Genomic DNA, 226,908 nt, shown 5'->3' with positions numbered 1-226,908 from the left:
GAGCAATGGGCGCAGATGGCGGTGGCCGGGCCTAAAGCGCGGCCGACATTGCAGAAGATCGTCGATGACGTGGTCCTCGACGACATCACCTTCCCCTATCTCGCGGCGAAGGAGATCAGCATTCTCGGCGGCATCACCGCGCGCCTCTTCCGCATCTCGTTCTCGGGCGAGCATGCCTATGAGCTGTCGGTGCCGGCGGACTATGGCAATCTCGTCGCCCGTGCGCTGATGCAGGCGGGCGAGGAGTTCGGCATCACGCCCTATGGTGTCGAAGCTCTGTCGGTCATGCGCGTCGAAAAGGGCCATGTGGCGGGTGGCGAGCTCAACGGCACGACGACGGCCGACGATCTCGGCCTCGGCCGCATGATGTCGACCAAGAAGGACTATATCGGCCGCATGATGGCGGGGCGCGAAGGCCTGACCGCGAAGGACCGGCAAGTGGTCGTCGGCATCCGGCCGGTCGACAAGGCCGACCGCATCCGTGCCGGCTCACATCTCCTGAAGAAGGACGACAAGCCGTCGCTGGCCGGCAGCCAAGGTTATATCACGGCCGTCGCCTATTCGCCGACGCTCGGCTATTGGCTGGGCCTCGCTCTGTGCGCCAATGGCCGCCAGCGCCATGGCGAGATCGTCAAAGTCTTCGACGGGATACGCAACATCCACATGTATGCCGAGATCTGCGATCCCATGCATTACGACAAGGAGAACAAGAAGCTCCATGCCTGACACCGCCATTGCCATCAAGCGCGTCTCGGCTTTGGCCGATATCGCGGTCCAAGGCCGCTTCGGCGCCGACAAGGGCGCCCCCGGCGTCACCTTCTCGGTGCGCCATCCGGCGTCGATCGTCACCGTCATCGCCCGCAAGGACAAGTCGGAAGCGCTCAGCAAGGCGGTCGAGACCGCCTACAGATTCCCGCTTCCCGGCGTCGGTGAAAGCGCGGGCAAGAACGGGCTCGCCTTCCATTGGTGCGGGGCGGACCAGTATTTCGCCATTGCCGAAGGCAAGGCCGAGGCTGAGCTCTATCGCGAACTCAAGACCCGCTTCGAAGGTCTGGCGTCCTGCTCGGACCAGAGCCATGGCCGCGTCATCATCCGTGTCGTGGGACCAAAGGCGCGCGCGCTTCTTTCCAAAGGCACGCCGATCGACCTGCACGCTTCCGCTTTCGGGCCCGGCAAGTCGGCCATGACCCAGATGGCGCATGTCGGCGTTCATCTGATCCAGACCGGTGAGGATGCGTTCGAGCTGTCGGTGTTCCGCGGCTTCTCGGAGAATTTCTGGGAGTGGCTGACCGAGCAGGCGGAAGAATACGGCTATCAGGTCTTGTGAAGGTGAGACGATTCCACCTCATTTCGGAGAAAGGCCGTCGAGCAGGAAGCCGAGACCTTTGCGGAAGGCGCCATTCCAATCGTCATCCAACAGCAAACGGGAGCGTTCGATCGTCGGGTAACGCTCGCTGAGACGGGTCAGGCGCTGCTGCGCGGCGGCCCTGTCGTCGTCCGAGACGTCGAAGCTCGCCCGGGTGATGGTGGCGCCCATCACATAGTTCCACAGCGACCATATCGCAGCGTTCAGATTGGTGTCCGCCACACCGGCCCTGGACAAGATCTGGCTCAGCCGTTCCAGGCGACTGAGGATGTTGGGGCCGAGCACCCGGCGCGGCAATAAAGATGCCGACCAGGGGTGGCGCAGCATGCTGGCGCGCCAGTCCTCGAGCATATGAATAGCCTCCCCGCGCCAGTCCTGCGGCTCATTGCCCGGTGGTGACGCGCGATAGTCGAGCACCGCGTCGAGCGCCAGATCAAAGACATCCTCTTTCTTGTCGACATGCCAATACAGGCTCATCACGCCCGCACCGAGACGATCGGCCAGCCGACGCATCGTCAGTCCCTCGATTCCCTGAGCATCCAGCAATTCCACCGCGGTCGTAACGATACGTTCGCGCGAGAGAGGCGGTTCCTGCACCGGCGGGGGCCGCTCGCTTGTCCGTCGTGTCCGTTTGCTCCGGGCGCCGCTATTTTTGGCTGCCATCCGTCTTCCTCGCTGTTCAGGACATCGATTTTGGCCGGCAATGCATCGAATGTCGATCTCGAAGGATTGACTCGTACAAAGTACTATACGATAACTCGTACATTGTACGACAAATATCGGATGTGACCATGTCTCACGCACTCAAACATCTGCTCATCGGAGGGCTCATCATCATGAATCTGGGAAATCCCACAGCGGCCCTGGCCAATGAGAACGATCTCAAGCTCACCATCGTCAACCCGAAGACCCTCTACGACCCGTCACCGAATGGCTACAGCACGGCGGTGATCACACCCCGCGGCGCCCGGGTGGCCTATATCTCCGGGCAGGGCAGCCAGGACAGCACGGGAGCCCTGTCGCCCGATTTCGCCGTCCAGGTCGAGCAGGCCTATGCGAATTTGGGCGCCGCCCTCGACGGGCTCGGCGCCAAGCCGGACCGTGTCGCCAAGCTCACGGTCTTCGTGGTCGATCACGACATGTCCAAGCTCGAGGTGCTGACCAGGAACGTCAAGAAGATGTTCGGCGATGCGTTGCCGGCGCAGACCCTGGTCCCCGTGCCCAAGCTCGCGGTAGACGGCATGTTGTTCGAAGTGGAGGCCGTCGCGGTCGTCGATTAAATCGACCCGCCAAACATGCGCTAGCGAAGTACGTGCATGGCGGGAAAGCGACGTAAGAGCGCCGTCAGCAGCAAAGCGAGGAGGGCGGCGATCGCCACCGGCCAGGCGGCGGCGGGCCAGCCGGCGGCATCGACGGCAGCGCCGACCGTCACCGGACCGACGACCTGGCCGAGATTGCTGCCTTGAACGATGAGGCCGAGCGACATGGGAGTGAGGCGCGGCTCAGCCGCCAGAAGCGGGGCCGTCGTCATCGCGGTCGCCGGCAGGAGGCCGCCGACGCCGGAGAACACCAGGCAGAGCAGGAAGATGAGGAAAGGCGGCAGAGGCGCCAGAAAGATGGCGATGCCCGCACTGCCCATCACGACAAGGGCGATGGCGAAGAGCAGCCAGCGCGCCACGAGATTGCGCCCGAGCAGCGCCCCCGCCGCGAGATTGCCGAGAATGTTCACCGCGATGACGAGCGCGCTCAGAAGTCCGGCCAGACCCGGCGACACCAGCATGCGCGCGCCGAGCAGGATAGGCAGGAAGCTCGCCAGGGCGAAATAGAGCAGGCTGTAGAGCGTGAAGACCAGAGCGATGAGGACCGGACCGGCGCTGGTGAGGGTGGTCCAGGCGTCGCGTGCGAGCGCCGCCAGCGGCTGGCCGGTTCTGCTGGTCTCGCGGGGAATGAGGAAGGCCAGGAGCAAAGTGAGAAGGATCAGCCCGACATTGGCGAGCCAGAAGCCGCGCCAGCCGGAGAGGGCAGCGCCGCAGATGAGCGCCAAAGCCATGCCGGCCGGCATATAGGTGCTCCACAGGCCGAAGACGAAATCGCGATCCGCCGCCGCCACGATGCGCCGCAGGAGCGCCGGCGCGGCGACCGTGGTCAGCAGAAAACCGATGCCTTCGATGGTGCGACCGACAAGGAGAAGGGCGAAGCTTGCCGCCAGCGCGCTCATGAGGCTGCCGAGGCCCAGCACGGCGAGACCGAGGAGACAGGTGAAACGGTCGCCGAAGCGATTGACCGCCATGCCGGCGGGGATGCCGAGAAAGACGCCGAGAAAGGCGAAGACAGAAATCACCCAGCCCGCCGCTTCGAGGCCGAGCGTGAAGTCGACACGCAAAGCCGGCAGCGCGATGATTCCCTTGCCGACCTGCAAGGCGGCGACAACACCCGCCGCGACAACGATCGCGACAGCGCGCCAATCCGTGGCTGGTGATTGTCCTTCCGATAGTACGGCCATCAGTGCCCCTGGTCCCTTGAGACGGGATACTGCGATTGCGCCTCCCGTTCTCCAATGAACAGTTTCGCATGCCGCCCATGCGAGATGGAGGAAAAAGCGTCAGGCTGTGGGCCCTATGGAACCATGGGCGAATCCCAGTCGTTGTGACCCTATGGATCAACAACCCCTCGAAAAATCCGCAACCGAAGCGCGCCAGGCGGTCAAGGTCGGACCGATGCGTTATGTGCTTGGTCTCGGCATCGCTGGAGCTCTCCTCGGCCTTCTCCTCGCGTGGCTGTATCTCTCAACCTGACTTCACACCGCTAGGGGAACGCCTTGACAACCCGAAAGAGGCAGCTGCGCAACGGCCGGAGTCTGTGGCTCGCTTATCCGGCGCCGCGAATAAAGACCGTTTCAGCCGCAGGCGGGAAGACAGCGGATGTGCTCATCATCGGGGCCGGCATAAGCGGCGCGTTGATCGGCGAGCTTCTTGCGGCGCAAGGCTATTCCGTCGTCTTCATCGACCGGCGCGGTCCTATCCTGGGCTCGACACCGGCATCCACCGCTCTCGTCCTCTACGAAATCGACATGCCGATCATCAAGCTGCGCACCAAGATCGGCGAGGAAAAAGCCATCCGCGCCTGGCGGCGCTCGAAGCTGGCGCTCGAGAATCTGCGTCACCGCACGGAGTATCTGGGCATCAAATGCGACATGGTGCAGCGTGACTCGCTCTATCTGGCTGGCGACATGCTGGGTGAACGCAGTCTCGCCCGCGAAGGCGAAGCGCGCCGAAGCGCTGGATTCGAGTCCGTCTTTCTCGATCGTGCTCATCTGCGGAAGGCCTATGGCATCTCGCGTCCAGCGGCCCTTCTCTCGTTCGGCAATCTCACTCTCAATCCGCGAACGCTCACGGCCGGTTATCTGCAAGCGGCGATCGCCAGAGGGGCAAAAGTGATTGCCCGCGATGAGGTGACGGCACTTTCCGAGAGCAGGTCGGGCGTGAAGGCGGTCACCAAAAGCGGCGGCACGATCAAAGCGCGTATGGCGATTTATGCGTCGGGATATGAGTTGCCGAAGGTGGTGCGGGACAAGTCCCTGCATATCGCCTCCACTTTCGTCATGGCGACCCGACCGCAGAAGCGAAGGCTCTGGCCTGGCGAGACATTGATCTGGGAGGCTTCCGATCCCTATCTCTATCTGCGCACGACGCCTGACGGGCGCATCATCTGTGGTGGTGAAGACGAGGACTTCGGCGATGAGGAGAGGCGCAACGCCATGCTTGTGGCGAAGGTCTCCCAGTTATCCGCGAAGTTGGGGCGGTTGTTTCCGGGCGTGGATACGACGCCTGATTTCGCCTGGTCGGCCAATTTCGGCGCCAGCGCGACGGGCCTTCCAAAGATCGGGCGCTTGCCTGGACATAAACATGTCTATGCCGCCCTCGGTTATGGCGGCAACGGAATCACCTACAGCCGGCTCGCGGCGGAACTGATCTCGACCGAGCTCAGCGGCAAATCGGATCCTGATGCCGGTCTCTTCAACTTTCACGCGTGAGCGCCAGTTGCGCGCCCCCAGGTGTCAATTCGCCAACATGGAACCATTAACACGCGGAGGTGTTATCTCAAGTGACTCACAATGCGACCAGGAGAATTTCATGAACCGTGACCAAGACAACAAGCAGCCGCGCGATGGACAACAGCAGCAGGGCAATCCGACACCGCGCCCCGGGCAGGATCAGCAGGGTGGCGGCACCCGCAATCCGGGTCAGCAGCAGCAGCAGAATCCCAATGTGAATGACGAGAACAAGGGCGGCGCGGCGCCGGCCAAATAAAGCGCAGATTCAAGTCCCTTCTCGAAGGGGACTTTATAATGGGCGGGTGCTCGACCGGGGCGCTCGCCCATTTCCATTGGCGGAAACGCCGGCGGCTAAGCCGCCTGCGGGTCGAATTCGATCGCCCGGATGCGGCCACTCCCGTTCATCACCGCCATCATGATGTCCTCGAGCGTGAATGGCTCGTCAGGATGAGATCGCCGGATTCGCTGGGCCGCCTGGTAGACATTCACAATGCCATGATGATTTTCGACGTCGTCCAAGAATCTTTGGATGGCGTCCCTGATGCCGGGTGAAAGCTTCACTGTCATGGGACCAACCTTTCATGGCGGTGAAGCTACGCTCTTCGCACCGGAATGCAATTCCACAAAGGCAAATAGACAGTGAGTTGGTCAGGGAACTCACTTCGCATTCTGTGCGTTATTTGAGCACTAGGCAGCAAATGAGTAAGAGGTGCACGGGATGAATGCGAGGCATAGATCGATACGCCTTCAGATCATGCTGGATAGCGCGGAAGTGGCGGCGCTCGATGATTGGCGCTTCAACAGGCGCATGCCGAGCCGGGCGGCGGCGGTGCGCGAGATCATCCGCAGAGGACTTGCCGCCGAGGGTTTCGCGATCGCCGTCGCGAACCGCAAATCGGCCGATTACGGCATCATCGACAAATCTGGAGAGGATTGAGCTTTACTCCATGAGAAACAGTCTGATACGAGATCAGCATCCGCACCGGGGCGGATCTTTGCTGCGCAACAAACGACTTCAAGAACAGGCTCAAGAGCGTTTCAGGGGTTTTCCGTGTGGATCGATAAAAGGTTGCCGATGCTTCGGCGCCACCCCCGGTATGGTGTATTCTTCAGTGCCGGGCTTGTTGCCTCGGTCGTCGTGCTGAGAGCCATCTTTCCCGATCTTCCGGCCTTCCTGCCGCTTTACCCGGTGGTGCTGCTCAGCGCCTTCATCGGCGGCAGAAATGGCGGCCTCCTTGCCTGGGTGGCCTGCACGGTGCTCGGCGCCTATTATTTCTCGCAGACCGACGGATTTCCCGGCAACTGGGGCTATCTGACCATCCTTGGTTTCGCTGGCGTCTGCGCGCTCATTGTCTTCATCGTCGATCTGCTCGACCGGGCAATCCAGCGCCTTGAATTCGAGCGCAAGCGGCTGGAGCTTGCACTCAAAGCCGCCAATCTGGCAGCCTGGGAGATCCCTCCGGATGGCCGCCTGCGGTGGGACGAGAATTTCTATCACATGATCGGGCTCCATCCCGGCAAGGAGCCGCCCTCGACGGAAAAATTCCTGGCCATGGTTCATCCCGACGACCGGGTCCGCATGTTCGAGGCGCGCAGCCGCATGAACCAGGGCGAGTTGCCGGCGCAGAAGGAAGAGTATCGTCTCACGCGGCCGGACGGCCGGATGATCTGGCTGGAGAATTATCGCGCCGCCGTCAAAGGATCGGGTCAACATTTCATCGGCATCACGCAGGATATCTCTTCGCGCAAGCATTATGAGCGGCGCATCAAGGGGCTGATGCGCGAGCTCGCGCATCGGGTGAAGAACCAATATGCGGTGATCCTGGCCATGGTGCGCGAGACGAACAAGCAGGCGCGCACGCCGCAGGAATTCGAGAGCCTCATCCAGGCGCGCATCACTGCATTGGCCCGATCGCACGATCTGCTCGTGCATGGCGAATGGGAATCGGCCGATCTCGAGAAGCTTCTCGTCGCACATGTGGAGGCATTCGGGCTGGCGGACCGCCTGCAAGCACAAGGCCCAAGCGTCGCCTTGTCCGCGATGGCGGCGCAATATTTCGGCATGGCGTTTCATGAGCTCTGCACCAATGCGGTCAAGCATGGCGCCTTCTCCGTGCCCGATGGGCTTGTATCGGTACGCTGGGAGATCGTTGTGGATGCGGCGCAGGAGAATTTCACGCTCACCTGGCGGGAAACGGGCGGGCCGGCGCCACAGCAGACCGACAATCCGGGCTTCGGATCGAAAGTGCTCCATCAGCTGATGCCGACGGCGATCTCCGGATCATCGGAGACCGAGCTGGCGCCGAACGGCCTCATCTGGCGGGTGAAAGGGCGGCTTGCATCGCTGCAGTCGGACGATGACGAGATGAGGGGGGCGCCATGATGCCGACCATCGATTTTGCTCAGATCCTGGCCCATATAGCGGCTCTCGCGGCCGCTTATCTGCTGGCTCTCCCGATCGGCTGGGACCGGGAGAAAGAGGCCCGCAGCGCCGGCCTGCGCACCTTTCCGCTGGTGGCCCTGGCGAGCTGCGGCTTCGTCCAAGCTTCGGAATCGCTGATGACGGATGCGCCGCAGGCCACCGCCTATGTCGTCAACGGCCTGATCACCGGCATGGGCTTCATCGGCGGCGGCGCCATTCTCAAACACGGCGCCTCGGTCTATGGCACGGCGACCGCTGCCAGCCTGTGGGCCACCGGCGCCATTGGTGCTGCGGTCGGGCTTGGCAGCTACGAGGTCGCCATCACCATCGCGCTCATCACCTTCCTGACCCTCAAGCTGCTGCCGCTCTTGAAGGATGAGGACGACGACGCGGACAGCCCGGCGCCGGCCAAGTCAGCCGCCAAGAAAGCGCGCAAGCGTCCGCAAGAGTAGTGTTGATCAGCCGATCTGTTCGGCGAGGCGCCGGATCCTTTTGCTCGCTTCGGCGATCTGTGTTTCATCGACGGTCAAAGCGACGCGCAGATGGCCGGCACCGCCTTCACCGAAGCTTTCGCCCGGCATGGTGACGACGGCCTCCTCGGCCAGCAGCCGGCGGGCGAAGTCGTCGCCCGAGAGGCCGGTCTTGCGGACATCGACCATCACGAACATGCCGCCTTCCGGCATGCGCGCTGAAACGGTCCGGGCGCCAGCCAGGCCGGCGATGAGAGTGCGGGCGCGTTTCTCGTAATCGACCTTCATCTTCTCGACTTCGGGGAAGTAGTTGTCGAGCGCGAAGGCCGTGGCGTCCTCGAGGAAGGGTTGCGAGCCGAACAGCATGGTCTCGGAAAACGGCAGCACGCGCTCGCAGAACTCCTCGGACGCGGCGATCCAGCCACAGCGGAAGCCCGGCATGGCATGCGACTTCGACACCGAGGAGACGACCACGGTGCGTTCTTCGAGCGCGGCATCGTCGAACGGCGACACGAAGACGGTGTTGCCATAGGTGAGCGTCGCATAGACCTCGTCGGAGACGATCCACAGATCGTGCTTGCGGCATAACGCGCCGATGCTGGCGATCTCATCGGCGGTGAAGACGGTGCCGGTGGGGTTGCCGGGCGTGTTGAGCAGCAAAGCCCGGGTCCTGGGCGTGATCTTCTTCGCCAGATCCGCGGGGCTCAGATGGAAGCCGCGATCGGGATCGGCGCGTACCGGCACCGGGATGCCGCCGGCGGCGGCGATGACGCCTTCATAGGTCGCGTAATAGGGGTCGGGCAGCAGCACCTCGTCGCCGATATCGATGAGACCCATGAAGGCGACAAACAGAGCCGTCTGGGTGCCGGGCAGGAACAGGAACTGACTCGGCGCCACATGGCGGCCGGTGCGCTTCGAATACATCGCCGACAACGCCCGCAGGACCTGCGGCTCGCCGCGGCCGTTGGAATAGCGCGTGCGGCCCGCGCGCATCTGCCGCTCGGCGACGTCCATGATCGCTTCGGGCACTGCCGCGTCAGGCTCGCCGATCGAGAGAAAGATCAGCTTCTCGCCCTTCGCCTCGCGCTCCTTGCCCTCGATATGAACAGCCCACTTCTCGGAGCCCAGGCCCTGGAGCCGCTCCGTGATCTTCGCATAACGCATGATGGTTCCTCGATACGGGCCGGCTTTGTAGAGGATATCCCGTCAAAGTTGAAGGCTTGACGATTAGTGCCGTTCGGCAGTGTCGAGGCAGGATTGATCAACAGAGGGAATGCCGGTGGGGCGGCATTCCCTCCTCATTCACATGGCACGGTGCGCGGTGGTGGGCTCCATCGCCGACCAGATCGCGAGCGCGCCGACGATGGCGCCGACGATGATCTGGTTCCATGTCGCGTAGAATTCCGTGCCGAAGCCCAGCAGGAAGGGCGACACGATCAGCCAGCAGCCGAGCGCCGCCTCCACCCATTCCTCCCATTTATTGAAGGCGATGAGTGCCGCGGCCGCCGCCACAGCGATGACCACGCCGACCGTCCAGGCATTCCATGTCGGGGCCTCGATGAGCCTGAAATTCAGCGCCCATGGCGAAACGATGAGCCACAGGCCCAGAACCAGGTTCACGGCGTCCTTCCATTGGGCCGTCAGCCTTTTGCCGATATTGACCATGACAAACTCCTCGGCGTCGCGCGAGCCCTGTCAAACGAGAACCGCGAACGCCCGTTGCTCGTTCTCCGGTCCGGCGGGCCGCCAAGGTCTGGAGCTCACGCCCGCGGCCTTGGCGCGCAGGAACAGATGGCTCTGCCAGATAAGGTGGGAAGGGCGGTCCCAGCGTCAAGATCGTGAGATCGAATGTCGCAATTTTAAGGTTGGTCCGGGCCGTTCAGGGTGTCCGTCGGGGTGTTGTTGCCGGACAGGAATTCGCCAAAATGGGCGAGGCCGGGGAAGTTGTCGCAGAAGACCTTGATCACCACCAGGATCGGGACGGCGATGAGGGCGCCGACAATGCCCCAGATCCAGCTCCAGAAAGCCAGCGAAATGAAGATCACCACGACATTGAGCTCGAGCCTGCGGCCGAGGATGAGGGGCGTGATGAAGGCGCTTTCGAATGTGTGGAAGAGCAGATAGGCGGCGGGTGGCAGGAAGGCCGGGCCGATCGAGCCGTAGGTGACCAGGGCGGCCACGAAGGTGGCGCCGACGCCAATTGCGGCGCCGACATAGGGGATGAAATTGAGCGCGGTGGCGATGGCGGCCCAGAGCAGAGGATTGGGCATGCCGAGCACCGCCATGGCGACGGCAACCGCAGCGCCGAAGCACAGATTGATGGCGGTGATGGTGAGGAGATAGCGCGACACCTCGAATTCGACATCGTGGACAAGACGCACCGAGCGCTTCTTATCGCTTAAAGTGGGCAGGATGCGCACCAGCTTGTGGAGGAACAAGTCGCCAGAGGAGAGCAGGAAAAGCACCAGCACCAGCGTCGCGCCCAATGTCGTGCTGAGGCCACCCAGCGCATTGGCAGCCCAGGCGGCGAGCCCGGGCTGGGCGACGACGACCTTCTCGGTCGGAGGACTGCCGGCATTGGACAGCTCCTCAAGCTGGGCGGAAGCGTTCATCACCCGGCGCAAGGGCTCGCGCAAAGGCGCGAAGCGCTCCTCGATGCGCTGGGCGATGGCGGGCGAGTCGGCGATCAGCTGGCTTATCGGATCGGAGAGATACAGCGCCGCCGAGCCCAGGAAAGCAAACAAGGCCAGCACCAGAAGGACCGCGGAGACCACAGAAGGAATGCCCTGGCGGCGCAGATAACGCACCATGGGCGAAAAAGTGAGGGTGACGAGAAGCGCCAGCATCACCGGCAGGAAGAAGGTGCGCGCGAAATAGAACGCGCCGACCAGGAGGATCGCAAATATTCCGATGATGGAGAAGGACACGGTCTTAGATAAATGAAGCCGCGCAACTGCCGCCGTGTCGCGGTCGACCGGACCCAAATCCATGCCTTGTTTTTCCTCTTACCCAACGGCGCTGGATCACAAACGCGCAAGGAGGAAGCGGGTTCCATGTCGCCTTTCGACCATAAGTCCAAGATGGACTTCACGGCAGCGTAAGGGCGCGCTAGCTTCGCCTTACTCTTGCGAAAGTATTCCCGATGGCGAAAGCCCTGCCACGTGTGACCTATTCCAATATCGGGGCCGATTTCGCCCCCTTGCATGACTGGCTGGACGAAGCCTTGCCCGGGTTCCGCAAATCCATGCTGGGCCAAGCCTGGCCCAATGTGATGGCGGGACGCCATGATGTGAGCGGACGCGCTTATGAAGTCCGCTGCCCTTTCGAGCGCGATCTGGTGGTGGCGCGGCTCGTCTCGGCCGACCGCAAAGCGGTTGCTGCCGCCGTGCGCGCCGGGCGCGACGCCTTTCCGGTCTGGTCGGGCATGGGCTGGAAGACGCGGGTCAAAATCTTGCGCAAATGGGCCAAGGAGATCGAGCGGCGCAAATACGAGCTCGGCATGGCCGCGCTCTACGAAGTCGGAAAGTCCAGGCTCGAAGCGGTGGGCGAGGCGGAGGAGGCGATCCATCTCGTCAATTGGTATTGCGACGAGATGGAGCGTTCGAAAGGCTTCAGCCAGCCGATGCAACGTGCCCATGTGGACGAGGAGACCACCTGCCTGCTGAAACCGGTCGGCGTCTTCGCCGTCATTTCGCCGTTCAACTTCCCGGTGGCGCTTGCCTGTAACATGCTAGGTGCGGCGCTGGTCGCCGGCAATACGGCCGTGTTCAAACCCTCGCCGCAATCGGGCCTGACCTCGGCGCTGCTGATGGAAACGGTGGAGGCCGCCGGCATTCCCTCGGGCGTGATCAATCTCATCAACGGTTCGGAAGCGGGCCCCCTTCTGGTCGATGCCGAAGGCGTCGACGGGGTCGCCTTCACCGGCACACATCAGACCGGCATGCGCATCTACCGCAAGCTCGCCTCGAGCGCCTATGCGCGGCCAGTCATTTGCGAGATGGGCGGCAAGAACCCGGCCTATGTCACGGCGACCGCCGATCTCGACATGGCGGTGGAAGGCCTGATCCGGTCGGCTTTCGGGCTCCAGGGCGAAAAATGCTCCTCCTGCTCGGTGGTCTATGTCGATGAAACGGTAAAGGAGGACTTGCTCGGGCGCCTGAAGGCCCAGGCCCAGGCGATCATCGTCGGCAATCCGGAAGACCGCCGGACCTTCATGGGGCCGCTGATCGACGAGGCGGCGGTCGAGCGCTACCAGAAGGTGGCGAAAGCGGCACGCCTCAAGGGCCGCATCATCCATGGCGGCGAGCGGCTTCCGGGGCCATTGTTCAACAAGGGGCATTTCGTGGCGCCGATGGTCGTTGCGGAACTTCCGCCCGATCATTGGATTAACAAAGACGAATTGATTCTGCCGGTCCTGTCGGTGGTGGCCGTGGGCTCCCTGGCGGAAGGCGTCGCTCTGGGTAATCGCAATGTCTATGGTCTGTGCGCGGGTCTCTATTCGGGAAGCCCCAAGGAGATCGAGACGTTTCTCGGCCTCGCCGAGGCGGGGGTGCTCTATGTCAACCGGCGCACCGGCGCCACAACCGGCGCCTGGCCGGGCGAGCAGACTTTTTGCGGCTGGAAGGGGTCGGGCATCGACGGTAAGGGCGGATTCGGGCCGTTTACCATTCCCCGCTACATGCGCGAACAAAGTCTCACCATTATGCGGGGTTAGTTCCTGTGGCAGGGCTTTACAAATCGTTCCTGGGGCTTCATGTTGCGGCGCACTTTGGGGTGCTCCCAGGTTCCAGCGACTGGCAAAAACCATGATCCGGCATGATCTTAAGCCGGCCGAGGAGTTGTGTTGAATGAGCGTTACGCGGCGTGGCATGCTGAACATGCTGCAAGGGCTTGCGGTCCTGGGTGCGGCCTCCAAGACCGGTCTGCTCGAGGCATCGGCGCAGACAGTCGAGCTTTTGGGCAAATCCGAAACATTCACCGACGACTATGTGCTGGAGCTGGCGCGGGCGCGGGCCAAGAAGCCTTTCGTCGAAGAGAAGATTCAGCTGCCGCCTGGTCTCGATAACCTCACCTATGACCAGTATCGCGACATCCGCTTCAATCCCGAGAAGTCGATCTGGCGCGGCCAGCCGCATGGCTTCTCCTTCGATCTCTTCCATTCCGGCTTCTATTACACCTCGCCGGTCGACATCTTCATCGTCGACAATGGCGAGCAGGCGAAGCTCAATTACGTCCCCGATCTCTTCACCTTCGGGCCTCTGGTGCAACAGCCCAAAGGCGACATGGACCTGCACTATGCCGGCTTCCGGCTGCGCTACCCGCTCAACAGCAAGGACTACAATGACGAGTTCTGCGTGTTCCAGGGCGCGTCCTATTTCCGCGCCATAGGCAAGGGCCATCTTTACGGGCTTTCGGCGCGCGGGCTCGCCATCGACACCGGCCAGCCCAATGGCGAGGAATTCCCGTTCTTTCGCTCCTTCTGGATCCGCACGCCGACGCCCGATGCGGTGTCGGTGGTGGTGTGGGCGCTGCTCGACAGCCCGTCCTGCACCGGCGCCTATCGCTTCACCATAAAGCCGGGCGCGGCGACGCAGATGGATGTCGAGATGACCATCTTCCCACGCCGCGACCTCGATCACGTCGGTATTGCGCCGCTCACCAGCATGTTCCTCTATGACGCGATGAATCATGTCTCCTTCGACGACTACCGTCCGGCGGTGCATGATTCAGACGGGCTGATGATGCTGACCGGGGCCGGCGAATATCTCTGGCGCCCGCTCGCCAATCCGAAGACGCTGCAGGTTTCGGCCTTCGTCGACAACAGCCCCGGCGGTTTCGGGCTGATGCAGCGCAAGCGGCAGTATGACGACTTCCTCGACCTCGAGGCTAAATATGAGAAGCGGCCGAGCCTCTGGGTGGAGCCGATCGGCGACTGGGGCCAGGGCGCGGTGGAACTCTACGAGATTCCGTCGCAGCGTGAGATCCACGACAACATCGCCGCCTTCTGGCAGCCCAAGCAGAAGCCGGCCAAGGACAGCTCCGTGTCCTTCGTCTATCGGCTCTACTGGTGCGATGAATGGCCGCTGGACCGCCAGGATTACAAGTCGATGGCGAGATTCTCCGGCGGGGGTCTCAATTTCGACCAGAACAAGCGCCTCTATGTCATCGATTTCCAGGGCGGCTCTCTCACCGGCGACGTTGTCGCTGACGTGACTGCAAGCCAAGGTACGATCAGCAATGTCGTCACCCAGCCCAATCCGCAAAGCGGCGGCGTCAGATTGTCCTTCGAAATCGATGTCGGAAGTGCTGAAATGTCCGAGTTCCGGGCGGTGCTCAAGCGCGGCCAGGAAAGAGTGAGCGAAACATGGCTCTATCGGTGGACAAAATCGTAGATATCGCGCCCAGCAAGGACGATATTCTGCCGCCGGAATCCCGGCTCGACATGCCCGTTCAGGACCTCAAGCATTGGGCTCCTGGCGGGGCCCTTTCCGCCGGTCGCGAACGCTCCAGCGTGCATTTCTACCGCTGGTTCGTTTTTTCGGCGACACTGGCCCTGACCGGCCTCGGCACTTACGAAATCTACCAGGTGATCAGCCCGGCGGATATCACCTGGCTGCAGGTGATCTTCGCCGCCCTCTTTGCGGTGACCTTCGCCTGGATCTCGTTTGCCTGCGCCGGCGCCATGCTGGGCTTTCTGTGCATGACGCGGCGGCCGCGTTACACGCTGGCCGAGCTTGGTGACACCAAACGTACGGCGCTTCTCATGCCGGTCTATCACGAGGACCCGGAAACGGTCGCCGAAGCGATGGCGCGCATGGGCCGCGCGCTCGCGCGCGAGAAAGCCGGCGACAAGTTCGACATCTTCATCCTGAGCGACAGCCGCGAAGCCGCCCATATCCGTCATGAGGCGCAGGTCTTCGCCAAATTGCGCCAGGATCTGCGCGACGACATCCAGGTCTATTACCGCCGCCGTCCCGACAATCATCACAAGAAGGCCGGCAACATCGCCGATTTCGTCACCCGCTGGGGCGGCGCCTATGAGGCGATGATCGTGCTCGACGCCGACAGCATGATGTCCGGTCCTACGCTGGTCACCCTGGCGCGCGCCATGGCGGCGGACCCCAAGGCCGGCATCATCCAGAGCCTGCCGCTGCTCCATAATCGCTGGACGCTTTATTCCCGCATGCAGCAATTCGCCGGCCGCGTTTATGGGCCGATCGTCGCCAACGGGCTCGCCGCCTGGCACGGGCGCGACGGCAATTACTGGGGCCACAACGCGATCATCCGGGTGAAGGCCTTTGCGGAATCGGCGGGCCTGCCCGAGCTCGAAGGCCGCAAGCCCTTCGGCGGCCATATCATGAGCCATGACTTCGTCGAGGCGGCGCTGATGCGCCGGTCCGGCTGGGCGGTCTATATGCTGCCGGCGCTCGGCGGGTCTTATGAAGAGACGCCGCCCAATCTGATCGAGCTCGCGGCGCGCGACCGGCGCTGGAGCCAGGGCAATCTGCAGCATATCAAGCTCCTCCATGTGAGGGGCCTGCATTGGGTGAGCCGCATCCATTTCCTGCAGGGCATCATGTCCTATCTGGCTTCGCCGCTGTGGCTGTTCCTGCTGATGACCGGTCTCGTCCTGTCGACGGTCGCCAAATATGCCCAGCCCAATTATTTTCCGGAAGGCTTCACGCTGTTTCCGGCCTGGCCGGTCTTCGATCCGGAGCGCGCGCTGCGCCTCTTCACCTTGACCATGGCGGTGCTGTTCGTGCCGAAGATCCTCGGCATCATCGCCGCCATCTTCGATCCGGTGCTGCGGCGCGGCTGCGGCGGCGTCATCGGGCTGATCAAGAGCCTGTTTGCGGAATCGATCCTTTCCGCACTGCTGTCGCCCATCATGATGATCATCCAGTCGGGCTTCGTGCTCGACATCTTCCTCGGCCGCGATTCCGGCTGGAAAGCGCAGAAGCGCACCGAGGAGGCGCCGCCCTTCAACGAGCTCCTGCACAAACATGCCTGGCATATCGTCGCCGGTCTGCTGGTCGGCGTGCTCGCTTTCCTGATCACGACGCAGACTTTCCTCTGGCTGTCGCCGATCGTGCTCGGCCTCGCTCTGTCGGCTTTCGTCTCGTGGTGGACCGGTCTCGTCTCGGTGGGCCGGCGCGCCTATGACTGGAACATCTTCCGGATTCCGGAGGAATCGAATCCGGTCTCCGACAGTGTCGATGGGGCTAACCGGGAAAAGAATCTCGCGGCAGCGGAGTGATCTTTCCATCGCCGGAGATGGCGAGCGCCGCGTGCCGGGCGAGTTCGGCATAATCCGCCGCCGTCACCGCCAGCACCGGGCAGGTCTTTCCGTATAACGCTTCCGCGACCTCCGCGCCGATCGCGAGATTGATGTCCGGCTTGACGAGGATGATGGCCGAAGGCGCCGTGCCGAGCCGGATCGCTTCCGCCATGCCGCCGGGTGCGGTGCCGGAGCCGCGTGTCTCGCGCATCATCAGGATCGTGCCGGTGATGCATGATCCGCATTGCGGATGATGGATGTCGATGATCCGCCCGGTACGCGGATCGAAAGCGCCCCAGAAGCTCAAAGGCGCATCGAGAGCGAGAACGCGCCCGTGCGCTTCGCCGCCGTGAAGGATGCGCGCTTGGATCATAGGCCGTTCGCCCATAGTTGCGGATCGCGCCACACCTCACCCCGGACGGCGCTTTCGACACATTCGGCGAGGCTGCCGAAGCAGACTTCGACACCCAGCATGCCGGGCGCGTAATAGGCCCATTTCGCGGCATTGGTCATGATGCGGCCGCGGCAGCGGCGCACCGCCGGCGAATAATAAGTGCAGGTGTCGGCGATGACGGTGGCGCCGAAGGCTTCGAGCTCGGCGATCCAGCCGCGCTTTGCCGCCTCGTCGCGTATATGGCGGCTGGTCGAGACGTAAAAAGCGAGACCGGGGCTCGCTTTTCGCCCCGCGACGAGTGGCGCCAGTCTTTCGAATTCGGTCAGTGAGAAATGCGGCGTGCCGAGTGCCACCATATCGAGCGGACCGTCCTTGGCGCTGGTCAGATCGCGGCGCGCCTGCGCAAGAGACTCGGGCGTGACCTCGAAGATGTGTTCGGGCGCATGGCCCTGGAAGGCATCATCCTGCGTCGCGGCTTCCGGCGTCACGCCGACGGCGTGCCACATCTCGACGCCACCCGCGGAAGCGGCCGCGGCGGCCAGCGCCTTCAGCGAATCCGCCGTCTCCTGCGGCGGCAGGCCGGAGATCACCGGAATGGCCTGGCCTGCGAGCTTGCCGACATGATGGCCGAGCAGATGATAGAAGATGTTCTCAGCTTTCCAGCCGTCGGGAACGGCCTCGGTGCGGATGAGGAGACGGCCGCGCCGGCCTTCGTCGCGATGGAGGCCGGCATAGGGCGCCTTGCCGATGAGCGCGCAGGCGACATCGAGATAATCGCCATATTTGTTGGTCCGCGCGCCGATGACGGCGTTGTAGAAAGACACCGCATTGGATTCCCCGGCGACGATCTGATCGCCGAATTGCGGTCCGCCCGGCAGCTGATAGGGCGCGCAGGTCCACACCGGCCGGCAGCCGAGCTTCTCATAAAGCTGCATCAGCTTGCGCGCACCCTTGACCATTTGCGGGTCGCTCGCTTCGGGCCGGATGTCGGGATCGGTGAGGCTCACCACGCCATTATTGGTCCAGGCGGGAATGCTGAGCTTCGCGCCGTGATCGAGGAGATACTGGGCGAAATCGACATGCGCCTCGCCGCTATAGAAGCAGGCATCGATATGGGCGAAGGAGACCGGGATCAGCTCGCGGGCGCCCAATATCCCGGCGGCTTTCAGGACGAGCCGCATCGCGAGCCGCATGGCCGGGCCGTGTGCGCCGTCGAGGCAGGCCCGGTCGCGGTCGTCGAGCGCCAGGCTCACGAGGGGAATTTCTCCCGTGCCAGCTTGTTGAGCGTCACATAATCCGTCTTGCCGGTGCCGAGGATCGGAATGGCGTCCAGCGGCACGATGATCCGGGGCGTCATCAGCTCGGTCACGCCGAAATTCTTGAAGGCGTCGGACAGGCCGGTGCGGTCGAGCTTCTGATGCGTCGAGAAGAGCACCAGCTGTTCGCCCTTCTTCGGATCGGGAATGGCGACCACGGCATGGACATGATCGGGGAAAGCTTCCTGCACATGGCTTTCGACGGCGGCGAGCGAGACCATCTCGCCGGCGATCTTGGAGAAGCGCTTGGCGCGGCCCTGGATGGTGATGTAGCGGCGCGGATCGACGGTGACGATGTCGCCGGTGTCGTACCAGCCTTCGGGTGGCGGCTCGATCAAACCGGGCTTTTCGGCGCGCAGATAGCCCAGCATGATATTGGGGCCTTTCACATGCAGCCGGCCGCCTTCGGTGATGCCCTCGATGGTCTCGAGCCGGTAGTCGATGCCGTCGAACAGGCGCCCGACCGAGCCGGCGCGATAATGGATGGGTGTATTGACGGCGAGCACCGGCGCGCATTCGGTGACGCCGTAACCCTCGAGAATACGCAGGCCGAATATGTCCATGTAAGTCTGGCGCGTCTCGGGGCGCACCCGCTCGGCGCCCGCCACCACGAAGCGTATCTTGTAGAAATCATATGGATGCGCGTTGCGGGCATAGCCGGTGAGGAAAGTGTCGGTGCCGAAGAGCACCGTCGCGTTGATGTCGTAGACCAGCTCGGGGATGATCTTGTAATGCAGAGGTGACGGATAGAGGAAGGTGCGCACGCCCGCGAGCACCGGAAGAAGCGTGCCGGCATTGAGCCCGAATGTATGGAACATCGGCATCGGGTTGAAGACGATGTCCTGTGGTGTGAAGTCGATGCGGGCCGCCGCTTGGTGGCGATTGGCCTGCAGATTGTTGTGCGAGAGCACGACGCCTTTGGGGGTTCCTTCCGAGCCCGAGGTGAAGACGATGGCCGCCGGCGCATCGGCATCGGGATTGTAGCCGAGTTTCTTGAGCGCGCCTTTCGGGAAGTGGCTGGACCACAGACCGTAGAGCTTGTCGCCGAGACCTATTTGTGCGCGCACATCCTCGATCCAGATGATCTTCGCCTGCTTTTCGAGCAGCGCCACCGCATCGCCAAAGTCGCCCGCCTCGACGAAACGGCGCGAGGTGATGACGGTCTTCACCTCGGCGGTGCGGCAGGCGGCCGCCATATTGATGGCGCCCGTCGAGTAGTTGAGAAGCGCCGGCACGCGGCCCGACGCATAGAGCGCGAACAGCGTGATGAAGCAGCCGGCGGCGCTCGGCAGCAGCACGGCGACATTCTTCTCGCCCGGAGTCAGTCCGGCGAGGCGACGGCCGAGGATGAAGCTGCCCAGCACGATACGGTCATAGGTGAGCGGCGTGCGCTGGATGTCCTCGAGGATCTCGTGCTTCTTGCCGTGGATGTGGCGGGCTTCGAGGAGCGACTGGAACAGCGTCTCGTTCTTGAAGCTGGTGCGGAACATCATGTCGGTCATGATGTCGTAAGTCCGGTCGGCGAGATATTCGCGCAATGCCCCGCTCTTCAGATCGGCCGGTGCATTGATCTTAACCGGTGGCAAGAAGGTCAAGGTGATCTTGGGGAACCAGCGGATGCGCAGTTTGCCCTTCATCAGCGAGAAGGGCGTGTATTGCGCGCCGTCGATGCGGATGGGCAGGATTTTCGCGCCGGCGAGATGGGCGATGACGCCGGGACCTTCATAGATCTTCATCAGCGAGCCGGTGCGGGTGATGCGGCCTTCCGGGAAGATCACCACCTTGCGGCCGCGTTTCAGCCCGTTGGCGAGCGTCTTGATCGCCATCGGATTGCTGGGATCGATGGGCAGGAGGTCGAAGAGCTGGAAGGCCGGCTTCACCCACCAGCGATCGGCGATGCGGGTGTTGATGGCGAACTGGCAGCGCTCCGGCAGGAAAGCCGAAATCAGCGGGCCGTCGAGGAAGGAGGTGTGATTGGATATGATCAGCGCCTTGCGCCCGGCCTTGGCGAAGTTCTCGAAGCCTTTGATCTCGACGCGATAGAACAGATAGAACAGGCGGCGCGCGATATAGGCGGCAAGCTCCTGCGGCAGGAGGCGGCAGATCCAGATGGCGGCGATGGCATTGGCGAGGCCGACCACCAGGAACAGCCCGCGCACCGAAAGCCCGGCGTCGAGCAGCACATAAGAGAGGATCGTCGCCGCGGTCATGAACACCGCGTTGACGATGTTGTTGGCGGCAATCACCCGGGCGCGCTTCTGGGGCGACGAGCGCGCCTGGACCAGCGCATAAAGCGGTACGGCGAAAAGGCCGGCGCACAGCGCGATGGCGGCGAGATCGACCAGCACGCGCCAGCCGGAGAAGCTCGAGATGAGATCGATCGGCGTGCGCAGCGCGCTCGCATCGCTCGAGCGTAAGGCGCCGGTGGCGAAATAGAGATCGATGATGAACAGAGTGATCAGGATGGCGGCGATCGGCACATATTTGACCGATACCTCACCTTTGAGCAGCCGGTTGGTGACGATGGAGCCGACACCGATCGCCACGGTGAAGGCGGCGATGATGAGGCTCGCCACCGTTTCATTGGCGTGCAGTTCGGTCTGGGTGAAAAGCGGAATCTGGGTGAGGAAGATGACGCCCAGGAACCAGAACCAGGAGATGCCGAGAATGGCGAGGAAGACGTCGCCGCGCTCGCGCGCAATGCCGATCATGCGCCAGGTTTCCTGGGCGAGATTGGCGTTGAGCTTGAGCTCGGGCTGAGGTGCGGGTGCCGCCGGAATCTGCCGGGCGCTCAGATAGGCCATGACCGAAAGGCCGATCATCACCACGCTTACCCAATGGCGGCCCCATTCGGAGCTGATGGCGAAACTGCCGAACAGCGTGCCGAGCAGGATCGACAGGAAGGTGCCCATCTCGATCAGGCCGTTGCCGCCGAGAAGCTCCTGGCGCTCGAGATGCTGTGGCAGGATCGAATATTTGATCGGGCCGAAAAAGGCCGACTGGGTGCCGGTCAGGAAGACGACGAGGAGCTGCAGCCAGATCTGGTCGGTGAACAGGCTGAAGGAGGCCAGCGCCACGATGGCGATCTCGACGAATTTGATACGCTGCGCCAGCATCGCCTTGTCGAACTTGTCGGCGATCTGGCCGGCCAAGGCCGAGAACAGAAAGAAAGGCAGGATCAGGAGGCCGGCGGAGAGGGTGTTGAGAAGGCCGGCATGGCCTTCGGCGAAACCGAGCCTGGGCCCCAGATCGTAGATGAGCAGGATGGAGAGGGCATAACGGAAGGCATTGTCGTTGAAGGCGCCGATGGCCTGGGCAACGAACAGCGGCAGGAAGCGCCTGGTGCGCAACAGCGCGAATTGATTGGGATGCCCAGTATCCATATGGAGCCCGATTTCCTTCCGATTCAGATGTTGAGCGCGTCTTTTATATGTTTCAGCGTATCCCGGTGATGATTGCAAATACGCTCCGCCCCGGCCGCCGCCAGCCGCCGGGTCTTGGCCGGATCGACGGAAAAGCCGATGAAATGCACGTTATTGGCGAGCCCGGCTTCGACGTCGTTGAGATTGTCGCCGATAAAGACGATGCGCTCGCGCGGCAAGTTCAGGGTTTTTATGGCGCGGGCCAGAATTTCGCGCTTGGCGCCGCCGCCATTGGCGCCGAAGCCGAGATCTTTCAGCCCGTCCCACAGGCCGCAAGCGGCGAGCCTCCGGGCGGCGACTTCGAGGAGATTGGCGGTCGCGATACCAAGCCTGGCCTTGCCGGCGAGACCGGCAAGCAGCTCCGCCGCGCCAGACACCGTCTCAGGGGTAAGGCGTTTCTGCCGGAGATTCGCATCCATATAGCCAATATAGGTATCGATGACCGCGCGATGCTCCTGTGGCGTCGGCGCCCGGCCGAAATGCCCTTCGAGAATCTCCAGAATGATGTCCTCGTCATTGCGGATGCGATAGCCATCCCAGTCGCGCGACAGGCCGGTCAGGCCGTGCAGCTCGGCAAAGGGCCAAAAAAAAGCGTCTTCCTCAGGCCTTGTCAGATCGAGCAGGACCCCGTCGACATCGAAGATGACGGCCGCGTCAGTGCGCATCGGCGTGTCCGAAAACCGCACGCACTTTTCGGGCCGATGCGCTAGCCATTCAACATGCGCGGCGTCATTTCGATCAGGGTCGGGCCGTCGGCCTTGAGCGCGCGGCCGATGGCCTCGGCGAGGCTTTTGAGCGAGTCGGGTTTCTCGGCGTTGCAGCGATAGGCCTTGGCGAGCGCCTGGAAGTCCGGATTGATCAAGGTGACGGCATTGGGCTGAATGCCCTTGTTCACCATGTCGTCGCGGATCTGGCCGAGCGCGTCGTTGTTCCACATCAGGATGATGAGCGGCAGCTTGTGCTCGGCCGCGGTGCCGAGCTCGTTGATCGTATATTGGATGCCGTAATCGCCGATCATCACCGCGACCGGCTTGTCGGGGGTGCCGAATTTGGCGCCGATGCCTGCCGGCAATGCGAAGCCGAGCGTGCCGAAGCCCACCGGATGCAGCCAGGTGCGCGGCTCATAGACCGGGAAGATCTCATTGGCCGCATAGGCGATCTGCGTCATGTCGGAAGCGATCACCGTCTCGCGCGGGAGATTTGCCCGGATGACGGCCAGGACCTGGCGCAGCATCTTGCGCAAGGCGTCGTCCTCAGCCGGCTCGGCTGAGAGAATGTCGGCGATCTTCTTTTCGCTCGCCTTGCGGCGCGCCGAATGATCGGCGGCGGGCAGGGCCGCCAGGATGCAATCGAGCGCCGATGCGGCATCCGCCAGGATGGCGATCTCGGCGGCATGCGGGCGCGCCAATACCATCGGGTCGAGATCGATGCGGATGAGGCCCTTGCTCAGATGGAAGCCCGATTCCCAGAAGTCGGTCTCCGACAATTCCGAGCCGGCGCACAGAATGACATCGGCTTCCTGCAGGAGCTTGCGGCCCGAAGCCGAGGCGAGGCGGTAGCCGAGGCAGAGCGGATGATCGCCCGGAGCAGTGCCCTTGCCGGCGGTGGTGGTGAGGATGGGAGCGCCGAGCTTCTCGGCGATGGCGAGAGCCGCCATGCCGGCGCCTTGCGCGCCGCCGCCCAGAAGCACCAGCGGTGATTTCGCGTTGCTGAGAAGGGTCGCGGCCTCGCGGATCTGGTCGGCATCGGCCTGCGGAAGCTTCGGCGTCTTATGCGCCGTCCAGCCGGGGCCTGAGGGATATTTCAGGAGATCGAGCGGCAGCTCGAGATAAGCGGGACGGGGCCGCCTGGAGGCAAAGGCCGAGAAGGCGCGCGCCACGCCATCGCGCACATCCTGCGGCGTATAGGCCCGCACCGTGAGATCGGTGATCGTCTGGGCGGCGCCGAGCTGGCTTTGCATCTCATGCAGGCGACCGCGGCCTTGCGCGCTGTCGGTGATGTCGAGGGCGGATGAGATGCAGAAGACCGGGCTCGAATCCGACCAGGACTGGCCGAGCGGCGTCATGATGTTGGTGAGGCCCGGGCCGGTGATGGTGAAGCAGACGCCGGGCTTGCCGGTGGCGCGCGCATAGCCGTCGGCCATGAAGCCGGCGCCTTGCTCATGGCGCACCAGCACATGGTTGATCTTGGAGCGCGGCAGTGCCCGGTACATCTCGACATTGTGAACGCCCGGAATGCCGAAGATGGTGTCGACGCCATAGGATTCGAGCAGGCCGACAAGAGCTTCGCCGGTCGAGTGTTCAGCGCGGGACATTCCGTTCTCCGATATTTGACGTCAGGCCGCCTTGGGCGCGGCCTCGGGCTTGTTCACGGCATGGCATGCCACAAGGCTTGCCTCATGCGCAAGCAGCTCCGGCCTGTTGACGCGGCAGAGGTCGAAGGCGAGCGGGCAGCGGGGATTGAAGGCGCAACCGGAAGGCGGGTTGAGCGGCGAGGGCAATTCGCCCTTGAGCACGATGCGCTCGCGCTTGCGCTCGGGATCCGCCATCGGCGTCGCCGACAGCAAGGCGCGCGTATAGGGATGCTGCGGATTGCGGAAAATGTCGTCGCGGGTGCCATATTCGACGGCGCGGCCGAGATACATGACCATCACGTCATTGGCGATATGGCGCACCACCGAGAGGTCGTGGCTGATGAACAGGAAAGCGAGATTGAGCCGTTCCTGGATCTCGGCGATGAGATTGAGCACCTGCGCCTGAATCGACACGTCGAGCGCCGAGACGGGCTCGTCCAGCACCAGGATGTCGGGATCGAGCATCAAGGCGCGGGCGATGGCGATGCGCTGACGCTGGCCGCCCGAGAACATATGCGGGTAGCGCTCATAATGCTCAGGCCTGAGGCCCACGCTCGCCATCATGGCGCGCGCCTTCTCGGAACGCTCCTTGGCCGAGAGATTGGTGTTGACGAGCAGCGGCTCCTCCAGCGCATGACCGATGCGCTGGCGCGGGTTGAGCGAGCCATACGGGTTCTGGAAGACGATCTGCACCTTGGAGCGTAAGGCGCGCAAGGTTTCCTTGGAAGCGCCGGCGATCTCGTTGCCGGAGATCCTGAGCGAGCCCGAGGTCGGCGTCTCGATCATGGTGACGAGGCGGGCCAAGGTGGACTTGCCGCAGCCCGATTCACCGACGACAGCCAGCGTCTTGCCGCGCTCGACGGTGAAGCTCGTGCCATCGAGCGCCTTGAGCGTCGCCGAGTCGCGGAAGGCGCCGCGCGAGACTTCGTAATAGCGGGTGAGATCGCGCGCGACGAGAACGGGTTCGCTGCTCATGCGGCTTTCTCCTTGCCGGGATGACCGAGCGCCACGCCGTCCTTCAGCGGATAGTGGCAGAGCGCATTGCCGAGATCCTTCTGCTGCGGCGGCACCTGCGTGCGGCAGAGCTGTGTGGCGTAGGCGCAGCGCGGTGAGAACAGGCAGCCCTGCGGCCGGTCGAACTGGCCGGGCACCATGCCCGGGATCGAGGGCAGGCGTTTCATATGGGCGCGTTCGGGCAGTGCGGCGAGCAGGGCGGCGGTATAGGGGTGGTGCGGGTCCTTGAACAGTCCCTTGACCGGCTGCTCTTCGACCTTCTGGCCGGCATATTGCACCGACACCCGCTCGGCGGTCTCGGCGACGACGCCCATCGAATGGGTGATGAGCACGAGGCCCATGCCGGTGTCGCGCTGAATCTTGAGCAGCAGATCGAGGATCTGCGCCTGGATGGTCACGTCGAGCGCGGTTGTCGGCTCGTCGGCGATCAGGAGCTTCGGATTGCAGGAGATCGCCATGGCGATCATCACGCGCTGGTTCATGCCGCCCGACAATTGATGCGGGTAGGAATTGAGCCGGGTCTCGGGCGCCGGAATGCCGACCTGACGCAGAAGCTCGACGGCGCGTGCATTGCGCTGCGCCTTGTCCATGTTCATATGCGTCTTCAGCGCCTCGGTGAGCTGGTAGCCGACCTTGAAACAGGGATTGAGGCTCGACATCGGTTCCTGGAAAATCATCGCGATGTCCTTGCCGATGATCTTGCGGCGCTCGGCTTTGCCCATGCCGAGCAGGTCGCGCCCCTCGAAATGCATGCGATCGGCGGTGACCTTCGCCGTCCAGGGCAAAAGGCCCATCACCGCCAGCATGGAGACCGACTTGCCGGAGCCCGATTCACCGACAATGGCGAGCACCTCGCGGGCATCGACCGTGAAGGAGACGCCGTCGACGGCGCGGAACCAGCCGCTGCCGGTCTTGAATTCGACGGTGAGATTCTGGATTTCGAGTAGGGACATGATTAGGCCTCTCAGCTCTTCTTGAGCCGGGGATCGAGCGCGTCACGCAAGCCGTCGCCCATGAGGTTGATGGCGAGCACGGTGATCAGGATGGCGATGCCAGGCAGCGCCATGACCCAGGGATGCGACGTGATGAGGTCGCGCGAATCGGCGAGCATGGAGCCCCATTCGGGCGTCGGCGGCTGGGCGCCGAGGCCGAGGAATCCCAGGGCCGCGGCCTCGAGAATGGCATCGCAGACTCCCAAGGCGGCCTGCACGATGAGCGGTGGCAGGCAGTTGGGCAGCACCGTCACGAACATCAGCCGCCACGGGCCGACGCCCGACACTTTCGCGGCGGTGACATAGTCCTTCGACAATTCGGTCAAGGCGGAGGCGCGCACCAGGCGCACATAACGCGGCAGATAGACGACGGTCACCGCGACGATCGTGTTGGTCAGATTGGGGCCGATGATGGCGACGATGAGGATGGCGAGCACCAGGCTCGGGATCGACATGATGAGATCCATGATGCGCAGGATGATCACATCGGTGACGCCGCCGAACCAGGCCGAGGCAAGGCCGAGCACGACGCCGCAGATCATCGAGACCACCATCACCGATAGACCGATGAACAGCGAGATGCGGCTGCCATACATCAGGCGCGAGAGCATGTCGCGGCCGAGCGCGTCGGTGCCGAGCGGATAGGTCCAGCTGCCGCCGTCGACCCAGATCGGCGGCAATTTGGTGAAGCCGCGGAATTGCTCGAGGGGATCATGCGGCGCCAGCACATGGGCGAAGATCGCCACGAAGATGACGAACACCACCACCACGAGCCCCATAACGGCGCCGCGATTCTCGCGGAAGGAGCGCCAGAAGGACAAGAGCGGGCTTGGCGGTGCTGTGGGCCCCGCGACGGCGGGAAGGCTTGCGTCAACGGGCATGGCGGATTCTCGGATTGATGAGGCCATAGGTCAGGTCGACCAGCAGATTGACCACGATGACGATGCTCGAGATGAGCATGATGCCGCCCTGCAGGGCGGGATAGTCGCGCCGGCCGATCGATTCGATCAGCCATTTGCCCACCCCCGGCCAGGAGAAGATGGTTTCGGTGAGGACGGCGCCGGCGAGCAGCGAGCCGACCGACAGGCCGATCACGGTGACGACCGGGATCAGCGCGTTGCGCAAGGCATGGATGCCGATGACACGATACGGGGCGAGGCCCTTGGCGCGGGCGGTGCGCACATAGTCCTCTTCCAGCACTTCCAGCATGGAAGAGCGCGTCATGCGCGCGATGACGGCGAGCGGCACGGTGCCGAGCACGATGGTCGGCAAGATGAGATGGCGCACCGCGTCGAGGAAGGCGCCCTTCTCGCCCGAGAGCAGACTGTCGATCAGCATGAAGCCGGTGACCGAGGGATAGTAATAATTGATGAGATCGACGCGGCCCGATACCGGGGTCAAGCCCAGTGTGTTCGACATCACCAGAATGAGAATGAGGCCCCACCAGAAGATCGGCATGGAATAGCCGGTGAGTGCCAGGCCCATGAGCGACTGATCATAGACGCCGCCGCGGCGCGAGGCGGCGATCACGCCGGCCGGAACGCCGATGAGAATGGCGAAGAGCAGTGCGCAGATGGACAATTCGACGGTGGCGGGGAACAAGGTGAGAAATTCCTGCAGCACCGGATTCTTGGTGATGATCGAGACGCCGAAATCGCCATGCAGCAGGCCCCAGGCATAGTCGGCGAATTGTTTCAGGATCGGCTGGTCGAGACCCATCTCATGGCGCAGTTCCGCCAGCCGTTCGGGCGATATTCCGCGCTCGCCGCGGCGTACCTCGATCGGGTCGCCCGGCACCAGACGGATCATCATGAATGTGACGAACATCAGTGCCAGGAATGTCGGCACAGTCAGCGCCAGCCGGCGCAGCAGAAATCTGAACATGGCTTTTGGCTATATCAGTGAAGCGGGGCGGTTTTGGCCGCCCCGCTTCAGTTCCGTTATTCGGCGATATCGACGCCGTAGAATTCGTGGCGGCCGAAGGGGCTGATCTTGTAATCCGACACCTTCTTGCTCACCGGCTCGAAGACGGTCGAATGCGCGATCGTCACATTCGGCGCCTCGTCATGGGCGATGACCTGCATCTCCTCATAGAGCTTGGTGCGGTCGGCCTTCTCCGACAGTTTCTTGGCCTGCTGGAGCTTGTCCTCGAAGGACTTGTCGCACCACTTGGACAGGTTCTGGCCACCCTCGCGGGCGCCGGTGCAGCCGAGCAGGAAGAAGAAATTGTCCGGATCGCCATTGTCACCGGTCCAGCCCAGGAGGCCCATCTGGTGCTCGCCCGCCTGCAGACGCTTGCGGTACTCGCCCCATTCATAGGATTTGAGCTCGACCGTGACGCCGACCTTGGCGAGGTCCGCCTGCATCATCTCCGCCATGCGCTTGGCATTCGGATTGTACGGGCGTTGCACCGGCATCCACCACAGATCGCTCTGCAGGTTTTCGACGCCGGCGGCCTTCAGCATCTCCTTGGCCTTTTCCGGATTGTATTCGTAGTCCTTCACCGCGTCATTATACGACCAGATCGTCGGCGGGATCAGGTTCTTGGCCTTCTGGCCGGCGCCCTGATAGACCTCCTTGAGGATCGAGTCGCGGTCGATGGCCATGTTGATGGCCTGACGCACTTCCTTCTTGTCGAAGGGCGGCTTCTTCACGTTGAGCGCCAGGTAGCCGATATTGAGGCCGGCCTGATGCATCAGATTGAGGCCTTCATCCTTGCCCATCGCCTCGAGATCGGCCGGGTTCGGATAGCCCATGACATGGCATTCGCCCGCCTTCATCTTGGCATAACGCGCGGTGGCGTCCGGCGTGATGGCATAGACGAGGTTGTCGATCTTGGCCTTGCCGCCCCAGTAACCGTCGAACGCCTTGAAGCGGATGACCGCGTCCTTCTGATAGGCGACGAATTCATAGGGACCGGTGCCGACCGGGATCTGGTCGAACTCTTCGGGCTTGCCCTTGTCGAGCAGGAACTTGGCATATTCGGCGGATTCGATGGTGCCGAAGTCCATGGCGAGGTTGGCGAGGATCGGCGCGTTCGGCTCGTTGAGCGTCATCTTCACCGTCAGGTCGTCGACCTTCTCGATCGACTTGAGCAACTTCGGCATGTCCATGTCGTTGAAGTAGTCAAACGCACCACCCGACACCTTGTTGTACGGATGATCCGCCTTCCACTGGCGCTCGAAGGACCACAGGACGTCATCGGCATTGAAATCCCTTGTGGGGGTGAAGCCGTTGACACCGGAATGGAACTTGACGCCCTTGCGCAGCTTGAAGGTGACGGTCAGGCCGTCCGGCGAAACCTCGTAGGATTCAGCCAGCGACGGCACGACATTGGTCGAGCCGCGCTCGAATTCGACGAGCTGGTTGAAAACGGGGCGCGCCGCATCGAGGCTGGTGCCGGTGGTGTTGAGGGCCGGGGTGAAGTTCTCCGGCGAACCTTCGGAGCAATAGACCAACGTCTTGGCCCCGGCAGCGCCTGCCGCCAACATCGTGCTGACCAGCAGTGCCGATGTCAGCGTTATCATTCGTTTCATTGATAGTCCTCCCTGGTAGGTCTGGTAGCGCCTTATCAGTCAAGGCGTGGCGGCATATAAGCAGCTTTTGCGGCAGAAGTGAACTGACCGTCAAAATGCGGTGAATGCCGGTTTATAGGGAGTTTGAGGGGGTTCCCGACTTATACTTTCGGAGGAGAGGCTAGCTCAGGCGATTGGGTGAGATGTCCCCGAGATCGAGGCCTTCCCTCTCGATATAACCAGGCACGGGCATCCGCCGGATCAAAGCGGCGGCGAGGTCGCCGAGCGCCGGCGAGGTCTGGATCCCGTAGCCGCCTTGACCGATGAGCCAGAAGAAGCCTTCCGCCTTGCCGTCATAGCCGCAGACCGGATTGCCGTCGGGAACGAAGGATCGCAAGCCCCCCCAACTGCCCTCGAGCCGCGTCACCGGAATGTCGATCGCCTCCTCGAAACGGGCAATGCCTTCGGCCAGCGTCATGTCGTCGGCAAAAGCGTCATGCGGCTCGACCGGCTCGGCCTCGGCCGGGGACACCAGCAGCCGGCCGCCCGAGGGCTTGGCATACCAGGTCTCGCCGACATCGCCGATGAAATACCAGCTCATGATGTTCACGCCTTCGGGCGCGGGAACCACCGCCATGCTGCGCCGCTTGGGCTGCAGACCCTTCGGTGGCAAGCCTGCGCGCTTGGCGATCTCGTCGCCCCAGGCGCCTGCCGCATTGACGAGAATGGGGGCCTGGAAAGTGCCCTGCGGCGTCGTGACCTGCCAGGCGCCGTCCTGGCGCGCGATCGCCTGGACTTCCGCCTTGCAGACGATCTCGCCGCCCAGTGTCTTGATCTGGCGCAGGAAGCCCTGATGCAGGAGGTCGACATCGATATCCGATGTCGAGGCATCGAGCACCGCGCGCTTGGCATAGCCCTCTTTCAGCGCCGGGAAATGGCGATGCGCCTCGGCGAAGCTGATTTCCGTGAGGCCGGTGCCACTCTTCAGGAGGGCATCCGCCTGGTCCTGCTGGTGGTCGGGGGCCACGAAAATGGTCGGGCGCGGCGAAACCAGCGGGGAGGCGGTGAAGCCTTCGGGCGGTGTTTCGAAGAAGGAACGGCCGGCGCGGGTCAAAGCGCGGATCGACGGTGGACCGTAATTCGGCTCATAAGTGGCGGCCGACCGGCCGGTCGAATGATAGCCGGGACGGTCCTCCATTTCGAGCACCAGGACCGTGTGGGTCTCGGCCAAACGGGCGGCGGCCGACGCGCCGGCAATGCCGGCGCCGATGACGATGATGTCCGGCATCAGCCGCCCCAGCTGCGTTCGAGGACGTTGATCCAGTTTTCGTAGCAGAGCTTGCGCAGCACATCGTCGGTGAAGCCGCGCTTGCGCAACGCCGTGCGCAGGCTGTCGAGCCCGGCGACATCGGCGATCTCCTGCGGCACCACGGCGCCGTCGAAATCGGAGCCGAAGCCGACGCCTTCGATGCCCAGATGCTGGATCAGATAATCGATATGGCGCAGCATCTGGTCGATCGGCGTCGCCGGATCGACCTGGCCGTCGGACCTGAGGAAGCAGGTGGCGAAATTGAGCCCGACCATGCCGCCCGACTCACGGATCGCGGCGAGCTGCCGGTCGGTGAGGTTGCGGGTGTGCTGGGAAATGGCATGGACATTGGAATGGGTGGCGATGAGCGGCGCCTTGGAGAGGCGCGCCACGTCCCAGAAGCCCTGCTCGTTCAGATGCGACAGGTCGATGGCTATGCCAAGCTCATTGCAGGCCTTGACCAGCGCCTTGCCGGCATCGGTGAGGCCGGGGCCGGTATCGGGGCCGGCCGGATAGCGGAAGGGCACGCCATGGCCGAAAATGGTGGGGCGGCTCCAGACCGGGCCGAGCGAGCGCAGGCCCGCCTGGTAGAAGACCTCGAGCGAGTCGAGATTCTCGTCGATCGCCTCGGCGCCCTCGATATGGAGCACGGCGGCGAGCACGCCCCTGGCGACGCAGTCGCGGATTTCCTTGGCCGTGCGGCATACTTTCACCCGGCCGGCGGAGGCGCGCTCGATGCGGAACAGGATGGCCATCATGGCAAGCGCCGTCGGCAGCGCCTCGGGTGCGGTGATGAGGCGCGGCAGCGGCACGTCATAGGAAGCGCCCCGCATCATCTCCTCGACATCGCCGATATCGTCCTTGGAGGAGATATAGACGGCGAACATGCCGCCGGCGAAACCGCCCTTGATGGCGCGCGGCAGGTCGATATGGCCTTCGCCGTCGCCGGCCACGAACTGCTCGGCGGCATCCGGGCTGCGCTTGTTGAGGAGGCGCAGAAGCACGTCATTATGGCCGTCGAAAATGGGCAGTCTGTCGGACATGGGGTAAACCGTGCAATATGAGGAGGTTGCCCCTTACCTTATGTGCCGGCCGGAGTGAACCCCTCCCTGCGGCATGCGGCCCTGCCGCCGCTGCACGTCAGGCGAGACGTGCCCGGTAAAGTGCTGCCGTCTCCTCGTCGAAGCAGCAGAAGATCACAAGTTGTGGCAGGGGCGCCAGATGCGCCTTGACGGTGGTGACGGCGACGTCGGCGGCTTCACCCTTGGGGTAGCCATAGATTCCGGTCGAGATCGCCGGAAAGGCGACCGATTTGATCTCATGGCGCACCGCCAGGGCCAACGCCTTGCGATAACAGGAGGCGAGCAATTCGGCCTCGTTCGCGCCGCCCCCCTGCCAGACCGGGCCCACCGCATGGAGGATGAAACGCGCCGGCAGGCGATATCCCTTGGTCATCTTGACCTCGCCGGTCTTGGCGCCGCCCAGCAGCCGGCATTCATGGACGAGGTCGGGGCCGGCTTTGCGGTGGATGGCGCCATCGACCCCGCCGCCGCCCAGAAGCGATGAATTGGCCGCGTTCACGATCGCATCGACGGCCAGACCGGTAATGTCTCCCTTGATCACCTCGATTGACGCCATGTCGTTGTATCTCCAGCCTGCCCAGCTGGGCTAGGATGGCGCCGGTATAACATGGAGCCTTGAATGCCGGCGAACGACAATCTCACCTTCAACCAGCCGGTTTCCGGCTTCGTCTCGCCGCGTTTCGGCGGCATCGCCACCTTCATGCGCCTGCCGCATGTGCCGCTCGATGAGGCGCAAGACATCGATATCGGCCTTGCCGGCATTCCGTGGGACGGCGGCACCACCAACCGGCCGGGCCCCCGCCATGCGCCGCGCCAGGTGCGCGACAATTCGGCAATGATCCGGCGCGTCCATCCGGTCTCGCATGTGGTGCCCTATGAGCTCGCCAATTGCGCCGATCTCGGCGACTGCCCGGTCAATCCGGCCGATGTGCAGGATGCGCTGAAGCGGGTCGAGACATGGTTCAAGACGATGGTCGGCAAGGGCATCCGTCCGCTCGTCGCTGGCGGCGATCATCTCTGCTCACTTCCGATCCTGCGTGCCGTCGCCGAGAAACGCCCCGTCGGCATGATCCATTTCGACGCCCATACCGATCTCTATGACGAATATTTCGGCGGCTTCCGCTACACCCACGGCACGCCGTTCCGGCGCGCCATCGAGGAAGGCCTGCTCGATCCCAAACGCGTCGTGCAGATCGGCATTCGCGGTTCGATGTACGACTTCGAGGATGTGAACTATGCCGAGAAAGTCGGCGTGCGCATCATCCGCATCGAGGAGGCGATGGAGAAGGGGCCGAAGGCGGTGATGGCGGAAGCCCGCCGCATCGTCGGCGACGGGCCCACTTATGTGAGCTTCGACATCGACATGCTCGATCCTGTCTATGCGCCCGGTACCGGCACGCCGGAGATCGGCGGCTTCACCACCTTCCAGGCCCAGCAGATGCTGCGCGAATTGCGCGGGCTCCACATCGTAGGCGCCGACATGGTGGAAGTGTCGCCACCTTTCGACCCGTCCGGCCTCACCGCCTATGCGGGGGCAGCGATGATGTTCGAGATCCTCTGCTCCATGGCCGAGGATGTGGCGAAGCGGCGGTGAGCGCGATGTCGGTTTCCTGGCAGTTCTGGGCATTCCTCTCGGCCATGTTCGCCGCCTTGACGGCGCTGTTCGCCAAGGTCGGCATCGAGAATGTCGATTCCGATCTCGCGACATTCATCCGCACGCTGATCATTGCGGCGGTGCTGGCCGGGATTTTGGCGGTGATGGGGAAATTCCAATCGCCCAGCAGCATATCGGCGCGAACCTATATCTTCCTCATTCTTTCAGGCCTCGCCACCGGCGCCTCGTGGCTGTGCTATTTCCGCGCCCTCAAGATCGGCGATGCGGCGCGCGTCGCACCGGTCGACAAATTGAGCGTCGTGATCGTGGCGGTGTTCGGTGTGCTGTTCCTGGGCGAGAAGCTTTCGGCGGTGAACTGGCTGGGCGTGGTGCTGTGCACCGTGGGGATCATTCTGGTGGCCGTCAGGTAATTCTTTCATCCAGGCAGCGCCGCCCGGTTGCGCTTATCTAATGGGTCCCGGCTTTCGCCAGGATGACGGCAGAATCAATCCGCCAAAGGCAGCGTGAACAATTTCCCCCAGTGCGGCAAAGCCTCGTCGTAATTGGCGAGGCGCAGCGCGTGCCAGGCCATGGCGTGGTTCGAGGAGGTGACGGGAAGGCCGATCTCCTTTTCGATATCGGCGGCGGCCTCGGCAAGACGGATCGAGGTGCAGGAGACGAAGACAGCGTCGATCTCGGCGCGCTTCCTGATGGCGAGGATGGCTGACTTGATCGATTTCGGCGCGATGCGCGCGACGAGATTGTCATTCTCCTCGTTGAACGAGCCGAAGACCGGAACGGTGAAGCCGCGCGCCTTGATATAGTCGGCGACGATGCGGTTCACATCGGCGCGATAAGGGGTGAGCACGCCGATGCGCCGCGCGCCCAAAGCGCGGAAGGCGGCGAAGGCGGCGGTGATCGGCGTCGTGCATTCGACATTGGGCCGCGCCTCGCGGATGCGCTGGAACACTTTCTCCTCGCCGATCGCCATCGAGGCCGAGGTGCAGCCATAGGCGATCACGTCGAAATCGGCGCCAGGCAATATGACCTCGGTCGCGGCGGCGATGCGCGGCTCCATGGCGCGCAAGGTCTCGGGCGTGATCTGGGCGTCGTTGAGGATGCGGCTCTGATAGAGCGCCACGCCGGTGAGGCCGGTCATGATCCGGCGCCATTCATGCTCGATCGTATAATCGGTGGCGAGCACGATGAGGCCGATGCGGGCCTTAGACGCGATGCCGCGATCGGTCTCGAAAGGCAGGCCTTCGATCAGCTGCATGTCCGGGTCAACCTTGCGATCCATTTCCATGCCTCCTTTGGCCGCATGAGGGCACTGTATCAGGCGCTGAGGCGCGCACCTATAGTGCTGCGATCATGAGACGTTTTGAGGCAATCGCCGGGACATTGGCGGGACTCGGCGGCTGGCGCAGAGCAGGGCTCCTGCTTCTCGCCGGCGCGCTCGCGGGGCTCGCCATGCCGCCCTTCTTCTTCTGGCCGCTGCTCTTCATCGCCTTCCCTTTGTTCATCTGGACGCTGGGTGACGTATCGTTGCGGCGGGCATTCTTTACGGGCTGGCTGTTCGGCCTCGGCTATTTCAGCGCCTGCTTCTACTGGATCGGCATCGCCTTCCTGGTCGATGCCGCCACCTATCTGTGGATGATGCCCTTCATGGTGGGAGGACTCGCCGGCGGCATGGCAATCTATTGGGGCCTCGCCGCGCTCTTGACCGTCGCGCTGCGCCAGAACGGACTTGCCCGCCTCATCGCTTTCGCGATCTTCCTCGGCATCGCCGAATGGCTGCGCGGCCATCTCCTCACCGGCTTTCCATGGACGGCGCCGGGCCTCGCGGTGACCGGCATGGGCGGGCTCGCGCAAGCGGGCGCCCTTCTCGGCATGCCGGCATTGACGCTGCTCATCGCTCTGTGGGCAAGTCTTCCCGCACTGGCCGGCATGCGGGCGCGCCGCGGCGAGATCGTCGCGGGCGCGATGCTTCTGACGCTGCTGCCGGGCTTGTGGCTGTGGGGCGTCTACCGGCTTTCGCAAGCCGAGCCGGCGTCATCGCAGCCGGTGAGCGTGCGTATCGTGCAGCCCAATATTTCGCAGGATGCCAAATGGCGCGGCGACAATGCGCGGCCGATCTTCGACAAGATGAAATCCATGTCGCAGCAAGGGACGGCGGCGCGGCCCGAGGGCATCAACGGCATCGGCGTGGTAATCTGGCCCGAAAGCGCGCTCTCCTTCTTCATCGACGAAAGCGATCAGGGGCTTGCCGAGCTCGCCGCCCTGCTGCCCGAGGGCACGTCACTGGTGCTGGGCGCGCTCCGGCGCGACCCGCAAGCGACGGGTCCCGAACGGCGCGTCTATAACAGTGTGCTCGGCCTCGACAGCGAGGCCAATGTGGTGGCCCGTTACGACAAATGGCGCCTGGTGCCGGGGGGTGAATTCCTGCCTTTCGAATCGATCCTCGAGCCTTTGGGCTTCCGCAAGGTGGTCACCGTGCCGGGCAGCTTCGCGGCGGGGCCGGGTCCGCGCAATATCACCTTGCCGGGACTGCCCCCCGCCGCGGTGCTGATCTGCTACGAGGCGATCTTTCCACATGCGCTCGTCGATCCCAACGAGCGTCCGGCCTGGATCATCAATGTGACCAATGACGGCTGGTTCGGCAAATCGAGCGGGCCCTATCAGCATCTCGCGCAGGCGCGGTTGCGCGCCATCGAGCAGGGCCTGCCGCTATTGCGTGCCGCCAATACCGGCATCTCGGCGATCATCGATGCGAAGGGACGGATGGTGGCCGAGCTCGACCTCGGCCAGGAAGGCGTGATCGATGGAACGGTGCCGCCGCCTTTGCCGCCGACGCTTTATGCGCGCGCCGGCGATTGGATGTTCGCCGGCCTGTTACTCGTCCTGGCTTTCACCGGAATTGTCGTACGACAATTTCGCGGAGCTTCGGCGTGATCGAACTCGCGTAAATGTGAGACGTCTCGGCTCACTTCTTGTTGAACCTAAGTATAAATCCATTTGTAAAAATCGATCGGGTGTACTAAGCATTACGCCGCCGAAATGACAGGGTGTAAGCTCTTCATTTGGCAGAGAACATTTCGTCAGACCGGGGGAAATTGTGGTCGGACAAAAGTACTTTAATGACAAAAAGAGACCCGAACTTCGTAGACCGTCATGTGGGCAATCGGGTACGCATGCGGCGACTGCTCGTCGGTATGAGCCAAGAGAAACTTGGCGAACTACTAGGGATCACCTTCCAGCAGGTACAGAAATACGAGAAAGGCTCGAATAGGGTAAGCGCCAGCCGCTTGTACCAGATTTCGCGCGTTCTGGGCGTCAACGTCCAGTATTTCTACGACGAGCTGAAAAACGACGATGACGATACGGCGGGCTTCGCCGAATCGGAAGGTGCTGATGCGATAGCCGGGGCGCTGCAATCGCCCGATGGCGTCCAGATCGCGCGTATCATCAGCGAGACCACCGATCCGGATAAGCGCAAGCTGATCCTCAATGCGGTGAAATTACTGGCGGATTACAAAGGACCGTAAAGCACGATCCTGGCGATCCCGATCACGTTATCACTTCAGGCCGGAGCGGCCTGAAGTGACGTATCGGCGGCCTTTTAGGCCCGGAACCAGCCCGCTTGACCTCTCCAGGCAAGCCTGCCAGAAGACGCCCGGCTTTCCGCGGCACGCGCGGGGGATATCAATGTGGGATGACAATGGCGCGGAAGAACTATCTTTTCACCAGTGAATCGGTCTCCGAGGGGCATCCGGACAAGGTTTGCGACCGAATCTCCGACGAAGTGGTCGACCTGTTCTATCGGGAGGCCATCGCCCAAGGCATGAACCCGGCGCATGTCAGGGTTGCCTGCGAGACCATGTGCACTACCAACCGCGCCATCATCGCCGGTGAATATCGCGGCCCCGTCAGCGTGACGCGCAAGAAGATCGAAGCCGCGGCGCGCGCCGCCATCAAGGATATCGGCTACGAGCAGGACGGCTTCCACTGGGAAAAGGCGAAGGTCGAGATCCTGCTGCACAGCCAGTCGGCCGACATCGCCCAGGGCGTCGATGCCGCCGAGAAGAAGGACGAAGGTGCGGGCGACCAGGGCATCATGTTCGGTTACGCCTGCGACGAGACGCCGGAGCTCATGCCGGCCCCCATCTATTACGCCCATCGCATCCTGCAGGAGCTTTCGGAAGCCCGCCGCTCCGGCAAGGAAAAGGCGCTCGGCCCCGATGCCAAGAGCCAGGTCACCGTCCAGTACAAGAACGGCAAGCCGGTCGGCGTCACGCAGATCGTCGTGTCGCAGCAGCATCTCGATGAGAAGCTCACCTCCAAGGACATGCGCAAGCTGATCGAGCCCTATGTGAAGAAGGCTCTGCCCAAGGGCTGGATCACCAAGGACACGGTCTGGCACATCAACCCGACCGGCAAATTCTTCATCGGCGGTCCGGACGGCGATTGCGGTCTCACCGGCCGCAAGATCATCGTCGACACCTATGGCGGTGCCGCACCCCATGGCGGCGGCGCCTTCTCCGGCAAGGACCCGACCAAGGTCGACCGTTCGGCTGCTTACGCCGCGCGTTATCTCGCCAAGAATGTCGTGGCGGCCGGCCTCGCCAAGCGCTGCTCGATCCAGCTGTCCTACGCCATCGGTGTGGCGCAGCCGCTGTCGATCTATGTCGACACGCACGGCACCAGCAAGATCGACGAGAAGAAGCTCGAAAAGGCGCTGGCCAAGGTGATGGACCTGACGCCGCGCGGCATCCGCAACCATCTCGGCCTCAACAAGCCGATCTATGCGCGCACCTCCTCCTATGGCCATTTCGGCCGCAAGGCGGAAAAGGACGGCGGGTTCTCCTGGGAGAAGACCGACCTCATCAAGGCGCTCAAAGCCGCGGTGAAGTGAGCGACACCGAAAGGCGGTTTCAGTATTATGGGCGGCGCAAGGGAAAAGCCTTGCGCCCTCATCACGCAAGGCTGATCGCCGAGCTTCTGCCCCAGCTTCAATTCGATCCGGCCAAGTTCGTTTCTCCGTCGCAACCGCTCCGGCTGGAGATCGGCTTCGGCGGCGGCGAGCATCTGGCGCATCAGGCGCTGCTCCATCCCGACACGCAGTTCATCGGCGCCGAGCCCTTCGTCAACGGTGTGGCGAAGCTCCTGGCGCTCATCGAAGCGAAGAAGATCGGCAATATCGCCGTGCATGCGGGAGATGTGCGCGAAGTCTTCGAGCTTTTGCCCGACGGCGCGCTCGAGTGCATCTATGTGCTTTATCCCGACCCCTGGCCGAAAGCGCGCCATCTGCGCCGGCGCATGATCTCCCAGGACAATCTGCGCCAGTTCCATCGCCTGCTGAAGCCGGGTGGCTTGCTCCTGTTCGCCAGCGACATCGAGCATTATGTACAGTGGACCTTGTTCGAGACGCGCAAGGCTGGCGGTTTTACCTGGACCGCCGAAAGCGCCTCCGACTGGCGGACACCTTTCTCCGACTGGATCGTGACGCGCTACGAGGCCAAGGCCAAACGCGAAGGCCGCGTGTCGAGCTACCTGACGTTCAGGCGGGACTCGTAATTTTCCCCGTTCGTCATGGCCGGGAAGTGAAGGGTGAGATCGAGCTGTCTGACGTTCAGGCGGGACGATAATGTTTCGACTTGCAAACTGCCCTAGACATCCCTCACCCTGAGGTGCCCGCCGGAGGCGGGCCTCGAAGGGTCCCGCAGGATTGGCAAGATGGCCTGGGTGTATATTCTTCATTGCGCCGATGGCAGTTATTACACCGGGCTCACGCGCGGTGAGGAGCCCGACCAGCGACTTTCCGAGCATCAGATGAAGCTTTCGCCCAGCGCCTTCACCGCATCGCGACTTCCTGTTCAACTGGTCTATTCAGAATATTTCGATCTGGTCGTCGATGCGATTGCGGCAGAGCGCAAGATCAAGGGATGGTCGCGCGCCAAGAAAGAGGCGCTGATCCGCGGAGACTGGAAGCTTGTTCAGATTCTAGCGAAGCGGCGCGGCGGCAAGGCCAGAGCCTCATCCTGAAGGACCCTTCGAGGCTCGCTGCGCTCGCACCTCAGGGTGAGGTGCCTTAATAGCTTCTCGTTCGATCGAATGGGTCCCGGTTTCAGCGCGTCAGCTTCTCGTTGGCGAGCTTTTCGAGATAAGCCGGCCAGCGCGTCTTCTCATCACGGCCGAGCTCGCGCAGATAGCCCCAGGTATAAAGCCCGGTATCGTGGCGGTCGTCGAAGACGATGCGCAGCGCGTAATGGCCGACCGGCGCCAAGCGCAGGATGCGCACATTCTTCTTGCCGGGGACGGTGACTTCCTGGCCGGGGCCGTGGCCCTTCACTTCGGCGCTCGGGCTTTCGACGCGCAGATATTCGGCCGAGAGCGTGTAGATCTCGCCGGGTCCATAGTCGAGCTCGAGGACGCGGCCGTGATCCTTGAGGCGGATCTCTTCCGGCGGCTCGCTACTCATTTTCGCCGAGCTCGCGCGCCTCGTCCGCCAGCATGATCGGGATGCCGTCACGGATCGGATAGGCGACGCGCGCGGCGCGCGAAATCAGCTCCTGCTTCTCGCGGTCATATTCGAGCCGCGTCTTGGTCAGCGGGCAGACCAGGATTTCGAGGAGCTTGGGATCGGTTTGCCTGCTCATGATCTCACTCACTGAAGGCCGGAGCTGGTGCCCGAGCCCTGGCGCGCCAGCGCCATCTCGGTGAGCGCGATCAGCACGTCGGCGCGGGATTTGAGATCCTTGGCCTCGAGCAGAGCCTGCTTGTCGCGCGGCGCATAAGGCGCCAGCACGGCCAGCGTGTTGACCAGCGCCTCGGTGGAGGCGGAGCGTACCTGGTCCCAGTCGGCGCTCATGTCATTGGCCTGGAGATAGTCGCGGAACACCTTGAGAAGGGAGGCGCGATCGACATCGTCCTCATCCTCGGGGGCGGCGAGATCCTCGGCGAAGCTCGAGAAATCCGCCTCGACCTGGCGATAAGGCTTGTCGCCGGCGACTTCCTTGGCGATGGCGAAGCGGCACACGCCGGACAGCGTGATGAGCAGGCGCCCGTCGAGCGTTTCGGCGAAGGAAGTGATACGGCCAGCGCAGCCGACCTGCTTCAAAGCCGGGCTGCCGGTCAGATCGGCCTCGTCGTCATCGGGCTGGATCATGCCGATGAGGCGGTCGCCAGCGAGCGCATCCGACACCATGGCGAGGTAACGCGGCTCGAAGATGTTGAGCGGCAATTCGGCATGCGGCAGCAAAAGCGCGCCCGGCAGCGGGAACACTTTCAGGACGCGCGGCAGGTCGTCAGGCGAATGATACTGGTCGAGAAAACCCATGGCCCATCAAGAGAACAGAATAGAGGACAATTTGCGGCGGCCGAGCAGCGTGAACTCGTCCTTGGGGCCCCAGGCCTCGAAGAACTTGACCAGCTGCTTCCGCGCCGCCTCTTCGTTCCAGTCGCGCTTGCGCCGCACGATATGGAGCAGGTGGTCGAGCGCCTCCTGCTTATTGCCGGCGGCGTTGAGCGCCACCGCGAGGTCGAGGCGCGACTGGTGATCGTCGGCATTGGCTTCGATGGCGCGGGTGAGATTGGCGATCTCGCTGTGATCGACCGGGGTGGCGGCGAGCTCGAGCGCCGCCTTGGCGCTGATCACCTCGGCATCGTTGGCCTTGGCCGGCGGCACGAGCGCCAGCGTGGCTTTGGCCTGCTCGAGATCGCCACCGGCGATCTGGCACTTGGCGAGGCCGGCAATGGCGCCGGCATGCTCGCGGTCGACGCCCAGGATCTGGGCGAAGATCTGCGCCGCTTCGGCGAGGTTGTTCTGGGCCAAAGCCTCACGGCCGGCCGTCACCGCGGCTTCGATCTCCTCGGCCATGCCACCCTGGCTGCCGAGCCGGTCGATGAACTGCTTGATCTGGCTTTCGGGCAGCGCGCCCATGAAGCCGTCGACCGGCTGGCCGTCGACAAAGGCGAAGACGGCCGGGATCGACTGGACCCGCATCTGGGCGGCGAGCTGCTGGTTCTCGTCGACATTGACCTTGACCATGCGGACCTTGCCATTGGCCTGCTTCACCAGCTTCTCGAGCATGGGGCCGAGCTGCTTGCAGGGGCCGCACCAGGGGGCCCAGAAATCGACGATCACCGGCACCTTGCGCGAGGTTTCGACCACGTCCGCCATGAAGGTGCGGGTATCGGAATCCTTGATCAGCGCACCCGGGGGCGGGGCGCCGGCGCCATTGGTCGAGCCGGGAGCGGTCGGGGAGATTTCCATGAAAACGGCCTTTCGGTGCGGGATTTCTGCCCCTTAGATGGCGGATCAGCCGGGTGATTGCAACCCGGCCGGCCTCTGGCGCGTGATCAGGAAAAGTGGGTACCGGTTTTCCGTCCGATCACGCGCCCACTTAAGATTCGGATCACGTTAATCAGTTCAGGTCGTTTCGACCTGAATTGATCGTGATCTGGCCCTTACGGGGCTGCCAGGGCCACGATGCGGGGCTCATGCCCGCAGGAGCGGATGAAGGCGAGGAGGTCTTCCGCCTTGATCGTGGTCGTCGCGTCATTGTTGAGCGGGTGATAATTGAGCAGGTTTTCCCGCATCATACGCTCCTCCAGGATGACGGTGATGCGGTTTGCCGTATCGTTAATGAGGCCGAAGGGGGTAACCGAGCCCGGCTCGACGCCCAGAAGCTCCATCAAAAGCTCCGGCTTGCCGAAGGTCAGCCGTTTCGAGCCGATCTTGGCCGGGGCGGCCTTGAGGTCGATGCGGGCGTCCTCCAGGCAGACGATCAGCCAGACGGCGCCCTTCTCGTCCTTCAGGAACAAATTCTTGCAGTGGCCGCCGGGAATCACCCCGCGCAGGTCGCGGGCCTCGTCGACGGTGAAGGCGGGCGCGTGTTCGCGGGTCTCAGTCTGGATGCCCAGGGACGAGAATCGGGCCATCAGATCGGCGCGGCTGGCAGGCATTTTCACCTTCTTTGTGAAGCTTTTACGATGGTTGCGAGGTTCCTATTGCATTTGCGCGAGTCATAGGCAATAAGACGCCCGCGCCGGGAACAAACCCTGGCGCCTTACCTAATGCGGGCGTAGCTCAGGGGTAGAGCACAACCTTGCCAAGGTTGGGGTCGAGGGTTCGAATCCCTTCGCCCGCTCCAAATTCTCCAGTGACTGAAGAATTTGCTCAAGCAGCCGCCGCGAGGCGGCTTTTGCTTTCGTCTGAATGCCATCCTATGCCAGCGCGAGCCGCGTGAGCATGCGTACCAGGTCGACCTGGCGATCGCAGCCGGTTTTCTTGAGGACACTCTTCAACTGATTACGCACTGTCTGAATGCTTTTCCCATCAGCCAGCGCGATCCGCTCGACTGTCTTGCCCGTGGCAATATGCGCTGCGATGGCGGCTTCAGCTGGCGTCAGATCGAACAATGCCCGTAAGAGAGGGGACGCTGGCAGCGCCGCATCGGAAGCCTTCGTCAGCACGAGGATGGCCGCCGCCCGCGTAAAAAGGTCATGCGCCGAGCGACGGATGGGCACGACATGCAGTACCGCCGGCCGACTGTCGGCCGGCGCGATCACCGGCAATGAACGCACGCCTTGTTCCGCGGCGATCAGGCCAAGCGCCTCGTAGAGCTGCCCGTTGGCCCGGTGGTCGAGGATCGCGATGCGGTTGCCGCCGCGCGTCGTCCACAGCGGCATTTCCGTATCGAACTCCGCGTTGGCGACGAGCACCATGCCCGACTGGTTCACAGCGCAGGCCGCGAGGCCCAGCATCGAAAGGGTTTCCACCGCCGTGCGCGCTCGTTCGAAGGCGAGACGGGTCGACATCAGCGCCGACCGCGCCAGATGCGGCCGCAGACTATCGAGACGCTCCACGGTGGCTGGTTGAATGGCGCCGCTGGCAAAATGGCCCTCACAATGGATGACGATTGTATCGCCGGCCGCCGATGAGATGTTGCTGCCAACGCCAAATCCATAACCCCGCGGAATCAGAAACTCCTGGTAAACGGGTTCGACGTCGATCTCGTCCTGCGTCAGGATATCGTAGTCGGTGATGAATCCCGCATGGGGCTTTGCCATCAGGCGGGCGGTTCTTCTGTTGTCGCTGAAACTGTCGAAATGCGCGCGAACAATCTCCTCGGCGACTTCCGATGAAGCGACCCAGCGCGCTCGGGAGCCGCTCACGGTCACAATCGTCGACCACGCGGTCGCGGAGAATTGGGAGATTCCACCGAGAACATTCGGCCATAGTTCCGGCAGCACCGAAGCTTCGTAGATGCGATCCACGATATCTTCATGTCCGAGAGAGTGCCTGCCTTTGCCTGTCAATCTTGCTTAGCTCTCGGTTGCGGGCAGGCGCGGCGGGAACATGATCTCACGCCGTGCACCCAGATGTGGTCTGGCTAACACGGAAGTCACGGCAAGGAAAGTTACGCCATAGAGCTTCAGGGAGCTGCCTCGCTCCACATCTCGTTCTCTTCGATGCTGATCGGCTTAGAGCCCTTCCCGTTTTGATCGAATCGTTCCGGTTCGATCAAAACGGGAAAAAGGGCTCGAAATACATGTAAACTGGAGCGCTTCCTTATCGCCAAAGTCGAGCAACTTTGGCGGGAAGCGCTCTAGGCTCGCAAATGACCCCTCACTGCCCGGCTGCGCCGCCGCCATTTCGGCCAGACCAGCAGCCAGCCTATCAGGGCCAAGTTGACGAGATTCCAGAGCAGCCCGTGCAGAAAGGCCAGCCGATAGGACTGGGTGGCGTCATATATAAAGCCTGCCGCCAGGCCGCCCGCGGCCATGCCGAGCACGGTCGCGGTGAGGACCAGGCTGATGCGGGCGCCGGCTTCTCTTGGTGGCAGGAATTGGCGGATGATCACTGCATACATCGGCACGATGCCGCCCTGGAACAGGCCGAACAGGCCGGCGATCACCCAGAGCGAGGACCGGCTGTCGAAGAACAGAAACAGCAGCAGCGCCACCGCCTGCATCGCCGAGCCGATCAGCAGCATCGGTCCGGCGCCGATGCGGTCGGCGATCGCGCCGGAGCCGACGCGGCTGACCACGCCCAAGCCCAGCATCAACGAGACGATCTGCGCGCCCACCGCCACGCCGTAGCCGAGGTCACCGCAATAGGCGACGAGATGGACCTGCGGCATCGACATCGCCATGCAGCAGGCGAAGCCGGCCACGACGAGCAGGCCCTGCAGTTGGCGCGGCGAAAGGCCGAGCTCTTCGCGGGCCGCCTCCGTGGCGGCCTCGGCGGCGGCATAGCTCGTCTGGGCGGGCTTGCGGCTGAGCGCCAGGCCGAGCGGCACCATTGCGAAGGGCACGAACAGGCCAATCCCGACATGGACGGCGCGCCAGCCATAGGCGAACTGGAAATGATCGATCACCAGGGGCCATACCGCGCCGGCGAGATAGCTGCCGGAGGCGGCGAATGACACCGCGACGGCGCGGTGTTTTCTGAACCAGTGTGAGAGATCGGAGATCAGCGGCGCGAAGCCCGCCGCCGAACCAAAGCCGATCACGGCCGAGAGCAAGGCGAACTGCCAGATGCTGGTGGTGAGCGCCGCCAGAATGTAGCCGACGCAGAGCAGGGCCGCGCCGATCAGCACGGGCACGACGATGCCGAGCCGGTCGACCAGGCGTCCCATCAGGATGCCGCCGGCGGCGAAACCGAGCATCGCCAAAGTGTAGGGCATGGAAGCACCGCCGCGCAGTGTCCCGAACTCCAGCTGCAGGGTTGGCAAAACGACGATGACCGACCAGGTGCCGACACAGGCCACGGTGCCCAGAGCCAAGGTGATGACGAGGCGCAGCCAGGCATAGGGCGAATCGACATCGCCAGGCGTGGCGGCCTCACGGGGCATTCGGGTCACAGATATTTCCTCTCGGCGGACTTCTGCTGGAATCGCCGCGGCGCGCCCAATGACTTTGTTCTGCGCATCGGATTGTCTGAAAAGCGCTTCGCACTTTTCGGTCAGATACGCTAGTCCATGCTCCAGCTCACCGACAATGCCACCGCTGCATAGCTCCCCACAAAACGTTTGCGGTACGTCTGGATCAGATATTTCAGCGGATGCAGGCGCGCCAGACCTTGCCTGACGTCGCGCAACGCGGTCCAGCCCCTTGCCAGGAGATCCAAGCGGAAATCATCGGGGCCGATGATCACTGAGGCCATGGGCTTGTCGCTGTCCCAGAACTCCTGAATGATGTGGCCGTCCATGGTCGTCGACGCGTCCATCTCGGTGAAGGCGCCGCTCTTGAAGAACTCCTCGACCACCAGATATTCCAGCACCAGCCCGGGACTGAATTTTCGGTAGTTCTCATCATAAGCGCATTTGAGGGTGAAGAGCGTCGCGCCGTTGGACATGTTGACGCTCATGGCGATCGGCGTGCCGTCCAGAAGCAGGCTGTCCACGACCGTCGGCCCGCCTTCCCGGCCTCCAAACGCCATCCGGGCAAATTCCGTATCGCGATCCTTCGACAGAAACGCCGTGCCGTTCTGGCCTTTCCAGCCCGATTGCTCGAGGGCGAGGAACTGCTCGATGCGTTGCTTCACCTGCTCCGGCTCGTTGGCGCGCTCGAAATCGACCGCGCCGATCCCATGCAGCCGCCGCAGATTGCGCTCGATGTCCTTCACTCGGCTCTTCTTGATGATCTGGGCGCTGTGTGCCGCGGAGCTTCCGGCCTTGCCGGTGAGAGTCGGTCGCCGATAGGGCGTGACGACACGCAGGCTCAAGCCCCGCGCGGCCAGTTGCGCTTGCACGCTTTGGAGGAAGCTGCTGTCGAGGTCGATATTCGAAAGCGCCCAGTAGCGGCAGGGCGTGCCCGCCTTGAGCCCGTCGAGCCAGGCGCCGATGACTGAATCAGTGCACTGGCGCGAGGCCAGCGGCACGCCGGCAAATTGATAGATGTTCTGCGCCCCGACGGCCACCGGCCACGGAAAGGGCGGCAGGATGCGGCGGCGAAACGGGAAAAATCCGACGAGCCGCTCGTTGCCGGCGCTGACAGTGACGGCGCGCACATTGGCGCCGGCGTCGATCGTCTCCAGCCCCGCGAGAACATATTGCCGCGAATAAGCGGGATTCTCGGTCACGGTTTCGCGCGACAGGACGTCCCAATCCCGCGCCGGCAGGGCTTTGATCGCGCCTGTGTCGAGCACTTGGCGCGAAAGACGATGGTGAGGTTTAACGATCTGATCCATGAAGCTTGCTCACGCACCTGCCAGCCGGCTGGCGCCCAAAGGGAGATAGAGGTTGAGATTGCGCTTGGCGAAGCCGGCGGCGAACAGCCCTCGTGTGGCAAGCGCAACAGCGGACGCCCACGCCGCCCCCATCGGTCCCAAGCCTGGCACCAGGAGGAGATTGAGCACGAGATTGACAGCAAGCGCGGCTATTATGCAGGCGAACCCCGCCCGCTCCTGGCCGAGCATGTTGAGCGTATCCTCTCCCGGCCCAAGCAGGCACGCAACAGCAATGCCGCCGGCGAGAATGGCCACCCATGGCACGGCTTCCGCGTAATCGCTGCCGAACAGCGCCAGAAGATAGGGGGCCAACACGGCCATGCCGAGTGCCGCCATTATGGCGAGCCCGCCGGAAGCAAGCGTCGTATGATTGATCAGCGCCTGCAGCTTTCCGCGTTCGCGGCACTCGGCAAGGGCCGCCATGCGCTGCGCCGTCACCGCGCTCATGCCGTAAGGAATATAGGTCAGCACTTGCGCCAGGCGCGTCGCCGCAAAGTAGTAAGCGACGAGCTCCGGCTCCACGAACATGCCGAGGATCAATATGTCGGCATTCATAAGAAGCACTTCCGCGGCCTCGCTGAGCGCCATGGGAAGTGCGGTGCGAACCCATTCCCGCAGCCGATAGACCGGCGCCGTGCCGCGCAGCAGCCCGCCAAGATGACGGTGCAGCAGAATGAACTGTATAGCGAGGCTGATGACGAGGCCGATGACCGTCATGCTCATCACCGTCACCGCGCCGGCCTGATGACCCAACAGGAAAGCGGAAGACACGCCGACAATAATCGCCAGGTGACGGACCAGATAGGCCGGCACAATTCCCAGCGCCGGGCGGTCGATGCCGCGGGCGATCGATTCCAGATAGTCCTGCAGGACGAGGAGCGGAATAGCGCTGAAAGCCAGCGTCGCCAGCAGGATCGTCTCGGAGCCTACAGCAATTGCGCCCGTATGGACCAGGAGAGCGGCGCTCGCGCCGAGCGTCAGACCTACAATCAGCACCACTGAGATCGTTGCGCGCAACAATCCGGCGATGGCGGAAATGTCGCCCGACTTTATATAAAGCGCGATGTAGCGGCAGAGCAGGGGATTGGTTCCAACGGTCGCGCCATGCCCCAGCAGGAGCAGCCATACGAGCATCAGGCTATAACGGCCGAATTCCTCCGCGCCGATGATCCGCGAGGCGATGATTTGGGCGAGCAAGGCCAGTCCGGCGCCGGTGATCCGGACCAGGATAATGGAAATGCTGCTTCTGATTGCAGGCGCGCTGGACATCTCGGATCCAGCAGATAACAGAGGAAATCGGCGAAACGAAGCGTAAATTTCGGAACTGGTCGCTATTTTGCAACCGATGGAAGTTCCGGATATTCACTTTTTTGTCAGTCGCGGCGCCAGATCAATCAATTCATGGAATTTACCATAGCTGTTAGGAACTTCTTATCTCTTCCCGGGAGAGCTGAGGCCCGATCAGAGCCAGGTAGATTCCTCCGGCTCCGTGGTGGTTGAGCTGGAGTTTCATTCTCTGTTGTTTCATTTAAGAAACTACGAAGAATGCGTCGACTCAACCGCAGGTGCCTTCAGTCTTGGTCGATCCCGCTCATTGCGGCTGCAGATGGCCCTTAATCATCTCCAGCATGTATTCGGCGATGATGCGGTTGCCCTCGTCGGTCAGGTGAACGCCATCACTCTGGTAGACGACCTGGTCCGTTCCCTCGAGCGCCTGTGTCGCGTCGCGAATATAATCATGGCGCTGCGTGAAAGGCAGGATGGCCTGGTAGAGCGTGGTGACAGCCTTGATATATTCGCTCCCGACGGATTCGGGATTGGGCCGCGCATGGCGGCTGTTGAAGAACGAGAAGGGTTGGATCACGTCGTAAAATCTGCAGCCCTGCGACAGGCAGGAGGCGTTCATCAGCTCGACATTCTTCCTGTAGAGTGAGGCGCGCGGCCGGTTGGAGGTGAGGCCCAGCGTATAATCGATGTCGGTCGACTTCGGGAAAACCCGCCGGAACAGCGTCACCGTATTGGGAAACCAGCGCCCATCCTCGGCACCGGTCGCGACCTGCATCACGTTCTCCTGATAGGGCTGCACCATCAGGTGCCCGGGCAGACCGTAATTGAGAGCGTCGTTCACGCCGTTGAGGGTGATGACGATATTGGGCTGGAATTCCAGGCCGTCCCGGATCAGCTTCAGGAGCTCCTGGCTGCTCGTATAGCCGCCGATGCCGCCGTTGATCACCGTGCCCGGAAGATTGCGCTCCTTGAGGATACGGGCGAGCTGTTCCGGCCAGCTGTTGGGGAACTTCACGCCGTCGGTCGTCGATCCGCCGAGCGCCAGGATGATGGGCCGCTGCATGCCCTTGCTCATGTCGCCGTAAATGACGAAGCCCTCCATCCAGGTGTATTTCTCCCGGACGGTGGCAAGCTTGGGCGAGTTCTTGCCATAGGTGAAGGCGAGATGCGGGTCGAGGGTGCGGTAGGCCTCGCGGAACTGGTCCCGGCCGAGGATCGTTTCCTCATAAGGCCGCCACATATAGGGCTGCGCCTTACCCTCCATCTTGAGGAGGAAGTAGGACGCTGTCTCGAGGACGAGCAGCGTGAAGGCGAGGCCGATAAGGATGCTCACGACGAGATAGACGAAGCGCCTTCTTACACTCAGCTGGCTGGTCGTGGTGCCGGTCGGGTCGGGAAAAGACTGGTGATTGTACATCATCAATGCCGCTGTCGCGCGTCTCGCCTTCGGCAGGTAGCAGACCGCCCGGAAAAAATCTACAACCGTGCACGGATGGGCTTCACTCGGGAATTGCATTATGGAAGTCTGTGTCAGGGTCGGCCCGGAACCTCCCGAGTCTCAGGTTCAGGCAGCGCCTTGTGCTGGTGGTTTTGGTGAAGGTCCTGTCGATGCTCAAACATTCCCGTCCTGAAACCGCGAAATTCGGCAATGCGCTGCGCAAATCCCTGTCGTTGGCCGCCGGCGGCCAGGTCGACGCCGCGGTTGAAGCCGCGAAATCGGAGGGCCTGCTGTCGCCCGCCGCCATTGAGTGGCTCAAAGGCGAACGTGTGCCGCCGCGCGAGCAGGCTCTGTGGCGCGGTTTGGCCAGCCTGTCGGGCCTTGCCGCCAACGATCCCCGCCAGGCCATCGTGCGGGCGGAGGTCGAGCATATCTGTGGCCGCCAGGCCAATGCCATGGCGCTCTGCGAGAGGGCCTTCGCCAATCCGGCGACGGCGGGCGAGGCGCATGCCCTGATGGGCCATTGCCTGATCGCAGTCGGCGACAAGCGGCGGGCGATCGAGTCCTTCGCCCGGGCCGCGCAGGCCATGCCACAGCGTGGCGATCTTCACGGGCTGCTGGGCGGCCTGTTCCTCGGCGTGGGTGAACCCCGCCCCGCCATTCAGGCGCTCGGCCGGGCCATCGCGCTCGATGGCCGGGACTGGAACGCCTGGTTCGAACTCGGCAACGCGCAGAAGGCGCTGGGCGACATGAAAGCCGCGATCGATGCCTTCACGAAATCGATCGCGATCAATCCGCGGCATGCGGACAGCTTCAACAATCGCGGCGCCACGCTGCAAGTCATGGGGGCGGACCAGCAGGCGATCGCCGATTTCGACGCCGCCATCCGGCTCAACGGCGCGCATCTCTTCGCCTGGCTCAACAAGGGCGTCTCGCTCAACAAGCTCGACCGCCAGGAAGAGAGCCTGAGAGCTTTCGAGACGGCGCTCGCCATCAATCCCGCCATGGGCGAGGCCTATCACAATCTCGGCCTCACTCTGCTGAAGCTCGAACGCAATGCGGAGGCGCTGCGCAATATCGAGGCGGCTCTCCTGGTCGAGCCGGCAAAGACCGACTGGCTGCTGTCGAAGGGCAATGTGCTGGGGGCGCTGTTCAGATATGAAGAGGCCGTCGCCGCCTATCGCGATTGCGTCGACAGGAACCCGGACAATACCGACGCCCGCATCAACATGGCAGGCGCGCTGCAGGAGCTGGCCGAGCACGGCAAGGCCATCGCCATCCTCGATGATGCGCTGGTGAGGCGCCCCGGCTATCCCGAGGCGCGCTGGAACCGCGCCAATTCGATGCTGGCCTTCGGTCCCTCGCGCGAAGCCTGGGAAGCCTATGAGCAGCGGCTGCATCTGTCGGTGCATGAGAAGCTGCCGGATTACGGGCTGCCGCTGCTCGGCATGGATGACATCAAAGGGCGCAAGCTCCTGGTGCAGTGGGAACAGCGTTTCGGCGACGTCCTGCAGATGCTGCGCTATATTCCGGAGGTGTCGAAGCAATGCGAGGCGCATTGGCAAGTGGCCCCGCCGCTCCTCGATCTCGTCAAAGCGAGCTTTCCCGATATCGCGATTTGCGGGCGCGACGAGTGCCCGCCGGGCCTCGACACGCGCATTGCCTATACGAGCCTGCCGCTCGCCATGAAGTCCTTCGCCCTGGACAGTATTCCAAACGCGACGCCCTATCTCCGGGCATCCGAGGCGGCGCGACAGAAATGGGCAGAGGCGCGTGATACGGGGCGGCCGAATATCGGCATCGCCTGGCGCGGCAACCGCCAGCCGCCGGGGCGCTCGGTTCCCATCGAGCAGGTCATTACACTCTTCGATATTCCGGACATGCGCTTCGTTTCCCTCCAGGTCGACCCGACGCCTGAGGAGGAGGTCGTGCTCAAACGCCACGGCGTCGCGGATCTCGGCCGCGACATCAAAACTTTCGATGACAGCGCCGCCTTGCTAGGGCAGCTCGATCTCGTCATCACCATCGACACCGCCATCGCCCATCTCTCCGGTGCCTTGGGCTGCAAAACCTTCGTGCTGCTGAAATACGGCGCGGACTGGCGCTGGCTCCTGGAGCGCAGCGACAGCCCCTGGTATCCGACCGCGACACTCTTCCGCCAGTCCTCGCTCGGCAATTGGAAGGACGTGGTATCGGCGGTGAAGGCGCGTCTCGCGGCGGGAGCCTAACTCCGTTTCGGCAAGGCGGCTGCAAGAAAGGCGCGGTTACTTTCCGAAAGCTGCGCGAGCTTGCCGGACAGTCCGGCGTCATCAGCCGGCGGCAGCAGCGGCCGGTGCGAGGTGGTGCTGATCAAGGTGGCGGCGCGGGCGAGCGCACCCTCGACGGCCCGGCGCAGGTCCGGGCGGTCCGTCGCTACCGGTGGCCGGCAGTCGTCGAGATCGTGCGGAAGGCCGGCCAGCCGCAGGTCCTCCGCCGTGGCGGCGCGCAATATGGTGTCTGCTCCCAGTCGGTCGATATCCAGGATGAGGGTGCTCGCCGCCAGCGACTGCAGCGCGGAGGCGATCCACAGCACACAGAATATTTCCAGGCAATCCTGGTCGCGATACTGGAATGACTGTCCCGTCTGCCAGGCGCGGTAGAGTTCCCGGAAACCGCTCAAGGATTCAAGGCATCCGGGATGCCGCCGGTTCAGCAGGAAAGCGGTGAGCAGCGTGCGCTGCTTGAAATAGGCATGCCGCCCGAAGGACAGCCATTGGTCCATCGGGCCTCTGATCTGGCAGAGATGCGTGCCGCCGAAGCGGCGCTTCATCCACAGTGCACGCATCTGGCTGCGGCAGAAGCAGAGCGCGGGCCGCAAGCCGTTCTCCTGCGCCGAAGCGATGAGGTTCGCGAGATAACGCTCGAGTACCGGATCTTCTTCCTCAGGGGCCAGGAAGTATCTCTCATAGGACAAGGACGTTTCGAAGAGCAGCCGGCGCTGCTCGATGAGCTCGAGATACTCATAGAAATAGTGTTTTTCGAGCGGCGGATGATTGTCGCCCTCGAAAGCCTTGGTGGGACCATGGCGGATGGCTTCGGGCGTCCACACCGCGAGCTCCTCGTTCAGCGGCTCGTAATAAGCGCGGATACCACTGTCCTGGCGGAGCTTCGTCCAGAACCAGGTGCTGCCCGACCTGAACCATGCGTGGATGAATAAGGGCGCGTTCAATGCGGAGGCCTTGCGTCGAGAGGGCAGGGCGGTCGACGCTTCAACCGCCCAGCCGGGTCCGTCACTTAGCGGCGACCGTGTCCCAGGCGACCGCGAAATCGGTGAGGCTGAAACGGAGGATCTGTTTCTTGCCGTCGCCCTGGCGCCAGCCGACATTGAGAAATTTGCCGGAACGCAGATTGCCAATCATCTCACCGGACAGCGGAACCTCGACGCGGCAGCCTTGGCGGCCGCAAATGTCGAACTGCGCCAAGGATTCCTTCTTGTCATCCACCTTGAGGGCGAGCCCGGATCTGAGCAGCGTGTTGAGCGGCACGGTGATGACGGCGACGGGCTCGGTCTGCGATTTGTAACCGAAGGAGCCGACCATCACGACGCGGCCGTTGGCGACCACCTGCTGCTCGATGAAGCATATTTTTTTGTCGGGGCCACCGCATTGCGTCCGCCAGGCGCGCGAGGCCGGCTTGGCGCCGGTATTCCCCTGCTTGGTTTCCTGGGCGGCGGAAGGTACTCCCGCGGCCTGGCCCAGCAATAGCGCGGCAGATAGTGCCAGCGGCGCCAGGCCAAGGGCGAAGATGCGGCGGAGGGTCGAAATCATGGTCACTCCTTTGAGGCGTTCAGACGATCTCTCGCGGGCGCTACATATACTTGAAAATCGCGCGAGCACAATTCCACCTTCCTGCCGCGACCGAGGTGGCCATTGATTCCGGCCTCCTTCTATGTGTGATTACTGGCTTGTCGCGCGCCGGGGCTTTGGCCAATACTCTGCCGTTCTCGAAATGGAAGGAGCTGCAAACATAACATGAAACAGGCTCACGCCGCGCTTGTCGCGGCCCATCTCGATCGCCATCAGGCGGCGTTTTCCGATATGACCCGCCATCTCCCGCTCATTGCGGAGATTGCCGAGCTCATCTGCGAGCGCCTCGCCGCCGGCCGCAAGGTGCTCGTATGCGGCAATGGCGGCAGTGCCGCCGATTCGCAGCACTTTGCCGCTGAGCTGGTCGGCCGCTTCGCCACCGAGCGCCGGGCGCTCGCGGCCATCGCCCTTTCCACCGACACCTCGGCGCTGACTTCCGTCGGCAACGACTATGGCTTCGAACATGTGTTTGCGCGGCAAGTGGAGGCACTCGGCCAGGCGGGCGACGTGCTGATCGCGATCTCGACGTCGGGCAATTCACCCAATGTCGCCGCCGCCGCCAGGGCCGCCCGCGCCAGGAGCATGGCGGTGATCGGCCTTACGGGGGCCAAGGACAGCCTGCTTCGGCAAATTTCCGACCTGTGTTTCGCGGCGCCGTCGCCAGAAACCGCGCGCATCCAGGAGGCGCATATCTTCGCCATCCATTGCATCTGCGCCATCGTCGACCAGAATTTTTCTGCGCATGCGGGAGCAGGGTCATGAGCACCGGAGGCCCCTCGCTCAGCATCATCACCACCTGCAAGGGCCGTCTCGCACATCTGAAGGAAAGCCTGCCCGCGATGGCGGCTCAGCCCGGCGCGGAAGTGGTGGTGGTCGACTATGACTGTCCGGAGGCGACGACGGCCTATGTGCGGGAGCATTTTCCGGCGGTGAAAGTGGTCAAGGTCGAAGGCCGGCCCTATTTCAACAACTGGGAAGCGCGCAATATCGGCGCGGCGCAAGCGACGGCGCCGCTCCTCGTCTTCGTGGACGCCGACACCATGCTCGCCGGGGATTTCGCCACATGGGTCACCGGCGCCGTTACGCCCGGCACCTATGGCAAGATGCCGAATGCGCTCGAGCTCTCCATCCACAAGGACGATGTGCTGCGCAACGGCGCGAACCGCCTCGAAGGCCTGATCGTCATGCCGGCCGCGACCTTCCGCGATCTCGAAGGTTATGACGCGCTGCTGCAGGGCTGGGGTGCCGGCGGCGACACCGACCTCGTCGACCGCCTGGACTTCCACCAGCACAAGAAGGTCGTGCTCCCCGAGGCGCTGGTGACGCGCGCCATCGCCCATTCGGACGCCGAGCGGGTGCGCTTCCACAAGCTCAGCATATCCGAAAGCCACCTCATCGGGCTGCTCTACCGCACCTCGAAGCTCAGCATGATGAAGCTGTTCGACCGCGAGCTTGCCCGCGAGGACCGCGCGCGGCTGCACGCCTTGGCGGTCGAAGCGGTGCGGCGCCGGTCACCCAGCGCGGCGGGTCTCGATCTCACGGTGTTGTCGAACGCGGTGCCGGGCAGCAACTACACGATCGAGCAAAAGCTGATGACGCGCGTGATCTGGAAGATCTAGCGCCGATTATTTCAGAAGACCCATCTTGATCAGCAGGCGACGCGCGGCGCTGGCATAGGCGGTATAACCCAGCTCCAGCGGATGGCCATTATCGGCCTTGGGATAGAGCGGTATGCCCTTCTGCAGCCCGAATTCGAGGTGGCGGTAGAGGTCCTCATTGGCGAAGACGAAGGGCAGGCCGGATTTCTCGAGCGTATCGCGCATGAACTGCTCCATGGCGATCTGCTTCGCCATGCCGTTGGCGAGGCGCGGGTCGAGCTCGCCGAGCCGCCCCTTGCGCGCGAAATAGTCGTGGATCACGCGTTCGCGCGAGGGCAGCACTACGACGCCGATCCTGACGCCGGTCTCCGACATCTTCTTCCAGTCGGCGAGGAATATCGGCAGGTTTTTCATCATGGCCGCGACTTCGGGAACGGCGGGATCAGTGCTGCGCTCATGCATCTCGATGCGCGAGACATTGACGGTGCCGAGCCCGTCGGGGATTTCGATCACGCCCTTTTCCGGTCCGCCGGGGATGCCGGGACCGGCGCTGCCCAAGCCGAGCGCGTCCCGCGCCATCGCCAGCATCGCGATATGGCGCGTAAGATTGCCGAAGAAGCCCGCTTCGGAGTTGTCGTCATTGTGCAGGCAACCCACCGGATAGGCCGGCCATTCCAGCTTCAGCCGCTCGCGCTCCGCCTTCCAGAAGGCGTTCGGATTGTCGAGCACGAGGCAGTCCGCGTCGGAGGCATAGAATTGCTCAAAGTCGTTGGCGGGATAGAGGGTTACGATGGCGACGCGCGTTTCGGGCTTGAGGTACAGTTTCAGGAGCCCGTGATAGACGATGAGGCCGTAACCGCCGGAGCCAAAATTGTAGATCGGCTTGCCGATGGCGCGGGAGAGGAGGGAGGGCCACGCAGCGTCGGAGCGAACGTTGAAGCCGAAGGTCTGAGAGTCGCCGATGGCGACGATCTCCTTGGGAACGCCCTCGGGATTCCGGAAGCCGTCGGCATCGACCTCGGGAATCTTCTGCGAGGCCCGGAAGCCGATATTTTCGTCGAGGATCCGATTGGAGGCGAGCGTATTCGGATAGATCGTGAAGGTCCGGACCAGGATCTCTCCGACTATCAAGGCGACGGCAATCGACACGACGACCGTCAGCAACTTCATGCAAGTGCGGACCGACAAATCTTCCTCCCGCTTCGCCCCTCATGGGACGTTGTAAGGGAATCGCAGGCGCGGCAACAAGCACCCCCATCGCTTTGCCTATGCCGCACACTCAAATACAATCTTGAGTTGCCGAACCCAATTCGCGCTAAAGCGACTAAGCCGGTTATGTCATTGCGGGCGAGGCGCAAGCCTGATAGAGCGGCGGCAAGCCTGGAAGAATATTTTTATTGTGAGCCGAGCCAGGTGATCTTGTCGGATGCCGATGGATCTTCGCACGCTCAATAGCGAGAAATTACAGTACTCCTTCGATCGGAGCGACCTGCCCAACCCGCCGTCCGAGACGGCGATTTCGTTGCGGGACCTGTTCTATTTCCTCGTCAATATCGACGAGCATCCTGAGGTCCTGCCGATGGCGCGCGATCTCGTGCAGCGGGAAATTCGCGATGAGAAGAGCGGAGATGGCGGCGAATTAGCCCGCCGCATCACCGGCTCGTCCGTCGCGGAGCGCGTCGCATCGCTCACCGATGCTCTCTCGGCGTCGAAGGGCACCAGCGGCCGCGCCTGGCAGGCGGCTGACGCGGGCGTCGCAAGGCGGAAGCTCCTCCATGTTCTGACGCAGTATCTGCCGGCCGCTCTCGTCGATGGCTGCTGGCTGGAGACGGGCTGCCGCGTCGCCACCGCCCACACGCATGCCGGCGCCACACTGACCGGCCTCTATCAGCATCAGGTGCGCGGCTTCGTTGCGGATACCGGCCGCCACTTTGCCGGCGACTACCGCCTCGTCTGCTCGCGCCTCGGCCTTCCAGGGGATGATGTGTCGAGTCACTCCTTCGCCAAGCACCTTGAATTCGCGGAGGAAAGCTTCGCCCTGCCGGGGTTCCTCCTCGCCATCGCGCAATTCACGCGCACGCTCTTTCCGGAAATCGTCGGCGTCAATCTCGCCTGGCAATATCTGGGCCTTTCCGCCTTCGGCCCCGGCCTCATCGCCGAGGCATGCCGTCACTTCGATCTTCCCGCCATCGGTGACGATCTGCTCGCCGACGGTTATGCGGAGAAAGGCTGCGATCTCGCGCGGACGGCCGCGGCGACCGTGCTCGAGGATTTGCCCGAGGACGAGCGCGAGGCCGGCTTCGCCAAGATGCTGGCGGGAGCCGCGACGCTGCTCCGCCTGTGGCGGCGCTGGGAGGAGGCGACGATCGCGGCGGCGCCTTCCGGCCCGCCCAATCCGCAGCAGGAAATGATCGACCTGGTGTGGCGCAAGGCCGCCTCGGCGCGCGGCTATCATGGCAACCGGCCGCTCGGCGGCCGCAAGATCGACGAATATTTCGACGTCGAAAACTTCAACGGGCCGGCGCTGCTCGATGCGCTGGCGGCTTCGCCCTGGATCCGCCCCGGCGATCCCGACAAGAGTCCGTTCCTCAATCGCCTCATCGGCTTCGGCGGCCCGATGCTCGCCGTATTCTCGCCCGCCGAGCAGCAGGTCATCCGAAACTGGGTCCTCAGCCTGCCGCCGCGCGAGAAGCGCAACAGCCCGGAAGGGGATCGCAGCGCCACGCTGGCGATCACCGACCCTGGCCTCAAACCCGCTGTTCAGACCGAGGCCATGGTCAAGGGCCGCCTGTTTCCCGCGGCGGATTTCCGCCGCCGCAGCGAAGCGATGTTCGGCAAGTGCTCGATCCGCGACCTCTATTATCACCTGGTCAATGTCGAGTTCTTCCCGGAGATTCTTCCCGTCGCCGAGCGCTTTGCGCGCGACCGGCTGGAGCGCTCGCGCGCCATGATCTGGAAGGGCGAGCGTCCGATCCCCTCACGGCACTACAGCCCCGGCGCGCTCGATGGCTGGCTGGATAAAAAGCACCGGGACCAGGTCGATTCCTACCGCCCGCCGGCGGCGCGGCCCGACGTGCCGAAGGACGCCTTTATCGAAACGACCGTGCAGTTGGCGCCGCTCATCCTCATCGACGGCGCGTGGCTGCAGGGCATGGCGTCGCCGCCGCTGATCCACACGTCGGTCGCGCGCATGATGTTCCACGTCTTCGTGGAGGAGATCGGCGAGGGCAAGTCGAAGGAGCATCACGCCAACATCTACCGTGACCTCCTCACCGCCATGGGCGTCTCGGCGCCGCCGGTCGAATCGCGCGCCTTCGCGGACTGGGATCGTCTCGACGACAGTTCCTACGAGATTGCGACGCTGTGGCTGGCGATCTCCTGCTTCCCGCGGCACTTCATGCCGGAGATCCTCGGCCTCAATCTCGCCGTCGAGCTCGCGGGCGTGGGCGGCCCCTACATGGAAGCCCGCGATACGCTGCGCCGCTTCCGCTATCCCACTTTGTTCGTGGACATGCACAACGCCGCGGACAATGTGACGGCGGGCCATGCCGCCTGGGCCACCAATGCGATCAAGCACTACATGGACCAGCTCACCGAGCGCCAAGGCCCGCATCATCTCGACGATGTCTGGCACCGCGTGTGGTCCGGCGTGCGCGCCACGCTGCCGCAGATCGGTCGTATGAAGCTGATGGCGCATCGCGCCAAGCGGCGCTTCCTGGGGCGTGATCCCGCCGCCGTGCCGCTGATCTTCCCGTCCTGACCGGCCTTCCATCTCTTTAATTTGCGCATCGGATTATCCGAAAACCGCTTCGCGCTTTTCGGTCCGATGCTCTAAAATTGCCGTTTCAGATCGCTCTGGCGCTTCTTGCCCCGGTCGACCCAGGCTGTTCCGGGCTGGTGGTTTTCAGTGAGGGGCCGTTTTCCGAAGGCGCGCATCATGAGGCCGAAAGTGGTGATGGTGCCGTAATAGAGCACGAACATCACCACCGGCGTCATCACGACGGACAGCTTGTGGCCGAGAGCCATCCAGGCGCGCTCGATGGGGCCCAGATGCTGCGGAACGACGAGGCCCGCGACGAGCAGCACGGCGCCCGGCACCAGCAGCACGAAGGGTACGATCGTATGCCCGCGCCACAGGGAGAGGCCGCCGAGGACAGCCAGCGCGATGCCGAGCGTGAAAGCGAATTTCCGGCCCTGGGCCGCGGCCGTCAGTCGAGTTGAAACTGCCATCTCCAGTCCTCCGTCTCCGTCCATTCCGTCTGGTCGGCCTTGTGCATGATGAAGGGGCCCATGACCAGCGCGTCGATATTGGTGCGCATGAAGCAGGTATAGGCGTCCTGCGGCGTGCAGACGATCGGCTCGCCGCGCACGTTGAAGGACGTGTTGACGAGCACGGGGCAGCCCGTCATCCGATCGAATTCGCTGATCAGGTCGTGATAGTCCGGGCTCACATCGCGGCTCACCGTCTGCACGCGCGCCGAATAGTCGATATGCGTCACCGCCGGAATGTCCGAGCGCAGCTCGTTCAGCTGTTCGATGCCCCATAGCTTCTGCGCGCCTTCCTTGGGCGGGATGCAGCGTTCCTTCTTCACCGGCGCCACCAGCAGCATATAGGGCGAATCGGCGTCGAGCTCGAAATAGTCAGACACCCGCTCGCGCAGCACCGAGGGCGCGAAGGGACGGAAGCCCTCGCGGAATTTTATCTTGAGATTCATCTGCGCCTGCATGCGCGGGCTGCGCGGGTCGCCGAGAATCGAGCGGGCGCCCAAGGCGCGCGGCCCGAATTCCATCCGGCCGTTGAACCAGCCGATGATCTTCTCATCCGCCAGCAGACGCGCCGAAGTGGTGAGCAGCTCCTGGCGCTCGAGCTTGGTGTAGGAGGCGCCGACGCTCTTGAGATAGCTCTCGACCTCGTGCTCCGAAAAGGAGGGGCCGAGATAGGCGCCCTGCATCTGGTCGGTCTTGCCGTCGGCCTGGCGCGGTCCCTTGAACTGGCGATGCCAGATCAGCTGCGCCACCCCCAATGCGCCGCCCGCGTCGCCCGCCGCCGGCTGCACCCAGATGCGCTCGAACGGCCCTTCGCGCAGGATGCGGCCGTTCCCCACGCAGTTCAGCGCCACGCCGCCGGCCATGCACAGGTTCGGAAGCCCGGTCTCGCGGTGGAGCGACCGCGCCATGCGCAGCATGACCTCTTCGCAGACTTCCTGAACGGAGCGGGCAAGGTCCATTTCGCGCTGCGTGAGATTGGATTCGGGCACCCGCGGCGGCCCGCCGATCAACTGGTCGAACTTCTCGTTCGTCATGGTCAGGCCGTCGAGATAGGCGAAATAGTCCTGGTTCATGACGAAGGAGCCGTCCTCCTTCAGGTCGATCAGCTTGTCGTAGATCAGCTTGACGTATTTGGGCTCGCCATAGGGGGCAAGCCCCATCACCTTGTATTCGCCGGAGTTTACCTTGAAGCCGGTGTAATAGGTGAATGCGGAATAGAGCAGGCCCAGCGAATCGGGCCAGCGCATTTCCTTGAGGATCTCGATCTCGGAGCCCCGTCCGACGGCTTGCGACGAGGTCGCCCATTCCCCCACGCCGTCGATGGTGAGGATCGCCGCCTCGGGAAAGGGCGAGGGGAAGAAGGCGCTGGCGGCGTGCGATTCGTGATGCTCGGAAAAGAACATCGGTCCCTTGTAGCCCTGGAGCTCCTTGCGGATGTCGCTCTCGATCCACAGCTTCTCCTTGATCCACAACGGGCCCGCCTTGCGAAACTGCGTGAATCCGCGAGGCGCCACCGACATATAGGTCATCAATATGCGGTCGAATTTGAGGATCGGCTTGTCATAGAAGCCGACGGCGGTGAGGTCCGCCATCGTCACGCCCGCCTGCTTCAGACAGTAGGCCACGGCATGGGAAGGGAAGGCGCTGTCGCCCTTTTCGCGGGAGAATCGCTCTTCCGAGGCGGCGGCTATTATCTCGCCGTTCCTCAGTATGGCCGCCGCGCTGTCATGAAAGTAGGCCGACAAGCCCAGGATGATGGTGTCCGTCATAAGCGTCCCTGCATGCGGCGTAGCCATCGGGCCACGGTTGATTTTTCATCACTAGTCCATCGTTTCTGGCGCGGGAAGCCGAAATTGTTATCTTGCGTAATTCGCTCTCGATTGATTATAGACACGGATAGCGCAACCGCCGGCGAGACGTGACTGCAGCGCCGGCGCGATAAAGCCGGCAGGTGAAAGTCGGGGCGAAACTTCAATCATGTGAGACACTTGGCATGACCATCGTTCGCGAACTCCTGGCTTTCATGGTGGAAAACAAAAAGCTCTGGATGCTGCCCGTCATCGCCATCATGCTGCTGCTCGGCGGCCTGATGTTCCTGGCGAAGGGCTCCGCGCTCGCACCGCTCATCTACACGATCTTCTAAGCCGCGCGGCCTTCCATCTCTCTTGTGTCGTTCCAGGAGCACATTCTGTGCGCCGGATGCCGCCTTGCCTCTTTGAGCTTTCGGCGGGCTGAGCCGAGTTGTGCCGGGACTCGAGATTCGCACCACTCCTGTGGGCTCGCGGCTGGCATCCGAAAGGGGATGTTGTCGCCCATGGGCTCCAAGGTGGTGGAGAGGATTTTCGCAATCTTAAGTCGAGTGTAGCCTATTGAATACACGTGGGCGTAGAGTCGCGGCTCCGTGACTGTGACTTTTGGGCAACACACGACAGCTTTTAAACGACAGAACACGGAACCGTGAAAATGTCGCTGGACCGGCCTTCGATCTTGGGCGAAAACATGGCCGAATTACTGAAGGTAATTATGCGGGGCGCATAATTTCGAGCGGGGACTGCGTTCGGGCGCGGTCACAAAGGTCGATAAAAGGGGATACAAGATGAAGCTGACATCTGCCATCTACCGGAGCGTCTCACTGTTTGCCCTCGCTCTTGCGGTTTCGCAGGGCGCGCAAGCGGCAGGCACTACGATCACCGCCGACGATTTCGATGGCGTAAGCACCGGTGATACAGATTTCTTCGATAATTCAGGTGGTTATACCATCAATAACCCGGCCGGTCACGGCGTCGAGACAGGCAATGTCGGCAGCAATTTCACCAATGCCGGCAATATCTCCGCCACCGAATACGGCATCTATATCAACGGCAACATCACCGGGAACTTCAACAATTCCGGCAACGTCACCGCCACCGGGTATTACGGCATCATCGTCTACGGCAATATGGCCGGCAACTTCACCAACACCGGCAATGTTTCCGGCGGGAACTACGGCGTCCGCTTCTCGGACAACGTGACCGGCAACTTCCTGAACGACGGGGAAATCAAGGGCAACCATTACGGCGTCTGGTACTATTCGGATCTGAACGGCAATTTCACCAATACGGGGAACATCACCGGTTCCAAGTACTATGGTGTGACCTTCGACGAAGACCTGAACGGTAATTTCAACAATTCCGGCAACATCACCGGCGGTTATTACGGTGTGTTCGTTTCCTCCGCGATGAGCGGGAACTTCACCAATTCCGGCGATATCACCGGCGGCCTCTACGGCGTCTTTGTCGGCTCGACCCTCACCGGCAACTTCGACAACTCCGGCAACATCACCGGGTCGAAGTATTATGGCGTCGGGATCGGCAGCGATCTCAACGGCAATTTCACCAACTCCGGTAATATCAGCGGTGGCTATTACGGCGTCTATGTCGGGTCCAAGCTGAACGGCAACTTTGACAACTCCGGCAATATCTCAGGCAGCTTCTACGGCGTCTTTGTCGGCAGCAGCATGGGCGGAGATTTCACCAACTCGGGGAACATCTCCGGTGACAAGTATTATGGCGTGGCCTTCGGCTACGAGCTGAATGGCAACTTCACCAATAGCGGCAACATCACGGGCGGCTATTACGGTGTCCTGTTCAATTCCGACCTGAATGGCAACTTCACCAACTCCGGTAATATCGGGGGTGGCCTCTACGGCATCTACATCCAGTCGGAAATGGTCGGTGACTTCGTCAACTCCGGCAACATCACCGGTACGAAGTACTATGGCGTCTATCTCGACAGCGAGCTGAGCGGCAACTTTACCAATTCCGGCAACATCACCGGTGGAATCTACGGCGTCTATATCGGCGATAATATGACCGGTAACTTCAACAACTCCGGCAACATCACCGGTACGAAGTACTACGGCGTACAGATCGACAGCTCGCTCAACGGCAACTTCACCAACAGCGGCAATATCGTCGGCGGGTATTACAGCATCTATATCGGGTCCGACCTGAACGGCGACTTCAACAATTCCGGCAACATGAGCGGCAGCCGGTACGGCGTCTACATCGATGACGAGCTGAACGGCAATTTCACCAACTCCGGCAACATCTCCGGCGACAAGTACTATGGCGTCTATGTCGACAGCGAGGTGAACGGCAACTTCGTCAACTCCGGCAACATCAGCGGCGGGTATTACGGCGTCTATGTCGGCGACAACCTGAACGGCAGCTTCACCAACACCGGCAACATCACCGGCACCCTCTATGGCGTCTACATCTACAGCGATCTGGGCGGAGACTTCGTCAACTCCGGCAACATTACCGGCACCAAGTATTACGGCGTCACCATCGCCTCCGACCTCAACGGCAACTTCACCAACACCGGCAACATCACCGGCGGCAAGTATGGCGTCATCGTCTACTCGGACCTGAATGGCAACTTCACCAATTCGGGCAACATCACCGGGTCGAAGTATTACGGCGTCTTTATCTACTACAATGTGAACGGGAACTATACGAACGACGGCAACATCACCGGCGGGTTGTATGGCACCTTCATCGACGAAAACCTGTCGGGCAATTTCGTCAACACCGGCAACATGACCGGCACGAAATACTACGGTGTGCTGATCGGCAGCAGCCTGGTCGGCAACTTCAATAACTCCGGCAACCTCACCGGCGGCTATTACGGCGTCTATATCGGGTCCAATCTCGACGGCAACTTCACGAATACGGGTAAGATCTCCGGTCTGAACACGTATTATGGGGTTTATATCGAAACCAACCTTACCGGTGATTTCATCAATACCGGCGATATCGTCGCTGACTCGGTCGATGGAATGAATGTCTTCATCGGCGGCGACTTTGGCGGCAATCTGACCCACACTGCGGGCCAGGGCGTCGTGGTCGACGGTAATGCCAACATCTCCGGCAAGACCGTGACCTCCGTCGTCCGCGGCTTCCTCGCCGACGGCTCGACCTGGACGGCGCTGCACGCGAACGGCACGCTCACCTCCGACGGTGCTGCTGACCAGACCGTGCTCGATACGTCGGCTCTGGTCGATGTCACGATCGACACGCTCGACGGCACCGACCTCATCCTCACGAGCACGACGCGCGATATCAATACGATCGGTCCGGACGGACTTGGTCTCACGGGTCTCGCCGGGTCGCTGATCGATGATCTCGAAAACGGCGACAGCATCTCGCCGGAAGCCAAGGCCTTCATCGACCTGCTCTATCAGGCGGGCAGCGATGGTGCGATCCAGGATGTGATCGCCGATCACAGCCCGTCGGGCGCGCGTGGTGCGGTATTCGCCTCCTCGGCCGTGACGCAGCTCTGGTTCGACACGTTGAACGGCCTCATGACCGGCTCGACGAACGGCCAGGTGCAGACGGCGGGCCTCAGGGCCGCCGATCTGGGCGACGGCAGCAACGCAATGCCGGCGGCCGACATGGTCGCGGCACCGGAAGCTGGCGTCTATCTCTGGTTCGCGGGTCTCGCGGGTGCGGCTTCACTGTCCGATGACGGCGCGATCGACGGCTACGATACCGGCACGGCGGGCTTCGCCGTCGGCGTCCAGGCCGAGGGCGATGGCATCACGATCGGTGGTGGTATCGGCTACGCCTATACCGACGTGAACGGCGACGACACGGATCTGGATGTGCAGAGCATCCTCCCGGCCGTCTACGGCAAGTTCCAGAGCGACTCCGCCTGGTACATCTCGGCCATCGTGGCCGGTGCCTACAACTTCGACATCGACCAGACCCGCCACAACCACGCGGCGGGTGAGGATCTCGATGCCGACTATGATGGCGGCCAGGCGGCCGGCCGGCTCGAACTCGGAATGGACTTCGGCACGGATTTGGCCACCTTCACGCCGTTTGTCGCCGGTGCCTTGGGCTATCTGTGGACCGACGGTTATGATGAAAGCGGCGGCGCCACGGCTCTGAAGGTGGACGATCTGGACGACACCTACGCGTATATCGAAGCGGGTGCCCGTGCGAAGATCGACGCCGGTCCGGCAGCGGTCAGCGTCATGGCCGGCTGGAGGGAATATGTCGACGACGCCGAGGCGGATGTCGATGCCAGCTTCGCCGGACTCCAGACCTTCAACTCCACCTATGATGTGGGCCTCAGCGGCCTGATCGCCGGAGTGAATGTCGATGTCAATACTACCGACGCGCTCTCGATCGGCGCCGGTGTGAACGGCACCTTCGGTGAGGATTACACGGATGTGTCCGGTAACCTGAACTTCAAGTACAAGTTCTGATCACACGGAATGTGAAAAGCCCCGACGAAAGTCGGGGCTTTTTCTTTGTCCGTACACGGCCTCGGCAGCTAGGTCCGGCTCATCCCGATCTAGGGCGGGATGCGAAAAAGTGGATGCCGGTCTTTCGCGACAATCCCGCGCTAACATACGTGAATCGATCACGTTTATGAGCTTGGATCGATTCTATCCAAACTCATCGTGATCTAGTGCGCATAGTGGTTTTCATGTAATGCATCATCATGGCGAGTGCTGAGAGCAACCTGCTGGCGGATCTCGAGCGGAAGGTCGCGACCGCGCCGCCGGCTGCCGCCATCGGGAGTCTGATAAAGCTTCTCCGGTGGTTCTCCGGCTCCGCCGGGCGGCTGCCGCGCGGGGTCGAGAAAGACCTGCAGCCCATATTCGACGGCTGTCGCGACCAGGAGGCGGCAACCCGTATGGCAGCGGCCATTTCGGAGCTCTTCTGCCGTCCGGATTTTGCGCCCGATCAGCGCCAGTTCGCCGAGCTGATGGCGCTGCAGCGCTGGATCGCCATGTGCTTCGCCGCGAGCTCCTTCGGCAATTCCGACCACCTGCTGGCGCGGCTTGGACTCGTTCCCAGCAATGAGTGGCTTGCCGCCGCTCCGCTCTCGGACATCGCCAGGATGGTGCTGCTCTATGGGCCGGAGTCGCGGCTGCCTTTGGACTTCTCGCAACTGTTCCTGCGGGCGCCGGGCCTCGCCTCCTCGCTTGCGGTGGCGCTGCTCTCCGGGCGGCTCCTGGCCACGCCCACCGCCCACCATAAGCGGGAAGTGCTCCTGAAATGGCTGCCGGAGGCGCTGAGGCGCCTCGGCAGCGTCGCCATGCTGCCGCAGGCGATCCTCGTCGATCTGTGGATGCATTCGAGCTATGGCCTCGAGCGCGACAAGCACGACGTGAAGAAACCGCTCAACGCCCTGGTCCGGCGGCAGATCGAAGCATCCGGCATCCGTGACGTCGCCGCGCGTCCGGCCGTTGCGGCACGCCCCACCGTCTTCGTCATGCTCGAATGGTTCCACAAGAGCCATTCGATCATGCGCACCCATTCGATCTCGATGAAGACTCTGCGCGACCACTATCGCCTGGTGGGCTTCGGCCCGAAAGGCATGGTCGACGAAGTAGGCCAGAGCGCCTTCGACGAGTTTCACTATTTCGACGATGTCTCATCCGATCTCGGCTTCCTGAAGAAAGTTGTCGAAGCCGCGGAACGACAGCAGCCGGTTGCGACATACTATCCCTCGGTCGGAATGGCGTTGCACAGCCTCTATCTCGTGAATGTCAGGCTGGCGCCGACCCAGGTGATCGCCCTCGGCCACCCGGCGACGACGCATTCGGACAAAATCGACTATGTCATCGTCGAGGAAGACTATGTGGGAGACGCGACGCTGTTCAGCGAGACGGTAGTCACCGTTCCGAAGAGCGCGCTGCCTTATTTCGAGCCTGTGATCAAGTTCAGTCCGCGCTTGCGCAAGCTCAGGAGCCCGGTGCGCATCGCCGTCCCCGCGGCGGCGATGAAGCTGAACCCGGTGTTTCTTTCGGCCTGCCGGAAGATCGTGGAGACGGCGCAGGCTGAGGTAGAGTTTCACTTCCTGCTGGGCGGTAGCCCGGACCTGATGCATGCCTGGGCCGAGAAAATCATCGCCATGCAGGTGCCGGGTTGCGTCGTGCACAAAACGGCGCCGGTGCCGGACTATCTCGCCAATGTCGCGGCGTGCGACCTGTTCGCCAATCCATTTCCCTTCGGCAACACCAATGGCATCGTCGACACGGTCTATTGCGGCCTGCCGGGCGTCTGCCTGAGCGGCGACGAAGTCCACGCCCATATCGATGAAGGCATGTTCCGCCGGATGAACTTCCCGGACTGGACCATCGCCCGCACGATCGAGGATTATGTCGCGGCGGTGGTGCGGCTGGTCGATGACGAGGCGCTGCGCAACGATCTCAGCACCCGCATCCGCGCCGAGCGCTGGGACAAGGTGCTCTACCAGGGCAAGCCGGAAGCTTTCTCCGAGGTGTTTCGCGGTCTCGTTGAAAGGCGGCGTGGCGCCATGCCGTCACAGACGGTCGCGTGACAGGGGGATCCATGCAGGCTGGTCAACGTACTTCCGGTCGCGAAGTCGGCACCGTCGTCAGCCATGTCGCGGCTGCGATCAGCCACAGGCGGCCGCGTGTGGCGGTGCTGGGCGACGTCATGCTGGATGAATATCTCTCAGGCTCGGTCGACCGCATCTCGCCGGAAGCGCCGATTCCCGTCGTCGCCTGCACGTCGCGCAAAACGAGTCCGGGTGGCGCCGCCAATGTCGCGGCCAATCTCGCGAAGCTCGGCGCCGCGGCTTCCATCATCGCCATCGCGGGCGAGGACGAGGCGGCGGCGCAGCTGCGCGGCGCGCTGGCGGATATGGGCGTCGATGCCGCTCATCTGCTTGCCATTGCGGGCCGTCCGACGACCCGCAAGCTCAGGGTGGTGTCGGCCGGTCAGCAGATCGTCCGTGTGGATTTCGAGGAGACGGGGGCGCTTGCCGCCGCCGACATCGCCCGCATCGGGCGCGCGGTCGATTCCGCCCTCTCGACTTGCGATGTGCTGGTTGTCTCCGATTACAACAAAGGGGCCTGCCACCCGGAAGTGCTGCGCCATGCGATCAATGCGGCGCGCCACCACGGCATTCCGGTACTGTGCGATCCCAAGGGGCGCGACTACGCCAAATATGCGGGCGCCAGCATCATCACCCCGAACCGCCGTGAAGCGGCCGAGGCAACCGGGCAGGAGCTCGCGAGCGACAGAGCGGTCGAAGCCGCCGCCTATGCTTTGCGCGAAAAGCTCGGTCTCGAAGCCTGCCTCGTCACCCTCGGCCCGGACGGGATGCTGCTTGCCGAGGAGGAGGGGCCGCGTAAGGCGGAAGCCTTCACCCAGGCGGTCGCCGACGTAACGGGTGCCGGCGACAGCATGATCGCGGCGCTCGCGCTGGCCCGGGCCTGCGGCCGCTCTTATTGGGAAGCGGCGCTGTTCGCCAATGCCGTCGCAGCCGTCGCCGTCAGCCGGCATGGCAGCGTCGCTGTCGAGCTCGATGAAGTGGTCTCGCGTTATGGCATCGCGGCAGACGTCCCGTCCTCCGGCAAGATCATGACGCGCGCGCAAGCGGCGGCACGGGCGGCGGAACTCCGCCGCGAGGGTCGCCGCATCACCTTCACCAATGGCTGCTTCGACGTGCTGCATGCCGGCCATGTCGACAATCTCGAGGCTTGTGCGGGCTTCGGCTCCTACCTGGTGGTGGGGCTCAATGACGACGACTCGGTGCGCCGCCTCAAAGGCCCGGGCCGCCCCGTCAACGCCGTGGAAGCGCGGGCGCGCGTGCTTGCCGCCATGAGCGCCGTCGATTGCGTCGTGGTCTTTGCGGAGGATACGCCGGAGCAGCTCATCCGTGATATCCGCCCCGACGTGCTGGCGAAGGGCGCCGACTACCAGTCCAAACTTGTGGTCGGCCGGGACATCGTCGAAAGCTATGGCGGCCGGGTCGAACTGGTCGGCCTGGCGCCCGGTTATTCCTCGACGGACCTCATCAACAAGCTCAAGCGCAGCACCTCATGATCATCGTCACCGGCGGGGCCGGTTTCATCGGCAGCAATCTGGTCCATGCGCTGAATGATACGGGCCACGACGATATCCTGATCGTCGATGATCTCACTGATGCCCGCAAGCACCTGAATCTGAGCGGCGCGCGTTTCACCGACTATATGGATAAGGACGAGCTTCCGTCCCGCTTCGCGTCTCTCGGCAAGGTCGATGCGGTCTTCCACCAGGGCGCCTGCGCCGTCACCACCGAGCAGGACGGCCGCTACATGATGCGGGTGAACTATACTTATTCGCGCGACCTGCTGCACCAGTGCCTTGGCACCAAGGTTCCCTTCATCTATGCCTCTTCCGCGGCCGTCTACGGCCATGGCAGCACGCCTTTCACGGAAGCCCCGGCGCATGAGAAGCCTCTCAATGTCTATGGCTTCTCCAAGCTCACCTTCGATCAGCATGTCCGCGCGCTGCTCGCCAAGGCGGAAAGCCCCGTCACCGGTCTTCGTTATTTCAATGTCTATGGTCCGCGCGAGAACCATAAGGGCGACATGGCCTCGGTGATTTTCAAGATGGTGGACGCGCATGCCCGCGGCGAGCCCCTGAAGCTGTTCTCCGGCAGCGAGCGCTTCCGGCGCGATTTCATCCATGTCGATGACATCGCCGCCGTCAATCTGCATTTCCTGCGCCGGCCGCTGTCGGGGATCTACAATTGCGGAACGGGCGTCGCGCGCTCCTTCCGCGATCTCGGTGAAGCGGTGCAGGGCCAGCTTCCGGGGGCCACGATCAAGGAAATCGAGATGCCGCCATCGCTCGAGCGGCAGTATCAGAAATTCACCTGCTCCGACAATTCGCGGCTGCTTGCCACCGGCTACAATGCGCAGTTCCTGTCCCTCGAGGCGGGCGTCGCGAAATATGTCGCGAAGCTGACGCAGCCCAACTGAAGAGAAACAGCGAAGATGGCTCAGAACCTCACTGCCGCGCTCAGCCTTGAACAGCTCCTGTCGAGCGCCGAGGACGCTTTGCGGAACGGCCTTTTCGCGGCGGCCGAAAGTGTCTGCGCCGATATTCTCGCCAAACAGCCCGACAATGCGCGCGCTCTGTATATCCGCGGCGCTTGCCTCGTCAGGCAGGCCAAAAGGCGTGCCGGGCTGCGTGATCTCGAGAAGGCGGCGAAGCTCGCGCCACACGATCCGGCGATCCTGCTCGAGCTCTGCCGTGGTCTTTTGGCCGAGGGCGCTCCGGCGGAGGCGGAGAAGCGGCTGCGTGAGGCGGTGGGTCAGTTCGATCGTGCGCCTGAGATTTTGCGCGACTGCGCCGAACTCTTCATGCGGCTCGGTCATCATGGCGAAGCCATTCCGATGCTCGACAGGACGCTCTTCGCCAACCCGGCCGATGCGGCCGCCTTCAACATGCGAGGCTATGCATTGCAGCAGCTCGGTGACCATCAGCGCGCCGTCGGCAATTTCACGCGGGCGCTGGTGTTGCAGCCAGGCTTCCATCACGCCGCGAACAACCGCGGCAATTCCCTGCAGGCGCAAGGCCGGCTCGCCGAGGCGCTGAAGGATTACGATTTCACCCTCGCCGTCGATCCCGCTTACGTCCATGCCTGGAACAACCGCGCCAAAGTCCTGCAGCAGATGGGGCGTGAGGAGGAGGCGCGCGTGTCCAGCGCCAGAGCCGCGGCGCTCGCTCCGCGCTCGTCCGCAGCGAACGGGGTGTAAGGCTTGTCCGGTACCGACAAAAACGAGCTGCGGCCGTCGCCGCGTGCCGCGGAGACCCGGCGTGCCGCCCTCACGATGCTCGCCGACAACTACGAGAGAATGGGCAATATTCCGGCCTACCGCCGGGCGCTCCATGAACTGACGGAGCTCGAGCCGTCGAACCACGCAACCTGGTTCCGCCTCGGTAACGTCCTCGCCGGTCTCGGCCTGCATGAGCAGGCGGTGGCCGCCTATGCCCGCGTGCTGGCGCTGTGGGCGGCGCCTGAGCCTCATTTCAACAGCGCGAACTCGCTGGTGGCGCTCGGGCGGCTCGCCGATGCGGTGAAGGCCTTCGAGGCCGCGATTGAAATGCGGCCCGATTGGGTCGAGTGCCTGACCAACATGGCGAATGCGCAGCTCGAGCTCGGCCAACACCAGGCGGCGCGCGACAATCTCGAAAAAGCGCTCGGTCTTCAGGGCGACAACGCACAGATCCGCCGCAATCTCGCAAATCTCTCGCTCTTCGAAGGGCTCTCCGAACGCGCTCTTGCGCTCTATGAGAGCCGGCTCGATGTTGAGCCCTTTACGAAGATGCCGACCTATGGCCTCGCCCCTCTGGGGCGCCAGAGCCCCGATGGAAAACGCATCCTCGTGCAATGGGAGCAGGCCTTTGGCGACGTCATCCAGATGTTGCGCTTCGTGCCCCGGCTCGAAGCGCGCGCAGAGGAGTGCGTGTGGCAGCTCTTGAAGCCTCTGCATGATCTCGCCCGCCGGGCCTTTCCGGGCATCACGCTGGTCGAGCCCGGGCAATTGCCGGACATCGCCTTCGATGCGCGTATCCCCTATACGAGCCTGCCCTTGGCGCTCGGACAGTTCGATGACGCGATGGTGCCGTCGGCGCCCTATCTCCGCCCCGATCCGGCAAAGGTGAAGGCCTGGAAAGACAGGACCGCGGGCGCAACGCCGCTCATCGGGTTGACCTGGCGTGGGCGCGAGCTTCCACGTTTCCGGTCGGTACCCTTGCCCCAGCTCGTTCCACTGCTCAGGACCGGGGCCACTTTCCTTGCTTTGCAGAAGGACATCACCCAGGAGGAGAGGCGTTTTCTGTCACTCTTCCCGAATGTGATCGACGCTTCGGAAGGCCTTTTCGATTTCGACGATACGGCCGCCGCCATCGCCACCACGATGCTCGTCATCTCGATCGATACCGCGGTCGCGCATCTCGCGGGCGCGCTCGGCCGGCCTTGCTGGGTGATGGTGAAAAAGGCGTCCGACTGGCGATGGAAGGCATCGGGACCCAAATGCGTCTGGTACCCATCACTGCATCTGTTCCGCCAGCAGCGTTTTCTCGACTGGTCGGACGTGATCGAAAAACTGCGTCTCGCGCTGCTCTCGCAGAAGAAGCAGGATTCAGCCGGGCCATCCCCGGTGGGGCAGAAGCCTTGATCTCCTTGTTGGCGCAGGCTAACGAGCTGAGCTGATACAACTCATGATGATGCAACCGGCCAGGCCAAGATGCTGCGCTCAACTCTCTCTTCGCTGTGGGCGTGGCTCGCAAGACGGCTCAGCGATCCGCTCGCGATCCTGGCTTTCATCCTGGCATTCGCGGCGAGCGGCGGCGCCACGTTCCTGCTGCTCTCGAATTGGGCCCTGCTTGGCCTGATCTTCGCGCTTGCCGGCGTTCCCGTCCTCTTCGGCCTCATGAGCCTCGTGCCCCGGATCGGCGGCGCGCTCAGCTTGGGCGGCAATGTCGGCGGCGCAGCTGTTCTCGCCGTGTTGTTCATGAGCTGAAGCTTATGTCGCGATGTTACGCGCAGCCGTCGGGGCCAGGCTCTCCAGGCCCGGCATCGACACGGGCGCACCATGCAAGGCCCAGTCTGCCGCCATCTGGCCGATGACCGGAGCCAGCTGAATGCCGTAGCCGCCGGCGCCGGCGGCCGTGACGATGGCAGGTTCACCGGCATCGATCGGGCCGACAAAAGGCCGGTGATCGGCCGTCACCGGATAAAGGCCGGCCCAGCCCCGTCCAAGTCGCGCGCCGGATAGGCTTGGCAAGCGCTCCAGCAGCAGCTCGGCCAAGTGGATTTTCGAGGCTTCATCGCAGTGCTCATTATAGGCATCGGGATCCTCGGAATGCGCCATGTCGCCTTTATGAATTTCGGCGATGAGCTCACCCTGTTTCTCATGGCGGAAATTCAGCCCGGTGCCTTCGCCATTCACCAGATCCATGACCATGGGCATCGTGTAGTCGAGCGGACGGTCGAGCAGGACCAGCACCGCCTCATGCCGCTCGGCACGCACATGCAGGTGCTGGCCCAGCATCCGGGCGACATGTGGCGCCCAGGCGCCGGCCGCATTCACGATGATATCGCCGTCGAAAGGGCCTTTCGTGGTCTCCAGCCGGTAGCCGCCGCTCCGCCGGGCGATATCGGTGACCGTGCAATATTGGTGTAGCTTGCCGCCCGCTGTTTTCAGCTCCCTGGCGAGAAACATGCAGAGCTCATGCGGATCGAGGAAACCGTTGTCGGGTCCGAATATCCCGCCGGCCAAGCCCGTCACGTCCATATGCGGGACGAGCCGACGCAGCTCCTCGGCGCGATAAAGCTCGGCGCGGAATCCGGCTTCGGCCTGCATCCGCACCGATGTCTCGAACAACGCCATTTGCGCCGCGGTCCGCGCCAGACGCAGATAGCCGATATGGTTGAAGCGCAATCCCGCCTTTTCCCACCGCGTAAAATGCGCCATGGCGTGACGGCGCAGGAGGATCTCCTGCGGGTCGGTGAATTGCGTGCCGACGACGCCCACCGAACGGCCGGTGGAGCCCGAGGCAATCGACTTCGCTTCGAGGATCGTCACCTTGGCGCCGTGTCCGGCGAGACTGATCGCGGTGCACAGGCCGAGCGATCCGGCGCCGATGACGATGACGTCAGGAAGTCCCAATCTAACCCCGCATCTGCTTCGAGGCCGGATCATAGGCCGGCTCCGCCAGCACCACGGCCTTGCGGCGCTCACCCAGGAGGCCGATCTCCATCTCGAAGCCGGGCGTCGTGTTTTCGGGCGGCACATAGACGAAGGCCAGGCTCTTGCCCGTGTGGTGGCCATAGCCGCCCGAGGTCGCGACGCCGACGCAGGCGCCATTGACGAAAACCGGCTCGCCGCCCACCACGTCATTATCGTTCGCATCGACCTCGACATAAGCGAGCTTGATGGCGATACCCTGCTGCTTGCGATTGAGGGTCGCCGTGCGGCCGATGAAGTCGCCCTTGTCGGGCGCGAAGAAACGCTCCATATCGCCCTCGATCAGCGTGATTTCGTTGGTGAGCTCGCTGTGCAGGCCGCGATAGGCTTTTTCCATGCGCAGGCTGTTGATCGCATAGGCGCCGAAATTGGCGATACCATGCGCCTTTCCGGCTTGCCACACGGCGTCATAAACGGTTGCGAGCTGGCGCTTCGGGATATGCAGCTCCCAGCCAAGCTCGCCGACATAGGAGACGCGCAACGCCCGCACCGGGGCGCCGGCGACGGTGATCTCGCGCCCGCTCATCCAGCGGAAATTGTCATTGTCGAGCGGCGCATCGGTGAGAGCGCTCAGCACGTCGCGTGACCTTGGCCCCGCCAGCACCAGCATGCCATAGTCTTCGGTGACGTTCCTGATGGCCGCGTTTTCCTGCGCGAGCTTGCCCTGGTTCAGCTTGTCCAGGTCCCGCTCCTCTGCACCCGCGCCCGACAACACATAAAAATGCTCCTCGCCGAGGCGCGTAATGGTCACTTCGCTTTCGATGCAGCCATTTTTGGTGAGCATATGGGTCAGCACGATGCCGCCCAGGCGTTTCGACAGCTTGTTGGCGGTGAGGCGGTTCAGCATCGCTTCGGCGTCGGGACCGGTGACGTCGAATTTGGAGAAGCTCGACAGATCCATCACGCCGACGCGCTCGCGCACCGCGCGGCATTCCTCGGCCACCGCTTTGAACGCATTGCCGCGGCGAAAACCCAGATCCTCGGGCGCGCCGTCCAGTGAAAACCATTTCGGCCGTTCCCAGCCATGTGCCTCCGTATGCACCGCGCCCATACGCACGAGCTTGTCATAGAGCGGGGTGATGCGGTTCTTGCGCGCCACCTGGCGCTCCTCGCCCGGCAGCTGCAAGGTGTACATGTGCTCATAGGCTTCATGCGCCTTGGCGCGGCAATAGTCGCGATCGGCGTAGGCGCCGAAGCGGCGGGGGTCGAGCCCCGCCATGTTGATCTCCGACTCGCCATTGACGATCCACTGCGCCAGATATTTTCCGCAGCCCGCGCCCTGCGCGATGCCGATCGCCGAGCCGCAGCACAGCCAGTAATTCTTGAGGCCGTGGACCGGGCCGAGCAGCGGCCGGTCGTCCGGCGTATGCGGGATCGAACCGTTGACCACCCGCTTCACACCGAGATTGGCCCAGATCGGCATGGATTTCATCACGCCTTCGAGGAACGGCATGATCGGGTCGAATTCCTCCTCGAACAGCTCCTGGTCGGAATCCCAGCCCGGAATGCCGTTGGTCTCCGGCCAGGCGATGCGCGAGCCCCGCGTCTCATAGGGACCGATCAGCGCCGATTTCTGCTCCTGCCGGTAATAGGCCGAATGGCGCGGATCACGGATAACCGGGATCTCTTCCTGCCGGGCGAGGAATTCGGGGACCGGATCGGTGATGATATATTGATGCTTCAGGTTGACGATCGGCAACTGGAGGCCCGACCAAGCGGCGATGGCGGTCGCGTGGTTGCCGCCGGCATTTATGACATGCTCGCAGATATACGTGCCCTTCTCGGTCGTCACCTCCCATTCGCCGGTGGCGGTGGGCTTGATATTGGTGACCAGGCACTCGCGCACGATCTCGGCGCCGAGATTGCGGGCGGCGATCGCCATCGCGTTGCACACGCCGGCCGGATCGACATGGCCGTCGCCCTTCGTCCAGGCGCCACCCACCACGCCGTCGAGCTCGATCCAGGGCAGGATCTGCTTGATCTTGGCCGGGTCGATGATCTCGATCTCGGCGCCCGAATTGTCGGCGATGCCGGCCACCAGCTTGAAATAGTCGAGCTCATGATCATTGGTGGCGAAGCGGATGCCGCCGCAACCGTGCCAGCTCACATATTGCCCGGTCATCGCCTCCAGCTTGGGATAGAGCGTGTTGCCGTAGTGATGGATCTTGGACATGTTGTAATCGGCGATGAAGCTCGGGCAGAGGCCGGCGGCATGCCAGGTCGAGCCCGATGTCAGCTCGCCTTTTTCCAGCAACACGATATCCTTCCAGCCTTCGAGCGCCAGATGATAGAGGAGGCCGACACCCATATTGCCGCCGCCAACGATTACAGCCCGTTTGTGTGTGGTCATGCTGGAGCCTCGATTTCTGAAATTCGAATGCCGTGGATGCCGCTTGCATGTCATATAGAAAAACTGTCCACAAGCGCGAAAAGATGTGAGATTTTCTGCGGACTGGTGAAAAATAGCGACCTCTGAAGGGGATCGGAACGATGCGGATCGCGGCCTTGATCATCGGCGTATTGGATGCGGTCCTATGGGCCGTGATTGCCGTCAGCCTGTTCGTTTCACTGTCGGATCCCGCCACCAAGGGCCTCGATTCGCTGGCCGGGTGGCTGGTCACCGCGCTGTTCCTCGTCACCGGCCTGCCGGCGCTGCTCCTGGCCTGGCGCAACACCAAGCCCGGCCTGGCGTTGGCGCTCGCCATCGCCTTTCCGGCGGTCTTCGTGGTCCTGTTCGCGGCGGCGGTGATCGCCTTCGCCGTCTAGCGAGTGATCAGCGCATCTCCTTCAGGATTCCCTTGACGACCGTCGCCGAGTTCTTCGACGCCAGGTCCATGAAGGTCATCATCTCATTGGCGCCGCCGTCGCCACCGGCGAGGTCGGAGAGGCTGCGCACGGCGAGGAACGGGACGCCATTGGAATAGGCTACGTGGGCGACGGCGGCACTTTCCATATCGAGCACCTTCGCTTGAAAGGTCGCCGCCACATATTCGCGAAACTTGGCGTTGTCGACGAAGGCCTGGCCCGAGACGCCGGCGCCACCGACAACTATCCTTGGCTTGTTGCTGAGGCAGCTGTTCGCTTCGACGCAATGAGCGAGATCGACCTTGGCTGCGGCCCTGCGGGCCACCTCGAGCAAACCAGGATCGCTCGGAAACCAGAATCGGCTTTCGGGCGCGGCGTCCTTGCGCGTCACCTCGACCGGGCGCGGCATCATCATGCCATAGCCGGCAAAGTCGCCCTTCGCCATCCAGGGTGGAATGGCAAAGCCTTGCGCCGTATCGCGCGCGAATACGGCCTCGAGATACTGCCCCCATTGGTCGGCAATGACGACGTCGCCGATATGCAGGCCAGGATCGACGCCGCCGGCGATCCCGGAGAACAGAACCGCTTTGAGCGAGAAGCGGTCGATGGCCAGCTGGCTGTTCATCGCCGCATTGACCATGCTGATGCCGCTCAGAAACAACACGACGTCCTTGCCCGCGAGCTTGCCGGTGATGAAGCTCCTGCCATTGATCTTATGCTCGACCGGATCGACGATCTCACTCTTGAGCAGGGTCCATTCCGGCTCGAAAGCCGACACCACGGCGATGCGCGGCGTCGTATCGAGAAGACCCGTCGCTGAGGCACGCAGGGACAGTGTGCCGGTCAGCAGGAGCACGGTCAGGAAAATGCGGCAGAGAAGAAGACAGGTCTTCATGGGCTGTTCCTTGGCGGCGACGGATGTGCGGCAGCTTCGCGCCGGCAGATAGATCTGTCAAAGGCGGTTCGACATTCAGCCATGACCGGTGACGGCAAGGATCCAGCCGATGACGGTCCCCACCGAGGAGGAGAGCACTTGCGAGGCCGCGCCGAGATCGAGACCGAGCTGCGGTCCGACCAGCGGCAGGACGATGAACAGGCCGATCAGAATGACGAAGCCGTAGGGCTCGAGCCGGGCGAGGCGGACCGCGAGCGCCGGGGGCAGCAGACCCACCAGGATGCGCCCGCCATCGAGCGGTGGGATGGGGAAAAGGTTGAAGACCGCCAGGACGACATTGATGATCAAGGCGTTCTTCAAATTGTCCGCCAGCCACTGGGCGGGGAGCGCCGGGAGGTAATCGATGCCATGGAAGGCCAAAGCGGCAACCACCGCGAGCACAATATTGATGGCGGGTCCCGCTGCCGCGACCAGGGCCATGTCGCGGCGGGGGTGTCGGAGCGCCCGGTAGTCGACCGGCACGGGCTTGGCGTAGCCGAACAGGAAAGGGGCCTGCGTCAGCAACAGGAGGCCGGGGAGCAGCACCGTGCCGAAGGGATCGATGTGTTTCAGGGGATTGAGGCTCACGCGCCCTAGCCGCGCGGCGGTATCATCGCCCAGGAGACGCGCGGCATAGGCATGCGCCGCCTCGTGAAAGGTGATCGCGATGATCACCGGGAGGGCCCAGATGGTCAGGAGATAGAGGGTCTTTTCGATCACGAAGCAGGTTCCCGGCAGGTGAAGGTGACGGGAACATAAGCATGAGACGACAGGATTGCACGACCGATCGACGAAATCATAAATATGACGGTGCGATAATCGGTCTTTTCCGACATAGTGCGCGCCTCACTTGAGGTTTACAGGGTGATTCCGCCATGACCAACCAGCCAGCGACGAGCGCTTCCGGCCGCTTGCCGGGATGGGCTCTTGCGATCGGGGTGCTGCTTCTTCTGGCTGGGCTGCCGCTCGCCGCCTGGCTCGATCTGCGCAATCTGGCAGAAGGCTCGCTCAGGTTGCAGGCTAGCGACCTCAATTCCGTCATCACCAGCGTGCGCAGCTATTATTCCAAGAATGTCGTCGGCCGCGTGCTGGCGCATCCGGGCGACACCCAGGTCATCCATAATTACGCCGATGTGCCGGGCGCCATCCCGATCCCCGCGACACTTTCGCTCGAGCTCGGCAAGGTCATCGGCGAACAGCAGGGCAACATCACCTATCGCTTCGTCTCCGATTATCCGTTCCAGGGGCGAGCGCCACATGAGCTCGACAGCTTCGAGCAGGCGGCCCTGACGCGGCTGCGGGCGGATTCGAGCCAGATCATCAACCAGGTATCGTGGAGCAATCTCAATGGCCGGGTGCGCCTCGTCGCCCCCGTCCTCATGGCGGCGCCCTGCGTCAGCTGCCACAACAGCCGGCCCGACAGCCCCAAGCATGACTGGAAAGTCGGCGATGTGCGCGGCATCCAGGAGATCATCGTCGATCAGCCGCTCGCCAAGAATCTGTTCTCCTTCAAATATCTGATGAGCTATTTCGGCATCATGGCGCTGTTCGGCTTCGGCGTGGTCGGCTGGCAGAAACGTCAGTCCAATGTGATCGCCGGCATGAACCGCGAGCTCGAGACCAACAATGCCTTCCTCGCCGCGGTGTCGATGAAGATCTCGCGTTATCTCTCGCCGCAGCTCTACAAGAGCATCTTCGCCGGCGAGAAGGATGTCGCCATCCAGACCGAGCGCAAGAAGCTCACCATCTTCTTCTCCGACATCAAGGACTTCACGGCGACGACCGAGCAGCTGCAGCCGGAGGAGATCACCCATCTCCTCAACGAATATTTCACCGAGATGTCGGCGATCGCGGCCACGCATGGCGGCACCGTCGACAAGTTCATCGGCGATGCGATCCTGATCTTCTTCGGCGATCCCGAGACCAAGGGCGTCCCCGAGGATGCGCTCGCCTGTCTGCGCATGGCGCTCGAGATGCAGTCGCGCACGGCGGAGCTCAATGCCAAATGGCGCCAGGAAGGCATCGAACATCGCTTCCTGGTGCGCATGGGCATCAATACCGGCTTCTGCAATGTCGGCAATTTCGGCTCGACCGATCGCATGGATTATACGATCATCGGCGCCGAGGCCAATCTGGCGGCACGGCTGCAATCGATCGCCGAGCCGGGGCAGATCGTGCTCTCCTACGAAACCTATGCGCTGGTGAGCGAGGTCTTCGCCGGCCATTCGTTGCCGCCCATCCAGATGAAGGGCATAAGCCGGCCGGTTGTGCCCTATGTCATCGACGGCATGCGCGCCAGCGGCGGCCAGGTGTCGAACCTGATCAGCGAGCACGCGCCGGGACTCGATCTTTACCTCGACCCGTCGCTCATGGACGAGGCGCAGGCGGCGCGCACCAAGGCGTTGTTGGAAAGGGCGATTGCCACGCTCGAGGCGCGACGGAGAATGGGCGAGGAGATATGATCTCGATCTCGCGGCGCGCTAGCCCTCCAGCGTGTCGATGAGCGAGATTGCCCTATGCAGCAGGCTTCGCCAGTCGGAGGTCCGCCATTTCCTTGATCCACGCGGCATTGCCGGCATCATTGAGCCTCCAATTGCGGGTTGCCCGATAGAGATCTTCGAAGCTGATCACCTGCGCCAGAACGAGATCGTGAATGGACTCCGGAGCGAACTCGTCGAAGAAAGCCTCGATATGCGGGCGAAAGCCCGCCTCGGCTCGGGAAGCGAGCAAGCAACGGACGAGAGTTTGCGCATCGATGGGATGAGGCCGAGGTGCGTTGATGGTGCCGAGGACAAGTTTCATCTGGCGATCGGCCACGAGTGCATTCTTGACGGAAAGCTGGAGCTTACTGGCCAGATCCTTGATGTCCTGGGCCGCGTTTTCAGGAACCTGAACTTCCACGCGCCTGATGCCGCGCTCCGCCGCCTGGCGGACGCGGTATTTTTGGACACGGCGGGCGGCGGTGGGGTCTGTCATAGCGGGATAGGAATGGCGTAACCGGATTACGGAAGCAAGTGTAAACCGGTTATGGTCTTGAGTGAGGAGGCCACGGCTTCCTTACCGCGCCACCGCCAAGCCGCCGCGTTTGTGCAGGGCCTTCTCCAGGCAATGCACGCCATAGGTCAGGCTGCCGGTCAGGGCCAGATAGATGAGGCCGGCGGCGATGAAGACCTGCACCGGGGCATAGGTCTCGGACGCTATGGCGCGGGCCGTGCCAGTGACTTCCATGATGGTGACGGTGCTGGCGATCGAGGTTGCCTTGATCATCAGCACAACTTCATTGCCGTAAGCGGGCAGCATCTGGCGCAAGGCTTGCGGGAAGATGATGCGGGTGAAACGCTGCACCGGCGACAGCGCGAAAGCGAGCGCCGCCTCGATCTGGCCCTTGGCGACGCCCTGGATGCCACCGCGGATGATCTCGCTGCCATAGGCCGACGTGTTGAGCGATAGCGCCAGGAGCGCGCACCAATATTCATCGCGGAACAGCGGCCACAACATCGAGTGGCGGATGATGTCGAGCTGCGCCAGGCCGTAATAGATGAAGAACAGCTGCAGGAAGAGCGGCGTGCCGCGGATCACATAGACATAAGTATAAGCCGGCCAGCGCAGAAACGCCGAGCCCGACATGCGGGCGAGAGTGATGAAGACGGCGATGACGATGCCGATGGTGACGGCCGTCACGGCCAGCATGACGGTGAGCGGTACCGCCTTGATGAGCGAGGGGAAGGCCTCGATGAAGGGATCCCACCAGCTCATCCTTTGCCTCCCGCATGGCCGTGGCAGCCGCAGAAATTTTCGGCGCGGCGGAACAGGAAGTCTGAAAGGGCGGTGAAGCCGAGGAAGATCATGATCGAGATCGTGTAGAAGAAGAACTGTCTTTGCGTCGAACCGGCGGCGATGTCGGTGGTGCGCATCAATTCGACGAGGCCGGTGACCGAGATGAGCGCCGTGTCCTTGAGGGTGAGCTGCCAGACATTGGCCATCGCGGGCAGGCCGTAGCGCAGCACTTGCGGAATGGCGATCAGGCGCAGCATCTGGAAGGGCCGCATGCCGAAAGTGCGTGCCGCGTCGAACATGCCGCGCGGCACGGCGCCCGCCGCACCGCGGAAGACTTCGGCGCTATAGGCGCCAGAGACGACGGAGAGCGCCAGCACGCCGGCGATGAACGCATCGGCGAAACCGTCGCCGCCTAAGAAAAAGATCTTGGCGATGAAGCGGAAGAACTCGCCGCCGCCAAAGAACAGGAGATAGATGATGAGAAGCTCGGGCACGCCGCGCACCACGGTCGTATAGGTGGCGCCGAGCCATTTCACCGGAGCGGGGCCCAGGACACGGGCGATCGCCACCACGGCGCCGATGATGTTGCCGCCCAAGAAACCCAGAGCGGCAACGAGGAGCGTCATCAACGCTCCTCGCAGCATCTCATCTCCCCATCCGCCGGGGCCGAAGGAGAGAATGTCGAACATGCTCATTCCGGCTTGGTCGCCTGATGCACCGCGCCGTCATACTCCATCCATTTGAGGCTGAGCTTCGAGATCGTGCCGTCCTCGGTCGCTTCATAGATCGCCGTGTTGAAAGCCTTGCGCAGATCCTCGTTCTTGCCCTTGGCGAAGCCCATGGCGACGCCGCGGCCGAGCGCTTCCGCCCAGAATTCGGGGCCGAAGGGCTGGAACTGCTCACCGGTGCCGCCGGCCGCCTTCTGTCTCTGCAAAAAAGCGTGGACGGAGCTGTAGCCCTCGAAGGCGGCGTCGATGCGGTCCGCCTGCAGGTCGAGATAGATCGCCTCGCTCTTGTCGTACTGGCGCACTGTTACATCCGGGAACCACTGCTTGAGGAAGTCGACATATTTCACGCCACGCTCGACGCCGACCGTCTTGCCCTTGAGCGCCGCCTTGAGCCCGTCATAAGTCGCCTGGTTGTCGCCTTCGAGCTTCTCCATGCGCAGTTTGACGCCATTGCCCTTCGCTTGCGTCTTGGCGAAGTCGGCGTCGGTCGAGGCGACGAAAAGATGCGGGCCGGCATAATACTGGATCGAGAAGTCGATCGCCTTCTCGCGGCTCGCGGTGATGCCCAGCGACGCCATCAGCACATCGAAGCGGTCTTCGTTCAAGGCGGGGATCAATCCGTCAAAGGCCTGGAAGGTCCATTCGCAGGTGACCTTCACACGCTGGCAGAGATCATTGGCGAGCTCGACTTCGTAACCCGTCTGCGCGCCGCCGGCGTCTTTGTAGTTCCACGGCGGATAGACGCCGTCGGAACCGAGCCTCACTTTGCGCATCTCCTCCGCCGAAGCGCCCGACAAGCCCGCCACGAGCGTACCCAGCATCAGGAGACCCATTCCATAGTTTCGTAGCTTCATAGGACTACCCTCCAAATATTTTGTTCTTGTTGGCCATCGCGCGGCGATGGCTGACGGCGGTGATGATAGGAAGCCGGCTTGCGGGTTTTCGGCTGCAATCAAGACCGCGCGGGGTAGAATATTTCTCATCCGGAAGCGGAAAGGAAAGATTTTCCACAACCCGCTCCATATAGCATCTGGGCCACGGTCACAGGCTGCCATGTGGCAGGCCGGGACCCGCCTCGGAGGACAAAATCGTGACCGATCCAGCACCAGCGGCGGCAAATGCGCATCGGGTCGCCAGCATCCAGCCGGCGATCGAGACGCGCGACCTCCATAAGAGCTTCGGCGCCTTCAAGGTGCTGAAAGGCGTTTCCTTCAAGGCGCATGAGCATCAGGTCATCGCCATCATCGGGGCGAGCGGCTCGGGCAAAAGCACTTTTCTGCGCTGCCTCAATTTCCTCGAACAGCCGGACCAGGGCGAGATCCACTTCAAAGGCGAGGTCATCCGCATTTCCGATCCGCGCCGGCCGCCGCGCCAGCAGATCGAAAGATTGCGCCGGCGCACCGGCATGGTGTTCCAGCAGTTCAATCTATGGTCCCATTGGACGGTGCTCGAAAATCTCACCAAGGTGCCGATCCAGGTGCACGGAGTGCCGCGCGCCGAAGCCATGGCGCGCGCCATGGAGCTCCTGAACCGAGTCGGCATGGCCGAGAAGAGGGATGCTTATCCGGCGGCTCTTTCCGGCGGACAGCAGCAGCGCGTCGCCATCGCCCGGGCGCTGGCGATCGAGCCGGAAGTGCTGTTCTTCGACGAGCCGACCTCGGCGCTCGACCCTGAACTCGTCGGCGAGGTGCTCACCGTCATTCGCGGCCTTGCCAAGGAAGGCCGCACCATGATCGTGGTGACCCATGAAATGAGCTTTGCGCGCGAAGTGTCCGACCGCGTCGTGTTCTTCCACGATGGCTGCATCGAGGAAGACGGCCTGCCGGCGGACGTCCTGAAGCAGCCGAAGAGCGCGCGTCTCGGAAGCTTCCTGCGCTCGGTGCGTTGATTCACAAGCAAAAAGGGCACCCCGTCGGGATGCCCTCTTGCACAAGGCCGGACAGGCCGCTTAGCCGTTAACGGCGGCAGGGTCCATCCACATGATCTCCCAGACATAGCCGTCGGGATCCTCGACGCTGCGCATGAACATGAAGCCATGATCCTGCGCCGGGTTGGGGTCGGCCTTGCCGCCGGCGGCGGTGGCGCGGGTGAGCGTGTCGTTCACCGCATCGCGGCTGGTGACGCTCAGCGCCAGCAGCGTCTGGCTTTCGCGTCGCGCATCGCCGATCGGGCGCTTGGTGAAGGTGCCATAGCGGTCATGGGTCATCAGCATCACGCCGATCGCGTCCGACAGCATCACCGACTTCGACTGATCATCGGAAAATTGCGGATTCGGCTTGCCGTCGAGCGCGACATAGAAACCCAGCGACTTGGCCAGGTCGCGCACCGGCAGATTCACGAAAATCATCCTGCTCATAACGTCCTCCGTTGACTTTAACGAACTCACGAGATGGGATATTGTCTCGATGGCGAGTTAATACATAATAAGTATCTTGATGTCAAGATACTTTATATCGAGATAATTGAACCATGGACCGCGCCGATATCGCCGTCGAGCAATGGGCCCGCGAACGCCCCGATCTTCCCTCATTGCCGATGGCGGTGTTCGGCCGCCTGTCGGATGTCGTCGAGCTGGTGATGCGCGACCACATGAACCCGCTCTTCGCCGAAGCGGGTCTGCAGCCGGGCGAGTTCGACGTGCTGGCGACGCTCCGACGCTCGGGCGAGCCTTATATGCTGTCGCCGACGAAACTTTACGAGGCGGCGATGATCTCCTCGGGCGGCATGACCAACCGCCTCGACCGCCTCGAGCGCGCAGGCTTTGTCGAGCGCCGCCCCGATCCGAATGACCGGCGCGGCAAGCTCATCGCGCTCACTGAAGCCGGCAAGCGGGTGATCGATGAGACCATTGGCCGTCATGTCGCCAATGAGGAGCGCCTCCTTGCGGCGCTGACCCACAAGGAGCAGGAGCAACTCAACCAGCTGCTCAAGAAGCTGATCGCGGGGCTTTAAAACGCATGATCTTTTCGGAAAACCACTTCGCACTTTTTCCGCATCACGCTGTCTAGCGCGGGATGCGAAAAAGTGGATACCGGTTTTTCGCTAGAATTCCGTGCCAAATATTAGAATCGATTACGTTTGTGCGCTTGGATCGACTCGATCCAAACTCCTCGTGATCTAGTGTTCCGCAGCGGCGGCCTGCGGGCTGACCTCGATCACGACCATCAGACCGCCGCCACCCTTCTCCTCGACATTGTTGTTGGTGGTGTGATGACCGATGTGGCAGTGGATCAGCCACTTGCCGGGTTGCTGCGCTTTCCAGATCACATCATAGCGCTGGCCGGGGCCGACATTCACCGTATCGGCGAGAAAGCGGGCGGAAGGTTTGAGCATCTCACCATCACGCGCCACCACCTCGAACGGCCCGCCATGAATATGCATGGGATGGATGAAACCGTTATTGGTGCCGATGAAACGGAGCTTCAGCGTCTCGCCGACCTTCATCCTGATCGTGTCGGTTGCCGGAGAGGCGCGGCCATTGATGGTGAAATAATTCGGCTGACCGCCGTCCATCGGCATGGCCGGATAGGTCAGGCCCTCGCGCTTCAGCCATTCCTGCAGCTGGATGACATATTCGTGGTCGGTCTCGATCTCGTCCGCCGGATTGGTCGGGTCGATGATCATGGCGCCATAAAGACCCAGCGCCTGATGACGGTCGATATGATCATGCGAATGATAGAAATAGGTCCCCGATTGCTCGGCGGTAAATTCGTAGGAGTAGCTCCCGCCCGGTTCGATCGGCTCCAGCGTGACTTCGGCCGGACCGTCCACTTCGTTGGGCAGGATCAGGCCATGCCAGTGGAAGGTGGTGCTTTCATGCAGATGGTTGGTCACGTTGATGCGCACGCGGTCGCCCTGCCGGAAATGCAGGCGTGGACCGGGGACCTTGCCGTTGACCGCATACGCATCGACGGTGACATTGGGCAATATCGACCAGCGGATGACCGAGGTCTCCAGGTCGTAGATCTTCACGCCATTCTCGATGCGGGGCTCCAGCACCTTGTCGCCGCGGCTGTCCAGCCCGTAGCTCGCCTCGATCAGGCCGGGATGGATCGCGGCCATGTCGCGCATGGCCGCGGTGGGCGTATCGCGGTTCACGAACAAGCCGGGCGGCATGATCATCCCACCGACGTCGCCTGTGTTCAGGGTCAGATCCGCCCAGTTGGCCGGAACTGCCATGGCGAGCGCCAGGAGGAACAGCGACACACCACTCAGCGCGGCAAGCTGCGGCGTGGTCGCATCGGAGGCCATCGTGTCGTGTGTCTCCTTGTGCCGGGCAGGTCTTTGCGGCTTCATCTTCTCGTCGGCGCGCTCAGCCATCGGACCATGTTTCAGACCGCGCGCCACCATCCACACATTTGCCGGATAGGCGGCGGCGAAACCGACAATGACGCCGAGCGAGATCACGCTCCAGAACAGGATCCCCGTCGGCTCGATGGCGCGCATGTCGCGTCCCATCATGAGGAAGCTAATCACCAGCGCCATGCCGGCCATTACAAAATTCATGCTGATGAATAGGGGCAGGAAGCTCCGGCGGACATTCTCCCAGTAGGTGCCGCCCGCCATCGACTTCATGAGCAGCGCCTGGAAGATGAACAGGCCGATGGCGAAGCCGGTGATATATTCGACGATCAGGTCGATCCACATGGGCAGGCCGAGAGCCGCGGTGACGGCCGCGGCCAGGATGATGCCCGTGGCACCGCCGGCCACGCAATGGATCGTCGAGTCGACGCCCTGCTTCCACAACGGCCGGGCGAATGCTTCATGCTCGCCGGGGCGCGGCTCCTTGTCGGCGAGGACATAAAGCAGCAGGCCGAAGGGGCCCATATAAAGCGTAACAAGGATGAAGCCCCATTTCATCACCCGCGGTTCGGGATTGTTACGGAACTGATCCCAGGCAACATAGGCGGTTGAGAGTGTGGCCAGGGTGAACCACACGACGAGGGCGTAGTCGACCGGCTGGATGATCATGGCTCATCTCACGACAAACATGATGGGCGTTCCCCCGACAGCTGTCAACGGAGCACATCTGGAATGGTTCCGGGGAGAGCAGTTTTGCCACAAGGTGGCTAACATTCTAGGCTGGGTCAGCGCTGCGCCGAGACGATCAGCAGCATTGGCCGGTCCATCTCGTCTGCGAGATCCGGGATCGCCGCGAGCTGCTCCGATGTCGGCGCCCATTCTTCGACATGACGGATGGTGAAACCGGTCTCGATCAGGGTGTTGAGCGTCGTGCCCATGGTGCGGTGCTGTTTGACGACACCTTTGGCCAGCCAGTCGGTCACGCGCGGGCCTTCGACAGCGTAGCGCTCGATGGGCCAGGTCCGGCGTCCCTCGGCGTTCACCACCCAGCCCGGATGCGTCGGCGCCATATAGATCGGATGCTCGATGGTGAAGATGAAAGACGCGCCGGTGACGAGCGCGCGATGCACGGTTTCCGCCAGCCGGCCGAAGTCCTCGATATAGTGAAAGGCGAGCGAGCTATAGGCCAAATCGAAGGCTGACTCAGGGAGCGTGAAACGTTCCAGATCGGCAATGCGGTAGTCGATCGCGGGGTCCTGGGTGTCGGCCTTGGCGCGCGCGATCATCTTCTCGGAGAGATCGAGGCCCAGGACGTTCCGGGCGCCCTGCGCGCGGGCGAAGCGCGCGAACCAGCCGAAGCCGCAGCCGAGATCGACGACGCGCTTGTCGGTGAGATCAGGGAGCAGGGCCCTGACGGCTGGCCATTCGGCGGCACCGGCAAGTCCGTGCAGCTGGCGGCCGAGCTGGCTGTAGCCGGCGAAGAAGTCGGGTTGATCGTAGATATTCTGGGCCATTATTCACTCCATCGAGAGGCCGATGGACGGGACATGCTGTCCAACAAATACCCCGTCCGTCTGTGGCGGGGCTGCGGCGCGCAATACGCTTGTCAGCGTGCTCGATCAGCCTGCATCCCGCCTGTTGGGATGCCGGCCAGCCGGGCTACGATGTGGGTGTCGATCTCGCGCATGAGGGTCTGTGTGCCGCCGCCAGTGGCAGCTGTCAACCCTGCTGGACCTCAAGCGAAAAAGGGGCCCCTGGTGGCTGGCGTGGTGGATGAGGCAGGGCCAGCCATGGCCATTGCTCAGGGGCAGTTTGGTGGGAAGGATAAGAGAGTAGGCTCGTGCCAAGGGAGCCCTGTCGCCTGCAAGTGAGGCATCGCCCGGTCAGGCGATGCACTTGCTTTCAAGGGTACGAACCGGATGCCACGCGACGTCCTCCTTGTTTCGGCAATGCGAAAAGAGGTCGTCCTCGGGGGCAATCGAAGGCGCAGGTCGTCCAGCGCAAGAGGAACGTTAGTTTCCTGTCAGTGGAATTTCAAGGGGCTTCTTGCGCTGAACCGACCTTGTCTCAGCAGTGAACTGACAAGACCGAAGAACCTTTCTGACTTCAGATCTTGAGGTGCTCCAGAATCTTCTGGCGCGCCTCGGGCGCGACATCACCTTCATCATCGATGCGGCCGAGCTTCAGCACCGCCCAGCGGTCGGCGATGCCGAGGGCGAAATCGAGATTCTGCTCGACCAGCAATATGGTCGTGCCGTTCTTCTGCCGCTCGTCCTTCAGCGCGTTGGCGATGCGGGTGACGACCGATGGCTGCAGTCCCTCGGAAATCTCGTCGAGCAGCAGGAGCTTCGGCTTGAGCATCAAAGCGCGGGCGAGGATCAGCATCTTCTGCTCGCCGCCCGAGAGCGTGCCGGCCTTCTGCGCGAGCCTCTCCTTCATGAAGGGGAAATGCCCGTAGACGTGATCGAGCCCGTTATCGAGCTCGCGGTCGGATCGCAAAGCGAGGCGCAGATTGTCCTTTATGGAGAGATCCTGGAACAGCGCCTGCTCCTGTGGTCCATAAGCGATGCCCGAGGCGATGAGCGAGGCCGGCGAGGCGCCGGCAATGGAGCGGCCGTCGACGGCGATCGCGCCGGCGCGCAAGCCTATGAGGCCGAGGATCGTCTTGAGCAGGGTCGTCTTGCCCATGCCGTTCTTGCCCATGAGAGCGAAGATCTCGCCCGCTTTCACGGCGAGTGAAAGCTCGGTGATGATATTGATGGCGCCATAACCGCTGGCTACCCCTTCGAGCGACAGCTTGGCCGCGGCATCAGCCATGGGCGCCTCCCGAATAGATCGTCTTGACCAGTTCGGAATTGGCGACCGCGTCTACGGTGCCGTCGAGCACCAGGCGGCCCTGATGCAGCACGACGACCCGGCTCGATATGGTGCGGACGAAATCGAGATCATGCTCGACCACGATGGCGGCGATGCCGAGCTCACGGGTGAGCTTCTGCAGGATGCCGCCAATGGTGGTGCGCTCGGTCTTGGTCAGGCCGGCGGTCGGCTCGTCGAGGAGAATGAGGCGCGGCTCGAGCGCCACCACCATCGCCAGCTCCAGGCTCTGCTTGAGCCCGTGCGAGAGGTCGGCGACCGGGCGCTCGAGCATGTGGTCGAGCCCGGTCAGCCGCAAGATGTCGAGGGCCGCGGTGGGCAGAGCGAGATCGCTCTCGCGCGTCACGGGGCTTGGCCGGTGGCGCGCCGCCAGCGCCAGCCGCAGGCAGTCGGCGACGGCGAGGCTTTCGAAGACGCTCGCCACCTGGAATTTGCGGCCGACACCCAAGGCGACGATCTCGTTCGGCGTTCGCCCGTTGATCTCCTGGCCGGCGACACGCACCACGCCGCTCGAGATTTCGGTGCCGTCGCTCAGGCAGCGCATCAGGCTCGTCTTGCCGGCGCCATTGGGGCCGACGAGGCTTACGAGCTCGCCCGGCCGGATATCGAAATCGAGACCTTCCAGCACTTTGAGGCTGCCATAGGTCTTGCCGAGATCTTTCACGGAGAGCAGCGCCGCTTCCTCCGGCGCCGTGACTTGCGCGCCCGCCGCGGCGAGGTTGGTGAGCCGCATGGCGCCGGCGCCGCGCCTGGCGGGCAGGAACTTCGCCACCAGAGCGGCGAGGCCGTTCGGCAGCAGGATGATCATGGCGACGAACAGCGTTCCGATCACCAGATTCCACAGGAAGGGCAATTCGCCGGAGAGATTGGCGCTCAGATAATCGATGCCGATGGTGCCCATCACAGGCCCGATGATGGTGCCGCGTCCGCCGAGCGCCGTCCAGATGACGAGCTCGGTGCCGAAGACGAAGCCGGTGATCTCGGGCGCCACCACGCCGGATGAATTGGCGAAGAGGAAGCCGGCCAGGCCGGCGACGCCGGCGAGCACGGTGGTGAGCGCGATCTTGAGGCGCTGCGGGTTGAGGCCGAGATAGGCGCAGCGCACCTCATTGTCGCGAATGGCGACGAGCAGCTTGCCGGCATCCGAGCGCACGAAGAACCAGGCGGCGACCGTCAGCACGAGGAGGCAGACGCCGGCGAGACGGAAGAATCCGACGAGACCGAAAGGCAAGGTGCCGTAGCCGACGAGGCCGCTGCTCGAACCGGTCCATTGGCCGCCCGAGAAGACCACCTGGGTGGTGACGATCGGCAGGACAAGCGAGATGACGGTCGCGTAAAGCGGCGTCGCCTTGTAGCTGAAAGACAGCCAACCGACGACGAGGCCGACCAGCATGGGCACGATGATGGCGAGCGCGAAAGCGAGTGCGATCAGCCCCGGGCTGGCGCCCATATGGGTCAGGATCATCGCCGCGGCATAGGCGCCGATGCCGAAGAAGGCGGCCTGGCCGAAAGTCAAGACGCCGGTGAAACCCCAGAGCAGATCGACGGTGATCGCCAGCATGGCGTAGATCATCGAGCGGGTGAGAACGTTGAGCGTGAAGCGGTCGAGGAACATCGGTCCGAACAGCACGAGCAGCAACGCCAGGACGGCGAGGCCGGCCAGTATTAAGGCGCGGAAATTGAAGGAGGAGGGGCGCCGTTCAGCCACGCGAAAATCCTTTCGGGCTGACGCGCAGAACCAGCGCGCACAGGACCGCCACCGTGATGCCGCCGAGGATCGGGCTGACGAAAGTACTGACCATCACCTGGGCGCCACCGAAGATGAGGCAGGCGAAAGCGAGTGCTGCAAAGGAGGAGCCCGCCACCATCACCAGCATGAAGGCGCCGATGAGCCAGCCGACGCCCATATTGGGATCGACGCTCGTAAGGGGCGTGAGCAGGACGCCGGCAAGCCCCGTCAAGCCGGTGCCGATCATGAAAGTGATGAGCCGGACGCGCGCCACATCGATACCGAGCGCCCGGGCGAGCGTCTCGTTCATGATCACCGCACGGGTCGACAGGCCGAGCCTGGTGCCCTCGAGCAGGAAGGCGAAGGCGCAACCGATGATCAAGGCGGCGGCGATGGTGAACAGGCGATAGATCGAATAGCTGGCGCCGAATAGATCGACAGTGCCGGAAAGGAGGTTGGGCGTGAACTGGACGTCACGACCAAACCACAAAGTGATCAACTGGCCGATGACGATGCCGAGACCCCAGGTGGCGAGGATGGCATCGAGGGGGCGACGATAAAGCGGGCGCACGATGACCATCTCGGTAATGGCGCCCAGCAGCGCGCCGGCGACGAAAGCGAGCGGCAGTGCTGTCCACGGATTGAGACCCAACGCCGTCGTCACCACCGCGCAATAGCCGCCCAGCGTCAGCCAGGCGCCATGGGCGAAATTGATGATCTTGAGCACGCCGAAGATCGCCAGCAGGCCTGAGGCCACGACGAACAGAATGGCCGCGGTCGTCACAATATCGAGCAGAACGATCATCGACTGTCCCCAGAGCGCTTCCCGCCAAAGTTGCTCGACTTTGGCGATAAGGGAGCGATCAAAAATTTTTGCGCAGAGGGCGGCGGTTCATGTCCGCCGCCCTCTGCTGTTCCCCTAAATCAGAGACCAGGGCACTGTTCACCCGGATCGACATTCTCGAAGGTGCCGGCAATTTTGACCGAACCATCCTCCTGCACCTGGCCCAGATACATGGTCAAGGGCGCGTGATGCTGCTTGTTCATCGTCACCGGGCCGCGCGGGCCGGTGAAGGAGACTTCGGCAAGGGCGGCGAGCACCGCTTTGGTGTCGGTCGAGCCCGCTTTCTCCACCGCCGCCTTATAGAGATAGACACCTTCATATTGCGGCACCGAGAGATCGTTCGGCGTCCTGAGCTCACCGGCGAATTTTTTGCCCATCGCCGCCAGGAAGTCCTTGTTGGCCTGGCTGTCGATCGAAGTCACATAGGAGGCGGAGATGAAGATGCCGGCCGCATCGGCGCCCATGCTCTTGGCCGTGCCCTCATCGACGGCGAGATTGCCATAGGGCAGGGTCACGCCGGCGCCACGCAATTGCTTAGTGAGCGTGACATTGGGCGAGCCGCCGGCGGTCGAGGTGATGAGAGCCTCGGCGCCTGAGCTTTTCAGCTTGGAGATGATCGCGGTCCAGTCGGTGCCTTCCATCGGCAGATATTCCTCGCCGACGACTTCACCGCCCGCCTTCTCGATGTAAGCGCGGGAGAATTGCAGCATGCCGCGGCCGAAGGCGTAGTCGCTGCCGACCAGGAAGAACTTCTTGGCCTTCTCGGACTTCATGAAGTGGTCGACGACCGGCGGCACCTGCTGCTCCGGCACCCAGGCATTGACGAAGAGATTGGGATTGCAGGAGCGGCCTTCATAGAAGGACGTGTAGATGAAGGGGATGTCGCCCTTGGAGATGATGGGCAGGCCGGCATTGCGCGCCGCGCTCGTCTCCATGGTGATGATGGCGTTGACTTCCTTCTGGAAGACCAGCGCGTCGAAGGCCTTCTGCGCGCCGGCGGCGCCCGAGGCGTCATCGGCGATTTCGAGCTCGAGCTTGCGGCCGAGCACACCGCCCGCCGCATTGATCTCTTCCACCGCGAGCTCCGCCGATTGCACCACCGACGGCGCCACGACGCTGTTGGCGCCCGACAGTCCGACCGGAATGCCGATCTTGATGGGGGCTTCGTCCGCCAAGGCGCCGGTCGCCAGAGCGGTGCTGAGGGTCAAGAGAAGTAGCCTGCTTACCATGGTCGTCTCCCTAGGTTGTTGACAGCAGTTTCTTGGAGTGCGTCCGGCTTTCAGCCGTAGACGTCTGGTCGTCTGTCGCCGAGCACGTCATTGCGCTCATTGAGCTTGCGGCTGTCGGCGACGGAATCGAGTGCGACTTCGGCGATCAGGATCTCCTCGCCGTCATAGCTCGCAGGGCCGGCGATGGGCCGGCCGGTCGGGCCGATGATGAGGCTCGAGCCGATGAAGGGCTGGCCGCGTTCGGTGCCGACGCGGTCGGCGCAGGCGATATAGATGGCGTTGGAATGCGCCGCCGCCTTGTGCAGGATATTGGCCATCGGCTCCATGTCACGGGTCTGGCCCGGCATCGGCACCCAGTTGGTTGGGATCAAGACGAGCTCGACGCCTTTGAGCGACATCTGCCGGAAGGTCTCGGGAAACCAGCCGTCATAACAAATGGCGACGCCGAGCTTGCCGATGGCGGTGTCGAAGACAGGCAGCCCCATATCACCCGGCTCGAAATAGAGCTTCTCGCGATTCCACAAATGGATCTTGCGGTATTTGCCGATATAGCCGTCAGGACCGCAGAGGATGGCGGAGTTGAAGAAGCTCTTGCCGTCGCGCTCGGCGAGGCCGCTGGCGATGTAGACTTTCAGCTCCTGGGCCAGCGCGACGAGGCGCTTGGCGCTGCGGCCGGCAGGGATGGGCCCCGCATGGGCGCCAACCTCATCGACATCGTGGAAGACATAGCCGGTATCGGCGAGCTCGGGCAGGATCATCACGCTCGCACCTTGCGCCTGCGCCGTGCGGATGTGTTTCTCCATCATGCCGAGATTGGCATCGACATCGCCGAAGACCGGCTCGAACTGAATGCAAGCAACCTTGATTGCCGGTCGTGCTTTCGCCTGTGCCGTCAAGCTACCCTCCAAAACGCAAAAACCCCTGGCGCGGAAATCATCCGCGAACCAAGGGCTACCCAGCCAGATTTTGAGCGGCATTCCTGCCGCGAGAGCAAACCTGCTCGTTGGTCGATGAAGTTACATAGCTGCCATGCGCAGTCAAGCGCTTAGATCACGATCACTTCAGGTCGGTTCGACCTGAAGTGATAAACGTGATCGGAATCTTATATTTAGCGCGCGATCGGACGGAAAACCGGTGCCCACTTTTCCTGATCGCGCGCTGTGTGAATCTCAGCTTTCTTCGGACTTGGTGATCTTCAACCCGAAGGCGCGCATCGCTTCATTGGCGGCGATGATGCTTTCCGCCACCGACACGACCGCGACGCGCTTCGCCGTCGCCTGATCTCGGATCTGCTTATAGGCGGCCTCTTCTTCGAGGCCGTTCATCGCGGTCAGGATCTTCACCGCCTTCTCGATGGTGCGGCGACCCTTCATCGTCTCTTCGAGCTTCTTCACCTTGTTGGCGAGGCGCGCCTCGTAGCTGAAGCGATAACGGGCGAGCGCGAATTGCGTCAGCACGCCCAGCTGGCGCAACGGCTTGGTCAGCACGCCATGGGCGTTGAGATCGATCACCGCCTTGAGCGAGGTCGGGCTTTCATAGGTCACGATCGCGATGACGGCGGTGTTCGCGGTTTCGAGCAGTGTCGCCAGGTCTTCGATGCTGGTCTCGCCGACCTGCACGAAGACAGCGTCGGTATCGGCGGGAATCGCGGTGGGCGCCGGCCATACGGCCTTCACGTCGCAGCCGAGCCGCTTCAGGTGATCGACGAGGGCGGCGCCGTCATCGTCGCGTGGATGGATGACCAGAATTTTCGCCTGGCGCAGATCGTCGAGGATGAGCTTCAGATTTGCCAAAGCGGCCTCAATTCTCGAGCCACGGTTCTTCGAAGCGGATGGAGGCGAGATAGGGATCGGGCCTGATCGGCACCTGCGACTGCCAGGCGATCTCGAACTGTCCGTCTTCCTGCGCGATGCCAATGCGCGGGGTCGACCAGACATGGCGGTTGTCGTCGAAAGCGAGACGGCCTTCGGGGGAGATATATTCGACGGCCAGCGCCGCCTGGCCGAGCCTGTGGGTATCGAGCGACTCGGCGAGCTCCAGCGCGCGGGCGAAGAGATGGATCTGTGAATAGGCGGTCTGCGACCACATGGTGGCCATGGCGCCGGCGCCGAAACGCTGCTGCAGCGCGCGTACGAAGCGCTGGTTTTCCTCATTCTCGACGGCGGCGAGATAAGGGGCGGAGAGGACATGACCGGTGCAGCGCTCAGGCCCGATCACCTGGATCTCGCCTTCCGCCAGAGTGAGGCTGGCGATCGGCCTCTTGCTGCGGTCGATCTTGGCGTCGGCATACATGCCATAGAGCTGGCGCGCACCGCGTCCGATGATGGTCGAGAAGACCGCATCAGCCTCAGCCTCGTCGATCTTGCGCATCAGCTGGCGCAATGTCTTCTCGTCGGCTTTGAGCGGCACGTAATGCTCGCCGACGATCTGGCCGCCTTTGCATTCGAGCAGGTCGCGCATCACGCGGTTGGATTCGCGTGGATAGATATAGTCCGACCCCGCCATGAAGATGCGCTTGCCGTAGCGCTGCAGGATGAAGTCGGCGAGCGCGAAGGTGTTCTGGTTCAGCGTGGCGCCGGTATAGAGGACATTCTCGGAGAATTCGAAGCCCTCATAGATCGAGGGATACCAGAGCAGGCCGTTATGGCGCTCGACGATCGGCAGCACCGCCTTGCGGCTGCCCGACATGGAGCAGCCGAAAATGACGTTGATCTCGTCCTCGACCAGAAGCTTGCGGGCGAAAGCGCGGTAGAGCTCGGGCTCGCCGCCCGGATCATAAGCGACAGGCTCGATGAGGCGGCCGAGCACGCCGCCTTTGGCGTTGATCTCCTCGACGGCGAGCGTGGTGCCGAGGAAATGCTCGGTTCCGGTGACGGAAGCGACACCGCTGCGCGAAAACAGAACGCCAATGCGCCAGGTCGCGTTTCTTTCAGGCACGATCGGTCTTCCTCATGAGGCCTCGGAGTGCCCTTTGAAGCACAGGGGACAGGCGGAGGGGAAGAGCCTCGGCGCGCAGCCCGCCCTGGCGGAAATCTCAATGGCAGTCGGAATAGCCGCCAAGCGTGCCGCAATGCCGGCAGCGGAAGGCATAGCCGGTCGGCCCGTGATCGCGGTCGAGCGACTTCAGATATTCCGTGCGGAAGGGCTCGTCATAGCCGCAGTTGAAGGCTTCCAGGAGCTCTGACCCGTAGGCTGAGGCCTGTTCGAAACCCATCGGACCCAGGAACTCGGCCGCGTCTCCGCAATGTGTCCACCACATCTCCTGCTGCCAGCCCGAAAAGCCCGGCGTGCGGTGAGCCACCTCATCGCGGATCTGATCGGTAACCTTGCCCCACTCGCCATTGCCGCCAATGCCCGCCAAATCGGTGAACTCGGCGTCGAATTTGCGATGCGCGCTGCCATCGGCGATGCATCAGGGACAGATGCAATCGACAAGTTCCTCCACCGCATAGGCAGGGCCCTTATAGATGAAGCCGCGTGCTTGACCGCAGCAGATACAGATTTCCTCGGAAGCGACCAGGCTGCCGGTGGCGATAGGGTCGGGATGATAGGTGAATTTGGGAAGCGTCATGCTTGTTGTTGTACAGGATGAACATGCTTCTGTCTTCAGTTGCCGATATTGGCTGGCCCCGAGGTCGTCGCCGCCAGGATCGGCAGGGCCGAGGCGCCAAGCGCAGCGCTGCGCTCGCCGAGCGTCGAGAGGCGCAAGCGGTCGGCGCCGAAATCCTGGCGCACCGAGGGCCTGAGGCCGCGCAAATTGGCGACCAGCCTTTCGAGCAGAGCGAGCGGGGCGGCGCCGCCGATGATGATCGTCTCGGGATCGAAGAGGTTTTCGACGGTGGTCAATCCCAGAGAGAGAGCTTCGCCGGCGCGCGCGATCCAGGCCTCCAAAGCGGCGTCGGCGTCTTCACCTCGCGCCTCCGCTGCAGCGAGGTCGCGCCGCATGGCGCTCAATGAGAGATACTGGCCGAGGCAGCCGCGATTGCCGCAATAACATTGCGGGCCATGGGGATCGATGATGGCATGGCCGAATTCTCCGGCATTGCCGCGATTGCCGCGATAAGGCTCGGCCCTGATGACGATGCCGCCGCCGACGCCTTCGCCGATGAAGACATAAAAGAAGTCGTTGAGATTGCGGGCCTCGCCATAGAGCTTCTCGCCGAGCGCAGCGGCGGTCGCGTCATTCTCGAGCAGCACGTCGCTGCCGGTCTTCTCGGCGAGCTGCTCGGCGATGGCGCGGCTTTGCAAGGCGGAGACGGCGCCTGGCGTCGGCACGCCCGGCCAGGACGTGTCGAAGGGGCCAGGGGTCACGAGCCCTAAGCCCAGACAGCGCTCGGCGCCGAAACGCTGGGCGAAATCCGCATAGATGCGGCTCAGGAAATCGAGCCATTCGCCATCGGCCGGCGCCGAGCCTTCGCGGGTCTCGATGATGTCACCGGCGAGATCGGCGGCGACGGCATGATAATGCGTCGTGTCGATGCGGATGCCGAGCGCATAGCCGCCATCCTTGGCGATCTCGATCTCGATCGGCGGCTGTCCACGCTTGGCCTTGCGCCGGCCGGCCTCGCGCACGAGTCCGGCGCCGATCAGATCTTCGACAATATTGGCGATGGCTTGCGGGGTCAGTCCGGTGGCGCGCGCCAGCTCGGCGCGCGACAGGCTGCCCTGCAGGCGCAGTGCATGAAGCAGGACCCGCCGGTTGTGATGGCGGACCCGGCTGGCGGAATTGGCGGAAAGACCGGAGCGGGGCGACGCATTTCCATCGAGCATGATCAAAAGCTTACCCTATTAAAGTAAAACAATGAAATTGATTTATTGACTCACGCACAGGCTTTTCCTAGTCTTTGGCCCAGAAAGGGACATCATGACTGACGGCGCCTTGGTCGATCTTGTCGGCATCACGAAGCAGTTCGGCGGCGTCCGCGCGCTGAAGGGCGTCGATCTTTCGGTCCGGTCCGGTGAGGTCGTGGCCCTGGTTGGCCATAATGGCGCCGGCAAATCGGTGCTGGTGCAGATCCTTTCGGGCGTCTTCCCGCCGTCCTCGGGCGAAATCCGCGTCGGCGGCAAGCCGGTTGCTTTCACGTCGCCATCCGATGCCCGCCTCTATGCGATCGAGACCATCTATCAGACGCTGGCGCTCGCCGATAATCTCGACGCGCCCGCCAACTTCTTCCTGGGCCGCGAGCTGCGCACCCGCTTCGGCTTTCTCGACAAGAAAAAGATGGCTGAGGAAGCGAAGAAGGCACTTGCCGACCTCAATCCCAATTTCACCGATATCGAGCGCCCGGTGCGCCAGATGTCGGGCGGCCAGCGCCAGGCGATCGCCATTGCGCGCGCCATCCATTTCCAGGTGCAGCTCCTCATCATGGACGAGCCGACCGCGGCGCTTGGACCCCATGAGACCGCGCAGGTGGCCGAGCTCATCAAAAGGCTGCGCGCCCAGGGCATCGGCATCCTGCTGATCAGCCACGATGTGCGCGACGTGCTGCGCCTCGCCGACCGCATCGTCGTCCTCAAGAATGGCGAGGTCGTCGGCGCGCTCACCGCCAGGGATACGAATGAAGACGAGGTCGTGGACATGATCATCCGCGGCCGCAAGCTCGACGCCGACGGCGCCGTGAAATGACAGCTGCTTCCACCCCCTGGCGCTTCGTCACGCCGATCTGGCCGGTGCTCGCGGTGCTGGTGATCGGCGCGGCGCTGCTGTCGGGGCCGTTCCTGTCGCCGGCCAATATCGCGGCGGTGCTGCAGCAAGGCGTCATCACCGGTATCGTGGCGCTCGGTATGACCATCGTGCTCATCGGTGGGCAGTTCGATCTGTCGACCGGCGCCACGGTGATGATGGCGGCGGTCCTGGCGCTGCTGCTCAATCCGGCCGACGGCACGAGCACGGTTCTTGCCATCCTGCTGCCGGTCGCGCTCGGCGGCGTGATCGGCCTCGTCAATGGACTTGCCGTCTATCGCGCCGGCGCCAATTCGATCGTCGCCACGATCGGCATGCAGTTCCTGGTCATCGGCGCGGTGCTGGCGCTCGTCTCGGGCCAGCATGTGCGCGCCGACAATATGAGCGAGATGTTCGTTTCGCTTTCGCGCGCGCGGTTCCTCGGCATTCCCTATTCGGTCTACATCTTCCTCGGCCTCGTCGTCGCTCTCTCTATCATAATGAGCAACACCGTCTTCGGCCGCCATGTCTATGCGTTGGGCGGCGATATCGAGGCGGCGCGGCGCGCCGGCGTCAAGGTGGTGCGCACCGGCATCGCCACCTACATGATATCGGGCATGCTGGCGGCGCTCGCCGGCGTGCTCATCGCCTCGCTCGTCGGCAATCTCGATCCGACCGCCATCCGCGGCTATGAATTCCCGGCGCTCACCGCCGTCGTCCTCGGCGGCACCAGCCTCACCGGCGGCGTCGGCCGGCCCGCCGATACGGCCGCCGCCATCTGGGTCATCGCCGTCATCACCAATGTGATGACCATCCTTAACTACCAGTATCCGGTGCAGCTCCTGGTCCAGGGTGTCGTACTCACCGCCGCCGTCGCCTTCTATTCCTGGCAAAGGGCGCGGAGCTGATCATGCAGATCACGCTCTCTCCCATGACGCTCCGGCTGTTCGTCAAGCCACCGCTCATTCCGCTCCTGCTGCTCGCCACCTTCGTCGACGGCTTCTGGTCACTGGGCAATCTGCGCACGCTAGCCGAATCGATCTCGACCGATGGGCTCATCGTCGCCGGCATGACCATTGTGATGATCGCCGGTGGCTTCGATCTCTCGGTCGGCGCCGTGATGGCGATGGGCGGCGTCGCGGCTGTGGTGCTTCTGCCCTATGGCATCGTGCCCGCCGCATTGGGCGCTCTCGTTGCCGGCGGCATCTCCGGCTTCTTGAGCGGCACACTTGTCACCCGGCTCCGCATCAATCCTTTCATCGCCACGCTCGCCATGATGGTGATGGTGCGTGGCGCGACACTTGCCTACACCGACACACGCCCCGTCGTCGGCCTCGACGACACTTTCCTGGCGCTGGGTGGCGGCGATCCCTTGCCTTACGCCTTCCTGATCATGATCGTCGTCATGCTCGCCGCCCATGTCCTGCTCTATCACCGGCCCTGGGGCCGGCATGCTTATGCGGTGGGCGCCGATGAGCGCGCCGCGCAGATGACCGGGCTCAAGGTCAATCGTCTCAAGATCGAATGCTACATGCTGAGCGGCGCGCTCGCAGCCTTTGCCGGCATGCTGCTTGCGGCGCGGCTCGGCACCGGATCGCCGATCGTCGGTGAGATGACGCCGCTCACCGCCGCGGCCGCCGCTCTGATCGGCGGCGCCTCGTTGCGCGGCGGCGAGGGCTCGATCATGGGCGCTTTGTGCGGCCTTCTCTTCGTCGGCTGCCTCATCAACGTCATGAACCTTCTTGGTGTGCCTTCCTACTACCAACGCATGACCATCGGCGGGCTGCTGTTCGCCCTGGTCGTGGTGGAAGGCCTGCTGCAGCGCGCGCGGCCGCGTTGAGAAAGAGAAGAAGCCGCCGTGGCCGGCGAACCGGCCAGTGAAAACTTGTGAGGAGAGGAAAGAGTCATGTCAGTCAGTTTGAAAATCTCAAGGCGGGTCGCGCTCGCGGCCTTTGCCTCCTTCATGGCGGCCACGTCCTATGCCGCCGCGGCGGAAAAGATTGTGATCGGTCATTCACAGCCCAATCTCGGCTGGCCCTATATCGCCGCCGTAACCAACGCGCTCGAAGCCGCGGGCAAGAGCATGGACGGCGTCGAAGTGGTGACGCTCAGCGCCGATGGCGACATCGCCAAGCAGAGCAGTGATATCGCGACGCTCGTCAACCGCAAGGTGAATGTGCTGCTGGTCACCTCGCTCGATGGCAATGCCGTCGTCCCGGCGCTCAAGAAAGCGGCCGATGCCGGCATCCCGATCCTCGCGGTGTCGAACGAGCCGTCGGAAGCAGGCCAGAAGCTGCTCGCCGGTTATTCGGGTCCCGACGACTACGTGCAGGGCGTGATTGCGGCGGAGCTCTTGAACGACGCGCTGAAAGGTGAAGGCGCCATCGCCGTCATCGAAGGCTCGCCCGGCCAGAGCACCACGCTGCTGCGCACGCAAGGCCTGAAGGATGGTCTCGCCAAGCTCAATTCCAAGATCACCATCATCGGCTCGCAGACGGCCGACTGGAATCCCGTCAAGGCGAAGGATGTGGCACAGGCTTTCCTCACCGCCCATGGCGACCAGCTCAAGGGCGTCTTCGCGCAGGACGATAATACGGGCGCGGCGGCCGCTGAAGTCTTCAAGGCGGCCGGCCGTGGCGACATCAAGGTCGTCGGCACCGGCGGCACCATCAACGGGCTGAAGGCGATCCGCGACGGCTTGATGTATGGCACGATGGACCAGTCGCCGACGACCGATGCCAAGCAGGCGCTCGATTTCGCGGTGAAGCTCGCCAAGGGCGAGAAGCTCGCCGAAAAGCGCAACATCATCCCGATGCCGAAGATCACCTCCGCCAATGTGAACGAGTTCAAGGGCGAGTGGTGATCCAAGCATCGGACCGAAAAGTGCGAAGCGGTTTTCGGGCAAATCCGATGCGTAACAAATGACCAAGTCGCGCGACGCCTGGTGGAGAGCGGGGGTACATCTCCGCCGGGTCTCCCGCGCGACGGCCGGCCGGTTCATTCCGGCCGGCATATTTTCTCGTTTTCTGAAGGTCCCGAGTCCATGTTTGATCCGCGCGTCGGAATGAAGATCTATGACAATGTCTGGTATCTGCGGCATCGGCTTGAGCCGGAGCAGGCCGCCGACATCCTCAGCGCCATGGGCGTCACTTATGTCATGGCACAGAGCAAGATCCTGCCGATGCAGGACACCGCGATCGAAAGCGAGGTGACGGCGGAAGAAAAGGTGCGTTTCGCGACGCTGAACGACCGCGCTTTCCGCGATGCGCTGAAAGCACGCGGCATTTCCTATTTCGCCAGCATCAATATCGGCTTCGACCCGAACTTCATCGCCGCCAATCAGGATCTCCTGCCGATCGACCAGTTCGGCAAACGCGAAGGCAAGACCGACTGGTATATCGGCCTGCCGCCCGACCGGAAGCCCAATATCGACCATAAGCTGGCGCTGCTCGAAAATGCGACGCGGATTCTCGCGCCGGACGGTGTGCATCTGGGTTTCATCCGCTGGCCGGGCTTCTGGGAGATCTGGCTGCCCGATGTGAAGCGCGCTTCGATGCCGGATTATTGCTATGGCGCGGGTACGCTGGCCCGCTTCCGCGCCGCGACGGGCATCGATGTGCCGCTCAATGATCCGATCGCGGCGGCGGCGCTCATCGCCAAGGAGCACAAGGCCGCCTGGCGCGACTGGAAATGCGGTGTCACGGTCGCGGCGGTCGGGCGCATCCGCGACGCACTCCGGGCGATCAAATCCGACGTCAAGATCGCCATCAATACGCTGCCTCTCTTCTTGTCGGATTTCGACAATGTGGCGGAAGAAGTTTTCGGCCAAAGCCCGGCGCGATTGAAAGACGTCGCCGATGTCTTCGAGGTCATGGCCTATCACCAGATCCTCAGGCGGCCGCCGACATGGCCGGCCGAGATCGCCAATGACGTCAAGCGGCGCAGCGGATCGACCACCGTCTCGACCATCCAGGGCAGCGCGCTTTATCTCAATGGCATGCATGCGAATCGCGGCCGTGCCACGGATCTCTCCACCGACGAGTTCATTTCCATGGTCGACGGCCTCGAAAAGAGTGAGGCGGACGGGCTTTGCGTCTTCACCTTCACTGATTTCCTCGACATGCGCGAAACGGCAGAGGGGAAGCGGCGCATCGACCGGCTCAAGGCGTTCCGGCGGTAAAATAATTTGTCGTAACTGCAATTTAAGATTGCAATTCCTATTGCAGTGCCCGTTTTGGTAATTATGAATCGCTCGACTGGAAAGGAGAGCGATTTCATGGAGCGTGTTGCATTTCTAGCACCTCAGGGCAATTCAACCTTTGGCTTTGTCGAAAGAGATGGCGGCTATCGGCCTCATGTCGACCTTGCCATACCTGCGGTCACCAGAACGATCAGGCATCAAGGGTGCTTGATCTTTGTTTGCCGTCCAGATCCGGCGGTTCATTTCTTTGAGCTTGAAAGCGGCAAGCGATGGTCGATTTCCTTGCCCGCCAAATCGCGCCCCTTTGATCTGGTTGTCTGGCGAAACTGGCTCTTTGTGGCGGCCGGCGGCAGGACGTTGCTCGCAACCGACACTTGGAAGGCCGATGCATCTTGGGTGACTTTGTCCTGCGAGGATGCAGCTCCGCCGCGCGGAAATGCGACCTGGCTGACCTTGCCTTGCGAGAAGGATATCGACGCACTTGCCATTCAAGAGGACAGACTGCTGGCCCTCGACAATATCGTGATGCCAAAATGGCTCCTGATCTTTGAGCTGACGGATGCGGGGGCGCTAGGCCCATCGCGCATTAAACTGCCTGACCACGGTACCTACGAGACAATCGAAGGGGCAGCCTATTGGAATGGCCGATTTGCCGTGCTCTCGCGGACGGTCGGCATGATGGGTGTAAGCAAATGTGTGTGGGTGCTCGATGGTACTTCATATGGCGAAGTTGGACATGCCTACAGCTTTGAGGCAAGTTTCGATCCGCGCTATGACGAGGGTTTCCTGCCGCTGATCTGCGCCGAGGACATCGCGGTGTGTCGTGATATCCTGGTCCTGGCCGGTGGCCGATACGGACTCGTCGCAACCAGCCTCGCCATGGAGGCGCATGTCACCGCCATAAGCGGACATGGAAATTACCAAGGACTTCTGGCCAATGACTTTCGGCAATTCTGGCCGGCTGTGGCGCGGCATCAGCCAATTGTCTGCGTGCGGGCTTGCGACGACCCGGCCGGATTTATCGTGACCTCGATCGAAGGCCGGCGGCTGCGGCGGGAGAGATCCTGGGAGGAAGCGCTCGTCAGGAAACAGGTGCGGGCGGAGTCGTATTTCCTCGATTATGACGAGATGAAGCAACATCTCGAGAGGATGCCGCCCGGTCGGGCGGAGGGCACCAAATGGCGGGACAAAACCCGCCGCGCCGAGCTGCGTCGGGATGCCGGCAAGGCAAGTGGCTGGGTCGAGGCGCGGGCTCTGGACAGAAGCGCCACAGGCAAGAAGTGATGACATTACGGATCTGATGCAGCTTCCGCCGGTAGTGGCGGGAGCCACTACCGGCGCCGGCCCATTAGCCGATCTTCACGCTCATGCCGCCATCGGCCATGACGACCGCGCCGACCATGAAGCTCGCCCGGTCGGAGGCCAGGAAAGCCACGAGTTCGGCGATCTCCCGCGCTTCGGCGGCGCGCCCGATCGGCGCCTTGCGGCCGTGATCGGCAAGGAATTCCGGTCCATTCGCCAGCTTGCCGGCCCAGATATTGGTGACCACATCGCCTGAGCCGATGGCATTGACGCGAATGCCGTGGTCGATCGCCTCGAGCGCCAAGGTGCGGGTGAGCTGCACCAGCGCGCCCTTGGACGCCGTATAGGCCGATATTTCCGGGAAGGCGAAATAAGCTGCATAGGAGGCGATGTTGACGATCGCACCCGACTTGTTCGGAATCATCGCCTTCATGGCCTCGCGTGAATGCAGGAATGCGCCGGTCACATTCACCGACATGATCGCCTCCCAATCGGCGCGGGTCATATCGACCACGAGCTTGTTCATGATGCGCGCGGCATTGTTCACCAATATGTCGAGCTTGCCGAAGCTCTCCTGCGCCAGGGCCACGGCCCTGACCGCGCTGTCTTCGCGCGAAACATCGGCGACGAAGGGCACCATGCCGGGCTTCGCCAGCGCCTCGACTTCCGGATTGATGTCCTCGGCCACCACCTTGGCGCCGCGGGCATGGAGAAGTTCCGCGATGGCGCGGCCGATGCCGCTGGCGGCGCCCGTCACGATGGCGACCTTGCCCTCCACTTCATTCACGATATTGACGTTCGACATGTTCGTCTCCTTGGCTGTTGTTGCGTCGGGCGCCGGCGGACGCCCCTTGGACACAGCAAAGCTAAGGAGGTGAGCTCTGGATATTAATCCGCTATAAGCCGAATGGCTTGTTTAGGCTGAGATACATAAAGCCATGATCGGTCGGGTAAGGTGAATGCGGGCCAATAGTAACAATGATCTCCGGGCATTTGTCGCGGTCGCCGAGCAGGGCAGCTTCTCCAAGGCGGCCGAGCAGCTTGGTTTGTCGCCCTCATCGCTCAGCCAGATCATTCGCAGCTTCGAGGAGCGCCTCGGCGTGCGGCTGCTGCACCGCACGACACGCAGCGTGGCGCTCACCGAAGCCGGCGAGCGCTTGCTGCTGCGTATCAGGCCGGCTTTGGCGGAGCTCGACGCGGCGCTGGCCGATGTCGGGCATTTTCGTGAGAATCCGGCGGGCATCGTGCGGGTCCGTTGCCTCAGGCATGCTTTCAGGAGGCATGTGGCGCCGATACTGGCCGAATTCCACCGCGCCTATCCCGACATCAAGCTCGATATTCTCATCGACGACACGATCACCGATCTCGTCGCCGGGGGCTTCGATGTCGGCTTCACCCTGGGTGAGGTGATCGAGAAAGACATGGTCGGCGTCCGTCTGGGTGGCGACATGCGCCAGATCGCCGTCGCGTCCCCCGATTATGTCGCCCGCCATGGCCGCCCCGAGACGCCGAAGGATCTGCTCCAGCACAAATGCCTGCGCTGGCGCTGGCCCGGCCGGGTGATGCCCTATAATTGGGAGTTCTTCACCGATGGCAGCTGGTTCGAGGTCGAGGTCGACGGACCGCTGATCCTCAGCGAGCATATGATGGTCATCGATGCGGCGCTCGAGGGCATGGGCATCGCCTTCTGGGTCGAGCAGGAATTGCGGCCGCTGATCGATGCGGGACGATTAGTTCCCTTGCTGGAGGACTTTTCGGCGCCGTTCCCGGGCTTCTATATCTGTTATCCCCAGCAGCGTCAGATGGCGCCGGCCTTGCGCGCCTTCATCGATTTCGTCAAGGCGCATGCCGTGAAAGCGTGAATCTCTTCGCCGCTGCGATTATGTGGCTGGACTGAAAAGCCCGTCCGGATTTCCGCCGATTATCATCGGCGCCATGCCTGCTTAATTTTCCCTTCGACAGGACGGAAGAAGTTTCCGTCGCAAACGAAGGGACAATCCCATGGCTCAGAAAATCTGGCTCATCACGGGCATCTCGCGCGGCCTCGGCCACGCGCTCGCCCAGGCGGTGCTCGACCGGGGCGATCTGGTGATCGGCACCACGCGCAATGGTGAGCCGCCCGCCGGACTGGGATGCGAGAGCCTGACCGTCCTGCCGCTCGAAATGGCAGATGAGCGGCAGATTGCCAGGCAAGTCGAAGTAGCTTTCGGCCGCCATGGCCGGCTCGACGTCATCGTCAACAATGCCGGCTATGGGTTGCTGGGTTCCGTCGAAAGTGCGAGCGAAGACGAGGTCAAGCAGGTCTTCACCGTCAATTTCTTCGGTCCGCTCGCTCTCATCAAGGCGGCTTTGCCGTTTCTGCGCGCCCAGAACAGCGGTCATATCGTCAATATTTCATCGGTCCAGGCCATCGCCTCTACTCCCGGTGCCGGCCTCTATGCGGCGACCAAGGCGGCGCTCGATGCGATGTCGCACAGCCTGGCGCAGGAAGTCGCGCCCTTTGGCATCTGGGTCAGCCTGGTGCAACCCGGAGCCTTCCGCACCGCGTTCCTGTCGGCTCATTCGGCGCGCCGGACAGCGCACAGCATCGATGACTATGCCGCCACCAGCGGCCGGGCGGTCGATGGGCTTCTGACCCGCAGTGGCCAACAACTGGGCGATCCCCGCCGCGGCGCCACAGCGATCATTGAAGCTGTGGATGCCGACGAACCGCCGCTCAACCTCCTGCTGGGCAGTGATGCGTTGACGCGCACCAAGGCCCGCCTCGACCGCTTCGATGAAGATATCAGGCGGTGGGAAAGCCTCACACTCAGCACCGACTTCCCCGGATAACCAGGAGATACCCGTGTCGAACGTGACCAATATCGCCTTCATTCGCGCCAAGGCGCGGCAATCGGAAGAGCTGGGCCGGCGGCTTCTCGCTCTCGTCGAGCCGTCGCGCCAGGAACCGGGTTGCATCAATTACGACCTGCACCGATCGGCTGACGATCCCGACAGCTGGTGCGTCTATGAAAACTGGCGCTCGGCCGGCGATCTCGCGGCGCATTTCGCCTTGCCGCATATGCAGGACTTCATCACGCGCGTCCCGGCGCTGGTTGAGGGCGAGCTCGATCTCCGGCGCTTCGCCATGATCTCGACCCCGGCGCCGTGGCGCTTCTGATCTCATCCATGAACACGAAAAAGGAATTCATCATGTCCGGTATCAAAGACAAAGTCGTCGCCATCACGGGTGCCTCGAGCGGCATCGGCGAGGCAGCCGCGCGGTTTCTCGCGGCAAAAGGGGCGCATGTCGTTCTCGGTGCAAGGCGCACCGACCGTCTCGAAGCCCTCGCCAAGGCCATTGCCGAAAAGGGCGGCTCGGTTCGTATCCGCGCGCTCGATGTCGTCAGCCTGGACGACATGAAAACCTTCATCGGATTCGCCAAGGCCGAATTCGGGCGCCTCGATGTTCTGGTGAACAATGCCGGCGTGATGCCGCTGTCGCCATTGGCCTCGCTCAAGGTCGATGAGTGGAACCGGATGATCGACGTCAATATCAAGGGCGTCCTGCACGGCATCGCCGCGGCGCTGCCGGGCATGGCGGCGCAAGGGTCGGGTCAGATCGTCAATCTCTCCTCGATCGGCGGCCATGCCGTGTCGCCGACGGCGGCGGTCTATTGCGCCACCAAATTCGCGGTCCGGGCGATCTCGGACGGGCTCAGGCAGGAGACCGACAAGATCCGCGTCACCGTCGTGTCGCCGGGCGTCACCGAATCCGAGCTTGCCGACAGCATTTCGGACGCGGCGGGCCGCGATGAAATGAAGGCGTTCCGCCGCATCGCCATCCCGGCCGATGCCATAGCGCGCGCCATCGCTTACGCCATCGAACAGCCGGACGAGGTCGATGTGAGCGAGATCATCGTCCGTCCCACCGCCAGCCCGTTCTGATCCCATGACACGGCACAAATTTCTCATGGCAGCGTGTCTGCTGACGGCGATGGCCTTGCTGATGCCGGCGCCCGCCAGCGCCGTTCAACCCACTACACAGAAGGAGGATATCATGACACAGCACCCCTATATCGGCATGTGGGTCACCGCCGACGGCCATATCCGCCAGGAGCTTCTGCCCAATGGCCGCTATGACGAGGCGCGCGGCACGCGCAAGAGCGCCTATCAGGGCCGCTATGAAGTGCGCGGCAATCACATCGACTATTGGGACGATGCCGGCTTCACCGCCGACGGCACCTTCGTGGAGAACGACGTCCTTCATCATGGCGGCATGATCTTCTATCGGGAGCGCTGACATGAGGACGCTCGACCGACGACGCACGATGCTGCTGGCTGCAGGCACGATCGCGGCAGGCCGCGAAGCTTCAGGGAATGAGATCATGACCGAAAATGAACGCTATACACGCGGGCTGGATGTCCTGCGTAAGATCGGTGGCGCCGATTTCGATGGGCCGATCAGCCGCCTTGCCCGGATATCGCCGGACATGGCGGGTTTCACCGTCACCTTTCCCTATGGCGACATTCTCTCGCGTCCCGGCCTCGATCTTCGGACGCGGCAGATCTGTACCGTGAGCGCGGTGATGGCGCTCGGATCGGCCCAGCCGCAACTGCGTTTCCATATGGATGGCCTGCTCAATGCCGGCGGAACGCCGGGCGATCTGGTGGAGCTCCTGATGCTCGCGACGGCGACACTGGGATTTCCGGTGGCGATCAACTCCATCGGTATCGTGCGGGAGATTTTTGCCGAGCGCGGTATCAAGATCGATGCAGCCGAGCCGGCCGGATCCGAGCCTGACCGCTTTGCCCGCGGACTCCGTTTCATTCAAGCCGAGCTGGGGGGTGATGCCGTGCGGCATCTCAGCCACCTGCGGAGCATCTCACCCGAACTGGCGCGCTGGACGGTGGAGTTCTTTTATGGCGACGTGGCGTCGAGACGAGGCATGGACGCCGCAACCAAACACCTGGCCATCGCCAGCATGCTGGCTGCGGCCGGCAACCGGACCGATGCGCTTGCAAGGCATCTGCGCGCCGCGCTGGCGAATGGCGCGACGGCAACGCACGCCACCGAGGCGATGATGCAGCTTTGCGTCTATGCCGGATTCCCGACTGCCCTCAACGCCTTCGCCGCGCTCGGCGCCGCGCTCACTCCGGCGAGTGGAGAGTCATTCGAGGACAAGGAGCTGTCGCTCGACGGGCTTCACCCGGAGGCTGATACGTTGCGCCGGCGGCGCGGCCTGGAGGCCCTGGCAAAGACATCCGGCGCGGTTGGCGAGGCTGTCGTCAACAGCTTCGACGACATCGCCCCCGAGATCGGCGCGATGATCGTCGATCATTCATATGGCGACATTTTCCATCGCCCGGGCATCGACGCCAAGACACGCGAACTCTCCGCCTGCGCCGCCCTGGCGGCGAAAGCGACCAAGAACGCCGAAACGCCCTTGCGAGTCCATATCAACGCGGCGCTGAATGTCGGCGCCAGTCGCGCGGAGATCATCGAGGTCTTGCTCAATCTGCTCCCTTATGTCGGCTATCCCGCGGTGCAGGATGCGATGGTCATCGCCGGCGAGGAATTCGCCAGGCGATGACAGCTTGCCGATCCTGTCGAACATTAGCTTCGATCATATCGGACTGTTGCGGATTACCCGACATGGTAGGCAGGTCGTTCATATCCACAGACGAGTATGGGAAAATAGCCGCGTGAAGACTTCGCCATCGACCAGGATCGGCCTCGACGCCATGTTGACGCCCGACAATTGCGTTCTGATGCTGATCGATCATCAGCCTTTTCAGGTCAGCGCCGTCAAGAACATCGACGCCGCCCTGATGATCAACAATGTCGTCGCTTTGGCCAAGTCGGCGAAGATATTCAACGTGCCGACATTGCTGACCAGCGTGGTGCAGGATCGCGGCGGCTATATCATCCGGCAATTGACCGATGTTTTTCCGGAGCAGACGCCGATCGACCGGACCACGATCAACACCTGGGAAGATCCGCGCTGCGTCGACTGGGTGAAGAAGACCGGTCGCAAGAAGATCGTGATGGCGGCTTTGTGGACGGAGATCTGCCTGGCCTTTCCGGTCATCCATGCTCTGGGTGACGGCTACGACGTCTATTTCGTGACCGATGCCTCGGGCGGCGTCAGCACGGAAGCCCATGAAATGGGCATCCAGCGCATGATCCAGGCCGGTGCGGTGCCGCTGACCTGGATGGTCTTCGCGTCAGAGCTGCAGCGCGACTGGGCGCGCGAGGACACGGCACGCAAAGTCTCCGAAGCCCTGCTCGATCATGGCGGCGCCAGTGCGACCAACCTTGCCTGGGAGCTGCAGCTGTTGAATAGTCGCCCGGGTAGCGGAGTCTGATCATGACAAGCAGCGAAGAAGCCAAGGCGATCGTCCGCCGCAATACCGAGGAGGTGCAGGGCAAGGGCGATTTCGTCCTTTTCGACCAGCTCTTCGCCGATGATTTCGTCGATCATACCCCGCAGCCCAATATGGTGCCGGACAAGGAGGGCGTGCGCGGCCTCTATCGGAGCTTACGCGAAGCCTTCCCGGATTTTCATGCCGTCATCCATTGGCAGGCGGCGGAGGGCGATCTGGTCACGACCTTCAAGACCTATCACGGCACCCATACGGGAACGTTCCTCGCCATCGCCCCGACTGGCCGGAAGATCCAGTTCGAAACCGTCGACGCTATGCGCGTCAGAAACGGCAAGATCAGCGAGCACTGGGGTGTCGCCAATCTCTATTCGCTTCTGCAGCAGCTAGGCGCTTTACCTCGGCGCTAGCCAGCCTTGATGAAGTTTTGCGCCACCAGCGGTGCGCCGAACTGCTGGAGGCGGCCCCCTTCGGCGAGCTTGCCGAGCAGGATCGGCGCGAATCCGAGCTTTTCGATCAAGCCCGCCACTTCTGCATTGGCGGCCGCATCGTCGCCGGAGACGAAAAGCACGCGCCGGCCTGGGCCTTCGATTGGATCCTGCGCCAGAATGGCGGCGGGCAGCGTATTGAAGGCCTTCACGACGCGAGCACCTTTCAATGCGGCCGCAACGATATCGCTCGACGGCCGCCCGCCAAGATCGCGCGGCGTGAAAGCGGGGTAGTCGATCGCATTGGTTGCGTCGATGACGATCCTCCCCTTCCAGTCCGCAACACCCGAAGTGACTGTGCCTATGGCATCATAGGGAACAGCCAGGAAGACGATGTCGGCGGCAAGGACCTCGGCAAGCGGCGCCGGTTTTACATGGGGCCTGAGCTCACGCACGAGATCGGCGAGCGACTCGGCGCCGCGTTTGTTGGCGATGAGGATATCAAGACCGGCGCGGGCAAATTGCCGGGCAACGGCCGCGCCGATGCGGCCTGAGCCGATGATCGAGTAGGTCATGTCGTTCTCCTGGATCAGAAAGTTGATGGTGATCCAATAGCTAGGCCGGGTGGACTAGGACGAAAAGCTGTATAAAGTGCAGCAAAACGTTCGAGGAAATAGAAATGAGCTCTGATCCCGGCACGCCGACGCTTGATCAGCTGCGGGTTTTTCTCACCGTGGTCGACCTCGGAAGTTTTGCCGCCGCGTCGCGCAAGCTCGGCCGGGCCACATCGGTGATCAGCTATTCCATCGCCAATCTCGAAGCGCAGCTCGGCGTGTCGCTGTTCGACCGTGAAACGACCCGCAAGCCGCAGCTGACGGAAGCCGGCCGTGCCGTATTGTCGGAGGCGCGCGGTGTGTGGAACGGCATCGACGGGCTGCGCGCCAAGGTCAAAGGACTTTTGCACGGTCTCGAGGCGGAGATCCATCTGGCGCTCGATGTCATGCTGCCGGCGGCGCGCATCGTCGACGCCCTGAAGGCGTTTCGGGAGGAATTCCCGACGGTGGCGCTTTCCCTCCATATGGAAGCGCTCGGCGCCGTCAGCCAGCTGGTGCTCGACCGGGTGGCGGCGATCGGGGTCAGCGGGCCGCTGCCGGGGGATGCCGGCGTGGCCGGCGTCGAGCGGATGGGCGTCGGATCGGTCACGCTCATTCCCGTGGCGGCGCCCGATCATCCGCTGGCCCGGAGCGGGGCGATCGATCCCGGCGAGGCGCGCCAGCACACGCAACTCGTCCTCACCGACCGCTCGCCTTTGACCCAGGGGCTCAATTTCGCGGTGCTCAGCCCCAGGACCTGGAAGCTCGCCGATCTCGGCTCCAAGCACATGCTGCTCCGGGAAGGCATCGGCTGGGGAAACATGCCGCTCCCGATGATCGAGGAAGACCTCGCTTCCGGGCGTCTCGTCCGCCTCGATCTGCCCGACATGACGGGTGGCGCCTACCGGTTCGATGCGATCTATCGCGCCGATGCGCCGCCCGGACCGGCCGGATCATGGCTCATCGCGCGCTTCCGGCAACAGGCCGAAGGTCTGACGTAAAGCCGGATGCGGGGCCGCAACTTTATTTTTCTGGACTGCTATTTTAAATTGAGTGACGGATTGCAATCTTCGGGAATCGCCTTGAGAATAAATTGTTCAACATCTCAACGGCGATCGTATCATGGAAGAAACGGCATTTCTCGCGCCTCATGGAAATTCAACTTTTGGTTTCAAACTGGCCGGCGATAGTTATGAGCCGGATGAAGATTTGCAGGCGCCGCCCGTCACGAAATGGATCCGGAACGGACGCTCCTTTGTCTTCGTCAGCCGCGCTGATCCAGCTGTTCATTTCTATGAGCCGCAGAGTGGGAAGCGCTGGTCGATTCCGCTTCCGCCGCGTTCGCAGCCTTTCGACCTGGCGGTCTGGCGGAACTGGCTCTTCGTCGCGGCTGGCGGGAAGACGCTGCTGGCAACCTCAGAGTGGGAGGCCGGAACGACATGGACATCGCTGCCTTGCGACAAGAACATCCACGCGCTGGCCATCCAACATGAAACCTTGATCGCCATCGATGACCTGGAATGGCTGCGTTATGAACTGACGCCTGGTGGCGCGAGTGAGTTATCCAGCATCGAGTTACCCCAGTACTCTTCCCACACCATAGAGGCGGCAGCCTATTGCGACGGCAAATTCGCTACTCTTTCGGGTCTGGTCTTTCACGGGCTGGTCGGAAAGTATGCCCGGATCCTATGTGGCTCGACATCTCAGGAACTGGGGCACGCCGGTACCGTAGAAGGGCACTTTGTATGGCGACACCGTTTTAGTTTTCCACCGCTGAAAGGCGCGCGAGACATCGCGATCTATCGTGATGTGCTCGTCATTGCCGCGGATAATCACGGGCTCATCACAACCAGGATGAGCGCCGAGCCAATGCCACTCTCCGAGTGTTTCAGCGGCGAATACTGTGGTGTATTGTACGATGGTTTCCGGCAATTATGGCCAGATCCCGCAAAACGCCGGCCGATCGTCCGAGTGCAAGCCTGCGATGAGCCGGCAGGATTCATCGTGACGTCGACAGAGCGTATCCAAGGCCGCAAAGTCACTCCTTGGGAGGCTGCTTCGAGTAAGAAACGGACGAGCGCAACCTCGCTTTTCCTCTCTTACGAGCAAGTGAACGACCTCATCAACTCGATACCGCCAGGCACAATACTGGGCGCACCGCTGAGCGAGAGATCGCGACGCGCCGAACTGCGCCGCGAAGCTGCCAAGGAAAATAAGGCCTAGCGCCGTTTGGGTGCGTAACCATCGGCGACGAAAACGCCGCCCTGATATTTGACCGCCGGATCGTTGAGATCACGCTTATCGCCATCAGGGATCAGTTTGGCGGCGAAGGTCTCGGCATTGTCCTGCGGGCGATAGTCGACATGGGGGGCGAGCTCATTGCTCCACCAGCGCCGGTCATTGTTCGATACGCCATAGAGAATGGTGCAGCCGAGCTTCGGGGCGTCGAAGCAGGCTTCGATCATGCGCAGGAGATCCTCATAGCTCTGCCAGGTCGAGAGCTGGCGCACGTCGGTCGGATCGGGCCTCGCCGTGCCGATGCGCAGGCAGGCGATGTCCATGCCGTATTTGTCGGCGAAGAAGCTCGCCAGGTCCTCGCCGAAGGCCTTGGACACGCCATAGAGCGAGTCCGGGCGCTGAGGGACACTGGCATCGAGGCGGTCATCGCGGGTGTAGAAGCCGATGGCGTGGTTGGAACTCGAATAGACGATGGGACCGGCATCATGCCGGCGCGCCGCCTCGAAGACATTATAGGTGCCGGCGATATTGGACTGGAGGATGCGGTCGAAGGTCGACTCATAAGAGATGCCGCCGAAATGGATGATCCGTCCGACGCCTTCCACCATGCGGTCCACCGCCGCCGCATCGGCGAGATCGGTGATGACGATCTCCTCGCCGGGCAGCGCCGGGCCGAATTCGACGACATCGGAGGAGCGTAGGCGCCCATATTTCTCAGCGAGCCGGGGCCTCAGCCAGCGGCCGAGAATCCCGGCGGCGCCGGTGAAGAGGGTCGGGCGGGTGTCGGTCATGGTGGAGAGATCCCGGTTTTTGTGATCTGGGCTTGGACAAACTTGTCAGGCGAGTTTATATGCTGGCCACCATCCTTCAAGATGTGACAAATCGCATCGTCCCCCGAGGCCCCATGATCGTCGATTCCCACCTGCATGTCTGGTCCAGCGATCCCATTGCCTATCCGTGGCAGCCGCTGCTCGCCCATGTGCCGCCGCCGACCTATGCCGCCCCGGTGGAAAGGCTGCTCGCCGATATGGCGCGCGCAGAGGTCGACAAGGCGATCCTGGTGCAGCCCAGCGTCTATGGCCGCGATCACAGCTATCTGATCGACAGCGTCAAGACGGCGCCCGACCGCTTTATCGGCGTCGGCCTCGTCGATCTGCGTTCGGCGACACCGCGGGAGGATTTCCTCGATCTCGTCGCCAAAGGGCTTGGCGGCGGCTTGCGCCTCAACACGATCCTGCGCGGCGATGTCACGAAGCTCGCCGGTCCCGACTATCAAGGCCTCTTCGATACTGTTGAGCATATGGGGGTTTCCGTCGCCTTTCAGATGGATATCGAGCAGGCGCCGGTGATCGCCCGGCTGGCGGCGCAGCATCGCTCGCTACCTTTGATCGTCGATTATCTGGGGCCGGAGATTCATGCGCGGACCGACGCGGCGCCCTATCTCGATCTTCTGGCGGGGCATCCCAATATCTATTTCAAGCTGCTCTGCACCGCGGAAGATACGAAGACCGCCTATCCATTTCCCGATGTCGTCGCCTTCTATCGGGAGGTTCTCGCCCGTTTCGGGGCGGAGCGCCTCATGTATGGCTCGGACTATCCGGGGGCCGCGAATATATGCAGTTACGAAAAGCTCATTCAATGGGGCGCGGATTTCCCGGGCCTCGGCGCGGCCGACAAGGAACTGGTCATGGGCGGGACAGCGGCGCGCCTGTTCGGTATTTCTGCATAAAAGACGTAAGACAAGTTTATGTCTTGGGTTGACTCATGCGCGGATGAGAGGCTAGGACTGAGGTCGCTTCTTGCAACCATCATCTCTGCGACGAGGAAAAGCCTGTGCATAGCGATCCGGGAAAATCGGTCGTGGCGGTACCGCCGCTGGCCCGCAACGCCGACCTGACCCTCAACATCAAAGCCAATGCGGCGCTCATCCGCCATCTCGAAGCGGGCGGCGTCTCGACGCTGATGTATGGCGGCAACGCCAATTTCTATCACCTGGGCTTGAGCGACTATCCGCGCGTGCTCGACATGCTGCTCGAGCTCGCCCAGCCTTCGAGCTGGATCATTCCCTCGGCCGGTCCCGATTTCGGCAAGCTCATGGATCAGGCGCGGTATCTACGCGAGCGGCCGTTCCCGACGGCGATGGTCCTGCCGGCCAGCGGGTTTGCGACCGATGCCGGCACCGCCGACGGTATCAGCCGTTTCGCCGATGCGTTGGGCAAGCCGGTCATCCTCTATCTCAAAGCGGAGAGCTATCTCTCGGTGGCTTCGGTGGCGCGGCTCTGTGACAAGGGCCTGGTCAGCGCCATCAAATATGCGATCGTGCGCGATGATCCGAGCCGCGATCCCTATCTGAGCCAGCTCGTCACGGCGGTCGACCGGTCGCGCATCATCAGCGGCATCGGCGAGCGGCCGGCGATCCAGCATTGGCGGCAATTCGGGCTTCGAGGCTTCACCTCGGGGTCGGTGGCGATCGCGCCCCGGCTGTCGAGCGCGCTGCTCGCGGCGCTCAAAGCGGAAGCCTATGACGAGGCCCAGCGCCTGCGCGAGATCTTCCTGCCCTTCGAGAATGAGCGCGACGGGATCAATCCGACGCGCGTGCTGCATGACGGGGTGACGCTTGCCGGCATCGCCGATATGGGGCCGATCCTGCCGCTTCTGTCCAATCTCGATGACGCCGAACGGGCACGGGTCGCTCCGGTGGCGCGCGAGTTGCAGATGCGTGACGCGGCGCTGGCAAAGGCTGCTTAGCCCGTTACGGCTCGATACTGTCGCTGAGGACGCGCAGCCGCGCATTGTCGATATGGGTGCGCATGGCGTTGCGGGCTTCTTCCGGCTCCTCGGCGGCGATCGCGGCGAGGATGCGGCTGTGCTCCTGCTGGACGAGCTGCAGGCGCCTCGTGCTTTGGCGCAGCGACAAGGTGCGGGCGAGCTCCATGCCGCGCAACGTATGCTCGGAGAGCACTTCCATCATCTGAACGAAAAGCTGGTTCTGGGCGGCGGCGCCGATCGCCACATGGAAAGCCTGATCCGCCTCGCTGCCGACCTCGCCCCGGGCAATGACTTTCTCGAGCTCGTCGAAAGCACGCTTCATGCGGTCGAGATCGGCCTCGGTGCGCCTTGTGGCGGCGAGAAAGGCCGCTTCGCCCTCGAGCCCGATGCGGAACTCCATGCAGCGCATCAGTCCGGCGATGTCGTCGATCGGCGCCAGGAGCGAGAAAGCCTGGTTGGGTCGGCGCTGCACGAAGGTGCCGGAGCCATGGCGTGAAATGACGACGCGATCGGCCTGCAGGCGCGACAGGGCTTCGCGCACCACCGGCCGCGACACGCTGTACAGCTCGCAGAGCTGGCTTTCCGACGGCAGCTTTTCGCCTTCGGGCAGAGCGCCGGAAACGATGCGGTCGAGGATCTGGCCATAAAGCTGGTCGGCAAGGCGCGATGGCCGGCTGGGTGACTGCACCTGCCAGTCCGCTTTACTGCGCGGCCTTTCGCTGGATTTGCGAGCCAAATCCCTGTCTCCCGTTTTTTACGTTCTGTCGCGCGTTGTTCGCGCCGGTTGCAACTCGTCCGTGTTTGCAGCATCGCCCGATCTTGTGCAAGTCCCCCAAAGGATGGCTTGCCCAAAGATGTCAGATAAGTTTACAATTACTGCGCCGTAACGCAAGATCGGGCCTCGCATAAGGGGCCGGGCTGCCGACGAACCCTCTATCACCGGACAGGAACTCCATAATATGAGCGTGAATTTCAAAGACCGCCTCGCCGCCCTCGGTGCGGAACTGCCGCCCGTCGCGAAGCCGGGTTCGGCCTTCTTTCTCCAGGCCGCGACAATGGGCAATCTCGTCTTCATGTCGGGACAGATCCCCCGGCGCGGCGACGAGATCATGTTCAAGGGCCGTCTCGGCGACACGCTCAGCAATGAAGACGGCTACAAGGCGGCGCGGCTGTGTGCGCTCAACCTCCTGGTCCAGCTCGAAGAGGCGCTCGACGGCCGCATCGACCGGGTGAAGCGCTTCCTGAAGCTCACCGTCTTCGTCAATGCCGCGCCGTCCTTCATCGATGCCTCGAGTGTCGCCAATGGCGCCTCGGAGCTGCTGATGGAAGTCTTCGGCGAGGCCGGCCGGCATGCGCGCAGCGCCATCGGTGTCGCTACTCTGCCGCGTGGCGTCGGCGTCGAAGTCGAAGCCATCGTGGAAATCGCGCCATGACCCAGGCACCGGCAGCCCACCCGACCGGCACGGCGCCGCGCCGGCGCGACCCGCGCTACGATCTCCTGTTCGAGCCGATCCGCATCGGCCCCAAGGTGATGAAGAACCGCTTCTACCAGGTGCCGCAATGCACCGGCGCCGGTCATCCGCGCCCCGGTTCGAATGCCGGCCATCGCGCCGTCAAGGCGGAAGGCGGCTGGGGCGGGCTGTCGACCGAATCCTGCTCGATCCATCCCGAGGTCAACCAGTCAACCTCGACCAACACGACGATGTGGGACGAGGGCGACGTCATCAACCATCGCCACATGGTGGACGAGGTCCATAAATGGGGGGCGCTCGCCGGCGTCGAGCTCGGCGCCGGTGGGGTCAAGGACAATCTGTGGAGCCGCTATGTGGCGGCCGCCTTCGACCGCTTTCCGTCCGGCGGTACACCCAAGGTCTATACCTATGCCGCGACCGAGGAAGACATCGCCCGCATCATGCAGATGTATGAGGATGCGGCACGGCGCGCCAAGGATGCCGGCTTCGACATTCTCTATATTCACGGTGCCGCCGGCGTTTTCCCGGTGCATGCTCTGTCGCGCCATTTCAACCGCCGTACCGACGGATATGGTGGCTCGTTCGAAAATCGCGCCCGCTTCTGGGTCGAGGCGCTGGAACGGCTGAAGAAAGTCGCGGGCGATGACTGCGCGGTGGCGACGCGTATCTCGATCGACGACCTCGCCGGTCCTTGGGGGCTGGAGCTTCGCGATGAGGGCCTCGCTTTCGTCGAGTACATCACCAAGCTCGGCCTCGTCGACATGTGGGACATCATCATCGGCGGCTCGGGCGAGGATATGTGGGGCGAGGATTCCGGTCCCTCGCGCTTCTACAAATCGAACCACCAGTCGCCGTGGAACGCCGAAGTCAAACGCATCGCCAAGGTGCCGGTGGTGGGAGTCGGACGCTTCACCGAGCCCGACGAAATGGTGCGGGTGATCCGCTCGGGCCAGCTCGACATCATCGGCGCGGCGCGGCCCTCGATCGCCGATCCCTGGCTGCCGCGCAAGATCGACGAAGGTCGCGTCGAGGACATCTGCGAATGCATCGGCTGCAATGCCTGCGTCTCGCGCTTCAACCTCAACAACATGATCATCTGCACGCAGAATCCGACGGCGCTCGAGGAATATCGGCGCGGCTGGCATCCGGAGCGCTTCGAGCCCACGCCCAATCCCGAAATGGTGCTGGTGGTGGGCGCGGGTCCTTCCGGTCTCGAATGCGCCCGCGTGCTGGGCAAGCGCGGCTATGAGGTGCATCTCGTCGAGGCGAAGGAACAGCTCGGCGGCCATCTGCGCGACGTCGTGCGGCTGCCCGGTCTCGCCGAATGGGGCCGCGTCTATGACTATCGCGAGAGCCAGATCGCGCGCATGCCCAATGTGACGGTGATGCGCGGCACCGGCCTCGTCACGGCGGAAGACATCCTTGATTACGGCGCGCGGCGCGTCGTGCTGGCGACGGGCGCCCGCTGGGCCGGCAACGGGCTCGGCGCCAGCGGGCCCGACACAATTCCAGGCATCGACGCGGCGCTCGATCATTTCGTCACGCCGGAGCAGTTCTTCGCCGGCAAGGCGATCGGCGAGCGCGTCGTGGTGCTCGATTCGGACGGGTATTTCATGGCCATCAGCATCGCCGAGGTTCTTGCCGACCAGGGCAAGCAGGTGACTCTGGTGACGCATCTCGAAACCGTCGCGCCGATGACGGCGCTCACGCTCGAAGGCTACAATCTGCGCCGCATGCTGCGCGAGAAGGGCATCAAGGAGCGCACCGGCCATTGGGTCGACAAGGTCGATAAGGCGGGCAATGGCGTCGAGGTTGTGCTTTATGACCGCTATCGCGACGGCTCGCGGCGCACCACCACGCCCCAGACTGGCGTCTATCCGCGCCGGCTCGGCGATGCGGTCGAAATCCTCGATTGCGACAGCGTGATCCTGTGCACGTCGCGCGAAGCGAAGACCGAGCTTTATGATGGCGTGATGGCGCTCAAGCCGCGCTGGCAGGACGCCGGCCTCGAAACGGTGGTGCGCTCAGGCGATTGCCTGGCGCCGCGCTACTTGGCGGACGCAATCTTCGACGGTCACCGGATCGCGCGTGAATTCGAGAGCGTCAATCCGGAGCGACCGAAAGCGATCATCCGCGAAAGGCAGATCTGGGGCCACGAGACTTTCCCGAAGCTTGGTGATCACGTGGTGTGAGGCGCCCCCGTCATTTTTCAATAGTGTCACCCCGGCGAAAGCCGGGGCCCATTGAATAAGCGCAAGCTGGGCAGCGATGGTCGCGTGGATGGCGTTTATTGGGTCCCGGCTTTCGCCGGGATGACGGAGGTAGTGTTGAACTCTGTCAGCGCTGCTTCTTCCACGCCTCGAACTGCGCCAGCGTCTCGGCATTGGGCGGATAGAGACCGAAGGTCGACTGCCCGGCGAGAACACGTTCGGTGACGAAGTCCTCCATCAGCGTCTGTTCTTTGCCCTGTTTTGCCACCTCGTCGGCGAGATGGCGTGGAATGACCACCACGCCCTCGCGGTCGCCGACGATGATATCGCCCGGATAGACCGGCACATCGCCGCAGCCGATCGGCACATTGATGTCGACCGCATGATGACGCGTCAGATTGGTGGGGGCGGAGCGGCCGCCGCAATAGACCGGATAATCCAAGGCTTCGATGGTGGGCGAATCGCGCAAGCCGCCATCGGTGACGACGCCCGCGGCGCCCTTCATCATCGTGCGGGTGACGAGAATGCTTCCGGCGCCGGCGGCGCGGATATCCTGGCGGCAGTCAATGACCAGCACATGGCCCGAAGGGATGGTCTCGACCGCCTTGCGCTGCGGATGGTTGCGGTCTTCGAAGACGGCCGACACATCGATGTCCTCGCGCGCCGGGATATAGCGCAGCGTGAAGGCTTCACCGACCATGGACGGGCCGCCAGTGGTCAGCCGGTACACCTTCTGCATGAAGGTGTTGCGCAAGCCGCGTGCCATCAACTGCGAGGTCAGCGTGGCAGTGCTGATCTCAGCCAGCAGGCTGCGGGTTTCGGGGGAAAGGGGTTCGGGGCTCATCGTGAGGCTTCCTGGTTGCTGAGATCTGATCAGAAGAAAGTGCGGATGGCCGAGACGACATTGTAGTCATCGTCGACGACGGAGATCACCTGCCATTTGTCGAAAGTGGTGCAGGGATGCGAGATGCCGAAGGCCACCATGTCGCCGACGGCGAGTGGGCTCGTGTCCGGGATCTTGAGGTGGCAGTGCTGGTCGTTGAGCCCGGTCACGACGTGATCGGGCCCGATCGGGCGCAGATCGGCGGCGGTGACGCCAGGGCCTGGGCGCAACCATTTCAGCGGTGTCGGCATAGCCGAATCGAAGGAGATGTCACGTCGTCCGACGGTGAGAAGAGCCTTGCCGGGCTCCGGGCGCGATTGCACATAGGCCCAGACTTCGAGGGCCGCCTGGGGGCCGGGGCCCAGATCGTCGACCCAGCCATTGCGGGCCCGCAGCTGCTCGAAATGCGCCACGTAGCTCGCCGAATCATGGGTGATGTAGCAGCCGCAGCGCAGCACGACGCGGATCGGGCGCGACATCTTCGCCGCACCGAAATGCCGGGTCACCAGATCGTAGAAGACGGTGCCGCCGGCGGTCAGGATGATTTCGCCGTCGCCGAACAGATCCTCACGGTCGCAGCCCAGAGCGATGTCGAGAAGGAAAGTAAGAAAGCCGTCGACCACCTTGGCCGATTCATCGGGCGCGGGCCGGCGCAGCAGGCCTTCATAGCCGCCGACGCCGCGCAAGGAGAGATAGGGAGTGGCGGCCTTGACGGCGCGCGCCACCGCGAGCGCTTCTTCGAGCGTGCGGCAGCCGGTGCGGCCGCCGGCAAAACCGCCTTCGATGATCACCTGGATGGGGCGATCGAGCTTGCCGTCACGCGCGACGGCGCTGAGCTGGCGGACGAGGTCGACCGAATCGACGAAGCAATAGAAATCGAATTGCTTGTGGCGCTTGAGCTCCTCGACGATGTAGCGCTGCGACTTGGCGCCGACCGGCTGGTTGGCGAGGAGAAGGCGCTGGAATCCGAATTGCCGCGCCACCTGCAGCTGCTCGACCGATCCGATGGTGATCGCCCAGGCGCCATCCTTCACCTGGCGGGCGAAGAGCTGCGGGCTCATCGTCGTCTTGCCGTGCGGCGCGATGTCGGCGCCGGTTGCCTCGAGATAACGCCGCATCCAGGCGCTGTTATGTGCGATGGCGCTTTCGCGCATCACCGCTGCCGGCAAGGGCAGGTCTTCGCGCAGCACATTCCAGCCGCGTTTGCCGATATCTCTGAGCGCTATGGGCGAGAGATCGCCCGGCATGCCCTTCACCGTCCGGTCGAGTGCAAAGGCCTCGATGGCGGTCAAATCGATGGTGGTCATTGGTCTTCGCACCGTTCCTGCGGATGTTTCCTCCAACTTGTCTTACATCTTTGTCCCTTCGAGATTCAACGATTTTCCAGCAAGGCACTCCGGAAATGTACAAAATGTGGCAGAAACGCCCAATTTCCGGGAGTGATATGTTAGTCGGCCAGGTTCTCAAAAGATGACTGACAAGTTGATGATTTCTTGACAGTCAGTCGCCGACATGTAAGCGTACCCGCCGCACTGTCGAATTCCACAATAAATAACCAGGGAGGACTACCAGTGAGGAGTTCCGGGACAACCCGACCAAAAATAAGCGGCCTGCTTGCCGCCTTCGGCGCGCTCTGCCTCGGCACGACCGCGGCCTTGGCGGTCGAATACAAGCAGGCGCCGATGCTCGACGAGCTCGTAAAGGCCGGCACCTTGCCGCCGGTCGCCGAAAGACTGCCGAAAGATCCGCGCGTCGTCACGCCGGTCGAGAAGGTCGGCAAATATGGCGGTACCTGGCGCTCCGGCATGGTCGGCGGCTCCGACCGCAACTGGCTCTTCCGCATGGCGGGCTACGAACCGCTGCTCGCCTGGGACCGCGAATGGAGCGGCAAGGTGATCCCCAATCTCGCGGCCGAAATCACCAACAGCGCCGACGCCAAGGAATATACGATCAGGCTGCGCGACGGCCTGAAATGGTCGGACGGCAAGCCCTTCACCAGCGACGATATTGGCTTCTTCATCAATGACATCGCCGGCAACAAGGAATTGCTGGCGAATGGCGTCGACTGGCTGATGAGCGGCGGCGAGGCGGGCAAGTTCGAGAAGATCGACGACAAGACCTTCAAGATCACGTTCAAAGAGCCCTATGGCGTGTTCCCGCAGAAGCTCGCCAGCGTCTATGGCGTGCAGATGACGATGATGGCGAAGCATTATTGCTCGCAGTTCCAGCCGACCTATAACAAGGACGGCCTGGACGCGCTGATCAAGGAAGCCGGGGTCGCCAACTGGACGGAGCTGTTCATCAAGAAATGCGCCGTCGACACCGAAGCCAATGAACGCTGGCAGAATCCCGACCGGCCGACCATGGAGCCCTGGGTCATCAAGGACCCCTATATCGGCGGCGCCACGCTCGTGACGCTCAAGCGCAATCCCTATTATTTCAAGGTCGATCCGGAGGGCAACCAGCTTCCCTATATCGACGATCTGAGCGTTTCGGTGAATGCCGACAAGCAGACGCTGGTGCTCAAGGTGGTGAATGGCGAGATCGACTATCAGGATCGCCATGTGAACGCCAACGCCAACCGCGCGGTATTTGCCGATGCGGCGGAGAAGGCGCAGATCCATCTCTCCGATGGGCCTAATGCCGACATGAACACGACGATCATCTCCTTCAACCTGACCCATAAGGATCCGGTGAAGCATGAGATCTTCAACAACAAGGACTTCCGTATCGGCCTCAGCTACGCCATCGACCGGCAGGCGATCATCGATGCCGCCTTTGTCGGGCAGGGTGAACCGTGGCAGGCGGCGCCGCGCAAGGAGTCACCCTATTACAATGAGCGGCTCGCCAAGCAATATACGGAATACGACGTCGCCAAGGCGAACGAGCATCTCGACAAGGCCTTCCCCAAGAAGGACAGCGAGGGCTTCCGTCTCGGACCGGACGGCAAGCGGATCACCTTCAACATCATGGTTATCCCGGCGCTCGGCGACTTCCTCGACTCGACCCAGCTCACGGCCCAATACTGGCAGGCGGTCGGCGTCGATGCGAAGGTGCAGACCGTCGACCGCACGCTGTTCTACGACCGCAAGGATGCCAATGAGCATGATGCGGCCGTGTTCCTCGGCAGCGGCGGCATGGGTGACGCGCTGTTCGAGCCGACCTTCTACTTCCCGTTCTGGAACGAAACCCTGTTCGCGGTGCCGTGGGGCAATTGGTACGCCTCGGGCGGCAAAGCGGGCGAGGAGCCCTCGGCTGCGGCCAAGAAGCAGATGGACCTCTATCGCGAGATCCTGCGCTCGGCGGACGTGTCCAAGCAGAACGAACTGATGCAGCAGCTGCTCAATATCGCGGCGGACGAGTTCTATGCGATCGGTATCAATTCGCCGGGCCCGCTGTTCGCCGCGGTCAAGAACAACCTGCACAATGTCTATCCGCGGCCGTTCGCCTGGACCTATCCGAGCCCGGTGGCCAGCAATACGGAGCAGTATTACTTCGACCCGCCGCGCTGATATCGGCATAGAATGACACCGGCCGGTGCTTCGCATCGGCCGGTGCCCTCGTTTCAAGATTGTTTGGTCATGCTCGGTTTTATTCTCCGCCGCCTGCTCTGGATGTTTCCATCGTTCTTCGCGGTGACCGTTGTCGCTTTCGTGATCATCCAATTGCCGCCGGGCGACTTCGTCACCAGCTATGCGGCGGACCTGGCAACATCGGGCTCGCCGGCGGATAGCGCCACGCTCGATGCGCTGCGCCTGCGCTATGGCCTCGACCAACCGATGGTCGTCCAGTATTTCACCTGGGTCGGCAATGCGCTCAAGGGCGATCTCGGCATGAGCTTCGAATACCGCTCGCCCGTTTCCGACATCATCTGGGACCGGCTCGGCATGACGACGCTGGTCGCCTTCTGCACCCTCGCTTTCGTGTGGCTCGTCGCCTTCCCGGTCGGCATCTTCTCCGCCGTGCGCCAATACAGCATCGGCGATTATGTCGTCACCTTCCTCAGTTTCCTCGGCATGGCGACGCCGAGCTTCCTGCTTGCCCTCGTCGTCATGTATCTCTCGGTCGAATTCCTCGGCTATTCGGTCGGCGGGCTGTTCTCGCCGGATTTCGTCAACGCGCCCTGGAGCTTTGCGAGAGTCATCGACCTCGTGCAGCATCTGTGGATCCCGGTGGTCGTGCTGGGGGTCGCCGGCATTGCAGCCCTGGTGCGCATCATGCGCGCCAACCTGCTCGACGAGCTCGGCAAGCCCTATGTCGAAACCGGCCGCGCCAAGGGCCTGCCGGAGACGACCCTCATCCTGCGCTACCCGACCCGCGTCGCGCTCAATCCCTTCATCTCGACGGTCGGATGGGTGCTGCCGGTGCTGGTTTCGGGCGACGTCATCGTGTCGAGTGTGCTGAGCTTGCCGACCTCGGGGCCGATCCTGATCCAGGCGCTCAAGACGCAGGACATGTATCTGGGCGGCGCGCTCATCATGTTCCAATGCGTCCTCGTCCTCATCGGCACGCTGTTGTCCGATATCCTCCTCGCTTTCGTCGATCCGCGTATCCGTTATGACAACTAGTCCCGCCACTGTGCCCGAAGCCGAGACGCCCGCCGTCGCCGCGGTGGCGCCGCAACGCGATTCCGCATCGCAATGGCGCTTGATGTGGTGGCAGTTCCGCCGCCACCGCCTCGCCATGGCGAGCACCTATGTGCTCGTGTTCATCGCCATCGTCGGCATATTCTGCGAGTTCCTGGCACCGTTCTCGCCCAACGCTTTCACGCCGCGTTATACCTATGCGCCGCCGCAGCGGCTGCATTTCTTCGACCGTGACGAGGCGGGCAGCCTGGTGTTCCGTCCCTATGTGAACGGCTACAAGGTCACGATCGAGCAGACGGCGCTGCGCCGCGTCTTCACTGTCGACGAGACTGTGAAATACCCGGTCGGGCTCTTCGTCAAATCCGATCCCTATCCGATGTGGGGCGGGCTCTTCACGCTCGAAACCAAGCTCTTCGGGCCGGTCAAGAAGGGCGATCCGATGTTCCTGCTCGGCGCCGACCGGCTCGGCCGCGACATGTTGAGCCGTATCACCTACGGCACCCGCATCTCGATGTCGATCGGCCTGGTCGGCGTGGCGCTGAGCCTGGTGCTCGGCATCATCCTCGGCGGCATATCGGGCTACAAGGGCGGCATGATCGACAATGTCATCCAGCGCGTCATCGAATTCATCCTGTCCTTGCCGACGACGCCTTTGTGGCTCGGCCTCGCCGCGGCGATGCCGAACAACTGGCCGCCTCTGCGCATCTATTTCGCCATCACGCTGATCCTGTCGCTCATCGGCTGGACCAATCTGGCGCGCGTCATCCGCGGCCGCTTCCTGTCGCTGCGCACGGAGGACTTCGTCACCGCGGCGCGTCTCGATGGGGCGAGCGAACCACGCATCATCTTCCGCCATATGGCGCCGTCCTTCGTCAGCCACATCATCGCCGAGGTCAGCCTTGCCATCCCGGCTATGATCCTGGCCGAGACGGCCTTGAGTTTTCTCGGCCTCGGCCTGCAGCCGCCGATCGTGAGCTGGGGCGTTCTGCTGCAAGAGGCGCAGAATATCCGCTCGATCGTCACCGCGCCCTGGCTTTTCGCACCGGGCGTTGCGGTGGTGATCGCCGTGCTGGCCCTCAATTTCGTCGGCGATGGCTTGCGCGATGCCGCGGATCCCTACCGGCAATGACGTCCGTTCCCCCGATGCCTCCCCAAGCAAATGATGTGGTCGTCGAAGTAAAGGACCTCTCGACCTGGTTCGATACCGGCAAACAGGTGATCAAGGCGGTCGAAAGTCTGAACCTGACGCTCAGGCGTGGCCGGACCCATTGCATCGTCGGCGAAAGCGGCAGCGGCAAGAGCATCACTGCGCGCTCGATCCTCAATATCGTTCCGAAGCCCGGGCGCATCATGAAAGGGCAGGTGCTGCTGCATGGCGCCGGTACCGGCCGCGACGTGATCGATCTTGCCGCGCTCGATCCCAAGGGACGGCAGATCCGTTCGGTGCGCGGGCGCGACATCAGCATGATCTTCCAGGAGCCGATGTCGAGCCTGAGCCCGGTGCATACGATCGGCCAGCAGATCATGGAGACCATCCAGCTGCACCGGCGCATCGGCAAAAAGGAAGCGCGTGAGCGCGCCATCGAGGTCCTGGCGCAAGTGAAGATCCCGCGTCCCGAGCGCAGCATCGACGCCTATCCGTTCGAATTCTCGGGCGGCATGCGCCAGCGCGCGATGACGGCGATGGCGCTGATCTGCGAGCCCAAGCTCGTCATCGCCGATGAGCCGACGACGGCGCTCGACGTCACCACCCAGGCCGAGATCCTCGATCTGATGAAAGGCCTGCAGCAGCGTCACGGCATGGCGCTGATGTTCATCACTCATGATATGGGTGTCGTCGCCGAGATCGCCGACGATGTGACCGTGATGTATATGGGCGAAGTGGTCGAGCACGGCCCGGTGAACGATATCTTCTTCGCGCCGAAACACCCTTATACGCAGCGGCTTCTGGCCTCGGTCAGGGCGCTCGAGCGGCGCTCGCACCGCGCCGGTCCGGCCCCTAAGCTCTCGAATGACGATGCAATATTGGAAGTCTCCAATGTCTCGATGAATTTCGAGGCGCGGCGGCGCTTCTTCAGCCGCACCCCGAAGGAGCCGCCGGTCAAGGCGCTGGATGATGTGAGCTTCACGCTCAAGCGCGGCGAGGTCCTGGGCATCGTCGGCGAAAGCGGCTCCGGCAAGACGACGCTCGGGCGCTGCGTCCTGCGCGTCCTCGATCCAAGTTCAGGGCGCATCGTCTTCAAGGGGCGCGACGCCGAGCCGGTCGATCTCGCGGCGCTGCCGAAATCGGCGGTCAAGCCTTATTGGCGCAAGATGCGGATGATCTTCCAGGATCCGTTCTCCTCGCTCAACCCGCGCATGACCGTTTTCCAGGTGATTGCCGAGCCCTTGCTCAATCACGGGATGACCGACAGGCGTGCGCTCGAAACCGAGGTGGCGGGACTTCTGGAGCGTGTCGGCCTGCCGCGCGAGGCCATGTGGCGTTATCCACATGCCTTCAGCGGCGGCCAGCGCCAGCGCATCGGCATCGCCCGCACCATCGCGCTCAGGCCCGAGCTCATCGTCGCCGACGAGGCCACCTCGGCGCTTGACGTTTCGCTGCGCGCCCATATGCTCGATCTCCTGCTCGGCCTGTGCCGCGAGTTCGATATGAGCTTCATCTTCATCGGCCATGACATCGGGGTGATCCGCTATATGTGCGACCGGGTGGCGGTCATGCATCGCGGCCGCATCGTCGAGATCGGCGACACCGACACGGTATGCGACCGGCCGAGCCACGCCTATACGCGCTCGCTGATCTCGGCGATCCCGAAGCCCGACCCGCGCCTGCGCGGCAAGACCCAGCGCATCCGTTATGCAAGCGAGGTCGAGGGCTGATGGCGGGCGCGCGCAAGCCCGAGGTCGACTGCGTGCTCGACATCAGGGCCGAGCTCGGCGAATGCCCGGTCTGGTGCGGCGAGGAGAAAGCCCTCTACTGGATCGACATCTATACCGGACGTCTCAACCGTTTCGAGCCCGAGACGGGCGTCAACCGGATCTGGGCCTTGTCCGAGCCGATCGGCTCCTTCGCGCTGACCGACGATGGCAGTGTGCTGGTAGCGCTCAAATCCGGCCTGGCGCGCTTCGATCTCCGGACCGGACAAACGACGCCGCTGGTCCAGCCGGAAGTGCATCTCCCGAATAACCGTGTGAATGACGGGCGCTGCGACCGTCAGGGCCGCTTCTGGGTCGGCAGCATGGAGGACCCGGTCGATCCGTCGGGACCGAAAGGCTCGCTCTATCGATTCGACGGCGACCAGCGCTGCACGCGCATGACGGGCGGACTTTTCGTCGCCAACGGGCTCGCCTTCAGCCCCAACGGGCGCACGCTTTATCATTCCGACAGCTTCAAGGCGGTGCGTACCATCTGGGCCTGGGATCTCGATCCCGATGACGGCCAGATCCACAACCGGCGCGTCTTCGTCGACACATCGGGCATGCCGGGGCGCCCCGATGGCGGCGCCGTCGATGCCGATGGCTGCTACTGGATGGCCGGCAATGACGGCTGGGAGATCGTCCGCTTCACGCCGGAGGGTATCGTCGACCGCCGCATCGCGCTGCCGGTCGCCAAGCCGAGCATGCTCGCTTTCGGCGGCGACAGGCTCGACATTATCTATGTGACCTCGATCCGCCCCAGTGCCGGGCTCGAAAACCAGCCGCAGGCCGGTAGCCTGTTCGCGGTCAGGGCTGGCGTCACCGGCCTGCCGGAGCCGCGCTTCAAGTGGCGGTAGATATCGTTCTAAAATTTAGAACGTACTGATCGATTTTATTCGGATTGTTAGATCGAATGCGTCGCGCCAGATAAGGGCCAACGGCAGGCGCTTCATGGTGTTGCGCCGCCTCAAGTGTCTGAGGAAATCATCATGTCTGTCGCCACCACGCTCAATGGCAATTCGACCACCCTTACATCGGCCAATGTCGCCGCGGTCCTGGGTCGCGTCCTCATCAGCGCGATCTTCATCCTGTCCGGCCTGTCCAAGCTCACCGCCATGTCCGGCACGATCGGCTATATCGAAGCGGCCGGCCTGCCTTTGGCGCCCGTCGCCTTCGCCATCGCCGTCGCGGTCGAAGTCGTGGGCGGCATCGCGTTGATCGCCGGCTTCAAGACCCGCTGGGTCGCGGGCGCCCTGGCGCTGTTCAGCGTCGTCACCGCCTTCGCCTTCCATGGCAATCTCGGCGACCAGAACCAGTTCATCCATTTCTTCAAGAACATCGCCATGGCCGGCGGCCTCCTGCAGGTCGTCGCTTTCGGCGGCGGCGCGCTCAGCCTCGATGCCCGCAAGGGATAACACTTCGAATGGGAGAGGCCGTTGAGGCCTCTTCCCTTATCTGTCTGCTTGCTCAGATCGAACGCTCGCGCCAGGTATTCAAGAATTGCTTGAGCCGGTTGCTCTTTGGATCGGCAAAGGTGGCGCCGGGGTCGCCTTTTTCGACGATGCGGCCCTGATCCATGAAGACCACGGTGTCGGCGACATGGGCGGCGAAGCCCATTTCATGGGTCACGACCATCATGGTCATGCCTTCCTGCGCCAGCTGCTTCATCACGGCCAGCACTTCGCCAACGAGCTCAGGATCGAGCGCCGAGGTCGGCTCGTCGAACAGCATCACGCGCGGCTTCATGGCGAGCGCCCGGGCGATGGCGACGCGCTGCTTCTGACCGCCCGACAATTGCTCGGGATATTTCGCGGCATGGGCGGCAATGCCGACCTTGTCCAGCATTTCCCGGCCGATCTGCTCAGCCTCGGCGCGGCCGAGAGCCTTCACGACGCGCAAAGCCTCGGTCACGTTCTCCATCACCGACATATGCGGCCAGAGATGAAAATGCTGGAACACCATGCCGAAGCCCGAGCGGTCGGCATTGATCTCGCGTTCGCCGGCGCGCCTGCGCCTGCCGTTCTCCTCGCGATAGCCGATGAGGCGGTCCTCGAAGGTGACGCTGCCTTCGTCATAGGCTTCGAGAAAAGCGATGCTGCGCAGGAGCGTGCTCTTGCCTGAACCCGACGGCCCAATGACGCAGAGAACCTCGCTGCGGTGGATGGCGAGATCGATGCCCTTCAGCACCTCGATCGTTCCGAAGCGCTTGCGCAGGTTGCGTATCTCGATCAGCGGCTTGTCGGTGGCTTCAGGCTTCATGTCTTCTTCCTTCAACCATGCTTCGCCTTGCGCTCCAGCCAATGGCCGGCCAATGCGATGAGTTCGATCAGGAGCCAATAAAGCAGCGCCACCGCGAGATAGGGTTCGATGACGGCGAAGGTCTCATTGGCGATCTGGGCACCGATCTTGGTGAGTTCCGCGACGGTGATGATCGAAAGCGCGGCGGATTCCTTGATGAGCACGATGATCTGATTGATGACCGGTGGCGTCACCAGGCGCAGCATCTGCGGCAGCTCGATGCGCAGGAGAATGCGCCAGCTCGGAATGCCCAGCATGCGCGCTGCCTCGCGCTGGCCTTGCGGTATCGATTGCAGGCCGGCGCGGAAGATCTCGGCGAAGTAGCCGGCGCCATAAAGACCGAGACCCAATATGCCCACCGGCTCCGCCTCGAGCACGAGGCCGATGCTCGGGCCGCCATAGTAGAGAAGAAAGAGCACGACGAGGATCGGCGTGCCGCGCATCACTTCGACATAGAGGCGGGCCAGGGCCGGCAGCGCGCGTCCAGGCCGGCGCAGCAGGAGAGTCACGCCGAGGCCCAGAGGAAGAGCGAGGAGCGTCGCCAGGAAGCAGATGCGTATCGTGGCCCATAGGCCGGATAGAAGAAGGGGCGTGTAGGTCTCGATGAAGCTCATGACGAGACACCTCCCCGGCGGCTTAAGAGCCGCTCGAAAACAAGGCCCAAGAGAGCGACCAGGAAGCAGATGATGAGATAGATGATGCCGGCCGCGACATAACTTTCGAGCGGCCGGAAGGAATTGGACGCCATCTGCTGGCTGACGCGCGTCACCTCGGTGACGGCGATGACCGAGACGAGCGAGGAGTTCTTGATGATGATGACGATTTCACTGACGAGCGCCGGCAGTACCAGGCGAATGGTCTGCGGCACCAGGATGCGTCGGCGGATCGCCGCGGTGCCGATGCCCAGCATGCGCGCCGCCTCGATCTGGCCCGCCGGAATGGCATTGAGGCCGGCACGGTAGATTTCGGCCTGGAAAGCGGTGGTGTTGAGCGCGAGAGCGAGTATCGCGGCGAGCACCGGCGGCACATTGATGCCGATGAGCGGCAGGAGATAGAAGACGATGAGCAACTGAACGAGAATAGGCGTGCCGCGCCAGAAGCTGCGATAAAGCGCGCAGAAGGTGCGCAGGATCCGGTTCTTCGAGATGAGCCCGAAAGCGAGACCGAGCGCCGGAACGGCCCCCAGCAGGATGGCCGCGCCCGAGACGAAGACGGTCGTCAGGATGCCCTGGAACAGGGAGGGTGCATATTTGACGATGAGATCGATCATCGGGAGCTGAGTTCCCTCACCCCACCGGCGGCGTGCCGTGGGGCGAGGGGATTATCTTATTTCGCCGGTTCGGGCAGCTTGTCGGTCGGCAGCTCCATCGTTGCGCCGAACCATTTCTTCTGCAGCTCGGCAAGCTTGCCGCTTTCGCCCAGCTTGCGCAGCTCGGCGTCGATCAGCGCGTTGAGCGCGGCGCTGTCCTCATCCTTGCGGCCGGCCCAGGAAAAATAGGTCTTGGGACCGAAGGTGGGCAGCACCACTTCGAAGACATCGGGACGCTGACGCGCCGCTTCGAGCAGGTTGGGCAGGCTGTTGACGACGGCATCGAGACGTCCGGCGCCCAGATCGGCATAGGCCTCACTGAAATCGACATAGGTCTTGGTGCCGCTGATCGGCGTGCCCTTGCCGTTGAGCTCGGCGGCGAAAGCCTCGAGTGCCTGGAGCTGGGCCGAGCCCGTTTGCGAGCCCACGGTCTTGCCGGCGATATCCTCGGGCTTGGTGATCGATGTATCGTCCTTGCGCTTCAGGATCGCCATGGTCGCATCGGCGACCGGCAGGCTCAGATGATAGGCGTCAAAGCGTTCCTTGGTGACGGTGACCGAGGTCACGACATAGTCGAAGCGCTTGGCGGCGAGGCCGGGCAGCACACCCTGCCAGGGCAGGTCGAGACGCTCGAGCTTGACGCCCGGCAGCGCCTTCATCACTTCCGCCATCATATCGGCCGAATAGCCGACGATCTGGCCGTTTTCGACGAATTCAAATGGCGGGAAGCGCGCCTCGGTGGCGACGGTGAAAGTGCCTTTCGCCTTGATGCCGTCCAGGAGATCCTCGGCCGCGGCCGGAGCGATGCAGGAGACGGCGAGGCCGGCGGCGATGAGGAGAGTGCGGGCAAGGGGCATGTGCAGCGGATTAAGCATGTGGTTCCACCCTGATTTATGAATTGGCTTTGCAGCGGATCGCATCCAAGCAGAGGCGGTCATTGCAAAAAACACGAAGTTGCTGCGCCTCATATCGATTTCTTTGATATGAGCGCCAAACCTGCCAGAATGTCGGAGGCCGCTCTTTCAAGGATCCGATGCCCATGCGCTTTTCACCCAGCGATCTGCGCTCCCTGACCGTGTTCCGGGCGCTGGCCGAGCATGGCAGCTTCGTCGGCACGCAGCTCGCCCTCGGCATGAGCCAGTCGACGGTGAGCTTCCATCTGCGGGCACTCGAGGAGCGGCTCGGCTTCGATCTGTGCCGGCGCGGCCGCAAGGGTTTCGTCCTCACCGAGCGCGGACGTTCCGTCTATGAAGGGTCCAAGGCGCTCGTCGCCTCCATCTCGGCTTTCGAAGGCATTTTGGGCGAGCTGCATCACCGGCTCGTCGGCACGCTCCGGGTCGGCATGGTGGACAACACCATCACCGATCCGCGCTTTTCCTTCCCGGCGGTGATCCGCCAGTGCGTGAAGGCCTCCCCCGATGTCGAGATCAAGTTGACGGTGACGGCGCCCGACGTGCTGATGAGCCAGATCGCCGCCGGGGGGCTCGACATGGCGGTGATCCCGCGTCTCGACATCCCGGACGGCTTCGCCCAGACGGTCTTCCACGAGGAGCTGCATTCGCTTTATTGCGGCCATCTCCATCCGCTGTTCGGCCGGGAGCCGGCGCCAGGCGAGATCGAGCAGAACGCCTTCGTCGTCAGGCCCTATGCCAACAACCGCGAATTGCGGCATTTCAGGAAGGCGAAAGTGCGCGCCTATGCCAACAACATGGAGGCGCAGGCCGCTTTCATCCTGAGCGGCGAATTCATCGGCTATCTGCCCGAGCATTACGCCCATCACTGGGTGGCGCTCGATCAGATGCGGGCTTTGATGTCGCCCGCCACCCGCATCGTGCGGCCTTTCGTGATCGTGACCAAGAGCGACACGTCGAGCTCGCCTTTGCAGCGGCTGTTCATCCAGGAGCTTCTGGCGCAGGGGGTCCATGCGCAGGACGGCCGCCGGCCGGCCAAGGCGCGGGGCGTTGTTAAATCGACAAAATCGATATGATCGTCACTAAATTCAGCTTTTTCATCGCAACGTTCCGTGTCGAAATGGCGGACAAAACAGAAGATGGGATCTGATCATGGCGCATGGATATGAGGCTGGCAGGCTGGACCTGCCTTTTGTGGGACATTGCACGTTCGGCAAAAGGCCGATCTGCACCGACTGGAATACGATCGATGCCGATGTGGCGGTGCTCGGCATTCCCTATGACATGGGCACGCAATACCGCTCCGGCGCCCGTTTCGGCCCCCGTGCCATCCGCGAGGCCTCGACCTTGTTCTCCTTCGGCCATGGCGGCGCCTATGACCATGAGGACGACGTCACCTATCTGCCGCTCGACAAGGTGCGCATCGTCGATGTCGGCGATGCCGACATGGTCCATACCGACACGGCGCGCAGCCACGCCAATGCCGAGCTCGCGGTGCGCAAGATCCTCGAGCGCGGCGCCATGCCGGTCGTGCTGGGCGGCGATCACGCCATCAACATTCCCTGCGTGCGCGCCTTCAGCGAGCATGGACCTATCCATATCGTTCAGATCGACGCCCATCTCGATTTCGTCGATGTGCGCCACGGGGTGCGCGAAGGCCATGGCAACCCGATGCGCCGCGCCGCCGAGCAGTCTTATGTCACGGGCCTCACCCAGATCGGCATCCGCAATGTCTCCTCGACCGCCAAGGAGGGCTATGAGGATGCGCGCGCCCGGGGCTCGTCCATCCTGTCGGTGCGCCAGGCGCGCCGTCTCGGCACGCAAGGTGTGCTCGACAAGATCCCGCAAGGCGCGCGCTATTATGTGACGATCGACATCGACGGCTTCGATCCCTCGATCGCGCCCGGCACCGGCACGCCCAGCCATGGCGGCTTCCTCTATTACGAAGTGATGGAAATCCTGCAGGGCCTGGTCAAACGTGGCAATGTCGTCGGCGTCGACCTCGTCGAGGTGGCGCCCGCCTACGATCCTTCCGGCATCACCGGCTTTCTCGCCGCACAGGTGCTCCTGAATTTCATCGGCTACATCTTCGAGGAGCGGGGAAAGAAGAAATGACCGCAGCTGAGATTCTGACATTGCCGGCCCGCAAGGGCCGGGCCTGCCGCCTGAGCAAGGGCCAGGCGATCAAGATCATCAATACGCATGGCCATCAGGTGGTCGACACCTGGGCCTTCAATGCCGAGGACCCGCGCGAATTCATGTCGCATGAGCATTCGCGCCCACTCACCGGCTCGATCTTTCCCAAGAAGGGGGAGCATCTCCACACCAACCGGCGCCGTTCGATCCTGTTCTTCGAAGAAGACACCTCGCCCGGCGTCCATGACACGCTGATCGCGTCCTGCGACGACTACCGCTATGGGCTTCTCGGCTGCACCGAATATCACGACAACTGCACCGACAATCTCCATGCCGCGATGCGCCAGATCGGCCTGGTGCCGCCCGACGTGCCGGCGCCGCTCAATCTGTGGATGAACATTCCGGTGGCTTCAGACGGCAAGATCGTCTGGGGCGAGCCGGTTTCGAGTCCCGGCGACTATGTCGTGCTGCGCGCGCAGATCGACTGCATCGTCGCGATGTCGGCCTGCCCGCAGGACATCCTGCCGGTGAACAGCGGCAAGACGGTCGAGGCGCATTACCAGATTTTGTCGTAGGAGTTCATTGTTTGCGCATCGGTTTATCCGAAAACCGCTTCGCACTTTTCGGACTGATGCTCTATCCGGCGCTGTTGCCGCCATCGACCGCGAGTGTCGCGCCGGTGATGAAAGAGGCTTCGTCGGAGCTCAGATAACAAACCGCATGAGCGACCTCTTCGGGCCGTCCGACCCGGCCGAGCGGAATGGCGGCGCCGAGCTCGGCAAGCTTTTGCCGGCGGTCGGCGCCATCTATCGCGCTGTCGAGCATGCCGGTGTCGGTGTCGCCCGGACAGACAGCGTTCACGCGGATGCCGTCCCGGGCGTGATCGAGCGCCATCGAGCGGGTGAGCTGCACCAGAGCGCCCTTGCTCACGCCATAGGCCACCGCATTGCGGGCGCCGACGAGGCCCCAATCAGAGGCAATATTGACGATCACGCCGCTGCGGCGAGGCTTCATTACGCGCAGCGCCGCGCGCGACAGGCGGAAGGCCGCGGTCACATTGGTGGTGAGCGTCCGCTCCCATTCCTCATCCGTGCAGGCGAGCGCGTCGCCGCGGAACAGGATGCCGGCATTGTTCACGAGAATGTCGAGCTTGCCGAAGCGGTCGATCGTTTCGGCGACGAGGTGATCGGGCGTCTCAGGGGTCGTGATGTCGGCGGCGATAAAGACGGTGCGCCCACTGCCGCTTGGCATCTCGGACAGCTGGCGTCGTCCGGTCAAAACGAGGTCGGCGCCGCGTGCGGCGAAGGCCTTGGCGATGGCGGCGCCTATACCCGAAGTGGCGCCAGTCAGAAGAATGGTCTTGCCGGAGAAATCCATGATGGTCCTCAATAGCGCCGGCGGAACAGAGAGCGGCGTTCATAGGCGGCGGCAGCTTCCTCGAGGAAGGCGGCGATGCGGTTCGCGCCATAGACGTTGCGCATATGCTGGGCGCGCTCCTTGAGCGCCTCGGCACTGGCGGCCCGGCCCGGGCGCAGCAGCTCGTAGATCTCGAAGATCGTCTCGTTGGGCACGCCGACCAGCTCCGAGGCGCGTTCGAAATTCTCGGCGAGCGATCGGCGTGATGCGAGACGCGCCACTTCGGCCTGCAGCAGCAGCGCTTCCCGTGTGATCGAGAAGTCGGCGGCGGTGACCGTTCCGGCCAGCACATTCTCGAGCGTGAGATCACTCAGCTTCTTGCCGGTCGCCGTGCTGAGCTTGTCGGCGGCGGAGTCCGTCACCGGATAGGAGATATCGCTCATCTGCGGCGCTCCAGGCGAAGCTCTTCGGGCAGAGCGGCGGGATTGGTGGCGCCGGTCTCGGCGGCGAAGAGCAGCGCCGTCTTGACGTGATGTTTGGCGAGCAGTGCCTCGCCATTATAGGCGACGAGCACGGGCTCAGGATTTTCGCCGGCGGCGAAGCGTGCTGCATTGGCGCCGAGCCTGTGATAGTGATCGAGGCTGGTGATCGGGGCCATCGAGAACAATTCCACATTCATATGCGGGTAACGGTCCTTCTGATGGATGACGGCAGTGCCCTTGGCCTGGATGCCGATGCCGTAGCCTGAGCCCGACAGGCGCGCGGCGGTGAGGCCGAGGAAAGACGTATCGGCGGTATGGCGCACGCGCACCACCCTGAAGCTGCTCCCTGCGCTTTCGATGCCGGCGATGAGCGCGTCGAGCACATCGGACAGCTTGTGTCCGGCGGTGGTCTCGTGAATGTCGATGCCCCAGGCCGGGCTGAGGCCGATGACCACTTCCTTTTTGTCACGGCCAAGCGCCGCCGAGCCCGCCGGGATCAAAGCATAGGCGGCATTGCCGTCATGCGGCCTGGCGCCGGCGCCGAAGACGTCGCTGCGGCCGATGCTGTCGCGCATCGCGGAGATCTCGCGCCAGCGTTCCTCCGAGATGCGATAGCCGGTTCCAGGGCCCGAATAATCATTGGGATCGTTGATGGCGCTCAGGATCTTGCCGTCGCGGATGATGGCGGCGGTCTGCAGATGATCGCCGGCGACGCGCAGGCGGAGCATCGACAAGAGATTGCGTGCCTCTTCGACGAAGCCGCGTTTGTGCAGGGCCTTGATCACGTCGGTCGCGGTAATGCGACCATCCTTGATCTTCCGGCTGATCGCCACGACTTCGCCGGCCGAAAACGTGTCGGTCTCGAGCGAGCCCGAGGCGAAGACGACGCTGGTTTTCTGGTCTTCGCGCGGCTCGGCGAGGCCGAGCTCCTCCATCACGGCGGCGACCGCGTCGACGGCGCGGCGGCGCACATCGAGGGCGCGGTCCTCGGTCAAAGGCGTCAGGCCCCCTTCGACAACGAAATCGCGCTGCAGCGCCAGGAAGTCCTCGATCTCCTCGCCATTGAAGAGCGAGGCGGCGAAGGAATTGTCGTAAGAGAGGATGGAGCCGAAGCCCGAACAGATGAAGTCGGTGCCGGACACCAGCGCTGGCATGATCTTGGCGCCGACGCGGATCTCCGATGATGAAGCGCGCGTGTCGTTGCCGCTGGCGCATTCGAGGTCGAGAAGGGCCGCCATGACATTCTCGGCGAAGATCTCGCGGCCGCCGCCCGGAACGGAATAGGTGAGCGGCGCGCCGTCAATACCGCCATTCTGCGTGCCCTGCACGCCCATGCCGCGCTGCAGGCAGAGGCAGCGGGCCTCGAGATAAAGGATGGAATGGGCGTCGTGATAACCCATCAGCAATTCCGAGCCGCCGCCTGACGTGCAGCGCGCCTTGATGCCGCGCGCGGCATAAGCGGTCGTAAGAAAAGCCTTCGACCAGGGCGTGTCGTCGCCGTCGATGAATGACCCTTCGGTGCCATAGACGGACACCGTCTCGGCATAGGAGGTGAAGCCGGCCATGCCGATGGCAAGCTCCTCGGCCTCCTCGATCGAACATTGGAACAGCACGCCGCCCCGGCCTACCGCGGCGCCGACCACGCAGCCCAGCGCATTGGCCCAGCCATTGCTCGCGACGCGCATGGTGGTCTCGATCTCATCGAAACCGAGCGCGACGGCGGTCGCCGAATCGGCGGCGAGCTGGAGAGGATCGTCCTTGGCATTGGTGACATGGGCCTGGTTGGCGGGTGTGCGGCGAGCGCGCAATTTCGTCTGCGCGAACATCAATTCGACGGTCGAGAGATGGCCCATCACCTCCGCCAGCTTGGCCGGCGTCATGCCCTTGGCCAAACGGGTGAGCTCGCTCCGCGGCACATTGATGTCGACGAGCCTGCGGGCGAAGTCGCGGGCATCGAGCGCCATGGCCTCTGCGGCCACCGACAAATCGATATGATGGCGGGCGATGAATTCGTCGATGAGGTCGAAATCGGCCTCGGCGACGCCATCCAGCTCGACGACCTTTCCTTGAGATATCTTTAGGGAAGGCTTCGGATCGGCCGGGCTGTTGGTCGCGGCAAAGCCGTTCTTGGCGTCCTCGCGGGCAAAGCGGTCCAGGCGCAAGGGACGCTTGTCCCATTGGTCGAAGCGTTGCCAGCGGTTGGGGAGGGGCGGTGTCGAGTTCTGATCTGACATAGTGGGTGCGCACCGGTTTTCGGACAATCCGATGCGCAAATCAACGAGTTAGATTTCAAGTCTCGATCACCTTGAGCCCGATGATGCCGATCAGGATCAGGCCGAGCAGGCTTAATCTCAGCGGCGAAGCGCTGTCGCCGAAAACGACGATGCCGGCCAGCGCCACGCCGAGCGCGCCGATGCCCACCCAGACGGCATAGGCGGTGCCGACGGGGAGGTTCTTCAGCGCCAGCGTGAGCATGACGAAGCTCACCACCGCCGCGGTGATGCCGATGACACTCGGCCAGAAGCGTGTGAAGCCGCCGGTATATTTGAGCGCGATCGCCCAGATGATCTCGAGCAGACCGGCGCCGATGAGAAGCAGCCATGCCATGATGGTCTCCCTCAGAGGAATTTGATGATGGCGACGCCGGCGAGGAGCAGGGCCACGCCGGCGAAACGCAAGCCGGAGATCTCCCGCTTCGGCAGGCGGAACCAGCCCTGGCGGTCGACGAAAAGCGAGGTGACCTGCTGGCCGGCGACGGTGAGGCCGACGGTGGTGGCGGCACCGATCACCGGGATCGCGGTGAACATGGTGGTCACATAGGTCGCGCCGCAGATGGCGCCGATCCAGCCCCACCAGGGCATGGCGGAGAGGCCGCCAAGCTGGGGTTTCGGCGTACCCGCGAGCAGCGCCGTCGGCAGCACGACCAGCATCGATAATGTCGCGATGGCGAAGCTGAAGGCGCCGACCGGGAACGGCGTGCCCAGATCGGCGCGCAGCAGGCCGTTGAGGGCGCCCTGGATCGGCAGCACCGCGCCGGCGATGAGTGCCAGCAGAATCCAGCCGAGCTTGCTCAAAGACAGATCGCGCGCCGCGGCCTTCTGGCCGAAGACGATCGCCACCGCGCCCAGGAGCACCGCGAGCGTGCCGAGGAGCGCGGCCGATGTGACGGGCTTCGGCGCGATGCCGAGCTGGCCCAACGTGTCGAGGCCAAGTGAAGCTACCATCTGGCCAGCAATGAACAGCCCGACGCTCACCACCGCGCCAAGGCGCGGAAACAGCAGGATGGTCGAGGCCACATAAAGCGCCGTCGCCATGCCGCCCGCCAGATGCCACCACGGCGCCGCGGGCAATCGGCCGAAAGCCGTCACGGTTCCGGTGAACGCTGCGATGAGCAGCAGCAACAGGCCGGCGATGAAGACCTGGATGGTCGTCGCGGCGAAGGGGCTCGCCACCGCCTTGGCGAGCTGGCCGTTGGCGCCGGCCTGGACGGTGAGGAGGCCGCCAGCGATCAGCGACAGGGGAATGAACAGACTTTCCATGACAAGGATTCCGGTTGAGGGATCAGGCGGCTTCGGCGTCGAGCTGAGGAATGGCGATGCCGCGCTGGACCGCAGGGCGTTTGGCGATGAGGGTGTGCCAGCCTTCGAGATAGGGCGTCGCCATCAGATTGCGGCCGAGGATCGGCAGCGCGTTGATCCACGGCCAGGCCATGATGTCGGCAATGCCGTAGCGATCGCCGGCGAGATAATCCCGCTTGGCCAGTTCGCCGTCGAGAACCTGAAGTAGGCGTGTGGTCTCGCGCTCATAACGCTCGATCGCATAGGGAAGCTTCTGGTCGGCGAAGACCTTGAAGTGCCAGAGCTGGCCGATCATCGGCCCCAGATGCGCGGCCTGGAACAGGCTCCATTGCAAAGTGAGGCTCGTTTCCTCGGGCGTCTCAGGCTGGAGCTTGCCGGCGCGCTCGGCCAGATAGAAGAGGATGGCGCCCGATTCGAAGACAGTACGGCCGCGATCGGGATCGACGATCACCGGAATCTTGCCATTGGGGCTGAGCGCCCGGAAGCTCTCGCGATGCTGCTGGCCGGCATCGAGGTCGACGACATGGACCCGGTAAGGGAGGCTCGTCTCCTCGAGCATGATCGCGGCTTTGTGGCCGTTCGGCGTCTGATAGGTATAGAGATCGAGGGGTGTCATTGCGGTTCTCCGGAATAAACGGATGAACCGGAAATGGCCTGTGCTTCAGCGCAATTCTATCTGGGATTATGCCAGTTCAGTCTGCGAAAATGCACAGGTAGCTAGCGAGACTTGCCGCCCTCGAGCAGAGCGCGGCGCTTCTTGAAGGCTTCGGCCGCGAAATCGGTGAAGGCGCGGATGCGCGCCACCGGCTTCAGATCCTCATGGGTCAATATCCACAGCGCCGTCTCCATGGCGGCTACCGGTCCCTCGATGCGGACAAGGTCGGACAGGGAATCGCCCAGATAACAGGGCAGCACCGCGAGGCCGATGCCGGCGCGTGCTCCTTGCGCGGCGGCCAGGAAGGAATCGGTGCGCAACGCCACCTCGACCTCAGGCAGTTCGGCGGCGAGCCATTGCGCGGCGGCGGTGTTGGCGAGACTGTCATCGGGAAGGATCCAGCGATGCGCCGCGAAGTCTTTCGTCTTGCGCCGGGCGAGGTAGCGGCGCTGGCCATAGATCGCGAAGGCGACCTTGGCGATACGCCGGCCGACCAGCGTCTCGGGCGGATTCTTGGCCGGCCTGATCGCCACATCGGCGTCGCGCCTGGTCAGATTGAGAAAGGCGTTGGAGATGGCGATCTCGATCTCGATGCCCGGATGCGCGTCGCGGAAACCTTTCAGGATCTCCGGCAGGATCGATCCCATCAGCGTGTCGGTGGTGGTGACGCGCACCGTACCGGACAGCCGCAGGTCCTGCCCGGCGAGCTTGCGCTCGAGATCGGTGACGGTGGCGTCGATGCGGCGCGCCGTGGCGATCAGCTCCTCGCCGCCGGCGGTGAGCTCATAGCCCGACGGCAGGCGCTCGAAGAGGCGCAGGCCGTGTTTCGTCTCGAAGGCGCCGATGCGGCGCAGCACCGTCGTGTGGTTGACGCCAAGGCTGCGCGCCGCGCCCGCGAGCGATCCCGCCGCGGCGACGGCGAGTATGTAGCGCAGATCGTCCCAGTCGAATTTGGCCATGTCCCGTTGTAGTGCGGCGCAAAGCACATTCATAGCGGGCAAAGATTCATGCAAGGCCGATTGATGCCGCTCGGGCATCTATATAAGCTCGCCGCCATGTCGATCGAAATCCGCCATTTGCGTGCCTTTGTCGCCGTCGCCGAGGATCTGAACTTCCGGCGCGCGGCGGAGCGGCTCAATCTGGCGCAGCCGGCCCTGAGCCGCACCATCCGCGACATGGAAAGCCTGATGGGGGTGACGCTGTTCGAGCGCTCAACCCGCAGCGTGAAGCTGACGCCTACCGGCGCTTCCTTCCTCGCCGAGGCGCGCGAGATGCTGGAGCACCTGACCGCGGCCATCCGCAATGCGCAGCGTTTCGAAAGCGGCGAGCTCGGCACGCTCAATGTCGGCTTCAACGATTTCGCCATCAATGACGCGCTGCCGCCGATCATCATGCGCTTCCGCTCGCGGTATCCCGATATCAGCGTCAATCTGCGCTCGATGTCGTCGCCGGAAATGGCGGACGCCATCCGCAAGCGCCGCCTCGATATCGGCTTCCTCACCGGGGCGCATCTGGTCGGCGGCCTGTCGCATCAGGTGCTGCGCAAGGAGAGGCTGGTCTGCCTCCTGCCCAAGGGCCACCGCCTCGCCAACCAGAAGTCGATCGCCATAGCGAGCCTCGCCAATGAGCCCTTCGTCACCGGCGCGTCGGCCGGCTGGCAGTCCTTCCTCGATGTGGTCAATGCCTATTGCATGGCGGCGGGGTTCCTGCCGCGCGTCGCGCAGGAGGCCTCGCACAGCGACAGCATCGTCAATCTGGTGGCCGCCGGCATGGGGGTTTCGATCTATATCGACGCCGCCTGGGTGAAGGAGCGCCGCGACGTCGTCATGCGGCCCTTGGCGGAGAAGCCGCCGATCGTCGTTTCGGTGGCGGCCTGGCACCCTGATCTCAAATCGCGGATCCTCGAAAATTTCGTGACGGTGACCCGTGAAGTCGTGGCGGATCCATCGCAGGATTGATGCTCATAGGGTCTCAATCTGGCGCAAATAAGTATTAGAAATGAAATTAAGCCGTCCCTATGGTCGCCAAGCATCGGCCATCCACAAGGCCGGATCAACTGGGGAGAGAAAATGCTGAAATCACATGTCCTCAAGGCTTTCGCCATTGCCGCGCTGTTCACCACCGCGCTGGCCGGCCCCGTAGACGCCGCCAGCGACAAGAGCGCTTTCCGCATGATCGTCGGCGAGCCGCGCTACATGGATCCCAATCTCGCCGCCGACTTCGCCATCTATGTCAATGCGCAGCTCTTCCAGCCCTTGGCGCGCACCGACAAGGACGGCAATCTGGTGCTGCTGCAGGCCAAGAGCATCGAGCTGGCGCCCGACGGCCGCACCTGGAAGATCGCGCTCAATCCCGATTACAAATGGTCGAACGGCCAGCCGGTCACCGCCGCCGACTGGGTCTATTCGTGGAAACGCATCCTCGACCCCAAGACCGGCAGCGAGACCGCGAGCTTCCTGAGCGATGTCGAGAATGCCATGGACTACAATAAGGGCACCCTCACCGACGCCGAGAAGGTCGGCATCAAGGCGACCGGCGAGTATACATTCGAAGTCGTAACGGCGCTGCCGGCGCCGCAATTCCGCGCCAAGCTGGCGCTGCCCTATCTGACGCCGGTGCCCAAGGCGGTGGTCGAGGAATTCGGCGAGAAATGGGTGGCGCCCGAGCACATGCTCTCCAACGGCCCCTACAAGCTCGTGAGCCGCGTCAACGACCAGTCGATCGTGATGGAGGCCAATCCGCATTATGGTGGTGCTAAGCCCGCAATTCCGCGCATCGAGATGACGATCGCCTCGGGCGATCAATGCACCGCGCAGTTGCGCGCTTATGAGGCGGACGAGATCGACTTCACCACCTGCGTGCCCTCACAGGACATCGCCCGCATCCGCGGCGACGCCGATCTCGGCAAGCAGCTCGATCCCTTCGCGCTCGCCGCCACCGAATGGGTGCAGTTCGACATGCGGCAGGCGCCGTGGAGCGACAAACGCGTGCGCCATGCGCTGGCGCTCGTCATCGACCGGCAGGCGATCGTCACCGCGGTCAGCGACGGCACCAACCGCATCGCCACCACGATCGTTCCCGAATCGATCCCCGGCAGCAACACGGCCGACGCCCTCAAAGGCTCGATCGAGGGCGCCAAGAAGCTTCTCGCCGAGGCGGGCTTCCCGGATGGAAAGGGCTTCCCGCAATTCACCATCTCGACCACCTCGACGCGCGAGCGCCCGCTCATCGCGCAATTGCTGCAGCAGATGTGGTCCGACAATCTCGGCATCCAGGCCAATATCAATGTGCTGGAAGCCAATGCCTTCCGCGCCTGGGTGCAGACGCGCAAGACCGAGAAATACGACATCATGATCAATGGCTGGTGGTCGGACTATGCCGATCCCGCCAACTGGTTCGGCGATCTCGTCACCGCCGATCCGCGCCAGAACCACTTCACCAATGAAGCCTTCGCCGAGATCGTCAAGAAGGCGGATGCCGAGACCGATCCCGCCAAGCGCGCCGAGCTTTATCGCCAGGCCAACAAGATCCTCGAGGAGGAGCAGCCGATGACCGCGCTGCAGAATCCGACCGATCTGTGGATGGTGAAGCCCGATGTGCAAGGGCTCGCCCATGAGGGCGTGCTCAACATGTATCATATCGGCGAGGCTGCCTTTAAATAGAGCGGGTGGATCGAGCGTGACGGCCCTCATCATCCTCACCCTGAGGTGCCCGCCGAAGGCGGGCCTCGAAGGGTCTGGTGCGGCGCGTATGCTCTATCCTGATGGACGCTTCGAGGGCCGCTTCGCGGCCACCTCAGCGTGAGGATATTGTGAGAGTTCCGCGGGCAGGGTGCGATTATGCTTTCCTTTCTGATCAAACGCATTCTGTCCGCGATCCCCACTTTGCTGATCGCCTATACGCTGGTGTTCTTCATCGCCCATGCGACGCCGGGCTCGCCCTGGGATTCGGGCGGCAACCGGCCGATCGAGCCGTCGATCAAGGCGGTGCTCGATGCCAAATACAATCTCGATAAGCCGCTATACGTGCAATATACGAGCTATCTGTGGAACGCGCTGCAGGGCGACTTCGGCCCGTCCTATCGCGACCGTACCCAGTCGGTGAACGACATCGTCGCGCGTTTCCTGCCCGTCTCGCTCAAGCTCGGCGCCGCCGCGATGCTGCTCGCCGTCCTTCTCGGCCTGCCGCTCGGCGCCCTGGCGGCCTTGACCAGGCATCCGGCCGTCGACGGGCTCATCCGCATGATCAGCACGCTCGGCATCTCCATGCCGACCTATGTCGTGACCTCGATCCTGATCGTCTCTCTCGGCGTGGGCCTGGGGCTCGTGCCGACCTTCGGCTGGAAAGGTCTCTTCACCGCCTCGTCGCTGGTGCCGATCTTCTCACTGGCGCTGGCGCCGCTCGCCGCCGTCATCCGCTGCTTCCGCACCAGCATGCTGGAAGTGATGAATCTCGATTTCGTGCGCACCGCACGCGCCAAAGGCATGAAGCCGCTACCGATCATCATCCATCATATGGGCCGCAACGCCCTCATTCCGGCGATCACCGTCGCCGGCTCCTATGCCGCCTATGTGCTGGTCGGGTCCTTCTTCGTCGAATCGATCGCCGGCATACCGGGCTTCGGACGCTATTTCGTGCTGGCCATCGCGGCGCGTGACTATCCGGTCATCATCGGTACCACGCTCATCTATGCGGTGATCGTGGTGGTGATCAATCTGCTGGTCGATCTTTCTTACTTCCTGCTCGATCCGCGCGCCCGCCTGGAGCAAGGCCGATGAGCGTCCTCGATCTCGCCCCGCCGCGCGATGCCGGCATGGTGACCCGGCTGTGGCGCTTCATCCGGCACAATCCGGCGCTGAGCCTCGCCCTTGCTTTCCTTTTGCTGGTGCTGGCGCTGGCGCTGTTTTCGTCCTTCCTGCCGCATGACGCCTATCGCCAGAATGTGCTGGTGCGCAATTCCGGGCCGTCGCTCAAATACTGGCTCGGCACCGACGCGCTCGGGCGCGATATGGTGGCGCGCCTCGCCGTCGGTGCCCGCGTGTCGCTCACCGTCGCCGTCGCCTCGACGATCATCGCGGTGGCGATCGGCGTGCTGGTTGGCACGATCGCCGCCTATGCCGGCGGCTTTATCGACAATGCCATCATGCGTTTCGTCGACAGCATGTATGCCTTCCCCGACACGTTGTTCGCCATCCTCTTCGCGGCCTTGATCAAGGGCCAACTCGGTGGCGATGTGAGCGGCTGGATGGCGCCGCTGGCGGAAGCCTATCGCCTCTCGGGCGGGCTTCTGGGCGTGCTGCTCACGCTGGGCCTCACCGGCTGGGTCACCACCTCGCGCCTGGTGCGCGCCCAGGTGCTCTCTCTCAAACATGCCGAATATGTGCTGGCGTGCCGGCTCGCCGGCGCTTCCCATTGGTTCATCATCCGCAAGCATCTCCTGCCCAACACGCTGCCGGTCATCCTGATCGCCGTCACCTTCGTCGTGCCCAATGCGATCCTGCTCGAAGCGGGGCTGAGCTTCATCGGCGTCGGCATCGATCCGCCGACGCCGAGCTGGGGCACGATGATCGCCTCCGGGGCGCAATCGATCCAGTCCTATCCGCATCTCCTGGTCTTTCCGGCACTCGCAATCGGCCTGACGCTGCTCGCCCTCAATGTGGTGGGCGATGCGTTGCGTGACCTGCTCGATCCGGCGGTCAGCGCGTCGCGGGGAGCCGCCACATGAACGAGATCCTGCTCGAAGCCCGCGACATCGAAGTCCGCTTCAATGCGGTGCGCGCCGTCGATGGCGTGAGCCTCACCGTGGCGCCGGGCGAGACGCTGGCGATCGTCGGTGAATCGGGCTGCGGCAAGACCACGCTCGGACGCTCGCTGGCGCTCCTGCAACGGCCGACGAGCGGCAAGGTCATGTTCGACGGTGCCGAGCTTACGGCGCTGAGTGACCGGCAATTGCGCCAGGCGCGCCGGCAATTGCAGATGGTCTTCCAGGATCCTTATGCCAGCCTCGATCCGCGCCAGCGGGTGGGCGAGATCGTCGGCGAGCCTCTGCTTATCGCCGGCGTCGACCGGGCGACACGCCAGAAACGGGTCGCCGAGCTGCTCGACATGGTCGGGCTCGGCGCCGACATGGCGCAGCGTTTGCCGCGTGAATTCTCGGGCGGCCAGCGCCAGCGCATCGGCATCGCCCGGGCGCTTGCCTGCGAGCCGAAGCTCATCATCTGCGACGAGCCCTTGAGCGCGCTCGATGTCTCGATCCAGGCGCAGATCGTCAATCTGCTGATCGACCTGCAGCGCCGCCTGCGGCTGACTTATGTCTTCATTTCGCATGACCTCGCTGTGGTGCGGCAGATGGCGAGCCGCGTCGCCGTGATGTATCTCGGCCGCATCGTCGAGATCGCCGAGACCGAGCAGCTTTTCTCGGCACCACGCCATCCTTATACGGTCGCCTTGCTCTCCTCCGTTCCGACGCTCGGCAGCGGACCGTCGCCGGTGGCCGAGGACTTCCTGCTCGCCGGCGATCCGCCGTCACCGTCGCGCGTGCCGAGTGGCTGCCGCTTCCACACCCGCTGCTGGCTCAGCGGCAAGCTCGGCCATCCGGAACGCTGCGCGACGCAGGCTCCGGTGTCCGCCGGAGAAGGCGGGCATTTGGCCGCCTGTCATTTCTCCGACGAGATCGCGCCGCTGCTTTCCACTTCGCCCTTGCTGAAAGGAGCTGCCTGATGTCGGCGCCTTTGCTCCAGATCGACGATCTGCGCGTGCGCATCCCCAGCCGGCGCGGCGAGGTGAAGGCGGTGGACGGCCTTTCCTTCAGCGTAGCGCCAGGCGAAGTGGTCGGCATTGTCGGGGAATCGGGCTCCGGCAAATCCATGCTGGCGCTGTCGATGCTGCAGCTCATCCCGAAACCCGGCCGCATCACCGGCGGCCGCATCGCCCTCAATGGCCGCGACCTGATCGGGCTCTCCGAAGCCGAGATGCGGGAAGTGCGCGGCAACGAGATCGGCATGATCTTCCAGGATCCCTCCGCCTCGCTCAATCCGGTGCTGCGCATCGGCCGTCAGGTCGCCGAGACGGTCGAGGCGCATCACCGGGTCACACCCGCACAATCCTGGCGCCGTTCGGTCGAGATGCTGCAAGGCGTGCGTATTCCCGATCCGGAAGCACGGGCGCGGGATTACCCGCATCAATATTCGGGCGGCATGCGCCAGCGCGTGGTGATCGCCATCGGCATGGCCAATGCGCCGAAGCTCCTCATCGCGGACGAGCCGACCACGGCGCTCGACGTGACCGTGCAGGCCCAGATCATGGGACTGCTCGGCCGCATGAACAAGGAGACGGGCACCGCCATCCTCCTCATCTCGCATAATATCGCGCTCGTCTCGCGCTTCTGTACGCGGGTGCTCGTAATGTATGCCGGCCGCATCGTCGAAGCGGGGCCGACGGCGCAGGTCTTCGCTAACCCTGAGCATCCCTATACGCGGGCACTTCTCAATGCCGTGCCGCGCATCGACCGGCGCGTCGAGGAGGGGCTCCAGACCATTGCCGGGCGCCCGCCCGATCTCGCTTCCTTGCCGGCGGGCTGCGCCTTCGAGCCGCGCTGCCCGGCGCGCCTGCGGTCGTGTGCCGAAGAGCAGCCGCCCGCTTTCCCGGTGGGCGAGGGACGCTTCGCGCGCTGCTGGCTTGCCGAACATTCCAAGCATCAACAAGGAAACAGCCGATCATGAGAGCCGAAACCTCGCCCGAAAAGACGATCTATCTGGATGCGACGGCGCCGATGCTGCAGCCGCGCGAGCTCGGCAAGATTCTGCCGGGTATTGTGGCCGGCGGCATCGATGCGGTCTTCACCTCGGCCGGCGCCATCGAGGATTTCCGCACCACCATGGAGATCATCGCCAACTGGCTCGAGATCGAGCGGGCGCGCAAGCAGAAGATCAGGATCGCGCGGTCGGTCGCCGATATCAGGGCGGCGAAAGCGGCGGGCGAGACGGCCATCGTGTTTCATTTCCAGGGCGCCGATCCGATCGAGGACGAGCTCGACTTCCTCAATGTGTTTCACGATGTGGGCCTGCGCGCCATGCAGCTCACCTATAATTCACGCAACCGGCTGGGTGACGGCTGTTTCGAGCCGACCGATGCGGGCCTGAGCAAATTCGGCCGCAAGGTGATCCGCCGCATGGAGGATCTCGCCATGGCGGTCGATCTCTCGCATGCCGGGGCCCGCACCGCGCTCGAGGCGACGGAAGCGGCGACACGTCCCGTCGTCGTCACCCATGCCAATGCCCGCGCCTTGCTCGACACGCCGCGCAACGTCTCCGATGACCTCATCCGCGCGGTGGCGGCGTCGGGCGGCGCCATCGGCGTCTGTGCCGCGCCGTTCTTCCTCACCCGCGACAAGCAGGCGACGCTCGACATGCTGATCGACCATGTGGCCTATATGGCCGATCTCGTCGGCATCGAGCATGTCGGTCTCGGCTTCGACTTCGCCGAGGAAGACGAGGACGACTATGTCTATTTCGGCTATGACGAGCGTTATATCCCGATGCCCCCCTGGCAGTTTCCGGTCGGCATCGCGAGTCATGCCGAGGCCGGCAATGTCCGTGCCGCGCTCAAATCACGCGGCTTCTCGGATGACGAGGTGAGGGGCGTGCTCGGTGAGAACTTCCTCACCGTCTTCGAACGCATCTGGGGTGCGTGAGATGGACAGGTTCCGCGCCGCGCTCGCCGGCGAGATCAGCACACCGGCGGTTTATCCGGTGGAGGCGATCCGTCAGGAAACCCAATTCGTCAGCATGCGCGACGGGGTCAGGCTCGCGGCGCATCTGCATCTGCCGCCCAAGCTGCCGGCGCCGGTCATCGCGGTGCGCAGCCCCTATGGCCGCGCGCGTTATGCCGAGATCTCCATGGCGCTGGCGCAGCGCGGTTATGTGGTGATCTGCCAGGATGTGCGCGGCACCGGCGACAGCGAGCCGGACAGCTGGGACTTCTATGTCCATGAGGGCGAGGACAGCAACGATTTCGTCGACTGGGTGGCCGGGCAATCCTGGTGCGACGGCTTCATCGGCGCGATGGGCGGCTCCTATGACGGCGGCACGCAATTCGGCATGGCGACCAACCCAAAGATGACCGCCACGATGCCGGAAGTCGCGGGCCTCGGCATCGCGCCCAGCCATGGCGTGCGCTTCCATATGTTCCTCAACGCCTATTCGCGCACCGTCGGCAAAGGCAAGGACAAGGTCAATGTCGACCGCGCTCTGCTCGAGGCGCAAATGAGGGACGAGACCTGGGCGACCGGCTATTTCAACGACCCCTTGCATTCACCCTTGCCGGATAACGTCAAAGCGCGTTTCCCGCAGCTCGAGATGCTGTCGGAATCGCAGCGCTGGGACTGGCTGTGGAAGCATTATAACAGCCTCGATCCGGACGGGCGGGTGCGCTTCCTGAAAGAGGCGCTCGGTGAGGAGACCATCACCTTTGTCAGCACCACCAAGCTCAATCCGCTTTTCGGCCCGGCCGTCGATCCCGATGCGCTGATGCTGCCGCGCGCCGGCGTGGCTGAGCTCTGTGCCGGCATCCATACGCCGGCTCTGATGGTGACGGGCTGGTATGACTGGTGCCTCGGCGATGCGCTCGAAAGTTTTACGCAACTGACGCGGAAAGGTACCGCACAAGCGCGCGCGAGCCGGATCCTGATCACGCCCAGCGCCCATAATGTGCCGGGCTATCACGAAGGCGAGGCCGAGCATGTCGCCTTGCGGCGCACGTATCGCTCGGGTGAGAATCTCGAATTGCTGCTCCATTGGTATGGATCGATCAGAGAAGGCAAGGCGCGGGAAATTCCCCCCGTCACTTATTATCTGATGGGCGCCAATGAATGGCGCACGGCCGAAGCCTGGCCGCCACCGGAAGCTCAGGAGAGGCGCCTCTATCTCGGGGCGGAGGGACGGCTCGTCGATGATCCGCCTGCGTCATCGGCCGCCGACTTTTACACGTTTGATCCCGACGATCCGACTCCAACGCTCGGCGGCAGCATCCTGTCGGCGGTCTATCGCGCCGGCAGCGTCGATATCTCGGAGGTTCAGCAGCGCGGCGATGTCGTCACCTATACGAGCGACGTCTTGACCCACGATCTCGATGTGGTGGGGCCGTTGCGGCTCATCCTTTATGCCAGCTCATCGGCGCCCGAGACGGATCTTTACGGACGACTCAGCGACGTGTTTCCGGACGGCCGCGCCATCCAGCTGCAGAATGGCGTGCTGCGCACCCGTTACCGGCCGCTCGCCAAAGGCGAGACGGCGCTGCTCGAGCCGGGCCGCGTCTATTGTTTCGAGATCGACATGTGGGCGACGGCCAATCGCTTCGCCACCGGCCATCGTCTGCGGCTCGACATCTCCTCGGCCGACTTCCCCAAATTCGAACGCAACCGCAATCGCGGCGGCAGTCCGGGACTGTCGGTCAAGGCGACACAGACGATCTTCCACGATGCCGAGCGTCCATCGCATCTGATTGTTCCGGTGATCGGCTAGCTCTTTCTCTCTCCGATTTTCCGCCTCTCCCGTCCGCAGGATGGGAGAGGGTGCCCGACAGGGCGGGTGAGGGCTCTTCGTCGACAAGGAAGAGCCCTCATCCGGCCTTCGGCCACCTTCTCCCATTGCTTCGCAACGGGCGAAGGGGAAACTTGGGAGAACTGTCCGCTTTCATAATCTCATGTGCGATATTGCGTAGTTTCATGATCTGGATATACAAGCGGTCGCCGATCTGAACCGCATCCTGTCTCTGCGCAATGTCGCGCGAGTGCGCCAATGGCACGAGGCAAATTACCCCGATGACGCAACCGCAGAATAACGGCCTGGGCTCAGTCCTGATCCTGGCGCTCGGCACCTTCGCCGTCGGCACCGACGCTTTCATCGTGTCGGCCTTTCTGCCGTCCATGGCGAAAGGACTTGGTGTCACGACCGCCATGGCTGGCCAGTCGGTAACAGTCTTCGCGCTGGCTTATGCGCTGCTCGCCCCGATCATCGCCACCTTCACCGCGAGCATGCCACGCCGCCGGCTGCTGATCGCGGCGCTTTTCCTGCTCGGCCTCGCCAATATCGGCTCGGCTTTGGCGCCGAGCTTCGCCATCCTGATCGTAACGCGCATCCTGGCCGCTGCGGCTGCGGCGGCCTATACGCCCAATGCCGGCGCCGCGGCCGCCCAGCTGGTCGGGCCCGAGCAGCGCGGCCGGGCACTTGCCATCGTCATCGGCGGGCTGTCGGCCTCGATGGCACTCGGCGTGCCGCTCGGCCATGTGGCGAGCACGCTCTTCGACTGGCGGAGCGCATTGGCGCTGGTCGGTCTCGTCGCTTTCGCCGCGATGATCGGCGTCGCCTTGCGGATGCCGCATCTTGCCGGCGCGGTTCGTGTTAGCCTCAGCGGCCGCCTCGCTCTCCTCACGCAGCCGCGGGTGATGATCGTGCTGCCGCTCACCGTGCTCGGCATGATGGCTACCTATGTGCCTTATGCTTTCACGCTGCCGATGCTGGAGGCGCTGTTCATTCCCTCAGGCGCGGTCACGGCCATGCTGCTCTGCTATGGCTTCGGCGCGGTCGCCGGCAATTATGTTTCCGGCATGCTGACCGATCGGGCCAGCCCCTTTGTCGTCCTGATCGGCGCCTATCTACTGCTCACGGTGAGCTTCGGCGCCTTATGGTCGTTGAGTCTCGTCGAGACCGCGAGTCACATTGTTCTTGTCGGCCTCCTCGTCATCGGCTGGGGTGCCGCCAGCTGGTCGCAGACGCCGCCGCAGCAATTGCGCCTGATCGCCGCCGCACCCGACCAGGCGCCGGTGGTGATCGCGCTCAACTCCTCCGCGATCTATGCCGGCGTCGGACTCGGCTCGGCGGTCGGCGGCGCCACGATCGGGCATGGCGCCCAAGCGACGCTCGCCGCGGGACTGTGCGTGGCGGTTCTGGCGCTCGCTTATGCGATCATCACGCGGCGGTCGGCGTAGGGCTCGCGGCTGCCTGCTGCATCTTCTTGTCGTCGCGCGAGCGCTGGCCTTTGCGGATATGCTCCTCGAGCACCCGGACCGCGAGGCCGGAAGGATAGCAGACGGCGAAATAGAGAAGCGCGGTCACCGTATAGACGGTGAAATATTGGAAGTTCCTCGCCGAGATGATCTGGCCTGAGAACATCAGCTCCTGCACCGTCACGACGGAGGCGAGCGACGTGTCCTTGAACAGCGAGATCAGATAATTGGCGAGAGTGGGTAGGATGGCACGCGTTGCCTGCGGCAGCACAACCTTGCGGAAGGCGAGCCAACGCGACAGGCCGAGGCTCAAGGCTGCCTCGGTCTGGCCCTTGGCGATCGACTGGATGCCGCCCCGGAATACTTCGCTCAGATAAGCGGAATAATGCAGCGTGAGGCCGGTGATGGCGGCGACGAGCGGGTTGAGCTTGATGCCGGCGGTCGGCAGCACATAATAAATGTAGATCAGCTGCAGGATCAGCGGCGTGGCGCGCATGAATTCGACGAAGATGTTAGCGGGCCAGCGGAACAGGCGCTTGGCCGAAAGACGCGCCAGTGCCAGCGGGATCGCCAGCATGCTCGCCAGCACCATGGTGACGACGGTCAGGAAGATGGTGAGGCCGAGGCCGCGCAGGAAGACGTGCCAATAGTCACGGATGACATCGAAATTCAGCAGATCCATAGCGATTCTCCGGCCTGAAAAAGATTGAGCGGGCGATATGGATCACCCGCTCATCCAATGGTGCCACAAGCTTTATTTGTTGTTGAGCGGGAAGAAGAAGAGATTGGCGTCGTTGAAGCCGTATTTCTTCAGGACCGCCGACACTTCGCCATTGCCCCGCACTTCGGCGATGCCGGCGCTGACCGCGGCGCGGAGCGAGCAGTCTTCCTTACGGAAGCCGGCGCGCACATAGCCGTAGCCATATTCGAAGATCAGCTCGTCCGGCACCTTGATGCCGCCCAGCAGCTCGAGCGGCGACTCCTTGTTGGCGGCGAGGAAGAGATTGATCTTGGTGTCGTCATCGACGATGGCGCTCACCCGGCCGGTGGCGACCGCGCTGAACTGCTCGGCATCGGTCTGGAAGGGGACGACCTCGGCGCCGATCTTGCGCAGATATTCGTCCGCAGCCGAGCCGGCGATGGCGCCGATCGACTTGCCCTTCAGATCGTCATAGGATTTGATCCCGTCGGGATTGCCCTTCTTCACCATGATGGCGGGGCCATACCAATAGGCCGGGCCGCCGAAGGAGATGACCTTCTTGCGGTCGGGCGTGATGTGCAGCGCCGTCACCACGTCGATGCGCTTGGCGATCAGCGCCGGGATGAGCTGGCCGAAGGGCATCACTTCATATTTGAGCTTGTCAAGGCCCGCCCATTTATAGGCCGCCTCGTTGATCTCGACCTCGAGGCCCTCCGCCTTCTGGGTGTCGGGATTGATCGAGGTGAAGGGCGGGGACGGCGAGATGCCGATGGTGAGGCCTTCGGTCTTGGCCTTCTCATAAGAGGCATCGCCGCAAGCTTCGATCGACGGCGAAGCTTCGTGCTTGAACTCCTGGGCATGGGCTGCGGCCCCACCCAGAGCGACGGTAAACGCCAAAACAGCAACGGATAGTTTCATACTTTTCTCCCTGGTGAGTGATTTCTGATGTCGTCACTTTCCGTGCAGCTTGCAGGTTCTCGGCGTGAGTGCAAGCATGTCCGAAATAGCGGAATGCAGTCCGGGAAAGGTCTCCGGGTGTATTCTTTTGACTTGCGCCTTTATTGGTAAGCTTTGTACAATGGCCTGACCAATTCAGCAGGTTCTCCGCCGGACCGCAAGAAAATTTGTTGAAAAAATCTTGAGAAAAGGAACCTGTGGGATTCATGACGCGTGATACGACCATCGAGCGCATCGAAAGCTGGGCCGTCGACCTGCCCTTGCCGGGCACTCTCTCTTTCGGCGCCTTCACCGTCACGGCGCGCCAATATGCGGCGGTGCGCATCGTCACCAAAGGCGGCCTCGTCGCCGATTGTCTCGGCCATACCAGGCGCTCGCCCGTCGATGTGGCGATCTCTGATCTCCTGGCCCCCAAGCTCGTCGGCAAGGATGCGCTCGACACGGCGGCGCGCCTCGACGAGATGGCGCTGGTGAGCCGCGCCACCGACGAAGACGGTGTCATCGGCCGCGCCCGTTCGCTCATCGATGTCTGCCTCTGGGATCTGAAGGCGCAGGCGCGCGGCGTGCCGCTGTGGAAGCTGCTTGGCGGAAGCCCGCGCGCATTGCGCGTGGCGCTGGTCGAGGGGTATCGGATGGGCGGCGAGAGCGAGGACGACATCGCCAGGCGCCTGATCGCTCGCGCGCAAGAGGGCTATCGCTTCTTCAAGCTCGAAGCCGCGCATTACGGTGCGGCTGAACCGGTGCGCAGGATTCTCGCGCATGTCCGCGCGACGGTGCCTGATGCCGAATTCAGCTGCGACCTCGCCTGGTCCTGGCGCACCGCGCGGCAAGGCCTCGAAGCGGCGGAAGCCTGGCGCAACCTCGGCATCGCCTGGATCGAAGATCCGATGGCGCGGACCCGCATCGTCGAGATCGGCGTCCTCACCCGCCAGTCGCCGGTGCCAGTCGGCGTCGGTGACGAATGCACGCGCGCCCTCGATCTCGAAGCGCTGATGGACAATGGGGCGGTCGATGTCGTGCGCGTCGATGCGACGACGATCGGCGGCGTCGATGCGGCGCTCGGCCTTGCCGCCAAGGCGGCGGCGCGGAGCTTACGCGTCTCCTATCACGTCAATCCGGAAGTGCATCGCCATCTGGCGCTCGCCAATGAATTCGCCGACCACATCGAGATCTTTCCGGCCGACCGCCCCTTCGACTGCTCGCATATGCTGATCGAAAGGCCGGCTTTTGCAGATATAAAAAACGGGTATCTCGATGTGGCCGAGGCACCGGGTACCGGCCTCAAGCTGAAGGACGAGGCGCTGAAACGCCATGCCTACCGCCATGCCGTCCAGACGAGCACCTGACATGAGCAGCAAAACCAGATCCGTTCTCATCACCGGGGCCGCGCGCGGCATCGGCTGGGCCAGCGCCGAACTGTTTGTCGAGAAGGGCTGGAAGGTCACCCTCGGCGATGTCGATGTCGCCGAAGCCAGGAAGCGCGCCGTCGCCTATCCCGATCATATGCTGGCGCTGCCGCTCGACGTCACCGATCAGGCCTCCGTCGATGCCGCCTTCGCAAGCCATCTCGCGCAATGGGGCGGGCTCTATGCGCTCATCAACAATGCCGGCATCCAGCGCCATGCGCCGCTCGCCGAATTGACTTTCGAGAACTGGAAAGCGGTGCTCGACATCAATCTCAATGGCTCCTTCCGCTGCCTGCAGGCGGCGGCGAAGATCATGCTGCCGCAAGGGTCGGGGGCGATCGTCAATCTTGCTTCGGTCGCGGCGACGCGCGGAGCGGCCGGGCGGGCGCCTTATGCGGCGTCCAAGGCCGCCATCGTGTCGCTCACCAAGACGGCAGCGGTCGAATGGGCGGCGCGGGGCCTGCGTGTCAACGCCGTGGCGCCCGGCTATGTCGAGACCGATCTCGTACGTAATGTCATCAAGGAGGGGCGCCTCGATGTCGGGCCGATCCTCGAGCGCACGCCGCAGCGCCGTCTCGCCGATCCGGTCGAAATCGCCAAGGCCATCCATTTCCTGTGCTCGGATGAAGCATCTTACGTGAACGGCCATGTCTTCCATGTCGATGGCGGCTTCGAGGCCGATTATGGCGTGCCGTTCTTTCCACCGAAGCCGGCGGGCCAATCATGACAAGAAGATGTAACTGGTCTATCACTCGCCTTAAGGGTGAAGGATAAAAAGGGGTTTGAAAAGCGTGGGTGAGGACAAACAGGAGCGGCCGTCGCTGGACGACATGGCGCCGATCGAGCGTGTATCGGTCGCCGAGCAGGTGGCGCGCAATCTGCTGGACCTGATCCGCACCGGCAGTGTCAGGCCCGGCCAGCAATTGCCGACCGAGCGTGAGCTCGCCGCCACTTTGCAAGTGTCGCGCCCTTCGGTGCGCGAGGCGGTGCGCGGCCTGCAGATCCTGGGCGTGCTCCGGGCACGCCAGGGCGGCGGGCTCTTCGTCACCTCACTCAAGGCCGCCGAGATCCTGGCGCCCTTGCAGATGCTGATCACCTTGTCGGCGGATAATTTCGAATCGCTGCATGAATCACGCGTCGTGGTGGAAGGCGCCATTGGACGCCTGCTCGCCCAGAAGATAACGTCGGCCACCACGGTACGCCTGCGCAAGATGGTCGAGATCCAGAAGGGCCTCACCGGCAATCCGGTGGCCTTCCGCGTCTCCGACATGGAGTTCCACCGCACGCTGGGCGCCGCCCTCGACAACCCCTTTCTCGAGCGCATTTCGGAATCGCTTTATGTGCTGGGCTTCGAATACCGCAAGATCGCCTGGGAAACGTCGGGCGTGCTGGCGCGCTCGGTGAAGGACCATGAAGAGATCGTGACGGCGCTCGAAGCCAAGGATCCTGAGCGGATCGCAGCCGCCATGGTCCGCCACATGCGCAGCGTGCACGAGACGACGAAAGCGGCGATGACGAAGAAGGCTAAGAAAAATGACTGACTGGAAAGTCCAGACGGCGAACCGTCTGACGCTGGAGCAATTGCTGGCCGATGGATTCTCGACGCCCTTCGATGCGCCGACCGTGCCGGCTTTCCCGTTCACCTTCCGCAATGCCGAAGTGATGACGCTCGCCTGGCGCAGCGACAAGGACGCCATCCAGCGTATCCTGCCGCCGCCGCTCGAAGCCGCATCCGATGTCGTGCTCGCTCATATCTACAAGATGAACGACACGGAATGGCTGGGACCTTATTTCGAAAGCAACGTCATGGTCGGCTGCCGCTACAAGGATACGGCCGGCGGCTATTCGCCCTATCTGTTCCTGTCGTCCGATGGCGGCGTGGTGCATGGCCGTGAAGTGCATGGCCAGCCGAAGAAGCTCGGCCGTCCCCATCTCGAGGCGCGCGGCGATGCCTGGGTCGGGACCATCGAGCGCAACGGCATCGACGTGCTCACCGGCACCATGGCCTATAAGCAGCAGCGCTCGGACATCAGGCGGCTCGCCGAGTATTTCGATTTCGCGCTCAACATCAATCTCAAGGCGATCAATCATATCGACGGTACGCCGGCGATCCGGCAGCTGACCGCTCGCCGGCTCGGCGCGCTTACCGTGCATGAATGCTGGTCGGGGCCGTGCACGGTGGAGCTCAGGCCCAATGTGCAGGCGCCCGTCTATCGCCTGCCGGTCCGTGAGATGCTCGAAGGCTTCTGGTGGCGCGCCGACTTCACCCTCGTCGCCGGCCATGTGCTGCATGATTATTTGGCTTCTCCGCCCTCACCCTGAGGTGCGAGCGAAGCGAGCCTCGAAGGGTGTGTTGCAGCATTCTCGCTCCATCCTGGTGGATGCTTCGAGGCTTCGCCTACGGCGAAGCACCTCAGCATGAGGGTTTGAGAGAGTCGGCTATTGCCTACAGCCCCGGCAATCCCACGCGCTCGCGGAATCCCGCATCCCTGATATTGACCTCACCGCCCGCGAGATCATCGGCAGCACCTGACAGCAGGTAGGCCGTGGCGCGCGCCGGCTCCTCGGGCGGGCGCAGCGCGGTCCTGGGCAGGCGGCTCACTTCATTGATGCCGGAGGCGCGGATGGTCGCCTGCATGCCGGTATCGAAAACACCGGGCAGGAGACCAAAGGCGAAAACATTCTCCTGCGCGTATTCCAGTCCGGTCGCGCGCGTCAGCATCGCGAGGCCGGCCTTGCTGGCGCAATAGGCATTCCATCCTTCGAGCGGCTGATGCGCGGCGCCGCTCGATATGTTGACGATGCGCCGCTTCGCTGATCTGTCGCCTTGCGCCAGGAAAGCACGGGTGAAGCGGTAAGGTGCCACGAGATTGATGGCGATGGCCGCTTCCCATTGCGCCGGATCCGAATCGGCGATGCGGGCGATCGGATCGACGACGCCGGCATTATTGACGAGCCCATCGACCTTGCCCCAGCGTGCGACGCCGGCGGCGAGCGCGGCTTCGGCGGCATCGGGCGCCGTGACGTCTTTCGTCACGATCACGGCCTTGGCGCCGAACTCCTTTGCGAGCATCGAAGCCGAAGCCTCTGAGCGCACCACCAGCACGACATGACCGCCTCTATCGATGAGATCTTTGGCGACGGCCTTGCCCAGGCCCTTGCCGGCGCCGGTGATGATGGTGACGGATTCTTCGGTCATGCCGCCTCGTCTAGGCAAGAGACGGCACTCTGTCAATTGGCCTGACCAATCTCAGAGACTCATATCGAAGACCACCTTGGTCGACCCCGTCGCGGTGCGCACCAGCTCGATGCCGTGCTGATAGTCGGCGAGCGCCAGCCGGTGGGTGATGATCTCGTCCATCGGCAGGAGGCTGTCTTCCAGCATCTTGATGGCGCGCGGATAACAATAGGGACTCAGATGGGCGCCGCGAATGGTGAGCTCCTTGCGGTCGCCGATGATCGTCCAGTCGACCGAAACCGGCTCGACCAGGACGCTGAACTCGACGAAGGTGCCGAGCTTGCGGATCATCTCGAGGCCCTGGCCGACGCCCGCCGGGCTGCCGGTCGCCTCGATATAGACGTCGCAGCCATAGCCCTCGGTCAGCTCCTTCACCTTGGCAATGACATCGACGGTCCTCGGGTTCAGCGCCAGATCGGCGCCCGACCGCAGGGCGCTGGCGAGCCGCGTCTCGTGCAGATCGATGGCGATGATACGTTTGGGGCCTTTCAGTTTCGCGGCGGCGACCATACCGAGCCCCAATGGCCCGCAGCCGGCGATGACGACCGTGTCGTCCGGCTGGATATTGCCTTGATCGACCGCATGGATGGAGCAGGCGAGGGGCTCGATGAAGGCGGCGTGATCGAGGCGCAGCGACTTCGGTACCTTGTAGTTCAGCGCCTTGGCCGGAAACAGCATGTAATCGGCCCAGGCGCCCGGCGTGTTCTGGCGGAAGCCATAGACATCGTTGATGTCGCACATCCAGTGCTGGCCGTTCTTGCAGAAGCGGCATTGCTCACACGGCACGATCTGCTCGGAGATCACATGATCGCCGACCGCCAGGCCATATTTCTCGGCCGAGCCGTCGCCGAGCCGCACCACTTCCGCGATGAATTCATGGCCGGCGGTGATCGGCGGCTGGCAATAACCGCCGGGCTTGTCGTTGGTGCCCCAGAACATCGGCGCACCCAGATAACATTTGAGATCGCTGGCGCAAATGCCGGCGAAATGGATCCTGGCCAGGACCTCGCCCGGTCCCGGCACCGGGACGGGGATTTCTTCCAGGCGGTAGTCTTTCGGACCATGACAGACGATCGCGCGCATGGTGGCGGGCAGCGGAGACACTGTCGACATCTTCTTTCTACCAGCTCGTATAGCCGCCATCGGCGGCGACGATCGAGCCGGTGAGCAGGCTCGCCGCTTCCGAGGCGAGGAACAGCACGACGGAGGCGATCTCTTCCGGCTCGCCCACCCGCTTCATCGGGGTCTGGTCGATCCATTCGGCGAACATCGGCTTGTTCTCGCGCGCGAAGTGGAGCAGCGGCGTGTTGATGTAAGTCGGCGCTACCGCATTGACGCGCACGCCGCGCGTCGCCCATTCGGCGGCGAGCGAGCGGGTCAGATGATGCACGCCGGCCTTGGCGGCGTTGTAATGGGCCTGCTGCTGCGGCCGGTTGACGATCGTGCCCGACATCGAGCCGATATTGACGATAGCACCCGACTGCTTCTCCAGCATGTAGCGCCCGAAGCTGCGGCAGCAGCGGAAGACGCCGGTGAGGTTGAGATCGATCATGCGCAGCCAGTCCTGATCACTCATCTCTTCGGCTGGAATACCGGCCTGGGCGATGCCGGCATTGCAAACGAGGATGTCGGCGCTGCGCCCCGCTCCGGCAAGCTCGTCGGCGATGCGGTCGATGGAGGCGCTGTCGGTGACGTCGAGGGCGCGTATTTCCACATTATGCCCGCGTTCGGCCAGCGCCTTGCGCGCGCTCTCGCAGCGTTCTCTGTCGATGTCGGTGACGATCACCCGGGCATGCGCGTCGCACAAGGCTTCGGCGCAAGCGAGGCCGATGCCCTGACCGGCGCCGGTCACCACAGCGGTCTTGCCGGTGAGGTCGAATTTCTTGAGATACATTCCTGCTTCCCCCGAAGAATGCCGGTCAGGCCGGCGATTGAATGCCGATGCGGGTCGCCGCATTGGTGAGATGGGTCGCCATGGCGAGCTTGGCGGCTGCCGGATCGCGGGCGCCGATGGCGACCAGAATGGCGCGATGCTCCTGCAACGTGACGGCGTTCACTTCCTTGATGTCCGACATGGTGCGCGTCAGCTTGATGCTTTCCTTCAGATGTTCGGCGATGAACATGATGGTCGCCAGCATGAAGCCGTTGCCGGTGGCGCCGGCAATGGCGCGGTGGAATTCGATGTCGTGCTCGACGCCGTCCTTGCCCCAGTCCATGCTGCGCTCCATGTCGTCGAAGGCGCGCTGGATCGCCTGCAGGTCCTCCTCGGTGCGGCGCAGCGCCGCGAGCTCGGCGGCGCGCACTTCAAGCGCGGCGCGCAATTCGAACAGGCTCTGATGGCGGTCGGGTGAGCGCAGGCTCGCATCGAGGCGCAAAGTCGGCGTCGGCGAGGTGGCGACGAAGGCGCCGATGCCCTGGCGCGACTCGATGATGCCCTCATTGCGCAGGCGGGCGATGCCTTCGCGCACCACATTGCGGCTCACCCCGAAATTTTCGGCCAGGACCTGCTCGGGTGGCAGTCTCTCGCCCGGCGCCAGCCGGCCTTCGGCAATCTCCTGCTTGATCATGTCGGCGATGCGGTCAGGGAGCGGCGCGCGACTGAGCTGGCGGGGCTTGATGGACATTTGTCGTTCCGGCCTATGAAAGAATGCGTCCGGGGTTCATGATGTTCCGCGGATCGAGTGTCTGCTTCAATGTCTGCATCAGGCGGCGCGGCACATCTTCGAGACGCGCCTCGAAAGCGTGGCGTTTGGCGAGTCCGATGCCGTGCTCGGCGCTGATACTGCCGCCGAACTCGTCTACGATGGTGAAGAGCTCGTCTTCTATCTTGTGGATGAGCGGGGCGAATTCTTCCGGCGTCATGTTCATCGGGCGGATCACGTTGAAATGCAGATTGCCGTCGCCGACATGGCCGTAGGGCAGGCAGCGGGCGCCGGGCACCAGGGCCTCGACCGCTTCGGTGCCGCGCTCGATGAAACGGGCGACGGCGGAGATCGCCGTCGAGATGTCGGTGCGCAGATAGGCGCCGAAACGCGCCTGGCTCTCGACGATGCCTTCGCGCAGGGCCCAGATCTCGGCGACCTGCGCCTGGTTCTGGGCAATCACGCCGTCGAGAACGAGGCCTTCTTCCATGAGCGTCGCCAGATAGGTGTCGAGCCAGGGCTTGATCGCAGGCCCGCCGGACGCCGAGAGCTCGACGATCGCATAGGCCGGATAGATCGCCGACAAAGGATTGCGGATATTGGGCTCGGTGGCGCAGACGAGCTCGATCGAGGGCGCGCCCATCAGTTCGAAGCCGGAAATGAGATCGCCTGAATCGGTCCGGATGCGGCGGAACAACTCGATGACCGCCGGGGTCGAGGAAGTGGCGAGAAACAGTGTCTCCACCTGGGTCGGCTTCGGCACGATCTTGACGGCGGCGGCCGTGACCACGCCCAGCGTTCCTTCCGCGCCGATGAACATCTGCTTCAGGTCGTAGCCCGTATTGTTCTTATGGAGCCCCCGCAGGTCGCGATATACTTGCCCGTCCGGCAGAACCACTTCAAGCCCCATCACCAGCGCGCGTGTCATGCCATAACGCACCACATTGATGCCGCCGGCATTGGTGGAGATGGCGCCGCCGATCTGGCAACTGCCCTGCGAGCCGATGGACAGCGGAAAATAGGCGCCGGCCTTGTCGACCGCCTCTTTGAGATCGGCGAGGACGCAACCCGCCTCGACGATGGCGACGCCGTTTACGGGATCGATCTCGCGCACCTTGTTCATCAATTCCAGGCTGAGCACGACCTCATTGCCCGAAGCTGTGGGCGTGCCGCCGGCGACGAGGCCGGTATGGCCGCCTTGCGGGACGAGAGGAACTCCATGGGTGTGACACCAGCGGATGGTGGCGGCGACATCCTCGATCCCGCGCGCCCTGACCACGGCGAGCGCCAGTCCCCGATGGTCGCCGGTCCAGTCATTATTATAGCGGCCGAGATTGTCGCCGCTGACGATCTGCCTCTCGCCGACCGCTGCGGCCAGGGATGCGAGCAGACTGGCGCGGTCGCTTGCCGCGCTCTCTGAAACACTCAGCATCCGGCCTCCCACAATGACTGTTGACACCGCTTATATCGTCTTATACGGTTGTCCAACATTAGGACGATAGGATGTCCAACGCAAGCCGGAAATAAGCATAAAACTCCGGAAACGCCTTAGGGAGGAGCCATGTACGTCACGAAATCGGGCGAGAAGATCTTCGTCATCGATGCGCATGTGCATGTGTGGGACGCGCGCCCGGAGAACCGGCGCAACCGCTATGGCCAGACCTTCATCGACACATTCTATGGCGCCCATGTCGGCATGACGCCGCCCGACCAGCGCTGGGACCAAAACCGCTTCAACTATTACGGCGCCGAGGGCGCGGCGAAGGACCTCTTCGAGGACGGCTATTGCGACATGGCGGTGATGCTGCCGGTCTATCTCAAGGACTTCTATATCAACGGCTTCAACACCACGAAGCTCTGCTCGACGCTGAAGGATCTTCATCCCGACAAAGTCGTGCTCAATGGCCGCTGCGATCCGCGCGAGGGCCAGATGGGTCTCGACAAGCTCGAGGAGGATTTCGCCACCTATGGCTTCAAGGGCGTCAAGCTCTACACCGCCGAATGGAACGGCGTGTCGCGCGGCTACTCTTTGAAGGACGATTTCGTCGCCCCCTATATCGAGAAATGCCGGTCGCTCGGCATCACCAACATCCATATCCACAAGGGGCCGACGACGCATCCGCTCGATTACGACGCCTTCGATGTGCGCGACGTCGATCGGGTCGCGACCATGTTCCCCGATCTGAATTTCATCGTGGATCATTGCGGCATGCCGCGCATCGACGATTTCTGCTTCATCGCGGGGCAGGAGCCCAATGTCTATGGTGGGCTGGCGCTCATTCCGTCCTATATCCATGCGCGGCCGAAATACTTCACCCGCATGTTGTGCGATCTTCTCTTTTATGTCGGCCCCGACCGGCTGCTCTTCGGCTCCGATTACGCGATCACCAGCCCGAAATGGATCATCGAGAAGTTCATGGACTTCTCCTTCGACGAGGAGACCGCGCGGGAAGCCGGCACGCAGGTCACTCTCGACGTGAAGCGCAAAATCCTCGGCCTCAACTGCGCCAAGCTCTATGGCATCGAGGTGCCGGCCGAGTTCCAGATCAAGACCGCGGCCTGACGCCATGGCGAGCGTCCTCTCCGATATGACGCGCGATGCGGAGGTCCAGGCGGCCATCGCAGCGGTGCGCGATCCCGAGATCGACGAGACGGTCGCGGCGCTCAATTTCATCGTCGGCACGAAGATCGACGGCGACAGCGTCACCGTCACGCTGCGCCTGCCGACCTTCTGGTGCCCGGCCAATTTCGTCTTCCTGATGGGCGGCGACATTCGCGATGCCGTATTGGCGCTGCCCTGGGTGCGGAATTTCAAATTCGAGCTCGTCGATCATTTCGCGGCCGACGAGATCAGCCGCGGCATCAGCGAGCGGCAGTCCTTCGCGCAAGTCTTTCCGCGCCATGCCGAGAACGATCTCGGCGATCTCCGTCTCGCCTTCGACAAGAAAGCCTTTCTGATGCGGCAGGAAGCGCTTGTCGATTTCATGCGCCGGGCGGGTTTCGGCGACGAATTCCTGATCCGGATGAGCGTCGCCGAGCTCGATGGGCTTGCCGACGCCCAGGGCGGTGAGCTCAAGACACTCGCGGGCGACTATCTGGCGAAGCGGCGAGGCATCGGTCTTGCCAATGACGATCTCGCTTTCACGACGGCCGAGGGCGAGGCGATCGATGCCGGAGCACTGCCCCGGCATCTGCGCCATGCCCGCAAGGTGACGATGAGCGCACAATCAAACGGCGAGATGTGCCGCATCCTCATGGCCGCCCGTCATTCGGGCGCGGCTTGCGCGGCGCACGGCTTTCACAGCGAAAAAGGAAACAGCTAGATGGATGGATCCAAGTTCCAGTTGATGCACACGATGCTGCGCGTCAAGGATCTCGACAAATCGATCGACTTCTATACGCGCCTGCTCGGCATGAAGCTCCTGCGGCGCAATGAATTTCCGGAGGGCAAGTTCACGCTCGCTTTCGTCGGCTATGGTCCGGAGCAGTCCAATGCGGTGATCGAGCTCACCTATAATTGGGACAAGCCGGAAGGCTACGAGCTCGGCACCGCTTACGGCCATATCGCGCTCGGCGTGCGCGACATCCATGGCGTCTGCAAAGGCCTCGAGGCCGAGGGCGCCAGGATCCCGCGCAAGCCGGGGCCGATGATGCACGGCACCACCCATATCGCCTTCATTGAGGATCCGGACGGCTACAAGGTCGAGCTGATCGACCTCGATACGATGACATACGCTTAAAAATCAGAGCGCTTCCCGCCAAAGTTGTTCGACTTTGGCGACAAGGAAACGCTCCAATCAATGCCAACTGCGTTTGTACTGGGAGGAAGACAATGAAGCGTGACACCAAAGAGATGATGAATGCCTTCGGGAAAGCCATGGCGAGCCGCCTCGGCTTCCTCGAGGAAGTGTCGACGAGCCGGCGCGAATTCCTGCGCAATTCGAGCCTGATGGCGGCGGGGTTCGCCGCGGCCAGCATGGGCGGTGCGGTGATCGCGCCGCGCATCGCGCGCGCCGAAGGCTGGACACTCGCCGAGGCCGCCAAACCCTATGCCGGCGCCACGGTCCGCGTGTCGAACCTCGCCGGCTATCCGCATAACGATTTCATGCGGCCGCTCATTGCCGATTTCGAGAAGGAAACCGGCATCAAGATCCAGATCGATACGGTGCAATATGGCGAAGCAGTGGGCAAGCATATGCAGCTCCTCGCCACCGGATCGGACGAATATGACCTGTTCAACATCGATTCCATCTGGTTCCCGGGTTATGCGCCCTATATGGAGCCGCTGACCGGCTTCATGGCGGATGCGAAGCTGATGGATCCGAGCTTCGATTACGCCGATCTCTCGGAAGAGTGCCAGAAGACCAACTCCTATCTCGACCAGGTCTACATGTTCTCCAACATGTACACTTTCCCGATCCTCGCCTACCGCAGGGATTGGTATGCCGAGTCCAATCTCAAGGCGCCGGTGACCTGGAAGGAGCTCTATGACCAGGCCGCCCAGTTCAGCAAGGACGGCAAATACGGCTATGTGATCCATGGCCTCAGGACCGCCATGATGGAGATGGTGACCATTCCCTATCTGTCGATGGGCGGCACCGTGTTCGACGACTACCTGCATCCGACCTTCTCGCAGCCGCCGGAGAATTTCGAGAAGGCCAAGCAGGCGATGCAGCTCATCCGCGACATCTACCAGAACAAGCTGACGCCGCCGGGCTCGCTCGATTTCGAGCTGGGCGAGGCGTCGGCCGCCTATGCGCAGGGCAATATCGCGATGAACCTGAACTGGGCGATCATCTTCGCGGTGCAGGAGGACGCCAAGCAGTCCAAGGTCGCGGGCAAAAACGCCTATGCCTGGGCGCCGACCGGCTATGACACGCCGGCGCCCAATGGCGAGGTGACCGGCGGCTATACCCGCCTCGCGAGCTTCGGCCTGTCGATCTCCAAGACGTCGAAGAACAAGGAAGCGGCCTATCTCTTCTCACAGTGGCTGTCGTCGCCCGCGATCCAGGAGAAGATCGTGGTGGCCGGCGACTCGGCGCCCTCGCGCATCAAGCTGCTCGAGAAATACACCGACAAGTACGGCCATTTCCCGATCCTGCTCGAGGCGACCAAGCTGGTCGGCAAGAAACTCTGGGATGCGCCGAAGATCGCCAATGAAAGGCAGTGGGAAGATACCGTCGCCATCGCCTTCCAGGACTGCATGATCGGCAAGATCGGTGTCGAGGAGGCGATCGTGAAGGCCGACAAGGACGTCGCCAAGCTGATGCGCCAATACGGCTTCTACAAGGGCGACAACGAATATCCGAAGTCGGTCACCTCCAACTTCAAGGGCACGGCCAAGGTCGAGCTCCTCTGATCTCCTGAAACCAGAGAAGTCCGGTGCCGGTATGGCGCCGGACTTTCCTTCCTTGCCGCCGCGAACCGGGTCTTTCAGAATGTCTGGCGCCGAAATCTATCGAGCACCTTTGCTGCGCCGGCTCCGGCCGCTGCTCTTCCTGTCGCCGACCCTTCTGATCCTGCTGTCGATCACACTGTTTCCGCTCGTCTATTCGCTCTATCTCGCAAGCCACACGGTGATCCTGACCAATCCGATGCTGTCCGGCTGGTCGCTCACCGACAATCTGCGGGAAGTCTTCATCGAAAGCCCGGAATATTGGGAGTCCATGCTGACCACCCTCATTCTGGTGGTCGCGGTGGTGACGCTCGAATTCGTGCTCGGGCTGATGCTCGCTTATTTCTTCTTCAGCAACTTCCGCGGCCGCAATCTCATCTTCCCGTTCTTCCTGATGCCGATGATGCTCACCCCCGTGGTGGTCGGCACCATCTGGCGTTTCCTCTTCAACGGCGAGTTCGGCCTCATCGCCGGCCTCCTGAAGGCCGTAGGCGTCGAGAATTACTCGATCCTGAACCAGCCCTCGACGGCGCTGGTCGGCATCGTCATTGCCGATGTCTGGCAATGGACGCCCTTCATGCTGCTGCTGCTGCTCGCCGGCATGCGCGCATTGCCGCGTTCGCCCTTCGAGGCCGCGCAGGTCGACGGCGCCAACGCCTTCCAGATCTTCCGCGACATCATGCTGCCGATGATGAAGCCGATCATCATCATCGCGGTCCTGATGCGCACCATCGATGCGTTCAACCGCATGTTCGACATCATCTACATCATGACCAATGGCGGGCCGGGACGCGCCAGCGAGACCCTCGCCGTCATGGCCTTCCGCCAGTCCTTCGAATATTTCTTCATGCATCAGGGCGCGATCGTGGCGCTGTCCATGCTGGTGATCATCACCATCATGGTCAAGATCCTGAACCGCTTCATCGCCGGCAGGAAGGGGGCCTGAGCCATGTCGCCCAAGAGCCGCCTCTACTGGATCGTCTGCTACGGCATCCTCGCTCTCTACGGCGCCTTCACGCTGCTGCCTATCCTCTATCTGGCGGTATCGTCCTTCAAGACGCAGCAGCAGATCTATGACGGCATCGCCGCCACTTTCTGGTTCACGCCGACGCTCGACTCGTACCGCTTCATCTTCGAGACCAAGCCGATCCTGCAGATGCTGACCAATACGCTGATCGTGTCGGTGGGCAGCACCGTCTTCTCGCTGTTCTTCGGCACCATCGCGGCCTATGGGCTGGCGCGCTACAATTTCCGCGGCCGTGATGATCTCGCCTTCTATATCCTGTCGATCCGCATGTTTCCGCCAATCGTGGCCGCTCTGCCGATCTTCATGATCTTCAACGGGCTCAACCTGCTCGACACCAAGACCGGGCTCATCATCGCCTATACGACCTTCAACCTGCCTTTCGTGGTGTGGATGATGACCGGCTTCATCAAGGCGGTGCCGGTGCAGCTCGAGGAGGCGGCGATGGTCGACGGGCAGTCGCATCTCGGCGCCATCTGGGACATTTTGGTGCCGGTGCTGCGCCCCTCGATCTTTGCCGTGGCGATCTTCTGCATCATCTTCTCGTGGAACGAGTTCCTCTTCGCGCTGATCCTCACCAAGTCGCAGGCCAAGACACTGCCGGTGGCGATTCCCGAATTCATCACCTGGACCGAGGTCGGCTGGAACTATGTCGCCGCCGCCGGCATGGTCCTGGTCGCGCCGGTCCTCGTCTTCTCGTTTCTCGCCCAACGTTACATGGTCCGCGGCATGTCGATGGGCGCCATCAAGGATTAGGGAGCAACTGGGGCATGGCCAGTATCGAGGTCAAGAATCTGAAGAAGAAGTTCGGTGAAGTGAAGGTCATCGAAGACTTCTCGCTCACCGTGAAGGATCGTGAGTTCATCAGCCTGCTCGGCCCATCGGGCTGCGGCAAGTCGACGATCCTGCGCATCGTCGCGGGGCTGGAAGAGCTCACCAGCGGCAATATCCTGATCGGCGGCAAGGTGGTGACGCCGCTCGAGCCCAAGGACCGGGACATCGCCATGGTGTTCCAGAATTATGCGCTCTATCCGCACAAGACCATCTTCGAGAACCTGGCCTATGGCCTGCGCATCCGCAAGAAAAGCGAGACCGAGATCACGGCGCGGGTAAAGGAAGTGGCGAGCCTCCTGCAGATCGAGCAATTGCTCGAAAGGCGGCCGGCCCAGCTGTCGGGCGGCCAGCAGCAGCGCGTGGCGATGGGGCGGGCCATCATGCGCGAGCCGCAGGCTTTCCTGTTCGACGAGCCACTATCCAATCTTGATGCCAAGCTCAGGAACCATATGCGGGTGGAAATCCGCCAGCTGCAGCAGCGCCTCGGCATCACAACGCTTTATGTGACGCATGACCAGGTCGAGGCGATGACCATGTCCGACCGCATCGTCGTGCTCAATCAGGGCGATATCGAGCAGATCGGCCGGCCGCTCGAGATCTATGAGAAGCCGGCAAGCCTGTTCGTCGCCAATTTCATCGGCTCTCCGGCGATGAATCTCATCAAGGTGAAGACGGACGCGGGCAATGTGGTGCTCCCTTCGGGCAGCCCTGTTGCGGCCGGTCGGACCCTGCCGTCAGGCGAGATCACGCTCGGCATCAGGCCCGAGCGTATCAAGCTTTCCGGCAATAAAGGCGCCCAGTCCTTGCCTTACCGGATCACGCTGGTGGAAGAGCTCGGCTCGCAGAAAATCGTCCATGGCAATATCGAGGGCACCGACCTCACCGTGGTCTTCCCCGAGGATACCGCGCTGCCGGGCGAGGCGGCCTTTGTCGATCTGCCGCTGAACTACCTGCATTTCTTCGACGCCCGGAGCGGCAAGAGGCTCTGATCCAGTCCCTATCCCTTGTAGGCAATGAAGACGGTGAATTTTTTCGCTTTGTCGGCAACCGCCGGTAAATCGAGCGCGGCGGTCTCGCTGCTCATCTCATAGGGAATGGAGTGGGCGTCGAGGAAATTCATGCCGACATTGGCCTTGATCGAGAAATTGACGTTTTGCGGCAGGCTGCCGCTCGCCTCCGCGGCAGCGAGATCGTTGAGCTTGCCGCTCACGATGCCCGCCACGGCGCCCTGCATGTCGAGCAAGGGACCACCGCTATTGCCGGGCTGAACCGGAGCCGAGATCTGTAAGAGGCGGACATCGTCGGTGACGCCCGCGAGCGAGCTCACATTGCCGCTGACGATGTTGCCCGAGGCGCTGAGCATGCCGGTCAGGGGAAAGCCATAGGTCGCGATGGTCTCGCCGGCGCGCAATGAGCGGGCGCGGAAGCGCGCGATCTCGTCAGGCGCCGGGACAGCGTCGATCTTGAGGACGGCGAGATCGTTGATGACGTCCTTGCGCAGGACCGTGGCGGGCTGCGCGGTGTCGCCGGTGCGCGAGACGGTGATCGTGCTGCATCTGTCGACCACGTGTTGATTGGTCAGGACATGTCCCTTGTCGGAGACGATGAAGCCGGTGCCGGCGCTGTCGCGCGGCGTGCTCTCGGCAACTTGCGGCGCTTTGGCGGGTTTGGTTTTGACGGCAGTCTTGTTGTTGGGCCTGGCGCGCGGCTTTTCCGTGACCACGCCGTTCTCCGCGGCAAGGTTAACCTCCACGCACTGCGCCAGTGTAGTCAGCATGCGCGCTGTGCCGTCGAGTCGAAAGCTGTACTCGCCTTGTGGTATACTTATGTCCAGGATCCGGCTGCGTCGGAACAGCCTGACATGAGCTGCGTCGTCCGCCACATTCCAATAGAAAGGCCGACCTCTTCATGGGCCCAGACATTCGTCGTAAACCACTGTCCCTCATCAAAACGATAAGCGAGACGGAATACCCCCGTGGGCATACGCCAGTTATCGTTACTGAAACCCAAGCCCCATCTAAAGTCGCGATAGACAATGACATGGAGGTTTACGTTGCTCTTGTAACTGCCCCAAGCCATGCAATTGGCCAGCTTGCCAGTGCCGGCATCGGCATAGACGGCCGCATCCCAGCCTGCGACCTCAAAGTCTTTCAGTTTGACCAGCTCGGCAGCTGCTGTGTTCCAGCCCAGCAAAACTGCTAAGAGTCCGAGGATCAGCCGTCCCATTTGCGCTCTATCCCTGGGTAAGAAGATAGCGAAGAAGCCGGTGTGAGGCAAATCAAACACCGAAATTGCTGCCGTTTTGCAATGTAACGTAGTGAAGACGAGGAAAAGACATGAAACTGCGGCTCTTCCGCAACGCCACGCTCAAGCTCGATTATGCCGGTCATACGGTCCTTATCGATCCCTATCTGGCGCCGAAACACAGCCTGCCGTCCTTCACCGGCCGGTCGCCCAATCCGATGGTCGAGCTCACCAGCCCGATCGAGGAGATTCTCGACGGCGTCGAGCTGGTGGTGGTGTCGCATCTCCATACCGATCATTTCGACAGCGTCGCCAAGGAGCGGGTACCGAAGGACCTGCCGCTCATCTGCCAGCCGGGCGATGAGAGAACCATTCTCGAAGCGGGCTTCACCGACGTGCGGCCGCTGCTCGACGTGATCGACTGGAAGGGGCTCGTCTTCACCCGCCGCGAAGGCAGCCATGGTCTGGGTCCGGTGGTCGAGAAAATGGGCCCGGTGATGGGCTTCACGCTCGCCGCGCAGGACGAGCCGAAAATCTATTGGGCCGGCGACACGGTGCTCTATCCGCCGGTCACCCGCGCCATCGCCGAGACGAGGCCCGATATCGTCGTCACCCATTCCTGCGGTGCCAAATGGGACGGCGATCTCATCGTCATGGATGCCGAGCAGACGATGGCCACGGTCGACCTCGCGGCCAGCGCAACGATCGTCGCTGTCCATATGGAGGCGCTCGATCATGCGACCACGACGCGCGCCGATCTCCGCGCCGCCGCGAAAGCCCGTGGACTTGGGACAGGGCGCCTACGCATCCCGGAGGACGGCGAGACGCTCGAACTCTGAAGTGGAGGGCCGCGCGGGGGTGCATTGCTTAGGCCCTCCACTCCGTCAGGCCACATGGCCTGATGCTTGAAACTCAGAACTCGATAGCGAAGCTCGCCTGGCCGCTATGCTGCTCGGCATCGCGACCGATCTCGCCCATATAGGCCAGACCGAGTTTCGTCGACGCGCCCAAGGTCAGATCGAAACCCGCCTCGAATATCGCGGTATCCGCGGCGACGGGCGCGCCGGCGATGCTGAAGCCCGGCGCGTCGCCGAAGGAGACATCGATGAGGGGCGTGAGATCGCCCTCGGCATGGCGCCAGCCGCCCATGCCGCGCAAGGTGAGCGTCACGTCGTCGAGGGCGAAACGGCCCTCGGCGCGCAGGCCGAGCGTCGAGAAGGTCAAAGCCTGGGTATCGCCTTGAACAGAGAGTGCCGCGGTGCCGCCATCCTCATCGGCGTCATCCGTGTCGAGGCTCACATAGGCCAGGCCGGCGAAGGGCTCGAGCGCGAAGCCGCCGGTGCCGAAGCGATAGGCCGCCTCGCCGAAGGCTTGCGCGGTGCCGGCGGTGTAATCCCCGTCGAGACTCTCCTCGAGGCCGCCGAAGTCGATGTCGCGGGTGGTGTCGATGTCGCTCCAGCTATAGGAGGCGCCGGCGCGCAGGCCAAAGCCGCCCCAATTGCCGCCGGCATAGAGGCCGGCGTGATAGGAGCTCGCATCACCCTCGGACTCGCGGTCGCTCGCGTCGAAGGAGGACCGGGTGTAGCCGGTGAAGGCGCCGAAGCGCAGATTTTCGCTCGCCGCCGCATCGGCGCCGGCGATGAAGCCTCCAGAGGTGCGGCTGAAGCCTGCCGCATTGCCGTCGCTCTCGGTCTTGCCCCAGGAGCCGAAGCCTGTGCCCCACAGCGAAACGCCGCTGTCGGGCAAAGCGGCGAGCGCCATCACCGGAACGCTTTCGGAAGCGGCCCCGCCGAACGCGGTGCGCAGGCGCTCGAGGGCCGCGTCGCGGGTGAAATGGCTGTCCATCAGCAGCATGCTCTGCACCGAGGCGTGGACCTCGCCCGACAGGCTGTCGAAGGCCTGACGCGCCATGTTCTCGTCGAGATCGAGAATGGCGTCGAAAACGGCATGGCCGTCGCCGAGCTTTTCGGCGGCATCGGCGGTGGCGCGCTGGTTGCGGGTGCGGGCGACCTCGCCGAAGGAGATGTTGTTGCGCTCGAGCTCGAGGACCACGCTGGTGCCGGTGCCATAGGACAGGCTGGCATCGAGGAAAGCGAGGTTGCTGGTGACGTTGTCGAATTCTCCGCTGACGCTCTTGCCGGTGAGGATCGTATAGTTGGTGAGGCGGCCATAGCTGCCGGTGCCGGCGCGCACATCGACGGTGCCGCCTTCGATCGTCACATCGCCCGTCACGTCGAGCTTGTCGGCCTTGCCGGTTTCGTCGACCTCGACCCGGAAGATCGAATCGGCCTCGAATGTCGCGTCGCCCTCGACGATGAGGGTGCCGATCGAATTGCCGGTGGCGAGGATGCCGTCGCCCGCGACGACCAGACCGCCGATGCGGCCGGTGCCGGAGAGTGTCGCGCCTTCCTCGACCGTCACGGTCGAGCCCAGGAGCGATCCCGCGACCGAAAGCGTGCCGGCCGATACTTTGGTGGCGCCGGTCAGCCCCGATGTGCCGGTGAGGGTGAGCATGCCGGCGCCGGTCTTGGTGAAGCTGCCCTCGCCCTCGATCGCATTGGCGAAGCTGGCATTGGTCGCCTGGTCGATGATGAGCGCCCCGTCATTGTCGATCCGGCCGGTGCCGAAGCTCTGTGCCGTGCCTTTGACCGTGCCTTCGGTGATCGTGGTGCCGCCGCTGTAGCTGTTCACACCGGTCAAGGTCAGCACATCGTCGCCGAGCTTGGTAAGGCTGCCCGTGCCTGAGATGGCGCCGGCAAAGGTGACGGCATCGGACCGGTTGAAGATCAGCTCACCGTCATTGACGACAGCGCCCGACAACGAGCCGGTCGTGCCGCCATCGCCGATCGCGAGCGCGCCGGCCTTGATGGTGGTGCCGCCGGTGAAGCTGTTGGCGCCGGTGAGGGTGAGCTTGTTGGCGCCTTCCTTGACGAGCTTGCCGGCGCCCGAAATGTCACCACCGAAAGCAATGTCGTCGACGCGCTTGAAGACGAGCGTGCCGTCATTGGCGACATCGCCGGTGATCGAGCCGGTCTTGCCGCCATTGCCGATCTGCAGTGTGCCGGCGGCGATAATGGTGCCGCCGCTGTAGCTGTTGGCGCCCGTCAGGATGAGCGTGCCGGCGCCCGCCTGGGTGAGGCTGCCTCTGCCGGAAATCTCGTCTTCATACGTGATCTCGTCGGAACGGTCGAAGACCAGTTTGCTGTCATTGAGGATATCGCCCGAGATGGAGCCCGTCGTCGAGCCATTGCCGATCTTGAGCGTGCCGTCGGCGATCTCGGTGCCGCCCGTGTGGTTCACGGTTCCGGTGAGGGTGAGAACGCCCGCGCCGTATTTGCGCATCTCGCCGGTGCCCGAAATGTCACCATCATAGGTCATGGCGTTGTTGCGGGCGAAGAAGAGGGCGGCATTGTTAACGATGTCGCCGCTGATCGAGCCGGTGGTGCCGTTGCCGACCTGGAGGATGCCTTCTTCGATCGTCGTGCCGCCGGCATAGGTGTTGTCGCCGGAAAGGGTGAGCTTGGAAAAGGCGCCGGTTTTGACCAGGCTGCCGCCGCCGCTGATCGTGCCGGCGAAAACGGCGTCCTTCGAGGCGAAGTCCACCGTCAGCTCGCCATCGGCGCCGAGCTTGATCTCGCCCGTGCCGGTGATCGTGCCGACGGTCTGGGCGTGGCCATTGACGTCGAAAGTGGCGTTCGCCGAGACGTCGATGTCGGTGCTCTTGGCGAGGCTGCCGCCGGCGCCGAGCTTGAGGGTGCCGGCCTGGATCTTGGTGTCGCCCGTATAGGTATTGGCGCCGGTCAGTGTGAGCGTGACGGCCCCCTTCTTCACCAGATCGCCGGTGCCTGAGACGACGCCGTCGAAGTCGAGATCGTTGGAGCGGTTGAAGGCGAGGATGGCGTTGTTCGTCACATCGCCGCTGATCGAGCCGGTCTCGCCGCCATTGCCGATCTCAAGCGTGCCTTTCGAGATCGTCGTGCCGCCCAAATAAGTATTCGTGCCGGTGAGCGTCAGTGTGCCGGTGCCTTGCTGGGTGACGCCGCCGATGCCGGAAATGTCGTCCGCATAAGTGATATGGTCGGACCGGTCGAAGACGAGGGCGCCGTCATTGACGATGTCGCCGCTGATCGAGCCCGTCGTGCGGCCGTCGCCGATGCGCAAGGTGCCGGCTTCGATGGATGTGCCGCTGGTATGGGTCGCCGACCCGGTGAGGGTCAGAATGCCCGGGCCTTTCTGGACGAGCGATCCTGAGCCCGATATGTCGCCTTCGAACTCGTAGTCGTAACGGTTGAAAGCGAGCGTGCCGTCATTGACGACGTCGCCCGAAAGCGAACCCGAGACGCCGCCATCGCCGATCTGCAATGTGCCGTTCTTGATGGTGGTGCCGCCGGTATGAGTGGCATCACCGCGAAGGGTCAGAACGCCATCGCCGTCCTTTACGAGATCGCCCGAGCCGGAAATCTCGCTGCCGAAATCGATGTCATCCGAGCGTTTGAAGATGAGCGTCCCGTCGTTGATGACATTGCCGGTGATCTGCCCCGAGGTGCCGCCGTCGCCGACCTGCAGAGTGCCGTCCTTGATTTCGGTGTCACCCTTGAAATAATTCGCGCCGGTGAGCGTGAGCTTGCCGCCGCCGTCCTTTACGAGACCGCCTAAGCCCGTAATGACGCCGCTGAACTCGATATCGTCCGAGCGGTTGAAAGCGAGGGTGCCGCCATTCTCCACATCGCCGGTGATGCTGCCCGAGGTCCCGCCATCGCCGATCTGCAAGGTGCCGGAATTGATCCTCGTGCCGCCGCTATAGTCGTTCTCGCCGGTCAGTGTCAGCACGCCGATGCCGCTCTGGATGAGCTTGCCCGAGCCGGTGATCTCGCCTTCGAATTTGATGTCGTCGGACCGGTTGAAGATGAGCTCGCCATTATTGGTGACGTCGCCGGCAATGGAGCCGGTCGTGCCGCCGCTGCCGATCTGCAATTTGCCGCCCGAGATGGTGGTGCCGCCGGTATAGGTGTTCTCGCCGGTCAGGACGAGATAGCCGTTGCCCGCCTTGGTGAGCGAGCCGCCGCCGGTGATCTCGCCCTCGAAAGCAACCGTTGTCGTGATATCGACCGTGAGCGCGCCCGAGGCGCCGAGCTTGACCTCGCCCGCGCCCGAGAGGCGCCCGATCGTCTGGGCATGGTTGTTGAGGTCGAAGGTTGCGCTCGCAGCGACATCGACATCGGTGCTCGCGGCGAGGCTGCCGCCGGCGCCGAGCTTCAGTGTGCCTTGCTGGATCAGGGTGTCGCCGGAATAGGTGCTGGCGCCGGTCAGAGTGAGGGTGCCGGCGCCTTTCTTGACGAGATCGCCGGTTCCCGAGACGATGCCTCCGAAATCGATATTGTCGGAGCGGTTGAAGGCCAGGGTGCCGCTGTTGCTGACATTGCCCGACAGCGAGCCCGATGTGCTGCCATTGCCGATCTCGAGCGTACCGGCCGAGATCGTGGTGCCGCCGGCATGGCTCATGCTTCCGGTCACGGTCAGCGTGCCGGCGCCGCTTTTGGTCACGTTGCCGGTGCCGGTCACATTGCCGGAGAAGGTCGAATTGGTGGAGCGGTTGAAGGCGAGGGTACCGCTATTGGCGACATCGCCGGTGATCGAGCCGGTCGTGCCGCCATTGCCGATCTCGAGTATGCCGGCTTCGATGGTGGTGCCGCCCGAATAGGTGTTTTCGCCGGTCAGTGTCACCTTGCCGGGACCACTTTTGGTCAGGTCGCCGGTGCCGGCGAAGACCGTGCCATAGGCGCCGGAGCTCAGATTGATGGCGTCGGAAGCGTTGATGGTGCCCGATCCCGTCGTGCTGCCGGCGGTCGAGTTGAAGGTCACGACCGACAGCGTGCGGCCGGCGCCGACGTCGACCGTGCCGCCCGCGCCATTGTCGAGCGTGGTCACGCCCGACATGTTGCCGCCGATGAGCGAGATCTTGCCGCCATTGGAATTGTCGAAGCTGCCGGTCACCGTCACGTCGCCGGCGGTGACATTGATCTGGCCCCAATTGGTGATCGAACCGTTGCCGGCGATCATCTTGGCGCCGGCGCCGTTGAAATTGATGGTGCCGCCCCAATTGTTGATACCGGCGCCATTGGAGAACGTGCCGCCGGCGCCAACGTCGATGGTGCCGTTATTGTAAAGATCGCTATTGCCGCCCGCGAATGTCGCATTGGCGCCGATCTTGATGACGGCCTCTTGCCCGTTGATGACCTCGCCGATGGCGGTGACCTTGCGGCCGGCGCCGATATCGATCGTGCCGCCATTCTGGATCGTGGTGAAGCCGGTGGCGTCGCCCGCCGCGGTTGAACCCTCGACCTTCATGGTCGAGCCGCCAATGATCTTCAACGCGTTGGAATAGGCGCCTGAGACAGTCGTCGTGCTCAGGCCGCCGAGCTCGATGCGGCCATTGATGCTGCCGGCATTCTTGATGCTGTTGGTGCCGCCGGTGATGGTGATGGCGTTGTTGACGCTGCCGGTGTTGGTGTAGTCCACCGGCACGGCGCCGTCGCCCGGCTTGATGATGCCGCCGGCGTTGTTGGTGATCGTGACATTGCTGCCGATGATGCCGGAGCCCTTGTCGCCGGCGCTGTTGCGAATGCCGGTCGTGCCGTAACCGCCGGTGCCGCCGACGCCGCCCGAAATCGTGCCGCTGTTGTTGATGGTGACATGCTCGGTCATGCTGTTGACGGTGATGCCGTGGCCGCCATTGCCGCCCCGCCCGCCATCGCTGGTGGCCGAGCCGTTTGTGGAGTTGCCGTCACCGCCGGCACCGCCATTGCCGCCCTGAACCGTAACGCCGGCATTCACAGTAATGGTCGCATCCGTGCCGGGGCTCGTCACATAGATGCCGCTGCCGCCGCCACCGCCACCGCCGCCGCCGCCCCGCCCACCATTGGCGCCCGAGCCGATCGAGGAGGCATGGCCGCCATTGCCGCCGCTGGCGCCGAAAGTATTCGTGCCGATCGGGGCTGTTGCATCGGCATCGATCACGAGGCCGACGCCGCCGGCGCCGCCGCCGCCACCACCGGCAGCCCGGCCGCTAGCCCGGCCGCCGCCGCCGCCCCAGTCGGAAATACCGCCGCCGCCGCCGAGGATACCGCCGCCGCCATTCGCTCCATTGCCGCCATTGGTGCCGATGACAATGCCGTTGCCGGACTGGCCGGCGCTGCCGCCGCCGCCGGGATTGATACCGGCACTGGCATTTCCGCCCTGGCCGCCCGCCTGCTGAGCCGCGGCCGGTGACGCGATTGTGATGAACAAAGGCGCGGCCAGCGCCGTGCTGGCCAGGAGAAGTCCATGACGAAGCTGCCGCCCCGGCCGACGTTCGGTTGTCTTGGTCACGTATAAGCCCGTCCTGCTTGCGGCGCGCCCTGGGCAAAGCTCCGCCCGTCGCGGATGCACCTGCATCCGCGGCCGCCGTCTGTTGCAATTCCGTTACGGGCTTCGGTCCCCCAATGCCCTGCGCTGCAAGGTAAAAGTGTGGCCGCACGGAATCAATTCATGGCGGCGCTTCGGGACCTATCATTATTGGGGGGAATGGCCGGGTCAGCCGGCACGGGTGCCGTTCGGGACAGGTTTTTCCGGGATGGCGAGGACCGGAGTGATGCCGTCCTCATAACCGATGTCGAAAACCATCGCCTCGGAAACGATGCCGGCGAGCTTGCGGGGCGGAAGATTGACCACGAACAGGGCCTGGCGCCCGACCACTTCCTTCACATCGGCGCGCTCGCGCTTCATGCCGATGACGACATTGCGCCGTTCGGAGCCGAGATCGACGACGGCATGCACGAGATCGCGTGAGCGTTCGATCTCCGTAATGCTGACGATAGTACCGACCCGGATGTCGATCTTGGCAAGGTCATCGAGGCTGATCGGGGTTTTGAAGTCGGCCGTCATGTTTTATCCTTTCCGTGTTCTGTCACGCATGAGGGTCACCCCCGCCGAGGCGACCGAAACGAGGATCAGCGCCAGCCAGCCTCGCGATGTAAGCGCTTCGCCGAGGAGGGCGAGACCGATGAGCGCGGCGATGCCAGGCTCGAGACTCAGCAATACACCGTAGAGGCTGGGCGCGATCCGCTTCAAAGCCAGAAACTCCATGGCGAAGGGATAGGTCGAGAGCACCGCGACCGCCAGCACTTTGCCGATGTCGTGCCATGAGGTGAAGTATTGCGCGACACCGGTGACGCCGAAAGGCGCCACGATGACGGCCGCGATGGCGGTGGCCAGCGCGAAGCCGGTGAGATTGGGCAGGTTTCTTCCCGCCTTGGCCGAGACGAGGATGTAAAGCGCCCACATCACCGCATAAAAGAGCCCGAGCAGAAGGCCGGTCAGCGTCACCGGTCCCGATGCGCCGAGCGGCGCCAGGAGCAGGACGCCGGCAAGTCCCAGCGCCGGCCAGAGGAGGTCGAGTGGCCGGCGGATGCCGGTGAGGCTCACCGCCAGAGGGCCCAGGAAGCCGATGGTCGCGACGAGGCCCAGCGGCAGATGGCCGAGCGCCCAATAGACCGAGGCGTTGAAGCCGGCATAGATGAAGCCGAGCAGGCAGGCGTCGCGCCATTGCGGCCGCGACAGCGCAAAGATCTCCGACCAGAGAAAGGGCAGCAGCAGGAGGCTGCCGAAAGCGAGACGCAGGAAGAGCAGCGCCATCGGATCGCCCGCCGCCATCAAGTCCTTGGCGGTGCCGGTGCCGAGCTGGATGAGGATGATCGCCAGTATCGCCAGCAGTGGCGCCGGCAGACGGTTCGTCCAGGAGGTCATGACGAAACTGATCTCAATGAGACTGATGCGCCCAGGGCACCAGCCGCCGGGACAGGAGCTTGAAGGAGAGATCGAGCAGGATGCCGATCGCGCCGATGATCAGTATGCAGACGAAGATGTCCGAGGTCTGGAGAAAACGCTGCGCCCGCATGATGCGGAAGCCGAGGCCTTCGCTCGACGCCAGCAGCTCGGCCACCACGAGATAATTCCAGGCGCCGGACACGTTGATGCGCAACGTGTCGAGCATGCTCGGCAGGACCGCCGGCAGGATCACCCGGCGCAGCACGTGGAGACGCGAGGCGCCCAGCGTATAGGCGGCGTTGACCATCTCCATCGGCACGAATTTCACCGCGTCGGCGATCATCAGCACATTCACGAAGAACACACCGAGGAAGATGATGAGGACCTTGGAGGCCTCACCGATGCCGACCCAGATGATGACGAGGGGAATGAAGGCGGCGACCGGCATGTAGCGGATGGCGCCGGTGATCGGAATGATCATCGCCTCCATCGAGCGGAAGCTGCCGGCGAGGAGGCCGAGCGGTACGCCGAGCACGGCGGCGAGAAGAAAGGCCGCCGCCACGCGCAGGCTGCTGGCGCCGATATCGGTGAGGAGCTTGCCGTCACTCCACAGAGTCGCGGCCGATTGCAACGTCGCCTCGGGAGACGGCAGGAAGAGCTGATGATCGCCGCTCCGCGTCGCGATGATCCAGGCAAGCAAGGGCAGAGTGATGGTCGCGACCATCAGGAAGAGCTCCAGCGGCCGCGAAATCGGCAGGCGGATCGGCCAGAAGACAGAGGATCTCAAATCGCCCGGGAGACGAGCGGGGAGAGCGTGTCGATAAGACGCTTCCGGTGTGTCGGCGGTCAATGAGTCTTGGGCAGCGGTCATCAAAAGCCCCATTAGAATAGAATTTTTTGGCTTCTTGTCTTGCGAGGCGTATCATTATATGTAAATCTTAGTACAGTAAACAGATATGAATGGATTGGCCGCATGCTGTCTCCGGTGTTCACCGCCGCCTGCCAGGTGATCGATCTCTCGCATGCCTATTCGGCGGCGGCGCCACATTATCCGGGCGACCGGCCGATCGAGCGCCGGCAAGCGGGCACGCGCGCCAGAGACGGCTTTCTCGATTACCGGCTCGATATGGCGGAGCATTGTGGCACCCATCTCGATGCGCCGCTGCATTTCGCCGAGAATGGACTCGCGGTGGACGAGATCCCGCTGACGCAGCTCATGGGGCCGCTGGTGGTGATCGATATCAGCGCCAGGGCACAGCATGATCCCGATGCGCAGATCGAGGTGAGCGATATCACCGGCTGGACAAACCGTCAGGGCGCACTTCCATCGGCCGCCATCCTGGTGATGCGCTCGGGCTGGTCCCGCCGCTGGCACGATGCGGCGCGTTATTTCGGCAGTGTCAATGGAAGTCATCACAGCCCAGGCTGGTCGCTCGCGGCAATCACTCATCTGATCGAGAAGACCGATGTGGTCGGCATCGGTGTCGATACGGCGAGCATCGATCCGTTCATCGCCGCCGATTTTCCGGTGCATCGCGCCTGGCTCGGCGCCGGCCGCTGGGCGCTGGAAAATCTCAGCGGTCTCGAGCAGCTGCCCGAGCAGGGTGGCTGGCTCGTCGCCGCCGTCGCCCGGATCACCGGCGCCACCGGATTTCCGGCGCGGGTGTTTGCTTTCGTGCCCAACCAGAAGAAGCCTTGAGCTCATAACAAAAGGGAGGAATTCATGTTCAGGACCATCACACGGCGCGGCTTCGTCGGCCGCGCGACGGCGGCGCTCGCCGCCAGCGCACTGCCCATCGGCGCCGCCCATGCCGCCGGCGTCCCCAGTCTGAAGCTCGGCATGGGAACCTGGGTAGGCTATTGCCCGGTCTATATCGCGCTCGCCAAAGGTTTCTATGAGGAAGCGGGCGTGGCGCTCGAGCTCACCACCTTTTCCGGCAATGACGCCGCGCCGGCTTTCGCGGCGGGCCGTGTCGACATGACGAGCACCGCCGGGTCGAGCGCCCTGACGCTCGCTGCCAATGGTATCGCCTTCAAGAACTTCCTCATTCCGGATTTCTCCGTCGGCGCCGATGGCATACTGGCGCGCAATACAATCAAGGACCTCGCCGATTTCAAAGGCCGCCGCATCGCCGTCGAGCTCGTCGCCGTCAGCCATTTCATGCTGCTGCAGGTGCTCGATACGGTCGGTCTCAAGGAAGAGGATGTCACGCTGATCAATCTGGCGCCCGATGTCGCGGCCGCCGCCTATCGGTCGGGCGAGGTCGATATCGCCGTCACCTACGCGCCCTATCTCGGCCAGGTGAACAAGGAAGTGCCGGACGGGCGCATCATCTTCGACACCGCGGCGATGCCGACGGCGATCGTCGATTATTACCAGGTGCGCGACGATGTGCTCGCCGCCAAGCCGGAGGCCGTCAAAGCCTTTGTCAAGGCGACCTTCAAGGGCCTCGACTTCCTCAGATCCGATCCGGCGGCGGCGCTCGATATCTGCGCCAAGGCGATGGGCGTTCCGGCCGATGCCGTGGCGCAGGATCTCAAAGGCGTCTATCTGCCGAGCCCCCAGGAGAATGTCGCGGCGATGACGGATCCCCAGAGCCAATATTATGTGATCGACAAGATGCGCGCGCTGGCGGAATTCCTGGTCGGCAAGGGACAGATCCAGGCGGTGCCCGACCTGGCGAAGTTCTACGACGCGTCGGTCGTCAAAGCGGTTCTCTGACTCGTGGCTGATATGATGATGCATCATCGCGCGGCCGCCACCGCGGTCGTGCCACCGAAACTCGAGGTGAGGGAGGTCGGTGTCAGCTTCGCCACCAGGAACGGCCGCTTCGATGCGCTGGCCGGCGTTTCGATGCGTGTCGCCGAGAACGAGCTGGTGGCGATCGTCGGTGGCTCGGGCTGCGGAAAATCGACCTTGCTCAAGGTGATCGGCGGGCTCCTGCCGGCGACGACGGGCGCCGTCCTGGTGGATGGGCGCGCCATCGAAGGGCCGGGCGCCGATCGCGGCATGGTGTTCCAGTCCTATTCGCTTTATCCCTGGCTCAGCGTCTATGAGAATGTCGCTTTCGGCCTGCGCCTGCGCGGTGCGTCCGAAGCGGCCATCAAGGAGCGGGTCGAGCATCATCTGGCGATCGTTTCGCTTTATGAGCGCCGCAATGCCTCACCACATGAGCTGTCGGGCGGCATGAAGCAGCGGGTGGCGATCGCCCGGGCGCTCGCCAACGAGCCGTCACTTCTGCTGCTCGATGAGCCCTTCGGCGCGCTCGACGCCCAGACGCGCGCCCGCATGCAGGAGTTTCTGCTCGATCTGTGGGGGCGCACCCGCATGACCATGCTGATCATCACGCATGACATCGAGGAGGCCGTGTTCCTCTCCAACCGGGTCTATCTGATGAAGGGACCTCCCGGCCGGATCGTCACCGAAAGAACGATCGACCTCCCGGCGCAGCGCGAGGGCGGTGTCAAATTTTCACCGCGCTTCAACGAGCTGCGCCGCGAGCTGCTCGCTCATCTCACCGGATGAAGGTCTTGCGGAAGGCGTCCTTGCGGCGGATCCTGTCGCCTACGAATTCGAAGATGTCGCAGCCTCTCGTCTCGACGCTGCGGCCGCCTTCGTTTCTGACATAGGACCATTCGGCGATGCCGAGATCGCCCATGACAGCGCAGCGGCCGCCCCGGCTTTCGCTGTCGCCGTCAAACGTCAGCATCCGGTGGAAACCAGCCTCGACCGCGGCGCGGCCGCTGAAGGTTTCACCGGGTTCGGGGCCGACGGACGCCTGATAGATGCAGTCATCAGTCATGAAGGTCATCAGCGTCGCGACATCGCCCCGTGCCCAGGCGTCGTTGAACTGCTCGAGCCGTTCCAGCGTCATCTTCGCCATGGGTCAGGCCATCGCATCGAAAGCGCGCTTCAGGTCGCGGCAGAGATCGCCCGCATCCTCGAGGCCGATGCTGAGGCGGAAGAAACCATCACCGGCGAAGTCGCGATAACGCTTGAGCGCCGCGTCATCGAGCTTGAAGGTGGTGCGCTGCAGGTCGTTGGTGTCGCAATGCAGGATGAGGCTGTGCGAATGGCCGAGCGAGGCGGCATATTTGAAGATGCGGAGCCTGTCGTGGAGCGCGCGGCCGAAACGCTGCTGGTCCTTCACGGTGAAGGAGATCATGCCGGATCCCAAGGCCATCTGGCGCTTCGCCAGCTCATATTGCGGGTGTGAGGGCAGATGCGGATAGCGCAGTCGGGTGACGAAGGGCTGCTCGCTCAGGAATTGCGCGACGGTCAAAGCGCTGCGTGAATAGGCCTCCATGCGGATCGGCAAGGTCTCGATGCCGCGCAGGATGAGCCAGGCGTTGAAGGGGCTGATGCTGGCGCCGAGATGCGTGACGACCTCCTCGCGCAACGCTTTCATGTCTTTCGCGGCACCAATGACGGCGCCGCCCAGCGCATCGCCATGGCCGCCGATATATTTGGTCAGCGAGTGCACGACATAATCGGCGCCCAGCGCCAGGGGCTGCGTGATCACTGGGCTGGCGAAGGTCGAGTCGATGGCGAGCTTGGCACCGGCCGATTTTGCGATCGCCGCAAGCCCTGCGATATCGGCGAGCTTCAGCACCGGGTTGCACGGGCTCTCGGCATAGATGAGACGGGTCTTGCCTGGAACGGCCTTGGCTTTGACCGCGGCGAGATCCGCCATGTCGACGAAGTCGGCCTTGATCCCCTTGCGCAAAAGGAGGCCGCGGGCGAATTCGGCCGTGCCCGCATAAGAGATGTCGCTGATCAGCACATGGTCGCCGGGATCGAGCAGATGCAGGAACAGGCCGGAAATGGCGCCGATGCCGCTGGCGAAGACGACGGCGTCCTCACCGCCTTCGAGGGCGGTGAGCTTCTCCTCGAGCTGGCGGCCATTGGGGTGCCATTCGCGCGCATAGGCGAACGACACCTTGTCGAGCTGGGTGCCCTCGGCCGAAAAGCCGATCTCGCCGAAGCGGCTGGCATAATTGGCCGCCATGCTGATATCGGGCGCGATGGCGCCGGTCACCGGATGCGGCTTGATGCCGGCATGCACGGCTAGGGTCGCCAGTTTGCTGGAAATGGCCATACGAAATCGTCCTCTCATCACTGCTTGAGAGACCGATATATCAATTTAACGAACTAATAGTCAATATAATGATACAGGCTATCTGCCCTGGCCACCGCGTCCCGGCTCGCACACGACCATCAGCATCTGGACGTCCTTGGCCCCGTCATTGGCGTAGCGGTGCGGCTTGTCGGCGATGAAGGTGATGGTCTGCCCGGCCTTGGCGCGACAGGTGGTGCCGCCGATCGTCAAAGTGAGCTCGCCCGATTTGACGAACAGGATCTCGCGCGTGCCGACCGGATGGGCGACGCCGTCATGCCATTCGCCCGGCACCAGATGCCAGGACCAGAATTCGATGAGCGAGGGATTGTCGAAGCCGACCACCAGATTGCCGGCGCTGCCATTGCGGCCCGTCCACAGCTGGGTCGCCTCGTCGGGCGAGATCAGGCGCACGGTCGAGGCATCGCTCGTCTCGATGAATTTCGACACCGCGACGCCCAGCGCATTGGCGATCTTGCACAAGGTGCCGATGCTCGGATTGGTCTTGCCCTGCTCGATCTGCACCAGCATGCCCTTGCTGACGCCCGAGAGCTTGGCGAGCTGGTCGAAGGTGAGGGCGCGCTGGCTGCGCACTTCGTTGATATTGGTGCCGATGACGGCGGTGAGCGTCGAAATATCGTCCATGGGCTTAGACTAACAGACTGAAACGGCGGTCGACAAGGAAACCGGTCAGGCCCGGATCGCCTTCTCATAGGCCTGGTCGATGATGGCGAGTTTGACCGCCTGGGCCATCGTATATTCCTGCCGGAAGCGCTGCGACACCCACATCACCGACTGGCCGCGCTTGCCCTGCCAGCCGATGCTGCCGAGCGCCTCGGCGTCGCGCAATTTGCGCACCAGATGGCTGCGCGACAGCCGGAGCCATGCCGCCATCTCCTTGACCGAGGTGATCGCGGTCGGGATCTGCTCGGCATGGACGTCGCTGTCGGCGATGCCGGCGATGATGCGGTCCATGACGATGCCGCCATTATTGAGCCAGGTGAACAGTGAGAAGGTCTTTTCCGGTTCGCGGATCATCGGCGAGGCGAGAAGGGCGTCGGCGATCAGGGGCTGGGTCAGGCCGAGAAGATCGGGCCTGGCAAGATAGGCCTGGCATCGGCTGCCATGATCGAGCCCATCGAGGGTGGCGAGATGCACCAGGAGCCAGCCGTGGATTTCCTGCAGGCTCGTTTCGGTGGGTTCGATCGGCCGGGTGCGTCGGTCGCTGCCGCCCGCAACGGTGCGGGCGAAATTATATTGCTGCATCTCCTTGACGAAGGTGTCGGCGGTGTTGCGGCTCGCCACCTTGTGCTGCTCGACGAGATCGAGAAACTCGGTGATCTTGAAGCCCTTTACGTTGCGTCGGAAATAGAGCGCCAGGGCCGCATGCGCCATCAGCCAGCGCTGCTGGGTGGCGAAGACCGAAGCAAGGCGCGGATTGGCCTCGAAAGTCTGCACCAGAACAGCGCATTGCTGTCTGATGCAAGCCGGTAAGGCCGGATGATCGGCGATCTCGTCTGTCGTCAATGCCATGCTGTAGCCGCCCCGCGCGCGATCCGTCTTGCCAGACCCGCGCCTTTTCCGCCAGAGTGCAATTCAGGCGCGGGATGCGAAAAAGCGGATACCGGTTTTTCGCGACAATCCCGCGCCAAAAATATAGAGCTGAGCACGATGATTTTGGATTGTGTCAATCCAAACTCATCATGCTTAGGGGACGTATCACTTATATATGACTATTCGTTTCACGCTGCCGCTTCTCGGCGCCGGCTGGCTGACGCTGGCAGCGATGACGCCCGCTTGCGCCGGCGGTTTCGCGCAAGGCAGCGCCGATACGGATATCCTGTTTGCCGATGAAGCTTTCGCGGTGCGCTCCAGCGTGACGGTGGTGAACCCGACACGACGTTATGGGCGCAACCCCAACAACCCGGCACTCGAAGGCACCGACTATGCGGCGACCTATGAAATCCCTTCCGTCGCAGTCAAGGTAACTCTCACGGACCATGTTCTCTGCGCCGGCACATATGTGAAGGCATTGGGTGGCCAGGCCGACTATGGCAGCCCGAAGAATGCCGCCCATCCGAGGCCGATCGCGCCCGGCATCGCCAATGCCGGCAAGATCGAGGAGGAATTCGGCATCTATGAGACGGGGCTCACTTGCGCCGTCGCCTATGATATCGGACCCGGAAGAGCCTATCTGCTCGGTGGCGGTTTCCGCGAGAAATTCTCCTATGACCGCCACGACATCTTGACGGCGCAGGGCCAGCAACGCGTGCCGGACGGGACCACGATCGGTGATGCGCGGCTCTCTTTCGACGATGAGCACTATGGCTATCGCTTCGGCGCCGCTTATGCGATCCCCGAGATCGCCTTCCGCGCCGCGTTGATTTATCGCTCGGGGACCTCCTATGACCCCGAGGGCGAGCTCGAGATCGAAACCCCCAATGGCGTCTCGTTGCTCGACGCCTACGGATCGGGCGACCTGCCGCAAAGCGTCGAACTCACATTGCAGTCCGGCATCGCCGAGGGCTGGATGGCCTATGGCGCGGTCAAATGGACCGACTGGAGCGTGGTGAAGCAGTTCATCGCGCAGAGCTACTGGTCGGCGGACGTGCCGGGGCCGGGCAGCATCAACGATTATTTCTGGCGCGATGGTTGGACGCTGACCGGCGGCATCGCCCATGATTTCGACGAGCGCACCTCCGCGCTCCTGGCGCTGACCTGGGATAGAGGTGTCGCCACCGGCTACGACCATGCGAGCGAAAGCTGGACGCTGTCGAGTGGTGCTGCTTACGACTGCCCGTGGGGCGGAAGGCTGAGCGCCGGCGGCGCTTTGAGCTACATCGCCGCGTCCGAGGAAACGAAGTATGGGGAATTCAATACGACGGTCGACACCGGCTGGGCCTATGCGCTTTATGCCGGCTATCGGGTGGCGTGGTAGGACTGCGCATCAAGAACAACGAGTGGACTTCTGAGAACTTCAGAAATGCCGATGAAAAACACTATCCAATCTTTCAAATGTTCGTTCTTGGGAGGAGTCCTTCTTCTCTTGCTGTGCACTGAAGCAAGCGCTGGGGAGCAAGTTGAGGACAAAGTCCGCACGTTTCCTGATGTCACCGTTGTACGACCATTTTTGAACTCGCTCGACAAGCAGCCCGAATGTCGAGAATGGGCCGACAATTTTCAGCTTCTGAGTTCGAGCAACAAAGGTGACTTGTTTTTTAGGATTCGCGTCAGAGACGTTCCTAAGAGCAATTGCGCAGCTCTCACCAGAGTGGCTGGAAGAATTGCGCAATTTGTACTTCGTTCTTCGGAATCTATGCCTGAAGAGTTATCTGGACAACCGTCCGAGACCTACTGGACTGGAGAATGGAAAATTACCGAGCGCTTGAATGTGGCGCGAGTGGAAGAGCAGTTGAATGGAGATGAGGTGCAGGTTTATCAGCCGACGGACACCCTCACAGAGGCTTGGGATGATAGCTGCGTATCGGTATTTGATAAGATCGTAGTTAGTGATGGGAACGCGCGGAAAACGTTCTATCTTCTGGCGATATCCAATGAGAACCCTTTTCTTCGTCGATTTGATCAGGACTTTAGTTGTCCAAACTGGCAAGGCAGGAGTTCGGCCTCACAATATGTGGCGACATTTGACATTGATGGAGGTGCCCTCAATGAGGGCGCCTTCTTCTTTGACAGATCATTTGGAACACTTCTCCTGCCGCGATCGCGAGTTGAGGATTTTTGTATATTTGTCTCGGAACTCGGAGTTACCTACGCGTATCTATCCGAGTATGAGCTTCGACAAGTCCTAGCGAGTGAGAAGCTCTTCGCAAGCGTTGCCGGAATGGTCGAGCAATCATTCGAGGTCTCCCGTGATGAAAGTCGAGATGCCGCAATACGTCTCCTGCAAAACTTTGGAAAATGTGACAGATGGTAGGGCAGGTCAGCAATGCGGCGCGCAAGGCCGATGAGATGCTGTCACAAATCTTGCCCGTCTCGAATTGCGCGGTAGTCTGGAAATAGGAGAGGGGCCGCCGCCTTTGAGGCGGAACGGCCCCTTTTTGAACGCGGACTACCGCTTCGGCAGAAATGCCCTGACGATGAAGCCCAGCACCGCCAGGATCGAGACGACCAGCAGCACGGCCCAGTTTTCGTACCAGGGCAGCTCGGCGAAGCGCGGCCAGGAGATGTTGGCCGTCTGGAAGATCAGCCAGACCGCGGCGGTGATGGTTACGACGCCCGACCATTTGCCGAGATTGAAGCTCGAAGGCTTCACCCCTTGCGTGATCCGCTCATAGGCGGCGGCAAGCGCGGGGAACAGGAACGAGATATAGAAGCCCGCGGTGGTGAAGGTCAGCAGCATCATATAGATGTTGGTGAAGCTCAGCGCGAAGAAGACGAGCGACATAACCGCCGCCGCGAGAATGGCGTTGACCGGCAGGCGGTCCTCGCCTGACAGCTTCGCCAGCGTCTTGGCGAATGGCAGATCGCCCTCGCGCGCCAAGGCCCAGATCACCCGGGACACCGAGGCCTGCAGGCCCACCATGCAGGCGATGAAGCCGATGACGAAGGTGGCGGTCATGAAATGCAGACCGACGGGGCCCAGATGATGCTCGATGGTCGCCGCGACCGGATCGGCCACCGAACCGGCGCGCACTGCGGCCAGATCGGGAATGGCGAGGATCACCGCCAGCGCTGAGAAGGCGACGATGGTCGACACGAAGAGCAGCGAATAGATCATCGCTTTGGGCACCGCGCGCTGCGGGTCCTTCACTTCCTCCGCGATCGAGCCGGCACTTTCGAAGCCGACGAAAGCCCAGCCGGCAATGGCGACGCCGAAGAGGAGAGGAGGCAGCATGAAGCCGCCGGTCGCCGGATCGATCACGCCTTCGCTCAGCACCGAGATGTCGTTCACCTGATAGAGGCCGAGGAAGACGATGCCGAGGCCGATCGAGCCGATGATCTCGGCGACGATGCACAGGCCGATGATGACTTTGAGGAACTTACGGCCGATCGTATTGGCGAGCGTGATGCCGGCGATCAGCGCCAGCGCCAGCATGATCGTCACCGGCTTCGAGGTGGAATCGAGGCCTAAGAATTGCGCCAGGAAGCCGGCGCCGCCGAGCGACACCGCGGCGATGGCGATGGGCAAGGTCCAGATATAGGCCCAGCCGGCGAACCAGCCATAGGTGGGGCCTAAGAGGTGGCGCGACCATTGATAGATGCTGCCTTCGAGCGGCAGGCGCGACACCAGCATGGCGAAGGACAGCGCCACCAGCATCTGTCCGGCGAGCGTGATGGGGAAGCCCCACCAGAAGCCCGGGCCCACCATGGTGAGGCCGACGGTGAAGATCGAATACAGCGCCACGATCGGCGAGATGAAAGCGAAAGCCAGCGAGAAGGCCGATGTGGCCGTGAAATCACGCAGCAACTCAGTCTGGCCGGCCTTGCGGCCGGCCTCTTCGACAGCAGACATAGATATGTTTCCTCCAGGATTCCCGCTCGGAATGGCGGGTTATTTCAGAATTGACAAGGTTTCGAGAATGATGCGGCAGGCGGCGATCTGCGTCGTCTTGGTGACGTCGAGCGACGGCGCCACTTCGACCAGGTCGGCGGCGCCGATCTTGAGGCCCTTGAACTCGGCGATGATGGCGAACATCTCGCGCAGCAGCATGCCGCCGGCGGTAGGCACGCAGGTGCCGGGCGCCACGGTGAAGTCGAGCGCGTCGATGTCGATGGTGAGATAGACGTCACGGTCGCCGACCACGGCCGCGGCCTTCCGGCCGATCGCCTGCGGGCCGTCGCGCATCACATCGTCGAGCGAGAGGACGGTCATGCCCTGCTTCTTGGCGTATTCGAGCTCGGAGCGCGGATTGAGCCAGCCGCTGATGCCGATCAGCACCGTGTGCTTGGGGTCGAAGCCCGCATCGACGGCGCGGGTGATCGGGCAGCAATGGCTGTCCTTCAGGCCGCCGACATTATCGGCCGTGTCGAAATGCGTGTCGAACAGAATGAGGCCGGGGTTCTTGCGCCGTTTGGCGAAAGCGCGCACGCCGCCGATGGTCACCGAATGATCGCCACCGAGGATGAAGGGCCGGGCGCCGCCATCGAGGATCTCGCCCGCCATATGGGCCGCCTTTTCCATGGTGGCCGTGACGTCACCGGGGACGACCGGAACATCGCCGCAATCGGCCATTTTCAGCTTTTTGGCGAGGTCGATGTCGGAGGTGGCGTTATAGGTCAGGAACAGGCTCGAATGCTCGCGGATGCCGCGCGGGCCGTAATTGGCGCCGGTGCGGCTGATCGAGGTCGAATCGAAGGGAAAGCCCAGGAAGCCGACATCGAGCTTGGCTGCCGCTATGGCGTTTTTGTCGGCGGCGACATAAGGAAGGCGGAAGATCGTGCCGGCAATGCCGGCATGGATCAGGCCGTTCCACATGGTTTCGTCGATGACGGTCGTGCTGCTCACTGCGAGGCTCCCTTTTGTTGTTGTGCTTGTCGAAAATCGCCGAAACCTTGGGAAGAAAGCCGCGGGCTTGCAATCATGACGGGCGTCATGGGGGCCCTGTCCACCGGCACGCCTCATGACCACCGCCCAATCCCTTCTCGCCCGGGCGATCGCCGCCATCGGCAAGCCGCATCTTTATGAGGCGGTGGGGCAGTGGCTGTCGGCGGAGATCAAAAGCAGCCAGTTCATCGTGGTGCGCTATGCGTTCCATGGCGCGCCGGAAATGATCGTCAACGAGGTGCTGCCCAAGGACGTGCTCGAGCTTTATCTGGGCGGCGGCTATCGCTTCGATCCGCTGCTCCGGCTGTGGCGCCAGCGCCAGGCGCCCGTCTGCGCCATCGTCAATGAATTGTCCGGCGACCCCGAGACGGTCGAGCATTATCTCGAGGCGATCTTCCGGCGCGCCATCATCCGCGACGAGCTGGCGCTGCTCGCACCCGCGCCGGCGCCGGTCTGCGTCGCTTTCTGCCTCGAGCGGCGCAACCAGGAATACACGAAGGCCGATCTCGCCGTCGCCGAAACGCTCTTGCCGGTCGTCACCGAGATCGTGCGTCTCCATATCGAATTCTGCGTGCTGGCGAGCGGCGCCGGGGCAGCGCCTTCGATCTTTGGCGATTATCGCCTGCCGCTCGCGGTGATCGACCGGACCGGGCGCATCGTCCATGCCAATGAGCGCTGGACGGCGGAAGGCCTGAGCCGGCTCCTCTCCGACACCTTCATCGCCGACATGGCGGCGATCCCGTCGGGCGAGCGTGCCCTCGACCGCGACTGGCGGCTCGGCTGGAATGCGTTGGCGCCGGATTTCCCGCTGGCGCCCAAGGGCTCGCTGGTGATGGCGCAACGGATCGAGCCCGCCCAGGCGGATGAAGGTTATGACGCCGCCTTTGCGCGCTTCGTGCGCCGGCATGGGCTCACCCCACGCGAGACCGATGTGGCCCGCCTCGCGCTGCTCGGGCTTCCCAATGAGCAGATCGCCCGAAAGCTCGATCTCACGCCGGGTTCGGTGCGTAATCACCGCTCGCATGTCTATGGCAAGCTCGATGTCACGAGCGAGCGCGAATTCTTCCGTGCCTTCCTTGCCGAGGTGCTCACCAAAGTCGGAAACGAGTAAACTGGCGTCTCCAACATTTCCCCTTCTCCCGTTGCGCAGCAATGGGAGAAGGTGCCCGACAGGGCGGATGAAGGCTCTTGGATGGTGAAGCGTTACTCGAACAAAGAGCCCTCACCCGGCCTTCGGCCACCCTCTCCCATCCTCCGGACGGGAGAGGGGGAAAACTGCGCGGTTCTCCTTACTCGATCGGGATGGTCAGGCCGACCTTCACCCGGTCCATCACCACGAGCGTGTTGAAGCGGCGGATATTCTTGTTGTTGAACAGGAAGTCGGTGGTGAAGCGCTCATAGTCGATCATGCTCTTCACCGCGACGATGAGGATGAAGTCGACCTCGCCCGTCACATAATAACATTGCATCACTTCCGGCGTGGCGCGCATCGCCTTCTTGAAGTCGCTCATGATGTCGGGGCGTTCGCGCTCGAGCGACACTTCGACCACCATCATCAAGGGATGGCCGACGGCCGCCGGCGAGACGACGGCGATCTCGGATTCGATCACGCCGGCCTCGCGCATCCGGTTGAGACGGCGCAGGCACGCCGACGGTGAAAGCCCGACTTCCTCGGCCAATTCCTGCGCGGTGCGCCTCGAATTGGCCTGCACCAGCTTGAGGAGACGGATATCGAAGGGATCGAGCATGACAAAGCGCCGCCTGAATTTTTCACGTTGCGCTGCTTTACGCGTAAATTTTGCGGGATTGAACTTAATTCGCAAAAATCGGGCGGAGGGCCGATCTATCCTCACTGGCAAGAAAAGTTGGTCGCCCTGGCGCTACGGCAGGGCGCTTTGGGAGAACCGAATGACAGGATTGCAGCTTTCGCGCGAGGAATTGCTCAAGGCCTATCGCCTGATGCGCATGATACGCGTCTTCGAGGATCGCGTCAGCGCCGAGATGGCGAGCGGCGACATACCGGGAAACACTCATCTCTATGCCGGCCAGGAAGCTTCCGCCGTCGGCATCTGCCTGCATCTGAGCGAGAGCGACCGCATCGCCTCCACCCATCGCGGCCATGGCCATTGCATCGCCAAGGGCTGCGATGTCGACGGCATGATGGCCGAGATCTTCGGCAAGGATACCGGCATCTGCCGCGGCAAAGGCGGCTCGATGCATATCGCCGACCTCTCCAAGGGCATGCTCGGCGCCAATGGCATTGTCGGCGGCGCGCCGCCGATCGCCTGTGGCGCGGCGCTCACGTCGCAGATCCTCGGCCGCAATGATGTGTCGGTGGCGTTCACCGGCGACGGCGGCATCAACCAGGGCACCACGGCCGAGAGCATGAATCTCGCGCAGGTGTGGAAGCTGCCGGTGATCTTCGCCGTCGAGGACAATGGCTTCGGCGAGGCGACGGCGAGCTCCTTCGTCGTCGCGGGCGAGATCACCAAACGCGCCGAAGCGCTCGGCATGGCCTTTGCCAAGGTCGACGGCGTCGATTTCTTCGCCGTGCATGAAGCGGCGGGCGAGGCGGTGGAACGGGCGCGGCGCGGCGAAGGCCCGACGCTCCTTCATATCGAGACGCCCCGTTATTACGGCCATTTCAGCGGCGATCCGGACAATTACCGCACGGCGGAAGAAAAGGCGGCGATGCGGCGCGACCGCGATTGCCTGCCGCGCTTCCGCCGCCGCGTCACCGAGGCGAAGCTTCTCGGACTTGACGAGCTCGATAAGGTCGATGCCGAGGTCCAGGCGGCGATCGACCAGGCCGTTGCCTCGGCGCGCTCGGCACCCCAGCCGGCGCTCTCCTCCCTCACCACCGATGTCTATGTCCGTTACTGAGCAGCATTCATGGCACAGAAATCCTTCCGTCAGGCCTTGAACGAGGCTCTCCATCACGAAATGCGCCGCGATCCGAATGTGATCGTGCTCGGCGAGGATGTCGCCGGCGGCTCGGGCGCCTCCGGCCAGAAGGACGCCTGGGGCGGCGCCTTCGGCGTCACCAAGGGCCTTCTCGGCGCCTTCGGTCCGTCGCGTGTACGCGACACGCCGATCACCGAAAGCGCCTTTGTCGGCGCCGCCGCGGGTGCGGCGATGACCGGCCTGCGTCCCGTCGCCGAGATCATGTTCGTCGATTTTCTCGGCGTCTGCTTCGACCAGATCTTCAATCAGGCGGCGAAGTTCCGCTACATGTTCGGCGGCAAGGCGGTGACGCCGCTCGTGATCCGCGCCACCTATGGCGCCGGCACACGCTCGGCGAGCCAGCACAGCCAGGCGCTCTATCCGATCTTCACCCATGTGCCGGGCCTCAAGGTGGTGATCCCGTCATCGCCCTATGACGCGAAGGGCCTGCTCATCCAGGCGATCCGCGACAATGATCCGGTCATCTTCCTCGAGAACAAGGTTCTCTATGACACGGTGGGCGAGGTGCCGGACGGTGCCTATACGGTGCCCTTCGGCGAGGCGCATATCGTGCGCGAAGGCGGCGACGCCACCATCGTGGCACTCGGCCGCATGGTGCATTTCGCCCGCGAGGCAGCCGAGATCCTCGCCGCCGAAGGCATCGACTGCACGGTGCTCGATCCCCGCACCACATCGCCCCTCGATGAGGATACGCTCCTTGAGATGGCGGAAGAAACCGGCCGCGTGGTGATCGTCGATGAAGCCAATCCGCGCTGCGGCATGGCCGCCGACATTTCCTCGATCATCGCCGAGAAGGCGTTCGGCGCGCTCAAGGCGCCGATCATGAAGGTAACGGCGCCGCATACGCCCGTGCCTTACGCGCCCAATCTCGAAGCCGCCTATATTCCCGACGCCAAACGTATCGCCGACGCGGTGCGCAAGGCGGTCGCCTTCAAGAGGTCATGACGATGAGCGACCGCATCCAGGCGATCACCATGCCCAAATGGGGCATGACCATGACGGAAGGCAAGCTCGCGGGCTGGCTCGCCGGCGAAGGCGCCGATATCGCGGCCGGCCAGGAGATCATGGAGGTCGAGACCGAAAAGATCACCAATGTGGTCGAGTCCCAAGGCCAGGGCCGCCTGCGCAGGATCGTGGTGAGCGAAGGCGCCACGGCGCCGGTCGGTGCACTCCTCGCGGTGCTCGCCACCGAAGACGTCTCCGACAGTGATGTCGAAGCTTTCATCGCGAGCTATGCCGACCGCGCGGGAAGTGCAGCGGCCGACGCCGACGATGCGCCGAAGGCGCGTATCGTCCAGGCCGGCGCCCATCGCTTCAAGGTGCTGAGTCTCGGCTCGGGCGGCGTTCCCGCCGTGCTGATCCACGGCTTCGGCGGTGATGGCGGCACCTGGCTCTTCAATCAGGATACGCTGGCACAGAATCGCGCCGTGCATGTGATCGACCTGCCGGCGCATGGCGATTCAGAGCCAACGGTCGCGAGCGGAAAGGTTACCGACATCGCGGACGCCGTGCTCGAGCTTTTCGCGGCACTCGATATCGAGAAGGCCCATCTCATCGGCCATTCGCTGGGCGGCGCCGTGGCGCTCGCCATTGCTGAAACCTCACCGCAGCGCGTTCAATCGCTGAGCCTCATCGCGCCGGCCGGCATCGGCGCGGAAATCTCCGCCAATTACATCGACGGCTTCCTTGCCGCCGAGCGGCGCAAGCCGATGAAGGACGTGCTGTCGCTGCTCTTCGCCGATCCGCAAGGCATGAATGCCGAAATGGTCGAGAATGTGCTGCGTTTCAAACGCCTCGACGGCGTGCCTGAGGCGCTCGCCGCCATCGCTGGACATCTCATGGCCGACGGCAAGCAGATCATCGACCTGCGTGCGATCCTCGACGGCAAGATCCCGGCGCTTATCGTCTGGGGTGAAGCCGACCAGATCATTCCGGCAAGTCAGAGCGACGGCCTGCCGGCGGGCGTCGACGTGGCGCGGCTGGCCGGCGCCGGCCACATGCCGATGATGGAAGAGGCGGCGCAGGTGAATCGTCTCATCACCGCCCATCTCGGCAAGGCGGAGGGCTGAGCCTATGAGCGCCAGACCGCTGCAAGGCCTGCCGGGACTGCGCGGCACCGAGCATATCGGTCTCACCGTTCCCGATTTCGACGCGGCGGTCGATTTCTTCGTGCGCGTCATCGGCTGCGACTTCATCCTCGATGGCGGCACGTATGCCGATCCTGACTTCATGGAGCGCCAGATCGGCGTCGACCGCAAAGCGCGCTTCCGCTGGGGTTTCGTGCGCTGCGGCAACGGGCCCAATTTCGAGATCTTCGAATATTCCGCCCCCGACCAGGCCGAAGCGCCGCCGCGCAACAGCGACATCGGCGGGCATCATCTGGCTTTCTATGTCGACGACATCGAAGCTGCCGTCGCGCATCTGAAAGCCCATGGCGTCACCGTTCAGGGCGACATCCAGAAAATCGAGGAGGGACCGGCGGCGGGATCGCTGTGGATCTACTTCCAGAGTCCCTGGGGACTGCAGATGGAGCTTGTGAGCTACCCGCAAGGCAAGGGCCCGGAAGGTTCGCCGGCGCGCCGGCTCTGGCATCCGGGCCGGCCGGGGCAGTGAGCATGGCGGAGCGCCGGCCATGATCGATTATGATTTCCTGAGATCGCTCGATTTCTCGATCGTCTGGAAATACCTGCCGGTGCTTATTGCGGGTCTCGGCACGAATATCCTTCTGACGGCGATCGGCTTCATCTGCGGCGGCGTCGTGGTCGGCACGTTGCTGGCGCTCGCCAATCTGTCGCCAAATCGTTTCATCAGCTGGCCGGCCTGGATCTTCGTCGAATTCTGGCGTTCGACGCCGCTTCTGGTGCAGGCCATCTGGGTGCATTTTGCCGTTCCCGGCATCACCGGCATCTCGATGACGCCGTTCCAAAGCGGCTCGATCGCCCTCATCTTCAATGTCGCCGCTTATTGCAGCGAGATCATCCGCGGCGGCATCGGCGCCATCGGCAAAGGCCAGTTCGAGGCGGCGAAGTCGCTGGGCCTGCGTTTCTATCCGACCTGGCGGCTCGTCATCCTGCCGCAAGCGGTGAAGCTCATGCTGCCGCCGCTGGTCGGCACCACGATCAGCATCTTCAAGGCGACGACCATCCTCTCGGTGCTCGCCATCGATGATCTGATGCGCACCGCGAGCCGGCTTTCCTCCAGCACCTTCCAGCCGGTCGAAATCTATACGACGGCGGCGGTACTCGCTTTCATCGTCGGAGCCGCCATCACTTTCGCCGGCTACGCCGCCGAGAAGAGACTGAAGCGGGGGATGGCATGAGCTTCGATCTCGGCCTCGTCCTGCGCAATGGCGGCACGCTTCTCGACGGCGCCCTGGTCACGCTCGCCATCGCGCTGGTCGGTGCGCTCGTTGCGGTGTTCGGCGGCGCTCTCATCTGCGCCGCGCGCATTTCGAAGAATGCCGTCCTCAGAAGTATCGCCCGCGGCTACATCCTGTTTTTCCGCGTCACACCGGAAGTCGTTTTGATCTTCTGGGCCTATTATTGCGTGCCGTTGATCTTCGCCACCAAGGTCTCGGGCTTCTGGGCCGGATCGGTGGTGCTCGGCCTCATCGGCGCCGCCTTCCTTGCCGAAATCTATCGCGCCGGCATCGAATCGGTGCCGCGCGGACAAGTCGAGGCGGCGCATGCGCTGGGCCTGCCGTCCTTGCCCAAATGGGGGTTCGTCATCCTGCCGCAGGCCCTACGCCTGTCGATCGCGCCGCTGGTCAACTATTTCTCCGAGTTCCTCAAGAACACGACGCTCCTGTCGGCGATCGGCGTCGCCGATCTGTCGCTCCAGGCCTATCTGCTCGGCGGCCAGACCTATCGCTATATCGAATTCCTGTCGGCCATCGCCGTCGTCTATTTCTTCATGATCTTCCCGGTCATCCTGTTCGCCCGCCGGCTCGAAGTCCGGCTCGGCCGGCCGGGCAAACGCGAGCGCAGCCGTAGCGGCTTGCTGCCCAAGCTGTCACGACCGACCCCGCAATCACGCCTGGCCAATCCCTGACAACAACAGACGGAGGAAACTGACATGAAAGCCTTACTGAAAAAATGGAGCCAATGCGCGGCACTCGTCGCGACGCTGGTCACCTTTGCCGCCGCACCGGCCTCGGCCGATCTCCTGAAGGAGATCCGTGATCGCGGCGTGTTCCGCGTCGGCATGGCGGAAACCCAACCCTGGCAGGCGCCGAACCCTGAGACCGGCACCTATGAAGGCATCAATGTCGAGCTCGCCGAGCGCGCCGCCAAGATCATGGGCGTCAAGCTCGAGATCGTGCCGGCCACCTGGGCGACACTCGTGCCGGGCCTCGAGGCCAATCAGTTCGACGCGGTCTTCGCCAATCTCTTCGCCACGCCGGAGCGTGCGCTGGTCGTCGACTTCACCGAGCCCTATTTCACCTTCGGCTTCCATGTGGTCGTCACGGCCAATTCGAAGATCCAGTCGCTCGCCGATCTCGACTCGCCGGATGTCACCTTTGTCGGGCAGAGCGGCACGGTGGAGGAGAGCTATCCGAAAGAGATGTTCCCCAAAGCCAAGGTGCGCGGCGTGCTGACCAATGACGTCGCCGCCTGGATCAGCGAAGTGGCGTCCGGCCAGGCCGATGCCGCTTTCCTCGATCCCGGCACCTATCGCCTGCTCAAGGCCAAGAACCCGGCCTTCGAACAGCGCCTGCGCGTTCTCAATGGCGAGGATGCGCTCCTCAAGCCGGTCGGTCTTGCCTATGCGATCCGCGCCGGCGAGCCGCATTTCCTGAACTTCCTGAACACATTCCTCAGCGACGTCGTGCGCAATGGCGAGAATGTGAAGCTGCGCGACAAGTGGTTCGACGCGCTGGCCAAGCGCCAATAACGCTCAAACTGCCGGGCGTCTTCCAACCAAGACGCCCGGTGCCGACTAGAGCGCTTCCCGCCAAAGTTGCTCGACTTTGGCGATAAGGAAGCGCTCCAGATAATAGCTTTTCGAGCCTTTTTACCCACTTTGATCGAAGCGGTCCGCTTCGATCAAAGTGGGAAAGGCTCTGTAAATGGGAATATAAGATGCAACTTCAGCGGTACTCCGCGCTGGCGGTCCATAATGCTCATGGCGACCGGGCGCGTCCTTACAGTGACACGGAACGGCACGTGCTGAGCCAGGACGGCTTCCGCATAGCGAAGGCCGAAATCAGCGCCTGGCCGGGCTACAGGCCGACGCCACTCATCGCGCTCGCCGGGCTCGCCGGAAGGCTCGGTGTCGGCACGGTGCTTTATAAAGACGAAGGTCAGCGGCTCGGCCTCAAGAGCTTCAAGGCGATCGGCGGCGCCTATGCGGTGCTGACCGTGCTGAAGGATCATCTCGCCGAGAAACATGGAATCAAGGACGCGGCGGTCGCCGATCTGGTGGCCGGCAAATACCGCGACCAGGTCGCCGACGTCACGGTCGCCGCCGCCACCGACGGCAATCACGGGCGCTCGGTCGCCTGGGGCGCGCAGCTGTTCGGCGCCAATTGCGTGATCTATCTGCACAGCCATGTCAGTCCGACGCGCGAGCGCGAGATCGCCCGTTTCGGCGCCAGGATCGTACGCGTCAAAGGCCATTATGACGACTCGGTGCGCGACTGCGCCGCCGATGCCGTCAAGAATGGCTGGGTGCTGGTCGCCGACACCTCGTCCGACCCCAAAGCGCGTGTGCCCTCGCTCATCATGCAGGGTTATTCGCTGATCGCCGATGAAGTGCTGAAGCAGACGGAAACGACCGGACGGCCGACCCATGTCTTCGTCCAGGCCGGCGTCGGTGGTCTCGCCGCTGCTTTCGGTGCGCATTACTGGGACCTTTTCGGCACGGACCGGCCACGCCTCATCGTCGTCGAGCCGATCCAGGCCGATTGCGTCTTCCGCAGCATCGCGGCCGGCAAGCCGACCATGGTGCCGGGCGACACCAATACCGTCATGGCCTGCCTCGCCGCCGGCCAGGTCTCGGCGCCTGCCTGGGTGGTGATGCAGCATGCGGTCGATGACGTCCTGGCGTTGCCCGAGGACGCCGCACCCGACGCCATGCGTATCCTGGCTGCCGGCATCGATGGCGATCCCGCCATCGTCGCCGGTGAATCGGGCTGCGCCGCGACGGCGGGCTTGATTGCCGCCGCGCTCGATCCGAAGCTCAAGGCGGCGCTTGGTCTCGACGCGAAGTCGCGGGTGCTGGTGATCGGGAGCGAAGGAGCGACGGATGAGGATGCCTATCTGCGGATCGTCGGCCGGACGTCGGATGCGGTCGCAGCCTGAAGGGGAGGTGTAGATGAGCGGGTTGCTTGAGGGAAAGACGGCTTTCATCACCGGTGGTGCCCAGGGAATCGGGCTTGCCGTCGCCGAGGCCTATCTGAAACATGGCGCCAAGGTCATCGCCGCCGATATCGACAAACGCGCCGTGGCCGACGCGCAAAGCCGGCTCGCGTCGCTCGCCGGCGACCGTGCCCGCGTGGTCGAGCTCGACGTCACCAGTGAAGACGCGACCGAAGCGCTGGCCGACCGGCTGTTCAAGGATGGCGGCGTCGATATCGTCGTCCCCAATGCCGGCATTCTCGTCCTCAAGCGTGCCGTCGATTTTGATCTGCCGACCTGGCGGCGCGTCCTCGACATCAACCTGACCGGCGCTTTCGTCACCGCGACATCCTTCGCAAGGCGGATGGTGCCGCAAGGCCGCGGCGGGCGCATCATCCTCACCTCATCGCTGTTCGGCCTGCGCGGCGGTGTCGAAAATGCCGCCTATTCGGCGTCGAAATTCGGCATGATCGGGCTCATGCAATGCCTCGCCGCCGAGCTCGCCGCCGACGGCATCCTGGTCAATTGCGTGTGCCCCGGCCAGATGGACACGGCGATGCTCCATAAACTGTTCGACATGCGCGCCGTGCTGCAAGGCAAGCCGGCCGATGAGCTCAAATCCGCCTTCAAGGCGAAGATTCCGCTGGGCGAGCTGGGTAAGCTCGACGATCTCGCCGGCGCCTATGTCTATCTCGCCTCCGATCTCGCACGGTATGTCGTCGGCCAGTCGCTGGTCATCGACGGCGGATGGCAGGTCGGATGAGCGATATCGCCGCGATCAAGGTCTATGCGGAGGCCGAACGCGCGGCATTGCTGGGCCTTTGCGCCGAGCTCGTCGCGGCGCCGAGCCCGCAGCCGGTCGGCGATACGACGGAGCCGATCGCGGTTCTCACGAGAGTTCTGCGCGATGCCGGCCTCGCGCCGGAGATCCGCTGTATCGATCCGCGCAAGCCCAATATCGTCTGCAGCTTCGAAGGCGCCAAGCCTGGGCCGCATCTGGTGCTCAATGGCCATGTCGACACGCTCAATCCGGGCGATGAAAAAGCCTGGTCGGTGCCGGTCTATGCCCTGTCGCGCCGCAATGGCCGTATGAGCGGGCTCGGCATCGGCAATATGAAAGCGGGCAGCGCCGCGCTGACCATGGCCTTCATCGGCCTTCATGCGCGCCGCGCCGCGATCGCCGGGCGCGTAACCTTGACACTCGTCTCCGACGAGGTGGTGTTCGGGCCGGCGGGCTCGGCTTTTCTTCTCGATCATGACGACACGCTCACCGGTGATTTCCTGATCAATGCCGAAGGACCGGGCGCGATGAATCTCGCGGTCGCCGAAAAGGGCCTGCTGTGGCTCAGCATCGAAGCGACCGCGGCGCCGGGACAGGGCATGCTGACGCGTACCGGCTCGTCGGCCATTGCGCGACTCGCCCGGCTTCTTGCCGAGATCGACGGCTGGAATGATGAGACTGTGACACCGCCCGACGGCATGTCGGCGCTCGTTCGTCATGCCGGCGCGCATGGCCTGCGGCTCTCGGTCAATGCCGGCAAAATTCAAGGTGGCGATTTCGTCAGCCAGGTGGCGGTGAGGGCCACGGCCGAGGTCGATTTCCGCGCGCCACCCGGCCTCACCATCGAGACGATCGAAAAACGCGTGCGCGATCTGGCCGAGACAATCGGCGGCATCACCGTCACGCGGATCAAAGGCTGGAATCCGAACTGGACGCCGATCGAGCATGCTCTGCCGCAAGCGATGCTGGCCGCGAGCGCCGCGCTGCGTGACAAACCTGCTGCTCCGGTCGTGCGCCTGCCGGCGAGTGATGCCATGCGCTGGCGCGCGCGCGGTGTGCCGGCGATCTGCTTTGGGCCGCAAGCCGAACTCGCTTCCGGCATCGACGACTATGTCTTCGAAGAGGACGTGGTCGATTGTCTCGCTATCTATATGGCCGCGGCGCTTTCGCTTCTCGGCGCCAAGCGGTCCTGACGGAGTTTCGATCGTGAATGCTAAATCTCAAAACTCTGGCAGTACCTTGATCGGTGACGCTTTCGCCTCGCGCGAAAGGCCGGTGCTCACCGGGCGGACCGGCGCCGTCGCCGCCGCCGATCCTTTCGCCGCCGCGGCGGCCCAGGAGATCCTCACGCTGGGCGGCAGCGCCGTCGATGCGATGATCGCGGCGCAGGCGGTGCTGGCCGTGGTCGCGCCCGATGCCTGCGGCCTCGGCGGCGACATGCTCTGCCTCATCCGCGAACCCGGCGGCAAAGTGCTCGCCGTGAACGGCACCGGCGCTGCGCCGAAGAAGCTCGGCCGCGTCACCACCGATGGCGGCGCCAGCGTCACCGTGCCCGGCATGGTCGATGCGTGGGCCGTGGCGCTCGAACGCCATGGGCGGCTTTCCTTCAATCGCGTGCTGGAGCCGGCGGTCCGTATCGCCCGTCTCGGCATGCGCATGCCTGTGGCGCTCAAGCGCGCGGCGGAAATCCACCGTCCGCGCCTCGAGCGTTACGGCGCCGGACAATGGGGCCTGCTCAATGCCGCGGCGGGCGATCTCGTCATCCAGAACGAGCTCGCCATGACGCTCGACCGCATCGGCAAGGAGGGGGCGGGCGCCTTCTATCGCGGCGACTGCGCCGAAGCGATCGCCGCCGCCGTCAAGGCACAAGGCGGCGCGCTCTCCGCCGGCGATCTGGCGGAGCATCAGACCGTGCTTGCCGAACCGATCGCCGTCCCATTCCGCGGCGCCCGGCTCCTGGTGCAGCCGCCGATCTCGCAAGGTATTCTCCTCGCCATGGCCGCCAAGGCGTTGTCGGCGTTGGGCGACATCGCGGAGGACCGCCTCGATCATGCGGCAATCGAATTGACCGAAGCGAGCTTCGCCTGGCGCGATCATATCGCCGAGGGCGACAAGCTGCTCAAGAAGAAGCTCACGCTCGATCTCGACAAGTCGGGTCAACGCGGCGGACCCCGCGCATATCTCCACACCGCGGGCATCGCCGTCGCCGACCGCCAGGGCTGTGTCGTCTCGTCCCTGGTCAGCGTGTTCGATGATTTCGGCTCGGCCGTGCTGGTGCCGGAATGCGGCTTCGTTCTCAACAACCGTGCCGGCGGCTTCACCAAGGCGCCCAATGAGGCAGCGCCCGGCAAGCGGCCGGTCCATACGCTGGCGCCAATCCTCATCGAGACCGCGCGCGGACCGATCGCGCTGTCGACGCCCGGCGCCGACGGCCAGGTGCAGACCTTGCTGCAGGTCCTGTCGGGACTGATGATCGAGGGGATCGACCTCGCCCAGGCCATCGGCCGGCCGCGCTGGCGCAGCGAAAACGGTCAGCTGCTGATCGAGGAAAGCCATCCGCTTCGCGCTTTGCTGGCCGGTCTCGGCCACAAGGTGACGCCGATGCCGGACGGCCACATGAAAGCCGGCGCGGTCACCGCCGCCGGTTCGATCGACGGCGTCCCCATCGCCTGCGGCGACTGGCGCCGTAACACCTGGGCCGGGATCGTGTAATCCCGTCGGGTATCCATTCTCTTCAAGGCCTCCACCATGCTCGCCTCGCTCGATCTCGTTCATATGCTGACCTATGCGGCGGCGTTGCTCTTCACCGGGGCGCTGGGCGGCTTCGTCGCGGGGCTTCTGGGGGTTGGCGGCGGCATCGTCATCGTGCCGGTACTGTTCCATATCTTCACGCTGCTCGACATCGACGACGACGTGAAGATGCATCTCGCCGTCGGCACGTCGCTCTCCACCATCATCCTCACCTCGGCGATGTCGGTCAGGGCGCATTGGCGGCGCGGCGCCGTCGATGTCGACATGCTGAAACGCTGGGGCATCGGCATCTTTCTCGGCGTCGTGGCCGGCACCTTGCTCGCGACGCATGTCAAAGGCCCGGTGCTGATGGGGGTGTTCGGCGTCGTGGCGCTCATCGTCTCGTTTCACATGGCCTTTTCGAAACCCTCCTGGCGCCTTGCCGACAAACTGCCCGGCGGCATCGCCGAGCAGGCGATGGCGACCGGCATCGGCGGCGTATCCGCCATGATGGGGATCGGCGGCGGCACGCTGTCGGTGCCGACTTTGTCGCTGTTCGGCTATCCGATCCACAAGGCGGTCGGCACTGCGGCGGCGATCGGCTTCATCATCGGCGTGCCGGGCACGATCGGCTTCGTGCTGAGCGGCCTGGGCGACAGCGAATTGCCGCCTTTCTCCTTCGGCTATGTGAGTCTTCTCGGCCTCGCGCTCATCACGCCCACTTCCATCCTCATGGCGCCGGTCGGTGCCTGGGCGGCGCATGCGCTGCCGGTGCGCGGCCTCAAGCTCGCTTTCGCGGCCTTCCTGTTCGTTACCGCGCTACGTATGTTGTGGAGCGTGCTCGACTTCCTGACGTGAGCTATTTGCTCGTCAGTTCGATCACGCCATCCCAGGCGGTCGGTGGTTTTCGCTCGGCGAGTGGCAGCGTGTAGAGCTTCAGCGGCGCGAGCCGGCCCATGACACGGACCTGTCCGAGCGCGATGACGTCGCTTTCATCCCCGGCCGCCGCCTTCGTGCTCTCGCTCAGCAATATGGTCGTCCCGAGCGCCTTATTGGCGCTCTCCAGGCGGGCAGCGACATTCACCGAATCGCCGATGGCCGTATAGTTGAAGCGCCGCGACGAGCCGATATTTCCGATGACGGCCTTGCCGGTATGGATGCCGATCCGCGTCGTGAGGCTGCCATCCGGGGCGAGGCGGCCCAATTCCTCTGTCACTTCGCGCGCCGCCCTGAGCGCTGCCGTGGCCGGATTGGCGAGCGTGAGCGGCGCGCCGAAAAACGCGACGATGCCGTCGCCGACGAATTTGTCGACATAACCGCCGTGTTTTTCGAGGATGGCGACGACCGTGTCGAAATAGCGGTTGAGGTGCTGGACGATCGCCTGCGGCGGGCGGCCTTCCGAAGAGCTGGTGAAATTGGCGAGATCGGAGAACCAGACGGTGATCTGGCGTTCTTCGCCGCCCAGAGCGGGCGGTGTTTCGGAAGCGACCATCTTTTCGAGCAGGCTCGCCGGCAGGTAATAGCTGAAGGCGCGCCGCAACCGCCGCTGGTTCTGGTCGACCAGCTTGAAGCGGTAGGCCATGAGGATCGCATGGGCGACGGCGCCGCCGAGCGGCGGGTCGAAGAGCGGCACGATCGTCCCGAAACGGAAGGCGATGGTTGCGATCATGATCCAGGCGAGGGCCAGCGCGCCGAAGATGAGGGCCGCGAAATAAGGTTGCAGCGAAAAGGCGAGCGCGCCGGTCAGGAGGCAGGCGGCGGCGATGATGGCGCTCCGGCCGGCCCGGCTGACAACGGCCGGTGTGTCTCCACGAACCAGGTCGTTCACCGCCTGGGCATGGATATAGACGCCCGGCGTGTTGCGCCGGTACAGCGTTGCATCATAGAGGCCATCAGGCACGGGGAGCGCGCAGCGCGGTGTGGCGTAAGGACCTTCCGGCCCGGTGATATATCGGCGCGAGGTCAGCTTGCGATCCTCGACATCGAGCACCGCGCCGATGAGCACGGCCTTGCCGCGAAATTGCTCGGCGATGAAATCGGCCCGACCGGCCTTGATGCAGGCATGAATGTCGGCGAGCGAATAGGTCGGAATGGGATCGCCGCCGCGGAAATTGACATAGGCGCCGAACAGCGCATCGGCCGGAATGCCGCGGTCGCCGAAGCGGACGTCGCCTTTGCCGGCCGTTGCCTCCTTGCCCGTCAGACGCATCGCCAGCTCGAGGGCGAAACCCGCCTCACGATAGTCGCGGCCGCCATCGAGGCCGATGAGGAACAAGGGAAAGCGGCGGACGGCGTCGTCGCGATCGGTCAACAGATTGGCGGCGCGAATATTGGCCCCGCCGACGGCGAGCTCATAGCCCGGATAGGGCGCGACCGCTTTCGTCGTGCTCTGGAATTTGGTGAGCACGATCTTGCCTTGTAACGATGCCTTCTTGAGGGCGACGAGAAAGCTGCGGTCATAACCCGGCAGCACCGTTTGTACCGAGGTCGGAAAGATAATGTCGAGGCCGATCACCGAAGCGTCCGCCGCGACGAGGCCATCGACGACCTCTGCCATCAACGGCGTCCACAAGGCATAGGGCGTGTCCTTGAAGGGCGGCTGGCGATAGGTCTCCTCATCGACCGCGATCACGACGGTCGGCGAGGTGGCGGGCGCCGGTGGTGCCGAGACCTGCTCGCGCAGCCAGAACAGCGAGTCGATGCCGAGGCCATTGAGCCGATCGAAAACCGGCAGCGAGAAAAGCCACGCCACCAGGACGGAGACGATGACCAAGGCAGCCCAGTCACGCGGTTTCATGCGTCAGGGGCGGATCAGGCGCGCGATCAGGGGAACGGGGCCGGCTTTGGCGGTGGGCGCGATGGCGAAGAGAAAGTCCACCTTGGGCCCGCGCAGCCGGTAGATGGCGCCGGGCGTTAGGGAAATGCCGAGCGCCTGCAGATCGAGGCGGGCGCCCGATGCTTCGACATCCTTGGGCGGCTCGAAACTGTCGACCCGCTGGATGATCGCCGGTCCGTTTTCGATCGGCGCGAAAAGCGGCTGCGTCCCATAGCTCGCGGCGAAGGCGGCGAATTTGTCCGTCTCCCGATAGGCGGTGACGCCACTCTCCTGAGCCTGGCCGGACGACAATTTCATGCCGCGGCCCGAGCAATCGATTTCCTCGCGCTGGAGGGCGCCGCCCTTGACCGTGCTCTTCTCGAATCCGACGATGACGCGCCCGCCGGTGATGGTCTCGCGCTGGCATGATTTGAGATAGCTGATGACAAGTTTCTCGTCAGATGCGAGCTCGAAGGCGGTGCCGGCCTCCAGATAATCCATGAGGAAGACGCCGGTACGCTCCGGCGCCTCCTCGACGATGGCGACGGGCTCGCCCGCCTGCACTTGTGGAGAAAAGCCCATGACGAGTGTCACGAACGCGAAGAGGGAGGCGAGGGGAAATCGTGACATTGTGGGATTATTTCGCCGGCGGATTGAAATAGAGCTCCTCGCGCCCAGGCAGCGAGCCGTAAGTGTAGGGCTCCTGCGTGCCATTGGTCAGATCCAGGACGCTGTCCCGGACTTTGCGGAAGAGGAAACCGACTTCGACGCCCGGTTGCCGCAGCTGCTCGATCAGCGCGACGACGAAGGGGCTGTTGCCCGTATCGCCATCGAGCGCGACCTCGCCGGCTTTGGCGGCATAAGCGACGAGCACGCCGCCTTGCGGCTCGACGCGGCTCAGGCCGCGTCCGATCGAGCGGGTGGATGCGACGCGCGTCATTGTCTGCAGGAACGGATTGTTGCGGCAGGCATCGAGAATCACCAGCCGGAATTTCCGGGCGCCGGCCGTCGCCTCGACGACATGGTCGAGCGGCACCGTCTCGAAGAGGACGCGGCGATCCGAATCGAGCTTGGCGTCGACCGGGATGAGATAATTCTGGCCGTCGAGCTCAATGCCATGGCCGGCATAATAGACGACCGCCCAGTCGGCCCGCGCCGCATCATCGGCGAATTCGGCGAGTGCCGCCCAGGTCGCCTGACGATCCAGATCGAGCTTGAGCGTCACCTTTTCAAAACCGAGGCCTGTCAAGGTGTCGGCGATGGCGCGGGCATCCGTCGCTGGATTCTTGAGTACGGGAACGCCCGCATAAGTCGAGTTGCCGATGATCAGGGCTATGCGGCGGCCGAGCGTCTGCTTGTCGGCTGCCGTAACGGGCTCAGCTGGAGGAAGCGCCAGCTTTGCGGTCACGACCGGCTGCGGAGCGGCAGGCTCGAGATTACGGTCGAGCTTGGTGGCCGGTGGTTCCGATTGCATCACGAGCGTGGTCTGATCCGCCTCTGAGGGCAACCGGGCATCACTCTTCTTGAGGACGGCGGGTTCCTTGGATTTCGGCTTCGCTTCAGCGACCTTCTGGACCTGCTTCACCGGCTTCTTGACCGCCGGCGCCTCGGCCTGCTTTCTGGTCGGCGCCGGCTCGGCCTTGGCCGACTTGGCCGGCTTGGTGGACCGGCGCAGGCATGATTCCCGGTCGGGAAACATCTGGCCGCCGCTCCGCCAACCTGCACCGCATGTTGCAGAACGATTGCATGTCCATCTACCGAATTTGTCGATGCCGCCGCAGACCGCGGCCTCTGCGATATGGCTGGATTGGATTGAGAGCACGACTAGCGCCAAAGGCAGCGCCAGGAAAAGGATAATGGCCCTGAAATTCATCCAGCTGCTCCGCCGTCCCATACCCTTGGTTGTACGACCCAAAGGGCACAAACCTATCCTAAAGTAAATAACGAGAAATACAATGCTGGATGAGGTTCGACGCCTCCCGTTTGGGAGGTTTCGTCAGCGCTTTTCGGGGTCGTAAGGCTCCATCAGCGCCGCCGGCGCTGCCGCGAAGCGGGTATTGACGATCACCACGATCAGCGTCGCCACATAGGGCAGAGCGAGAAAGAGCTGATAGGGCAGGTCGACGGACCCGCTGGTCTGGAGGCGGAGCTGGAAGGCGTCGACCGCGCCGAAGAGAAGTGCCGCGCCGGCACAGGCGAAGGGTTTCCAGCGGCCGAGCACCACCAGCGCCAGGCAGATCCAGCCGCGCCCGGAAATGATGCCGAAGGTGAAGGAGCCGAAGGCGGCGAGATTGAGATAGGCGCCGGCGAGCCCGGCAAGCGCCCCCGCCGCCATCAGCGCCAGGATCCGCACCTTGATCGGATCGATGCCGACGCCCGCCGCGGCCTTGGGATTCTCACCGACCGTGCGCAGCGCAAGTCCCGCCGGCGTGCGGAACAGGAAGAAGGCCAGTGCCGGCACCAGAAGATAGGTGATGTAGGTCAGCGCATATTGATTGAAGAGAACCGGGCCGATGTACGGAATGTCGGACAGAAGCGGGAGCGGAATGGTCGAGAAGGGCGTGATGGCGGGCGGTGTGGCGCTTTCACCGAAGCCCAGCCGGTAGCTGAAGAAGACGAGGCCGGTCGTCGCCATGGTGACGCCGAGACCGGCCACCGTCTGGTCGAGCCGCAAGATGACGACCAGCAGCGCCATCAAGAGGCCGATGAGCGCGCCGAGGATCAAGGCGGCGAGGACGCCGAGCCATAGCGAGCCGGTCACATGCGCGGTGGCGAAACCCGCCAAGGCGCCCGCCAGCATCATGCCCTCGATGCCAAGATTGAGAACGCCGGAACGCTCGGCGACGAGTTCGCTCAGCGTGCCGAGCAGCAAGGGCACCGCGAGCCGGATCGCCGCGGCGAAGAAGCCGATGTCCAGAATGATGTCGAGCATGCTCATGAGGCGGCCTCGCGCTTGGGCGACGGACGCCATCTGATGCGGTAGCGCGCCAGCGTCATCGCCACCAGCACGGCGATCAAGGACAGGCCCTGCACCGCATCGGCGATGAAGAAGGGCACGCCGGTCTGGCGCGACATCTCATCGGCGCCGGTGGTGATGGCGGCGAGGAAGACAGCGGCGGGAATGACGCCTACGGCCGAGAGCCGCGCCAGCATCGCCACCACAAGGCCGGCATAACCGAAGCCCGGCGAGATCGAAGCGATGACCTGGAACTGGGTACCGCCGACTTCGCCGGCGCCCGCGAGACCGGCGAGCGCGCCCGACAGCAGCACGGCGAAAAGCGTGATGCGCCCGACATCGAGGCCGGCATGATGAGCGGCCTTCGGATTCTCGCCGACCACTTTCATGGCGAGGCCGAAAGAAGTGCGCTTCAGCACGATGCCGATGCCGATCACGGCGATCACTGCGACGAGGACGCCCAGATGCAGCCGCGTGCCGGCCCAGAAGACCGGGAATTCCGCATCCATCAGGATGTCGGGACTGTCGGTCCAGCCGGTGACGGGATCTTTCCACGGTCCCGACAGCAGCGCCATCATCAGATACATGACGATGAAATTGAGCATCAGCGTGCTCACCACCTCATCGACCTTGAGCCGCGTCTTGAGGAGGCCCGGAATGGCGGCGAGCGCCGCGCCGGCCAGCGCCGCGCCGACGAGCATCGCCGGCACCAGCAGCGGCACCGGTATATCCTCGCGCGCCCCGAGCCAGGCGGCGGCCATGGCGCCGACGAGAAGCTGGCCCTCGCCACCGATATTCCAGAAGCGGGTGCGCAAAGCGACCAGGGCGGCAAGGCCGGTGAGGACGAGCGGGGCGGCGCGCGCGACGGTTTCGGTGATCGCGAATTTGCCGGCGAAGGCCGCCTCGCCCATGATGGCGAAAGCCTGAAACGGATTGGCGCCGGCGATGACGATGAGCAGGCCGCACAGAACGAGGCTGGCGGCGATGGCGGCGAAAGGCATCAGCACCTCGCGCCAGCGCGATGGTGGGCGGGGCTCGAGCGTGATCCTCATGCCGGCGCCTCCACGGCGCCGCCATTCATCGCAAGGCCGATGCCGGCGACGGTCGCCTGCTCCACCGCCATGGCGCAGACGATGGCACTCTCATACATGACCGCGATGCGATCGGAGAGCTGGAAGATTTCATCGAGATCGTCAGAGATCAGCAGGATGGCGCAGCCTTCAGCGCGCAGCCGCATCAGCTCGCGATGGACGAAAGCGATCGCGGTCACATCGAGGCCGCGTGTCGGCTGCGCGATGATGAGGACCTTGGGCTTCAAAGCGAGCTCACGCGCGACGATCGCCTTTTGCTGGTTGCCGCCGGAGAGGAGCCCGATCGGCAGCTTCGCATCGGGGGGCCTGATGTCGTAATCGGTGATCTGCCGCTCGGCGAAAGCCGCCATGGCTTTGCGGTCGAGCCAGCCGAAATGAGCGAAGGGCGAGGCGCCGAAACGCGACAGCACCATGTTGTCGCTGACCGGCAGGGTACCGACGAGCCCGGCGCCAAGACGGTCTTCGGGAATGTAAGCGAGACCTGCTTCCTGCATCCGGCGCGGTGATGCGGCGTTCACCGCCTTGCCGTCGATCCGGATCGTGCCGGCGGCCGGCGACGTCACGCCGGCAATGGCTTCGGCGAAGCGCACCTGGCCATTGCCGGAGACGCCGGCAATGCCGACGATCTCGCCACCTTGGACCTTGAGATCGATGGGGCGTGTCCCTCTGCCGAGCCGCAAACCCGCCAGCTCGAGGCGCGCCGCACCCGTCTGATGCGGTGTGCGGGTGATACGCTCCGGCTCATGGCCGCACATGAGCACCGCGAGGCCGGCATTGGTCAGCGTGCCGTCATTGACCGCGTCCGCCACCACGGCGCCGCGCCGCATGACCACGACCCGGTCGGTGATGGCCCGCACCTCGTTGAGCTTATGGCTGATATAGACGACACCGACACCATCGGTCTTGAGCGCCTTGATGGCGCTGAACAGGCCTTCGGTCTCCTGCGGCGTCAGCACCGAGGTCGGCTCGTCGAGAATGAGGACGCGCGCTTTTCGGAACAAAGCGCGGATGATGTCGAGACGCTGCTTCTCGCCGATCGCGAGATCGCCGACGAGCCGGTCGGGATCGAGCCCGAGGCCATAGGCTGCGGCGATTTCGGCGAGGCGGGCAAGGGCGGCCGTGTGGTCGATAAGGCCGTAGCGGCCGGCAAGGCCCGCCATCAGATTCTCGAGCACGCTGTGGCGCGCCACCACATGGGTGTGCTGATGCACCATGCCGATGCCGAGGGCGATGGCATCCGCCGTCGAGCCGATGACGGCCGGCCGGCCGGCGACGGCGATCGTCCCGGCATCGGGCCGGTAAAGCCCGAAAGCGATGTTCATCAGCGTGGTCTTGCCGGCGCCGTTCTCGCCGAGAAGCCCGACGACCTCGCCCGGCCGCAAGGCGAAATCGACGTCGCGGTTCGCCACCACCTCGCCGAAACGCTTGGTGATGCCGGTAAGTGTGAGAAGCGGTGTGTCGTCAGCCATCGGCACGTTTCGGCGACCGCCGGTCAATCGGTCTTCGTCTCGCTCTCTTCATAGGTCACGGCGAATTTGCCGGCGGCGATGTCGTTCGACTTGGCTTCGATCGCCGCCTTCACCTCGGCCGGCACCTTGTCGGCGAGCGCCGCGTAGTCGGCGAGATAATTGACGCGATGCGCGATGTTTTCGAGTTTGCTGTAGTCCGTGGCGGCGAATTTGCCGCCCTTCACCGCGTCGACCGCTTCCTTCAGCACCGGATAGGGATCCCAGATCACGCTCGAGACCACGACCTTCGGATTGATCGCCGACTGATCGGTCATATTGCCGATGGCCAGCATCTGGCGCTCGGCCGCCGCCTCGATCACGCCGATGCGTTCGGCGAAGACGACATCGACGCCCTGGTCGGCCATGGCGATGGTCGCTTCCTTGGCCTTGGGCGGATCGAACATCGAGCCGATATAGGCGGCCTTCAATTGTATATCGGCTTTCATCTCTTTGGCGCCGGCGCGATAGGCGTTGAGCAAGCCATAGGTCGTCGGCACCGCGATGCCCGCCACGACGCCGATCTTGCCGGATTTGGAGAGGCCGGCGGCGAGCATGCCGCCCAGATAAGCGGCCTCGTAATTCTGGCCATAGAAAGTCGCGAAATTGGGCTCGGTCGGGCCCATGGCGGAGCCCATGGTGAAAGCCGTCTTGCCGTAATTGCGGGCGACGCGCCGGCAGATCTGCTCGGTGCCATAGGCATCGCCGACGATGAGCTCGACGCCTTCCTCGCACCATTGCCTGAGCACGCGCGAGAAATCGGCGGCCTTCACCGATTCCGAATATTTGTAATCGAGATCGGCTTCCTTGGCGAGGCGGGTCATGGCGAGATGGAGCTGGGTGACGAAGGGCTCTTCCATCGGCGTCTCGAAGATGCCGCGGATGCGGACCGAAGCGGCTCTGGCCGCGCCAAAGGGGACCGCTGCCGCCACTGTGCCGAAGGCGGCCAGCTTCAGGACGTCGCGCCGAGTCTTGTGCATCTCTTCCTCTCCCGGTATCGCGGCAGGGTGCCGCGCTGTTCGTTCTTCTTGAGGGAAAGTCTAAGAGGGGCTCCGCGGCGGAATTTCGCGAAACTCGGGGTTTAGCGCAAAAAAACCGCATCGATCGTCGTCCATCACAAAAAATCCGCAAAGTGCCTCGGACTATGCTGGGGCGGTTAAGAACAGGGAGGCCTATATAAAGTGACGCTCGCCAGAAAACTGACCATCTTGCTTCTGGGCTACGAGATCATCCCCAAGACCGTCTCGACCCGCGACCGCGGCGGCCGCTTCGTGATGGCCGAGCCGATCTGCGCCTATCTGATCGAAACGGCCAAGGGCCATGTGCTGTTCGATACCGGCGTCAATGCCGACAATATCCGCGACCCGGTCCGGCGTGAGGAATATTTCATGAGCCGCGGCTGGCTCGCCCCGCCGATCGTCTTGCCCGAGCATGATTTCCTCGCCCAGTTGAAGTCGGTTGGCGTCGCGCCCGGCGACATCAAGGATGTGGTTCTGAGCCATGTCCATTGCGATCACACCGGCCATCTCAAGCATCTGCGCCATGCCAATATCTGGATTCAGCGCATCGAGCATGATTATGCCTTCTCGGATCACGGCAATCTCGCGGTGTTCAACGATGATTTCGATTTCCCCGACATGAAATGGCGGATCGTCGATGGCGATTTCGAGGTGATGCCCGGCATCGAAGGTATTTTCACGCGCGGCCATATGCCGGGACATCAGTCGCTGGTCGTCACGCTGCCGAAGAGCGGCGTCAAGGTGCTGACCGCCGATGCCGGCGATCTGTGGGAGAATTTCGAAGAAGAGGTGCTGCCCGGCGAAAGCTGCGACGATGTCGCGGCGCTGGCCTCGATCCGCAAGCTCAAGGCGATCGCCCAGGAACGCGCGGGCGAGCTCATTCTCCTGCATGATCCGGTCAGGGTGCAGAAGCTCAAGCTCGCGCCGGAGTTTTATGAGTGATCACCCCTTCACCGCTCCCGCCACCAGGCCCGATACGATATGGCGCTGCAAAAGGAGGACGAGCGCGATCAGGGGAGCGGTCACGATGACCGAGGCCGCCATCACGCGGCCCCAGGGGAGTTCATAGGCGCTGGCCCCGGTGATGAGGGCGATGGCAACGGGAACGGTGCGCTTTTCGTTCGAGAGCGTGAAGGTCAAGGCGAACAGAAACTCATTCCAGGCCAGGATGAAGGCGAGAAGCCCGGTCGCCGCCAGCGCCGGCGCCATCAGCGGCAGAAAGATCTCGGTCATGATGCGGAAGGAGGAGGCGCAGTCCATGACGGCCGAATCCTCAAGCTCGCGCGGCAACTCGCGCAGGAACGCGGTCAGGACCCAGGTGGTGAAAGGCAGAGTGAGGATGAGATTGGAGAAGATGAGGCCGGTCAGGCTGTTGTAGAGGCCGGCGGCGCGGATGAGCTCGAACAAGCCGGACAGGACGGCGATCTGCGGGAACATCGATATGCTGAGCACCGCGAAGAGAATGGCGGCGCGGCCACGGAACTTGATGCGGCCGAGCGCATAGGCAGCCGTCACTCCGAGAGCAAGCGAGATCGCCGTGGCAACGGAAGCGACGAAAAGCGAATTGACGATATTGCGGGCGAAGGACTGCTCGGCGAAGAGGGCACGATAGTTTTCCAATGTCGGCGCCGCGGGCAGGAATTCGACGCGGAAGATCGCGCTGCCGCTCTTGAGCGAGGAGACGATCGCCCAATAGAACGGAAACACCGTGTAGAACAGGATCGCGGCGACGAGCGCGTAAAAGAGGAAGCGGCGCAGAAGGACGAGCGGCGTCATCGGTCATTCCCGCTGGCGCTGACATGGACGCGGCCGAGCGTGATGACCGCCGTCGTGATGAGGGCGATGATGACGAACAGGCAGGTCGCCGCCGTCGAGCCGAAGCCGACATCCTGGAAGTCGACGAGCTGCTGGCGGGCATAGACCGACATGGTCGCGGTGTTTTCATTGTTGCCGGTCAGCACATAGATGACATCGAAGACGCGCAGTGCGTCGAGGCTGCGGAAGATGACCGCGATCAGCAGTGCCGGGCGGATCAGGGGCAGAGTGATGTGGAAGAAGGATTTGACCGGACCGATGCCGTCGACGCGCGCTGCTTCGTAGATGTCCAGCGGCAGGACCTGGAGGGCCGCGAGGATGAGCAGCGCCATGAACGGCGTCGCCTTCCACACATCGACCAGGACGACCGCCGCCATCGAAAGCGTCGGGTCGGCGAGCCAGGCCCAGGGCCGGTCGATCAGCCCTAGGTTCATCAGCAGGACATTCACCACGCCATACAGATCATGCAGCATCCAGGCCCACATCTTGGCCGAGACGACGGTCGGTATCGCCCACGGAATGAGGATGGCGGCGCGCACCAGGCCGCGGCCCGGCATGTGGGCGTTGATGGTGAGCGCGATCACGAGACCGAGAATGGTTTCGAGCCCGACCGACAGAAGGGTAAAGAGCAGCGTATTGCCGACGGCGCGCCACCACTGCGGATCGCTCAGCAGATAGGCATAATTGGCGAGGCCGACAAATTGCCACTGGCTGAGATCGCTCAAATTGGCGTCGGTTAGGCTGAAGGCGATGGTGCGCAGCAACGGCCATGCGGCGACCAGGGCCAAGGTGATGAGCAGCGGCGCGAGATAAGCCCAAGCGAGCCGCGTGCGCGCCATCATTCGTGACCTGCCAGCGTAAGGTCGTCCCCATTATTTCCCCTTCTCCCGCCTGCGGGAGAAGGTGCCCGATAGGGCGGATGAGGGTGTTGGTTCAGTTCACGACAGCCCCTCAGGAGAATCAGATAAAGAAGCTTCGATACTTCCCACGTTTGCAATTTTGAAGAAATTGAGAGAACACCCTCATCCGGCCTTCGGCCACCTTCTCCCGCAGGCGGGAGAAGGGGAAACCGGATTGCGATGAGCCTTTCTACCATTTCCCGCCGCGACTCAGCCGGTCGAGCTGCTTTTCGAGCGCAGCCAGATTCTCTTCCGCCGTGCCTTTGCCGGACAGCGTATTGTGCACGGCGCGGATGTATTCGCTCGCCACGCGGCTGTATTTGGCGCCGGTCACGGTCGATGGCCGCGCCACCGAGTTCTCGAGCACCGCTTCGAAGTCCTTGAGGAAGGGCAGTGCCTTGAGCAGTTCCGCGTCGCCATAGAGGCTCTTGCGTGTCGGGTTGAAGGAACCCTTGATGGCGCGGCGCTTCTGCTCTTCGGCGCTGGTCAGATAACGCACCAGATCGGCCGCCTCTTTCGGGTGCGCCGAATATTTGGAGACGGCGAGATGCTGGCCGCCGAGCGCTGCCGCGTGGCGCGCACCTTGGCCGGTTCCTTGCGGCAGAAGGGCGATGCCGACCTTGCCCTTCACCGGGCTGTCGGGCGCATTGGCGAGTGACCAGGCATAGGGCCAGTTGCGCATGAAGACAGCATTGCCAGACTGGAAGACGCCGCGTGAATCCTCCTCAGCATAGTTCAGCACACCTTCCGGCGAGATCGTCCCGATCCAGCTTTTGGCGAGGGTGAGGGCTGAGGCGGCTTGCGCATTATTGATGGAGATCTTGCCGTCGGTCTCGATGAGGGTGCCGCCGCCGAAACTCGCCACCCATTCGAGGCTGTTGCAGGTGAGGCCTTCATAGGCGCGGCCCTGCCAGACGAAGCCTTGTAGTTGCGCATTGCCGGCGCGCTCGCCGGCGAGAATGGCCTTCGCCGTCTCGGTGAGCTCGGCCCAATCCTTGGGCGGCTTCTTGCCGTATTTGTCGAGAAGGTCCTGGCGGTAATAGAGAAGTCCGGCATCGACGAAGAACGGCACAGCAACGAGCTTGCCCTCGACCGTATCGTTCGTCGTCAGGGTTTCGAAATGATCCTTGAGGTCTTCGGCCGGGATCAACGATTTGAGATCGACGAAATGATTGGCAAGTGTGCCTGGCCAGATGACGTCGATCTGGAACACGTCGATATCGGCGGAGCCGGCGGCGAGGAGCTGCTGGTAAAGTGCCAGGCGTTCATTGGCGTCAGGCGGCGTCGCCACGAGCTTGACCTTGTTGCCGGTCTGCTTCGCCCAGGCATCGGCCCCTTCCTGGCACAACTCTAGCTCGATGCCGAGTGAGCTGCAGGAGATCGAGACGGTGACTTGCGACTGGGTGGGGGTGGCGCTTGCCGAAAGGAGCGCGGCGGTTACCGCGATCAGGCCAAGGCTTCTAAACATGGCGTCTTCGCTCCGCTGTCGAGGCGGCACGTCCCATGGGTGAACGCGGCGAAGGCGAAAAGGTTCCCGTGTTCCGTGAAACCGTTCTGAACATTCCTCACGCTGTGGTGCCCGCCGAAGGCGGGCCTGGAAGCGTCCGTAAGATAGAGCGCATGCGCTGCGACACACCCTTCGAGGCTCGGCTCACGCTCGCACCTCAGGGTGAGGGTTAGGGGGCGGTTCACAAAAAAGGCCGGGACCTTTCGGCCCCGGCCGTCATCGATCGCGTCGGATCGTTACTGCTTCAGCAGATCGGCCACCGGAATGGCTTCGCTGATCGTCCATTCATCGACGACCGCCGGCTTGCCGTTGGTCGTTTCGATGATGAGATAGCGGCCCTTGTTCTGATGATGGATCTCGCTGGTGAAGGTGCGCGGCCCGAACAAAGTCGGCTCGTCCTTCATCTTCTCGAGCTCGGCCACCACGGCATCGGCATCGAGCGACTTCGCCCGCTCCACCGCCTTCGACCACACATCGATGAGCACATAACCCGGATAGACATACTGGCTCGACGGATCGCCGCCGGTCACTTCCTTGTACTTCTTGTTGAACTCGTTGACCTTCGGGTTCGGATCATCGCCATAGATCGAGCCCTGAGCCGGCACGAAGAAGTTGGAGAGATCAGGCACGGCCGACAGCCAGTAGCTGCCGTCGACGCCCGAGCCGTTGAGGATCGGCGCCTTGATGCCGGCGGCGCGGATCTGCTTGATGGCCGAGACGGCGCCCGGCATCATCGTGCACAGCATGATCGCATCGGGCTCCTGCGGCAGCGCCTTGATGCGGCTGATCTGCGAGGCGATCGAGGCGTCTTCGTTCTTGAAAGTGTCGCTGCCGACGAGCTCGGCATCCTTCAGGCGCGGCAGCTGCCAGTCGAAACCGTCGCAGATGCCCTTGTTGTAGACCGTCCAGGTGTCGAGCAGACGGTAGAACTTGCGCGCATTCTTCTTGTTGTACGCCCATTCCGCCATGGTGGCGCCCTGCACCGCCGCGAGCACCGAGCTCGAGAAGGAATGCGGACCCACGCCCGGTATGCCGGCCTTGATCGATTCGGCGCACAGGAAGAACGACACCTTGCCGGCGGCCTCGGCTGCAAGCGCCGCCGGTGCGCCGAAGTCATAGTCGCAGGACACGATCACCAGCTCGGCGCCCTTGTCGAGGACTTCGAGGCCGGCCTTGGCGCCTTCGGCGCGGTCGGTCTTGGTGTCGGCGGTGACGACCTTGATCTGCCGGCCGAGCAGGCCGCCGGCTTTGTTGATCTCATCGATGCGGATCAGAGCGGCATCCTGCGCCGGCTTGTCGTAAGCCTGCATGAAGCCCGATTCCGCCGTGGCGAAACCGACGACGATATCATCCGCTAAGGCTGGTCCGGAGATCAGCGCGCCAAAGGTGGCCGCCAATCCCAATGCTTTCAATCTACTCATGGTCTCCTCCTTGTCATTATGAACGCACGTCTATTCCGAAGGCTTGGTTGCGCCCTTGAAGCGCCAGGTGATTTCGCGGTTGCGGGTGAGGCCCGACGGCCGGAACATCAGGATGACAATCATCACCAGGCCGATGGTGATTTCCTGCAGGCCGTTGGGGATGGCGAGCGTGGTGCCGCCGAGATCGACGCCCTTTTCCAGCCAGCGCAGCAATTGGATGATGCCTGAGATCACGATGACGCCCATCACCGCGCCCGACAGGCTGTTCATGCCGCCCACCACCAGCATCGACAATGTGATGAAGGTGACGCCCAGATAGAAGGCGTCGGGATTGACGACCCCGAGGAAATGCCCATAAAGCGCTCCCGCCACGCCGATCACGAAAGCCGAGATGACGAAGGCGATGAGGCGCTCGCGCACGATATTGACGCCGGACGCGGCCGCCGCCGTGGCCTCGTCGCGCCCGGCGCGCAACGCCAGGCCCGAGCGCGAGATTTGATAGAGATAGGCGATGATGACGACCAGGATGGCGCCGCCGAGCGCGGTCCAGATGCCGGTGTAGAAAGGGATGCCGACGATCGAGCCGGTGCCGCCGGTGACCGAATCCCAGTTGGAATAGACGACGTTGATCACCGCCAGCATGGCGAAAGTGGCGATCGAGGCGGCGATGCCGGACAGCCGCATCAGGATACGCCCGACGATCAAAGCGAAGAGTGCGGCAAGGAGGCCGGCGAGGAAGGCGGAGAGGAAGATCGGCAGCTGCGTGTTGATGAGAAAATTAGGCAGGCCCGGCAGCGAGACCTGCTTCATGACGGCCGGGATGGTGAACCAGGCGGCGGCATAGGCGCCGATGCACATGAAGCCCATATGGCCGAAGCTGATGACGCCGGAATTTCCGACGAAGATATAGATGCCCACCACCAGCATCACGCGGATGAACATCTCGACGACGGTGCGTTCGAACGGGCGCGAGCCTAAGAGTTTCGTCACGACTGCAATGGCAACGAGAATCAGGATCAATATGATTAAGGTCGAGATCGTGCGGGCGAGGAGAGAGCTGCGCTGCGCCATCGTCACACTCTCTGCTTCGCCGATTTGGGCGCCAACAATCCCTGCGGCCGCCAGATCAGGCAGGCGATGACCGCGCCGTAAACGAAGGCGTCGCGGAAGGGCCTGGCCTCGAGCGGCAGGATGACCTGCATCAGCACGCTGGCGCCACCGATCAGGAAGCCGGCAATGACCGCGCCCGGCAGGCTGCCGAGCCCGCCGATGACGGTGGCGATGAAGGCCACCAGCATCACCGACATGCCCATCTGAATGTCGACGGTGCCGGATTGCGTGGCGAGGATCAGGCCGATCGCCGCGGCGAGCATGCCGGATATGGCGAAGGCCAGCATGATGACGCGGTTGGCCTTGACGCCCAGCATACGCGCCATGGTGAAGTTCTCGGCCGCCGCGCGCATTTCGAGGCCGAAGCGGGTGCGCTTCAGGAAGGCGGTGAGGGCGATGAGGATGACGATGGTGATCGTGATGGTGATCACCTGCAGGAGGGGAATGCGGGCGCCGGCGATCTCGACCTGCTGGCTCAGATTCGACCACAGGTCGATCGATTTCGGCCGGCTCGAAAACAGCATCAGGAGAAAGTTCTTGAGCACATAGCCCAGCGCGAAGGAGGCGATCATCATGGTCGCCGGATTGGCATTGCGGAAGCGGCGGAAGACGAGGATCTCCGAGAGGACGGAGAGGCCCGCGCCGATCGCCAGGATGAGCGGGATCAGGATGATGGTCGGCAGATTGCCGGCGAAGACGATCGCCGCCGCGTCGATCGAGGGCCACAGCAGGGCGAAGACGCAAAAGGCGATGTAGTCGCCATGAGCGAAATTGACGAGCCGCATCACGCCAAAAATGAGCGCGATGCCGAGCGCGCCCAAAGCATAGAGGCTGCCGAGGCTCAGCGCGTCGAAGAGGATCTGGAGGAGGGCGGTCATGCAAGTACCCCGCTACTCCCTCCACCGCGCGAAGCGCGGGGAGGGTGGACGCCCGAAGGGCGGACGGGTGGGGTGTCGCCGCCGGGAAGTCTTGAATGAATGGGGACACCGTCCTCGTGGAAGCACCCCACCCGTCGCGCGTTCCGCGCGCCACCCTCCCCGCCTTCGGCGGCGGAGGGAGGATTTGGTGGGATTCTCCAAGTCATCTCTCAATGCTCCCCATAGCCAAAATAGGCCTTCTTCAGCGTATCGCCGCGGGCGAGCGTCCTGGCGTCGCCCTCGAGCACCACTTGGCCCGAGCGCAACAGGATCATCCGGCCGCCGGTCATCATGGCACGGGTCGAGCTCTGCTCGACGATGAGCAGCGTCAGCCCGCGGCTGTCACGCAATTTGAGCAGCGTCTCGTAAACCTGGTCGATCACCTTCGGAGCCAAGCCCAGCGAGGGCTCGTCGATGGCGATGAGGCGCGGCGCCGTCATCAGCGCGCGGCCGATCACCAGCATCTGCTGCTGGCCACCCGACAAGACGCCCGCCGGCTTGTCCTTGCGCTCCCTCAGCATCGGGAAGACGTCATAGACCTGCTTCAGGTCTTCGCCGACGCGGGCGCGGTCCTTGCGCATGCCCGCACCCAGCATCAGATTCTCCTCGATGGTGAGGCCGCCAAAGACATGGCGGCCTTCCGGCACCATGGAGAAGCCGAGCCGCGCGGTGCTTTCGGGCGAGGCGCCGGTGATCACCTGGCCGCCCAGCACGATGGCGCCTTCCGCCGCCGGCACGACGCCGGCGATCGCCTTCAGCAAGGTCGATTTGCCGGCGCCATTCGGCCCGGTGACGAAGATCGTCTCGCCATCCTCAATCTTGAGCGACACACCGCGCAGCGCGGTGAGGCGGCCATACCGGACGGTGATGTTGTCGACGCTGAGCAAGGTCACAGCACCACCCCTCCGGCTTCGGCTTGCGTGCCCATATAAGCGTGGCGCACCTTCTCGCTGGCCTTGATCTGGGCCGGACTGCCGTCCTCGATGATCTCGCCCGAATCCAGCACGTGGATGTGGTCGCAGATATTGAGGACGAGCCCGATATTATGCTCGATCAGCAGCACGCCGCATTTCATCTCGGCGACGATCCGGCGGATGAGCGCGATCAGATCATCAGCCTCTTCCGCCGACATGCCGGCGGCCGGCTCGTCGAGGAGCAGATATTTCGGTTCCATCATCAAGGCGCGGCCGATGGCGACGCGGCGCTCATCGGTGTAAGGCAGCCCACCGGCGATACGGTCGGCGAGCGATGCAATGCCGATCCAGTCGAGCATTGCCTCCGCCTTGGCGCAGGCCTCGCGGCGCGACAACCCCAAGCCGACGCCCGTCACTTCGAGATTGTCGAGCACCGACAGCTCGCTGAACAGGCGGCCCGACTGGAAGGTGCGGGCGATGCCGAGCCGCCGGATCCCGAAGCTGGTGATGCCAGCCATGTCCTTGCCGTCCATCGTCACACTGCCCTCATCGGGCGCCTGGAAGCCGGTCAGTACATTGACGAGCGTCGTTTTCCCGGCGCCATTCGGGCCGATCAGCCCGGTGACGCGCTGGGGCGGAATGTCGAGAACGACATTCGCAAGCGCTTTGAGGCCGTCAAAGGAGACCGAGACATTCCGGGCGCTGAGGGCGGTGCTTGTCATCTGCCTCCTGTCTTTCGCTTGTGGGTGATGACATAGGAGCCCGACTGATCGAGCTTGGCCGTCCAGCCCGGCTCGATGACGATGGTGGTCGTCACCTCCTCGATGATGGCGGGGCCCTTGATGGTGGCGCCGGCGCCGAGGCTTCCGCCGTCATAAACCGGCGTCCTGGTACCTTTGCCCTTGGCATCGAAGATCGCCTTGCGGTGACCCTTCAGCGCTTTGGCGACGCTGGCGCCCTTGGCGAGCTTCGGCAAACGCGGCTTGTCGATATAGCCGTAGAGAGTCGACTCGATATTGACGACCTCCACCGCATTATGGCGCTCCGAATAGGTGTAGAGCTCCTCATGGCGCTTGTGGAACGCCTCCTTCACCTTCGCAATGCTCCGGGCGTTGATGTCGAAGGTGCCGATATCGACGGTGCATTCATGCACCTGGCCGACATACCTCATATCGAGGCTGCGCTTCACGCCGATGGTCTTCTTGGTGAAGCCGTCCTTCTCCAGATGCTGGATGCCCTTGCGCTCGACCTCCTTGAACAGGCTGTCGATGCGCTTATAGGCGGGGTCGTTGTCGAGGCGTACCGGCGCCGTCGCCATATAGTTGTATTTGACGTCCGAGATGGTCTGCCCGAAAGCGCACAGGCCCGAAGCGAGCTTCGGCAGTACGATCGTGTCGATGCCCATCTCGCGCGCCAGCGCGGTGATATGCGCCGCGGTGGCGCCGCCGGCGCCGACCAGGACGAAATCGCGCGGATCATAACCACGCTCGACCGAGACGCGGCGGATGCCGTTCACCATGTTGTTGTTGACGATGGTGAACATGCCATAGGCCGCCTGTTCGGCCGAGATGCCGAGCGGATCGGCGATGCGCTTCAACGCCGCCTTGGCCTTGTCGAGGCTGAGCGGCAGCTTACCGCCGAGCAGGCCTTCCGGATTGAGATAACCCAGCACCAGATTGGCGTCGGACGTCGTCGGCTCGACACCGCCCTGGCCGTAGCAGGCGGGACCCGGATCGGCGCCCGCCGATTGCGGACCGACCTGCAGCAGGCCCAGCGAGTCGATCCAGCCGATCGAGCCGCCGCCGGCGCCGAGCGTCTCGACCTGGATCATCGGCACGCCGATGCGGTAGCGCAGGAAGTCGATATTCTTGTTGAGATTGGTCTGGCCGTCCTTGGTCAGCGTTATGTCGAAAGACGTACCGCCCATATCGACGGTGATGACGTTCTTCTTTTTGAAGGGAGCGCAGACATAAAGCCCCGCTTGCGGCGCCGAGGCCGGACCTGAATTGATCGCATAGACGGAACGGTCGGTCATCACCTGGCCGATGGCAAGGCCGCCATTCGACTGGAAGTACCGCACCGGCTGCCGGGCGCCGAGCTTCTGGAAATACTGATCCACGGCGCCGACATATTTGCGCATCACCGGGGCCAGATAGGCATTGGCCACCGCGGTGGAGCTCCGCGTATATTCACGGATCTGCGGATAGAGCTCGCAGCCGACGGTCAGGATCGCGTCCGGCATCATCTCGCGGACGATCTCGGCGGCGCGTTTCTCGTGCCTGGTGTTGAGCACCGACCAGACGAACGAAATGGCGACGGTCTCGACACCTTCTTTCAGGAACAGCCGGCAGGCATCGCGCACATCGTCTTCATTCATCGCAGTGCGGATGGAGCCGTCGGCCAGCACACGCTCGCGTACACCTTTGCGCAAGTAACGCGGCACCAGCATGGTGGCGGCCGGATATTCGGGATCGTAGCGGTAGCCGTCTTCCTTGTGGCCGTTGCGGATCTCGAGCGAATCCTCGTGCCCCGCGGTGCAGATGAGGCCGGTTTTGCCGCCCCGATGGGTGATGAGGGCGTTGAGGCCCACCGTCGTGCCGTTGATGCAGAGATCGCAATTGGCGACGATCTCTTCGGCCGAGCGGCCGAGATGCTCGGCGATCAGAGCGAGGCCGTTTTCGATGGCTTTGGTCGGATTGGAGGGCGTCGAGAGCGCCTTGAAGAGCTTGATCGAGCCTGCTTTGCGGTCGGCAATGACGAAATCGGTGAAGGTACCGCCGGCGTCGATGCCGAGACGATATTGCGCGGTCATTGGGCACCTCCACGCAAGGTGTTGGTGGCGTCCTGATCGACAGTGCCGTTGGAGATGACGACGCCATAATCCTCGCGGGCGCCCTTGATCGACACGAGGCCGTTCTTCACGTCCCAGAGGACTTTGTCGATCGGTCGTTCATGTGGGTTGCCGTAACCGCCGCCGCCCGGATTCATGTTGGTGATGGTCTCGCCGGGCTGGATGGTCTGCAGGATGTTCTTGCGCTCGACATCGGTCTTGCCCTTGCGCTTCAGCTCGACGCGGCCGACTTTGGTGTCGATGAGCTTGGACGTGGCGCCGGCGGCGCCCATGGCCGGGATGCGGCGGCCTTCGCCGAAGCCGATGCACAACATGTCCTTGTAGAGCGGCTCGACTTCCCAGGCGGTGCCGGAGCCGCCGCGGTATTTGCCCGCGCCTCCCGAATCCGTCATCAGCGAATAACGGTGGATGATGATCGGATAGGAATATTCGAGAAGCTCGACATCGCCGGAGGTGAGCGCGCCGAAGCAGCATTCGGGGCCGACCGCATGCCAGCCATCCTGCTGCGGCGTGGCACCGCCGCCCGAAATGATGGTGGCGAGCACCATGGTGACGAATTCCTCGCCGCTTCTTTCATCGCGCCCGGCGATGTTGAGCCCGTTGGCATGGCCCCAGGAGGCGGCGACCTTGGACGGCATCGCCTTTTCGAAGGCGAGACGCACCGCGTCGGTCAGCGTCTCCATCGGCGTCGTGGTGCAGTTCATATGCGGCGCGGGCTCCGCGGCATTGCACAAGGTGCCCTTGGGCCCGAAGTCGATCGACACGCAGCGATAGAGGCCTTCATTGTAGGGCGGCGGCAGGGCCGCGAACATCATGAGGCCCAGATAGACGCCCGAATGTGAATTGCCCTCATAGGAATTGATGAAATAGGGCACTTGCGGCGGGCTCTTGATGGCGATGTGGCAGCTATCGCCCTTGATCTTCACCGTCGCGGTGATCTCGAAATCGCCGAGCCCGTGGCCGGCATCCTCGAGGATCGCGGTGCCGCTATAGGTGCCGTCCGGCACCGACTTGATGAGCGAGCGCATATGGCG

At 63.1% G+C, this 226,908-nt stretch carries 212 protein-coding genes, 1 tRNA gene and 1 pseudogene (2 of these 214 only partly in view); 105 read left to right on the top strand and 109 right to left on the bottom strand.

Features of this window, described 5'->3' with window-relative positions:
* Together JHL16_RS19735 and JHL16_RS19730 are read left to right on the top strand one after the other, a co-directional pair.
* Positions 1-726 carry the final stretch of a sarcosine oxidase subunit alpha family protein gene (locus JHL16_RS19735; protein ID WP_200186550.1) on the top strand. The gene continues 2,214 nt to the left of window position 1, outside the view, so 726 of the gene's 2,940 nt are visible here — the last part of the coding sequence; its start codon lies beyond the left edge, outside the window; the stop codon is at positions 724-726.
* Entirely contained in the window at positions 719-1,327 is a 609-nt protein-coding gene (locus JHL16_RS19730) for a sarcosine oxidase subunit gamma (RefSeq protein ID WP_200186549.1), read from the top strand. The genes JHL16_RS19735 and JHL16_RS19730 overlap by 8 nt, the downstream gene beginning before the upstream one ends.
* 18 nt (positions 1,328-1,345) lie before the next feature.
* Here JHL16_RS19730 and JHL16_RS19725 read toward each other — a convergent pair whose 3' ends face one another.
* Positions 1,346-2,029 (bottom strand): TetR/AcrR family transcriptional regulator C-terminal domain-containing protein, encoded by a 684-nt coding sequence (locus JHL16_RS19725; RefSeq protein ID WP_200186548.1) that lies wholly within the window; start codon positions 2,027-2,029, stop codon positions 1,346-1,348.
* Between the two features lie 128 nt (positions 2,030-2,157).
* Between JHL16_RS19725 and JHL16_RS19720 the strand changes: the two genes are divergently transcribed.
* Positions 2,158-2,646, top strand: coding sequence for a RidA family protein (locus JHL16_RS19720; protein WP_200186547.1), 489 nt, complete (start codon positions 2,158-2,160; stop codon positions 2,644-2,646).
* Positions 2,647-2,666: 20 nt separating this feature from the next.
* On the opposite strand, the gene JHL16_RS19715 is transcribed toward JHL16_RS19720, so the two are convergent.
* Positions 2,667-3,869, bottom strand: a complete 1,203-nt coding sequence (locus tag JHL16_RS19715; protein WP_200186546.1) for an MFS transporter — start codon at positions 3,867-3,869, stop codon at positions 2,667-2,669.
* Between the two features lie 151 nt (positions 3,870-4,020).
* On the opposite strand from JHL16_RS19715, the gene JHL16_RS19710 reads away from it, so the two are divergent.
* From JHL16_RS19710 to JHL16_RS19700, 3 genes are all read left to right on the top strand, one after another.
* Complete coding sequence (locus JHL16_RS19710; RefSeq protein ID WP_200187238.1) at positions 4,021-4,161, top strand: hypothetical protein; 141 nt, start codon at positions 4,021-4,023, stop codon at positions 4,159-4,161.
* A 23-nt stretch (positions 4,162-4,184) separates the two neighbouring features.
* Entirely contained in the window at positions 4,185-5,399 is a 1,215-nt protein-coding gene (locus JHL16_RS19705; protein ID WP_200186545.1) for an NAD(P)/FAD-dependent oxidoreductase, read from the top strand.
* 100 nt (positions 5,400-5,499) lie between these two features.
* Positions 5,500-5,676, top strand: a complete 177-nt coding sequence (locus JHL16_RS19700) for a hypothetical protein (RefSeq protein ID WP_171028627.1) — start codon at positions 5,500-5,502, stop codon at positions 5,674-5,676.
* Between the two features lie 95 nt (positions 5,677-5,771).
* Here JHL16_RS19700 and JHL16_RS19695 read toward each other — a convergent pair whose 3' ends face one another.
* Positions 5,772-5,987, bottom strand: coding sequence for a hypothetical protein (locus JHL16_RS19695; protein WP_137858979.1), 216 nt, complete (start codon positions 5,985-5,987; stop codon positions 5,772-5,774).
* A gap of 187 nt (positions 5,988-6,174) precedes the next feature.
* On the opposite strand from JHL16_RS19695, the gene JHL16_RS19690 reads away from it, so the two are divergent.
* The 3 genes from JHL16_RS19690 to JHL16_RS19680 all read left to right on the top strand — a co-directional run bounded on the left by JHL16_RS19690 (position 6,175) and on the right by JHL16_RS19680 (position 8,294).
* On the top strand, positions 6,175-6,357 hold the full coding sequence (locus JHL16_RS19690) for a hypothetical protein (protein WP_348647237.1): 183 nt from the start codon (positions 6,175-6,177) through the stop codon (positions 6,355-6,357).
* 138 nt (positions 6,358-6,495) lie between these two features.
* Entirely contained in the window at positions 6,496-7,803 is a 1,308-nt protein-coding gene (locus JHL16_RS19685) for an HWE histidine kinase domain-containing protein (RefSeq protein ID WP_200186543.1), read from the top strand.
* Complete coding sequence (locus JHL16_RS19680; protein WP_246770983.1) at positions 7,800-8,294, top strand: MgtC/SapB family protein; 495 nt, start codon at positions 7,800-7,802, stop codon at positions 8,292-8,294. Before JHL16_RS19685 ends, JHL16_RS19680 begins: the two co-directional genes overlap by 4 nt.
* Before the next feature lie 6 nt (positions 8,295-8,300).
* On the opposite strand, the gene JHL16_RS19675 is transcribed toward JHL16_RS19680, so the two are convergent.
* The 3 genes from JHL16_RS19675 to JHL16_RS19665 form a co-directional block, all read right to left on the bottom strand.
* Entirely contained in the window at positions 8,301-9,476 is a 1,176-nt protein-coding gene (locus JHL16_RS19675; protein ID WP_200186542.1) for a pyridoxal phosphate-dependent aminotransferase, read from the bottom strand.
* Between the two features lie 138 nt (positions 9,477-9,614).
* Positions 9,615-9,977 carry an SPW repeat protein gene (locus tag JHL16_RS19670; protein WP_200186541.1) on the bottom strand — a complete coding sequence of 121 codons (363 nt, stop codon included), beginning with the start codon at positions 9,975-9,977 and terminating at the stop codon, positions 9,615-9,617.
* A 194-nt stretch (positions 9,978-10,171) separates the two neighbouring features.
* Positions 10,172-11,302 carry an AI-2E family transporter gene (locus tag JHL16_RS19665; protein ID WP_200186540.1) on the bottom strand — a complete coding sequence of 377 codons (1,131 nt, stop codon included), beginning with the start codon at positions 11,300-11,302 and terminating at the stop codon, positions 10,172-10,174.
* A gap of 152 nt (positions 11,303-11,454) precedes the next feature.
* On the opposite strand from JHL16_RS19665, the gene JHL16_RS19660 reads away from it, so the two are divergent.
* The 3 genes from JHL16_RS19660 (at position 11,455) to mdoH (ending at position 16,569) form a co-directional block, all read left to right on the top strand.
* Complete coding sequence (locus tag JHL16_RS19660; protein WP_200186539.1) at positions 11,455-13,026, top strand: aldehyde dehydrogenase family protein; 1,572 nt, start codon at positions 11,455-11,457, stop codon at positions 13,024-13,026.
* Positions 13,027-13,159: 133 nt separating this feature from the next.
* The gene (locus tag JHL16_RS19655; protein ID WP_200186538.1) at positions 13,160-14,704 is read left to right on the top strand and encodes an OpgD/OpgG family glucan biosynthesis protein; all 1,545 of its coding nucleotides are present in this window, start codon (positions 13,160-13,162) and stop codon (positions 14,702-14,704) included.
* Positions 14,689-16,569 (top strand): glucans biosynthesis glucosyltransferase MdoH, encoded by a 1,881-nt coding sequence (gene mdoH / locus JHL16_RS19650; protein ID WP_200186537.1) that lies wholly within the window; start codon positions 14,689-14,691, stop codon positions 16,567-16,569. Before JHL16_RS19655 ends, mdoH begins: the two co-directional genes overlap by 16 nt.
* Here the strand turns inward: mdoH and JHL16_RS19645 are convergent.
* The 13 genes from JHL16_RS19645 to JHL16_RS19585 all read right to left on the bottom strand — a co-directional run bounded on the left by JHL16_RS19645 (position 16,535) and on the right by JHL16_RS19585 (position 32,543).
* A complete protein-coding gene (locus JHL16_RS19645) occupies positions 16,535-16,963 on the bottom strand; it encodes an aconitase X swivel domain-containing protein (RefSeq protein WP_200186536.1) in 429 nt (142 codons plus the stop codon). The genes mdoH and JHL16_RS19645 overlap by 35 nt on opposite strands.
* Entirely contained in the window at positions 16,960-18,237 is a 1,278-nt protein-coding gene (locus JHL16_RS19640) for an aconitase X (RefSeq protein ID WP_200186535.1), read from the bottom strand. Before JHL16_RS19640 ends, JHL16_RS19645 begins: the two co-directional genes overlap by 4 nt.
* Positions 18,234-21,683 (bottom strand): acyl-[ACP]--phospholipid O-acyltransferase, encoded by a 3,450-nt coding sequence (locus JHL16_RS19635; protein ID WP_200186534.1) that lies wholly within the window; start codon positions 21,681-21,683, stop codon positions 18,234-18,236. Before JHL16_RS19635 ends, JHL16_RS19640 begins: the two co-directional genes overlap by 4 nt.
* 23 nt (positions 21,684-21,706) lie before the next feature.
* Positions 21,707-22,387, bottom strand: coding sequence for an HAD family hydrolase (locus JHL16_RS19630; RefSeq protein ID WP_200186533.1), 681 nt, complete (start codon positions 22,385-22,387; stop codon positions 21,707-21,709).
* Positions 22,388-22,428: 41 nt separating this feature from the next.
* On the bottom strand, positions 22,429-24,036 hold the full coding sequence (locus JHL16_RS19625; protein ID WP_200186532.1) for a 5-guanidino-2-oxopentanoate decarboxylase: 1,608 nt from the start codon (positions 24,034-24,036) through the stop codon (positions 22,429-22,431).
* 21 nt (positions 24,037-24,057) lie between these two features.
* A complete protein-coding gene (locus tag JHL16_RS19620; protein ID WP_200186531.1) occupies positions 24,058-25,050 on the bottom strand; it encodes a peptide ABC transporter ATP-binding protein in 993 nt (330 codons plus the stop codon).
* A complete protein-coding gene (locus JHL16_RS19615; protein WP_200186530.1) occupies positions 25,047-26,042 on the bottom strand; it encodes an ABC transporter ATP-binding protein in 996 nt (331 codons plus the stop codon). The genes JHL16_RS19620 and JHL16_RS19615 overlap by 4 nt, the downstream gene beginning before the upstream one ends.
* An 11-nt stretch (positions 26,043-26,053) precedes the next feature.
* The gene (locus tag JHL16_RS19610; RefSeq protein ID WP_200186529.1) at positions 26,054-26,962 is read right to left on the bottom strand and encodes an ABC transporter permease subunit; all 909 of its coding nucleotides are present in this window, start codon (positions 26,960-26,962) and stop codon (positions 26,054-26,056) included.
* Positions 26,952-27,965, bottom strand: coding sequence for an ABC transporter permease subunit (locus tag JHL16_RS19605; protein ID WP_200186528.1), 1,014 nt, complete (start codon positions 27,963-27,965; stop codon positions 26,952-26,954). The genes JHL16_RS19610 and JHL16_RS19605 overlap by 11 nt, the downstream gene beginning before the upstream one ends.
* Positions 27,966-28,021: 56 nt before the next feature.
* Complete coding sequence (locus JHL16_RS19600; RefSeq protein WP_200186527.1) at positions 28,022-29,617, bottom strand: ABC transporter substrate-binding protein; 1,596 nt, start codon at positions 29,615-29,617, stop codon at positions 28,022-28,024.
* A 160-nt stretch (positions 29,618-29,777) separates the two neighbouring features.
* Positions 29,778-30,884 carry an NAD(P)/FAD-dependent oxidoreductase gene (locus JHL16_RS19595; RefSeq protein ID WP_200186526.1) on the bottom strand — a complete coding sequence of 369 codons (1,107 nt, stop codon included), beginning with the start codon at positions 30,882-30,884 and terminating at the stop codon, positions 29,778-29,780.
* Positions 30,884-31,948: a dipeptidase gene (locus JHL16_RS19590; RefSeq protein ID WP_200186525.1), complete on the bottom strand. Its 1,065-nt coding sequence runs from the start codon at positions 31,946-31,948 to the stop codon at positions 30,884-30,886. Before JHL16_RS19590 ends, JHL16_RS19595 begins: the two co-directional genes overlap by 1 nt.
* Before the next feature lie 97 nt (positions 31,949-32,045).
* The gene (locus tag JHL16_RS19585; protein ID WP_200186524.1) at positions 32,046-32,543 is read right to left on the bottom strand and encodes an O-acetyl-ADP-ribose deacetylase; all 498 of its coding nucleotides are present in this window, start codon (positions 32,541-32,543) and stop codon (positions 32,046-32,048) included.
* 63 nt (positions 32,544-32,606) lie between these two features.
* On the opposite strand from JHL16_RS19585, the gene speB (JHL16_RS19580) reads away from it, so the two are divergent.
* Positions 32,607-33,581: an agmatinase gene (speB, locus tag JHL16_RS19580; RefSeq protein ID WP_246770982.1), complete on the top strand. Its 975-nt coding sequence runs from the start codon at positions 32,607-32,609 to the stop codon at positions 33,579-33,581.
* 5 nt (positions 33,582-33,586) lie between these two features.
* Positions 33,587-34,012: an EamA family transporter gene (locus JHL16_RS19575; protein WP_210346035.1), complete on the top strand. Its 426-nt coding sequence runs from the start codon at positions 33,587-33,589 to the stop codon at positions 34,010-34,012.
* A 74-nt stretch (positions 34,013-34,086) separates the two neighbouring features.
* On the opposite strand, the gene JHL16_RS19570 is transcribed toward JHL16_RS19575, so the two are convergent.
* Complete coding sequence (locus JHL16_RS19570; RefSeq protein WP_246770981.1) at positions 34,087-34,881, bottom strand: maleate cis-trans isomerase family protein; 795 nt, start codon at positions 34,879-34,881, stop codon at positions 34,087-34,089.
* A gap of 71 nt (positions 34,882-34,952) precedes the next feature.
* Between JHL16_RS19570 and lnt the strand changes: the two genes are divergently transcribed.
* The 5 genes from lnt (at position 34,953) to JHL16_RS19545 (ending at position 39,623) form a co-directional block, all read left to right on the top strand.
* Positions 34,953-36,533: an apolipoprotein N-acyltransferase gene (gene lnt / locus JHL16_RS19565; protein ID WP_200186521.1), complete on the top strand. Its 1,581-nt coding sequence runs from the start codon at positions 34,953-34,955 to the stop codon at positions 36,531-36,533.
* A 239-nt stretch (positions 36,534-36,772) separates the two neighbouring features.
* Positions 36,773-37,126, top strand: coding sequence for a helix-turn-helix domain-containing protein (locus tag JHL16_RS19560; RefSeq protein ID WP_420884551.1), 354 nt, complete (start codon positions 36,773-36,775; stop codon positions 37,124-37,126).
* Positions 37,127-37,299: 173 nt separating this feature from the next.
* On the top strand, positions 37,300-38,493 hold the full coding sequence (gene metK / locus JHL16_RS19555) for a methionine adenosyltransferase (RefSeq protein ID WP_200186520.1): 1,194 nt from the start codon (positions 37,300-37,302) through the stop codon (positions 38,491-38,493).
* Positions 38,490-39,155 carry a tRNA (guanosine(46)-N7)-methyltransferase TrmB gene (gene trmB / locus JHL16_RS19550; protein ID WP_200186519.1) on the top strand — a complete coding sequence of 222 codons (666 nt, stop codon included), beginning with the start codon at positions 38,490-38,492 and terminating at the stop codon, positions 39,153-39,155. The genes metK and trmB overlap by 4 nt, the downstream gene beginning before the upstream one ends.
* A 159-nt stretch (positions 39,156-39,314) precedes the next feature.
* Entirely contained in the window at positions 39,315-39,623 is a 309-nt protein-coding gene (locus tag JHL16_RS19545; RefSeq protein ID WP_200186518.1) for a GIY-YIG nuclease family protein, read from the top strand.
* A gap of 82 nt (positions 39,624-39,705) precedes the next feature.
* On the opposite strand, the gene JHL16_RS19540 is transcribed toward JHL16_RS19545, so the two are convergent.
* The 5 genes from JHL16_RS19540 to JHL16_RS19520 all read right to left on the bottom strand — a co-directional run bounded on the left by JHL16_RS19540 (position 39,706) and on the right by JHL16_RS19520 (position 42,545).
* Positions 39,706-40,059: a gamma-butyrobetaine hydroxylase family protein gene (locus tag JHL16_RS19540; protein WP_200186517.1), complete on the bottom strand. Its 354-nt coding sequence runs from the start codon at positions 40,057-40,059 to the stop codon at positions 39,706-39,708.
* Complete coding sequence (locus JHL16_RS19535) at positions 40,052-40,237, bottom strand: Trm112 family protein (protein WP_137858573.1); 186 nt, start codon at positions 40,235-40,237, stop codon at positions 40,052-40,054. Before JHL16_RS19535 ends, JHL16_RS19540 begins: the two co-directional genes overlap by 8 nt.
* Positions 40,238-40,245: 8 nt before the next feature.
* The gene (locus JHL16_RS19530; protein WP_200186516.1) at positions 40,246-40,917 is read right to left on the bottom strand and encodes an LON peptidase substrate-binding domain-containing protein; all 672 of its coding nucleotides are present in this window, start codon (positions 40,915-40,917) and stop codon (positions 40,246-40,248) included.
* Positions 40,918-40,923: 6 nt separating this feature from the next.
* Positions 40,924-41,853 carry a thioredoxin gene (gene trxA / locus JHL16_RS19525; RefSeq protein WP_200186515.1) on the bottom strand — a complete coding sequence of 310 codons (930 nt, stop codon included), beginning with the start codon at positions 41,851-41,853 and terminating at the stop codon, positions 40,924-40,926.
* Between the two features lie 194 nt (positions 41,854-42,047).
* Positions 42,048-42,545 (bottom strand): prolyl-tRNA synthetase associated domain-containing protein, encoded by a 498-nt coding sequence (locus tag JHL16_RS19520; RefSeq protein ID WP_200186514.1) that lies wholly within the window; start codon positions 42,543-42,545, stop codon positions 42,048-42,050.
* 113 nt (positions 42,546-42,658) lie between these two features.
* Here JHL16_RS19520 and JHL16_RS19515 point away from each other — a divergent pair.
* A tRNA-Gly gene (locus JHL16_RS19515) sits at positions 42,659-42,733 on the top strand.
* Positions 42,734-42,806: 73 nt separating this feature from the next.
* Here JHL16_RS19515 and JHL16_RS35430 read toward each other — a convergent pair.
* From JHL16_RS35430 to JHL16_RS19490, 5 genes are all read right to left on the bottom strand, one after another.
* Positions 42,807-43,859: a helix-turn-helix transcriptional regulator gene (locus tag JHL16_RS35430; protein ID WP_200186513.1), complete on the bottom strand. Its 1,053-nt coding sequence runs from the start codon at positions 43,857-43,859 to the stop codon at positions 42,807-42,809.
* 332 nt (positions 43,860-44,191) lie between these two features.
* The gene (locus tag JHL16_RS19505; protein WP_200187195.1) at positions 44,192-45,439 is read right to left on the bottom strand and encodes an MFS transporter; all 1,248 of its coding nucleotides are present in this window, start codon (positions 45,437-45,439) and stop codon (positions 44,192-44,194) included.
* Between the two features lie 119 nt (positions 45,440-45,558).
* On the bottom strand, positions 45,559-46,776 hold the full coding sequence (locus JHL16_RS19500; protein ID WP_200186512.1) for a GNAT family N-acetyltransferase: 1,218 nt from the start codon (positions 46,774-46,776) through the stop codon (positions 45,559-45,561).
* A gap of 9 nt (positions 46,777-46,785) precedes the next feature.
* Complete coding sequence (locus JHL16_RS19495; protein WP_200186511.1) at positions 46,786-48,084, bottom strand: oligosaccharide flippase family protein; 1,299 nt, start codon at positions 48,082-48,084, stop codon at positions 46,786-46,788.
* Between the two features lie 322 nt (positions 48,085-48,406).
* Positions 48,407-49,522 carry an SGNH/GDSL hydrolase family protein gene (locus JHL16_RS19490; protein ID WP_200186510.1) on the bottom strand — a complete coding sequence of 372 codons (1,116 nt, stop codon included), beginning with the start codon at positions 49,520-49,522 and terminating at the stop codon, positions 48,407-48,409.
* 188 nt (positions 49,523-49,710) lie between these two features.
* Between JHL16_RS19490 and JHL16_RS19485 the strand changes: the two genes are divergently transcribed.
* Positions 49,711-51,768 carry a tetratricopeptide repeat protein gene (locus JHL16_RS19485; protein WP_200186509.1) on the top strand — a complete coding sequence of 686 codons (2,058 nt, stop codon included), beginning with the start codon at positions 49,711-49,713 and terminating at the stop codon, positions 51,766-51,768.
* Here JHL16_RS19485 and JHL16_RS19480 read toward each other — a convergent pair.
* Both JHL16_RS19480 and JHL16_RS19475 read right to left on the bottom strand, forming a co-directional pair.
* On the bottom strand, positions 51,765-52,748 hold the full coding sequence (locus JHL16_RS19480) for a hypothetical protein (protein WP_200186508.1): 984 nt from the start codon (positions 52,746-52,748) through the stop codon (positions 51,765-51,767). The two genes, JHL16_RS19485 and JHL16_RS19480, sit on opposite strands and share 4 nt — an antisense overlap.
* 61 nt (positions 52,749-52,809) lie before the next feature.
* The gene (locus JHL16_RS19475; RefSeq protein ID WP_200186507.1) at positions 52,810-53,346 is read right to left on the bottom strand and encodes an invasion associated locus B family protein; all 537 of its coding nucleotides are present in this window, start codon (positions 53,344-53,346) and stop codon (positions 52,810-52,812) included.
* Between the two features lie 204 nt (positions 53,347-53,550).
* On the opposite strand from JHL16_RS19475, the gene JHL16_RS19470 reads away from it, so the two are divergent.
* Positions 53,551-54,147, top strand: coding sequence for an SIS domain-containing protein (locus tag JHL16_RS19470; RefSeq protein ID WP_200186506.1), 597 nt, complete (start codon positions 53,551-53,553; stop codon positions 54,145-54,147).
* A complete protein-coding gene (locus tag JHL16_RS19465; RefSeq protein ID WP_200186505.1) occupies positions 54,144-55,004 on the top strand; it encodes a glycosyltransferase family 2 protein in 861 nt (286 codons plus the stop codon). The genes JHL16_RS19470 and JHL16_RS19465 overlap by 4 nt, the downstream gene beginning before the upstream one ends.
* Positions 55,005-55,010: 6 nt before the next feature.
* Here the strand turns inward: JHL16_RS19465 and JHL16_RS19460 are convergent, their stop codons facing one another.
* Entirely contained in the window at positions 55,011-56,171 is a 1,161-nt protein-coding gene (locus tag JHL16_RS19460; protein WP_200186504.1) for an SGNH/GDSL hydrolase family protein, read from the bottom strand.
* A gap of 238 nt (positions 56,172-56,409) precedes the next feature.
* Between JHL16_RS19460 and JHL16_RS19455 the strand changes: the two genes are divergently transcribed.
* Positions 56,410-58,743 carry an iron-containing redox enzyme family protein gene (locus tag JHL16_RS19455; protein ID WP_200186503.1) on the top strand — a complete coding sequence of 778 codons (2,334 nt, stop codon included), beginning with the start codon at positions 56,410-56,412 and terminating at the stop codon, positions 58,741-58,743.
* Between the two features lie 71 nt (positions 58,744-58,814).
* On the opposite strand, the gene JHL16_RS19450 is transcribed toward JHL16_RS19455, so the two are convergent.
* Together JHL16_RS19450 and JHL16_RS19445 are read right to left on the bottom strand one after the other, a co-directional pair.
* Positions 58,815-59,213 (bottom strand): SxtJ family membrane protein, encoded by a 399-nt coding sequence (locus JHL16_RS19450; protein ID WP_200186502.1) that lies wholly within the window; start codon positions 59,211-59,213, stop codon positions 58,815-58,817.
* The gene (locus JHL16_RS19445) at positions 59,192-61,021 is read right to left on the bottom strand and encodes a carbamoyltransferase family protein (protein WP_200186501.1); all 1,830 of its coding nucleotides are present in this window, start codon (positions 61,019-61,021) and stop codon (positions 59,192-59,194) included. Before JHL16_RS19445 ends, JHL16_RS19450 begins: the two co-directional genes overlap by 22 nt.
* A gap of 224 nt (positions 61,022-61,245) precedes the next feature.
* Between JHL16_RS19445 and JHL16_RS19440 the strand changes: the two genes are divergently transcribed.
* From JHL16_RS19440 to JHL16_RS19405, 8 genes are all read left to right on the top strand, one after another.
* Entirely contained in the window at positions 61,246-61,395 is a 150-nt protein-coding gene (locus JHL16_RS19440; RefSeq protein ID WP_200186500.1) for a DUF5989 family protein, read from the top strand.
* A 453-nt stretch (positions 61,396-61,848) separates the two neighbouring features.
* A complete protein-coding gene (locus JHL16_RS19435) occupies positions 61,849-65,505 on the top strand; it encodes an autotransporter outer membrane beta-barrel domain-containing protein (protein WP_200186499.1) in 3,657 nt (1,218 codons plus the stop codon).
* Between the two features lie 239 nt (positions 65,506-65,744).
* Positions 65,745-67,592 carry a hypothetical protein gene (locus tag JHL16_RS19430; protein ID WP_200186498.1) on the top strand — a complete coding sequence of 616 codons (1,848 nt, stop codon included), beginning with the start codon at positions 65,745-65,747 and terminating at the stop codon, positions 67,590-67,592.
* An 11-nt stretch (positions 67,593-67,603) separates the two neighbouring features.
* A complete protein-coding gene (gene rfaE2, locus JHL16_RS19425) occupies positions 67,604-69,106 on the top strand; it encodes a D-glycero-beta-D-manno-heptose 1-phosphate adenylyltransferase (RefSeq protein WP_200186497.1) in 1,503 nt (500 codons plus the stop codon).
* On the top strand, positions 69,103-70,026 hold the full coding sequence (rfaD, locus tag JHL16_RS19420) for an ADP-glyceromanno-heptose 6-epimerase (protein WP_200186496.1): 924 nt from the start codon (positions 69,103-69,105) through the stop codon (positions 70,024-70,026). The genes rfaE2 and rfaD overlap by 4 nt, the downstream gene beginning before the upstream one ends.
* A 15-nt stretch (positions 70,027-70,041) precedes the next feature.
* Positions 70,042-70,806 carry a tetratricopeptide repeat protein gene (locus JHL16_RS19415; RefSeq protein WP_200186495.1) on the top strand — a complete coding sequence of 255 codons (765 nt, stop codon included), beginning with the start codon at positions 70,042-70,044 and terminating at the stop codon, positions 70,804-70,806.
* Positions 70,807-70,809: 3 nt separating this feature from the next.
* Entirely contained in the window at positions 70,810-72,231 is a 1,422-nt protein-coding gene (locus tag JHL16_RS19410; RefSeq protein ID WP_200186494.1) for a tetratricopeptide repeat protein, read from the top strand.
* A 69-nt stretch (positions 72,232-72,300) separates the two neighbouring features.
* Entirely contained in the window at positions 72,301-72,576 is a 276-nt protein-coding gene (locus tag JHL16_RS19405; protein WP_200186493.1) for a hypothetical protein, read from the top strand.
* 3 nt (positions 72,577-72,579) lie between these two features.
* Here the strand turns inward: JHL16_RS19405 and JHL16_RS19400 are convergent, their stop codons facing one another.
* Together JHL16_RS19400 and JHL16_RS19395 are read right to left on the bottom strand one after the other, a co-directional pair.
* Complete coding sequence (locus JHL16_RS19400) at positions 72,580-73,725, bottom strand: NAD(P)/FAD-dependent oxidoreductase (RefSeq protein WP_200186492.1); 1,146 nt, start codon at positions 73,723-73,725, stop codon at positions 72,580-72,582.
* A gap of 1 nt (position 73,726) precedes the next feature.
* Positions 73,727-76,153, bottom strand: coding sequence for a GcvT family protein (locus JHL16_RS19395; RefSeq protein WP_200186491.1), 2,427 nt, complete (start codon positions 76,151-76,153; stop codon positions 73,727-73,729).
* 140 nt (positions 76,154-76,293) lie between these two features.
* On the opposite strand from JHL16_RS19395, the gene JHL16_RS19390 reads away from it, so the two are divergent.
* Positions 76,294-76,569 (top strand): hypothetical protein, encoded by a 276-nt coding sequence (locus JHL16_RS19390; RefSeq protein ID WP_200186490.1) that lies wholly within the window; start codon positions 76,294-76,296, stop codon positions 76,567-76,569.
* A gap of 7 nt (positions 76,570-76,576) precedes the next feature.
* Here the strand turns inward: JHL16_RS19390 and JHL16_RS19385 are convergent, their stop codons facing one another.
* Positions 76,577-77,503, bottom strand: coding sequence for a 5'-methylthioadenosine/S-adenosylhomocysteine nucleosidase (locus JHL16_RS19385; RefSeq protein ID WP_200186489.1), 927 nt, complete (start codon positions 77,501-77,503; stop codon positions 76,577-76,579).
* Between the two features lie 75 nt (positions 77,504-77,578).
* Positions 77,579-78,259 carry a site-2 protease family protein gene (locus JHL16_RS19380; protein WP_200187194.1) on the bottom strand — a complete coding sequence of 227 codons (681 nt, stop codon included), beginning with the start codon at positions 78,257-78,259 and terminating at the stop codon, positions 77,579-77,581.
* A gap of 158 nt (positions 78,260-78,417) precedes the next feature.
* Between JHL16_RS19380 and JHL16_RS19375 the strand changes: the two genes are divergently transcribed.
* Positions 78,418-80,004, top strand: coding sequence for an adenylate/guanylate cyclase domain-containing protein (locus JHL16_RS19375; RefSeq protein ID WP_200186488.1), 1,587 nt, complete (start codon positions 78,418-78,420; stop codon positions 80,002-80,004).
* 52 nt (positions 80,005-80,056) lie between these two features.
* Here JHL16_RS19375 and JHL16_RS19370 read toward each other — a convergent pair whose 3' ends face one another.
* The 4 genes from JHL16_RS19370 to JHL16_RS19355 form a co-directional block, all read right to left on the bottom strand.
* Positions 80,057-80,518 (bottom strand): hypothetical protein, encoded by a 462-nt coding sequence (locus tag JHL16_RS19370; protein WP_200186487.1) that lies wholly within the window; start codon positions 80,516-80,518, stop codon positions 80,057-80,059.
* 81 nt (positions 80,519-80,599) lie between these two features.
* Positions 80,600-81,298 (bottom strand): ABC transporter permease, encoded by a 699-nt coding sequence (locus tag JHL16_RS19365; protein WP_200186486.1) that lies wholly within the window; start codon positions 81,296-81,298, stop codon positions 80,600-80,602.
* The gene (locus JHL16_RS19360) at positions 81,295-82,014 is read right to left on the bottom strand and encodes an ABC transporter permease (protein WP_200186485.1); all 720 of its coding nucleotides are present in this window, start codon (positions 82,012-82,014) and stop codon (positions 81,295-81,297) included. Before JHL16_RS19360 ends, JHL16_RS19365 begins: the two co-directional genes overlap by 4 nt.
* Entirely contained in the window at positions 82,011-82,901 is an 891-nt protein-coding gene (locus JHL16_RS19355) for a transporter substrate-binding domain-containing protein (protein ID WP_200186484.1), read from the bottom strand. The genes JHL16_RS19360 and JHL16_RS19355 overlap by 4 nt, the downstream gene beginning before the upstream one ends.
* A gap of 236 nt (positions 82,902-83,137) precedes the next feature.
* Here JHL16_RS19355 and JHL16_RS19350 point away from each other — a divergent pair, with 236 nt between their 5' ends.
* Complete coding sequence (locus JHL16_RS19350) at positions 83,138-83,935, top strand: ABC transporter ATP-binding protein (protein WP_420884550.1); 798 nt, start codon at positions 83,138-83,140, stop codon at positions 83,933-83,935.
* A 60-nt stretch (positions 83,936-83,995) separates the two neighbouring features.
* Here the strand turns inward: JHL16_RS19350 and JHL16_RS19345 are convergent, their stop codons facing one another.
* On the bottom strand, positions 83,996-84,403 hold the full coding sequence (locus JHL16_RS19345) for a VOC family protein (RefSeq protein ID WP_200186483.1): 408 nt from the start codon (positions 84,401-84,403) through the stop codon (positions 83,996-83,998).
* A gap of 113 nt (positions 84,404-84,516) precedes the next feature.
* Here JHL16_RS19345 and JHL16_RS19340 point away from each other — a divergent pair, with 113 nt between their 5' ends.
* Entirely contained in the window at positions 84,517-84,999 is a 483-nt protein-coding gene (locus JHL16_RS19340) for a MarR family winged helix-turn-helix transcriptional regulator (protein ID WP_200186482.1), read from the top strand.
* A gap of 165 nt (positions 85,000-85,164) precedes the next feature.
* Here JHL16_RS19340 and JHL16_RS19335 read toward each other — a convergent pair whose 3' ends face one another.
* The 11 genes and pseudogenes from JHL16_RS19335 to JHL16_RS19280 all read right to left on the bottom strand — a co-directional run bounded on the left by JHL16_RS19335 (position 85,165) and on the right by JHL16_RS19280 (position 97,795).
* Positions 85,165-87,018, bottom strand: a complete 1,854-nt coding sequence (locus JHL16_RS19335; protein ID WP_200186481.1) for a multicopper oxidase domain-containing protein — start codon at positions 87,016-87,018, stop codon at positions 85,165-85,167.
* 116 nt (positions 87,019-87,134) lie between these two features.
* On the bottom strand, positions 87,135-87,863 hold the full coding sequence (locus JHL16_RS19330; protein ID WP_200186480.1) for a class I SAM-dependent methyltransferase: 729 nt from the start codon (positions 87,861-87,863) through the stop codon (positions 87,135-87,137).
* Positions 87,864-88,455: 592 nt separating this feature from the next.
* Positions 88,456-89,166 (bottom strand): ATP-binding cassette domain-containing protein, encoded by a 711-nt coding sequence (locus JHL16_RS19325; protein ID WP_200186479.1) that lies wholly within the window; start codon positions 89,164-89,166, stop codon positions 88,456-88,458.
* Complete coding sequence (locus JHL16_RS19320) at positions 89,159-90,838, bottom strand: branched-chain amino acid ABC transporter ATP-binding protein/permease (RefSeq protein WP_200187192.1); 1,680 nt, start codon at positions 90,836-90,838, stop codon at positions 89,159-89,161. Before JHL16_RS19320 ends, JHL16_RS19325 begins: the two co-directional genes overlap by 8 nt.
* Positions 90,839-90,923: 85 nt before the next feature.
* Positions 90,924-91,757, bottom strand: coding sequence for a branched-chain amino acid ABC transporter permease (locus JHL16_RS19315; protein WP_200186478.1), 834 nt, complete (start codon positions 91,755-91,757; stop codon positions 90,924-90,926).
* A gap of 119 nt (positions 91,758-91,876) precedes the next feature.
* Positions 91,877-93,025, bottom strand: a complete 1,149-nt coding sequence (locus JHL16_RS19310) for a substrate-binding protein (RefSeq protein ID WP_200186477.1) — start codon at positions 93,023-93,025, stop codon at positions 91,877-91,879.
* Positions 93,026-93,075: 50 nt separating this feature from the next.
* A complete protein-coding gene (locus tag JHL16_RS19305; protein ID WP_246770979.1) occupies positions 93,076-93,921 on the bottom strand; it encodes a nitrilase family protein in 846 nt (281 codons plus the stop codon).
* Positions 93,922-94,194: 273 nt separating this feature from the next.
* On the bottom strand, positions 94,195-94,818 hold the full coding sequence (locus JHL16_RS19300; RefSeq protein WP_200186475.1) for an ANTAR domain-containing response regulator: 624 nt from the start codon (positions 94,816-94,818) through the stop codon (positions 94,195-94,197).
* A 7-nt stretch (positions 94,819-94,825) separates the two neighbouring features.
* Positions 94,826-95,965: a transporter substrate-binding protein gene (locus JHL16_RS19295; RefSeq protein ID WP_200187191.1), complete on the bottom strand. Its 1,140-nt coding sequence runs from the start codon at positions 95,963-95,965 to the stop codon at positions 94,826-94,828.
* Between the two features lie 94 nt (positions 95,966-96,059).
* Positions 96,060-96,596 (bottom strand): annotated as a pseudogene (locus JHL16_RS19290) (CbrC family protein).
* A 35-nt stretch (positions 96,597-96,631) separates the two neighbouring features.
* Positions 96,632-97,795 carry an ROK family transcriptional regulator gene (locus JHL16_RS19280; protein WP_200186473.1) on the bottom strand — a complete coding sequence of 388 codons (1,164 nt, stop codon included), beginning with the start codon at positions 97,793-97,795 and terminating at the stop codon, positions 96,632-96,634.
* 94 nt (positions 97,796-97,889) lie between these two features.
* On the opposite strand from JHL16_RS19280, the gene JHL16_RS19275 reads away from it, so the two are divergent.
* From JHL16_RS19275 to JHL16_RS19250, 6 genes are all read left to right on the top strand, one after another.
* On the top strand, positions 97,890-98,651 hold the full coding sequence (locus tag JHL16_RS19275; RefSeq protein ID WP_200186472.1) for an ATP-binding cassette domain-containing protein: 762 nt from the start codon (positions 97,890-97,892) through the stop codon (positions 98,649-98,651).
* Entirely contained in the window at positions 98,648-99,595 is a 948-nt protein-coding gene (locus JHL16_RS19270; RefSeq protein WP_200186471.1) for an ABC transporter permease, read from the top strand. Before JHL16_RS19275 ends, JHL16_RS19270 begins: the two co-directional genes overlap by 4 nt.
* Positions 99,596-99,597: 2 nt before the next feature.
* Complete coding sequence (locus JHL16_RS19265; protein ID WP_200186470.1) at positions 99,598-100,527, top strand: ABC transporter permease; 930 nt, start codon at positions 99,598-99,600, stop codon at positions 100,525-100,527.
* Between the two features lie 66 nt (positions 100,528-100,593).
* Positions 100,594-101,550, top strand: a complete 957-nt coding sequence (locus JHL16_RS19260) for a sugar ABC transporter substrate-binding protein (protein ID WP_200186469.1) — start codon at positions 100,594-100,596, stop codon at positions 101,548-101,550.
* Between the two features lie 180 nt (positions 101,551-101,730).
* Positions 101,731-102,867 (top strand): hypothetical protein, encoded by a 1,137-nt coding sequence (locus tag JHL16_RS19255; RefSeq protein ID WP_200186468.1) that lies wholly within the window; start codon positions 101,731-101,733, stop codon positions 102,865-102,867.
* Between the two features lie 96 nt (positions 102,868-102,963).
* A complete protein-coding gene (locus JHL16_RS19250; protein ID WP_200186467.1) occupies positions 102,964-104,172 on the top strand; it encodes a hypothetical protein in 1,209 nt (402 codons plus the stop codon).
* Between the two features lie 64 nt (positions 104,173-104,236).
* Here JHL16_RS19250 and JHL16_RS19245 read toward each other — a convergent pair whose 3' ends face one another.
* Positions 104,237-104,995, bottom strand: a complete 759-nt coding sequence (locus JHL16_RS19245) for an SDR family NAD(P)-dependent oxidoreductase (RefSeq protein ID WP_200186466.1) — start codon at positions 104,993-104,995, stop codon at positions 104,237-104,239.
* Positions 104,996-105,149: 154 nt separating this feature from the next.
* Here JHL16_RS19245 and JHL16_RS19240 point away from each other — a divergent pair, with 154 nt between their 5' ends.
* The 8 genes from JHL16_RS19240 (at position 105,150) to JHL16_RS19205 (ending at position 110,963) form a co-directional block, all read left to right on the top strand.
* Complete coding sequence (locus JHL16_RS19240; protein WP_200186465.1) at positions 105,150-106,052, top strand: LysR family transcriptional regulator; 903 nt, start codon at positions 105,150-105,152, stop codon at positions 106,050-106,052.
* 139 nt (positions 106,053-106,191) lie between these two features.
* Positions 106,192-107,022 carry an oxidoreductase gene (locus tag JHL16_RS19235; RefSeq protein ID WP_200186464.1) on the top strand — a complete coding sequence of 277 codons (831 nt, stop codon included), beginning with the start codon at positions 106,192-106,194 and terminating at the stop codon, positions 107,020-107,022.
* Positions 107,023-107,035: 13 nt separating this feature from the next.
* Positions 107,036-107,350, top strand: a complete 315-nt coding sequence (locus JHL16_RS19230; protein WP_348647236.1) for a putative quinol monooxygenase — start codon at positions 107,036-107,038, stop codon at positions 107,348-107,350.
* Between the two features lie 32 nt (positions 107,351-107,382).
* A complete protein-coding gene (locus tag JHL16_RS19225) occupies positions 107,383-108,117 on the top strand; it encodes an SDR family oxidoreductase (protein WP_200186463.1) in 735 nt (244 codons plus the stop codon).
* Between the two features lie 61 nt (positions 108,118-108,178).
* Positions 108,179-108,472: an Atu4866 domain-containing protein gene (locus tag JHL16_RS19220; protein WP_246771085.1), complete on the top strand. Its 294-nt coding sequence runs from the start codon at positions 108,179-108,181 to the stop codon at positions 108,470-108,472.
* 1 nt (position 108,473) lies between these two features.
* Positions 108,474-109,763 (top strand): carboxymuconolactone decarboxylase family protein, encoded by a 1,290-nt coding sequence (locus JHL16_RS19215; RefSeq protein ID WP_200186461.1) that lies wholly within the window; start codon positions 108,474-108,476, stop codon positions 109,761-109,763.
* A 151-nt stretch (positions 109,764-109,914) separates the two neighbouring features.
* Positions 109,915-110,538: a hydrolase gene (locus JHL16_RS19210; protein ID WP_200187188.1), complete on the top strand. Its 624-nt coding sequence runs from the start codon at positions 109,915-109,917 to the stop codon at positions 110,536-110,538.
* Positions 110,539-110,540: 2 nt separating this feature from the next.
* Complete coding sequence (locus JHL16_RS19205; protein ID WP_200186460.1) at positions 110,541-110,963, top strand: ester cyclase; 423 nt, start codon at positions 110,541-110,543, stop codon at positions 110,961-110,963.
* Here the strand turns inward: JHL16_RS19205 and JHL16_RS19200 are convergent.
* Complete coding sequence (locus JHL16_RS19200) at positions 110,960-111,571, bottom strand: NADPH-dependent F420 reductase (RefSeq protein WP_420884562.1); 612 nt, start codon at positions 111,569-111,571, stop codon at positions 110,960-110,962. The genes JHL16_RS19205 and JHL16_RS19200 overlap by 4 nt on opposite strands.
* Before the next feature lie 89 nt (positions 111,572-111,660).
* Here JHL16_RS19200 and JHL16_RS19195 point away from each other — a divergent pair, with 89 nt between their 5' ends.
* Together JHL16_RS19195 and JHL16_RS19190 are read left to right on the top strand one after the other, a co-directional pair.
* Positions 111,661-112,575, top strand: coding sequence for a LysR family transcriptional regulator (locus tag JHL16_RS19195; RefSeq protein WP_200186458.1), 915 nt, complete (start codon positions 111,661-111,663; stop codon positions 112,573-112,575).
* Positions 112,576-112,696: 121 nt separating this feature from the next.
* Complete coding sequence (locus tag JHL16_RS19190) at positions 112,697-113,797, top strand: hypothetical protein (RefSeq protein WP_200186457.1); 1,101 nt, start codon at positions 112,697-112,699, stop codon at positions 113,795-113,797.
* Here the strand turns inward: JHL16_RS19190 and JHL16_RS19185 are convergent.
* Entirely contained in the window at positions 113,794-114,603 is an 810-nt protein-coding gene (locus tag JHL16_RS19185) for an NAD-dependent epimerase/dehydratase family protein (RefSeq protein WP_200186456.1), read from the bottom strand. The two genes, JHL16_RS19190 and JHL16_RS19185, sit on opposite strands and share 4 nt — an antisense overlap.
* 113 nt (positions 114,604-114,716) lie before the next feature.
* Here JHL16_RS19185 and JHL16_RS19180 point away from each other — a divergent pair, with 113 nt between their 5' ends.
* Positions 114,717-115,541 (top strand): amidohydrolase family protein, encoded by an 825-nt coding sequence (locus tag JHL16_RS19180; protein ID WP_200186455.1) that lies wholly within the window; start codon positions 114,717-114,719, stop codon positions 115,539-115,541.
* Positions 115,542-115,645: 104 nt separating this feature from the next.
* A complete protein-coding gene (locus tag JHL16_RS19175; protein ID WP_200186454.1) occupies positions 115,646-116,560 on the top strand; it encodes a beta/alpha barrel domain-containing protein in 915 nt (304 codons plus the stop codon).
* A gap of 4 nt (positions 116,561-116,564) precedes the next feature.
* Here the strand turns inward: JHL16_RS19175 and JHL16_RS19170 are convergent, their stop codons facing one another.
* A complete protein-coding gene (locus JHL16_RS19170; RefSeq protein WP_200186453.1) occupies positions 116,565-117,317 on the bottom strand; it encodes a FadR/GntR family transcriptional regulator in 753 nt (250 codons plus the stop codon).
* 223 nt (positions 117,318-117,540) lie between these two features.
* Here JHL16_RS19170 and JHL16_RS19165 point away from each other — a divergent pair, with 223 nt between their 5' ends.
* Positions 117,541-118,014 (top strand): RidA family protein, encoded by a 474-nt coding sequence (locus JHL16_RS19165; RefSeq protein ID WP_137858453.1) that lies wholly within the window; start codon positions 117,541-117,543, stop codon positions 118,012-118,014.
* A complete protein-coding gene (locus JHL16_RS19160) occupies positions 118,011-120,245 on the top strand; it encodes an oxidoreductase (RefSeq protein WP_200186452.1) in 2,235 nt (744 codons plus the stop codon). The genes JHL16_RS19165 and JHL16_RS19160 overlap by 4 nt, the downstream gene beginning before the upstream one ends.
* Before the next feature lie 145 nt (positions 120,246-120,390).
* On the opposite strand, the gene JHL16_RS19155 is transcribed toward JHL16_RS19160, so the two are convergent.
* Both JHL16_RS19155 and JHL16_RS19150 read right to left on the bottom strand, forming a co-directional pair.
* Positions 120,391-121,107, bottom strand: a complete 717-nt coding sequence (locus JHL16_RS19155) for a ribonuclease activity regulator RraA (RefSeq protein ID WP_200186451.1) — start codon at positions 121,105-121,107, stop codon at positions 120,391-120,393.
* A 29-nt stretch (positions 121,108-121,136) separates the two neighbouring features.
* The gene (locus JHL16_RS19150) at positions 121,137-122,453 is read right to left on the bottom strand and encodes an amino acid deaminase (RefSeq protein ID WP_200186450.1); all 1,317 of its coding nucleotides are present in this window, start codon (positions 122,451-122,453) and stop codon (positions 121,137-121,139) included.
* Between the two features lie 264 nt (positions 122,454-122,717).
* Here JHL16_RS19150 and JHL16_RS19145 point away from each other — a divergent pair, with 264 nt between their 5' ends.
* The 6 genes from JHL16_RS19145 to JHL16_RS19120 all read left to right on the top strand — a co-directional run bounded on the left by JHL16_RS19145 (position 122,718) and on the right by JHL16_RS19120 (position 130,060).
* Positions 122,718-124,658: an ABC transporter substrate-binding protein gene (locus JHL16_RS19145; RefSeq protein ID WP_200186449.1), complete on the top strand. Its 1,941-nt coding sequence runs from the start codon at positions 122,718-122,720 to the stop codon at positions 124,656-124,658.
* Positions 124,659-124,727: 69 nt separating this feature from the next.
* Entirely contained in the window at positions 124,728-125,714 is a 987-nt protein-coding gene (locus tag JHL16_RS19140; RefSeq protein ID WP_137858448.1) for an ABC transporter permease, read from the top strand.
* Entirely contained in the window at positions 125,704-126,861 is a 1,158-nt protein-coding gene (locus tag JHL16_RS19135) for an ABC transporter permease (RefSeq protein WP_200186448.1), read from the top strand. Before JHL16_RS19140 ends, JHL16_RS19135 begins: the two co-directional genes overlap by 11 nt.
* Positions 126,858-128,609 (top strand): ABC transporter ATP-binding protein, encoded by a 1,752-nt coding sequence (locus JHL16_RS19130; protein WP_200186447.1) that lies wholly within the window; start codon positions 126,858-126,860, stop codon positions 128,607-128,609. The genes JHL16_RS19135 and JHL16_RS19130 overlap by 4 nt, the downstream gene beginning before the upstream one ends.
* Positions 128,609-129,502 carry an SMP-30/gluconolactonase/LRE family protein gene (locus JHL16_RS19125; RefSeq protein ID WP_200186446.1) on the top strand — a complete coding sequence of 298 codons (894 nt, stop codon included), beginning with the start codon at positions 128,609-128,611 and terminating at the stop codon, positions 129,500-129,502. Before JHL16_RS19130 ends, JHL16_RS19125 begins: the two co-directional genes overlap by 1 nt.
* A 132-nt stretch (positions 129,503-129,634) precedes the next feature.
* Positions 129,635-130,060: a DoxX family protein gene (locus tag JHL16_RS19120; RefSeq protein ID WP_200186445.1), complete on the top strand. Its 426-nt coding sequence runs from the start codon at positions 129,635-129,637 to the stop codon at positions 130,058-130,060.
* Between the two features lie 52 nt (positions 130,061-130,112).
* On the opposite strand, the gene JHL16_RS19115 is transcribed toward JHL16_RS19120, so the two are convergent.
* The 4 genes from JHL16_RS19115 to JHL16_RS19100 are packed head-to-tail and all read right to left on the bottom strand — an operon-like array spanning position 130,113 to position 133,127.
* Positions 130,113-130,904: an amino acid ABC transporter ATP-binding protein gene (locus JHL16_RS19115; RefSeq protein WP_281436025.1), complete on the bottom strand. Its 792-nt coding sequence runs from the start codon at positions 130,902-130,904 to the stop codon at positions 130,113-130,115.
* Positions 130,905-130,915: 11 nt separating this feature from the next.
* Positions 130,916-131,557, bottom strand: coding sequence for an amino acid ABC transporter permease (locus JHL16_RS19110; RefSeq protein ID WP_137858443.1), 642 nt, complete (start codon positions 131,555-131,557; stop codon positions 130,916-130,918).
* Positions 131,554-132,213 (bottom strand): amino acid ABC transporter permease, encoded by a 660-nt coding sequence (locus JHL16_RS19105; RefSeq protein ID WP_200186444.1) that lies wholly within the window; start codon positions 132,211-132,213, stop codon positions 131,554-131,556. Before JHL16_RS19105 ends, JHL16_RS19110 begins: the two co-directional genes overlap by 4 nt.
* A 56-nt stretch (positions 132,214-132,269) precedes the next feature.
* The gene (locus JHL16_RS19100; protein WP_246770978.1) at positions 132,270-133,127 is read right to left on the bottom strand and encodes a transporter substrate-binding domain-containing protein; all 858 of its coding nucleotides are present in this window, start codon (positions 133,125-133,127) and stop codon (positions 132,270-132,272) included.
* A 164-nt stretch (positions 133,128-133,291) separates the two neighbouring features.
* Here JHL16_RS19100 and JHL16_RS19095 point away from each other — a divergent pair, with 164 nt between their 5' ends.
* The 3 genes from JHL16_RS19095 (at position 133,292) to JHL16_RS19085 (ending at position 135,874) form a co-directional block, all read left to right on the top strand.
* Positions 133,292-134,239, top strand: a complete 948-nt coding sequence (locus JHL16_RS19095) for a LysR family transcriptional regulator (protein WP_200186443.1) — start codon at positions 133,292-133,294, stop codon at positions 134,237-134,239.
* A gap of 76 nt (positions 134,240-134,315) precedes the next feature.
* The gene (gene speB / locus JHL16_RS19090) at positions 134,316-135,278 is read left to right on the top strand and encodes an agmatinase (protein WP_200186442.1); all 963 of its coding nucleotides are present in this window, start codon (positions 134,316-134,318) and stop codon (positions 135,276-135,278) included.
* On the top strand, positions 135,275-135,874 hold the full coding sequence (locus tag JHL16_RS19085; protein WP_200186441.1) for a DUF1989 domain-containing protein: 600 nt from the start codon (positions 135,275-135,277) through the stop codon (positions 135,872-135,874). The genes speB (JHL16_RS19090) and JHL16_RS19085 overlap by 4 nt, the downstream gene beginning before the upstream one ends.
* 61 nt (positions 135,875-135,935) lie before the next feature.
* Here the strand turns inward: JHL16_RS19085 and JHL16_RS19080 are convergent, their stop codons facing one another.
* The 7 genes from JHL16_RS19080 to JHL16_RS19050 all read right to left on the bottom strand — a co-directional run bounded on the left by JHL16_RS19080 (position 135,936) and on the right by JHL16_RS19050 (position 142,329).
* Positions 135,936-136,676, bottom strand: a complete 741-nt coding sequence (locus JHL16_RS19080; protein ID WP_200186440.1) for an SDR family NAD(P)-dependent oxidoreductase — start codon at positions 136,674-136,676, stop codon at positions 135,936-135,938.
* A gap of 8 nt (positions 136,677-136,684) precedes the next feature.
* On the bottom strand, positions 136,685-137,098 hold the full coding sequence (locus JHL16_RS19075; RefSeq protein ID WP_200186439.1) for a diol dehydratase small subunit: 414 nt from the start codon (positions 137,096-137,098) through the stop codon (positions 136,685-136,687).
* Positions 137,095-139,371 (bottom strand): propanediol/glycerol family dehydratase large subunit, encoded by a 2,277-nt coding sequence (locus tag JHL16_RS19070; protein WP_200186438.1) that lies wholly within the window; start codon positions 139,369-139,371, stop codon positions 137,095-137,097. The genes JHL16_RS19075 and JHL16_RS19070 overlap by 4 nt, the downstream gene beginning before the upstream one ends.
* A gap of 55 nt (positions 139,372-139,426) precedes the next feature.
* Positions 139,427-139,744, bottom strand: a complete 318-nt coding sequence (gene sugE, locus JHL16_RS19065) for a quaternary ammonium compound efflux SMR transporter SugE (protein WP_200186437.1) — start codon at positions 139,742-139,744, stop codon at positions 139,427-139,429.
* An 11-nt stretch (positions 139,745-139,755) separates the two neighbouring features.
* On the bottom strand, positions 139,756-140,676 hold the full coding sequence (locus JHL16_RS19060; protein ID WP_200186436.1) for a DMT family transporter: 921 nt from the start codon (positions 140,674-140,676) through the stop codon (positions 139,756-139,758).
* Between the two features lie 22 nt (positions 140,677-140,698).
* On the bottom strand, positions 140,699-141,331 hold the full coding sequence (locus tag JHL16_RS19055; RefSeq protein ID WP_200186435.1) for a glutathione S-transferase family protein: 633 nt from the start codon (positions 141,329-141,331) through the stop codon (positions 140,699-140,701).
* Positions 141,332-141,432: 101 nt separating this feature from the next.
* On the bottom strand, positions 141,433-142,329 hold the full coding sequence (locus tag JHL16_RS19050) for a LysR family transcriptional regulator (RefSeq protein WP_200186434.1): 897 nt from the start codon (positions 142,327-142,329) through the stop codon (positions 141,433-141,435).
* Between the two features lie 48 nt (positions 142,330-142,377).
* Between JHL16_RS19050 and JHL16_RS19045 the strand changes: the two genes are divergently transcribed.
* From JHL16_RS19045 to JHL16_RS19005, 9 genes are all read left to right on the top strand, one after another.
* The gene (locus JHL16_RS19045; protein ID WP_200186433.1) at positions 142,378-143,328 is read left to right on the top strand and encodes a LysR family transcriptional regulator; all 951 of its coding nucleotides are present in this window, start codon (positions 142,378-142,380) and stop codon (positions 143,326-143,328) included.
* Between the two features lie 111 nt (positions 143,329-143,439).
* A complete protein-coding gene (locus JHL16_RS19040) occupies positions 143,440-145,032 on the top strand; it encodes a peptide ABC transporter substrate-binding protein (RefSeq protein WP_200186432.1) in 1,593 nt (530 codons plus the stop codon).
* Between the two features lie 177 nt (positions 145,033-145,209).
* Positions 145,210-146,148: an ABC transporter permease gene (locus JHL16_RS19035; RefSeq protein ID WP_200186431.1), complete on the top strand. Its 939-nt coding sequence runs from the start codon at positions 145,210-145,212 to the stop codon at positions 146,146-146,148.
* Positions 146,145-147,095 (top strand): ABC transporter permease, encoded by a 951-nt coding sequence (locus JHL16_RS19030; protein ID WP_246770977.1) that lies wholly within the window; start codon positions 146,145-146,147, stop codon positions 147,093-147,095. Before JHL16_RS19035 ends, JHL16_RS19030 begins: the two co-directional genes overlap by 4 nt.
* Complete coding sequence (locus JHL16_RS19025) at positions 147,092-148,090, top strand: ABC transporter ATP-binding protein (protein WP_200186430.1); 999 nt, start codon at positions 147,092-147,094, stop codon at positions 148,088-148,090. The genes JHL16_RS19030 and JHL16_RS19025 overlap by 4 nt, the downstream gene beginning before the upstream one ends.
* On the top strand, positions 148,090-149,091 hold the full coding sequence (locus tag JHL16_RS19020) for an ABC transporter ATP-binding protein (RefSeq protein ID WP_200186429.1): 1,002 nt from the start codon (positions 148,090-148,092) through the stop codon (positions 149,089-149,091). The genes JHL16_RS19025 and JHL16_RS19020 overlap by 1 nt, the downstream gene beginning before the upstream one ends.
* On the top strand, positions 149,088-150,062 hold the full coding sequence (locus JHL16_RS19015) for a dipeptidase (protein WP_200186428.1): 975 nt from the start codon (positions 149,088-149,090) through the stop codon (positions 150,060-150,062). Before JHL16_RS19020 ends, JHL16_RS19015 begins: the two co-directional genes overlap by 4 nt.
* Position 150,063: 1 nt before the next feature.
* Positions 150,064-151,890 (top strand): CocE/NonD family hydrolase, encoded by a 1,827-nt coding sequence (locus JHL16_RS19010; RefSeq protein ID WP_200186427.1) that lies wholly within the window; start codon positions 150,064-150,066, stop codon positions 151,888-151,890.
* A gap of 299 nt (positions 151,891-152,189) precedes the next feature.
* Positions 152,190-153,356: an MFS transporter gene (locus tag JHL16_RS19005; protein ID WP_200186426.1), complete on the top strand. Its 1,167-nt coding sequence runs from the start codon at positions 152,190-152,192 to the stop codon at positions 153,354-153,356.
* Here the strand turns inward: JHL16_RS19005 and JHL16_RS19000 are convergent.
* Positions 153,337-154,056 (bottom strand): amino acid ABC transporter permease, encoded by a 720-nt coding sequence (locus tag JHL16_RS19000; protein ID WP_200186425.1) that lies wholly within the window; start codon positions 154,054-154,056, stop codon positions 153,337-153,339. The two genes, JHL16_RS19005 and JHL16_RS19000, sit on opposite strands and share 20 nt — an antisense overlap.
* Before the next feature lie 72 nt (positions 154,057-154,128).
* On the bottom strand, positions 154,129-154,992 hold the full coding sequence (locus JHL16_RS18995) for a substrate-binding periplasmic protein (protein ID WP_200186424.1): 864 nt from the start codon (positions 154,990-154,992) through the stop codon (positions 154,129-154,131).
* Between the two features lie 245 nt (positions 154,993-155,237).
* Between JHL16_RS18995 and JHL16_RS18990 the strand changes: the two genes are divergently transcribed.
* From JHL16_RS18990 to JHL16_RS18975, 4 genes are all read left to right on the top strand, one after another.
* Entirely contained in the window at positions 155,238-156,377 is a 1,140-nt protein-coding gene (locus JHL16_RS18990) for a mandelate racemase/muconate lactonizing enzyme family protein (protein ID WP_200186423.1), read from the top strand.
* 1 nt (position 156,378) lies between these two features.
* The gene (locus JHL16_RS18985; protein ID WP_200186422.1) at positions 156,379-157,164 is read left to right on the top strand and encodes an SDR family NAD(P)-dependent oxidoreductase; all 786 of its coding nucleotides are present in this window, start codon (positions 156,379-156,381) and stop codon (positions 157,162-157,164) included.
* A gap of 64 nt (positions 157,165-157,228) precedes the next feature.
* A complete protein-coding gene (locus JHL16_RS18980; protein WP_200186421.1) occupies positions 157,229-157,978 on the top strand; it encodes an FCD domain-containing protein in 750 nt (249 codons plus the stop codon).
* A complete protein-coding gene (locus JHL16_RS18975; RefSeq protein WP_200186420.1) occupies positions 157,971-158,759 on the top strand; it encodes an acetoacetate decarboxylase family protein in 789 nt (262 codons plus the stop codon). Before JHL16_RS18980 ends, JHL16_RS18975 begins: the two co-directional genes overlap by 8 nt.
* A gap of 124 nt (positions 158,760-158,883) precedes the next feature.
* On the opposite strand, the gene JHL16_RS18970 is transcribed toward JHL16_RS18975, so the two are convergent.
* The 5 genes from JHL16_RS18970 to JHL16_RS18950 are packed head-to-tail and all read right to left on the bottom strand — an operon-like array spanning position 158,884 to position 163,749.
* Entirely contained in the window at positions 158,884-159,636 is a 753-nt protein-coding gene (locus tag JHL16_RS18970) for an SDR family NAD(P)-dependent oxidoreductase (RefSeq protein WP_200186419.1), read from the bottom strand.
* A gap of 51 nt (positions 159,637-159,687) precedes the next feature.
* Entirely contained in the window at positions 159,688-160,788 is a 1,101-nt protein-coding gene (locus JHL16_RS18965; protein ID WP_200186418.1) for a zinc-binding dehydrogenase, read from the bottom strand.
* 7 nt (positions 160,789-160,795) lie between these two features.
* Entirely contained in the window at positions 160,796-161,569 is a 774-nt protein-coding gene (locus JHL16_RS18960) for an SDR family NAD(P)-dependent oxidoreductase (protein WP_200186417.1), read from the bottom strand.
* Between the two features lie 25 nt (positions 161,570-161,594).
* Entirely contained in the window at positions 161,595-162,299 is a 705-nt protein-coding gene (locus JHL16_RS18955; RefSeq protein WP_200186416.1) for a FadR/GntR family transcriptional regulator, read from the bottom strand.
* Between the two features lie 13 nt (positions 162,300-162,312).
* Positions 162,313-163,749, bottom strand: coding sequence for an FAD-binding oxidoreductase (locus JHL16_RS18950; protein WP_200186415.1), 1,437 nt, complete (start codon positions 163,747-163,749; stop codon positions 162,313-162,315).
* A gap of 129 nt (positions 163,750-163,878) precedes the next feature.
* Between JHL16_RS18950 and JHL16_RS18945 the strand changes: the two genes are divergently transcribed.
* The 7 genes from JHL16_RS18945 to JHL16_RS18915 all read left to right on the top strand — a co-directional run bounded on the left by JHL16_RS18945 (position 163,879) and on the right by JHL16_RS18915 (position 170,559).
* Positions 163,879-164,880, top strand: coding sequence for an amidohydrolase family protein (locus JHL16_RS18945; RefSeq protein WP_200186414.1), 1,002 nt, complete (start codon positions 163,879-163,881; stop codon positions 164,878-164,880).
* A 4-nt stretch (positions 164,881-164,884) separates the two neighbouring features.
* Positions 164,885-165,640: an iron-sulfur cluster assembly protein gene (locus tag JHL16_RS18940; RefSeq protein ID WP_200186413.1), complete on the top strand. Its 756-nt coding sequence runs from the start codon at positions 164,885-164,887 to the stop codon at positions 165,638-165,640.
* The gene (gene gloA / locus JHL16_RS18935; protein WP_200186412.1) at positions 165,641-166,057 is read left to right on the top strand and encodes a lactoylglutathione lyase; all 417 of its coding nucleotides are present in this window, start codon (positions 165,641-165,643) and stop codon (positions 166,055-166,057) included. It abuts the gene before it with no gap.
* Positions 166,058-166,149: 92 nt separating this feature from the next.
* Positions 166,150-167,676, top strand: coding sequence for an ABC transporter substrate-binding protein (locus JHL16_RS18930; RefSeq protein ID WP_200186411.1), 1,527 nt, complete (start codon positions 166,150-166,152; stop codon positions 167,674-167,676).
* A gap of 79 nt (positions 167,677-167,755) precedes the next feature.
* A complete protein-coding gene (locus JHL16_RS18925) occupies positions 167,756-168,658 on the top strand; it encodes a carbohydrate ABC transporter permease (protein ID WP_200186410.1) in 903 nt (300 codons plus the stop codon).
* A 3-nt stretch (positions 168,659-168,661) separates the two neighbouring features.
* Positions 168,662-169,492, top strand: a complete 831-nt coding sequence (locus JHL16_RS18920; RefSeq protein WP_200186409.1) for a carbohydrate ABC transporter permease — start codon at positions 168,662-168,664, stop codon at positions 169,490-169,492.
* A 14-nt stretch (positions 169,493-169,506) separates the two neighbouring features.
* Positions 169,507-170,559, top strand: coding sequence for an ABC transporter ATP-binding protein (locus JHL16_RS18915; protein ID WP_200186408.1), 1,053 nt, complete (start codon positions 169,507-169,509; stop codon positions 170,557-170,559).
* An 8-nt stretch (positions 170,560-170,567) separates the two neighbouring features.
* Here the strand turns inward: JHL16_RS18915 and JHL16_RS18910 are convergent, their stop codons facing one another.
* Together JHL16_RS18910 and JHL16_RS18905 are read right to left on the bottom strand one after the other, a co-directional pair.
* The gene (locus JHL16_RS18910) at positions 170,568-171,293 is read right to left on the bottom strand and encodes a trypsin-like peptidase domain-containing protein (protein WP_200186407.1); all 726 of its coding nucleotides are present in this window, start codon (positions 171,291-171,293) and stop codon (positions 170,568-170,570) included.
* Positions 171,294-171,394: 101 nt separating this feature from the next.
* Positions 171,395-171,796, bottom strand: a complete 402-nt coding sequence (locus tag JHL16_RS18905) for a hypothetical protein (protein ID WP_200186406.1) — start codon at positions 171,794-171,796, stop codon at positions 171,395-171,397.
* 110 nt (positions 171,797-171,906) lie between these two features.
* On the opposite strand from JHL16_RS18905, the gene JHL16_RS18900 reads away from it, so the two are divergent.
* Positions 171,907-172,653, top strand: a complete 747-nt coding sequence (locus JHL16_RS18900) for an MBL fold metallo-hydrolase (protein ID WP_200186405.1) — start codon at positions 171,907-171,909, stop codon at positions 172,651-172,653.
* Positions 172,654-172,726: 73 nt separating this feature from the next.
* Here JHL16_RS18900 and JHL16_RS18895 read toward each other — a convergent pair whose 3' ends face one another.
* The 4 genes from JHL16_RS18895 to JHL16_RS18880 all read right to left on the bottom strand — a co-directional run bounded on the left by JHL16_RS18895 (position 172,727) and on the right by JHL16_RS18880 (position 181,406).
* Positions 172,727-179,182 carry an autotransporter-associated beta strand repeat-containing protein gene (locus JHL16_RS18895; protein ID WP_200186404.1) on the bottom strand — a complete coding sequence of 2,152 codons (6,456 nt, stop codon included), beginning with the start codon at positions 179,180-179,182 and terminating at the stop codon, positions 172,727-172,729.
* A gap of 204 nt (positions 179,183-179,386) precedes the next feature.
* A complete protein-coding gene (locus tag JHL16_RS18890) occupies positions 179,387-179,737 on the bottom strand; it encodes a tRNA-binding protein (protein WP_200186403.1) in 351 nt (116 codons plus the stop codon).
* A gap of 3 nt (positions 179,738-179,740) precedes the next feature.
* Positions 179,741-180,598, bottom strand: a complete 858-nt coding sequence (locus JHL16_RS18885) for an EamA family transporter (protein ID WP_200186402.1) — start codon at positions 180,596-180,598, stop codon at positions 179,741-179,743.
* Positions 180,599-180,611: 13 nt separating this feature from the next.
* On the bottom strand, positions 180,612-181,406 hold the full coding sequence (locus tag JHL16_RS18880) for an ABC transporter permease (RefSeq protein ID WP_200186401.1): 795 nt from the start codon (positions 181,404-181,406) through the stop codon (positions 180,612-180,614).
* 186 nt (positions 181,407-181,592) lie between these two features.
* Here JHL16_RS18880 and JHL16_RS18875 point away from each other — a divergent pair, with 186 nt between their 5' ends.
* The 3 genes from JHL16_RS18875 to JHL16_RS18865 are packed head-to-tail and all read left to right on the top strand — an operon-like array spanning position 181,593 to position 184,145.
* Positions 181,593-182,318: a cyclase family protein gene (locus tag JHL16_RS18875; RefSeq protein ID WP_200186400.1), complete on the top strand. Its 726-nt coding sequence runs from the start codon at positions 181,593-181,595 to the stop codon at positions 182,316-182,318.
* Between the two features lie 24 nt (positions 182,319-182,342).
* Positions 182,343-183,341: an ABC transporter substrate-binding protein gene (locus tag JHL16_RS18870; RefSeq protein ID WP_200186399.1), complete on the top strand. Its 999-nt coding sequence runs from the start codon at positions 182,343-182,345 to the stop codon at positions 183,339-183,341.
* Positions 183,342-183,353: 12 nt separating this feature from the next.
* Positions 183,354-184,145, top strand: coding sequence for an ABC transporter ATP-binding protein (locus JHL16_RS18865; protein WP_246770975.1), 792 nt, complete (start codon positions 183,354-183,356; stop codon positions 184,143-184,145).
* Here the strand turns inward: JHL16_RS18865 and JHL16_RS18860 are convergent.
* The 4 genes from JHL16_RS18860 to JHL16_RS18845 form a co-directional block, all read right to left on the bottom strand.
* Entirely contained in the window at positions 184,135-184,503 is a 369-nt protein-coding gene (locus tag JHL16_RS18860) for a nuclear transport factor 2 family protein (protein ID WP_200186398.1), read from the bottom strand. The two genes, JHL16_RS18865 and JHL16_RS18860, sit on opposite strands and share 11 nt — an antisense overlap.
* 3 nt (positions 184,504-184,506) lie before the next feature.
* On the bottom strand, positions 184,507-185,718 hold the full coding sequence (locus tag JHL16_RS18855; RefSeq protein WP_200186397.1) for a trans-sulfuration enzyme family protein: 1,212 nt from the start codon (positions 185,716-185,718) through the stop codon (positions 184,507-184,509).
* Positions 185,719-185,796: 78 nt separating this feature from the next.
* Positions 185,797-186,381, bottom strand: coding sequence for a helix-turn-helix domain-containing protein (locus JHL16_RS18850; protein ID WP_200186396.1), 585 nt, complete (start codon positions 186,379-186,381; stop codon positions 185,797-185,799).
* A gap of 45 nt (positions 186,382-186,426) precedes the next feature.
* Positions 186,427-187,269, bottom strand: coding sequence for a hypothetical protein (locus tag JHL16_RS18845; protein ID WP_200186395.1), 843 nt, complete (start codon positions 187,267-187,269; stop codon positions 186,427-186,429).
* Between the two features lie 196 nt (positions 187,270-187,465).
* Here JHL16_RS18845 and JHL16_RS18840 point away from each other — a divergent pair, with 196 nt between their 5' ends.
* Both JHL16_RS18840 and JHL16_RS18835 read left to right on the top strand, forming a co-directional pair.
* A complete protein-coding gene (locus JHL16_RS18840; protein ID WP_200186394.1) occupies positions 187,466-188,674 on the top strand; it encodes an outer membrane protein transport protein in 1,209 nt (402 codons plus the stop codon).
* A 51-nt stretch (positions 188,675-188,725) separates the two neighbouring features.
* Positions 188,726-189,670, top strand: a complete 945-nt coding sequence (locus JHL16_RS18835; RefSeq protein WP_200186393.1) for a hypothetical protein — start codon at positions 188,726-188,728, stop codon at positions 189,668-189,670.
* A gap of 135 nt (positions 189,671-189,805) precedes the next feature.
* Here JHL16_RS18835 and JHL16_RS18830 read toward each other — a convergent pair whose 3' ends face one another.
* Complete coding sequence (locus JHL16_RS18830; protein ID WP_200186392.1) at positions 189,806-191,209, bottom strand: APC family permease; 1,404 nt, start codon at positions 191,207-191,209, stop codon at positions 189,806-189,808.
* Between the two features lie 39 nt (positions 191,210-191,248).
* The gene (gene speB / locus JHL16_RS18825; protein WP_200186391.1) at positions 191,249-192,202 is read right to left on the bottom strand and encodes an agmatinase; all 954 of its coding nucleotides are present in this window, start codon (positions 192,200-192,202) and stop codon (positions 191,249-191,251) included.
* A 115-nt stretch (positions 192,203-192,317) separates the two neighbouring features.
* On the opposite strand from speB (JHL16_RS18825), the gene JHL16_RS18820 reads away from it, so the two are divergent.
* A complete protein-coding gene (locus JHL16_RS18820; protein WP_200186390.1) occupies positions 192,318-193,352 on the top strand; it encodes a response regulator transcription factor in 1,035 nt (344 codons plus the stop codon).
* A gap of 178 nt (positions 193,353-193,530) precedes the next feature.
* On the opposite strand, the gene JHL16_RS18815 is transcribed toward JHL16_RS18820, so the two are convergent.
* Positions 193,531-193,989 carry an Lrp/AsnC family transcriptional regulator gene (locus tag JHL16_RS18815; RefSeq protein WP_200186389.1) on the bottom strand — a complete coding sequence of 153 codons (459 nt, stop codon included), beginning with the start codon at positions 193,987-193,989 and terminating at the stop codon, positions 193,531-193,533.
* A 160-nt stretch (positions 193,990-194,149) separates the two neighbouring features.
* On the opposite strand from JHL16_RS18815, the gene JHL16_RS18810 reads away from it, so the two are divergent.
* The 12 genes from JHL16_RS18810 to JHL16_RS18755 all read left to right on the top strand — a co-directional run bounded on the left by JHL16_RS18810 (position 194,150) and on the right by JHL16_RS18755 (position 205,912).
* Complete coding sequence (locus tag JHL16_RS18810; RefSeq protein ID WP_200186388.1) at positions 194,150-195,124, top strand: thiamine pyrophosphate-dependent dehydrogenase E1 component subunit alpha; 975 nt, start codon at positions 194,150-194,152, stop codon at positions 195,122-195,124.
* Between the two features lie 9 nt (positions 195,125-195,133).
* On the top strand, positions 195,134-196,150 hold the full coding sequence (locus tag JHL16_RS18805; protein WP_200186387.1) for an alpha-ketoacid dehydrogenase subunit beta: 1,017 nt from the start codon (positions 195,134-195,136) through the stop codon (positions 196,148-196,150).
* A 2-nt stretch (positions 196,151-196,152) separates the two neighbouring features.
* Positions 196,153-197,274 (top strand): acetoin dehydrogenase dihydrolipoyllysine-residue acetyltransferase subunit, encoded by a 1,122-nt coding sequence (locus JHL16_RS18800; RefSeq protein WP_200186386.1) that lies wholly within the window; start codon positions 196,153-196,155, stop codon positions 197,272-197,274.
* A 4-nt stretch (positions 197,275-197,278) separates the two neighbouring features.
* Positions 197,279-197,818: a VOC family protein gene (locus JHL16_RS18795; protein ID WP_200186385.1), complete on the top strand. Its 540-nt coding sequence runs from the start codon at positions 197,279-197,281 to the stop codon at positions 197,816-197,818.
* A gap of 19 nt (positions 197,819-197,837) precedes the next feature.
* Positions 197,838-198,524 carry an amino acid ABC transporter permease gene (locus JHL16_RS18790; protein ID WP_200186384.1) on the top strand — a complete coding sequence of 229 codons (687 nt, stop codon included), beginning with the start codon at positions 197,838-197,840 and terminating at the stop codon, positions 198,522-198,524.
* Positions 198,521-199,255: an amino acid ABC transporter permease gene (locus JHL16_RS18785; protein WP_200186383.1), complete on the top strand. Its 735-nt coding sequence runs from the start codon at positions 198,521-198,523 to the stop codon at positions 199,253-199,255. The genes JHL16_RS18790 and JHL16_RS18785 overlap by 4 nt, the downstream gene beginning before the upstream one ends.
* Before the next feature lie 24 nt (positions 199,256-199,279).
* Positions 199,280-200,098 (top strand): transporter substrate-binding domain-containing protein, encoded by an 819-nt coding sequence (locus JHL16_RS18780; RefSeq protein WP_200186382.1) that lies wholly within the window; start codon positions 199,280-199,282, stop codon positions 200,096-200,098.
* A gap of 188 nt (positions 200,099-200,286) precedes the next feature.
* Entirely contained in the window at positions 200,287-201,507 is a 1,221-nt protein-coding gene (locus JHL16_RS18775) for a diaminopropionate ammonia-lyase (RefSeq protein WP_200186381.1), read from the top strand.
* 13 nt (positions 201,508-201,520) lie between these two features.
* On the top strand, positions 201,521-202,306 hold the full coding sequence (locus tag JHL16_RS18770) for an SDR family NAD(P)-dependent oxidoreductase (RefSeq protein WP_200186380.1): 786 nt from the start codon (positions 201,521-201,523) through the stop codon (positions 202,304-202,306).
* Positions 202,303-203,517: a M20 family metallopeptidase gene (locus JHL16_RS18765; protein WP_200186379.1), complete on the top strand. Its 1,215-nt coding sequence runs from the start codon at positions 202,303-202,305 to the stop codon at positions 203,515-203,517. Before JHL16_RS18770 ends, JHL16_RS18765 begins: the two co-directional genes overlap by 4 nt.
* A gap of 46 nt (positions 203,518-203,563) precedes the next feature.
* Positions 203,564-205,036: a gamma-glutamyltransferase gene (locus JHL16_RS18760; RefSeq protein ID WP_200186378.1), complete on the top strand. Its 1,473-nt coding sequence runs from the start codon at positions 203,564-203,566 to the stop codon at positions 205,034-205,036.
* 36 nt (positions 205,037-205,072) lie between these two features.
* A complete protein-coding gene (locus tag JHL16_RS18755) occupies positions 205,073-205,912 on the top strand; it encodes a sulfite exporter TauE/SafE family protein (protein ID WP_200186377.1) in 840 nt (279 codons plus the stop codon).
* 1 nt (position 205,913) lies between these two features.
* On the opposite strand, the gene JHL16_RS18750 is transcribed toward JHL16_RS18755, so the two are convergent.
* The 7 genes from JHL16_RS18750 to JHL16_RS18720 all read right to left on the bottom strand — a co-directional run bounded on the left by JHL16_RS18750 (position 205,914) and on the right by JHL16_RS18720 (position 214,401).
* Positions 205,914-207,851: an adenylate/guanylate cyclase domain-containing protein gene (locus JHL16_RS18750; RefSeq protein WP_200186376.1), complete on the bottom strand. Its 1,938-nt coding sequence runs from the start codon at positions 207,849-207,851 to the stop codon at positions 205,914-205,916.
* Between the two features lie 3 nt (positions 207,852-207,854).
* Complete coding sequence (locus JHL16_RS18745) at positions 207,855-208,499, bottom strand: hypothetical protein (protein WP_200186375.1); 645 nt, start codon at positions 208,497-208,499, stop codon at positions 207,855-207,857.
* A gap of 7 nt (positions 208,500-208,506) precedes the next feature.
* The gene (locus JHL16_RS18740; RefSeq protein ID WP_200186374.1) at positions 208,507-209,568 is read right to left on the bottom strand and encodes a caspase family protein; all 1,062 of its coding nucleotides are present in this window, start codon (positions 209,566-209,568) and stop codon (positions 208,507-208,509) included.
* 297 nt (positions 209,569-209,865) lie between these two features.
* The gene (locus JHL16_RS18735; RefSeq protein WP_246770974.1) at positions 209,866-210,807 is read right to left on the bottom strand and encodes an ABC transporter permease; all 942 of its coding nucleotides are present in this window, start codon (positions 210,805-210,807) and stop codon (positions 209,866-209,868) included.
* Positions 210,804-211,877, bottom strand: coding sequence for an ABC transporter permease (locus JHL16_RS18730; RefSeq protein WP_200186372.1), 1,074 nt, complete (start codon positions 211,875-211,877; stop codon positions 210,804-210,806). The genes JHL16_RS18735 and JHL16_RS18730 overlap by 4 nt, the downstream gene beginning before the upstream one ends.
* Positions 211,874-213,385, bottom strand: coding sequence for an ABC transporter ATP-binding protein (locus tag JHL16_RS18725; protein ID WP_200186371.1), 1,512 nt, complete (start codon positions 213,383-213,385; stop codon positions 211,874-211,876). Before JHL16_RS18725 ends, JHL16_RS18730 begins: the two co-directional genes overlap by 4 nt.
* A gap of 23 nt (positions 213,386-213,408) precedes the next feature.
* The gene (locus tag JHL16_RS18720) at positions 213,409-214,401 is read right to left on the bottom strand and encodes a BMP family protein (RefSeq protein ID WP_200186370.1); all 993 of its coding nucleotides are present in this window, start codon (positions 214,399-214,401) and stop codon (positions 213,409-213,411) included.
* A 201-nt stretch (positions 214,402-214,602) separates the two neighbouring features.
* On the opposite strand from JHL16_RS18720, the gene JHL16_RS18715 reads away from it, so the two are divergent.
* Positions 214,603-215,382, top strand: coding sequence for an MBL fold metallo-hydrolase (locus JHL16_RS18715; RefSeq protein ID WP_200186369.1), 780 nt, complete (start codon positions 214,603-214,605; stop codon positions 215,380-215,382).
* Here JHL16_RS18715 and JHL16_RS18710 read toward each other — a convergent pair whose 3' ends face one another.
* The 10 genes from JHL16_RS18710 to capB form a co-directional block, all read right to left on the bottom strand.
* The gene (locus JHL16_RS18710; protein WP_200186368.1) at positions 215,383-216,216 is read right to left on the bottom strand and encodes a carbohydrate ABC transporter permease; all 834 of its coding nucleotides are present in this window, start codon (positions 216,214-216,216) and stop codon (positions 215,383-215,385) included.
* A complete protein-coding gene (locus JHL16_RS18705; RefSeq protein ID WP_200186367.1) occupies positions 216,213-217,097 on the bottom strand; it encodes a carbohydrate ABC transporter permease in 885 nt (294 codons plus the stop codon). Before JHL16_RS18705 ends, JHL16_RS18710 begins: the two co-directional genes overlap by 4 nt.
* 247 nt (positions 217,098-217,344) lie before the next feature.
* Positions 217,345-218,622, bottom strand: a complete 1,278-nt coding sequence (locus JHL16_RS18700) for an ABC transporter substrate-binding protein (RefSeq protein ID WP_200186366.1) — start codon at positions 218,620-218,622, stop codon at positions 217,345-217,347.
* 275 nt (positions 218,623-218,897) lie between these two features.
* Positions 218,898-220,082 (bottom strand): ABC transporter substrate-binding protein, encoded by a 1,185-nt coding sequence (locus JHL16_RS18695; RefSeq protein WP_200186365.1) that lies wholly within the window; start codon positions 220,080-220,082, stop codon positions 218,898-218,900.
* A gap of 30 nt (positions 220,083-220,112) precedes the next feature.
* Positions 220,113-221,153: a branched-chain amino acid ABC transporter permease gene (locus JHL16_RS18690; protein WP_200186364.1), complete on the bottom strand. Its 1,041-nt coding sequence runs from the start codon at positions 221,151-221,153 to the stop codon at positions 220,113-220,115.
* A gap of 2 nt (positions 221,154-221,155) precedes the next feature.
* A complete protein-coding gene (locus JHL16_RS18685; RefSeq protein ID WP_200186363.1) occupies positions 221,156-222,070 on the bottom strand; it encodes a branched-chain amino acid ABC transporter permease in 915 nt (304 codons plus the stop codon).
* A 209-nt stretch (positions 222,071-222,279) separates the two neighbouring features.
* Positions 222,280-223,002, bottom strand: a complete 723-nt coding sequence (locus JHL16_RS18680; RefSeq protein WP_200186362.1) for an ATP-binding cassette domain-containing protein — start codon at positions 223,000-223,002, stop codon at positions 222,280-222,282.
* On the bottom strand, positions 222,999-223,745 hold the full coding sequence (locus tag JHL16_RS18675) for an ABC transporter ATP-binding protein (protein ID WP_200186361.1): 747 nt from the start codon (positions 223,743-223,745) through the stop codon (positions 222,999-223,001). Before JHL16_RS18675 ends, JHL16_RS18680 begins: the two co-directional genes overlap by 4 nt.
* The gene (gene capA, locus JHL16_RS18670; protein WP_200186360.1) at positions 223,742-225,835 is read right to left on the bottom strand and encodes a caprolactamase subunit alpha; all 2,094 of its coding nucleotides are present in this window, start codon (positions 225,833-225,835) and stop codon (positions 223,742-223,744) included. The genes JHL16_RS18675 and capA overlap by 4 nt, the downstream gene beginning before the upstream one ends.
* A protein-coding gene (capB, locus tag JHL16_RS18665; protein ID WP_200186359.1) for a caprolactamase subunit beta crosses the window boundary here: on the bottom strand, positions 225,832-226,908 show its 3' portion. Its footprint extends 678 nt past the window's final position; the window shows 1,077 of its 1,755 coding nt (coding positions 679-1,755); the start codon falls outside the window, past its right edge; the stop codon is at positions 225,832-225,834. The genes capA and capB overlap by 4 nt, the downstream gene beginning before the upstream one ends.

The organism is Taklimakanibacter albus, assembly GCF_016595235.1.
Lineage (GTDB): Bacteria > Pseudomonadota > Alphaproteobacteria > Rhizobiales > Aestuariivirgaceae > Taklimakanibacter > Taklimakanibacter albus.
Note: the sequence above shows the minus strand (reverse complement) of the source record. Positions and strands in the feature narration are given on the sequence as shown.

What these genes read in the sequence shown, in the direction of transcription:
- JHL16_RS19730 (WP_200186549.1), top strand. Translation starts at nt 719, where the DNA reads ATGCCTGACACCGCCATTGCCATCAAGCGCGTCTCGGCTTTGGCCGAT.
- JHL16_RS19725 (WP_200186548.1), bottom strand. Translation starts at nt 2,029, where the DNA reads ATGGCAGCCAAAAATAGCGGCGCCCGGAGCAAACGGACACGACGGACA.
- JHL16_RS19720 (WP_200186547.1), top strand. Translation starts at nt 2,158, where the DNA reads ATGTCTCACGCACTCAAACATCTGCTCATCGGAGGGCTCATCATCATG.
- JHL16_RS19715 (WP_200186546.1), bottom strand. Translation starts at nt 3,869, where the DNA reads ATGGCCGTACTATCGGAAGGACAATCACCAGCCACGGATTGGCGCGCT.
- JHL16_RS19710 (WP_200187238.1), top strand. Translation starts at nt 4,021, where the DNA reads ATGGATCAACAACCCCTCGAAAAATCCGCAACCGAAGCGCGCCAGGCG.
- JHL16_RS19700 (WP_171028627.1), top strand. Translation starts at nt 5,500, where the DNA reads ATGAACCGTGACCAAGACAACAAGCAGCCGCGCGATGGACAACAGCAG.
- JHL16_RS19695 (WP_137858979.1), bottom strand. Translation starts at nt 5,987, where the DNA reads ATGACAGTGAAGCTTTCACCCGGCATCAGGGACGCCATCCAAAGATTC.
- JHL16_RS19690 (WP_348647237.1), top strand. Translation starts at nt 6,175, where the DNA reads ATGCTGGATAGCGCGGAAGTGGCGGCGCTCGATGATTGGCGCTTCAAC.
- JHL16_RS19685 (WP_200186543.1), top strand. Translation starts at nt 6,496, where the DNA reads ATGCTTCGGCGCCACCCCCGGTATGGTGTATTCTTCAGTGCCGGGCTT.
- JHL16_RS19680 (WP_246770983.1), top strand. Translation starts at nt 7,800, where the DNA reads ATGATGCCGACCATCGATTTTGCTCAGATCCTGGCCCATATAGCGGCT.
- JHL16_RS19675 (WP_200186542.1), bottom strand. Translation starts at nt 9,476, where the DNA reads ATGCGTTATGCGAAGATCACGGAGCGGCTCCAGGGCCTGGGCTCCGAG.
- JHL16_RS19670 (WP_200186541.1), bottom strand. Translation starts at nt 9,977, where the DNA reads ATGGTCAATATCGGCAAAAGGCTGACGGCCCAATGGAAGGACGCCGTG.
- JHL16_RS19665 (WP_200186540.1), bottom strand. Translation starts at nt 11,302, where the DNA reads ATGGATTTGGGTCCGGTCGACCGCGACACGGCGGCAGTTGCGCGGCTT.
- JHL16_RS19660 (WP_200186539.1), top strand. Translation starts at nt 11,455, where the DNA reads ATGGCGAAAGCCCTGCCACGTGTGACCTATTCCAATATCGGGGCCGAT.
- JHL16_RS19655 (WP_200186538.1), top strand. Translation starts at nt 13,160, where the DNA reads ATGAGCGTTACGCGGCGTGGCATGCTGAACATGCTGCAAGGGCTTGCG.
- JHL16_RS19645 (WP_200186536.1), bottom strand. Translation starts at nt 16,963, where the DNA reads ATGATCCAAGCGCGCATCCTTCACGGCGGCGAAGCGCACGGGCGCGTT.
- JHL16_RS19635 (WP_200186534.1), bottom strand. Translation starts at nt 21,683, where the DNA reads ATGGATACTGGGCATCCCAATCAATTCGCGCTGTTGCGCACCAGGCGC.
- JHL16_RS19630 (WP_200186533.1), bottom strand. Translation starts at nt 22,387, where the DNA reads ATGCGCACTGACGCGGCCGTCATCTTCGATGTCGACGGGGTCCTGCTC.
- JHL16_RS19625 (WP_200186532.1), bottom strand. Translation starts at nt 24,036, where the DNA reads ATGTCCCGCGCTGAACACTCGACCGGCGAAGCTCTTGTCGGCCTGCTC.
- JHL16_RS19620 (WP_200186531.1), bottom strand. Translation starts at nt 25,050, where the DNA reads ATGAGCAGCGAACCCGTTCTCGTCGCGCGCGATCTCACCCGCTATTAC.
- JHL16_RS19615 (WP_200186530.1), bottom strand. Translation starts at nt 26,042, where the DNA reads ATGTCCCTACTCGAAATCCAGAATCTCACCGTCGAATTCAAGACCGGC.
- JHL16_RS19610 (WP_200186529.1), bottom strand. Translation starts at nt 26,962, where the DNA reads ATGCCCGTTGACGCAAGCCTTCCCGCCGTCGCGGGGCCCACAGCACCG.
- JHL16_RS19605 (WP_200186528.1), bottom strand. Translation starts at nt 27,965, where the DNA reads ATGTTCAGATTTCTGCTGCGCCGGCTGGCGCTGACTGTGCCGACATTC.
- JHL16_RS19600 (WP_200186527.1), bottom strand. Translation starts at nt 29,617, where the DNA reads ATGAAACGAATGATAACGCTGACATCGGCACTGCTGGTCAGCACGATG.
- JHL16_RS19595 (WP_200186526.1), bottom strand. Translation starts at nt 30,884, where the DNA reads ATGCCGGACATCATCGTCATCGGCGCCGGCATTGCCGGCGCGTCGGCC.
- JHL16_RS19590 (WP_200186525.1), bottom strand. Translation starts at nt 31,948, where the DNA reads ATGTCCGACAGACTGCCCATTTTCGACGGCCATAATGACGTGCTTCTG.
- JHL16_RS19585 (WP_200186524.1), bottom strand. Translation starts at nt 32,543, where the DNA reads ATGGCGTCAATCGAGGTGATCAAGGGAGACATTACCGGTCTGGCCGTC.
- speB (WP_246770982.1), top strand. Translation starts at nt 32,607, where the DNA reads ATGCCGGCGAACGACAATCTCACCTTCAACCAGCCGGTTTCCGGCTTC.
- JHL16_RS19575 (WP_210346035.1), top strand. Translation starts at nt 33,587, where the DNA reads ATGTCGGTTTCCTGGCAGTTCTGGGCATTCCTCTCGGCCATGTTCGCC.
- JHL16_RS19570 (WP_246770981.1), bottom strand. Translation starts at nt 34,881, where the DNA reads ATGGATCGCAAGGTTGACCCGGACATGCAGCTGATCGAAGGCCTGCCT.
- lnt (WP_200186521.1), top strand. Translation starts at nt 34,953, where the DNA reads ATGAGACGTTTTGAGGCAATCGCCGGGACATTGGCGGGACTCGGCGGC.
- JHL16_RS19560 (WP_420884551.1), top strand. Translation starts at nt 36,773, where the DNA reads ATGCGGCGACTGCTCGTCGGTATGAGCCAAGAGAAACTTGGCGAACTA.
- metK (WP_200186520.1), top strand. Translation starts at nt 37,300, where the DNA reads ATGGCGCGGAAGAACTATCTTTTCACCAGTGAATCGGTCTCCGAGGGG.
- JHL16_RS19545 (WP_200186518.1), top strand. Translation starts at nt 39,315, where the DNA reads ATGGCCTGGGTGTATATTCTTCATTGCGCCGATGGCAGTTATTACACC.
- JHL16_RS19540 (WP_200186517.1), bottom strand. Translation starts at nt 40,059, where the DNA reads ATGAGTAGCGAGCCGCCGGAAGAGATCCGCCTCAAGGATCACGGCCGC.
- JHL16_RS19535 (WP_137858573.1), bottom strand. Translation starts at nt 40,237, where the DNA reads ATGAGCAGGCAAACCGATCCCAAGCTCCTCGAAATCCTGGTCTGCCCG.
- JHL16_RS19530 (WP_200186516.1), bottom strand. Translation starts at nt 40,917, where the DNA reads ATGGGTTTTCTCGACCAGTATCATTCGCCTGACGACCTGCCGCGCGTC.
- trxA (WP_200186515.1), bottom strand. Translation starts at nt 41,853, where the DNA reads ATGGAAATCTCCCCGACCGCTCCCGGCTCGACCAATGGCGCCGGCGCC.
- JHL16_RS19520 (WP_200186514.1), bottom strand. Translation starts at nt 42,545, where the DNA reads ATGCCTGCCAGCCGCGCCGATCTGATGGCCCGATTCTCGTCCCTGGGC.
- JHL16_RS19505 (WP_200187195.1), bottom strand. Translation starts at nt 45,439, where the DNA reads ATGCCCCGTGAGGCCGCCACGCCTGGCGATGTCGATTCGCCCTATGCC.
- JHL16_RS19500 (WP_200186512.1), bottom strand. Translation starts at nt 46,776, where the DNA reads ATGGATCAGATCGTTAAACCTCACCATCGTCTTTCGCGCCAAGTGCTC.
- JHL16_RS19495 (WP_200186511.1), bottom strand. Translation starts at nt 48,084, where the DNA reads ATGTCCAGCGCGCCTGCAATCAGAAGCAGCATTTCCATTATCCTGGTC.
- JHL16_RS19490 (WP_200186510.1), bottom strand. Translation starts at nt 49,522, where the DNA reads ATGATGTACAATCACCAGTCTTTTCCCGACCCGACCGGCACCACGACC.
- JHL16_RS19485 (WP_200186509.1), top strand. Translation starts at nt 49,711, where the DNA reads ATGCTCAAACATTCCCGTCCTGAAACCGCGAAATTCGGCAATGCGCTG.
- JHL16_RS19475 (WP_200186507.1), bottom strand. Translation starts at nt 53,346, where the DNA reads ATGATTTCGACCCTCCGCCGCATCTTCGCCCTTGGCCTGGCGCCGCTG.
- JHL16_RS19470 (WP_200186506.1), top strand. Translation starts at nt 53,551, where the DNA reads ATGAAACAGGCTCACGCCGCGCTTGTCGCGGCCCATCTCGATCGCCAT.
- JHL16_RS19465 (WP_200186505.1), top strand. Translation starts at nt 54,144, where the DNA reads ATGAGCACCGGAGGCCCCTCGCTCAGCATCATCACCACCTGCAAGGGC.
- JHL16_RS19455 (WP_200186503.1), top strand. Translation starts at nt 56,410, where the DNA reads ATGCCGATGGATCTTCGCACGCTCAATAGCGAGAAATTACAGTACTCC.
- JHL16_RS19450 (WP_200186502.1), bottom strand. Translation starts at nt 59,213, where the DNA reads ATGGCAGTTTCAACTCGACTGACGGCCGCGGCCCAGGGCCGGAAATTC.
- JHL16_RS19445 (WP_200186501.1), bottom strand. Translation starts at nt 61,021, where the DNA reads ATGACGGACACCATCATCCTGGGCTTGTCGGCCTACTTTCATGACAGC.
- JHL16_RS19440 (WP_200186500.1), top strand. Translation starts at nt 61,246, where the DNA reads ATGACCATCGTTCGCGAACTCCTGGCTTTCATGGTGGAAAACAAAAAG.
- JHL16_RS19435 (WP_200186499.1), top strand. Translation starts at nt 61,849, where the DNA reads ATGAAGCTGACATCTGCCATCTACCGGAGCGTCTCACTGTTTGCCCTC.
- JHL16_RS19430 (WP_200186498.1), top strand. Translation starts at nt 65,745, where the DNA reads ATGGCGAGTGCTGAGAGCAACCTGCTGGCGGATCTCGAGCGGAAGGTC.
- rfaE2 (WP_200186497.1), top strand. Translation starts at nt 67,604, where the DNA reads ATGCAGGCTGGTCAACGTACTTCCGGTCGCGAAGTCGGCACCGTCGTC.
- rfaD (WP_200186496.1), top strand. Translation starts at nt 69,103, where the DNA reads ATGATCATCGTCACCGGCGGGGCCGGTTTCATCGGCAGCAATCTGGTC.
- JHL16_RS19415 (WP_200186495.1), top strand. Translation starts at nt 70,042, where the DNA reads ATGGCTCAGAACCTCACTGCCGCGCTCAGCCTTGAACAGCTCCTGTCG.
- JHL16_RS19405 (WP_200186493.1), top strand. Translation starts at nt 72,301, where the DNA reads ATGCTGCGCTCAACTCTCTCTTCGCTGTGGGCGTGGCTCGCAAGACGG.
- JHL16_RS19395 (WP_200186491.1), bottom strand. Translation starts at nt 76,153, where the DNA reads ATGACCACACACAAACGGGCTGTAATCGTTGGCGGCGGCAATATGGGT.
- JHL16_RS19390 (WP_200186490.1), top strand. Translation starts at nt 76,294, where the DNA reads ATGCGGATCGCGGCCTTGATCATCGGCGTATTGGATGCGGTCCTATGG.
- JHL16_RS19385 (WP_200186489.1), bottom strand. Translation starts at nt 77,503, where the DNA reads ATGAAGACCTGTCTTCTTCTCTGCCGCATTTTCCTGACCGTGCTCCTG.
- JHL16_RS19375 (WP_200186488.1), top strand. Translation starts at nt 78,418, where the DNA reads ATGACCAACCAGCCAGCGACGAGCGCTTCCGGCCGCTTGCCGGGATGG.
- JHL16_RS19370 (WP_200186487.1), bottom strand. Translation starts at nt 80,518, where the DNA reads ATGACAGACCCCACCGCCGCCCGCCGTGTCCAAAAATACCGCGTCCGC.
- JHL16_RS19365 (WP_200186486.1), bottom strand. Translation starts at nt 81,298, where the DNA reads ATGAGCTGGTGGGATCCCTTCATCGAGGCCTTCCCCTCGCTCATCAAG.
- JHL16_RS19360 (WP_200186485.1), bottom strand. Translation starts at nt 82,014, where the DNA reads ATGAGCATGTTCGACATTCTCTCCTTCGGCCCCGGCGGATGGGGAGAT.
- JHL16_RS19355 (WP_200186484.1), bottom strand. Translation starts at nt 82,901, where the DNA reads ATGAAGCTACGAAACTATGGAATGGGTCTCCTGATGCTGGGTACGCTC.
- JHL16_RS19345 (WP_200186483.1), bottom strand. Translation starts at nt 84,403, where the DNA reads ATGAGCAGGATGATTTTCGTGAATCTGCCGGTGCGCGACCTGGCCAAG.
- JHL16_RS19340 (WP_200186482.1), top strand. Translation starts at nt 84,517, where the DNA reads ATGGACCGCGCCGATATCGCCGTCGAGCAATGGGCCCGCGAACGCCCC.
- JHL16_RS19335 (WP_200186481.1), bottom strand. Translation starts at nt 87,018, where the DNA reads ATGATCATCCAGCCGGTCGACTACGCCCTCGTCGTGTGGTTCACCCTG.
- JHL16_RS19330 (WP_200186480.1), bottom strand. Translation starts at nt 87,863, where the DNA reads ATGGCCCAGAATATCTACGATCAACCCGACTTCTTCGCCGGCTACAGC.
- JHL16_RS19325 (WP_200186479.1), bottom strand. Translation starts at nt 89,166, where the DNA reads ATGGCTGATGCCGCGGCCAAGCTGTCGCTCGAAGGGGTAGCCAGCGGT.
- JHL16_RS19320 (WP_200187192.1), bottom strand. Translation starts at nt 90,838, where the DNA reads ATGTTCCTCGACCGCTTCACGCTCAACGTTCTCACCCGCTCGATGATC.
- JHL16_RS19315 (WP_200186478.1), bottom strand. Translation starts at nt 91,757, where the DNA reads ATGATCGTTCTGCTCGATATTGTGACGACCGCGGCCATTCTGTTCGTC.
- JHL16_RS19310 (WP_200186477.1), bottom strand. Translation starts at nt 93,025, where the DNA reads ATGGTAAGCAGGCTACTTCTCTTGACCCTCAGCACCGCTCTGGCGACC.
- JHL16_RS19280 (WP_200186473.1), bottom strand. Translation starts at nt 97,795, where the DNA reads ATGCTCGATGGAAATGCGTCGCCCCGCTCCGGTCTTTCCGCCAATTCC.
- JHL16_RS19275 (WP_200186472.1), top strand. Translation starts at nt 97,890, where the DNA reads ATGACTGACGGCGCCTTGGTCGATCTTGTCGGCATCACGAAGCAGTTC.
- JHL16_RS19270 (WP_200186471.1), top strand. Translation starts at nt 98,648, where the DNA reads ATGACAGCTGCTTCCACCCCCTGGCGCTTCGTCACGCCGATCTGGCCG.
- JHL16_RS19265 (WP_200186470.1), top strand. Translation starts at nt 99,598, where the DNA reads ATGCAGATCACGCTCTCTCCCATGACGCTCCGGCTGTTCGTCAAGCCA.
- JHL16_RS19260 (WP_200186469.1), top strand. Translation starts at nt 100,594, where the DNA reads ATGTCAGTCAGTTTGAAAATCTCAAGGCGGGTCGCGCTCGCGGCCTTT.
- JHL16_RS19255 (WP_200186468.1), top strand. Translation starts at nt 101,731, where the DNA reads ATGTTTGATCCGCGCGTCGGAATGAAGATCTATGACAATGTCTGGTAT.
- JHL16_RS19250 (WP_200186467.1), top strand. Translation starts at nt 102,964, where the DNA reads ATGGAGCGTGTTGCATTTCTAGCACCTCAGGGCAATTCAACCTTTGGC.
- JHL16_RS19245 (WP_200186466.1), bottom strand. Translation starts at nt 104,995, where the DNA reads ATGTCGAACGTCAATATCGTGAATGAAGTGGAGGGCAAGGTCGCCATC.
- JHL16_RS19240 (WP_200186465.1), top strand. Translation starts at nt 105,150, where the DNA reads ATGCGGGCCAATAGTAACAATGATCTCCGGGCATTTGTCGCGGTCGCC.
- JHL16_RS19235 (WP_200186464.1), top strand. Translation starts at nt 106,192, where the DNA reads ATGGCTCAGAAAATCTGGCTCATCACGGGCATCTCGCGCGGCCTCGGC.
- JHL16_RS19225 (WP_200186463.1), top strand. Translation starts at nt 107,383, where the DNA reads ATGTCCGGTATCAAAGACAAAGTCGTCGCCATCACGGGTGCCTCGAGC.
- JHL16_RS19220 (WP_246771085.1), top strand. Translation starts at nt 108,179, where the DNA reads ATGCCGGCGCCCGCCAGCGCCGTTCAACCCACTACACAGAAGGAGGAT.
- JHL16_RS19215 (WP_200186461.1), top strand. Translation starts at nt 108,474, where the DNA reads ATGAGGACGCTCGACCGACGACGCACGATGCTGCTGGCTGCAGGCACG.
- JHL16_RS19210 (WP_200187188.1), top strand. Translation starts at nt 109,915, where the DNA reads ATGTTGACGCCCGACAATTGCGTTCTGATGCTGATCGATCATCAGCCT.
- JHL16_RS19205 (WP_200186460.1), top strand. Translation starts at nt 110,541, where the DNA reads ATGACAAGCAGCGAAGAAGCCAAGGCGATCGTCCGCCGCAATACCGAG.
- JHL16_RS19195 (WP_200186458.1), top strand. Translation starts at nt 111,661, where the DNA reads ATGAGCTCTGATCCCGGCACGCCGACGCTTGATCAGCTGCGGGTTTTT.
- JHL16_RS19190 (WP_200186457.1), top strand. Translation starts at nt 112,697, where the DNA reads ATGGAAGAAACGGCATTTCTCGCGCCTCATGGAAATTCAACTTTTGGT.
- JHL16_RS19185 (WP_200186456.1), bottom strand. Translation starts at nt 114,603, where the DNA reads ATGACCGACACCCGCCCGACCCTCTTCACCGGCGCCGCCGGGATTCTC.
- JHL16_RS19180 (WP_200186455.1), top strand. Translation starts at nt 114,717, where the DNA reads ATGATCGTCGATTCCCACCTGCATGTCTGGTCCAGCGATCCCATTGCC.
- JHL16_RS19165 (WP_137858453.1), top strand. Translation starts at nt 117,541, where the DNA reads ATGAGCGTGAATTTCAAAGACCGCCTCGCCGCCCTCGGTGCGGAACTG.
- JHL16_RS19160 (WP_200186452.1), top strand. Translation starts at nt 118,011, where the DNA reads ATGACCCAGGCACCGGCAGCCCACCCGACCGGCACGGCGCCGCGCCGG.
- JHL16_RS19155 (WP_200186451.1), bottom strand. Translation starts at nt 121,107, where the DNA reads ATGAGCCCCGAACCCCTTTCCCCCGAAACCCGCAGCCTGCTGGCTGAG.
- JHL16_RS19150 (WP_200186450.1), bottom strand. Translation starts at nt 122,453, where the DNA reads ATGACCACCATCGATTTGACCGCCATCGAGGCCTTTGCACTCGACCGG.
- JHL16_RS19140 (WP_137858448.1), top strand. Translation starts at nt 124,728, where the DNA reads ATGCTCGGTTTTATTCTCCGCCGCCTGCTCTGGATGTTTCCATCGTTC.
- JHL16_RS19135 (WP_200186448.1), top strand. Translation starts at nt 125,704, where the DNA reads ATGACAACTAGTCCCGCCACTGTGCCCGAAGCCGAGACGCCCGCCGTC.
- JHL16_RS19130 (WP_200186447.1), top strand. Translation starts at nt 126,858, where the DNA reads ATGACGTCCGTTCCCCCGATGCCTCCCCAAGCAAATGATGTGGTCGTC.
- JHL16_RS19125 (WP_200186446.1), top strand. Translation starts at nt 128,609, where the DNA reads ATGGCGGGCGCGCGCAAGCCCGAGGTCGACTGCGTGCTCGACATCAGG.
- JHL16_RS19120 (WP_200186445.1), top strand. Translation starts at nt 129,635, where the DNA reads ATGTCTGTCGCCACCACGCTCAATGGCAATTCGACCACCCTTACATCG.
- JHL16_RS19115 (WP_281436025.1), bottom strand. Translation starts at nt 130,904, where the DNA reads ATGAAGCCTGAAGCCACCGACAAGCCGCTGATCGAGATACGCAACCTG.
- JHL16_RS19110 (WP_137858443.1), bottom strand. Translation starts at nt 131,557, where the DNA reads ATGAGCTTCATCGAGACCTACACGCCCCTTCTTCTATCCGGCCTATGG.
- JHL16_RS19105 (WP_200186444.1), bottom strand. Translation starts at nt 132,213, where the DNA reads ATGATCGATCTCATCGTCAAATATGCACCCTCCCTGTTCCAGGGCATC.
- JHL16_RS19100 (WP_246770978.1), bottom strand. Translation starts at nt 133,127, where the DNA reads ATGCTTAATCCGCTGCACATGCCCCTTGCCCGCACTCTCCTCATCGCC.
- JHL16_RS19095 (WP_200186443.1), top strand. Translation starts at nt 133,292, where the DNA reads ATGCGCTTTTCACCCAGCGATCTGCGCTCCCTGACCGTGTTCCGGGCG.
- speB (WP_200186442.1), top strand. Translation starts at nt 134,316, where the DNA reads ATGGCGCATGGATATGAGGCTGGCAGGCTGGACCTGCCTTTTGTGGGA.
- JHL16_RS19085 (WP_200186441.1), top strand. Translation starts at nt 135,275, where the DNA reads ATGACCGCAGCTGAGATTCTGACATTGCCGGCCCGCAAGGGCCGGGCC.
- JHL16_RS19080 (WP_200186440.1), bottom strand. Translation starts at nt 136,676, where the DNA reads ATGGATTTCTCCGGCAAGACCATTCTTCTGACTGGCGCCACTTCGGGT.
- JHL16_RS19075 (WP_200186439.1), bottom strand. Translation starts at nt 137,098, where the DNA reads ATGAGCGATATCTCCTATCCGGTGACGGACTCCGCCGCCGACAAGCTC.
- JHL16_RS19070 (WP_200186438.1), bottom strand. Translation starts at nt 139,371, where the DNA reads ATGTCAGATCAGAACTCGACACCGCCCCTCCCCAACCGCTGGCAACGC.
- sugE (WP_200186437.1), bottom strand. Translation starts at nt 139,744, where the DNA reads ATGGCATGGCTGCTTCTCATCGGCGCCGGTCTGCTCGAGATCATCTGG.
- JHL16_RS19060 (WP_200186436.1), bottom strand. Translation starts at nt 140,676, where the DNA reads ATGGAAAGTCTGTTCATTCCCCTGTCGCTGATCGCTGGCGGCCTCCTC.
- JHL16_RS19055 (WP_200186435.1), bottom strand. Translation starts at nt 141,331, where the DNA reads ATGACACCCCTCGATCTCTATACCTATCAGACGCCGAACGGCCACAAA.
- JHL16_RS19050 (WP_200186434.1), bottom strand. Translation starts at nt 142,329, where the DNA reads ATGGCCAAATTCGACTGGGACGATCTGCGCTACATACTCGCCGTCGCC.
- JHL16_RS19045 (WP_200186433.1), top strand. Translation starts at nt 142,378, where the DNA reads ATGCAAGGCCGATTGATGCCGCTCGGGCATCTATATAAGCTCGCCGCC.
- JHL16_RS19040 (WP_200186432.1), top strand. Translation starts at nt 143,440, where the DNA reads ATGCTGAAATCACATGTCCTCAAGGCTTTCGCCATTGCCGCGCTGTTC.
- JHL16_RS19035 (WP_200186431.1), top strand. Translation starts at nt 145,210, where the DNA reads ATGCTTTCCTTTCTGATCAAACGCATTCTGTCCGCGATCCCCACTTTG.
- JHL16_RS19030 (WP_246770977.1), top strand. Translation starts at nt 146,145, where the DNA reads ATGAGCGTCCTCGATCTCGCCCCGCCGCGCGATGCCGGCATGGTGACC.
- JHL16_RS19025 (WP_200186430.1), top strand. Translation starts at nt 147,092, where the DNA reads ATGAACGAGATCCTGCTCGAAGCCCGCGACATCGAAGTCCGCTTCAAT.
- JHL16_RS19020 (WP_200186429.1), top strand. Translation starts at nt 148,090, where the DNA reads ATGTCGGCGCCTTTGCTCCAGATCGACGATCTGCGCGTGCGCATCCCC.
- JHL16_RS19015 (WP_200186428.1), top strand. Translation starts at nt 149,088, where the DNA reads ATGAGAGCCGAAACCTCGCCCGAAAAGACGATCTATCTGGATGCGACG.
- JHL16_RS19010 (WP_200186427.1), top strand. Translation starts at nt 150,064, where the DNA reads ATGGACAGGTTCCGCGCCGCGCTCGCCGGCGAGATCAGCACACCGGCG.
- JHL16_RS19005 (WP_200186426.1), top strand. Translation starts at nt 152,190, where the DNA reads ATGACGCAACCGCAGAATAACGGCCTGGGCTCAGTCCTGATCCTGGCG.
- JHL16_RS19000 (WP_200186425.1), bottom strand. Translation starts at nt 154,056, where the DNA reads ATGGATCTGCTGAATTTCGATGTCATCCGTGACTATTGGCACGTCTTC.
- JHL16_RS18995 (WP_200186424.1), bottom strand. Translation starts at nt 154,992, where the DNA reads ATGAAACTATCCGTTGCTGTTTTGGCGTTTACCGTCGCTCTGGGTGGG.
- JHL16_RS18990 (WP_200186423.1), top strand. Translation starts at nt 155,238, where the DNA reads ATGACGCGTGATACGACCATCGAGCGCATCGAAAGCTGGGCCGTCGAC.
- JHL16_RS18985 (WP_200186422.1), top strand. Translation starts at nt 156,379, where the DNA reads ATGAGCAGCAAAACCAGATCCGTTCTCATCACCGGGGCCGCGCGCGGC.
- JHL16_RS18975 (WP_200186420.1), top strand. Translation starts at nt 157,971, where the DNA reads ATGACTGACTGGAAAGTCCAGACGGCGAACCGTCTGACGCTGGAGCAA.
- JHL16_RS18970 (WP_200186419.1), bottom strand. Translation starts at nt 159,636, where the DNA reads ATGACCGAAGAATCCGTCACCATCATCACCGGCGCCGGCAAGGGCCTG.
- JHL16_RS18965 (WP_200186418.1), bottom strand. Translation starts at nt 160,788, where the DNA reads ATGTCGACAGTGTCTCCGCTGCCCGCCACCATGCGCGCGATCGTCTGT.
- JHL16_RS18960 (WP_200186417.1), bottom strand. Translation starts at nt 161,569, where the DNA reads ATGTATCTCAAGAAATTCGACCTCACCGGCAAGACCGCTGTGGTGACC.
- JHL16_RS18955 (WP_200186416.1), bottom strand. Translation starts at nt 162,299, where the DNA reads ATGTCCATCAAGCCCCGCCAGCTCAGTCGCGCGCCGCTCCCTGACCGC.
- JHL16_RS18950 (WP_200186415.1), bottom strand. Translation starts at nt 163,749, where the DNA reads ATGCTGAGTGTTTCAGAGAGCGCGGCAAGCGACCGCGCCAGTCTGCTC.
- JHL16_RS18945 (WP_200186414.1), top strand. Translation starts at nt 163,879, where the DNA reads ATGTACGTCACGAAATCGGGCGAGAAGATCTTCGTCATCGATGCGCAT.
- JHL16_RS18940 (WP_200186413.1), top strand. Translation starts at nt 164,885, where the DNA reads ATGGCGAGCGTCCTCTCCGATATGACGCGCGATGCGGAGGTCCAGGCG.
- gloA (WP_200186412.1), top strand. Translation starts at nt 165,641, where the DNA reads ATGGATGGATCCAAGTTCCAGTTGATGCACACGATGCTGCGCGTCAAG.
- JHL16_RS18930 (WP_200186411.1), top strand. Translation starts at nt 166,150, where the DNA reads ATGAAGCGTGACACCAAAGAGATGATGAATGCCTTCGGGAAAGCCATG.
- JHL16_RS18925 (WP_200186410.1), top strand. Translation starts at nt 167,756, where the DNA reads ATGTCTGGCGCCGAAATCTATCGAGCACCTTTGCTGCGCCGGCTCCGG.
- JHL16_RS18920 (WP_200186409.1), top strand. Translation starts at nt 168,662, where the DNA reads ATGTCGCCCAAGAGCCGCCTCTACTGGATCGTCTGCTACGGCATCCTC.
- JHL16_RS18915 (WP_200186408.1), top strand. Translation starts at nt 169,507, where the DNA reads ATGGCCAGTATCGAGGTCAAGAATCTGAAGAAGAAGTTCGGTGAAGTG.
- JHL16_RS18905 (WP_200186406.1), bottom strand. Translation starts at nt 171,796, where the DNA reads ATGGGACGGCTGATCCTCGGACTCTTAGCAGTTTTGCTGGGCTGGAAC.
- JHL16_RS18900 (WP_200186405.1), top strand. Translation starts at nt 171,907, where the DNA reads ATGAAACTGCGGCTCTTCCGCAACGCCACGCTCAAGCTCGATTATGCC.
- JHL16_RS18890 (WP_200186403.1), bottom strand. Translation starts at nt 179,737, where the DNA reads ATGACGGCCGACTTCAAAACCCCGATCAGCCTCGATGACCTTGCCAAG.
- JHL16_RS18885 (WP_200186402.1), bottom strand. Translation starts at nt 180,598, where the DNA reads ATGACCTCCTGGACGAACCGTCTGCCGGCGCCACTGCTGGCGATACTG.
- JHL16_RS18875 (WP_200186400.1), top strand. Translation starts at nt 181,593, where the DNA reads ATGCTGTCTCCGGTGTTCACCGCCGCCTGCCAGGTGATCGATCTCTCG.
- JHL16_RS18870 (WP_200186399.1), top strand. Translation starts at nt 182,343, where the DNA reads ATGTTCAGGACCATCACACGGCGCGGCTTCGTCGGCCGCGCGACGGCG.
- JHL16_RS18865 (WP_246770975.1), top strand. Translation starts at nt 183,354, where the DNA reads ATGATGATGCATCATCGCGCGGCCGCCACCGCGGTCGTGCCACCGAAA.
- JHL16_RS18860 (WP_200186398.1), bottom strand. Translation starts at nt 184,503, where the DNA reads ATGGCGAAGATGACGCTGGAACGGCTCGAGCAGTTCAACGACGCCTGG.
- JHL16_RS18855 (WP_200186397.1), bottom strand. Translation starts at nt 185,718, where the DNA reads ATGGCCATTTCCAGCAAACTGGCGACCCTAGCCGTGCATGCCGGCATC.
- JHL16_RS18850 (WP_200186396.1), bottom strand. Translation starts at nt 186,381, where the DNA reads ATGGACGATATTTCGACGCTCACCGCCGTCATCGGCACCAATATCAAC.
- JHL16_RS18845 (WP_200186395.1), bottom strand. Translation starts at nt 187,269, where the DNA reads ATGGCATTGACGACAGACGAGATCGCCGATCATCCGGCCTTACCGGCT.
- JHL16_RS18840 (WP_200186394.1), top strand. Translation starts at nt 187,466, where the DNA reads ATGACTATTCGTTTCACGCTGCCGCTTCTCGGCGCCGGCTGGCTGACG.
- JHL16_RS18835 (WP_200186393.1), top strand. Translation starts at nt 188,726, where the DNA reads ATGAAAAACACTATCCAATCTTTCAAATGTTCGTTCTTGGGAGGAGTC.
- JHL16_RS18830 (WP_200186392.1), bottom strand. Translation starts at nt 191,209, where the DNA reads ATGTCTGCTGTCGAAGAGGCCGGCCGCAAGGCCGGCCAGACTGAGTTG.
- JHL16_RS18820 (WP_200186390.1), top strand. Translation starts at nt 192,318, where the DNA reads ATGACCACCGCCCAATCCCTTCTCGCCCGGGCGATCGCCGCCATCGGC.
- JHL16_RS18815 (WP_200186389.1), bottom strand. Translation starts at nt 193,989, where the DNA reads ATGCTCGATCCCTTCGATATCCGTCTCCTCAAGCTGGTGCAGGCCAAT.
- JHL16_RS18810 (WP_200186388.1), top strand. Translation starts at nt 194,150, where the DNA reads ATGACAGGATTGCAGCTTTCGCGCGAGGAATTGCTCAAGGCCTATCGC.
- JHL16_RS18805 (WP_200186387.1), top strand. Translation starts at nt 195,134, where the DNA reads ATGGCACAGAAATCCTTCCGTCAGGCCTTGAACGAGGCTCTCCATCAC.
- JHL16_RS18800 (WP_200186386.1), top strand. Translation starts at nt 196,153, where the DNA reads ATGAGCGACCGCATCCAGGCGATCACCATGCCCAAATGGGGCATGACC.
- JHL16_RS18795 (WP_200186385.1), top strand. Translation starts at nt 197,279, where the DNA reads ATGAGCGCCAGACCGCTGCAAGGCCTGCCGGGACTGCGCGGCACCGAG.
- JHL16_RS18790 (WP_200186384.1), top strand. Translation starts at nt 197,838, where the DNA reads ATGATCGATTATGATTTCCTGAGATCGCTCGATTTCTCGATCGTCTGG.
- JHL16_RS18785 (WP_200186383.1), top strand. Translation starts at nt 198,521, where the DNA reads ATGAGCTTCGATCTCGGCCTCGTCCTGCGCAATGGCGGCACGCTTCTC.
- JHL16_RS18780 (WP_200186382.1), top strand. Translation starts at nt 199,280, where the DNA reads ATGAAAGCCTTACTGAAAAAATGGAGCCAATGCGCGGCACTCGTCGCG.
- JHL16_RS18775 (WP_200186381.1), top strand. Translation starts at nt 200,287, where the DNA reads ATGCAACTTCAGCGGTACTCCGCGCTGGCGGTCCATAATGCTCATGGC.
- JHL16_RS18770 (WP_200186380.1), top strand. Translation starts at nt 201,521, where the DNA reads ATGAGCGGGTTGCTTGAGGGAAAGACGGCTTTCATCACCGGTGGTGCC.
- JHL16_RS18765 (WP_200186379.1), top strand. Translation starts at nt 202,303, where the DNA reads ATGAGCGATATCGCCGCGATCAAGGTCTATGCGGAGGCCGAACGCGCG.
- JHL16_RS18755 (WP_200186377.1), top strand. Translation starts at nt 205,073, where the DNA reads ATGCTCGCCTCGCTCGATCTCGTTCATATGCTGACCTATGCGGCGGCG.
- JHL16_RS18750 (WP_200186376.1), bottom strand. Translation starts at nt 207,851, where the DNA reads ATGAAACCGCGTGACTGGGCTGCCTTGGTCATCGTCTCCGTCCTGGTG.
- JHL16_RS18745 (WP_200186375.1), bottom strand. Translation starts at nt 208,499, where the DNA reads ATGTCACGATTTCCCCTCGCCTCCCTCTTCGCGTTCGTGACACTCGTC.
- JHL16_RS18740 (WP_200186374.1), bottom strand. Translation starts at nt 209,568, where the DNA reads ATGTTTCCCGACCGGGAATCATGCCTGCGCCGGTCCACCAAGCCGGCC.
- JHL16_RS18735 (WP_246770974.1), bottom strand. Translation starts at nt 210,807, where the DNA reads ATGAGCATGCTCGACATCATTCTGGACATCGGCTTCTTCGCCGCGGCG.
- JHL16_RS18730 (WP_200186372.1), bottom strand. Translation starts at nt 211,877, where the DNA reads ATGAGGATCACGCTCGAGCCCCGCCCACCATCGCGCTGGCGCGAGGTG.
- JHL16_RS18725 (WP_200186371.1), bottom strand. Translation starts at nt 213,385, where the DNA reads ATGGCTGACGACACACCGCTTCTCACACTTACCGGCATCACCAAGCGT.
- JHL16_RS18720 (WP_200186370.1), bottom strand. Translation starts at nt 214,401, where the DNA reads ATGCACAAGACTCGGCGCGACGTCCTGAAGCTGGCCGCCTTCGGCACA.
- JHL16_RS18710 (WP_200186368.1), bottom strand. Translation starts at nt 216,216, where the DNA reads ATGACGCCGCTCGTCCTTCTGCGCCGCTTCCTCTTTTACGCGCTCGTC.
- JHL16_RS18705 (WP_200186367.1), bottom strand. Translation starts at nt 217,097, where the DNA reads ATGATGGCGCGCACGCGGCTCGCTTGGGCTTATCTCGCGCCGCTGCTC.
- JHL16_RS18700 (WP_200186366.1), bottom strand. Translation starts at nt 218,622, where the DNA reads ATGTTTAGAAGCCTTGGCCTGATCGCGGTAACCGCCGCGCTCCTTTCG.
- JHL16_RS18695 (WP_200186365.1), bottom strand. Translation starts at nt 220,082, where the DNA reads ATGAGTAGATTGAAAGCATTGGGATTGGCGGCCACCTTTGGCGCGCTG.
- JHL16_RS18690 (WP_200186364.1), bottom strand. Translation starts at nt 221,153, where the DNA reads ATGGCGCAGCGCAGCTCTCTCCTCGCCCGCACGATCTCGACCTTAATC.
- JHL16_RS18685 (WP_200186363.1), bottom strand. Translation starts at nt 222,070, where the DNA reads ATGACCGCCCTCCTCCAGATCCTCTTCGACGCGCTGAGCCTCGGCAGC.
- JHL16_RS18675 (WP_200186361.1), bottom strand. Translation starts at nt 223,745, where the DNA reads ATGACAAGCACCGCCCTCAGCGCCCGGAATGTCTCGGTCTCCTTTGAC.
- capA (WP_200186360.1), bottom strand. Translation starts at nt 225,835, where the DNA reads ATGACCGCGCAATATCGTCTCGGCATCGACGCCGGCGGTACCTTCACC.